This window comes from Streptomyces sp. AHU1 (genome assembly GCF_045343905.1).
Taxonomy (GTDB): domain Bacteria; phylum Actinomycetota; class Actinomycetes; order Streptomycetales; family Streptomycetaceae; genus Streptomyces; species Streptomyces triticiradicis.
Genome location: NZ_CP174283.1, coordinates 6,104,101 through 6,334,786 on the forward strand (window position 1 = coordinate 6,104,101; position 230,686 = coordinate 6,334,786).

At 71.8% G+C, this 230,686-nt stretch carries 186 protein-coding genes, 5 tRNA genes, 1 pseudogene and 1 riboswitch (2 of these 193 running past the window's edge); of the genes and pseudogenes, 120 read left to right on the forward strand and 72 right to left on the reverse strand.

Going from position 1 to position 230,686, the window contains the following annotated elements:
• Positions 1 to 33, reverse strand: the beginning of a protein-coding gene (locus ACICHK_RS27350) for an AIM24 family protein (protein ID WP_103550940.1). It extends 600 nt beyond the left edge of the window; only the first 33 of its 633 coding nucleotides appear in the window; its start codon is at positions 31 to 33; the stop codon falls past the left edge of the window.
• Positions 34 to 270: 237 nt separating this feature from the next.
• Here ACICHK_RS27350 and ACICHK_RS27355 point away from each other — a divergent pair, with 237 nt between their 5' ends.
• The 4 genes from ACICHK_RS27355 (at position 271) to ACICHK_RS27370 (ending at position 4,961) form a co-directional block, all read left to right on the forward strand.
• On the forward strand, positions 271 to 615 hold the full coding sequence (locus ACICHK_RS27355; protein ID WP_151472261.1) for a DUF3817 domain-containing protein: 345 nt from the start codon (positions 271 to 273) through the stop codon (positions 613 to 615).
• Positions 612 to 905, forward strand: coding sequence for an MTH1187 family thiamine-binding protein (locus tag ACICHK_RS27360; RefSeq protein WP_406838941.1), 294 nt, complete (start codon positions 612 to 614; stop codon positions 903 to 905). Before ACICHK_RS27355 ends, ACICHK_RS27360 begins: the two co-directional genes overlap by 4 nt.
• A 303-nt stretch (positions 906 to 1,208) precedes the next feature.
• Complete coding sequence (locus ACICHK_RS27365; RefSeq protein WP_406841332.1) at positions 1,209 to 2,987, forward strand: glycosyltransferase family 2 protein; 1,779 nt, start codon at positions 1,209 to 1,211, stop codon at positions 2,985 to 2,987.
• Between the two features lie 3 nt (positions 2,988 to 2,990).
• Positions 2,991 to 4,961: a galactose oxidase-like domain-containing protein gene (locus ACICHK_RS27370; RefSeq protein WP_406838942.1), complete on the forward strand. Its 1,971-nt coding sequence runs from the start codon at positions 2,991 to 2,993 to the stop codon at positions 4,959 to 4,961.
• 43 nt (positions 4,962 to 5,004) lie between these two features.
• Here ACICHK_RS27370 and ACICHK_RS27375 read toward each other — a convergent pair whose 3' ends face one another.
• Entirely contained in the window at positions 5,005 to 6,003 is a 999-nt protein-coding gene (locus ACICHK_RS27375) for a glycoside hydrolase family 6 protein (RefSeq protein ID WP_406838943.1), read from the reverse strand.
• Between the two features lie 111 nt (positions 6,004 to 6,114).
• Positions 6,115 to 7,101 (reverse strand): DUF5937 family protein, encoded by a 987-nt coding sequence (locus ACICHK_RS27380; protein ID WP_406838944.1) that lies wholly within the window; start codon positions 7,099 to 7,101, stop codon positions 6,115 to 6,117.
• 541 nt (positions 7,102 to 7,642) lie between these two features.
• Between ACICHK_RS27380 and ACICHK_RS27385 the strand changes: the two genes are divergently transcribed.
• The 4 genes from ACICHK_RS27385 (at position 7,643) to ACICHK_RS27400 (ending at position 11,732) form a co-directional block, all read left to right on the forward strand.
• The gene (locus ACICHK_RS27385) at positions 7,643 to 8,920 is read left to right on the forward strand and encodes an MFS transporter (protein WP_406841333.1); all 1,278 of its coding nucleotides are present in this window, start codon (positions 7,643 to 7,645) and stop codon (positions 8,918 to 8,920) included.
• A gap of 86 nt (positions 8,921 to 9,006) precedes the next feature.
• The gene (locus ACICHK_RS27390) at positions 9,007 to 9,516 is read left to right on the forward strand and encodes a MarR family winged helix-turn-helix transcriptional regulator (RefSeq protein ID WP_151472255.1); all 510 of its coding nucleotides are present in this window, start codon (positions 9,007 to 9,009) and stop codon (positions 9,514 to 9,516) included.
• 102 nt (positions 9,517 to 9,618) lie between these two features.
• Positions 9,619 to 9,957, forward strand: a complete 339-nt coding sequence (locus ACICHK_RS27395; protein ID WP_151472254.1) for a DUF3817 domain-containing protein — start codon at positions 9,619 to 9,621, stop codon at positions 9,955 to 9,957.
• A 74-nt stretch (positions 9,958 to 10,031) separates the two neighbouring features.
• Positions 10,032 to 11,732: a methylmalonyl-CoA mutase gene (locus tag ACICHK_RS27400; protein WP_406838945.1), complete on the forward strand. Its 1,701-nt coding sequence runs from the start codon at positions 10,032 to 10,034 to the stop codon at positions 11,730 to 11,732.
• A 362-nt stretch (positions 11,733 to 12,094) separates the two neighbouring features.
• Here ACICHK_RS27400 and ACICHK_RS27405 read toward each other — a convergent pair whose 3' ends face one another.
• Positions 12,095 to 12,718 (reverse strand): TetR-like C-terminal domain-containing protein, encoded by a 624-nt coding sequence (locus ACICHK_RS27405; RefSeq protein ID WP_151472252.1) that lies wholly within the window; start codon positions 12,716 to 12,718, stop codon positions 12,095 to 12,097.
• A gap of 255 nt (positions 12,719 to 12,973) precedes the next feature.
• Between ACICHK_RS27405 and ACICHK_RS27410 the strand changes: the two genes are divergently transcribed.
• The 4 genes from ACICHK_RS27410 (at position 12,974) to ACICHK_RS27425 (ending at position 17,215) form a co-directional block, all read left to right on the forward strand.
• Positions 12,974 to 13,948, forward strand: a complete 975-nt coding sequence (locus ACICHK_RS27410) for a tetratricopeptide repeat protein (protein ID WP_406838946.1) — start codon at positions 12,974 to 12,976, stop codon at positions 13,946 to 13,948.
• Positions 13,949 to 14,569: 621 nt separating this feature from the next.
• Positions 14,570 to 15,202: a DUF6230 family protein gene (locus tag ACICHK_RS27415; protein ID WP_406838947.1), complete on the forward strand. Its 633-nt coding sequence runs from the start codon at positions 14,570 to 14,572 to the stop codon at positions 15,200 to 15,202.
• A gap of 119 nt (positions 15,203 to 15,321) precedes the next feature.
• Positions 15,322 to 15,906 carry a DUF6114 domain-containing protein gene (locus ACICHK_RS27420; protein ID WP_406838948.1) on the forward strand — a complete coding sequence of 195 codons (585 nt, stop codon included), beginning with the start codon at positions 15,322 to 15,324 and terminating at the stop codon, positions 15,904 to 15,906.
• Entirely contained in the window at positions 15,896 to 17,215 is a 1,320-nt protein-coding gene (locus ACICHK_RS27425) for a hypothetical protein (protein ID WP_406838949.1), read from the forward strand. The genes ACICHK_RS27420 and ACICHK_RS27425 overlap by 11 nt, the downstream gene beginning before the upstream one ends.
• Positions 17,216 to 17,321: 106 nt before the next feature.
• Here ACICHK_RS27425 and pyk read toward each other — a convergent pair whose 3' ends face one another.
• The 3 genes from pyk to pta all read right to left on the reverse strand — a co-directional run bounded on the left by pyk (position 17,322) and on the right by pta (position 22,198).
• The gene (pyk, locus tag ACICHK_RS27430) at positions 17,322 to 18,752 is read right to left on the reverse strand and encodes a pyruvate kinase (protein WP_406838950.1); all 1,431 of its coding nucleotides are present in this window, start codon (positions 18,750 to 18,752) and stop codon (positions 17,322 to 17,324) included.
• 96 nt (positions 18,753 to 18,848) lie between these two features.
• A complete protein-coding gene (locus ACICHK_RS27435) occupies positions 18,849 to 20,111 on the reverse strand; it encodes an acetate kinase (RefSeq protein ID WP_406838951.1) in 1,263 nt (420 codons plus the stop codon).
• Complete coding sequence (gene pta / locus ACICHK_RS27440) at positions 20,108 to 22,198, reverse strand: phosphate acetyltransferase (RefSeq protein ID WP_406838952.1); 2,091 nt, start codon at positions 22,196 to 22,198, stop codon at positions 20,108 to 20,110. Before pta ends, ACICHK_RS27435 begins: the two co-directional genes overlap by 4 nt.
• Positions 22,199 to 22,474: 276 nt before the next feature.
• On the opposite strand from pta, the gene ACICHK_RS27445 reads away from it, so the two are divergent.
• On the forward strand, positions 22,475 to 23,500 hold the full coding sequence (locus tag ACICHK_RS27445) for an ATP-dependent 6-phosphofructokinase (protein WP_151472244.1): 1,026 nt from the start codon (positions 22,475 to 22,477) through the stop codon (positions 23,498 to 23,500).
• Positions 23,501 to 23,618: 118 nt separating this feature from the next.
• On the opposite strand, the gene ACICHK_RS27450 is transcribed toward ACICHK_RS27445, so the two are convergent.
• The 3 genes and pseudogenes from ACICHK_RS27450 to ACICHK_RS27460 form a co-directional block, all read right to left on the reverse strand.
• Positions 23,619 to 24,332, reverse strand: a complete 714-nt coding sequence (locus tag ACICHK_RS27450; protein ID WP_406838953.1) for a helix-turn-helix domain-containing protein — start codon at positions 24,330 to 24,332, stop codon at positions 23,619 to 23,621.
• Between the two features lie 203 nt (positions 24,333 to 24,535).
• Entirely contained in the window at positions 24,536 to 25,213 is a 678-nt protein-coding gene (locus ACICHK_RS27455; protein WP_151472242.1) for a response regulator, read from the reverse strand.
• A 488-nt stretch (positions 25,214 to 25,701) separates the two neighbouring features.
• Positions 25,702 to 27,300, reverse strand: a pseudogene (locus ACICHK_RS27460) (ATP-binding protein); the annotation flags it as partial.
• Positions 27,301 to 27,600: 300 nt separating this feature from the next.
• On the opposite strand from ACICHK_RS27460, the gene ACICHK_RS27465 reads away from it, so the two are divergent.
• A complete protein-coding gene (locus ACICHK_RS27465) occupies positions 27,601 to 29,019 on the forward strand; it encodes a cation:dicarboxylate symporter family transporter (protein ID WP_151472330.1) in 1,419 nt (472 codons plus the stop codon).
• Positions 29,020 to 29,173: 154 nt separating this feature from the next.
• Here the strand turns inward: ACICHK_RS27465 and ACICHK_RS27470 are convergent, their stop codons facing one another.
• The gene (locus tag ACICHK_RS27470) at positions 29,174 to 29,791 is read right to left on the reverse strand and encodes a TetR/AcrR family transcriptional regulator (RefSeq protein WP_406841334.1); all 618 of its coding nucleotides are present in this window, start codon (positions 29,789 to 29,791) and stop codon (positions 29,174 to 29,176) included.
• 178 nt (positions 29,792 to 29,969) lie between these two features.
• Between ACICHK_RS27470 and ACICHK_RS27475 the strand changes: the two genes are divergently transcribed.
• Positions 29,970 to 32,045: a DHA2 family efflux MFS transporter permease subunit gene (locus tag ACICHK_RS27475; protein ID WP_406841335.1), complete on the forward strand. Its 2,076-nt coding sequence runs from the start codon at positions 29,970 to 29,972 to the stop codon at positions 32,043 to 32,045.
• Between the two features lie 68 nt (positions 32,046 to 32,113).
• A complete protein-coding gene (locus ACICHK_RS27480) occupies positions 32,114 to 32,878 on the forward strand; it encodes a DUF2127 domain-containing protein (protein ID WP_406838954.1) in 765 nt (254 codons plus the stop codon).
• Between the two features lie 31 nt (positions 32,879 to 32,909).
• Here ACICHK_RS27480 and ACICHK_RS27485 read toward each other — a convergent pair whose 3' ends face one another.
• Positions 32,910 to 33,800 (reverse strand): aldo/keto reductase, encoded by an 891-nt coding sequence (locus ACICHK_RS27485; protein ID WP_406838955.1) that lies wholly within the window; start codon positions 33,798 to 33,800, stop codon positions 32,910 to 32,912.
• Position 33,801: 1 nt separating this feature from the next.
• Positions 33,802 to 34,704, reverse strand: coding sequence for an NAD-dependent epimerase/dehydratase family protein (locus ACICHK_RS27490; RefSeq protein ID WP_406838956.1), 903 nt, complete (start codon positions 34,702 to 34,704; stop codon positions 33,802 to 33,804).
• A 146-nt stretch (positions 34,705 to 34,850) separates the two neighbouring features.
• On the opposite strand from ACICHK_RS27490, the gene ACICHK_RS27495 reads away from it, so the two are divergent.
• From ACICHK_RS27495 to ACICHK_RS27510, 4 genes are all read left to right on the forward strand, one after another.
• On the forward strand, positions 34,851 to 35,372 hold the full coding sequence (locus tag ACICHK_RS27495; protein ID WP_406838957.1) for an Lrp/AsnC family transcriptional regulator: 522 nt from the start codon (positions 34,851 to 34,853) through the stop codon (positions 35,370 to 35,372).
• Between the two features lie 67 nt (positions 35,373 to 35,439).
• Positions 35,440 to 35,868, forward strand: a complete 429-nt coding sequence (locus ACICHK_RS27500; protein WP_151472238.1) for a MerR family transcriptional regulator — start codon at positions 35,440 to 35,442, stop codon at positions 35,866 to 35,868.
• Positions 35,865 to 36,197, forward strand: a complete 333-nt coding sequence (locus tag ACICHK_RS27505) for a thioredoxin domain-containing protein (protein ID WP_318658268.1) — start codon at positions 35,865 to 35,867, stop codon at positions 36,195 to 36,197. Before ACICHK_RS27500 ends, ACICHK_RS27505 begins: the two co-directional genes overlap by 4 nt.
• Positions 36,198 to 36,376: 179 nt before the next feature.
• Positions 36,377 to 38,632 (forward strand): HelD family protein, encoded by a 2,256-nt coding sequence (locus ACICHK_RS27510; protein ID WP_406841336.1) that lies wholly within the window; start codon positions 36,377 to 36,379, stop codon positions 38,630 to 38,632.
• A 12-nt stretch (positions 38,633 to 38,644) separates the two neighbouring features.
• Here ACICHK_RS27510 and glgB read toward each other — a convergent pair whose 3' ends face one another.
• The 5 genes from glgB to ACICHK_RS27535 all read right to left on the reverse strand — a co-directional run bounded on the left by glgB (position 38,645) and on the right by ACICHK_RS27535 (position 48,267).
• Positions 38,645 to 40,942 carry a 1,4-alpha-glucan branching enzyme gene (glgB, locus tag ACICHK_RS27515; RefSeq protein ID WP_406838958.1) on the reverse strand — a complete coding sequence of 766 codons (2,298 nt, stop codon included), beginning with the start codon at positions 40,940 to 40,942 and terminating at the stop codon, positions 38,645 to 38,647.
• 47 nt (positions 40,943 to 40,989) lie between these two features.
• A complete protein-coding gene (locus tag ACICHK_RS27520) occupies positions 40,990 to 42,396 on the reverse strand; it encodes a maltokinase N-terminal cap-like domain-containing protein (protein WP_406838959.1) in 1,407 nt (468 codons plus the stop codon).
• A gap of 219 nt (positions 42,397 to 42,615) precedes the next feature.
• The gene (gene treS / locus ACICHK_RS27525; protein WP_406838960.1) at positions 42,616 to 44,316 is read right to left on the reverse strand and encodes a maltose alpha-D-glucosyltransferase; all 1,701 of its coding nucleotides are present in this window, start codon (positions 44,314 to 44,316) and stop codon (positions 42,616 to 42,618) included.
• Positions 44,313 to 46,820: a maltotransferase domain-containing protein gene (locus ACICHK_RS27530; RefSeq protein WP_406838961.1), complete on the reverse strand. Its 2,508-nt coding sequence runs from the start codon at positions 46,818 to 46,820 to the stop codon at positions 44,313 to 44,315. The genes treS and ACICHK_RS27530 overlap by 4 nt, the downstream gene beginning before the upstream one ends.
• Positions 46,821 to 47,040: 220 nt before the next feature.
• Complete coding sequence (locus tag ACICHK_RS27535) at positions 47,041 to 48,267, reverse strand: S8 family peptidase (protein ID WP_406838962.1); 1,227 nt, start codon at positions 48,265 to 48,267, stop codon at positions 47,041 to 47,043.
• A gap of 328 nt (positions 48,268 to 48,595) precedes the next feature.
• Here ACICHK_RS27535 and ACICHK_RS27540 point away from each other — a divergent pair, with 328 nt between their 5' ends.
• The gene (locus ACICHK_RS27540) at positions 48,596 to 51,214 is read left to right on the forward strand and encodes a glycosyltransferase family 1 protein (RefSeq protein ID WP_406838963.1); all 2,619 of its coding nucleotides are present in this window, start codon (positions 48,596 to 48,598) and stop codon (positions 51,212 to 51,214) included.
• A gap of 28 nt (positions 51,215 to 51,242) precedes the next feature.
• Here ACICHK_RS27540 and ACICHK_RS27545 read toward each other — a convergent pair whose 3' ends face one another.
• The 4 genes from ACICHK_RS27545 to ACICHK_RS27560 form a co-directional block, all read right to left on the reverse strand.
• On the reverse strand, positions 51,243 to 51,992 hold the full coding sequence (locus tag ACICHK_RS27545) for a thioredoxin domain-containing protein (protein ID WP_406838964.1): 750 nt from the start codon (positions 51,990 to 51,992) through the stop codon (positions 51,243 to 51,245).
• Between the two features lie 217 nt (positions 51,993 to 52,209).
• Positions 52,210 to 52,713, reverse strand: a complete 504-nt coding sequence (locus ACICHK_RS27550) for a DUF1990 family protein (RefSeq protein WP_151472025.1) — start codon at positions 52,711 to 52,713, stop codon at positions 52,210 to 52,212.
• 70 nt (positions 52,714 to 52,783) lie between these two features.
• Complete coding sequence (locus tag ACICHK_RS27555) at positions 52,784 to 54,445, reverse strand: M4 family metallopeptidase (RefSeq protein WP_406838965.1); 1,662 nt, start codon at positions 54,443 to 54,445, stop codon at positions 52,784 to 52,786.
• A gap of 308 nt (positions 54,446 to 54,753) precedes the next feature.
• Positions 54,754 to 56,799, reverse strand: a complete 2,046-nt coding sequence (locus tag ACICHK_RS27560) for a M4 family metallopeptidase (RefSeq protein ID WP_406838966.1) — start codon at positions 56,797 to 56,799, stop codon at positions 54,754 to 54,756.
• Between the two features lie 566 nt (positions 56,800 to 57,365).
• Here ACICHK_RS27560 and ACICHK_RS27565 point away from each other — a divergent pair.
• Together ACICHK_RS27565 and ACICHK_RS27570 are read left to right on the forward strand one after the other, a co-directional pair.
• A complete protein-coding gene (locus tag ACICHK_RS27565) occupies positions 57,366 to 58,166 on the forward strand; it encodes a TNT domain-containing protein (RefSeq protein ID WP_406838967.1) in 801 nt (266 codons plus the stop codon).
• Positions 58,167 to 58,255: 89 nt separating this feature from the next.
• Positions 58,256 to 58,660, forward strand: coding sequence for a hypothetical protein (locus tag ACICHK_RS27570; RefSeq protein WP_406838968.1), 405 nt, complete (start codon positions 58,256 to 58,258; stop codon positions 58,658 to 58,660).
• 50 nt (positions 58,661 to 58,710) lie between these two features.
• Here ACICHK_RS27570 and ACICHK_RS27575 read toward each other — a convergent pair whose 3' ends face one another.
• The 5 genes from ACICHK_RS27575 to glgX form a co-directional block, all read right to left on the reverse strand.
• Positions 58,711 to 60,468, reverse strand: a complete 1,758-nt coding sequence (locus ACICHK_RS27575) for an ABC transporter ATP-binding protein (protein WP_406838969.1) — start codon at positions 60,466 to 60,468, stop codon at positions 58,711 to 58,713.
• Complete coding sequence (locus tag ACICHK_RS27580) at positions 60,465 to 62,237, reverse strand: ABC transporter transmembrane domain-containing protein (RefSeq protein ID WP_406838970.1); 1,773 nt, start codon at positions 62,235 to 62,237, stop codon at positions 60,465 to 60,467. Before ACICHK_RS27580 ends, ACICHK_RS27575 begins: the two co-directional genes overlap by 4 nt.
• A 60-nt stretch (positions 62,238 to 62,297) precedes the next feature.
• Positions 62,298 to 64,181, reverse strand: a complete 1,884-nt coding sequence (locus ACICHK_RS27585) for an ABC transporter ATP-binding protein (RefSeq protein WP_406838971.1) — start codon at positions 64,179 to 64,181, stop codon at positions 62,298 to 62,300.
• Positions 64,178 to 66,211, reverse strand: coding sequence for an ABC transporter ATP-binding protein (locus ACICHK_RS27590; protein WP_406838972.1), 2,034 nt, complete (start codon positions 66,209 to 66,211; stop codon positions 64,178 to 64,180). The genes ACICHK_RS27585 and ACICHK_RS27590 overlap by 4 nt, the downstream gene beginning before the upstream one ends.
• A 249-nt stretch (positions 66,212 to 66,460) precedes the next feature.
• On the reverse strand, positions 66,461 to 68,767 hold the full coding sequence (gene glgX / locus ACICHK_RS27595; protein WP_406838973.1) for a glycogen debranching protein GlgX: 2,307 nt from the start codon (positions 68,765 to 68,767) through the stop codon (positions 66,461 to 66,463).
• A 151-nt stretch (positions 68,768 to 68,918) separates the two neighbouring features.
• Between glgX and ACICHK_RS27600 the strand changes: the two genes are divergently transcribed.
• From ACICHK_RS27600 to ACICHK_RS27625, 6 genes are all read left to right on the forward strand, one after another.
• Positions 68,919 to 70,136, forward strand: a complete 1,218-nt coding sequence (locus ACICHK_RS27600; RefSeq protein ID WP_406838974.1) for an Ig-like domain-containing protein — start codon at positions 68,919 to 68,921, stop codon at positions 70,134 to 70,136.
• A 168-nt stretch (positions 70,137 to 70,304) separates the two neighbouring features.
• Positions 70,305 to 71,552 (forward strand): Ig-like domain-containing protein, encoded by a 1,248-nt coding sequence (locus ACICHK_RS27605; protein ID WP_406838975.1) that lies wholly within the window; start codon positions 70,305 to 70,307, stop codon positions 71,550 to 71,552.
• Between the two features lie 238 nt (positions 71,553 to 71,790).
• Entirely contained in the window at positions 71,791 to 72,558 is a 768-nt protein-coding gene (locus ACICHK_RS27610; RefSeq protein WP_151472036.1) for an enoyl-CoA hydratase/isomerase family protein, read from the forward strand.
• A gap of 344 nt (positions 72,559 to 72,902) precedes the next feature.
• Positions 72,903 to 73,406, forward strand: coding sequence for an ATP-binding protein (locus ACICHK_RS27615; protein ID WP_406838976.1), 504 nt, complete (start codon positions 72,903 to 72,905; stop codon positions 73,404 to 73,406).
• Positions 73,407 to 73,708: 302 nt separating this feature from the next.
• Positions 73,709 to 74,548 (forward strand): polysaccharide deacetylase family protein, encoded by an 840-nt coding sequence (locus ACICHK_RS27620; protein ID WP_406838977.1) that lies wholly within the window; start codon positions 73,709 to 73,711, stop codon positions 74,546 to 74,548.
• Complete coding sequence (locus tag ACICHK_RS27625) at positions 74,548 to 75,750, forward strand: YncE family protein (protein ID WP_406838978.1); 1,203 nt, start codon at positions 74,548 to 74,550, stop codon at positions 75,748 to 75,750. The genes ACICHK_RS27620 and ACICHK_RS27625 overlap by 1 nt, the downstream gene beginning before the upstream one ends.
• Positions 75,751 to 75,822: 72 nt before the next feature.
• On the opposite strand, the gene ACICHK_RS27630 is transcribed toward ACICHK_RS27625, so the two are convergent.
• Positions 75,823 to 76,464 (reverse strand): GNAT family N-acetyltransferase, encoded by a 642-nt coding sequence (locus tag ACICHK_RS27630; RefSeq protein ID WP_406838979.1) that lies wholly within the window; start codon positions 76,462 to 76,464, stop codon positions 75,823 to 75,825.
• Positions 76,465 to 76,671: 207 nt separating this feature from the next.
• Between ACICHK_RS27630 and ACICHK_RS27635 the strand changes: the two genes are divergently transcribed.
• Complete coding sequence (locus tag ACICHK_RS27635) at positions 76,672 to 76,884, forward strand: EF-hand domain-containing protein (RefSeq protein ID WP_103553197.1); 213 nt, start codon at positions 76,672 to 76,674, stop codon at positions 76,882 to 76,884.
• A gap of 94 nt (positions 76,885 to 76,978) precedes the next feature.
• Here the strand turns inward: ACICHK_RS27635 and ACICHK_RS27640 are convergent, their stop codons facing one another.
• Complete coding sequence (locus ACICHK_RS27640) at positions 76,979 to 77,521, reverse strand: MOSC domain-containing protein (protein WP_406838980.1); 543 nt, start codon at positions 77,519 to 77,521, stop codon at positions 76,979 to 76,981.
• A gap of 120 nt (positions 77,522 to 77,641) precedes the next feature.
• A complete protein-coding gene (locus ACICHK_RS27645) occupies positions 77,642 to 78,199 on the reverse strand; it encodes a glycoside hydrolase family 25 protein (protein ID WP_151472041.1) in 558 nt (185 codons plus the stop codon).
• Positions 78,200 to 78,720: 521 nt separating this feature from the next.
• Here ACICHK_RS27645 and ACICHK_RS27650 point away from each other — a divergent pair.
• A complete protein-coding gene (locus tag ACICHK_RS27650) occupies positions 78,721 to 79,911 on the forward strand; it encodes an MFS transporter (protein ID WP_192582600.1) in 1,191 nt (396 codons plus the stop codon).
• A 126-nt stretch (positions 79,912 to 80,037) separates the two neighbouring features.
• Here the strand turns inward: ACICHK_RS27650 and ACICHK_RS27655 are convergent, their stop codons facing one another.
• From ACICHK_RS27655 to gcvT, 4 genes are all read right to left on the reverse strand, one after another.
• Positions 80,038 to 81,405, reverse strand: a complete 1,368-nt coding sequence (locus tag ACICHK_RS27655; protein ID WP_406838981.1) for an L-serine ammonia-lyase — start codon at positions 81,403 to 81,405, stop codon at positions 80,038 to 80,040.
• 165 nt (positions 81,406 to 81,570) lie between these two features.
• On the reverse strand, positions 81,571 to 82,830 hold the full coding sequence (gene glyA / locus ACICHK_RS27660; RefSeq protein WP_406838982.1) for a serine hydroxymethyltransferase: 1,260 nt from the start codon (positions 82,828 to 82,830) through the stop codon (positions 81,571 to 81,573).
• Between the two features lie 11 nt (positions 82,831 to 82,841).
• Positions 82,842 to 83,219: a glycine cleavage system protein GcvH gene (gcvH, locus tag ACICHK_RS27665; protein WP_406838983.1), complete on the reverse strand. Its 378-nt coding sequence runs from the start codon at positions 83,217 to 83,219 to the stop codon at positions 82,842 to 82,844.
• Between the two features lie 214 nt (positions 83,220 to 83,433).
• Positions 83,434 to 84,552 carry a glycine cleavage system aminomethyltransferase GcvT gene (gene gcvT, locus ACICHK_RS27670; RefSeq protein ID WP_406838984.1) on the reverse strand — a complete coding sequence of 373 codons (1,119 nt, stop codon included), beginning with the start codon at positions 84,550 to 84,552 and terminating at the stop codon, positions 83,434 to 83,436.
• Between the two features lie 142 nt (positions 84,553 to 84,694).
• Positions 84,695 to 84,791, reverse strand: a riboswitch (glycine riboswitch).
• A gap of 151 nt (positions 84,792 to 84,942) precedes the next feature.
• On the opposite strand from gcvT, the gene ACICHK_RS27675 reads away from it, so the two are divergent.
• The 10 genes from ACICHK_RS27675 (at position 84,943) to ACICHK_RS27720 (ending at position 96,484) form a co-directional block, all read left to right on the forward strand.
• Positions 84,943 to 85,635: an AAA family ATPase gene (locus ACICHK_RS27675; protein ID WP_151472047.1), complete on the forward strand. Its 693-nt coding sequence runs from the start codon at positions 84,943 to 84,945 to the stop codon at positions 85,633 to 85,635.
• Positions 85,636 to 85,698: 63 nt separating this feature from the next.
• A complete protein-coding gene (locus tag ACICHK_RS27680) occupies positions 85,699 to 86,475 on the forward strand; it encodes an enhanced serine sensitivity protein SseB (RefSeq protein WP_151472048.1) in 777 nt (258 codons plus the stop codon).
• A 227-nt stretch (positions 86,476 to 86,702) separates the two neighbouring features.
• A complete protein-coding gene (locus ACICHK_RS27685) occupies positions 86,703 to 87,503 on the forward strand; it encodes an enhanced serine sensitivity protein SseB C-terminal domain-containing protein (RefSeq protein ID WP_151472049.1) in 801 nt (266 codons plus the stop codon).
• A gap of 474 nt (positions 87,504 to 87,977) precedes the next feature.
• The gene (locus ACICHK_RS27690) at positions 87,978 to 88,976 is read left to right on the forward strand and encodes an ABC transporter permease (RefSeq protein WP_406838985.1); all 999 of its coding nucleotides are present in this window, start codon (positions 87,978 to 87,980) and stop codon (positions 88,974 to 88,976) included.
• 34 nt (positions 88,977 to 89,010) lie between these two features.
• Positions 89,011 to 90,783 carry an ABC transporter substrate-binding protein gene (locus tag ACICHK_RS27695; protein ID WP_406838986.1) on the forward strand — a complete coding sequence of 591 codons (1,773 nt, stop codon included), beginning with the start codon at positions 89,011 to 89,013 and terminating at the stop codon, positions 90,781 to 90,783.
• 72 nt (positions 90,784 to 90,855) lie between these two features.
• On the forward strand, positions 90,856 to 91,863 hold the full coding sequence (locus ACICHK_RS27700) for an ABC transporter permease (RefSeq protein ID WP_406838987.1): 1,008 nt from the start codon (positions 90,856 to 90,858) through the stop codon (positions 91,861 to 91,863).
• Positions 91,860 to 92,954, forward strand: a complete 1,095-nt coding sequence (locus tag ACICHK_RS27705) for an ABC transporter ATP-binding protein (RefSeq protein WP_406838988.1) — start codon at positions 91,860 to 91,862, stop codon at positions 92,952 to 92,954. The genes ACICHK_RS27700 and ACICHK_RS27705 overlap by 4 nt, the downstream gene beginning before the upstream one ends.
• Positions 92,951 to 94,273, forward strand: a complete 1,323-nt coding sequence (locus ACICHK_RS27710; RefSeq protein WP_406838989.1) for a dipeptide ABC transporter ATP-binding protein — start codon at positions 92,951 to 92,953, stop codon at positions 94,271 to 94,273. The genes ACICHK_RS27705 and ACICHK_RS27710 overlap by 4 nt, the downstream gene beginning before the upstream one ends.
• Positions 94,274 to 94,379: 106 nt before the next feature.
• Entirely contained in the window at positions 94,380 to 95,771 is a 1,392-nt protein-coding gene (locus ACICHK_RS27715; RefSeq protein WP_406838990.1) for a M1 family metallopeptidase, read from the forward strand.
• A 47-nt stretch (positions 95,772 to 95,818) separates the two neighbouring features.
• Positions 95,819 to 96,484, forward strand: a complete 666-nt coding sequence (locus ACICHK_RS27720) for a trimeric intracellular cation channel family protein (protein ID WP_103550526.1) — start codon at positions 95,819 to 95,821, stop codon at positions 96,482 to 96,484.
• Here ACICHK_RS27720 and ACICHK_RS27725 read toward each other — a convergent pair.
• On the reverse strand, positions 96,384 to 97,727 hold the full coding sequence (locus ACICHK_RS27725) for an alpha/beta hydrolase (protein ID WP_406838991.1): 1,344 nt from the start codon (positions 97,725 to 97,727) through the stop codon (positions 96,384 to 96,386). The genes ACICHK_RS27720 and ACICHK_RS27725 overlap by 101 nt on opposite strands.
• A gap of 163 nt (positions 97,728 to 97,890) precedes the next feature.
• Between ACICHK_RS27725 and ACICHK_RS27730 the strand changes: the two genes are divergently transcribed.
• A complete protein-coding gene (locus ACICHK_RS27730; protein WP_151472057.1) occupies positions 97,891 to 98,751 on the forward strand; it encodes a thioesterase family protein in 861 nt (286 codons plus the stop codon).
• Between the two features lie 259 nt (positions 98,752 to 99,010).
• Here the strand turns inward: ACICHK_RS27730 and ACICHK_RS27735 are convergent, their stop codons facing one another.
• Positions 99,011 to 99,601 (reverse strand): TIGR03086 family metal-binding protein, encoded by a 591-nt coding sequence (locus ACICHK_RS27735; RefSeq protein ID WP_406838992.1) that lies wholly within the window; start codon positions 99,599 to 99,601, stop codon positions 99,011 to 99,013.
• A gap of 104 nt (positions 99,602 to 99,705) precedes the next feature.
• On the opposite strand from ACICHK_RS27735, the gene ACICHK_RS27740 reads away from it, so the two are divergent.
• Together ACICHK_RS27740 and ACICHK_RS27745 are read left to right on the forward strand one after the other, a co-directional pair.
• Positions 99,706 to 100,668 carry a helix-turn-helix transcriptional regulator gene (locus tag ACICHK_RS27740; protein ID WP_406838993.1) on the forward strand — a complete coding sequence of 321 codons (963 nt, stop codon included), beginning with the start codon at positions 99,706 to 99,708 and terminating at the stop codon, positions 100,666 to 100,668.
• 133 nt (positions 100,669 to 100,801) lie between these two features.
• A complete protein-coding gene (locus tag ACICHK_RS27745) occupies positions 100,802 to 101,167 on the forward strand; it encodes a hypothetical protein (RefSeq protein WP_406838994.1) in 366 nt (121 codons plus the stop codon).
• Between the two features lie 224 nt (positions 101,168 to 101,391).
• On the opposite strand, the gene ACICHK_RS27750 is transcribed toward ACICHK_RS27745, so the two are convergent.
• On the reverse strand, positions 101,392 to 102,018 hold the full coding sequence (locus tag ACICHK_RS27750; protein WP_406838995.1) for a TetR family transcriptional regulator: 627 nt from the start codon (positions 102,016 to 102,018) through the stop codon (positions 101,392 to 101,394).
• Between the two features lie 184 nt (positions 102,019 to 102,202).
• On the opposite strand from ACICHK_RS27750, the gene ACICHK_RS27755 reads away from it, so the two are divergent.
• The 3 genes from ACICHK_RS27755 (at position 102,203) to ACICHK_RS27765 (ending at position 104,170) form a co-directional block, all read left to right on the forward strand.
• Positions 102,203 to 102,370: a hypothetical protein gene (locus tag ACICHK_RS27755; protein ID WP_192582594.1), complete on the forward strand. Its 168-nt coding sequence runs from the start codon at positions 102,203 to 102,205 to the stop codon at positions 102,368 to 102,370.
• Between the two features lie 248 nt (positions 102,371 to 102,618).
• Positions 102,619 to 102,831, forward strand: coding sequence for a DUF4190 domain-containing protein (locus tag ACICHK_RS27760; RefSeq protein WP_151472121.1), 213 nt, complete (start codon positions 102,619 to 102,621; stop codon positions 102,829 to 102,831).
• A gap of 169 nt (positions 102,832 to 103,000) precedes the next feature.
• Complete coding sequence (locus ACICHK_RS27765; RefSeq protein ID WP_406838996.1) at positions 103,001 to 104,170, forward strand: cysteine desulfurase family protein; 1,170 nt, start codon at positions 103,001 to 103,003, stop codon at positions 104,168 to 104,170.
• 55 nt (positions 104,171 to 104,225) lie between these two features.
• Here the strand turns inward: ACICHK_RS27765 and ACICHK_RS27770 are convergent, their stop codons facing one another.
• Complete coding sequence (locus tag ACICHK_RS27770; protein ID WP_406838997.1) at positions 104,226 to 104,924, reverse strand: N-acetylmuramoyl-L-alanine amidase; 699 nt, start codon at positions 104,922 to 104,924, stop codon at positions 104,226 to 104,228.
• 60 nt (positions 104,925 to 104,984) lie between these two features.
• Here ACICHK_RS27770 and mnmA point away from each other — a divergent pair, with 60 nt between their 5' ends.
• Positions 104,985 to 106,106: a tRNA 2-thiouridine(34) synthase MnmA gene (gene mnmA / locus ACICHK_RS27775; protein WP_406838998.1), complete on the forward strand. Its 1,122-nt coding sequence runs from the start codon at positions 104,985 to 104,987 to the stop codon at positions 106,104 to 106,106.
• A 213-nt stretch (positions 106,107 to 106,319) separates the two neighbouring features.
• On the opposite strand, the gene ACICHK_RS27780 is transcribed toward mnmA, so the two are convergent.
• Positions 106,320 to 107,105: an alpha/beta fold hydrolase gene (locus tag ACICHK_RS27780; RefSeq protein WP_406838999.1), complete on the reverse strand. Its 786-nt coding sequence runs from the start codon at positions 107,103 to 107,105 to the stop codon at positions 106,320 to 106,322.
• A gap of 64 nt (positions 107,106 to 107,169) precedes the next feature.
• A complete protein-coding gene (locus ACICHK_RS27785; RefSeq protein ID WP_151472066.1) occupies positions 107,170 to 107,493 on the reverse strand; it encodes a DUF427 domain-containing protein in 324 nt (107 codons plus the stop codon).
• Between the two features lie 50 nt (positions 107,494 to 107,543).
• Here ACICHK_RS27785 and ACICHK_RS27790 point away from each other — a divergent pair, with 50 nt between their 5' ends.
• The 15 genes from ACICHK_RS27790 (at position 107,544) to ACICHK_RS27860 (ending at position 126,598) form a co-directional block, all read left to right on the forward strand.
• Positions 107,544 to 108,083, forward strand: coding sequence for a TIGR00730 family Rossman fold protein (locus ACICHK_RS27790; RefSeq protein ID WP_037622611.1), 540 nt, complete (start codon positions 107,544 to 107,546; stop codon positions 108,081 to 108,083).
• Positions 108,084 to 108,230: 147 nt separating this feature from the next.
• The gene (locus ACICHK_RS27795; protein ID WP_406839000.1) at positions 108,231 to 108,929 is read left to right on the forward strand and encodes an SDR family oxidoreductase; all 699 of its coding nucleotides are present in this window, start codon (positions 108,231 to 108,233) and stop codon (positions 108,927 to 108,929) included.
• Positions 108,930 to 108,959: 30 nt separating this feature from the next.
• Positions 108,960 to 109,967 (forward strand): methionine synthase, encoded by a 1,008-nt coding sequence (locus tag ACICHK_RS27800; RefSeq protein WP_192582595.1) that lies wholly within the window; start codon positions 108,960 to 108,962, stop codon positions 109,965 to 109,967.
• Positions 109,968 to 109,982: 15 nt separating this feature from the next.
• Positions 109,983 to 112,178, forward strand: a complete 2,196-nt coding sequence (ligA, locus tag ACICHK_RS27805; protein WP_406839001.1) for an NAD-dependent DNA ligase LigA — start codon at positions 109,983 to 109,985, stop codon at positions 112,176 to 112,178.
• A gap of 261 nt (positions 112,179 to 112,439) precedes the next feature.
• Positions 112,440 to 114,671, forward strand: a complete 2,232-nt coding sequence (locus ACICHK_RS27810; protein ID WP_406839002.1) for a putative bifunctional diguanylate cyclase/phosphodiesterase — start codon at positions 112,440 to 112,442, stop codon at positions 114,669 to 114,671.
• 299 nt (positions 114,672 to 114,970) lie between these two features.
• The gene (gene gatC, locus ACICHK_RS27815; RefSeq protein ID WP_037622623.1) at positions 114,971 to 115,267 is read left to right on the forward strand and encodes an Asp-tRNA(Asn)/Glu-tRNA(Gln) amidotransferase subunit GatC; all 297 of its coding nucleotides are present in this window, start codon (positions 114,971 to 114,973) and stop codon (positions 115,265 to 115,267) included.
• A gap of 5 nt (positions 115,268 to 115,272) precedes the next feature.
• Entirely contained in the window at positions 115,273 to 116,778 is a 1,506-nt protein-coding gene (gatA, locus tag ACICHK_RS27820; protein WP_151472071.1) for an Asp-tRNA(Asn)/Glu-tRNA(Gln) amidotransferase subunit GatA, read from the forward strand.
• Between the two features lie 8 nt (positions 116,779 to 116,786).
• Positions 116,787 to 117,017: a hypothetical protein gene (locus ACICHK_RS27825; protein WP_103550499.1), complete on the forward strand. Its 231-nt coding sequence runs from the start codon at positions 116,787 to 116,789 to the stop codon at positions 117,015 to 117,017.
• 16 nt (positions 117,018 to 117,033) lie between these two features.
• The gene (gatB, locus tag ACICHK_RS27830; protein ID WP_151472072.1) at positions 117,034 to 118,548 is read left to right on the forward strand and encodes an Asp-tRNA(Asn)/Glu-tRNA(Gln) amidotransferase subunit GatB; all 1,515 of its coding nucleotides are present in this window, start codon (positions 117,034 to 117,036) and stop codon (positions 118,546 to 118,548) included.
• Positions 118,549 to 118,645: 97 nt separating this feature from the next.
• Positions 118,646 to 119,227, forward strand: coding sequence for a hypothetical protein (locus tag ACICHK_RS27835; protein ID WP_406839003.1), 582 nt, complete (start codon positions 118,646 to 118,648; stop codon positions 119,225 to 119,227).
• A 183-nt stretch (positions 119,228 to 119,410) separates the two neighbouring features.
• Positions 119,411 to 121,711: an MMPL family transporter gene (locus tag ACICHK_RS27840; protein ID WP_406839004.1), complete on the forward strand. Its 2,301-nt coding sequence runs from the start codon at positions 119,411 to 119,413 to the stop codon at positions 121,709 to 121,711.
• Between the two features lie 4 nt (positions 121,712 to 121,715).
• Entirely contained in the window at positions 121,716 to 122,291 is a 576-nt protein-coding gene (locus ACICHK_RS27845) for a GNAT family N-acetyltransferase (RefSeq protein ID WP_406839005.1), read from the forward strand.
• Between the two features lie 34 nt (positions 122,292 to 122,325).
• Entirely contained in the window at positions 122,326 to 122,925 is a 600-nt protein-coding gene (locus ACICHK_RS27850) for a hypothetical protein (protein WP_406839006.1), read from the forward strand.
• 200 nt (positions 122,926 to 123,125) lie between these two features.
• Positions 123,126 to 123,323: a hypothetical protein gene (locus tag ACICHK_RS27855; protein ID WP_151472076.1), complete on the forward strand. Its 198-nt coding sequence runs from the start codon at positions 123,126 to 123,128 to the stop codon at positions 123,321 to 123,323.
• A gap of 182 nt (positions 123,324 to 123,505) precedes the next feature.
• Complete coding sequence (locus ACICHK_RS27860; RefSeq protein ID WP_406839007.1) at positions 123,506 to 126,598, forward strand: AAA family ATPase; 3,093 nt, start codon at positions 123,506 to 123,508, stop codon at positions 126,596 to 126,598.
• 19 nt (positions 126,599 to 126,617) lie between these two features.
• Here ACICHK_RS27860 and ACICHK_RS27865 read toward each other — a convergent pair whose 3' ends face one another.
• Positions 126,618 to 127,790, reverse strand: a complete 1,173-nt coding sequence (locus tag ACICHK_RS27865; protein ID WP_225860740.1) for a sorbosone dehydrogenase family protein — start codon at positions 127,788 to 127,790, stop codon at positions 126,618 to 126,620.
• 103 nt (positions 127,791 to 127,893) lie between these two features.
• Positions 127,894 to 128,901, reverse strand: coding sequence for an aldo/keto reductase (locus ACICHK_RS27870; protein ID WP_151472078.1), 1,008 nt, complete (start codon positions 128,899 to 128,901; stop codon positions 127,894 to 127,896).
• A 75-nt stretch (positions 128,902 to 128,976) separates the two neighbouring features.
• Between ACICHK_RS27870 and ACICHK_RS27875 the strand changes: the two genes are divergently transcribed.
• The 6 genes from ACICHK_RS27875 to serA all read left to right on the forward strand — a co-directional run bounded on the left by ACICHK_RS27875 (position 128,977) and on the right by serA (position 139,150).
• On the forward strand, positions 128,977 to 129,918 hold the full coding sequence (locus ACICHK_RS27875) for a 2-hydroxyacid dehydrogenase (RefSeq protein ID WP_406839008.1): 942 nt from the start codon (positions 128,977 to 128,979) through the stop codon (positions 129,916 to 129,918).
• A gap of 218 nt (positions 129,919 to 130,136) precedes the next feature.
• Positions 130,137 to 133,484 carry an EAL domain-containing protein gene (locus ACICHK_RS27880; protein ID WP_406839009.1) on the forward strand — a complete coding sequence of 1,116 codons (3,348 nt, stop codon included), beginning with the start codon at positions 130,137 to 130,139 and terminating at the stop codon, positions 133,482 to 133,484.
• A gap of 227 nt (positions 133,485 to 133,711) precedes the next feature.
• Positions 133,712 to 135,568 (forward strand): acetolactate synthase large subunit, encoded by a 1,857-nt coding sequence (locus tag ACICHK_RS27885; RefSeq protein ID WP_406839010.1) that lies wholly within the window; start codon positions 133,712 to 133,714, stop codon positions 135,566 to 135,568.
• A 20-nt stretch (positions 135,569 to 135,588) separates the two neighbouring features.
• Positions 135,589 to 136,116 (forward strand): acetolactate synthase small subunit, encoded by a 528-nt coding sequence (gene ilvN / locus ACICHK_RS27890; RefSeq protein ID WP_037622651.1) that lies wholly within the window; start codon positions 135,589 to 135,591, stop codon positions 136,114 to 136,116.
• A 136-nt stretch (positions 136,117 to 136,252) separates the two neighbouring features.
• Positions 136,253 to 137,254, forward strand: a complete 1,002-nt coding sequence (gene ilvC / locus ACICHK_RS27895) for a ketol-acid reductoisomerase (protein ID WP_406839011.1) — start codon at positions 136,253 to 136,255, stop codon at positions 137,252 to 137,254.
• Positions 137,255 to 137,560: 306 nt separating this feature from the next.
• Positions 137,561 to 139,150, forward strand: coding sequence for a phosphoglycerate dehydrogenase (gene serA / locus ACICHK_RS27900; protein WP_151472081.1), 1,590 nt, complete (start codon positions 137,561 to 137,563; stop codon positions 139,148 to 139,150).
• Positions 139,151 to 139,233: 83 nt separating this feature from the next.
• Here serA and ACICHK_RS27905 read toward each other — a convergent pair whose 3' ends face one another.
• Both ACICHK_RS27905 and ACICHK_RS27910 read right to left on the reverse strand, forming a co-directional pair.
• Positions 139,234 to 142,206 carry an AAA family ATPase gene (locus ACICHK_RS27905; RefSeq protein WP_406839012.1) on the reverse strand — a complete coding sequence of 991 codons (2,973 nt, stop codon included), beginning with the start codon at positions 142,204 to 142,206 and terminating at the stop codon, positions 139,234 to 139,236.
• 205 nt (positions 142,207 to 142,411) lie between these two features.
• Entirely contained in the window at positions 142,412 to 143,986 is a 1,575-nt protein-coding gene (locus tag ACICHK_RS27910; RefSeq protein ID WP_406839013.1) for an MFS transporter, read from the reverse strand.
• A gap of 123 nt (positions 143,987 to 144,109) precedes the next feature.
• On the opposite strand from ACICHK_RS27910, the gene ACICHK_RS27915 reads away from it, so the two are divergent.
• A complete protein-coding gene (locus ACICHK_RS27915; protein ID WP_406839014.1) occupies positions 144,110 to 144,703 on the forward strand; it encodes a TetR/AcrR family transcriptional regulator in 594 nt (197 codons plus the stop codon).
• Between the two features lie 4 nt (positions 144,704 to 144,707).
• Here ACICHK_RS27915 and ACICHK_RS27920 read toward each other — a convergent pair whose 3' ends face one another.
• Positions 144,708 to 145,838 (reverse strand): MFS transporter, encoded by a 1,131-nt coding sequence (locus ACICHK_RS27920; protein ID WP_406841337.1) that lies wholly within the window; start codon positions 145,836 to 145,838, stop codon positions 144,708 to 144,710.
• A gap of 149 nt (positions 145,839 to 145,987) precedes the next feature.
• Between ACICHK_RS27920 and ACICHK_RS27925 the strand changes: the two genes are divergently transcribed.
• Positions 145,988 to 147,415 carry a PLP-dependent aminotransferase family protein gene (locus ACICHK_RS27925; RefSeq protein WP_406839015.1) on the forward strand — a complete coding sequence of 476 codons (1,428 nt, stop codon included), beginning with the start codon at positions 145,988 to 145,990 and terminating at the stop codon, positions 147,413 to 147,415.
• A gap of 283 nt (positions 147,416 to 147,698) precedes the next feature.
• Here the strand turns inward: ACICHK_RS27925 and ACICHK_RS27930 are convergent, their stop codons facing one another.
• On the reverse strand, positions 147,699 to 149,045 hold the full coding sequence (locus ACICHK_RS27930; RefSeq protein ID WP_406839016.1) for a PucR family transcriptional regulator: 1,347 nt from the start codon (positions 149,043 to 149,045) through the stop codon (positions 147,699 to 147,701).
• Between the two features lie 164 nt (positions 149,046 to 149,209).
• Here ACICHK_RS27930 and ACICHK_RS27935 point away from each other — a divergent pair, with 164 nt between their 5' ends.
• Positions 149,210 to 150,136: a proline dehydrogenase family protein gene (locus ACICHK_RS27935; protein WP_406839017.1), complete on the forward strand. Its 927-nt coding sequence runs from the start codon at positions 149,210 to 149,212 to the stop codon at positions 150,134 to 150,136.
• Between the two features lie 39 nt (positions 150,137 to 150,175).
• Positions 150,176 to 151,807 carry an L-glutamate gamma-semialdehyde dehydrogenase gene (pruA, locus tag ACICHK_RS27940; RefSeq protein ID WP_151472089.1) on the forward strand — a complete coding sequence of 544 codons (1,632 nt, stop codon included), beginning with the start codon at positions 150,176 to 150,178 and terminating at the stop codon, positions 151,805 to 151,807.
• Between the two features lie 127 nt (positions 151,808 to 151,934).
• Here pruA and ACICHK_RS27945 read toward each other — a convergent pair whose 3' ends face one another.
• Positions 151,935 to 152,141, reverse strand: a complete 207-nt coding sequence (locus ACICHK_RS27945; protein WP_151472090.1) for a DUF5988 family protein — start codon at positions 152,139 to 152,141, stop codon at positions 151,935 to 151,937.
• Positions 152,142 to 152,232: 91 nt separating this feature from the next.
• Positions 152,233 to 153,099 (reverse strand): alpha/beta fold hydrolase, encoded by an 867-nt coding sequence (locus tag ACICHK_RS27950; protein ID WP_406839018.1) that lies wholly within the window; start codon positions 153,097 to 153,099, stop codon positions 152,233 to 152,235.
• A 192-nt stretch (positions 153,100 to 153,291) separates the two neighbouring features.
• On the opposite strand from ACICHK_RS27950, the gene ACICHK_RS27955 reads away from it, so the two are divergent.
• A complete protein-coding gene (locus ACICHK_RS27955; RefSeq protein WP_406839019.1) occupies positions 153,292 to 153,834 on the forward strand; it encodes a GNAT family N-acetyltransferase in 543 nt (180 codons plus the stop codon).
• A 269-nt stretch (positions 153,835 to 154,103) separates the two neighbouring features.
• On the forward strand, positions 154,104 to 154,235 hold the full coding sequence (locus ACICHK_RS27960; protein WP_103550476.1) for a hypothetical protein: 132 nt from the start codon (positions 154,104 to 154,106) through the stop codon (positions 154,233 to 154,235).
• Between the two features lie 70 nt (positions 154,236 to 154,305).
• Here the strand turns inward: ACICHK_RS27960 and ACICHK_RS27965 are convergent, their stop codons facing one another.
• A complete protein-coding gene (locus tag ACICHK_RS27965; RefSeq protein ID WP_406839020.1) occupies positions 154,306 to 155,907 on the reverse strand; it encodes a purple acid phosphatase family protein in 1,602 nt (533 codons plus the stop codon).
• Between the two features lie 142 nt (positions 155,908 to 156,049).
• Between ACICHK_RS27965 and ACICHK_RS27970 the strand changes: the two genes are divergently transcribed.
• The 5 genes from ACICHK_RS27970 (at position 156,050) to ACICHK_RS27990 (ending at position 161,350) form a co-directional block, all read left to right on the forward strand.
• On the forward strand, positions 156,050 to 157,093 hold the full coding sequence (locus ACICHK_RS27970; protein WP_406839021.1) for a 3-isopropylmalate dehydrogenase: 1,044 nt from the start codon (positions 156,050 to 156,052) through the stop codon (positions 157,091 to 157,093).
• 267 nt (positions 157,094 to 157,360) lie between these two features.
• Complete coding sequence (locus ACICHK_RS27975) at positions 157,361 to 158,449, forward strand: branched-chain amino acid aminotransferase (protein WP_151472095.1); 1,089 nt, start codon at positions 157,361 to 157,363, stop codon at positions 158,447 to 158,449.
• A 157-nt stretch (positions 158,450 to 158,606) separates the two neighbouring features.
• Positions 158,607 to 159,677 carry a hypothetical protein gene (locus ACICHK_RS27980; RefSeq protein WP_406839022.1) on the forward strand — a complete coding sequence of 357 codons (1,071 nt, stop codon included), beginning with the start codon at positions 158,607 to 158,609 and terminating at the stop codon, positions 159,675 to 159,677.
• Positions 159,678 to 159,691: 14 nt separating this feature from the next.
• Positions 159,692 to 161,029, forward strand: coding sequence for a KamA family radical SAM protein (locus tag ACICHK_RS27985; RefSeq protein ID WP_406839023.1), 1,338 nt, complete (start codon positions 159,692 to 159,694; stop codon positions 161,027 to 161,029).
• A gap of 108 nt (positions 161,030 to 161,137) precedes the next feature.
• Positions 161,138 to 161,350 (forward strand): hypothetical protein, encoded by a 213-nt coding sequence (locus ACICHK_RS27990; protein WP_240657849.1) that lies wholly within the window; start codon positions 161,138 to 161,140, stop codon positions 161,348 to 161,350.
• On the opposite strand, the gene ACICHK_RS27995 is transcribed toward ACICHK_RS27990, so the two are convergent.
• Complete coding sequence (locus tag ACICHK_RS27995; RefSeq protein ID WP_406839024.1) at positions 161,322 to 162,767, reverse strand: cytosine permease; 1,446 nt, start codon at positions 162,765 to 162,767, stop codon at positions 161,322 to 161,324. The genes ACICHK_RS27990 and ACICHK_RS27995 overlap by 29 nt on opposite strands.
• A gap of 164 nt (positions 162,768 to 162,931) precedes the next feature.
• Between ACICHK_RS27995 and ureA the strand changes: the two genes are divergently transcribed.
• The 5 genes from ureA (at position 162,932) to cimA (ending at position 168,935) form a co-directional block, all read left to right on the forward strand.
• Positions 162,932 to 163,639: an urease subunit gamma gene (gene ureA, locus ACICHK_RS28000; protein ID WP_406839025.1), complete on the forward strand. Its 708-nt coding sequence runs from the start codon at positions 162,932 to 162,934 to the stop codon at positions 163,637 to 163,639.
• A complete protein-coding gene (locus ACICHK_RS28005) occupies positions 163,636 to 165,345 on the forward strand; it encodes an urease subunit alpha (protein ID WP_406839026.1) in 1,710 nt (569 codons plus the stop codon). The genes ureA and ACICHK_RS28005 overlap by 4 nt, the downstream gene beginning before the upstream one ends.
• A 9-nt stretch (positions 165,346 to 165,354) precedes the next feature.
• Positions 165,355 to 166,392 carry an agmatine/peptidylarginine deiminase gene (locus ACICHK_RS28010; protein WP_406839027.1) on the forward strand — a complete coding sequence of 346 codons (1,038 nt, stop codon included), beginning with the start codon at positions 165,355 to 165,357 and terminating at the stop codon, positions 166,390 to 166,392.
• A gap of 15 nt (positions 166,393 to 166,407) precedes the next feature.
• Entirely contained in the window at positions 166,408 to 166,998 is a 591-nt protein-coding gene (locus tag ACICHK_RS28015; RefSeq protein WP_151472102.1) for a TetR/AcrR family transcriptional regulator, read from the forward strand.
• Positions 166,999 to 167,330: 332 nt separating this feature from the next.
• Positions 167,331 to 168,935: a citramalate synthase gene (gene cimA / locus ACICHK_RS28020; RefSeq protein WP_406839028.1), complete on the forward strand. Its 1,605-nt coding sequence runs from the start codon at positions 167,331 to 167,333 to the stop codon at positions 168,933 to 168,935.
• A gap of 79 nt (positions 168,936 to 169,014) precedes the next feature.
• Here the strand turns inward: cimA and ACICHK_RS28025 are convergent, their stop codons facing one another.
• On the reverse strand, positions 169,015 to 170,889 hold the full coding sequence (locus tag ACICHK_RS28025; protein ID WP_406839029.1) for a lectin: 1,875 nt from the start codon (positions 170,887 to 170,889) through the stop codon (positions 169,015 to 169,017).
• Positions 170,890 to 171,180: 291 nt separating this feature from the next.
• Here ACICHK_RS28025 and ACICHK_RS28030 point away from each other — a divergent pair, with 291 nt between their 5' ends.
• Together ACICHK_RS28030 and ACICHK_RS28035 are read left to right on the forward strand one after the other, a co-directional pair.
• Positions 171,181 to 174,222 (forward strand): glycoside hydrolase family 3 protein, encoded by a 3,042-nt coding sequence (locus tag ACICHK_RS28030; RefSeq protein WP_406839030.1) that lies wholly within the window; start codon positions 171,181 to 171,183, stop codon positions 174,220 to 174,222.
• Positions 174,223 to 174,446: 224 nt separating this feature from the next.
• The gene (locus ACICHK_RS28035) at positions 174,447 to 175,799 is read left to right on the forward strand and encodes a hypothetical protein (RefSeq protein WP_406839031.1); all 1,353 of its coding nucleotides are present in this window, start codon (positions 174,447 to 174,449) and stop codon (positions 175,797 to 175,799) included.
• Positions 175,800 to 175,950: 151 nt separating this feature from the next.
• On the opposite strand, the gene ACICHK_RS28040 is transcribed toward ACICHK_RS28035, so the two are convergent.
• A complete protein-coding gene (locus tag ACICHK_RS28040) occupies positions 175,951 to 176,571 on the reverse strand; it encodes a YceI family protein (RefSeq protein WP_406839032.1) in 621 nt (206 codons plus the stop codon).
• Between the two features lie 511 nt (positions 176,572 to 177,082).
• Here ACICHK_RS28040 and ACICHK_RS28045 point away from each other — a divergent pair.
• Both ACICHK_RS28045 and ACICHK_RS28050 read left to right on the forward strand, forming a co-directional pair.
• On the forward strand, positions 177,083 to 178,690 hold the full coding sequence (locus ACICHK_RS28045) for an acyl-CoA carboxylase subunit beta (protein WP_151472108.1): 1,608 nt from the start codon (positions 177,083 to 177,085) through the stop codon (positions 178,688 to 178,690).
• A 57-nt stretch (positions 178,691 to 178,747) separates the two neighbouring features.
• A complete protein-coding gene (locus tag ACICHK_RS28050) occupies positions 178,748 to 178,942 on the forward strand; it encodes an acyl-CoA carboxylase subunit epsilon (RefSeq protein WP_151472109.1) in 195 nt (64 codons plus the stop codon).
• Between the two features lie 310 nt (positions 178,943 to 179,252).
• Here the strand turns inward: ACICHK_RS28050 and ACICHK_RS28055 are convergent, their stop codons facing one another.
• The 8 genes from ACICHK_RS28055 to ACICHK_RS28090 all read right to left on the reverse strand — a co-directional run bounded on the left by ACICHK_RS28055 (position 179,253) and on the right by ACICHK_RS28090 (position 189,733).
• A complete protein-coding gene (locus tag ACICHK_RS28055) occupies positions 179,253 to 179,834 on the reverse strand; it encodes an ATP/GTP-binding protein (RefSeq protein WP_103554950.1) in 582 nt (193 codons plus the stop codon).
• The gene (locus tag ACICHK_RS28060; RefSeq protein ID WP_406839033.1) at positions 179,815 to 180,408 is read right to left on the reverse strand and encodes a DUF742 domain-containing protein; all 594 of its coding nucleotides are present in this window, start codon (positions 180,406 to 180,408) and stop codon (positions 179,815 to 179,817) included. The genes ACICHK_RS28055 and ACICHK_RS28060 overlap by 20 nt, the downstream gene beginning before the upstream one ends.
• Before the next feature lie 94 nt (positions 180,409 to 180,502).
• Entirely contained in the window at positions 180,503 to 180,916 is a 414-nt protein-coding gene (locus ACICHK_RS28065) for a roadblock/LC7 domain-containing protein (protein ID WP_037625176.1), read from the reverse strand.
• A gap of 11 nt (positions 180,917 to 180,927) precedes the next feature.
• On the reverse strand, positions 180,928 to 184,140 hold the full coding sequence (locus tag ACICHK_RS28070; protein WP_406839034.1) for a nitrate- and nitrite sensing domain-containing protein: 3,213 nt from the start codon (positions 184,138 to 184,140) through the stop codon (positions 180,928 to 180,930).
• Between the two features lie 351 nt (positions 184,141 to 184,491).
• Positions 184,492 to 185,067, reverse strand: a complete 576-nt coding sequence (locus ACICHK_RS28075) for an ATP/GTP-binding protein (RefSeq protein ID WP_103548532.1) — start codon at positions 185,065 to 185,067, stop codon at positions 184,492 to 184,494.
• Entirely contained in the window at positions 185,048 to 185,446 is a 399-nt protein-coding gene (locus ACICHK_RS28080) for a DUF742 domain-containing protein (RefSeq protein WP_103548533.1), read from the reverse strand. Before ACICHK_RS28080 ends, ACICHK_RS28075 begins: the two co-directional genes overlap by 20 nt.
• A gap of 111 nt (positions 185,447 to 185,557) precedes the next feature.
• Positions 185,558 to 185,971 carry a roadblock/LC7 domain-containing protein gene (locus ACICHK_RS28085; protein ID WP_037624995.1) on the reverse strand — a complete coding sequence of 138 codons (414 nt, stop codon included), beginning with the start codon at positions 185,969 to 185,971 and terminating at the stop codon, positions 185,558 to 185,560.
• Between the two features lie 9 nt (positions 185,972 to 185,980).
• Positions 185,981 to 189,733, reverse strand: a complete 3,753-nt coding sequence (locus ACICHK_RS28090) for a nitrate- and nitrite sensing domain-containing protein (RefSeq protein ID WP_406839035.1) — start codon at positions 189,731 to 189,733, stop codon at positions 185,981 to 185,983.
• A gap of 599 nt (positions 189,734 to 190,332) precedes the next feature.
• Between ACICHK_RS28090 and ACICHK_RS28095 the strand changes: the two genes are divergently transcribed.
• The 9 genes from ACICHK_RS28095 (at position 190,333) to ACICHK_RS28135 (ending at position 194,661) form a co-directional block, all read left to right on the forward strand.
• On the forward strand, positions 190,333 to 190,521 hold the full coding sequence (locus tag ACICHK_RS28095) for a hypothetical protein (protein ID WP_192582598.1): 189 nt from the start codon (positions 190,333 to 190,335) through the stop codon (positions 190,519 to 190,521).
• 253 nt (positions 190,522 to 190,774) lie between these two features.
• Positions 190,775 to 191,551, forward strand: a complete 777-nt coding sequence (locus ACICHK_RS28100; RefSeq protein ID WP_151472114.1) for a fumarylacetoacetate hydrolase family protein — start codon at positions 190,775 to 190,777, stop codon at positions 191,549 to 191,551.
• On the forward strand, positions 191,544 to 193,013 hold the full coding sequence (gltX, locus tag ACICHK_RS28105) for a glutamate--tRNA ligase (protein ID WP_406839036.1): 1,470 nt from the start codon (positions 191,544 to 191,546) through the stop codon (positions 193,011 to 193,013). The genes ACICHK_RS28100 and gltX overlap by 8 nt, the downstream gene beginning before the upstream one ends.
• A 293-nt stretch (positions 193,014 to 193,306) precedes the next feature.
• Positions 193,307 to 194,059, forward strand: a complete 753-nt coding sequence (locus ACICHK_RS28110; RefSeq protein WP_406839037.1) for an HAD family hydrolase — start codon at positions 193,307 to 193,309, stop codon at positions 194,057 to 194,059.
• Between the two features lie 90 nt (positions 194,060 to 194,149).
• Positions 194,150 to 194,221: transfer RNA gene (locus ACICHK_RS28115), tRNA-Gln, on the forward strand.
• Positions 194,222 to 194,263: 42 nt separating this feature from the next.
• A tRNA-Glu gene (locus tag ACICHK_RS28120) sits at positions 194,264 to 194,336 on the forward strand.
• A 62-nt stretch (positions 194,337 to 194,398) separates the two neighbouring features.
• Positions 194,399 to 194,471: transfer RNA gene (locus tag ACICHK_RS28125), tRNA-Glu, on the forward strand.
• 16 nt (positions 194,472 to 194,487) lie between these two features.
• Positions 194,488 to 194,559, forward strand: a tRNA-Gln gene (locus tag ACICHK_RS28130).
• A gap of 29 nt (positions 194,560 to 194,588) precedes the next feature.
• A tRNA-Glu gene (locus tag ACICHK_RS28135) sits at positions 194,589 to 194,661 on the forward strand.
• 254 nt (positions 194,662 to 194,915) lie between these two features.
• Here ACICHK_RS28135 and ndgR read toward each other — a convergent pair.
• A complete protein-coding gene (ndgR, locus tag ACICHK_RS28140) occupies positions 194,916 to 195,632 on the reverse strand; it encodes an IclR family transcriptional regulator NdgR (protein WP_028806673.1) in 717 nt (238 codons plus the stop codon).
• A gap of 191 nt (positions 195,633 to 195,823) precedes the next feature.
• On the opposite strand from ndgR, the gene leuC reads away from it, so the two are divergent.
• The 4 genes from leuC (at position 195,824) to ACICHK_RS28160 (ending at position 199,126) form a co-directional block, all read left to right on the forward strand.
• Positions 195,824 to 197,248: a 3-isopropylmalate dehydratase large subunit gene (leuC, locus tag ACICHK_RS28145; protein WP_406839038.1), complete on the forward strand. Its 1,425-nt coding sequence runs from the start codon at positions 195,824 to 195,826 to the stop codon at positions 197,246 to 197,248.
• 5 nt (positions 197,249 to 197,253) lie between these two features.
• Positions 197,254 to 197,847 carry a 3-isopropylmalate dehydratase small subunit gene (leuD, locus tag ACICHK_RS28150; RefSeq protein ID WP_406839039.1) on the forward strand — a complete coding sequence of 198 codons (594 nt, stop codon included), beginning with the start codon at positions 197,254 to 197,256 and terminating at the stop codon, positions 197,845 to 197,847.
• A gap of 274 nt (positions 197,848 to 198,121) precedes the next feature.
• A complete protein-coding gene (locus ACICHK_RS28155) occupies positions 198,122 to 198,352 on the forward strand; it encodes a hypothetical protein (protein ID WP_406839040.1) in 231 nt (76 codons plus the stop codon).
• Positions 198,353 to 198,490: 138 nt separating this feature from the next.
• Positions 198,491 to 199,126: an HU family DNA-binding protein gene (locus ACICHK_RS28160; RefSeq protein WP_406839041.1), complete on the forward strand. Its 636-nt coding sequence runs from the start codon at positions 198,491 to 198,493 to the stop codon at positions 199,124 to 199,126.
• A gap of 81 nt (positions 199,127 to 199,207) precedes the next feature.
• Here ACICHK_RS28160 and ACICHK_RS28165 read toward each other — a convergent pair whose 3' ends face one another.
• Complete coding sequence (locus ACICHK_RS28165; RefSeq protein ID WP_103548542.1) at positions 199,208 to 199,411, reverse strand: hypothetical protein; 204 nt, start codon at positions 199,409 to 199,411, stop codon at positions 199,208 to 199,210.
• 224 nt (positions 199,412 to 199,635) lie between these two features.
• A complete protein-coding gene (gene cofC / locus ACICHK_RS28170) occupies positions 199,636 to 200,274 on the reverse strand; it encodes a 2-phospho-L-lactate guanylyltransferase (protein ID WP_406839042.1) in 639 nt (212 codons plus the stop codon).
• Positions 200,275 to 200,418: 144 nt separating this feature from the next.
• On the opposite strand from cofC, the gene ACICHK_RS28175 reads away from it, so the two are divergent.
• From ACICHK_RS28175 to ACICHK_RS28185, 3 genes are all read left to right on the forward strand, one after another.
• Positions 200,419 to 201,189, forward strand: coding sequence for a lysophospholipid acyltransferase family protein (locus ACICHK_RS28175; protein ID WP_406839043.1), 771 nt, complete (start codon positions 200,419 to 200,421; stop codon positions 201,187 to 201,189).
• Positions 201,186 to 202,196 (forward strand): NAD(P)H-dependent glycerol-3-phosphate dehydrogenase, encoded by a 1,011-nt coding sequence (locus ACICHK_RS28180; RefSeq protein WP_406839044.1) that lies wholly within the window; start codon positions 201,186 to 201,188, stop codon positions 202,194 to 202,196. The genes ACICHK_RS28175 and ACICHK_RS28180 overlap by 4 nt, the downstream gene beginning before the upstream one ends.
• 139 nt (positions 202,197 to 202,335) lie before the next feature.
• Entirely contained in the window at positions 202,336 to 203,493 is a 1,158-nt protein-coding gene (locus ACICHK_RS28185) for a D-alanine--D-alanine ligase family protein (RefSeq protein WP_151472129.1), read from the forward strand.
• 21 nt (positions 203,494 to 203,514) lie between these two features.
• Here ACICHK_RS28185 and ACICHK_RS28190 read toward each other — a convergent pair whose 3' ends face one another.
• Complete coding sequence (locus ACICHK_RS28190) at positions 203,515 to 204,024, reverse strand: DUF3515 domain-containing protein (RefSeq protein WP_406839045.1); 510 nt, start codon at positions 204,022 to 204,024, stop codon at positions 203,515 to 203,517.
• Positions 204,025 to 204,044: 20 nt separating this feature from the next.
• The gene (locus tag ACICHK_RS28195) at positions 204,045 to 204,278 is read right to left on the reverse strand and encodes an Lrp/AsnC family transcriptional regulator (protein ID WP_103548548.1); all 234 of its coding nucleotides are present in this window, start codon (positions 204,276 to 204,278) and stop codon (positions 204,045 to 204,047) included.
• A 206-nt stretch (positions 204,279 to 204,484) separates the two neighbouring features.
• Between ACICHK_RS28195 and ACICHK_RS28200 the strand changes: the two genes are divergently transcribed.
• The gene (locus ACICHK_RS28200; RefSeq protein WP_406839046.1) at positions 204,485 to 205,450 is read left to right on the forward strand and encodes a thiamine-phosphate kinase; all 966 of its coding nucleotides are present in this window, start codon (positions 204,485 to 204,487) and stop codon (positions 205,448 to 205,450) included.
• 173 nt (positions 205,451 to 205,623) lie between these two features.
• Here ACICHK_RS28200 and rpmB read toward each other — a convergent pair whose 3' ends face one another.
• A complete protein-coding gene (gene rpmB / locus ACICHK_RS28205) occupies positions 205,624 to 205,809 on the reverse strand; it encodes a 50S ribosomal protein L28 (RefSeq protein WP_151472132.1) in 186 nt (61 codons plus the stop codon).
• 264 nt (positions 205,810 to 206,073) lie between these two features.
• Here rpmB and ACICHK_RS28210 point away from each other — a divergent pair, with 264 nt between their 5' ends.
• Positions 206,074 to 207,864, forward strand: coding sequence for a DAK2 domain-containing protein (locus ACICHK_RS28210; protein ID WP_406839047.1), 1,791 nt, complete (start codon positions 206,074 to 206,076; stop codon positions 207,862 to 207,864).
• Between the two features lie 30 nt (positions 207,865 to 207,894).
• Here ACICHK_RS28210 and ACICHK_RS28215 read toward each other — a convergent pair whose 3' ends face one another.
• Positions 207,895 to 208,821 (reverse strand): DMT family transporter, encoded by a 927-nt coding sequence (locus ACICHK_RS28215; protein ID WP_406839048.1) that lies wholly within the window; start codon positions 208,819 to 208,821, stop codon positions 207,895 to 207,897.
• An 81-nt stretch (positions 208,822 to 208,902) separates the two neighbouring features.
• On the opposite strand from ACICHK_RS28215, the gene ACICHK_RS28220 reads away from it, so the two are divergent.
• Complete coding sequence (locus ACICHK_RS28220; RefSeq protein ID WP_406839049.1) at positions 208,903 to 209,922, forward strand: LysR family transcriptional regulator; 1,020 nt, start codon at positions 208,903 to 208,905, stop codon at positions 209,920 to 209,922.
• Positions 209,923 to 210,285: 363 nt separating this feature from the next.
• On the opposite strand, the gene ACICHK_RS28225 is transcribed toward ACICHK_RS28220, so the two are convergent.
• Positions 210,286 to 213,315 carry a tetratricopeptide repeat protein gene (locus tag ACICHK_RS28225; protein WP_406839050.1) on the reverse strand — a complete coding sequence of 1,010 codons (3,030 nt, stop codon included), beginning with the start codon at positions 213,313 to 213,315 and terminating at the stop codon, positions 210,286 to 210,288.
• Positions 213,312 to 215,150: an HSP90 family protein gene (locus tag ACICHK_RS28230; protein WP_151472136.1), complete on the reverse strand. Its 1,839-nt coding sequence runs from the start codon at positions 215,148 to 215,150 to the stop codon at positions 213,312 to 213,314. Before ACICHK_RS28230 ends, ACICHK_RS28225 begins: the two co-directional genes overlap by 4 nt.
• 166 nt (positions 215,151 to 215,316) lie before the next feature.
• On the opposite strand from ACICHK_RS28230, the gene recG reads away from it, so the two are divergent.
• From recG to mutM, 8 genes are all read left to right on the forward strand, one after another.
• The gene (recG, locus tag ACICHK_RS28235; protein WP_406839051.1) at positions 215,317 to 217,530 is read left to right on the forward strand and encodes an ATP-dependent DNA helicase RecG; all 2,214 of its coding nucleotides are present in this window, start codon (positions 215,317 to 215,319) and stop codon (positions 217,528 to 217,530) included.
• Between the two features lie 67 nt (positions 217,531 to 217,597).
• Positions 217,598 to 218,185 (forward strand): 16S rRNA (guanine(966)-N(2))-methyltransferase RsmD, encoded by a 588-nt coding sequence (rsmD, locus tag ACICHK_RS28240; RefSeq protein ID WP_406839052.1) that lies wholly within the window; start codon positions 217,598 to 217,600, stop codon positions 218,183 to 218,185.
• A gap of 26 nt (positions 218,186 to 218,211) precedes the next feature.
• Entirely contained in the window at positions 218,212 to 218,691 is a 480-nt protein-coding gene (gene coaD, locus ACICHK_RS28245) for a pantetheine-phosphate adenylyltransferase (protein ID WP_192582606.1), read from the forward strand.
• 99 nt (positions 218,692 to 218,790) lie between these two features.
• A complete protein-coding gene (locus tag ACICHK_RS28250) occupies positions 218,791 to 219,861 on the forward strand; it encodes a cell division initiation protein (protein WP_406839053.1) in 1,071 nt (356 codons plus the stop codon).
• Positions 219,862 to 220,035: 174 nt separating this feature from the next.
• Entirely contained in the window at positions 220,036 to 220,680 is a 645-nt protein-coding gene (locus ACICHK_RS28255) for a YceD family protein (RefSeq protein WP_406839054.1), read from the forward strand.
• A 2-nt stretch (positions 220,681 to 220,682) separates the two neighbouring features.
• The gene (gene rpmF, locus ACICHK_RS28260) at positions 220,683 to 220,856 is read left to right on the forward strand and encodes a 50S ribosomal protein L32 (RefSeq protein WP_006139588.1); all 174 of its coding nucleotides are present in this window, start codon (positions 220,683 to 220,685) and stop codon (positions 220,854 to 220,856) included.
• 19 nt (positions 220,857 to 220,875) lie between these two features.
• Positions 220,876 to 221,718 (forward strand): ribonuclease III, encoded by an 843-nt coding sequence (rnc, locus tag ACICHK_RS28265; RefSeq protein WP_151472142.1) that lies wholly within the window; start codon positions 220,876 to 220,878, stop codon positions 221,716 to 221,718.
• A 370-nt stretch (positions 221,719 to 222,088) separates the two neighbouring features.
• A complete protein-coding gene (mutM, locus tag ACICHK_RS28270; protein ID WP_151472143.1) occupies positions 222,089 to 222,949 on the forward strand; it encodes a bifunctional DNA-formamidopyrimidine glycosylase/DNA-(apurinic or apyrimidinic site) lyase in 861 nt (286 codons plus the stop codon).
• A gap of 19 nt (positions 222,950 to 222,968) precedes the next feature.
• On the opposite strand, the gene ACICHK_RS28275 is transcribed toward mutM, so the two are convergent.
• On the reverse strand, positions 222,969 to 223,415 hold the full coding sequence (locus ACICHK_RS28275; protein WP_406839055.1) for a winged helix-turn-helix transcriptional regulator: 447 nt from the start codon (positions 223,413 to 223,415) through the stop codon (positions 222,969 to 222,971).
• Between the two features lie 524 nt (positions 223,416 to 223,939).
• Here ACICHK_RS28275 and ACICHK_RS28280 point away from each other — a divergent pair.
• Positions 223,940 to 224,305: a hypothetical protein gene (locus tag ACICHK_RS28280; RefSeq protein ID WP_406839056.1), complete on the forward strand. Its 366-nt coding sequence runs from the start codon at positions 223,940 to 223,942 to the stop codon at positions 224,303 to 224,305.
• A 308-nt stretch (positions 224,306 to 224,613) separates the two neighbouring features.
• On the opposite strand, the gene ACICHK_RS28285 is transcribed toward ACICHK_RS28280, so the two are convergent.
• Positions 224,614 to 225,633 carry a CAP domain-containing protein gene (locus ACICHK_RS28285; protein WP_406839057.1) on the reverse strand — a complete coding sequence of 340 codons (1,020 nt, stop codon included), beginning with the start codon at positions 225,631 to 225,633 and terminating at the stop codon, positions 224,614 to 224,616.
• 153 nt (positions 225,634 to 225,786) lie between these two features.
• Between ACICHK_RS28285 and ACICHK_RS28290 the strand changes: the two genes are divergently transcribed.
• The 3 genes from ACICHK_RS28290 (at position 225,787) to smc (ending at position 230,505) form a co-directional block, all read left to right on the forward strand.
• Positions 225,787 to 226,068 (forward strand): acylphosphatase, encoded by a 282-nt coding sequence (locus tag ACICHK_RS28290; RefSeq protein WP_361683156.1) that lies wholly within the window; start codon positions 225,787 to 225,789, stop codon positions 226,066 to 226,068.
• Between the two features lie 381 nt (positions 226,069 to 226,449).
• Complete coding sequence (locus ACICHK_RS28295; RefSeq protein WP_028802434.1) at positions 226,450 to 226,653, forward strand: hypothetical protein; 204 nt, start codon at positions 226,450 to 226,452, stop codon at positions 226,651 to 226,653.
• A 207-nt stretch (positions 226,654 to 226,860) separates the two neighbouring features.
• Positions 226,861 to 230,505, forward strand: coding sequence for a chromosome segregation protein SMC (gene smc, locus ACICHK_RS28300; RefSeq protein ID WP_406839058.1), 3,645 nt, complete (start codon positions 226,861 to 226,863; stop codon positions 230,503 to 230,505).
• Positions 230,506 to 230,508: 3 nt separating this feature from the next.
• Here the strand turns inward: smc and ACICHK_RS28305 are convergent, their stop codons facing one another.
• Positions 230,509 to 230,686 carry the 3' portion of a DUF4326 domain-containing protein gene (locus ACICHK_RS28305; protein WP_151472149.1) on the reverse strand. Its footprint extends 164 nt past the window's final position, so only the last 178 of its 342 coding nucleotides appear in the window; its start codon lies off the right edge, out of view; the stop codon is at positions 230,509 to 230,511.

The window sequence follows — 230,686 nt, forward strand, 5'->3', positions numbered from 1 at the left end:
GGCCAGCACCTTGCTGCCCTGAAGTCGAAACATCGCCACGCTGTGAAGGTAGCCGCAGGGCCGGAGCGCCGAACAGGGCCCGTGGGTGGATCCCGTCCCTGATCCGCCCCCTAGGGGTGCCGCCCGCTCCCCGGGAGTGTCGCCCGCCCCCGGCCCCGGGACCGTGCCCGCCGGATGCCACAATGGCCGGGACGCTTGTGCTTGCGTTCACAAGGAAGCGTCCCCTCCGACAGCGAAACCCACCGACAGCGAACCCCCCGAAGGTGACCCGTGGACATAAAGACCGCCACCGCACTCCGCCGGCTCCGCCTGGTCTCGGCCCCCGAAGCCGTTTCCTTCCTGCTGCTGCTCGTCTGCTCGGTGCTGAAGCGGACCACGGAGTTCAACGCCGTGCCCGTGATGGGCGCGGTCCACGGCCTGCTCTTCGTCCTGTACGTGATCTTCTGGGCGGACGCCTGGAACCGTGCCCGGTGGAGCGCCGGCACCGGCGTCCTCTACTTCGTCCTCTCCGTCCTGCCCACCGGCGGCTTCTTCGCCGAGCGCAGGCTCAAGCGTGAGGCCGAGGACGCGGTCGTCGCTTCCCGCACCGTCGCCGAGGGGGCCGTGAAGGCATGATCGTCGCTTTCTCCGTGACGCCGCTGGGCGTCGGCGAGGACGTGGGGGAGTACGTCGCCGACGCCGTCCGCGTGGTCCGTGAGTCGGGCCTGCCCAACCGCACCGACGCGATGTTCACCTCGATCGAGGGCGAGTGGGACGAGGTGATGGCCGTCGTCAGGCGTGCCGTCGCCGTCGTCGAGGAGCGCGCGCCCCGCGTCTCGGTCGTGCTCAAGGCGGACATCCGCCCCGGCGTGACGGACGGCCTCACCTCCAAGGTGGAGACGGTGGAGCGCCACCTGTCGGCATGACGCCATGACCGCATGACGGTTTGTCGGCATATCGGCACCGTCCCGGGCGTGAGCCCGCAGCGCGAACCCCGGTCCCCAGGGCCGGGGTTCACGCATGTCCGGACCGGGCCGGCGCCACCCTTCCCGCGCGGGCGCGCAGTTCCCCGCCCGGAGCCGTGCGACCGCGCCGGGAGCGAAAGACCACCCGCCCGCCCGCCGTCGTACCCCTTCGGCCCCGCCCCGCTCGACGCGTGACGAAAACTCCACTTATGTGTGGGTACCAGCCACAACGATCACCGGCTCGTCGAACCACGGGAGGGCGATGTGCGGCCCGCGGGCTACGACTACGACACCTACAGCCGTCTCGCCGGACCCCTGACCGAGCCGTCCGGCACCGGCTACCGGGTGCAGTACACCAAGCTCCTGTCGCGAGAGCCGCACCGAATAAGCGCAGTCCTGCTGATGACCCTCGCCCCGGTCCTCGCCGGCGCGCTCCTCGTCTACCTCGTGTGGCCCACCCACTGGGTGGAGCGCGAGGGCGGCGAGCCGTGGCGGGCCGTCCTCGACACCGCGATGCTCGTCTCCATCGGTCTGATCGAACTCTTCATGGCCGTCAACGTCCTGAGCATCGCCCACGCGGCGATGGTCGCGCGCGATCCCGTACCCGTGACCCCCGCGCACGGGACCCGGGTCGCCTTCCTCACCACCTACGTCCCCGGGAAGGAACCCCTCGCCACGGTCCGCGCCACCCTCGAGGGCGCGGTCGCCCTCACCCACACCGGCCCCCTCGACGTCTGGCTCCTCGACGAGGGCGACGACGACCGGGCCAGGGCCCTCTGCGCGGAACTCGGGGTCAGGCACTTCACCCGGCGCGGAATGCCCGAGTGGAACCGCCCCGAGGGAAGCCACAAGGCCCGCACCAAGCACGGCAACTACAACGCGTGGCTCGACCTCTACGGGCACGCGTACGATTTCTTCGCCTCCGTCGACACCGACCACGTCCCGCTGCCCGGATTCCTCGAGCGCATGATGGGCTACTTCCGGGACCCCGACGTCGCGTTCGTCGTCGGCCCCCAGGTGTACGGGAACTACGGGAACCCGGTCACCAAGGCCGCCGAGTCCCAGCAGTTCCTCTTCCACGCCCTGATCCAGCGCGCCGGCAACCGCTACGGCTCACCCATGTTCGTCGGCACCAACAACGTCGTGCGGATCGCCGCCCTCAAGCAGATCGGCGGGCTGTACGACTCCATCACCGAGGACATGGCCACCGGGTTCGAACTGCACCGGCACCACAACCCCCGGACGGGCCGGCACTGGCGGTCCGTCTACACGCCGGACGTCCTCGCCGTCGGTGAGGGCCCCTCCTCCTGGACCGACTTCTTCACCCAGCAGACGCGCTGGTCGCGCGGCTCCTACGAGACCCTGTTCCGGCAGTACGGGAAGGCGCTGTTCACCATGCCGGCGGGCCGGCTCCTCTCGTACACGCTGATGCTCCTCTACTACCCGATGACGGCCGTCAACTGGCTCCTGGGCATCCTCAGCTGCTTCCTGTTCCTGTGGTTCGGGGCGTCCGGGACCGAGGTCACCGCGTCCGTGTGGCTGATGCTCTACAGCGACGCCGCCGCCCTGCAGATCTGCCTGTACCTGTGGAACCGGCGGCACAACGTCTCGCCGCACGAACCCGAGGGGTCGGGCGGTCTGGCCGGCATGGCGATGTCGGCCCTGTCCGCGCCCGTCTATCTGAAGGCCCTGAGCGAGGCGGTCCTGCGGCGCCCCAGCCGCTTCGTCGTCACCCCGAAGGGCCGCGACGCGAGCCCCGACCGGCTGGGGACCTTCCGCGTCCACCTCGGCTGGGCCGCGTTCCTCGCCGTCTCGCTCGGCGCCTCGGCCGTCCTCGGCCACACCCACGCGGCCATGCGGACCTGGGCGCTGCTGGCCATGGGGATCTCCCTCGCCCCGGTCGCGGTCTGGATCCGCACCCTCGTCGGGGAGCGGCGGACCCGGCCCGTGCCGCCCGCCCCCGTCCGTCTTCCCGACAGCCGGGAGTCGTCGGCGGCCGCCACCCCCGTCACGGTCACCGGCCCCACGACAGGAGGAACCTAGGCCATGGCGCACCGGCCCTCGAAGAGGACGAGGAAGAGGAAGACGAGGAAGACGCTGCTCGGCATCGCGGGCCTCGCCGTCCTCGCGGGACTCAACGCCCCGGCCGCGCTCGGCTTCGCCGGTGAGGCGTACCACGAGTACGAGATCTCCCGGCCCGCCTACAAGGCGAGGCACGGCTCCTGGAGCCGGGTCGACATCCCCGCCGAGTACCGCACCAACGCGATCCACGCGGCCCTGCTGCACACCGGGAAGGTGCTCATCGTCGCCGGGTCGGGCAACGAGCAGAAGAAGTTCGACCGGGGGTCCTTCGACACGGTCCTGTGGGATCCGGTGAGGAACACCTTCGAGAAGATCCCCACACCGGACGACTTCTTCTGCTCGGGGCACGCCCAGCTCCCCGACGGCAGGATGCTCGTGGCCGGCGGCACCGCCCGCTACGAGAAGCTGGACGGCGAGGTCGTCCGGGCCGGCGGCGGCATGCGCGTGAAGAACGAGAACCCCGACAAGACCGTCGTCCTCAAGAAGGGCACCGTCTTCCGGTCGCCCGCCGGCGTCGACTACGTCAGCAGGGCCGACGTCACGGTCCCCAGGGCGAAGCGGAACCAGATCATCACCTACGACCGCAACGGCGCCATGCGGCCCTGGCGGACCGAGGTCACCGCCGGAGAGGCCCGCGTCTTCGTGGAGGCCGAGGAGAAGGGGCCGGGGTCGGTCACCGGCCGGCAGGCCCAGTACGAGATCGTCGGCCTGCACGGCGAGGACGCCCGCAACACGTACGGCCTCTCGGAGAAGATCACCCTGGAGAAGCAGGACTTCCAGGGCATCAGGGCCGCCTACGAGTTCGACCCGAAGGCCGAGCGGTACGTCCCCGTCGACCCGATGGACAAGGCCCGCTGGTACCCGACCCTCGTGGGCCTCGACGACGGGCGGGTCCTCGCCGTCTCCGGCCTCGACGACGTCGGGGCCATCGACCCCGGCGACACCGAGATCTACGACCCGGTGACGAAGAAGTGGGGTCCCGGGCCCCACCGCTATTTCCCCACCTACCCGGCCCTCTTCCTCACCGAGGGCGGCAAGCTCTTCTACCCGGCCTCCAACGCCGGGTACGGACCCGCCGACCAGGGCCGCGAGCCGGGCCTGTGGGACCCGCGGACCAACACCTTCCAGAAGGTGCCGGGCCTCAGGGACGCCGACCGGACGGAGACCTCCGCCTCGGTCCTGCTCCCGCCCGCCCAGGACCAGAAGGTGATGATCCTCGGCGGCGGAGGCGTCGGCGAGTCCAGGAAGTCCACCGCCCGCACCGCCGTCGTCGACCTCAAGAAGGACAGCCCGGTCTTCGAGGACGGTCCCGACCTCCCGCAGGGCACGCGCTATCTGAACAGCGTGATCATGCCGGACGACACCGTCTTCACCACCAACGGTTCCCGGGACTACCGCGGGCGCGGCGCCAGCAACATCCTCAAGGCGCAGTTCTACGACCCCCGGACCAACAGCTTCCACGAGGCCGCCGCCCCCCGCGTGGGCCGCAACTACCACTCCGAGGCGTTGCTCCTGCCGGACGGCCGCGTCGCCACCTTCGGCTCGGACCCGCTCTTCGACGACCGGAAGAACACAAAACTGGGCCACTTCGAACAGCGCATGGAGGTCTTCACCCCGCCGGCCCTGCACCGCGACGGCGCGCGGCGTCCGGTGCTGGGCCACGGGCCCGAGCATCTGGACGCGAACCACCGGGCGACGTTCGCCACCGCCCACCCGGAACGGGTCGTCAAGGCGCGGCTGATGCGGCCGAGCGCCGTCACCCACACCACGGACGTCGAGCAGCGGTCGATCGAGCTGGGGCTGACGAAGACGGCGGACTCGGTCACCGTCGACGTGCCGGGGGACCCGGCGCTGGTGCCGCCCGGTTGGTACATGCTCTTCGTGACGGACGCGCGGGGCACGCCGTCCGAGGCGAAGTGGATCCAGGTCGGGTGACGCCACCGCGCGCGGTCCGCGGACCGCCGTCCGGCCCCGGCCGTCAGCCGGCGGGATCGCGCGTCAGCTCCAGGGCGTACTCCGGCCACCACCGGCCGGCCGCGGGCCCGCCCCCGCACTCGCCGTCCGACTCGCCGGGCCGCTTGATCCACAGGTAGGCGTCGAGGACGGCCTCGCCGGTGTCCGTGGTCGGCCGGGTGCCCAGCGCCCGGCCCGGCGGGTTGCACCAGACGCCCTCCAGCGGGCCGTTGCCGTTGCGGCTGGTGTCGACGACGAAGTGCTTGCCGCCGAGTCCGCCGGAGAGACGGACGCCGTACCGCTTGCTGACCGTGTCCGTCTGGAAGTTGGAGACGTTGAGCGAGAAGCCGTCGGCGTTCGCGATGCCCGCGCGTTCCAGGGGCGCGACCAGTTTCCCGGGGTCGGGGATCCAGGAGGGGTTCCCGGCGTCCAGGTACACCGTGGTGCGCGGCTGGCGCTTCAGCCGGACGACCGCCTCGCTCAGCAGCCGCTCGCGCTCGGCGTGGTACTCGCCGGGCGTACAGCCGTCCACCATGTGGGCGACCGCGTCCGGTTCCAGGACCACCAGGGCCCGGCCCTCACCGAGGCCCTCGGCGAACCGGTCGATCCAGTGCCGGTAGGCGTCCGCGTCCGCGGCCCCGCCCGCCGAGTGCTGGCCGCAGTCCCGGTGCGGGATGTCGTACGCCACGAACAGCGCCGTCCGTCCCTCCCGGGTCGCGGAGGCGACCGCGGACCGGACCGCCGGGCCCGGGTCGAGCTCGCCGGCCGGCCACAGGGCGACGGGCTCGTCCGCGATCCGCTTCAGCAGCGCGGCGTCCCGGTCGCGGCCCTGCCCGCGCCACAGCTCGATCTGCCGGGCCGCCGGGCCCGCCGGGTCGACCCAGAACGGTGAGCGGGCGGCGGGGCCCGTCCGCTTAGCGGAGGCGCCGACGGCGGAGGCCCGGCCGGTCCCGGGCGCGGGCGTGCAGCCCGCCACGAGCCCGAGCGCCGCGAATGCCGCGAGGGCGTGGATCAGCCGGGGCATGCTGCTCCCTTGCGCGAAGGTGACGACCAGTCACCAATCGTGGCACAAGGGGACATTGCGCCGGGGAAGCGGCGTGGCGCGCTGCGGCATTCCCCTGCCCCGAGGCCCCGGTCAGCCGCCCCCGCCCGACGCCAGCGCGATCCCGAGCGGTGTCCGCTCGTACAGCACCTGGTGCCCGTACCGGCGCGAGACGAGCAGGCCCGCGTCGCGCAGGGCGGTGAGGTGCGCGGAGACGGACGACGGGGCGAGGCGCAGCCGGTGCGCCAGCGCGGTCGTGCCGGCCGGTTCGTCGAGCGCGGTGAGCACGGCGGCCCGGCCGCGCCCGAGGAGCCGTACGAGCGCGTCGGGGGTGCGGTCCGCCGCCTCGGTCCACAGGCCGCCGACACCGCGCGCGGGATAGACGAGCGTCGCCTGCCACGGGGGTTCGAAGCCGCTGATCACGTCCGGCCACGAGAACACGCTGGGCATGAGGACGAGGCCCTGGCCGGCCAGGTGCCGCTCGTGCCGGCCGCCGACCTCGACGGTCAGCGTGTGCGAGCGCCAGCCGAAACGCCGGTCGATCTCCGGGAGGAGCCCGCCGAGGCCGACCTCGGCGAGGCGCCGGGAGTGGAAGGCGACATCGGCGTCCAGCAGGGCGCGCAGCCGTGGCCAGTCCGGTTCGACGAGGGTGTGCCAGGCCTGTTCCAGCAGGTCCGTCAGCTCGCGCACCATGCGGGCCGGGTCGGCGAGCATCGCCCGGCCGCGCGGCGAGGCGAGGGCGCCGGGGGTGTCGGCGAGCGAACGCGCGCTCTCCCGGCGGGCCACGTCCGGGTCGGCCGCGCGGACGGCGGCGATCTCCTCCTCGAAGCTCGCCGCCGGGCCCAGCGGGGGCGGTCCGAGCCAGTCGGGGGAGTAGCCGCGCAGCGGCATCAGCAGCCACAGCGGGGTGAGGTCGAGCCCGGCCGCCGCCGCGCGCATACGGCGCAGCCAGGGCGCGTGATAGCCGTGCCGCGCGGGCCGGTTGAGCGTGCGGACCGCCTCCTGGGTCTCCCACAGGGACGACACCGCGAAGCGGCAGTTGAGGAGGTCGTCCTCCCCGAAGTGCAGCAGTGACGGCATGGAGCGCCCCCGGAAGATTCGGCTGAGGCCGAAACTCTACGGGTCCGGGGCGGGTCCGGGCACGCTGACGCCCATGCCGGAAGCAGAGACGAAGGGCACGACGACGGTGCCCGCACCCCAGCCCGCGGGACCCGCCGCGGGCGACATCCCCGGGCCCGCGACGGGGCACGTCCCCGGGCCCGCGCCCACCACGACGAGCATCGGCGGGCCCGCCGCGGAGAACTCCGCCGGGCCCGCCGTGGCGAACACGGTCACGCCCGCCGGGGACGGGGCGAGCACGTCCGCGACGGGCGGCACCGCCTCGCCCGCCACGGAGGACCGAGGGACGTCCGCCGCGGGGACGGTCGTGGGAGCCGTGACGGGAAACCCGGCGCCGTCCGTCGTGGAGGGCGGCGCGGAACCCGCTGCGGTGGACGCGGCGCCGTCCGCCGGGGGGAGCGGCGCGGCACCGGCCGTGGAGGACTCGGCTGCGACCGGCCCGGAGGGTGGCGCGGCGCCCGCACCGGGAGTCAAGGCGACGGCCGGCCCGGAGGGTGGCGCGGTGCCCGCACCGGGGAGCGCAACGGCGGCCGGCCCCGCCGCGTCCGCGCGGACCGGGTACGGGCCCGTGTTCGCCGTGCCGGAGTTCCGCGCCGTCTTCGTGGCGCACGCGTTCTCCCTGCTCGGGCTCGTCGTCAGCGAGATCGCGCTCTCCGTCCTCGTCTACGGTCTGACGGGCTCCCCGCTGCTGAGCGCCCTGACGTTCGCGCTCGGGTTCCTGCCGTACCTGATCGGAGGGACCCTGCTCGCGGGAGTCGCGGACCGCTTCCCGGCCCGCCGGGTCCTGGTGGTGTGCGACCTGGTGTGCGCGGGGTGCGTCGCCGTGATGGCACTGCCGGGCACGCCCGTCGCGGTGCTGCTCGCGATGCGGGCCGCGCTCGCCCTGGTCGCCCCGGTCTTCCAGGGGACCCGGACGGCGACCCTCGCGGACGTCCTCGGCGACGGCGAACTGTTCGTGCTCGGCCGCTCCCTGCTGCGGATCCTGTCGCAGAGCGCGCTGCTGGCCGGGTTCGGGGCCGGCGGTCTGCTGCTCACCGCCGTCTCCCCGCGCCACGCGCTCCTCGTCACGGTCTGCACCTTCCTGCTCTCCGCCGCGCTGCTGCGGTTCGGCACCCGGCGGCGGCCCGCGCGGGCGGACCGGGGGCAGGCGCTCGTGCGGGACTCCCTGCGCGGTGCCCGCCGGGTCCTGGCCGACCGGCGGACCCTCGTGCTGCTCCTGTTGTTCTGGGTGCCGCCGATGTTCACGGTCGCCCCGGAGGCGCTGGCGGCGCCGTACGCCGAAGGGCTCGGGGCCGGTACGGCCGGGCTCGGCCTGCTGATGTGCGCGCTGCCGGTCGGCACGATCGCGGGGGAGCTGTTCGCGGGCTCGCGGCTGCGGCCGGCGACCCGGGACCGGATCACGCTTCCGCTGGTCTGCGTCACGCTGCTGCCCTACGCCGCGTACGCGTTGCGGCCCGGTCTGGGCTGGTCGCTGGTCCTGCTGGTGCTCGCGGGCGCGGGATCGGCGTACACCCTCGGCCTGGACCAGTGGTTCGTGCGGGCGGTGCCGGACGAACTGCTCGGGCGGGCCATGACGTTGAACACGGCCGGGCTGATGACCGTCCAGGGCGTGGGGATGGCCCTGTCGGGCGCGGTGGCGGAGTTCGCCGGGGTGCGGGCGACGATCGTGGGCGCGGGCGTCCTGGGAACCGTCTCCTGCGTGGCCCTGGCGACGGCGGCACGCCGAGCCGAACGCGGCCCGGCACGGGCCGGAGCCGCCGACCTCCCACCCCTCCCGTAACCGCCCGAGGGCCCGTCCCGCCGGGGCCGGTACCGAAAAGCGAGACAGGGCTGACCACGATGTGACCGGCCGGTAAGGTCGTCGGCGTGCCGAAGCCGCTCAGTCTTGCCTTCGATCCCATCGCCCGCGCCGATGAACACTGGCGCCAGCGCTGGGGTTCCGTGCCGTCCATGTCCGCCATCACCTCGATCATGCGCGCGCACCAGATCCTGCTCGCCGAGGTGGACGCGGTCGTCAAGCCGTACGGACTGACCTTCGCCCGCTACGAGGCGCTGGTGCTGCTCACCTTCTCCAAGGCGGGCGAGCTGCCGATGTCCAAGATCGGCGAGCGGCTCATGGTGCACCCGACGTCGGTGACGAACACGGTGGACCGGCTGGTGCGGTCCGGGCTCGTCGACAAGCGGCCCAACCCGAACGACGGCCGGGGCACCCTCGCCTCCATCACGGACAAGGGCCGCGAGGTCTGCGACGCGGCGACCCGCGACCTGATGGCGATGGACTTCGGGCTCGGGGTCTACGACGCCGAGGAGTGCGCGGAGATCTTCGCGATGCTGCGGCCGCTGCGGGTCGCCGCGCACGACTTCGAGGAGGAGTGACCGGCGCCGGGCCGGCCGCCGGCCCACGGCTCCCGTAGCCCGGTGCGGACCGGGCGCGGGGGCGCGTGAAGATCGGCCGAAAAGGGTGGTTACCCTCGTGCCATGAAGAAGAGCGTGTTGACCCGCTACCGCGTCATGGCCTACGTCACCGGCGTGCTGCTGGTCCTGCTGTGCCTCGGCATGATCGCCAAGTACGTCCTGGGCCTGGACGGGGCGGCGGACGTCACCCGTGTCGTCGCCATCGCGCACGGCTGGCTGTACGTCGTCTACCTGATCTTCGCCTTCGACCTGGGCTCCAAGGCGAAGTGGCCGGTCGGCAAGCAGCTCTGGGTGCTGCTGGCGGGCACGATCCCCACGGCCGCCTTCTTCGTGGAGCGGGGCATCAGCCGCGAGCTGGAGTCCAAGGTCGCCGAGGGCACTCCCGCGGTCGCCAAAGCCTGATCCGGACCGCCGTACGGGACCGTACGGCGGTTCCCCATCGACATTTACTAGGACGTCCTAGTAAATTTGAAGGCATGGACGCTCACGCCATCGAGGAAGGCCGCCGACGCTGGCAGGCCCGTTACGACGCGTCGCGCAAGCGCGACGCCGACTTCACCACGCTCTCCGGTGATTCCGTGGAGCCGGTGTACGGTCCCCGGCCCGGGGACGAGTACGAAGGCTTCGAGCGGATCGGCTGGCCCGGGGAGTACCCCTTCACGCGCGGCCTGTACGCGACCGGCTACCGGGGGCGCACGTGGACCATCCGGCAGTTCGCCGGGTTCGGCAACGCCGAGCAGACCAACGAGCGCTACAAGATGATCCTCGCCAACGGCGGCGGGGGCCTCTCCGTGGCCTTCGACATGCCGACGCTGATGGGCCGCGACTCGGACGACCCCCGTTCGCTCGGCGAGGTCGGGCACTGCGGTGTCGCGATCGACTCGGCGGCCGACATGGAGGTCCTCTTCCGGGACATCCCGCTCGGTGACGTCACCACGTCGATGACGATCAGCGGTCCCGCGGTGCCGGTCTTCTGCATGTACCTGGTCGCCGCCGAGCGCCAGGGCATCGACCCCGGGGTGCTGAACGGCACGCTCCAGACGGACATCTTCAAGGAGTACATCGCGCAGAAGGAGTGGCTCTTCCAGCCCGAGCCGCACCTGCGCCTCATCGGCGACCTGATGGAGCACTGCGCGGAGAAGATCCCCGCGTACAAGCCGCTGTCCGTCTCCGGGTACCACATCCGGGAGGCCGGTGCCACGGCCGCGCAGGAGCTCGCCTACACGCTGGCGGACGGCTTCGGCTACGTGGAACTGGGTCTGTCCCGCGGGCTCGACGTGAACGTCTTCGCCCCGGGTCTCTCGTTCTTCTTCGACGCGCACGTCGACTTCTTCGAGGAGATCGCCAAGTTCCGCGCGGCCCGCCGGATCTGGGCCCGCTGGATGCGGGACGTGTACGGCGCCACCTCCGAGAAGGCGCAGTGGCTGCGCTTCCACACACAGACCGCCGGCGTCTCACTGACGGCCCAGCAGCCGTACAACAACGTCGTGCGCACGGCCGTGGAGGCGCTCTCGGCGGTCCTCGGCGGCACGAACTCCCTGCACACCAACGCGCTGGACGAGACGCTCGCCCTGCCCTCCGAGCAGGCCGCGGAGATCGCCCTGCGCACCCAGCAGGTGCTCATGGAGGAGACCGGCGTCGCCAACGTCGCCGACCCGCTGGGCGGTTCCTGGTACGTCGAGCAGCTCACCGACCGGATCGAGGCCGACGCGGAGAAGATCTTCGAGCAGATCAAGGAGCGCGGACTGCGGGCGCACCCGGACGGGAAGCACCCCATCGGTCCCATCACCTCCGGCATCCTGCGCGGGATCGAGGACGGCTGGTTCACCGGCGAGATCGCCGAGTCGGCGTTCCAGTACCAGCGCTCGGTCGAGAAGGGCGACAAGCGGGTCGTCGGCGTCAACGTCCACCACGGGTCCGTGACCGGCGACCTGGAGATCCTCCGGGTCAGCCACGAGGTGGAGCGCGAGCAGGTGCGGGTGCTGGGCTCGCGCAAGGGCGAGCGCGACGAGGCGGCCGTGCGCGGTGCGCTGGACGCCATGCTCGCCGCCGCTCGCGACGGCTCGAACATGATCGCCCCCATGCTGGAGGCGGTTCGCGCCGAGGCGACGCTGGGTGAGATCTGCGGGGTCCTGCGCGACGAGTGGGGCATCTACACGGAGCCGGCGGGCTTCTGACGCCCCGGGCGGCCCGGCACCCCTGACTGCCCGGCGTTCCGGGCCGAGCCCGGGGCGCCGGGCCCTCGCGGCACCGGCGGGGGCCCGCCCCGGCACAACCTTTTTTCGCCCCCTCCGCCCCTGCCCGACCCACCCCTGGGGCTCCGCCCCAGACCCCGCTCCTCAAACGCCGGAGGGGCTGGAAATCTCACCCGCAGTCGGGATCCGGCGTGAGGGGGCGTGCCGGTACATCAGATGCCCGCAGGCCGGACGGATCGGAACCGACCCGCGCCTCTCGACCCCGGTGGGATCCGTTCGGATGCGGGCGGATGTACCGGTACGGCCCCGACCCCCCACCCACCGGAGCCGAACCGCAGACCCGGTCACCCGCCCGAGGCGCCGCTCAGGCCGAGGAGCAGGATCCGGGTGAACGAGCGCACCCACTCCTCGTCCGCGGGCTCCGCGCTGACCAGGGTGCGATGGACGACCGCCCCGGCGACGACGTCGAAGATCAGGGCGGCGGTCCGGTCGGCGGCGGCCTGGTCCGACTCCGGGGGGAGTTCACCGCGTGCCTGGGCGCGAGCGCGGCCCTCCAGGACCAGCCGCTTCTGCCGGTCGACGATGGACGTGCGGATGCGCTCCCGCAGCGGTTCGTCCCGGGTGGACTCCGCGACCACGGCCATCAGCGCCGTCTTCGCCTCCGGACGGTCGAGGATCGCCGCGAACTGGAGCACGACCCCCTCGATGTCGGCGGCCAGACTGCCCCGGTCGGGGAGTTCCAGCTCGTCGAAGAGCTCGGCCACCGCGTCGACGACCAGCTCGTTCTTGCCCGCCCAGCGACGGTAGAGGGTGGTCTTGGCGACACCCGCCAGGGTCGCCACGTACCCCAACGTCAGTTTGGACCAGCCCAGTTCGACCAGGGCCGCGCGGGTCGCCGCCAGGATCGCGGCGTCCGCGGCGGCGCTGCGGGGGCGGCCCGTACGGGCCGCCTGGGAGCGACATTGCATGCCGGTGACCATATCCGGCCGCTTCATCGGCGATATCCAGCGATATCCGGCGGTTCTGTGAAGCCGTGAGGGAGATCACCGGGAGACGGCGCACGGGCATGTCTCCGTACAGTTACGCTACGACTCGTAGCGAAAGCTCGACCGCGGCGACAACCGCACGGGCGCCAGGTGGGGACCCGGCGCCGAACAGGCCTGACACGGCCTGGCTTTCACGACGCTTTTCACACGTGCGCGAGGAAGGGGGAGGATGTACTCATGCAGCCACGGAACATGTCCATGAGCGGAGTCGTCGACCTCGCCGCGGTGAAGGCGGCCCAGGAGGCCAAGTCGAAGGCGGAGCAGGCGCGCGCCGAAGCGGCCAGGCAGGGCGGAGGCGGGGCCGTGACTCCCGCGAGCCTCGTCATCGACGTCGACGAGGCCGGATTCGAGCGGGATGTCCTGCAGCGCTCCACCGAGGTGCCGGTCGTCATCGACTTCTGGGCCGAGTGGTGCGAGCCCTGCAAGCAGCTGAGCCCGCTCCTGGAGCGGCTGGCCGTCGAGTACAACGGGCGTTTCGTGCTCGCCAAGATCGACGTCGACGCCAACCAGATGCTGATGCAGCAGTTCGGGGTCCAGGGGATCCCGGCCGTCTTCGCGGTGGTGGCCGGACAGGCACTGCCGCTCTTCCAGGGGGCCGCCGCCGAGGCGCAGATCCGCGGGACCCTCGACCAGCTCGTCCAGGTGGCCGAGCAGCGCTTCGGCCTGACCGGCCTGACGGTCGACGCGGACGCCGGACCGGACGGGTCCTCCGCGGCGCAGGAGGTGCCGGCCGGACCGTACGACGCGCTCCTGGAGGCCGCCGTGCAGGCGCTCGACGCGGGCGACTTCGGCGGTGCCGTCCAGGCCTACAAGAACGTGCTGAGCGACGACCCGGGCAACACGGAGGCCAAACTGGGCCTGGCCCAGGCCGAGTTGCTCCAGCGGGTGCAGGGCCTCGACCCGCAGAAGGTGCGCCACGACGCCGCGGAGAAGCCCGGTGACGTGGCGGCACAGATCGCGGGGGCCGACCTGGACCTCGTCGGCGGCCACGTGGAGGACGCCTTCGGGCGGCTCATCGACACGGTGCGGCGCACGGCGGGCGACGACCGGGACGCCGTACGCCTGCGGCTGCTGGAGCTCTTCGAGGTGGTCGGGGCCGACGACCCGCGTGTGGTCGCGGCGCGCAGGGCCCTTGCCCGGGCGCTGTTCTGACCGGTCCGTAAACGCCGGGGCCCCGAGGCCCGGGTGAAAGATTGGCCGACGGGTACGCATGTGGCCGCGCTTTACCAAAACTTGGTAAACGCGGCCGCTGTTACTCGTAGTAAGTCGAAGGCGTTGAACTGTCTGGTTCCGTCCAGGATTTGACCACTGTGTGACCCCCCGTGGTGCCACCCTGAGTCGCCGCCCGATGCCGACGGGCCGTACTTCGGTTATCCCGCCGTTACTAGCCAGTAACGAACCCCCTTGTGCGCGCGGCGAGAATGCACCACGATCGGCGACGCTCGGTCCATTCCCGCACCCCGACAGCCAATCGGGTCGGCGGACTCTCTGGGTCCCCACCGAGCAGGGCCGACAGCAGTGCGATCGGCTCTTGGGCAGGGGGGTCTTCGCCGTCCGGCGGAGCCTGTCCAGCAGGTTGTGCGTGATGTGTGTCAGGCGCGACCAGTGGTTGTCGCTCGGGGGTGATCGCCGGTGATCCGGGTGCAGTCGCACCAGCGGGTACGGGCGCTCTCCTTCCCGAGGACGTAGCACTTCTCCCATCCCTGCCCGGCTGAGCCGCCGCAACGTGGCAGTCAGGGCCAGGAGATGTACGTCCGAGAAGGAGGAAAAAATATGTCCCAGGTGCGTGGCGGGACCAGATGGAAGCGGTTCGCCGTCGTCATGGTGCCCAGCGTGGCGGCCACGGCAGCGATAGGTGTCGCCCTCGCGCAGGGTGCTCTCGCCGCATCGTTCAGCGTCTCCGGTCAGTCCTTCAAGGTGACCGCGGACAAGCTCGAGGGCAACGGCTTCTCGCAGTACGGCGCCCTTGACCAGGGCACGGGCCTCGACGGCAAGTCGGCGCTGCACCCGGTCGCGGTCTCGGCGTTCAAGAGCGCCGACATCACCGGCATGTGCCAGTCCGTCGTCACCCCGAACGTCCCGCTGCTCGGCTCCGTCAGCCTCGTGCTGAAGGCCGGCGGTGGCGGTACGCCGGTGCACGCCGACAACCTCTACATCGATGTCGAGGACCTCGGCGCCGACGCGACGTTCAAGAACATCGACATCGGTGTTGCCGCCAAGGACGCCAACAAGGGTCCGGGCATGAAGGGCGGCAACGAGCAGGCCAACCCCTTCGGGTTCGCCCAGCAGGCCGAGTCGGCCACGCTGACCGACGTGAAGCAGACGGCGTGGGCGACCACCGCCGGCACGTTCAAGCTCAGCGGTCTGAAGATGTCGGTCAAGGCCGGCACCCACGAGTGCTACTGAGCACCCCAGGGGTGGGCGAGGAGGTCCAGGCCGCTTCGCCCGCCCCGCCGCTCCGCCCGTCGTACGCGGAGCGCTGACGCGTACTTCTCACAGCAATGCCGTTCCAGGGAGCTGTTTCCATGAGCGCCGAGACTCCTGCCGCGCCCGGCCAGAACGATGAGCACTACCTTCAGGTGTTCCGGCGGAACTTCCGTAACTGGAGGGGCGACCGCCCGTTCTGGGCCGGTCTGTACATCGTGTTCGGCGGCTTCCCCATCGCCTACTTCCCGTACGCGCACCTTCAGCTCGGCCATCTGACGCTGGCGATGTCCACCACCGCCGGAGCCGGGTCCCTGATCATCGGCGTACTCCTCGTCGTGCTCGGGATCAGCCTCTGGTTCCAGAAGCACGTACGGACGTTCGCGGGTGTCGCCGCCATCCTTCTCGCCCTGGTGTCCATCCCGGTGGCCAACCTGGGCGGCTTCCTGATCGGCTTCCTGTTCGCCCTGCTCGGCGGCGCCATGGCGGTCTCCTGGGTTCCCGGTGAGCCCGAGGAGAGCTACGTCGCACCGAGCTCCCTCGACAAGCAGGACGCGCCGGTCATCCCGGCGGCCGAGCCCGTCGAGCCCATCGGTGCCGAGGCTGCGGACGGCGCGGGCGACCCGAACGATCTGTCAGGAACGAGCCCGACCAACGGGGCGAACGGGAGGCAAAGTGCCGGCTGACGAGGTGACCCACGGGACTGATGTGGAGGAGTCCCGTGCGAGAACCGGGCCCCGCCACGCGGCCCCGAGGAAGCCGTTGCTCACCAGGTTCCAGATGCCCGCGGGCAAGGCGATAGCCATAGCGGCGATGCCGACGGCGGTCCTCATGGGCATGGGCTTCACCCCGACGCTCGCCCAGGCCGACGACCACTCCACCTCCAAGAGCCTCACGGCCGAGGAGTACCAGGCGTGCGTCGAGGCCGTCACGGGCGAGGACGCGTCGGACACGGCGTCGCCCTCCGCCACGCCGAGCCCGAGCGCGTCCTCCGCCGAGGCCACGCCGAGCCCCTCCGCGTCCTCGGGCGCCCCGGCCGAGGAAACGGCCTCTTCGTCGGATTCAGGTTCCGACGACGAGGCCGAGCCCGCCGCGTCCCCGTCGGCCTCCGCGAGCGCGCAGGAGAAGACGGCGGACAAGGCCGCGGACAGCGCCGCGTCCACGCCAGCCCCTTCGGCGTCCGAGAGCACCAAGAACCCGCTCGACCCGCTGGGTGTCGGCGACGCCATCAAGGACATCCTCACGCCCGACGAGACGGCGAGCTCCACCCCGGCGCCGTCCGCCTCGCCGAGCGCGAGCGCGACCGCGACCACCGGTTCGGACGCGGCGGACGGCAAGGACACCGCGAAGACCGTCGAGGACACGACCGACAAGGTCGCCCAGACCGCCGAGGACACCGCCGAGAAGGCCGCCGGCACGGCGTCCGAGGCCGCCGAGGACACCACCGCGGCGGCCGAGGAGACGACCCCGGCGGCCACCGGGTCGCCCAGCCCCTCCGCGAGCGCGACCACGGACGCCTCCGACTGCCCGGCCGCCACCGACGAGGAGGGCGGCGTGGACAACACGGTCGCCCTGCCGGTCGACCCCTGGTACCTCAACGCCAGTTCGCTGCTCCTCAAGGGCGCCGACTACCAGGGCATAGTCAAGGTGAGGACCGCGAACGGCACCGTCAAGAAGGTGCTGAAGTACGTCATATCCGACGGCACCGACATAGGCGACCTGCACCAGACGGTGGAGGACAAGCAGTCCGGCAAGACCTACCACGTGCAGGCCGCGTCGGGTTCGACGTCCACCATCCGTGACGGCAAGACGATCATGTACACGGAGAGCATCTCCGGGAACCTGCTCGGACTCATCCCGGTCACGTTCGACCCGGACAACCCGCCGCCGCTGAACATCCCGCTGATCTACTTCACCAAGGTGAAGGTCGTCCAGGCGGGCCAGTTCGGCGGGACCCTGCACGTCCCCGGACTCCACCAGTACACGACCGGCTGAGCCCGTCCACCGGCTGAGCCGTCCAGAACCCGTCCGGGAGCCGCACAGACGCCGAGGGCGCCCCCTGCTAACAGGGGGCGCCCTCGGCGTCTGTGCGGCGGCGGGATCAGGCGTGGCCGCCCTCGCCCAGGTGGTGCACCCGGACCATGTTGGTGGTGCCGGCGACGCCGGGGGGCGAACCGGCGGTGATCACGACGACGTCGCCCCCGTTGAACCGCTTGAGCTTCTGCAGCTCGTGGTCGACGAGTTCGACCATCTCGTCGGTGCTCTTCACGAACGGCACGACGTGCGACTCGACGCCCCAGCTCAGCGTGAGCTGGTTGCGGGTGTGCTCGTCCGTGGTGAAGGCCAGGATCGGCTGGGTGGCGCGGTAGCGCGACAGACGGCGGGCGGTGTCACCGGACTTGGTGAAGGCCACCAGGCCCTTGCCGCCGAGGAAGTCGGCGATCTCGCAGGCGGCGCGGGCGACCGAACCGCCCTGCGTGCGCGGCTTCTTGCCCGGGACCAGCGGCTGCAGGCCCTTGGACAGGAGCTCGTCCTCGGCCGCGGCGACGATCTTCGACATCGTCTTCACGGTCTCGACCGGGTACGCGCCCACGCTGGACTCGGCCGACAGCATGACCGCGTCCGCGCCGTCCAGGATCGCGTTGGCCACGTCGGAGGCCTCGGCGCGCGTCGGACGGGAGTTGGTGATCATCGACTCCATCATCTGGGTCGCCACGATCACCGGCTTGGCGTTGCGGCGGCACAGCTCCACGAGGCGCTTCTGCACCATCGGGACCCGCTCCAGCGGGTACTCGACGGCCAGGTCGCCGCGGGCCACCATGACGGCGTCGAACGCCGCGACGACGCCCTCCATGTTGTCGACCGCCTGCGGCTTCTCCACCTTGGCGATGACGGGGACGCGGCGGCCCTCCTCGTCCATCACCTTGTGGACGTCGTTCACGTCGTTGGCGTCGCGCACGAAGGACAGGGCGACCATGTCGCAGCCCATCCGCAGGGCGAAGCGCAGGTCCTCGACGTCCTTCTCCGACAGCGCGGGCACGTTCACGGCCGCGCCGGGCAGGTTGATGCCCTTGTGGTCGGAGATCACGCCGCCCTCGATGACGACCGTCTTGACCCGCGGGCCGTCGACCTCGACGACGCGCAGCTCGACGTTGCCGTCGTTGATGAGGATCTGGTCGCCCTTGGCGACGTCACCGGGCAGACCCTTGTAGGTCGTGCCGCAGATGTGCTTGTCGCCCGGCACGTCCTCGGCCGTGATGACGAACTCGTCGCCACGCTCCAGCTCGACGGGGCCTTCGGCGAAGGTCTCCAGACGGATCTTGGGGCCCTGCAGGTCGGCGAGGACACCGATGGCGATGCCGGTCTCGGCCGAGGCGGCCCGGACACGGTCGTACCGGCCCTGGTGCTCGGAGTGGGACCCGTGGCTGAAATTGAAACGGGCCACGTTCATGCCGGCCTTGATCAGCGCGACAAGCTTGTCGTGGGAGTCGACCGCGGGGCCGAGAGTACAGACGATTTTCGAACGGCGCATGGGGCGATCCTATCGGTTTGTTTCGCAGCGGAATATTCCGTCTGGCGGAAGATACAAATGGGCGGGCGGGTGCTCAGGCGTGGCTTTCCGCCCCGCTCAGGCGCCGCCTTTTCCGACCAATGCGTACGTCTGTGTGGCGATCTCCAGTTCCTCGTCCGTCGGCACGACGGCGACCGCGACGCGCGCGTACGGCGGCGAGATGAGCCGGGGCTCACCGCCGCGCACGGCGTTCAGTTCGCCGTCGACCGCGAGCCCCAGCTCCTCCAGGCCCCTGATCGCGGCCTCCCGCACCGGGGCGGAGTTCTCGCCCACCCCGGCGGTGAAGGCGACGGCGTCCACCCGGCCCAGGACCGCGTAGTAGGCGCCGATGTATTTCTTCAGCCGGTGGATGTAGATGTCGAGGGCGAGCCGGGCCCGTTCGTCGCCCTCTACGATGCGGCGGTCGATCTCCCGCATGTCGTTGTCCCCGCACAGACCGATCAGCCCGCTCTTCTTGTTGAGAAGAGTGTCGATCTCGTCCGTGGACATCTTGGCAACGCGCTCCAAATGGAAGATGACGGCCGGGTCCACGTCACCGGAGCGCGTTCCCATCACCAGCCCCTCCAGCGGGGTGAGCCCCATCGAGGTGTCCACGCACCGCCCGCCCCTGACCGCGGACGCCGAGGCCCCGTTGCCCAGGTGCAGCACGATGACGTTGACCTCCTCGGGCGCCTTGCCGAGGAGTTCGGCGGTCGTCCTGGAGACGTAGGCGTGCGAGGTGCCGTGGAAGCCGTACCGGCGGATGCGGTGCTCGTCCGCGGTCGCCACGTCGATCGCGTAGCGCGCGGCCGCCTCCGGCATCGTCGTGTGGAACGCGGTGTCGAAGATCGCGACCTGCGGGAGGTCGGGGCGCAGCATCATCGCGGTGCGGATGCCGGTGAGGTTCGCCGGGTTGTGCAGGGGGGCGACCGGGATCAGCCGCTCGATCTCCGCGAGGACCTCCGCGTCGACGACCGTGGGTTCGGTGAAGGTCCTCCCGCCGTGCACCACCCGGTGGCCGATCGCGGCCAGTTCGGGGGAGTCGAGTCCGAGTCCGTCCACCGCCAGTTCCTCCGCCATCGCCTTCAGCGCGGCGTCGTGGTCGGCGAACGTGTCGGTCCTCTCGCGGGTCTCGCCCGTCGTCCGCGTGGTGTGCCGCAGCAGGGAGGTCCCCTCGCCGATGCGCTCCACCAGGCCGACGGCGAGCCGGGTGCCGTCACGCATGTCGAGCAACTGGTACTTCACCGACGACGAACCGGAGTTGAGGACGAGGACCCGCACGGCCGTCGGGGAGACGGGCTCCCCGGACTCGGCGGCGGTGGGTGAGGGACGGTCGCTCACTGACGGGCAGCCTTCTGGTCGGGGGTCTGGGACTGGATCGCCGTGATGGCGACCGTGTTGACGATGTCCTGGACGAGCGCGCCGCGGGACAGGTCGTTGACGGGCTTGCGCAGGCCCTGGAGCACCGGGCCGACGGCGATGGCGCCGGCCGAACGCTGCACGGCCTTGTAGGTGTTGTTGCCGGTGTTGAGGTCGGGGAAGATCAGCACGGACGCCTGTCCGGCGACCTCCGACTCCGGCAGCTTGGTCGCCGCCACCGACGGCTCGACGGCCGCGTCGTACTGGATCGGCCCCTCGATGAGCAGGTCGCCGCGGCGCGCGCGCACCAGCTCGGTCGCCTCGCGCACCTTGTCGACGTCGGCGCCCGAACCCGAGGTGCCCGTGGAGTACGAGAGCATCGCGATCCGGGGTTCGACACCGAACTGCCGCGCGGTGGCGGCCGAGGAGATGGCGATGTCGCACAACTGCTCGGCGTTCGGGTCGGGGTTGACCGCGCAGTCGCCGTAGACCAGGACCTTGTCGGCCAGGCACATGAAGAAGACGGACGAGACGATCCTCGACTCCGGCTTCGTCTTGATGATCTCGAACGCGGGCCGGATGGTCGCCGCCGTCGAGTGCACGGCCCCCGACACCATCCCGTCGGCGAGGCCCTCCTCCACCATGAGCGTGCCGAAGTAGTTCACGTCCGCGACGACGTCGTAGGCCAGTTCCACCGTGACGCCCTTGTGGGCGCGCAGTTCGGCGTACTTCTCGGCGAAGGAGTCCCGCAGCGGTGACGTCTGCGGGTCGACGATCTGGGTGGCGCTGATGTCGATGCCGAGGTCGGCGGCCTTCTTGCGGATCTGGTCGGCCGGGCCGAGCAGGGTCAGATCGCACACGCCCCGGCGCAGCAGCACCTCGGCGGCCTGCAGGACGCGATCCTCGGTGCCCTCGGGGAGCACGACACGGCGCCGCTCGGAGCGGGCCTGCTCCAGGAGCTGGTGCTCGAACATCATCGGGGTGAGCCGGTCGCTGCTGGGCGCGGAGACCCGCTTGAGCAGGTCGGCGGTGTCCACATGCCGCTCGAACAGGCCGAGCGCGGTCTCCGCCTTGCGGGGCGTGGCCGCGTTCAGCTTGCCCTCCAGGGCGAACAGCGCCTCCGCGGTGGGGAAGGAGTTCCCGGCCACCGAGACGACCGGGGTGCCGGGCGCGAGACGGGCCGCGAGCGTGAGGATCTCGTCGCTGGGCCGCTCGTCCAGGGTGAGCAGGATGCCGGCTATGGGCGGGGTGCCGGCGCTGTGCGCGGCCAGCGAGCCGATCACCAGGTCGGCCCGGTCCCCCGGGGTGACCACGAGGCATCCCGGGGTCAGGGCCGCCAGGAGGTTCGGCAGCATCGCGCCGCCGAAGACGAAGCCGAGCGCGTCGCGGGCGAGCCCCGAGTCGTCGCCGATGAGCACCTTCCCGCCGAGGGCGTGGGTGATCTGCGCGACCGTGGGGGCGGACAGCGCGGGCTCGTCCGGAAGGACGTAACAGGGCACCGGCAGCCGGGAGTCGAGCCGCTCCGCGATCTCGGCCCGGTCCTTGGGGTCCACCCGGTTCACCACCATGGCCAGGACGTCGCACCCCAGCCCGTCGTACGCGCGGTAGGCGTTGCGGGTCTCGGCGCGCACCGCCTCGGCGCTCTCGTCCCGGCCGCCGACGACCGGGAGCACGGAGGCGGCGAACTCGTTCGCGAGGCGGGCGTTGAGCGCCAGCTCGTCGGGGAGCTGGGTGGCGGCGAAGTCGGTGCCGAGGACGAGGACGACGTCGTAGTCGCGGGCGACCAGGTGGAACCGGTCGACGAGCGTGGAGACCAGCTCGTCGGTGCCCCGCTCGGCCTGGAGCGCGGACGCCTCCCGGTAGTCCATGCCGTACACCGTCGCCGGGTCCTGCGCCAGCCGGTAGCGGGCCCGCAGCAGCTCGAAGAGCCGGTCGGGACCGTCGTGCACGAGCGGACGGAACACCCCCACCCGGTCGACCTGGCGGGTCAGGAGCTCCATGACCCCCAGTTCGACGACCTGACGGCCGTCCCCTCGGTCGATCCCGGTCACGTACACGCTGCGCGTCACGCGTGTTCTCCATCCGTTTCGTCGCCGGCATGTTTCTGGGCTCGGAAAAAGGGCCCACTGACGTGAGCAGAACCCTCTTGACAATACCTCCGGCGCTGGCTAGGGCGCCCGCCAGGGGAGCGTGCCGGTCGGCCCCGAAGGGAGGGTGCCGGTCGGCCCCGGGGGAGTGTGCCGGTCGGCGGGGAGCGGCGTCCGGGCGGAATCGGCGGGGCGCGCCGGGCCGTGGAACAATTGAAGCGGCTCACACGGACCAGAGGGAGCAGGAGACACAGCACGATGCGCATCGGAGTTCTCACGGCAGGCGGCGACTGCCCTGGCCTGAACGCAGTGATCCGGTCGGTCGTGCACCGAGCGGTCACCAACTTCGGGGACGAGGTCATCGGCTTCGAGGACGGCTACGCCGGGCTCCTCGACGGCAAGTACCACACCCTCGACCTCAACGCCGTCAGCGGCATCCTGGCCCGCGGCGGCACCATCCTCGGCTCCTCCCGGCTCCAGCGCGACCGGCTCCGCGAGGCCTGCGACAACGCGCAGGACATGGCCCGAGAGTTCGGCATCGACGCGCTCATCCCGATCGGCGGCGAGGGCACGCTCACGGCGGCCCGGATGCTGTCGGACGCGGGTCTGCCGGTCGTCGGTGTGCCGAAGACCATCGACAACGACATCTCCGCGACGGACCGCACCTTCGGCTTCGACACCGCCGTCGGTGTCGCCACGGAGGCCATGGACCGTCTGAAGACGACGGCCGAGTCGCACCAGCGCGTGATGGTCGTCGAGGTGATGGGCCGGCACGCGGGCTGGATCGCCCTGGAGTCCGGCATGGCGGCCGGAGCCCACGGCATCTGCCTGCCCGAGCGTCCCTTCGACCCGGCCGACCTGGTCGCGATGGTCGAGGAGCGCTTCTCGCGCGGCAAGCGGTTCGCCGTCATCTGCGTCGCCGAGGGCGCCCACCCCGCCGAGGGCACCATGGACTACGGCCACGGCGCGATCGACCAGTTCGGCCACGAACGCTTCCAGGGCATCGGCACGGCCCTGGCGTACGAGCTGGAGCGCCGCCTCGGCAAGGAGGCCAAGCCGGTCATCCTCGGCCACGTCCAGCGCGGCGGCACGCCGACCGCGTACGACCGGGTGCTGGCCACCCGCTTCGGCTGGCACGCCGTCGAGGCCGCGCACCGCGGTGACTTCGGCAAGATGACCGCGCTGCGCGGCACGGACATCGAGATGGTGGACCTCGCGGACGCGACCACCGAACTGAAGACGGTGCCGAAGGACCGGATGGACGAGGCGGAGTCGGTGTTCTAGTCCCCTCGGGGACCAGGAACCAGGGACCGACGGCGGCGGGAGGTCCGGCGCCCGGACGGGTGCCGGACCACGGTCCCGGACCCGCCCGGCGCCGTGGTCCCGCGCGGCCGCCGGTGCCTCAGTACGCGCTTGCGCGGACGGCCGACCAGAAGTGGTCGACGACCCGGTCGAGGAAGTCCCGGCCGGACCCGCCCGGGCCGGTGGCGGCCGGACGGCCGCCCCAGGCCGGCGCGGCGGTCGTCCGGTCCTGGTAGTCGGTGTGCAGTTCCTCCAGCACGACCTCCAGCAGGCCCCGCTCCAGCGGCACCACCTTCCCGACCGGGCGCACGTAGGTCTGCCAGCGCGTCGTCACGGCGCTGCGCAGCAGGTCGGCGAGCCGGCCGTCACGGCCCGTCACGGTGATGAAGTCGGGCAGCGAGAGGTCGAGCACCTTGGCCAGCGCGGTCGACTGCCGTTCGTTGCCACGCCAGTTGCCGGACTCCTCCATCCGCTCGTAGGTGAGGAGGTCGATCCCGACGGCGTGCGCCACGTCCTCCGCGGCGAGGTCGCGGGCGACACGGTGTTCGCGCAATGTGCGCGGGGCGCCCATGAGTTCACCGGTCGAGCACCACAACACACCCGCGAGGGCGGTGAGTTCGGGGCTGCTCGGCACGGTGGTGCCGCGCTCCCAGGCCATGACCAGATCGGGTGTGACGTACGGAAGTCCGTACGAGGCTCTCAGGCCGTACGCGACGTGCTCGGGCCCCATTCCGAGCGCTGTCCGCAGTCTTCGGGCGGCGGGGGCGTTGAAGGGCGGGGTGGGCTGTTGGGCTTGCGGTCGGTGCACGCGCACAAGCTATGGGCCGGGGACGGCGATGACTACGGTCTGTTCGGCCACAATTACAGATTGTAGGAATGTACGGTTTCGGCCGCGGCCCTGAATTCGCCGTGCCGAACCGGTACGATCCTGAACTCACCCTGCCCAAAAGGGCGTTGACTCTTCCTCGGGGACCGCTCCGTCGTCCTGCCCGCCGGGCCGGACCGCCTCCCGGCGGGTCAGCTCCTCACCCAGCGGTACTGCAGTTCCGGTCGTCCGACCGTCCCGTACTGCGGAGCGCGTACCGCCCGGCCCGTCTCCACCAGGTGTTCCAGATAGCGCCGTGCCGTGATCCGGGAGATGCCGACGGCCTCGGCGGCCCCGGCCGCCGTCAGTCCGTCGGCGTGGTCCCTGAGGGTGACGGTCACGCGTTCCAGGGTCGGCGCGCTCAGGCCCTTGGGCAGCGCGGCCGGACCGGGAGCCCGCAGGGCGGCCAGCGCGCGGTCCACCTCGTCCTGGCCGCTCGCCTCGCCGGCCGCCGCGCGGAACTCCGCGTACCGGATCAGCCGGTCGCGCAGGGTGGCGAAGGTGAACGGCTTCAGCACGTACTGGACGACCCCGAGCGACACCCCCTCCCGTACGACCGCCAGGTCCCGCGCGGACGTCACCGCTATGACGTCGGCCCGGTGCCCGGCGGCGCGCAGCGAGCGCGCGAGCTGCAGGCCGTGCGTGTCCGGCAGGTGCAGGTCGAGCAGCAGCAGGTCCACGGGGGTGCGGTCCAGCGCGCGGCGCGCCTGCGCACCCGTGTGGACCTTGCCCACGGCCGTGAAACCGGGCACCCGGCCGACGTACATGACGTGCGCGTCCGCGGCGACGGGATCGTCCTCGACGACGAGCACACGGATCGGACCGGTCATGAGCCGCCTCCGGGCAGAACGGGCCCGGACGACCGGCCGGCCCCCGCGACCGGAGCCGGGGACGAGCCGGTGCCCGGGGCGGGGTGGTTGTCCGGGGCCTGGTCCGGGACGGGGAGGGTCTCCGGGGTCCGGTACGGAGTGGGGCCGGGGCCGGGGCCGAGGCCGGGTTCCGGGGGCCGGCCGGGGGCGGAGTCGGAGGGCGGGATCCGGTCCGGTGCGGGGCCGGTGCGGGGGGACCCGTCCGGGGTGGGGCGGGTGTCTGGGGTCCGGTCCGGGGCGGCCTCGGTGGCGGGGGTCCGGTCCGGGGTGGGGCGGGTGTCTGGGGTCCGGGTCGGGGTAAGGCCGGTGTCTGGGGTCCGGTCCGGGGTGGGGCGGGTGTCTGGGGTCCGGGTCGGGGTAAGGCCGGTGTCTGGGGTCCGGTCCGGGGCGGGGCGGGTGCCCGGGATCCGGGCCGAGGCGGGGTCGGTGCACGGGGTCCGGGGCGGGGCGGAGCCGACGGGGAGGGGCAGGCGTACCTCGAACTCCGCTCCGCCGTCGGCCCCTTCGCGCACCTCCAGCGTGCCCGCGTGGCGGTTCACCGTCTGCCGGGCGAGGGCCAGGCCGAGACCGCGGCCGCCGGGGCCCGCCGGTTTCGTGGACCAGCCCCGCCGGAAGACCTGTTCGGCATGGGCGGGATCCACCCCGGCGCCGGTGTCGGCGACCCGCAGCACCAGGGCCGACTCCGTGGTGAACACCGTCACCGTGACGCGGGCGCCCACCGTGCCCTGCGCCGCGTCCATCGCGTTGTCGATCAGGTTGCCGAGCACGGTGACCAGGTCGCGCGGGGTGAGCGAGGCCGGGAGCAGTCCGTCGTCCATGCCGCTGTCCTCGGAGACCACGAGCTCCACCCCGCGCTCGTTCGCCTGCGCCGCCTTGCCCAGCAGCAGCGCGGCGAGCACCGGTTCGCCGACCGCGGAGACCACCTCGTCGGTGAGGGCCTGCGCCAGCTCCAGCTCGGCGGTGGCGAAGTCGACGGCCTCCTCGGCGCGGCCCAGTTCGATGAGGGAGACCACCGTGTGCAGGCGGTTCGCCGCCTCGTGCGCCTGGGAGCGCAGGGCCTGGGTGAAGCCGCGTTCCGAGTCCAGTTCGCCCGTCAGCGACTGGAGTTCGGTCACGTCGCGCAGGGTGATCACCGTGCCCCGGCGTTCGCCGCCGGACACCGGGGAGGTGTTCACGACCAGGACCCGGGTGTCCGTCAGATGGACCTCGTCCACGCGGGGCTCCGCCGACAGCAGCGCGCCCGTCAGCGGCGCGGGCAGCCCGAGGTCGGCCGGCGAACGGCCGACCACGTCGTCCGTGACGCCGAGCAGCTCCCGCCCGCCGTCGTTCATCAGCGCCACCCGGAACTGCCCGTCCAGCATCAGCAGCCCCTCGCGCACGGCGTGCAGCGCGGCCTGGTGGTAGTCGTGCATCCGGCTCAGCTCGCCCGCGTTCATGCCGTGGGTGGAGCGCCGCAGCCGGGCGTTGATGACGTACGTGCCCACGGCGCCCAGCAGCAGCGCGCCCGCCGCGACCCCGATCAGGGCCGCCACCTGGTCCTGGACGCGTTCGGTGATCGCCTCGACCCTGATGCCCGCGCTGACCAGGCCGACGGTCCGTCCGTCGTCCTCGATCGGGGTGACGGCCCGTACGGAGGGGCCGAGGCTGCCCGTGTACGTCTCCGTGAAGGACCTGCCCTTCAGCGCCGGGCCGATGTGTCCGAGGAAGTGCCTGCCTATCAGCTTCTCCTCGGGGTGCGTCCAGCGGATGCCCCGCGGATCCATGATCGTCACGAAGTCGACGCCGGTGTCCCGCTGGACGCGCAGGGAGTACGGCTGGAGCTCCTCGGTGGGGTCCGCCGTGCCGATGGCCGTGTGGACCGAAGGGGCGTCCGCGACCGAGCGGGCGACCGCCATCGCCTGACGGCCCGCGGCCTCCTCGGCCTGGCTGCGGTCGCTGACGTAGGTGAACAGCGCGTACCCGGCGACGAGGACCGCGATGAGCACGGCCTGCATGCCGAAGAGCTGGCCGGCCAGGCTGCGGGGTCGCGGGACACGGGGGAGGCGCATCCGTTCAGTGTGCCTCCCTCTGGCGTGGGCGCCCCAGGCAGCGCGTCCTGGTCGCCGACCCGATGGTCACGCCCCGGCCTAGCGCGGGCGCCCCGGGTGTGTGACGACGCGGATGCCCCGGGAGCGCGTGACGGGGCCGGACGGTTCCGGCGGGGCGCGTGAACTCAATGAACGGAAGGGTGACCGTCCTCACATGCCGGGAGATAGTCCCCTCATCCCCCCGGGAGCCGATGTCTCCCGGATCCCCCGGACGTGAGCCGCACGCCGGGTTTCCGCCGGTCGTGAGCCGCACGCCGGATGATGCCGACGACGTCGTCAAGGAGGGCAGCCGTGGCCAGCACGCCGCAGACCGCACCTGCCGCACCCGCCGCCAGACGGGACCGCACGCACTATCTCTACATCGCCGTGATCGGCGCCGTGGTCCTCGGGATCGCGGTGGGCCTGATCGCCCCCGACTTCGCCGTCGAGCTCAAGCCCATCGGCACGGGCTTCGTGAACCTGATCAAGATGATGATCTCCCCGATCATCTTCTGCACGATCGTGCTCGGCATCGGCTCGGTCCGCAAGGCCGCCAAGGTCGGCGCCGTCGGCGGCATCGCGCTCGGCTACTTCCTGGTCATGTCGCTGGTCGCGCTCGCCATCGGCCTGGTCGTCGGCAACGTCCTGGAGCCGGGCAGCGGCCTGGCGATGACCGACGCGGTCAAGCAGGCCGGCCAGGGCCAGGTGTCGGCGGAGGCGCTGCCGCCCGTCGAGTTCGTGCTCTCGATCATCCCGACCACCATGGTCTCGGCGTTCACCGAGGGCCAGGTCCTGCAGACCCTCCTCGTCGCGCTCCTGACCGGGTTCGCCCTCCAGGCCATGGGAGCGGCCGGGCAGCCGGTCCTGCGCGGGGTGGAGCACATCCAGCGGCTCGTGTTCCGGATCCTCGCCATGGTGATGTGGGCGGCCCCGCTCGGCGCCTTCGGCGCCATCGCCGCCGTCACCGGCTCCGCGGGCCTGGACGCCCTGAAGAGCCTCGCCGTGCTGATGCTCGGCTTCTACGTCACCTGCTTCCTCTTCGTCTTCATCGTGCTCGGGACGCTGCTGCGCGTGGTGACGGGCCTGAACATCCTCACGTTCCTGAAGTACCTGGGCCGGGAGTTCCTGCTGATCCTGTCCACCTCGTCCTCCGAGTCCGCGCTGCCGCGGCTCATCGCGAAGATGGAGCACCTGGGCGTCGGCAAGTCCGTGGTCGGCATCACCGTCCCGACCGGCTACTCCTTCAACCTCGACGGCACGATGATCTACATGACCATGGCCTCGCTCTACATCGCCGACGCCATGGGCACGCCGATGGCGGTCGGGGAGCAGATCCCGCTGCTGCTCTTCCTCCTGGTCGCGTCCAAGGGCGCGGCCGGCGTCAGCGGGGCGGGCCTCGCCACGCTGGCCGGCGGCCTCCAGTCGCACAAGCCCGCCCTGGTGGACGGCGTCGGCCTCATCGTCGGCATCGACCGTTTCATGAGCGAGGCGCGCGCGCTGACGAACTTCGCCGGAAACGCCGTGGCCACGGTCCTGATCGGGACCTGGACGAAGGAGATCGACAGGGAGCGGGTGTCCCGGGTCCTCGCCGGAGAGATCCCCTTCGACGAGAAGACCCTGCTGGACGACGGCGCCGCCCCCTCCGACGTCCCCGCGGACGTGCCGGAGCAGGGCGGGGAGAAGGAGCCGGTCACGGCGTAGAGCGGGTCCCGAGAGCTCCCGGGGCCGGTCTGGCGCTCCCCGGTCCGGACCGGCCCCGGGATGCCGGGCGGCAGGGCATCCCCCCACGGGCCCGGCCGCCCGGCGCACGGCTGGGAACGGCCGGGTCCCGGAGGTCCCTGACCGCCTCCGGGATTCAGTCGCTCAGCTTCGCCACCAGCTCGGTGGCGCGTGAGGCGGGTACGCCCGCCGCGGTCAGCATGGTGAACGCGGCGGAGCGGCCCGCCTCGCGGGCTTCCAGGAGACCGTCGTTCACCGCCTCCATGAGGGCGAACAGGGTCTGCTCGTGCACGTACGCCAGCGCGTACGGGGGCAGCGGCGAGGCGAACACGCCCTGTTCCAGGCCGCGCCGGAGGATCTCCGCGCTGGCCTCGCGGACCGGCGTCAGGCGTTCGCGGATGCCCTGCATGGTGACGCTGCGCTGGGCGAGGGCGACCAGCAGCCGGTAGCGGTCGGCGATCTCCCAGACGGCCAGGGTCGAGCGGGCCACCGACTCGGCCGGGTCCACGACCCCCTCCCGGCCCGCCGCGTGCGCCGCCGCGACCGCCGCCACGGCCTCGTCGGTCAGGGTGCCGACCAGTGCCTCGCGGCTGGGGAAGTGCCCGTAGACCGTGCGCCGTACGACCCCCGCCGCGCGCGCGATCTGGTCCATGGACGCGTCGGGGTCGCGCAGCAGTTCGGCGAGCGCGACATCCAGGATGCGGCGGCGGTTCACATCGGCGCGGCTCGGGTTACCCGTGGTCATGGCTGTCATTCTGCCCGCCCGCCCCCGGGCGGCCGCGTGTTCCGTGATCACGGGCCTCGACCTCCTTCATTTGCACAGCACTGTGCAATCTCGTATCTTGCACACTGTTGTGCAGTTGCACTCCACTGTGCAAGTCCTGGCGCGGACGATCTCCGTGCCCGTCGACGAAGGAAGGGCGACCGTAGCCATGCGTCTCGTCATGAACGAACCGGTCGAGGGGATGGACCGGCCCTACGCCAGGCGGTGGTGGGCGCTGCTGGTCCTCTGCCTGAGCCTGCTGATCATCGTGATGGCGAACACCGCCCTCACCGTCGCGGCTCCCGACATGACCCAGGACCTCGGCCTGTCCAGCGCCGACCTGCAGTGGGTCATCGACGGCTACACCGTCCCGTACGCCGCCCTGATGCTGCTGCTCGGCGCCATCGGGGACAAGTACAGCCGCCGCGGCGCGCTCCTCCTCGGGCTCGTCGTCTTCGGCGGCGGCGCCGTCGCCGGTTCGCTCGTCGGCAGCGCCACCGGGGTCATCGCGGCCCGCGCGGTCATGGGCGTCGGCGCCGCGCTGATCATGCCCGCCACGCTCTCCCTGCTCGCCGCGACCTTCCCGCGCGCCGAACGGGCCAAGGCGATCGTCCTGTGGACCGCCACCGCCGGACTCGCCATCGCCGCCGGCCCGCTGGTCGCGGGCGCCCTGCTGGAGGACCACGGCTGGTCGTCCACGTTCCTGATCAACGTGCCGGTCGCCGCCCTCGCCATCGTCGGCGCGCTGGTCCTGGTGCCGCCGTCCAAGGCCGCGCACCACAACCGCATCGACTACGTCGGCGGGCTGCTCTCGGTCGTCTGGATCGGCTCCCTCGTCTACATGATCATCGAAGGCCCGCACTTCGGGTGGGGCGTGAAGGCCGTGACCGCCGCCGTGGTCGCCGGGGCCGGACTGCTCCTCTTCGTGCTGTGGGAGCTGCGCCACCCGCGTCCGGTCGTCGACGTGCGACGCTTCGCCCACCGCCGCTTCGCGGGCTCGAACCTCGCCGTCGCCCTCTTCTTCCTGGCCGTCTTCGGCGCCTTCTACTACCTCACCCAGCACCTCCAGTTCGTCCTCGGCTACGACGCGCTGGACACCGGCGTACGGATGCTGCCGCTCGCCGGGGCCGTCTTCGTGGGCTCGGCGCTCACCGGCTACCTCACCCCGCGCATCGGCATGAAGATCACGGTCACCGCGGGCATGGCCGGCGGCACGGCGGCGCTGGCCCTGCTCACCCGGGTGGACGCCTCCTCGGGGTACGGCGACCTCGTCCTGCCCCTCGTCATGCTCGGCCTGGCCATCGGACTGGCGCTCTCGCCCTGCACGGACGCCATCATGGGCGCGTTCCCCGAGGCCGAACTGGGCGTCGGCGGCGCGGTCAACGACACCTCGCTCGAACTCGGCGGCTCGCTCGGCATCGCCATCCTCGGCTCGGTGCTGGCGAGTTCGTACTCCTCGCACCTTGGCGACGCGACCGCGGGCAGCAAGCTCCCGGCGGGCGCCCTGGCCACGGCGCAGGACTCGGTGGGCGCCGGGTACGCCGTCGCCCAGGGCATCGGCGACAAGGCGCGCGCCCTCGGTGAGCAGGCCGCGCACTCGACGAACGCCGAGCAGGCGGCCCAGCTGAAGGCGCAGGCCGGTCAAATGGCCGACGGAGCGCGGCAGATGGCGGACGCGGTCGGCTCGTCCTTCTCGGACGCGGTGGCGCACACCAGCCTCGTCGGAGCGGTGATCCTGGGCGTGGGAACGGTACTGGTGGCGGTGCTGCTGCCGCGCAGGTCCCGCACGGACGGCGAGGCCGGAACCGGGAGCGAGGGCGAGGCCGGGATGGGCGCCGACGCCGACGCCGGCGGCCGGAGCGGGGACGAGGGCCGGCGCGGGACCGGGCCCGCCGACCAGCCCGAGCCCGGGTCCGAGCCCAAGGCCGAGTCCGAGGCCGACTCCAAGCCCGACTCCGAGGCCGACTCCGAGGCCGACTCCAAGCCCGACTCCAAGGCCGAGACCGAGGCCGACTCCAAGCCCGACTCCGAGGCCGGGTCCGAGGCCGCGCCCAAGCTCGCGACTGAGCCCGGGTCCGAGTCCGAGGCCGACTCCACGTCCGAGCCCGAGCCCGAGCCCGAGCCCGAGGCCGAGGCCGACTCCGAGGCCAGGTCCGAGGCCAGGTCCGAGGCCAGGGCCGGTGGAGGCGAGGGGCGGAGCGGGGGGCCCGGCGGAACCGTGAACCCCCGGGCCGCCGTCTCGTAGGACATGCATGACCGTGCCGTGCCGGACCGTCCGGCACGGCACGGCACGTTCTGCGGAGGACACCGAGCATGAAGATCGACTGGGACCGTCGTACCTGCGCGCGCAAGGGGCACGTCACCTACGCGCCGGACGACCCGCGCCTGCGGGTGCGGCTGCACGCCCAGACCGCGCTCGGCGAGGTCTGGCGCTGCCTGCGCTGCGGCGACTTCGCGCTCGGTGCCCCGCACGGCTCCGGACCGGCCGCCGAGGCGCCCCTGGTCCCGCGCGGCAAGGTGCTCCGCGACCTGTTCGTCCTGCGCTTCCTGGCGATCGAGCGGGCCCTGCGCGGGGTGTTCATCGTGCTGGTCGCGGCCGCCGTGTGGAAGTTCAGCAACAGCCAGGACGCGGTGCGCCGGCTCTTCGACGAGTACCTCGACGTGCTCAGACCGGTCTTCCGGCACTTCCACTACGACCTCGACCACTCGCCCGTGGTCGGCACCATCCAGAAGACCTTCGGCTACAAGCACTCCACCCTGCTGCTGGTCGCGGGCCTGCTGCTGGCGTACGCGGTGATCGAGATCGTCGAGGCGGTCGGGCTCTGGTACGCCAAGCGCTGGGCGGAGTACCTCACGGTCGTCGCCACCGCCGCGTTCCTCCCGCTGGAGATCTACGAACTCACCGAGCACATCAGCTGGCTGAAGATCGCGACGCTGGTCCTGAACATCCTCGCCGTCCTCTACATCGCCCTCACCAAACGGCTGTTCGGCCTGCGCGGCGGGCACCGGGCGTTCGAGGCGGAGCGGCGGAGCGCCTCGTTCCTGGAGGTGGAGGAGTCCGCCGGGGTCCTGGTCTGACCCCGGCCCCGGGGCGCGTGCCCGGTCCGGCTCAGGGGCCGAGCCGGGCCAGGTCCTCCGTGCTCAGGACCAGGTCCGCGGCCCCCGCGGAGTCCCGGGCGGTCTCCGGGCGGCTGGCGCCCGGGATCGGGATCACCGTGGGGGACCGCCGCGACAGCCAGGCGAGACAGACCCGCTGAGGGCTCACGCCGTGTTCCCGGGCCACCGTGCGGAAGGCCTCGAACCGTTCCCGTGGACCGTCGGGCGACCCGCCGGCGGACGGGCCGTCCAGGGAACTGCGGGAGATGCCGCCCAGCGGGCTCCAGGGCAGGAAGGCGAGCCCCAGCTCGGCGCAGAGGAGCAGTTCGGGGTCGCTGTCGCGCACCGCGGGGGAGTACCGGTTCTGGACGGAGACCAGCTTGTCGCCGAGGATCGCGTGGGCCCGGCGGATCTGGTCGGTGGTGGTGTTGGAGATGCCGGCCAGCCGGATCGTGCCCGCGTCGAGCAGGTCGCGCAGGGCGCCTACGGAGTCCTCGAACGGGACGGCGGGATCGGGCTTGTGCAGCTGGTAGAGGCCGATCGCCTCCAGGCCCAGCCGCTTCAGGGAGGCCTCGGCCGCCGCCTTGAGGTGGCGCGGGGAGCCGTTCACCGTCCAGGTGCCGTCCGCCGGTCTGCCCCGCCCGCCCTTCGTGGCCACCAGGACGTCCCCGGTGTCGCCGCCGTACGTCGCCAGGGCGCGGGCCACGAGCCGTTCGTTGTGGCCGGGTTCGTCGCCGGGCAGGTGGTAGGAGTCCGCCGTGTCGAGCAGGGTGACGCCCGCGTCGAGGGCCGCGTGCACCGTGGCCAGGGCCCGCGCCTCGTCGGGCCGTCCCTCGATGGACAGCGGCATCACGCCGAGCCCCACGGCGCTCACCCGGAGCCCGCCCAGGGTGCGGTGGCGCATGTCAGTGCTCCTTTCCGAGCGTCTCGGCCACGGCGCGCGGCAGCCAGGACCGCGCGTCGCCGAAGGGGAAACCGAGCCGCGCGGCCCGGGAGTTGTCCATGCCGTAGGAACGGCGGAAGGAGAAGGGGGAGACCTCGCCCACCTCGACGGTCTCCAGGACCGTCCGGCCGTCCGGGAGGTGCGCGCCGATCTCCGCGCACAACTCCCGCGTGGTCAGCGTCCCGTGGGAGGCCGCGTTGACCGGGCCGGTGAAGTCCTCGCCCGCCGTCCAGAACAGGAAGTCGGCGATCTCCTCGACGTGGATGTAGGTCGCCGGACGGTTCACGGCGGGCACGGCGATCGCCTCGCCGGTACGGATCCGGTCGGCGTAGTGCTCCAGCCGGCCGGTGAAGTCGTCGTCCCCGCCCAGCACATGGGCGACGCGCACGGCCACGTGGGGGAATCCCGGATCGGCCGCGAACACCGCCTCGGCCTGCCGCTTGCCCTCGCCGTAGTGCGACGCGAGGAACTCCGGGTCGTCCCAGGGGAGCGCGGTGTCCACGGCGACCGTGCGCGGATCCACGGCGTCCTCGCCGACCGGGTCCGCCGAGTCCTCGTACTCGTACACCTCGACGGTGGACGTCATCACGTACCGGCGCGTACGCCCCGCGAAGACGCGGTGGGCGATCTCCGCCTGGCGCGGGGTGTAGCAGACCTGGTCGACGACGACGTCGAAGGTCCGCGAACCGAGCGCCGACTCCAGGGACTCCTCGTCGTCGCGGTCGGCGATCAGATGGACCGTCCCGGCCGGGGGCGCGGACGAGCCGCGGTTGACGACGGTGACCCGGTCCCCCGCCGCGACCAGCCGCTCGATGAGACGTTTTCCGAAATACCGGTTTCCGCCGATGACGCAGATCTCCCGCATGCCGCCCTCCCCATTTCCCCGCACCCGTGCCTCGCGCACCCGTACGTCCCGCTTCCCGCGCCGGGCACCGTTCTCCGGGCGTTCACGGTGCGTCGGCCTGTGGTCATAATTCTCCCGTCGCAAGGGGCGGTTCCGAAGGGGGAGACATGGGAGATCCGGCTGTCGCACCGAAGGAAACACGGCATCCGCGCGCCTTTCCCGGCGAAACACCGGTGGGCTTCGACGCGCTCGACCGGCAGATCCTGGAGCTGCTCCAGAGCGAGGGCCGCATCAAGCTCAGCGAGCTGGGCCGCCGCGTCCGGCTGAGTCCCGCCGCGGTCGCGGAGCGGGTGCGCCGGCTGGAGGCGACGGGCGCGATCACCGGGTACGGCGCCCAGGTGTCGGCGTCCCGGCTCGGCTACGGCATCCAGGCCTTCATCCGCGTCAACCCGCACGGCGGCTACACGCTGAAGCATCCCCGGACGCTGGAACTCCTCGCCCGCCCGGAGGTCACCGAGGTCCACCACGTCGTCGGGGAGGACTGCTGGATCCTCAAGGTCGCCGTCGAGGACACCATCCACCTGGAGGACGTCCTGGAGCAGACCTCCGCGCTGGGACGGACGACGACCTCGATCGTGCTGTCGTCCCCGGTGGACCGCAAGCCGCTGCTGCCGCGCGCCTCACGCTGACCCCTCCCGGGGCGGGCGCCCGCGCACGCTTGCCTTGACGTCGGCGTCAAGGACTACCGTCGGGGTCATGCGAATCGGCGAGCTGGCCGCACGGGCCGGGACGACCACGCGGACCCTGCGCTACTACGAGTCGCGGGGCCTGCTGCCCGCGCGGCGGGGCGAGAACGGGTACCGGACGTACGACGAGCACGATCTGCGGCTGCTGCGGCAGATCAGGACGCTGCAGGACTTCGGGTTCGACCTGGAGGAGACGCGGCCCTTCGTGGAGTGCCTGCGGGCCGGGCACCCCGAGGGCGACGCGTGCCCGGCGTCCCTGGACGTCTACCGGCGCAAGCTCGGCGAGCTCGACGCGCTGATCGGCGAGCTGCGGTCGGTGCGCGCGCAGGTCGGCGAGCAGCTGGCGCGGGCGGAGCGGGCGCGTGACGCGCTGGCGGCCGACGCGGAGGTTCCGGGGGGTCCGGAACCCGTGTGCGAACTGGGAGGGCGGACGCGATGATCAGGGCGGCAGGCGTGGCCGAGGTGACGGACGCGGACTTCGGGGCGGAGGTGATCGGCTCGGACCTGCCCGTGCTGGTGGAGTTCACGGCCGACTGGTGTCCGCCGTGCCGGCAGATGGGGCCGGTGCTCAGCGAGCTGGCCTTCGAGGAGGGCGACCGGTTCAAGGTGGTCCAGCTGGACGTCGACACCAATCCGGAGACGACGCTGGCCTACGGCGTGCTCTCGATGCCGACGTTCATGGTCTTCCGCGACGGCGAGCCCGTGAAGTCGATGGTGGGCGCCCGGGCCAAGCGGCGGCTGCTGCAGGAGCTGGCCGAGGTGATCTGACCCCACCCGGCACACAAAAAATCCCCTGGGCAATTGCGCCCGGGGGATTTCTCTGCGTATATTCGATGGTTCGCGACTTTAATAAATCGGGTCGCGAAGAAGTTCAGTAGACGCAGTATATCTGGGTGGGAGTGAAATTGTCAAACAAGGGATCGCACACAGAATTCCCCGACGATGAACTGAGAAGTGAGCAGGAATTCATCGACGGGCTGTACGCGCGTGTGGACGCACTGCGCGACGCCACCGAGGTCTCCGTCGGGGACGCGCTCGCCCAGAGCAACACACCCAGGCAGGCCCGGCTCGAACGGGACATCCTGGTCGCCGAACGCTCGGGACTGCTGGCCGCGCTGAACGCCGTGGACGGCTCGCTCTGCTTCGGCCGCATCGACCTGTCACCCGTGGAGGGCGGGCCCGCCGAGGGCGTCACCCACCACATCGGACGGATCGGCATCCGCGCCGACGACCTCGAACGCACCCCGGTCCTCATCGACTGGCGGGCCCCGGTCGCCCGCCCCTTCTACCTGGCCACCGGTCACACCCCGATGGGCCTGCGTCGGCGGCGGCACATCGCCACCGAGGGCCGGCGCGTCACCGGCCTGCACGACGAGATCCTCGACCTCGGCGACCGCGAGCGCACCGGCCACGAGGACCCGTCCGGGGACGCCGTGCTGCTCGCGGCGCTCAACTCGGCCCGCACCGGCCGGATGAGCGACATCGTGCAGACCATCCAGGCCGAGCAGGACCGGATCATCCGCGCCCCGCACCGGGGCGTCATGGTCGTCGAGGGCGGCCCCGGCACCGGCAAGACGGCCGTCGCCCTGCACCGCGCCGCGTACCTGCTCTACGAACACCGCGAACTGCTCGCCAAGCGGGCCGTCCTGATCGTCGGGCCCAACCCGGCCTTCCTCGGCTACATCGGCGAGGTGCTGCCCTCGCTCGGCGAGACCGGGGTGCTGCTCTCGACCGTCGGCGAGCTCTTCCCCGGCGTCCACGCGAGGGCCGTCGACACGCCGGAGGCGGCCGCCGTGAAGGGCCGCGCCGACATGGCCGAGGTGCTCGCCGGGGTCGTCCGGGAACGGCAGGCCCTGCCCGACCCGGTGATCGCCATCGAGCACGACCGGGACGTGCTCATGCTCGACGCGGGACTCGTCCGGGTCGCCCGGGAACGCACCCGCGCGGCCGGGCTGCCCCACAACGTGGCCCGCGAGCACTTCGAGGGCCACATCCTCAACACGCTCACCGACATGCTCGCCGAGCGCATCGGCACGGACCCCTTCGACGGCTCCAACCTCCTCGACGCGAGCGACATCACCCAGATCCGCGACGAACTCGCCGAGAACCCCGAGGTCTGGTCGGCGGTCGACCGGCTGTGGCCGAGACTGACCCCGCAGCGCCTGGTCGCCGACTTCCTGGCGGACCCCTACGGCCACGTCCCGGACGAGGACGCGGCGGCGATCCGCCGTCCGTCGACCGGCCCCGCGGACTGGACCCCCGCGGACGTCCCCCTCCTCGACGAGGCCGCCGAACTGCTCGGCGAGGACGACCGGGTCGCGCGGGCGCTGGCCGACCGGGAGCGCCGTACCCAGGTCGCCTACGCGCAGGGCGTGCTGGACGTCTCCTACGCCTCACGGACGTACGAGTTCGAGGACAAGGACGAGGAGGACGCGGAGGTCCTGTCCGCGCACGACATCATCGACGCCGAGCGGATGGCCGAGCGGCACGAGGAGGACGACCACCGCAGCGCGGCCGAGCGCGCCGCCGCCGACCGGACCTGGGCCTTCGGGCACATCATCGTCGACGAGGCGCAGGAGCTGTCGCCGATGGCGTGGCGGCTGCTGATGCGCCGCAGCCCCACGCGGTCGATGACGCTCGTCGGCGATCCCGCGCAGACCGCCGAGGCGGCGGGGGTCGGCTCGTGGGAGGAGATCCTCGCCCCCTACGTGCAGGACCGCTGGGAGCACACCCGGCTCGGCGTCAACTACCGCACCCCGGCCGAGATCATGGACGTCGCCGCCGGTGTGGTGCGGGCCGAGCGCCCCGGGTTCGAGCCGCCGCGCTCCGTCCGGTCCACCGGGGTACGGCCCTGGGCGCGGGAGGCCGGGGACGACCTTCCGGGCGCCGTCGCCGAGGCCGTCGCCGAACTGGCCCCGGCCGAGGGGCGGCTCGCGGTGATCGCGCCGAAGCCCCTGCACGCGGCGCTCGCCGCCCGGCTGGACGGGGTGACGGCGGGCCGGGAGCCCGACCTCACCCGGGCGGTGGTGCTCCTCGACCCCCGGCAGGCCAAGGGGCTGGAGTTCGACTCCGTCCTGGTGGTCGAGCCCGCGGCGTACGGGACGAGCGACCTGTACGTGGCCCTGACCCGGGCCACCCAGGCGCTGGGCGTCCTGTACACCGGTGAACCGCCCGCGTCGCTGAAGGGCGCCGGGCTGGAGTGACGGCCCGGCCCGCTAGGCGGGCCGCAGCCACACCGTCGCGAGGGGCGGCAGGGTCAGCTGGATGCTGGCCGGGCGGCCGTGCCGGCCGGTGGGTTCGGGTTTGACGGGGTCGGGGTTGGTGACGTCGCCGCCGCCGTAGCGGAGGGCGTCGGTGTTGAGGACCTCGTGCCAGGCGGGGACGTCCTCGGGGACGCCGAGGCGGTAGCCGTGGCGTACGGCGGGGGAGAAGTGGGAGACGGCGAGGAGCGGGGTGCCGTCGGCCGCGTGGCGCAGGAAGGCGAAGACGTTGTCGTCGGCGGCGTCGCCGACCACCCACGTGAACCCGGACGGGTCGGTGTCGCGTTCCCACAGCGCGGGCTCGCCGCGGTAGACGGTGTTGAGGTCGCGGACGAGGTCCCGGGCACCGCGGTGGTCGGCCTCGGCGCCGTAGGCGGGGTCGAGCAGCCACCAGTCGGGGCCGTGGGCCTCGGACCACTCGGCACCCTGGGCGAACTCCTGCCCCATGAAGAGGAGTTGCTTGCCCGGGTGGGCCCACATGAAGCCGAGGTAGGCGCGGAGGTTCGCGCGCTGCTGCCACCAGTCGCCGGGCATCTTGGAGACGAGTGAGCGTTTGCCGTGCACGACCTCGTCGTGGGAGATCGGCAGGACGTAGTTCTCGCTGTAGGCGTACACCATCGAGAAGGTCATCTCGTCGTGGTGGTACTTGCGGTGCACCGGCTCGTGGGACATGTAGTCCAGCGAGTCGTGCATCCACCCCATGTTCCACTTCAGCCCGAACCCCAGGCCGCCGAAGCCGCCGGGTCCGGTGTGGTGGGTGGCCCGGGTGACGCCGTCCCAGGCGGTGGACTCCTCGGCGATCGTGACGATCCCGGGGTTGCGGCGGTAGACGGTGGCGTTCATCTCCTGGAGGAAGGCGACCGCGTCCAGGTTCTCGCGGCCGCCGTGCTCGTTGGGGACCCACTGACCGGGTTCGCGGGAGTAGTCGAGGTAGAGCATGGAGGCGACGGCGTCGACGCGCAGGCCGTCGATGTGGAACTCCTCGCACCAGTAGGTGGCGTTGGCGACGAGGAAGTTGCGGACCTCGCGGCGGCCGTAGTCGAACTCCAGGGTGCCCCAGTCGGGATGGACGGCGCGGAGCGGGTCGGCGTGCTCGTACAGCGGGCGGCCGTCGAACTCGGCCAGGGCCCAGTCGTCGCGGGGGAAGTGGGCGGGGACCCAGTCCATGAGGACGCCGATCCCGGCGCGGTGGAGGGCGTCGACGAGGTGCCTGAAGTCGTCGGGGGTGCCGAGGCGCGCGGTCGGCGCGTAGAAGCCGGTGACCTGGTAGCCCCAGGAACCGCCGAAGGGGTGCTCGGCGACCGGCATCAGCTCGACGTGGGTGAAGCCGAGGTCCCGCACGTACGCAGGCAACTGCTCGGCCAGCTGGCGGTACGTCAGACCCGGTCGCCAGGACGGCAGATGTATCTCGTACACCGAGAACGGCGCCTCGTGGACCGGCCGTTCGGCCCTCTTGGCCATCCACTCCGCGTCCCGCCACTCGTGGTGGGACGCGTGGACGATCGAGGAGGTCGCCGGGGGCGCCTCGGTGCGGCGGGCCATCGGGTCGGCGCGCAGCGTGCGGGAGCCGTCGGGCCGCGTGATGTCGAACTTGTACAGCTCGCCCTCGCCGACCGCCGGGACGAACAGCTCCCACACCCCGGAGGAACCCAGCGACCGCATCGGATGTCCCGTGCCGTCCCAGAAGTTGAAGCCGCCGGCCACCCGGACCCCGCGGGCGTTCGGGGCCCACACGGTGAAGCGCGTGCCGGTGACGCCCTGGTGCTCCATCGGTTCGGCGCCGAGCGCCCGCCACAGCTCCTCGTGCCGGCCCTCGCCGATCAGGTGCAGGTCCAGCTCGCCGAGCGCGGGCAGGAACCGGTACGCGTCCTCGGTCTCCAGCACCGCTTCCTCGTAGGTCACGAGCAGCCGGTACGCGTCCGGGACCGCGCGCAGCGGCAGCAGGCCCGAGAAGAAGCCGTCCCCGTCGTCGCGCAGTTCCGCGCGCAGGTCCTCCGTGACGACGGTGACCCCGAGCGCGTACGGCCTGAAGGCCCGGAAGACGACGCCGCCCGTCACCGGATGGGCCCCCAGCACTCCGTGCGGATCGTGATGCGTGCCGTCGAGCAGCCGCCGCCGGTCCGCCGGACCGACACCGGCGGGGACGGGTCCGCCCCCGGCCGCCGGCCGCTCGGCGGGCGTCCTCTCCTCGGCGGCCGGTTTCCTCGCGCTGTTCTTCTTCGGTGTGTCCTCGGACCGGGGGCGGGACGTCACGGGCGGGGCCTCCTCGGGCGGGTGGGCTGGGCAGGTCACAAGGGGGATCAGGACGACGCGGCCAGCCGCCGTACCGCCGCCAGCGGAACCGGCAGCCAGTCCGGGCGGTGCCGGGCCTCGTACACGACCTCGTACACCGCCTTGTCCGTCTCGAAGGCACGCAGCAGTACGGGGTCCGTGCGCGGGTCGAGGCCGCTGACCTCGGCGTATCCGGTGCAGTAGGCGGCCCGGCAGGCGTCGGCCCAGCCGGACGCCGGGGGCGTCCCCGGGGTGCCGGGCACAGGGGGGACGGAGTGGGCCGCGTAGTCGAAGGAGCGGAGCATGCCCGCGATGTCGCGGGCCGGGGGCTGGGGCATGCGGCGCTCGGCGAGCGGTTTCGACGGTTCGCCCTCGAAGTCGATGAGCGACCACCGTCCGTCCGGGGAGCGCAGGCACTGGCCGAGATGCAGATCGCCGTGGACGCGCTGGGCCGTCCACGTGTGCCCCTCGGCGGACAGGTCGGCCAGCGCCTCGAACGCGGTGCGCAGACCGGGTGCGTGGGGCCGGAGCACGGGCACCGCCCGCGCGGCGGCCTCCAGCCGCTCGGTCATGGCGTCGACCAGCGGCCGCAACTGGGCCTGGCCCAGGGATACCACGGGCAGCGCGCGGGCGAGAGCGGTGTGCACCTCGGCGGTGGCGCGCCCCAGCGCCCGTGCCTCGGCGGTGAAGTCCTCGCCCTTGGCCAGCTCGCGCAGCGCCAGCTCCCAGCCGTCCGAAGCACCCTGCACGAACGGCTGGAGCACGCCCAGGACGTACGGCCGCCCGGACAGCTCGGTGCGCATCCAGGCGGTAGGCGCCGGGACCCGGGAGCAGCCCTCGCGGGCCAGGGCCAGCGGCAGTTCGAGATCGGGGTTGACCCCGGGCACGATCCGGCGCAGCACCTTCAGGATGTACGTGTCCCCGTAGACCACCGAGGAGTTGGACTGCTCGGCGGTCATCATCCGCGGCACCAGACCGGGCCGTATCTCCTGCCCGGCGTCCCGCTCGAAGCACAGCCCGCCGATGCGGGCCCGGGAGCGCAGGGCCTCCAGGAGCACATCGGCGGGCTGGGGGTCGTACAGGGCCTCGTACACCGTGCGTCCGGCGAGCGGTCCCTCGGTCAGATGTCCGATCAGCGCCGGCGCCAGCCGGGGCGGCAGCGCCTCGCGGACGCCGATCAGTAACTGGTAGCAGTCGCCGGGGACGGCCGGGGCGCCCGGCACGGGTGGCTGGTGGGTCCGCGTCAGCAGATGGTAGAGGCCCAGCGGGCCGTTCGCCGGCAGCAGCTCGGTGGCGGTGACCGGTGAGAGCCCGGTGACGGGTCGTCCCTTGCCGGCGAACCAGCGCTGCCGCGGCAGCCAGTCGCGCAGCAGTGGATCCAGGGACGCCAGAAGGCCGGGACCAGGGGGTGCGGTGCGTGTGACGGCTTCCGACATGGGTCGCGTCCTTTCCCCGGGGGTCGGGGGATTACTGATGCGTGCCCCGGACACAGCCGTGGAAACCGCCCGGCCCGGGGGCCTTTTCGGTCGAGTGCGTCCGGGAGATTTCCTGCGGACACGGAACAAGGGTGCCCAATACCGGTGTGTGGTAACAGACCTGGACACCCTCGTGCCGTTCACTCCCGCCAGGGCCGCGGGGCCCGGTCGGACGGCTCGCTAGACGGCTTCCTTCCGGAGCCGGAACCAGTAGAAGCCGTGGCCGGCGAGGGTGAGGAGGTAGGGGAGTTCGCCGATGGCGGGGAAGCGGACGCCGCCGATGAGTTCGACGGGGTGCCGGCCGTTGAATTCGCGCAGGTCGAGTTCGGTGGGCTGGGCGAAGCGGGAGAAGTTGTGGACGCACAGGACGAGGTCGTCCTTGTATTCGCGCAGGAAGGCGAGGACGGCGGGGTTGGTGGAGGGCAGTTCGGTGTAGGAGCCGAGTCCGAAGGCGGTGTTCTGTTTGCGGATCTCGATCATGCGGCGGGTCCAGTGCAGGAGCGAGGAGGGTGAGGACATGGAGGCCTCGACGTTGGTGACCTGGTAGCCGTGGACGGGGTCCATGATCGTGGGGAGGAAGAGGCGGCCGGGGTCGCTGGAGGAGAAGCCGGCGTTGCGGTCGGGGGTCCATTGCATGGGGGTGCGGACGGCGTCGCGGTCGCCGAGCCAGATGTTGTCGCCCATGCCGATCTCGTCGCCGTAGTAGAGGATCGGGGATCCGGGCAGGGACAGGAGGAGGGCGGTGAAGAGTTCGATCTGGTTGCGGTCGTTGTCCAGGAGGGGGGCGAGGCGGCGGCGGATGCCGATGTTGGCGCGCATACGCGGGTCTTTGGCGTATTCGGCGTACATGTAGTCGCGTTCTTCGTCGGTGACCATTTCGAGGGTGAGCTCGTCGTGGTTGCGCAGGAAGATGCCCCATTGGCAGGAGGCGGGGATGGTGGGGGTCTTGGCGAGGATCTCGGAGACGGGGTAGCGGGACTCGCGGCGCACGGCCATGAAGATGCGGGGCATGACGGGGAAGTGGAAGGCCATGTGGCATTCGTCGCCGCCGGAGGGGAAGTCGCCGAAGTAGTCGACGACGTCCTCGGGCCACTGGTTCGCCTCGGCCAGCAGCACCGTGTCCGGATAGTGCGTGTCGATCTCCTTGCGCACCCGCTTGAGGAACTCGTGGGTCGCAGGAAGGTTTTCGCAGTTCGTCCCCTCCACCTGGTACAGATACGGCACCGCGTCGAGGCGGAAGCCGTCGATGCCCAGGTCCAGCCAGAACCGCAGCGCGGAGATGATCTCCTCCTGGACGGCGGAGTTCTCGTAGTTGAGGTCGGGCTGGTGGGAGAAGAAGCGGTGCCAGTAGTACTGCTTGCGGACGGGATCGAAGGTCCAGTTGGAGGCTTCGGTGTCGACGAAGATGATGCGGGCGTCCTGGTACTGCTTGTCGTCGTCGGCCCAGACGTAGTAGTCGCCGTAGGGTCCGTCCGGGTCGGAGCGGGATTCCTGGAACCACGGGTGCTGGTCGCTGGTGTGGTTCATGACGAAGTCGATGATGACGCGCATGCCGCGTTGGTGGGCGGCGTCGACGAACTCGACGAAGTCGGCGAGGTCGCCGAACTCGGGGAGGACGGCGGTGTAGTCGGAGACGTCGTAGCCGCCGTCGCGCAGGGGGGATTTGAAGAAGGGGGGCAGCCACAGGCAGTCGACGCCCAGCCATTGGAGGTAGTCGAGTCGGGCGGTCAGGCCCTTGAGGTCGCCGATGCCGTCGCCGTTGCTGTCCTGGAAGGAGCGGACCAGGACCTCGTAGAAGACGGCGCGTTTGAACCACTCGGGATCGCGGTCCTTGACCGGGGTGTCCTCGAACGTGTCCGGGACGGGCTCATTGACGATCATGTGGTGGGTGACCCTCCGATCAGCGGTGAGGACGGTCGCAGGACGGTGAGGATGTGCGCGGGCCGGTCGCCCGGCTCCAGACGCACATAGTTGGTCCTGCCCCAGTGGTAGGTCTCGCCGGTGAGCTCGTCGCGCACCGGCACCGACTCGTGCCATTCCAGGCCGAGTTGCGGCATGTCCAACGAGACGGTGGCCTCCTGGGTGTGGTGGGGGTCGAGGTTGACCACCACCACAACCGTGTTCGAACCCTCGGCGTCCGTGGCGGACTTGGAGTAGACGATCACCGCCTCCTGGTCGGCGTGGTGGAAGTGCAGGTCACGCAGCTGGCGCAGCGCGGGACTGTTCCGCCTGATCGCGTTGAGCCGGGTGATCAGGGGGGCGATGGTGCGGCCCTCGCGTTCGGCGGCGGCCCAGTCGCGGGGGCGGAGCTGGTACTTCTCGGAGTGGAGGTATTCCTCGCTGCCGGGGCGCTGGGGGGTGTTCTCGCACAGTTCGTAGCCGCTGTACATGCCCCAGGCGGGGGAGAGGGTGGCGGCCAGGACGGCGCGCAGTTCGAAGGCGGGGCGGCCGCCGTGCTGGAGGAACTCGTGGAGGATGTCGGGGGTGTTGACGAACAGGTTGGGGCGCATCCGGGCGGCCGAGTCGCCGGCCAGTTCGGTGAGGTAGTCGGTGAGTTCCTCCTTGGTGTTGCGCCAGGTGAAGTAGGTGTAGGACTGCTGGAAGCCGATCTCGGCCAGGGTGCGCATCATGGCGGGGCGGGTGAAGGCCTCGGCCAGGAAGATGACGTCGGGGTCGGTGGCGTTGACGTCCGCGATCACCTGTTCCCAGAACATCACGGGTTTGGTGTGCGGGTTGTCGACGCGGAAGATCCGCACCCCGTGGTCCATCCAGAACCGCAGGATCCGTACCGTCTCGCGGACCAGGCCCGGCATGTCGCGGTCGAAGGCGATCGGGTAGATGTCCTGGTACTTCTTGGGCGGGTTCTCCGCGTGGGCGATGGTGCCGTCGGGCCGGTGGTGGAACCACTCCGGGTGCTTGTCCACCCACGGGTGGTCCGGGGAGCACTGCAGCGCGAAGTCCAGCGCGATCTCCAGCCCCAGCGCGGCGGCCCCGGCGACGAAGGCGTCGAAGTCCTCCATCGTGCCCAGGGCCGGGTGGAGCGCGTCGTGACCGCCCTCGGGCGAACCGATCGCCCACGGCACCCCCACGTCCTGGGGCCCCGCCGACAGCGTGTTGCCCGGACCCTTGCGCCAGGTGGTCCCGATCGGATGGACCGGCGGCAGATACACGACGTCGAAACCCATCCGCGCGATCGCCGGCAGCCGCCCGGCCGCACTGCGCAGCGTCCCGTGCACCGGCACATCCACCCGCCCGCTCTCCGAGCGCGGGAAGAACTCGTACCACGACCCGAACAACGCCCGCTCCCGCTCCACCAGCAACGGCAACGCCTCTGACGACGTCACCAGCTCACGCAACGGACACCCCGCCAGCACGGCGTCCACCTGCGGAGTCAGCGCGGCCGCGAGACGGGAGGACACGGGGCGGCCGGTGTCGCGCAGCGCGTCCACGGCCCCGAGGAGCGTGTCCCTGCCCTTCTTGCCCCTGGTTCCCTTCGGCAGGGCGGCGGCCGCCCGCTCGTACAGCAGGGCGCCCTCCTCCAGCACCAGTTCGGTGTCGATCCCGGCCGGGACCTTGATCCCCGCGTGGTGCCGCCAGGTGGTGACCGGGTCGCTCCAGGCCTCCACCGTGTACGTCCAGCGGCCCGTTCCCGACGGGGTGACGTGGGCGCCCCAGCGGTCGGTGCCGGGGGCCAGCTCCCGCATCGGCGTCCACGGGCCGGGGCGGCCGTCCGGACCGCGCAGGACGACGTTCGCGGCGACGGCGTCGTGACCCTCGCGGAAGACCGTGGCCGACACCTCGAACCGCTCGCCCACCACGGCCTTGGCGGGACGGCGTCCCTGCTGCACGACCGGGTGGACGTCGAGGACGGGGATGCGCCCGACGGCCGTCACCGGGGTGACGGCGGAGGCGAGGGGGCCGTCGGCCGCGTCGGGGGTGCGGGTGGCGGGGACGGCGGCCTTGCGTGCCTTCGGAGCGGCCTTGACCCCCTTCGACGCGGTCTTCTCCGTCTTCGGGACGGCCTTCCCCGTCTTCGGAGCGGACGCCTTTGCCGTCCTGGGGGCGGACTTGGCCGTCTTGGCCCTGGGGGCGGCGCTCCGTCGGGCGGACGTTCCCGCCGCGGACGTGTCGGCGGACGGTGTCTCCGGGGCGGCGGCGGACGGTGTCTCCGGGGTGGAGGCATCGGAGCGCGGGCCGGTGGAACCGGCGCTCGTCGGGCGCGCGCCAGGGGCGGACGCGCCGGTGGAAGATCGTTTCTCCGGTGTGGCGGGAGGGGTGGGCGCGGTGGGTGTGGCGGGTGTACGGGGCCCGGCCTCGGCCGTGCGCGTTCTGGACGTGTCGGGGGTGGTCGTCGGGGGTGGCGACGTGTGGTGCGTGGCGGGCATGACCGCTCCTGTCCGCGTCAACGTGGGTGGGCGGATGTGCGTGGGGAGGTGGGGCCTGCGGGGGTACCGGAGGAGCCTTCCCACGCTATGCGGGTGGGCATTCCGGCACTTTGTTAACTACTCACGCGTATGTCTACACACAAGACCGGCCTCGTCCCGGGCAGGCGAGGCCGGTGCGGTGTGGCCGAATCACCCTGGTTGTACCAGCGTCGCACCAGGGTCAGCCGACCTGCAGGAGTCTGTTCGGCGAACCCGGGCCCGCGTCCGACACCTTTCCCCGGGCCGCCCGTCTCACCAGCGCCTTCGCCACCTGGGCCGGTGCGGCCCCCGGATGGTCCGCCAGATACAGCGCGGCCGCGCCGGCGGCGTGGGGGCTCGCCATCGACGTGCCGGAGTGGGTGGCTTCCGCCGTGTCGCCGGTGTACGAAGTCGACGTGATGTCCACCCCCGGCGCGAAGAGGTCGAGCGAGGACCCGGTGTCGGAGAAGCCCGCCCGCGCGTCGGCGCGGTCGGTCGCGCCGACCGTGAGCGCCTGGGGGACCCGGGCCGGGGAGAAGAGCGAGGCCGGCAGCCCGGAGTTGCCCGCCGCGACGGTGTAGGTCACGCCGGAGGCGATGGAGTTGCGGACGGCCGCGTCCAGCTGGGCGTTGGCGTACCCGCCCAGGCTCAGATTCGCCACGGCGGGCTTCCTCGCGTGCCGGGTGACCCAGTCGATGCCGGCGATGACCTGGGCGGTGGAGCCGGCGCCCCTGTCGTCGAGGACGCGGACGGCGACGACCCTGGCCCTCTTGGCCACGCCGTACACGGTTCCGGCGACCGTCCCGGCGACATGGGTGCCGTGGCCGTTGCCGTCCTGGGCCGTCCTGTCGCCGTCCACGAAGTCCCAGCCGTAGCTCGCCCGGCCCCCGAAGTCCCGGTGCGTGATGCGGACGCCGGTGTCGATGACGTAGACGGTCACCCCGGAACCCGCCGGCGCGGGAGCCGCGTACCGGCCGTCGAGCGGCCGGCCCGGCCGGTCGATCCGGTCCAGGCCCCACGGAGGCGGGTTCCCCCGGACGCGGCCGGGTGCCACGACGGTGTCCTGGACCCCTCCCAACGCCACCCGGGTGTCCTGGGCGACGGAGGCCACCCGGGGATCCGCGGCGATCCGCCGGGCCTGTCCCGCGTCGGCCCGTACGGCGAAGCCGTTGAGGGCGGTGCCGTAGGCGTGGCTGATTCTCGCTCCGTACCGCCCGGCGATGCCCGCGCCGGCCGACGGCGGAACCCGCGTGCCTCCCTTGAGCGTCACGATGTAGCTGCCGCTGACGGAACCGGGCGCCCCCGCGCCGGATATCCGCCCCGCCACGGCCGCCTGCGCGGGCGGGGCGACGGCCGGGAGCACCGCGGCCGTCATGGCCGCGGTGACCCCCGCCGCCCAGCGCAGACGCCATTTCCTCGTCCGTGCCATGAGCTGAGTTCCCCTCATCGACTCGACGTACCGGGGCCGGAGCGGGCCGCCGGGGCGGGCTCCGGCCGTACGCCACCCGGTGAGCCTCTCGTGCGGTGCGAAGCACCACAAGACCGCCCATGCGGGCAGAACCGGCCATGGCGTCCGTGAGGCGTCCGGGAAGGTTGCGTCGATTTCCCGCCGATGTCACACGGTCGGCCCCGATCGGGGGCCGTGCCGCGATGCGCCGTGTCGCGAAGGCACCCTCGCCGCTAACGTCGTGGGTGACGAAGGGCGCACAACGCCGTGCGTCCCTCAGCCGCGTACGTCCTCCGTGAAGGTGGAATTCGTGAAGGCGATCCGCAGATTCACCGTCCGACCCGTTCTCCCCGAAGCCCTTCACCCGCTCAGCGACCTGGCCCGCAACCTCCGCTGGTCCTGGCACGCCGAGACCCGCGACCTCTTCCGGTCCGTCGACCCCGAGCGCTGGGCCGCCTGCGGCGGCGACCCCGTGAGACTGCTCGGCAGCGTGCCGGCCGGACGGCTCGTGGAACTCACTCAGGACAGCGGCTTCCTGAGCCGTCTCGCCGTGGTCCGTGACGACCTGCGCGAGTACGTGAGCGGCGACCGCTGGTACCAGGAGCAGACCTCCGACCTGCCCACCGCCATCGCCTACTTCTCGCCCGAGTTCGGCATCACCGCCGCGCTGCCGCAGTACTCGGGGGGCCTCGGCATCCTCGCGGGCGACCACCTCAAGGCCGCCAGCGACCTGGGCGCCCCGCTGATCGGCGTGGGCCTGCTCTACCGGCACGGCTACTTCCGCCAGTCCCTGTCCCGCGAGGGCTGGCAGCAGGAGCACTATCCGGTCCTCGACCCCAACGAACTGCCCGTGGTGCCCCTGAGCGAGGACGACGGTACGCCCGCCCAGGTGTCCCTCGCGCTGCCCGGCGGCCGCGCGCTGCGCGCCCGGATCTGGCTGGCCCAGGTGGGCCGCGTCCCGCTGCTCATGCTCGACTCCGACGTCGAGGAGAACGGCGCCGGCGAACGCGGGGTCACCGACCGGCTCTACGGCGGCGGCAGCGAACACCGGCTCCTCCAGGAGATGCTGCTCGGCATAGGAGGAGTGCGGGCGGTGCGGACGTACTGCCGGCTGACCGGGCACCCGGAGCCCGAGGTGTTCCACACCAACGAGGGGCACGCGGGGTTCCTCGGCCTGGAGCGGATCGCCGAACTCATCGACGAGGGGCTGGACTTCGAGGCGGCGCTGGAGGCGGTCAGGGCCGGCACGGTCTTCACCACCCACACCCCGGTGCCCGCCGGCATCGACCGCTTCGACCGGGAGGTGGTCGCCCGCCACTTCGGCGCCGACGCCGAACTCCCGCGCATCGACGTGCAGCGCGTCCTCGCCCTCGGCATGGAGACCTATCCCGGGGGCGAGCCGAACCTCTTCAACATGGCCGTGATGGGCCTGCGCCTGGGCCAGCGGGCGAACGGGGTTTCCCTGCTGCACGGCCAGGTCAGCCGGGAGATGTTCTCCGGGCTCTGGCCGGGCTTCGACCCCGAGGAGGTGCCGATCACCTCGGTCACCAACGGCGTCCACGCGCCGACCTGGGTGGCTCCCGAGGTCTTCCGTCTCGGCGCCCGGCAGGTCGGCGCGCAGCGCACCGAGGACGCGCTGACCGTCGGCGGATCGGACCGCTGGGACGCGGTGGCCGAGATCGCCGACCAGGAGATCTGGGACCTGCGCAGGGTGCTGCGGGAACAGCTGGTCCTCGAGGTGCGGGACCGGCTGCGGGCGTCCTGGCGCCAGCGCGGTGCCGGCACGGCCGAACTCGGCTGGATCGACGGGGTGCTCGACCCGGACGTCCTGACCATCGGCTTCGCGCGCCGGGTCCCCTCGTACAAACGCCTGACCCTCATGCTGCGCGACCGCGACCGGCTCATGGACCTGATGCTGCACCCCGAGCGGCCGGTGCAGATCGTCGTCGCGGGCAAGGCGCACCCCGCGGACGACGGCGGGAAGCGGCTGATCCAGGAGCTGGTCCGGTTCGCGGACGACCCCCGGGTGCGCCACCGGATCGTCTTCCTGCCCGACTACGGCATGGGGATGGCGCAGAAGCTCTACCCGGGCTGCGACATCTGGCTCAACAACCCGCTGCGCCCCCTGGAGGCGTGCGGGACGAGCGGGATGAAGGCCGCGCTCAACGGCTGTCTCAACCTCTCGGTCCTGGACGGCTGGTGGGACGAGTGGTTCCAGCCCGACTTCGGCTGGGCGATCCCGACCGCGGACGGCACCGCGACCGACGAGGACCGGCGGGACGAGCTGGAGGCCGGGGCCCTGTACGACCTCCTCGAACAGCGGGTGGCCCCCCGCTTCTACGAGCGCGGCCAGGAGGGCCTGCCCGACCGCTGGATCGAGATGGTCCGCCGGACGCTGACCCACCTCGGCCCGAAGGTCCTGGCGGGACGGATGGTGCGCGAGTACGTGGAGCGCCTGTACGCCCCGGCTGCCCAGGCCCACCGCGCTCTCACCGCCCGGGCGGCCCACGAGCTGGCCGCCTGGAAGTCACGGGTCCGTGCCGCCTGGCCGCGGATCACCGTCGATCATGTCGAGGCGTCCTCGGCCACCGCGACCGCCGAACTGGGCACCACGCTGTCGCTGCGCGTCCGCGTGGGCCTCGGCGACCTCGCCCCCGACGACGTGGAGGTGCAGGCGGTGGCGGGCCGGGTGGACGGGGACGACCGCATCGCGGACGCGGTCTGTGTCCCGCTGAAGCCGGTCAACGGGCCTGATCTGGAGGGACGTTGGTCGTACGAGGGCCCGCTGTCCCTCGACCGCACGGGCTCCTTCGGCTACACGGTCCGGATCCTGCCGTCGCACCGGCTGCTGGCCTCCGGTGCGGAAATGGGCCTGGTGGCCGTGCCGTTGGAGGAACTGGCCGAGGCGGCAGGGCTGTTGATGCGGTAGGTCCGTGCGGGCACCGGGGAGACCGGGGTCACCGCTTCGCCGCGGCGGCCTCGATCTCCTTGGTGAACTGCCGGGCGTCGACGGGCTTTCCGTCGTCGTCGAGCACCGTGATGTCCCGGCCGCCGGCCTTCACCGCCGGGGTGCCGGTGACGTCGCTGTCGTAGAAGGCCTCGCCGACCTTGTCGGCCCAGGCGAGGTAAGTGCCTTCCTTGACGGCCTTGTTGAAGGCGTGCGTGCGCAGACCGGGTACCTTCCCGGCGATCTCCAGCAGTTCGGAGGTGCTGCCGAAGGTGTCCGTGGTCTCCTCCTTCGGCTGGGCGGCGTACAGGGCGGTGTGGAACTGCTTGAACAGGGCCGGGCTCTCGTTCAGGGCCGCTCCGAGCGCGGCGAGCGCGGTCCGGGAGCCCTTCCCGTCGAGGCGCTTGTCCAGGAAGGTGGCCATGTGGAACTCGACCTTCACCTTCCCGGAGTCGGCGAGGGAGGTGAGGGTCGCGCCCAGCTCGCGCTCGAAGCTCGCGCAGTAGGGGCAGCGCATGTCCTCGTAGACGCTCACGGTGACGGGGGCGTCCGCCTTCCCGTACGTGATCAGCGTGCCGTCTTCCCCGGTGGTGTGCGCCGGGGCGACGAGTGGTGCCGCCTTCGAAGCCGCCGCGGCCGGAGCACCCGGCGCGGAGCCGTCGTCGGCGGCGAGCCCGATGCCGACACCGGCGGTGAGCGCGAGCACGGTAACCGCGGCGCCGATCACCAGGGCACGGCGTGAGGACTTGTCGGAGGGCATAGGCGTCCCTTGTCACGAGGGGGAGGGCGGCCGGTGGGGCCGATCCCGACGCTACGGCGGCGCACCGCCTCCCCGGAACGGCCCTCCGGCCGTGACCGGCGGGACCCTCGGACCCGTTCACGCGGCCCGTACGTCCCGCCCGTGAGGGGACCTCTTTCCCTCGTCCGCCCGGCCGCCGGGGGCGCCGGTGGCGGGGGGCGGCCGGATGGGAGGTCGTTCAGGCCTCGTCGTGCGGTGCGCACAGGCGGCGCAGCACCTTGCCGCAGCGCAGGGCGTAGGCGCGCTGGAAGCTGCGCGTCACGGCGCCGCCCGCGCGGGCGTACCACTTGGCCGCCCGGCTGAAGGCCGTGACCGTCAGCCAGACGGTGCCGTCCCCCGTGCGGTTGACGACGAAGGCTTCCTCACCGCACTCGGGGTGGCCGGAAAGGGTTCCGTAGGCCCACGCGGTGCGCCGGGGTTCCTCGGCGGTCCAGACCACGCGGCAGGGGGCCTTGATCAGGCCGAGGCCGACCGTGACGTCGACGCCCGGCGCCGCCTTGTCGGCGTCGGAGACCATGCGGATCCCCATGGCCCGGTGCAGCTCCCAGGTCATCAGGGCCTCGGACGCGCGCCGGAAGACGGCCTCGCCCTCGCCGATGCGGGAGCGCACGTGCAGTCGGTGGAAGCCCGGGGGGCAGCGGTCCTCGCGGGTCGCGCCCACGTCCTCGTACGTGTAGGGCATGGGGGCAAGAGTAAGGCGGCACCCGGCACGATTCCGTGCCGGGTGCCGCCTCGGTTCGGTCACGTTCCCGCTAGCTGACGTTGACCGCGGTCCAGGCCGCCGCCACCGTCGCGTACTCGGTGCTGCTGGAGCCGTACAGCGCGGACGCCGCCGACAGGGTGGCCGTACGGGCGCCCTTGTAGTTCGTCGACGAGGTCATGTAGGTCGTCAGCGCCTTGTACCAGATCTGCAGGGCCTTGGCCCGGCCGATGCCGGTGACCGTCGAGCCGTTGTAGGTCGGAGAGCTGTAGCTGACGCCGTTGATCGTCTTCGAACCGCTGCCCTCCGAGAGGAGGTAGAAGAAGTGGTTCGCGACGCCGGACGAGTAGTGCACGTCCTTGCTGCCGACGGAGGAGGACCAGTAGTCCGCGGAGCCGCCGTCCTTGCTGGGCTTGTCCATGTAGCGCAGCGGGGTGCCGTCGCCGTTGATGTTGATCTTCTCGCCGATGAGGTAGTCGCCCACGTCGGAGGAGTTCGCCGCGTAGAACTCGACACCGGTGCCGAAGATGTCCGAGGTGGCCTCGTTGAGGCCGCCGGACTCGCCCGAGTAGTTCAGGCCGGCGGTGTTGGCGGTGACGCCGTGGCTCATCTCGTGGCCGGCCACGTCCAGCGAGGTCAGCGGGTGCGTGTTGCCCGAGCCGTCGCCGTACGTCATGCAGAAGCAGCTGTCGTCCCAGAACGCGTTGACGTACGCGTTGCCGTAGTGGACGCGGCTGTACGCTCCGACGCCGTTGTTCTTGATGCCGCTGCGGCCGAAGGTGTTCTTGTAGAAGTCCCAGGTCACCTGGGCGCCGTAGGCGGCGTCGGCGGCCGCGGTCTGGTCCGTGGTGGAGCTGGAGGCCGCGCCGGTGCCCCAGACGTCGTCCGCGTCGGTGAACAGCGTGCCCGCGGAGGAGCTCGTGCTGTGCGACTTGTTGTACGTCTTGTGGCTGCCGCGGGTGCCGTCCGTCAGGCTGTACGTCGAGCCCGACAGGGTCGTGTTGAGCGTGACCGTGCCCGAGTAGAGCGTCTTGCCGGTGCCGGTCTCGATGCCCTGGTACTCGTAGAGCTTCTTGCCGGTGGCCGCGTCGGTGATGACGTGCAGCTCGTTGGGGGTGCCGTCGTCCTGGAGGCCGCCGACGACGGTCTCGTAGGCGAGGGTCGGCCTGCCGGTGGCGGCCCAGATCACCTTGCGGGGGGCCTGGTCGGCGGCGGTCTTGGCCGAGCCGGCGTCCTTGGCGGCGGTGAGCGCCTGCTTCTCGGCCTTGGCGGTGGTGACCAGCGGCTTGAGCGAGGCGACCTTGATGGACGCCTTGGTCGCCTTGGTCACGGTCTCGGCCTTGCCGGCCTTCTCGTGCACGACGAGGTCGCCGCCGAGGACCGGAAGTCCGTTGTACGTGCGCTCGTAACGCGTGTGGACCGTGCCGTCGGCGTCCTTGACGACGTCTCTGACGACGAGCTTCTCCTTGGCGCCGAGCCCTATGCGCTGGGCCGTCTCCGTCTTCGCGGCGTCGGCCTTCTGGATGAGCGCGGTGCGGGCGGAGGCGGAGAGCTGGACCGGCGACGCGGCGAGGGGGGTGACCCGGCCGATGGGGGACGCCTCGGTCTGGGCGGAGGCACCGGTGGTCAGACCGGTGGTGAGCAGGGCTCCGGCGGCGACAGCGGTGGCGATGGCCAGAGTGGTGCGCTTGTGACGCGCGTAGAGGGGAGTCACGCAAGCTCCTTCTTGTGGGGACGTCCGAACGGCGTGGGGGCCGGAAGGACGGTTGTGAAGTTGCGGTGCGGGTGAGCCGTGCGGGTGAAGCGTGCCATCCCAGCCGCGTACATGTCAGGAGGTCATAAAGACCTTGGCCGAAAATCGTCGATCAGGTGAACAGTTGGATCACCCGGGCGTGAACCGGCCCCGGTCAAGCGTGTGTTGGCGCAAACTCCTGTTCCGGCAAAGAAGGGCGCCGCCCCGGGGAGTCGAACCCCCGGGGCGGCGCCCTGGCGCACCGCTCGCGTGCGGACTTCCGCCGCGGCCTACGGGAAGGTGAGCTTCCAGCTGTTGATGTAGCCGGTGTCCTGTGCCGCCTTGTCCTGGACCTTCAGTTTCCAGGTGCCGTTGGCGACTTCGGAGGACGCGTTGACCGTGTAGGTCGTGTTCACGTTGTCCGCCGAGTCGGACGAGCTGGTGTTCTTCAGGCGGTAGGTCGAGCCGTCGGGGGCGACCAGATCGATCTGCAGGTCACCGCGCCAGGTGTGCACGATGTCGACCGCGACCGCGAGGTTCGACGGGGCGTTGCCGGTACGGCCGCTGACCGTGATCGACGAGGTGACCGCCGCGCCGTTGTCCGGAATCGACACGTCGGCCGTGTTCTCGAACGACGTGCCGCCACCGCCACCGCCGCCCGGCCGTGAACCGACGTTCACCGCCGCCCAGGCGTTCTGCACCGCCGTGTACTCGGCGCTCGTCGTGCCGTACAGCTCGCCCGCCGCCGCGAGCGTGCCGGTGCGGGCCGACGCGTAGTTGGTGGTCGAGGTGAACTTGGTGGTGAGGGCGCGGTACCAGATCTGCAGCGCCTTGTCGCGGCCGATGCCGGTGACCGGAAGCCCGTCGGAGGTGGGCGAGTTGTAGCTGACGCCGTTGATGACCTTGGCGCCGCTGCCCTCGCTCAGCAGGTAGAAGAAGTGGTTGGCGACACCCGACGAGTAGTGCACGTCGACGTTGCCCACTCCGGAGTACCAGGAGTCCTTGGAGGCGCCGTCCTTGCTGGGCTTGTCCATGTAGCGCAGCGGGGTGCCGTCGCCGTTGATGTCGATCTTCTCGCCGATGAGGTAGTCGCCCACGTCGGTCGAGTTGTTGGCGTAGAACTCCACGCCGGTGCCGAAGATGTCGGAGGTCGCCTCGTTCAGACCGCCGGACTCGCCCGAGTAGTTGAGGCCCGCGGTGTTGGAGGTGACGCCGTGGCTCATCTCGTGGCCGGCCACGTCGAGCGCGGTCAGCGGGTCGTTGTTCCCGGACCCGTCGCCGTAGGTCATGCAGAAGCAGCCGTCGTCCCAGAACGCGTTGACGTACGCGTTGCCGTAGTGCACGCGGGAGTAGGCTCCGACGCCGTTGTTCTTGATGCCGCTGCGACCGAAGGTGTTCTTGTAGAAGTCCCAGGTCTCCGCGGCGCCGTAGTGGGCGTCCGCGCCGGCCGTGGCGGCGTTCGACGTGGTGCCGTTGCCCCAGGTGTCGCTCGTCTGCGAGAACAGCGTGCCGGTGCCCGACGAGCCGTGGTTCAGGTTGTACGTCTTGTGGTTGCCGCGCGCGCCGTCGTTCAGCGTGTAGGTGGAGCCCGACTGCGTGGTCGTCAGGGTCACCTGGCCGCTGTACTGGGTGTTGCCGATGCCGGTCTCGATGCCCTGGTACTCGTAGAGCTTCTTGCCGGTGGCCGCGTCGGTGATGACGTGCAGCTCGTTGGGGGTGCCGTCGTCCTGGAGGCCGCCGACGACGGTCTCGTAGGCGAGGGTCGGCCTGCCGGTGGCGGCCCAGATCACCTTGCGGGGCGCGCGGTCGGCGGCGGTGTTCTTCGAACCGGCGGCCTTCGCGGCGGACAGCGCCTGCTTCTCCGCCGTGCCGGCGGCGACCGCGGGCGTGAGCTCGGCGACCTTCAGGGAGGCGTTCGTCGCCTTGTAGACGTGCCCGGTCCGGCCGGACCTGGAGGTGTCGACGACCATGTCGCCGCCGAGGACCGGCAGTCCTTCGTACGTCCGCTCGTAGCGGGTGTGGACGGTGCCGTCGGCGTCCTTCATGACGTCGCGGGCGACGAGGCTCTCGCCGGCGCCGAGACCCAGGTCCCGGGCGGTCGTGGCCTTGGCCGCGTCGGCGTCGCGTATCAGCTCGGCGCGCTGCGAGGCGGTGAGCTTCATGGCGACGGCGCCCGGGTTGACCCCGCCCGCCCGGGGGGTCTGTTCGGGGGCGGCGCTCGCGGCGCCCGACTGGACGGCCGCTGCCAGCAGGGCGGTGACGCCGACGAGGGCGACACCGGCGACGCGACGCTTGGTGGTGTGGGAGGTGCGTCTGTGGGGAGAACTGCTGCTCAACACTGACTCCTTCTGCATGGCCGCGGATCGCGCGGCCAGGGGAGACCGGACGATGGAGTGAGCCGTCCGGGCAGAACTGGGCGTTGCGCGGAACCAGGTGCATGGGGTCGTACGGCACGACACAGCCGGATTTGCTGTGAGGTTGCTGTGAAGTTGCCGAGGGAAGAGTGGCAGGAGATAACCCTTTCTGTCAGGACCGCGTCACAAAAATGGCCGGAAACGGTTCGTTGTCCGGTTGGTCGTGTTCGGTATACGGACTGTCCTTCGGATGTTCGCCCCGGTGTGACGGCGCGCCCGCGCGTCCCGCCGTGCGGCGGGACGGCGACGGCCTCCGCTTCGGGACGCGTCCGGCGCGCGGCTCCGACGGAGGGGCGCATACCGCCAGATGACCGGCCCGCCGTCAGCAACGGAATGAAGCCCGGACCCTTTCGGGCGCCTTCCGGCACGTCCGCTCGTCCGCCTCCGGCCCCTGCGGTTTGAGTGATCCCCGGCATTCCGGTCCGTACCGGGCGCCCTGGACCGGGCGAGTCGGTGCGATCCGGACACATATGACCGCAGGAGGTTTGGTGAGAAGGTCACATTGGTGTACGAGCCTGGCGGCGCTGGGAGGCCTGACCGGCTCCCTGATGCTCGGCGCCTCCGTCTCGTCCGCGGTGCCCGACCGTCCGGGCGACAGCGGCACGGCCGGCGTCCACGCCCTGTCCGCCACCCCGGAGCCGAAGCCGGTGCCCGGGCATGTGAAGCCGTCGGACGAGCACACCGGGACCGACCCGTCGCGCGTGTGCAGGGGGCTCGTACCGGATCCCATCCCGCCGCAGCTGCGCCGCTTCTACTTCTGCGGCGACTGGCGGCTCGGCCCCAGGCGGCTGCCGACCAGGGGCGTGCTGGGGAACATCCTCGAACGCTACGACCGGCTCGGCGGCCTCACCGCCGTGAAGTTCCTCGACAAGTGGTGGGACCCCGCCGCCGACTCGGGCCAGGGCGACTGGCGCTACCCGCCGGACGACGGCTTCACCCACCTGAACGGGACGGTGGCCGCCACCCCCCTCGTGCTCCACGCGGGCCTGCGGCTCGACCGCTTCGGCAGTGAGGCGGGCCGCTTCCTGGCCCCGGAGGGCACCAAGTACGGCAAGCGCGTCATCCCGCCGTCGAGCCTGGACACCAGCGACCCGCGCTACCCGTACAACTACCACTCCTACCGGCTGGCCAAGGACGTCACGGTCTGCGCGGGCAGGACCGCCCCCGGGTTCGAGCAGCCCGGCCTCGGCACCCAGTACGTGACGTCGAGCAGGTTCTGTCCCGACATCCCCCGCACCACGGTGGCGGACCTCGTGAGCAACGGAACGCTGGTGCGGACCAACGGCTGACCACGCCCCTTCCACGAAGGCGCACGACCGCGCGGAAGCCGGACCCGGTGACGGCCGGGCCGGCTCCGCCCCGGCGGAAGGCGGAACGCATGGACCGGTTCGCGTTGTACCGGGCTCTGGGGGCGGCCCGGGTTCCCGCCGCGTCCTACGAGATCGTGGACTGCCCGGCCTCCCCCCTCGTGGCCGACCGCTACTTCCTCGACGGCCGCGCCGGGGACTGGGTCGTGGGCGTCCACGAGCGGGGGACCCGCGAGGTCTTCGAGCGGTTCGCCGACGAGGACGCGGCCTGCCGGTGGATGTACGACCGGCTCGTCGCCACGGAGCCCGCCTCCGTGCCCGAGGAGCCCGCCGGCCGGGCGCCCGACCCCGAGGCCCTGCAGCGGCAGGCCGACGACGACCTCGAAGCGGCTCTCGCCGCGATGCGCCGCCGGACGGAGGAGCGGTCCGGCGACGAGCGCCCCGGCGGGTCCGCGGAAGGGGCCGGTCCCGCGTAGCCCGGCACGGCCCCGCCTCCCGGTACGGTCCCGCACGGTCCGGGCCGGGCTCAGCCGGCCGAGGGGCCCCGGTCCCCGTGCCAGGAGTGCCACAGCGCCGCGTACGGCCCCTCGGCCGCCACCAGCTCGTCGTGCGTGCCCAGTTCGGTCACCCGGCCGTCCTCCATCACCGCCACCCGGTCGGCGTCGTGGGCGGTGTGCAGCCGGTGGGCGATGGCGATGACGGTCCGGCCCTCCAGCACGGTGGCCAGCGCACGCTCCGTGTGCCGGGCCGTCGTCGGGTCGAGGAGCGCCGTCGCCTCGTCGAGGATCACGGTGTGCGGGTCGGCGAGCACCACCCGGGCCAGCGCCAGTTGCTGGGCCCGCGAGCCGTCGACGGGCAGGGCCCCGGGGCCCAGTTCGGTGTCCAGCCCGTCCGGGAGGTCCCGGGCCCAGTCGTCGGCGCCGACCGCCGCGAGAGCCGCCCACACCTCGGCGTCCTCGGCGCCCGGTCCGGCGATGAGCAGGTTGTCGCGGACCGTGCCGAGGAACACGTGGTGCTCCTGGGTGACGAGGACGACGTGCCGGCGCAGCTGCTCCGGGTCGAGGTCGACGACCGGCACCCGTCCGACCGTCACCGTCCCGCCGCCCGGCGCGTCGACGCCCGCCAGCAGTCTGCTCAGCGTGGTCTTCCCGGCGCCGGAGGGGCCCACGACGGCCAGCCGTTCCCCGGGCCGCACCGTCAGGTCCACCCCGCGCAGCACCTCGCCGCCGCGGTCGTACGCGTACCGCACGCCGGTGACGTCGATCCGGTCGTCCTCCGGTACGGGGGAGCCGGCCGGGACGGCGCGCGGCGCGTCGGCGAGGCCCTCCACGCGGGCGAACGAGGCGGCGCTGCTCTGCAGTTGCTCGACCTGGTTCAGGATCTGGTCGAGCGGCTCGGCGAGCCGGTGCAGATAGAGCGTCGCGGCGACCACCGTGCCGAGGCTCAGCGTGCCCCGGGCGTGCAGCGCGCCGCCCACCAGGAGCACGGCCACGACCGGCACGACGTAGGAGATCTCCACGGACGGGAAGAACACGTTGCGCAGGAACAGCGTCCGCATCCGCGTCACCCGGGAGACCTCCAGCGCGTCCCGGCTCGCCCGGATCCGGCGCTCACCCAGCCCGAACGCCTCCACCGTACGGGCGCCGGACGCGGTGGCCGCGAGGATCTCGGCGACCTCCGACGTCGCGGCGCCCTGGGCGAGATAGGCGGTGCGCGCCCGGCGCAGGTACCAGCGCAGCGCGAAGGCGATGCCGGTCAGGCCCAGCACCCCGCAGGCGCCGAGCAGCGGGTCGATGACGAAGACGGCGACGAGGACGAACAGGGCCTGCACGCCGGAGATGAGCAGCTGGGGTCCCGTGTCGCGCAGGGTGGTGCCCACCACCGTGACGTCGGCGGTGCCGCGGGCCGTCAGATCGCCGGTGCCCGCCCGCTCCACGACCGACGCGGGCAGCGCCAGCGTCCGCTCCACGAACTCCTCCCGCACCCGCGCGAGGGTCCGCTCCCCGAAGCGGTACCCCACGTACCCGGCCCAGCGCGACAGCAGGAGCTGGACCAGCGAGGCCACGAGGATGACGAGCGCCGGGCCGTCCACCGCCCCCGCACCGCCGCCGTCGCGCACGTCGTCGACCATCCGTCCCAGCAGCCAGGGGCCGACCAGGCCGGCCGCGGCGGCCAGCGCGTTCAGGGCGAGCACGGCGGCGAACACCCGCCCGTCCGCCCGGATCAGCCGCGCCGTCGCCCGCCGCACCTCGGCGCGCCCCGCCACCGGCAGATGGACCGTCACGGCACGACCTCCTCGTCCACGCCCGCCACGGGACCCGCGTCCCCTCCGTCATCCGGCTCCGTGTCCTCGTCCGGCTCCGCGTCGCGGGCCACCAGCGACCGGTATCCCGGTTCCGCCCGCAGCAGTTCGCGGTGGGTGCCGGTGGCCGCGGCCTTGCCGTCGACCAGGAAGAAGACGGTGTCCGCGTGGTCCAGCACGAGCGGCGACGTGCTGGTCACGACGGTCGTACGGCCCGAGCGGGCGGCGCGCAGCCGGGCCGCGACGGTCGCCTCGGTGTGCGCGTCGAGCGCCGAGGTCGGTTCGAGGGCGAGCAGCACCTCGGGATCGGCGAGGAGCGCGCGCACGAGCCGCACCCGCTGCCGCTGCCCGCCGGACAGGCTCCGGCCCTGCGCGTCGACGGCCGCGTCGAGGCCGCCCGGCAGCCCGAGGACGATGTCGTCGGCGGCGGCCGTGCGCACGGCCCGGGCGAGGGTCTCCTCGTCGGACTCCCGGCGTCCTTCGACCATCTCGCGCAGGGTGCCGGCGAACAGGGCGGCCTCGTTGTCGGCGACCAGGACGCGCTCGCGCACCCGGGACAGCGCGACCCGGTCGAGTCGGACATCGCCCCAGGTCACGTCCGAGTCGGCGTACCGGCCGAGCCGGTCGACCACGGCCGCGGACTGCTCGGGGCGGGCCCCGGCCAGCACGGTCAGTCTCCCCGGGACCACCCGGACCCCGGACTCCGGATCGTGCAGCACGGCCGGGGACTCCGGGGCGTCCCGGGCGTCGGGACGGGAGGCGGCGGGCTCCAGGGACAGGAACCGTACGACGCGCCGTGCGGCGACCACGGCCCGGGAGAGTTCGTATCCGCACTCGATGAAGAAGTACACCGGCAGGACCAGGACCGCGACATAGCCGTACGCGGACACCAGCTGGCCGATGGTGATCTCCCCCTGGGCGGCCAGCCGGGCCGCGAGCCAGGTCACCGCGGCCAGGAAGACGGACGGCAGCCCCATGCCCAGCGCCTGGATCCAGCTGGTCACCGCGCCGACCCGGTACCCCTGTTCGCGCAGCGCCCGCGAGTCGCGGCGGAACGCGTCCGCGAACAGCCCCTTGCCGCCGAGGCCGTTCAGGACGCGCAGACCGCCCGCTAGATCGCCGATGCGCGCGGTCAGGACGGCCTGCCGCTCGCGGTACCCCGTCTCGGTCCCCTGGAGCCGGACCGTGAGCGGCCCGACGAGGACGGCGATCAACGGCACCCCGAGCAGGATCACCGCGGAGAGCTGCACCGAGACCGGCAGCAGCAGCGCGGCCACCACGGCGTAGGTGACGACCGCGGCCAGACCGGGCCCGACGACCGTCAGCGAGTTGCTGATCGTGTTCACGTCACTGACGCCGACCGTGACGATCTCCCCCGTGCCGGTCTGCCGCGAGAGCGCCGCGCCGAGCCGGGCCGCGTGCTCGACCACGAGCTTGACCGTACGGAAGTTGGCGTCCATCCGGACCTTGGTCATCGTGCGGTGCCGCACGACCCCCAGACCGGCGTTGAACGTCCCGGCGGCGAGCACGGCGGCCGTCCACCCCGCCAGCGCCGGCCCGTCGCCCGGCGTCAGTCCGTCGTCGATCGCCCGGGACAGCAGATACGGCGTCAGCGCGGTCAGCCCCATCCACACGACGGAGACCACCGCCCCGGTGAGCGACCGGCGCGCCTGCCGGGTGACCAGCCACCAGAGGAACCGCCAGCCGCCCCGGCGGTCCGGTGTCCCCGGATCCGCGTACGTGTCGGTCATCGGCCTTCTTCCGCCCCTTCGTCCGCCGCCCCGCCCGTCCACCGCCCCGCCCGTCCGCCGTCAGACGAGACTGTCCCGCCAGGCCTTGTGCAGGTCCGCGAACCGGCCCGTGCCCGCTACGAGTTCATCGGGTGTGCCGTCCTCGACGATCCGCCCGCCCTCCATCACCAGCACCCGGTCCGCGATCGCCACCGTCGACAGCCGGTGCGCGATGACCACCGCCGTACGCCCCCGCAGGACCGTCGACATGGCGCGCTGCACGGCCCGTTCACCCGGGATGTCCAGGGAGCTGGTCGCCTCGTCGAGGATCAGGACGGCCGGGTCGGCGAGCAGGGCCCGCGCGAAGGCGACGAGCTGACGCTGGCCCGCGGAGATCCGGCCGCCGCGCTTGCGCACGTCCGTGTCGTAGCCGTCGGGCAGGGCGCTGATGAAGTCGTGCGCGCCGATCGCCTTCGCCGCCCGCTCGATCTCCTCGCGGGACGCCTCGGGGCGGCCGATCGCGATGTTCTCGGCGACCGTGCCCGAGAACAGGAACGCCTCCTGGGTCACCATCACCACCCCGCGCCGCAGTTCGGGCACCGGCAGCTCGCGCAGATCGACGCCGTCGAGCAGGACCCGCCCGTCGGAGGGGTCGTAGAACCGGGCCAGCAGCTTGGCCAGGGTCGACTTGCCGGCGCCGGTCGAGCCGACCACGGCCACCGTCTGTCCGGCGGGCAGCGTCAGCGAGAAGGCGGGCAGCACCTCCCCGCCGGTGCGGTACGCGAAGCGGACCCCGTCGAACACGACCTCGCGGCCGGGGTGTTCGGAGGCGAGGGCCGGCAGCTGCCGGGGCACGGACGGCTCCGGCACGGACGGGGTCTGGGCCAGCAGACCGGCGATCTTCTCCAGCGAGGCCGCGGCGGACTGGTAGGAGTTCAGGAACATCCCGAGGCGGTCGATGGGGTCGTAGAGCCGGCGCAGGTAGAGGACCGCCGCGGCGAGCACGCCGAGCGCCAGCGAACCCGACGCCACCCGGTGGGCGCCCCACAGCACGATGCCCGCTACCGCCGTGTTGGCGACGAGCCGGGAGCCGACGACGTACTGGGCCATCTCCAGCAGCGCGTCGCCGTTCGTCCTCTCGTGCCGCTTGTTGAGCACCCCGAACTCGGCCTCGTTGGCGGCCTCGCGGCGGAACGCGCGCACCGGCCGGATGCCGTTCATCGTCTCCGCGAACTTCACGATCACCGCGGCGATCGTGGTCGAGCGCACGGCGAAGATCTCGCCCGCGCGGCGCCGGTAGCGGCGGACGAGCAGGTACAGCGGCACGAACGAGACCACCGCGACCGCGCCGAGGCCGACGTCCAGCCAGAGCAGCATCGCCGAGATGTAGACGAAGGACAGGATGACGGTGACGAGTTCCTGGAGCCCCTCGCTGAGCAGTTCGCGCAGCGACTCGACGTCCGTCGTGGAGCGGGAGATCAGCCGGCCCGAGGTGTAGCGCTCGTGGAAGTCGACGCTGAGCGCCTGGGCGTGCCGGAAGATCCGGCCGCGCAGATCGAGCAGCACGTCCTGGTTGACCCGGGCCGAGGCGATGATGAAGGCGTACTGGAGTCCGCCGGAGGCCGCCGCGCACAGCAGGTAGGCGACGCCGACGGCGATCAGCGGCCCGTGGTCGTCCTGCCGGAAGGCCGGTACGGCACGGTCGATGGCGTACGCCACCAGCAGCGGGCCCACCTGCACGGCGGCCTGCTGGAGCAGCAGCAGGACGGTGGTCAGGACCACCCGGGCCCTGAGCGGGGCGAGCAGCGAGCGCAGCAGCGCCGCGGTCGCGCCCGGGGGAGCGGGCAGGGTGTCGTGGTCGAAGGGATCCTGGTGCGACCCGGGTTTCGGGGCGGCCCGGCCCTTGCCGTCCGTCCCCTCGTCCGGTTCCCTGCCCGGCGCGGTGGTCGTGGGCGCCGCCGTCATCGGCCGTCCTCCTCTGCACCCGACATCAGGTGGGCGTACTCGGCGTGCGTGCGCAGCAGTTCGTGGTGGGTGCCGACCGCCGCGATCCGGCCGCCGGAGATCAGGGCCACCCGGTCGGCCAGCAGGACCGTGGACGGGCGGTGCGCCACGATCAGCGCGGTCGTCTCCGCCAGCACCCGGCGCAGGGCGGCCTCGACCGCCGCCTCGGTGTGCACGTCCAGCGCCGACAGCGGGTCGTCGAGCACCAGGAAGCGCGGGCGGCCGACCACCGCGCGGGCCAGCGCGAGCCGCTGCCGCTGTCCGCCGGAGAGGCTGAGGCCCTGCTCGCCGACCTGCGTGTCCGTGCCCCGGGGCAGCCCGTGCGCGAAGTCGGCCTGCGCCACGGCGAGGGCGCGGTCCAGCTCCGCGCGGCCGGCGGCCTTGTCGGCGCCCATCAGGACGTTCTCGCCGACGGTGGCCGAGAAGAGCGTGGGCTCCTCGAAGGCGACGGCGACGAGCTCGCGCAGCTCCTCGCGGGGCATCCGGGTGATGTCCCGGCCGTCCAGGGTGATCCGTCCGGACGTCACCTCGTGGAGGCGGGGGACGAGCGCGGTGAGGGTGGTCTTGCCGCTGCCCGTGGCGCCGACCAGCGCCATGCTCTCGCCGGGGCGCACGTGCAGGTCGATGCGGTCCAGCACGGGGGGCGCGTCCGCGGGGGCGTCGGGATAGCGGAACCCGACGCCGTGGAAACGCAGTCCGCCCTCGCCTCGGCCCTCGGCCGCGCGGGCGGCCTGCCCGCCCGGCTCGCCGTCGTCCCGCCCGGCTGTGACGCCGCCCTCGCGCGCGGCTGTGACGCCGCTGTCCCGCCCGGCTGTGGCGCCGCCCTCGCGCGCGGCTGTGACGCCGCTGTCCCGCCCGGCTGTGGCGCCGCCCTTCCGCCCGGCCGGGGCGTTGCCGTCCAGCGCGGCCGGCCCGCTGTCGTCCCGCGCGGCCCCGGTCGCGGATTCCCGTGGTGTCGCCGGTCCGGCCAGGACGCCCGCGCCGTCCGACTCCGGGGTCGCGTCCATGACCTCGAAGTACCGCTCCGTGGCCGTCCCCGCCTCCTGGCTCATGGCGATGAGGAAGCCGATCGAGTCGACGGGCCAGCGCAGGGCGAGCGCGGTCGACAGGAACGCGACCAGCGTGCCGGCGGACAGCCGGCCGTCGGCGACCTGGACCGTGCCGAGGACGAGGGCGGCGCCGATGGCCAACTCGGGCAGCGTGACGATGACGCCCCAGATGGCGGCGAGCAGCCGGGCCTTGACCAGTTCCGTGCCGCGCAGCGTCCGGGACAGCTCGCGGAACGCGCGCGCCTGGCTGCGGTGGCGCCCGAACCCCTTGATGATCCGGATGCCGAGCACACTCTCCTCGACCACCGTCGTCAGGTCGCCGACCTGGTCCTGCGCGCGGCGCGCCACCTGCGAGTAGCGCCGCTCGAAGAACCAGCAGACGACCATGACGGGGAGGGCGGGGGCGAGGAGCACCAGCCCGAGGGTCCACTGCTGGGCCAGCATGATGGCGATGCCCGCGAGGATCGTCACCGCGTTCACCAGCAGGAAGGTCAGCGGGAACGCCAGGAACATGCGGACGAGCATCAGGTCGGTGGTCGCCCGGGACAGCAGCTGGCCCGACGCCCAGCGGTCGTGGAAGGCGACCGGCAGACGCTGCAGATGGCGGTACAGATCGGCCCGCATGCCCGCCTCGACCCCGGCCAGCGGGCGGGCCACCAGCCAGCGGCGCAGCCCGAACAGACCGGCCTCGGCGAAGCCGAGCAGCAGCAGGTACAGCGCCCCGAGCCAGACGCCCGCCGGATCGTGCCCGGCGACCGGACCGTCCACCATCCACTTCAGGATCAGCGGGAACACGAGCGAGAGACAGGACGCGACGACGGCGACGAACGCCGCGCCGAACCATCTCGCCCGCACCGGGCGTACGTAGGGCCACAGACGCAGCAGACTGCGCACGGTCGAACGGTCGGGGTGGTCCGGGGCGGCTGCATCGGAGGTGGTCATCACGAGCGAGCCTACGTTTCACCACTGACAGTGCCCACCGAGTTTTCGGCGCGTCCGGATCGTTCGGAGGGGGCCGGGGGTGGGTGTCCGGCGACTGCCGGGGCCGGCGCGCGGCCACCGCCGGGGCGGGCACCCGGGAGGCGGTACGGCCGAATCAGCCGATCGGCCGATGCCGGGTCCGAGCACGACGGCCGGTGCGACGGCGGAGGTCCGGCCGCCCGGAGAGCGTGCCGCCGCGGGACCGTTCCCTCAGCGGACCCGCAGCAGCAGCACCGACCGCGCCGGCACCGTGATCGCCGTGCCCGCCCGGTGCGTGAGCACGGGGGCCTCGGCCTGGTCCTCGCGCGAGGTGTCCACGACCACCTCGTACCGCGCGGCCCAGGGCGTCCCCGGCAGTTCGAAGGAGGCCGGCCGGTCCCCGGCGTGCAGCACGGCGAGGAAGCTGTCGTCGACGACCGGGGCGCCCCGCGCGTCCCGGCCGGGGATGTCCCGCCCCGACAGGTACATCCCGAGGGTCGCGGCGGGCGCGTACCAGTCCCGTTCCGTCATCTCGGTGCCCCGCGCGGTGAACCAGGCCAGGTCCCGCAGCCCGTCGGCCGAATGGGCCCGCCCGGAGAAGAACGCCCGGCGGCGCAGCACGGGATGCGCGTGCCGCAGCGCGATCAGACGGGACGTCAGTTCGAACAGGGCCCGCCAGCCGGGGTCCTCCAGCTGCGACCAGTCGACCCAGCTGATCTCGTTGTCCTGGCAGTAGGCGTTGTTGTTGCCCCGCTGGGTGCGCCCGAACTCGTCCCCGGCGACCAGCATCGGCACCCCCGTCGACAGCAGCAGCGTCGTCAGCAGGTTCCTCAGCTGGCGCCGCCGCAGCGCCCGCAGGCCCTCGTCCTCGCTCTCGCCCTCGGTCCCGCCGTTCCAGGCCCGGTTGTCGTCGGTGCCGTCCCGGTTGCCCTCGCCGTTCGCCTCGTTGTGCTTGTGCTCGTAGGACACGAGGTCGCGCAGGGTGAAACCGTCGTGCGCGGTCACGAAGTTGACGGAGGCGTACGGCCGCCGGCCGCCCCAGGCGTACAGGTCGCTCGACCCGGACAGGCGGTAGCCGAGGTCCCGTACGTCGGGCAGCGCCCCGCGCCAGAAGTCCCGTACGGCGTTGCGGTAGCGGTCGTTCCACTCCGTCCACAGGGGCGGGAAGGCGCCGACCTGGTAGCCGCCGGAGCCCACGTCCCACGGTTCGGCGATCAGTTTGACCCGGCGCAGCACCGGGTCCTGCGCGATGACGGCGAGGAACGGCGAGAGCATGTCGACGTCGTGCATGGACCGGGCGAGCGCGGCCGCGAGGTCGAAGCGGAACCCGTCGACGCCCATCTCGGTGACCCAGTAGCGCAGCGAGTCCGTGATCAGCCGCAGCACCTGCGGCTGCACGACGTGCAGGGTGTTCCCGCAGCCGGTGTAGTCCGCGTAGCGGCGGGCGTCCGGCTGGAGCCGGTAGTAGCCCCGGTTGTCGATGCCGCGCAGCGACAGCATCGGGCCCAGTTCGCCCGCCTCGGCGGTGTGGTTGTAGACCACGTCGAGGATGACCTCGATGCCCGCCGCGTGCAGCGCGCGCACCATCCGTTTGAACTCGCCGACCTGCTGGCCCCGCGTGCCGGAGGCGGCGTAGGCCGCGTGCGGGGCGAAGTAGCCGATCGAGTTGTAGCCCCAGTAGTTCCTGAGGCCCCGGCGCAGCAGGTGGTCCTCGTGCGCGAACTGGTGCACGGGCAGCAGCTCCACCGCCGTCACCCCGAGGTTCACCAGGTGCTCGATCGCGGCCGGGTGCGCCAGCCCCGCGTACGTGCCGCGCAGCTCCTCCGGGACGCCGGGGTGCAGACGGGTGAATCCGCGCACGTGCAGTTCGTAGATGACCGAGTCCGCCCACGGGGTCTTGGGGCGGTGGTCGTCCGACCAGTCGTCGTCGTCCTGGACGACCACGCCCTTGGGGACCAGGGGCGCCGAGTCGCGGTCGTCGCGCACGGTGTCGGCGACCTGCTGCTGGGGCCAGTCGCGGACGTGCCCGTACACCTCGGGCGGCAGCGTGAAGTCGCCGTCCACGGCACGGGCGTACGGGTCGAGGAGCAGTTTCGCCGGGTTCCAGCGGGCGCCGGTCCACGGGTCCCAGCGGCCGTGCACCCGGAAGCCGTAACGGCGGCCGGGGAGCACACCGGGGACGAAGCCGTGCCAGATCTCGTGGGTGAGTTCGGTGAGCGGGACGCGGGTCTCGGCGCCGTCGTCGTCGAAGAGGCACAGGTCTACGGCCTCCGCGCCGCCCGCCCACAGCGCGAAGTTGGTGCCCGTGGTGCCGTCGGGACCCACCCTGAAGCGTGCTCCGAGCGGTGTCGGGGCACCCGGCCAGGCGGCGGGGGGTGGCGCCGCGGGGTGCCGTGAGCCGTTCAGGGCGGGAGCGGCCGGTTCCACCGCCGGGCCCGCGGGGGACGGTCCCGCCGGGTCCGCGGCGGTCTGCGCGGGCAGCCCGCCGCCCGCGGCGCGTCCCTCGTGGACCGCCTCCTGCTCGGGTGCGCTCGACACCGGTCAGCCTCCCACGGCTCGTGGAACGGCGCGGAAAAGGGTGCACGGCGTCCCGGCCGCGGCTCCTTGGCGCGTCGTCCTCCCCACTGTTCTGCCCAGAGCGTGGCTCGCACTCACGTTTCCCCGGAGGGGCGGCGTCGTTGGGTCCCTTGTGAAGCACGTACAGACGCGCGCGCGGCGCGCAGGGGCCGCGCTGGCCGCCGTACTGACCTGGGCCGGTCTGCTGGCCGGAGCCTCCGGCTGCACCTCGCACGGGGTCGGGGAGGCGTTCGGCAAACCGCGGTCGCCGAAGGACGCCATCCACGTCTCGCCCGACGACGACAGCAAGGGCGTACGACCGCGGGAGGCGCTGCTGGTGCGGGTGCCCGGCGGGCGCCTGGAGTCCGTGAAGGTCGTCAAGTTCCAGGACGCCCGGGAGTCCCCCGTGCCCGGACACATCAGCGAGGACGGTCTGTCCTGGAGACCGGACGACAAGAGGCTCGCCCTGGCCGCCAAGTACACCGTGGACGCGGTGGCCCTGGACGGCGACGGGCGCCGCTCGGCCCGGCACACCACGTTCACCACGGCCGTGCCCGGCGAGCGGTTCATCGGGTACGTCACCCCCGAGGACCGGTCCGTCGTCGGCACCGGAATGATCGTCTCCCTGGAGTTCAACCGGGAGATCGAGAACCGGGCCGCCGTCGAGCGGGCCGTCCGCGTGTCGGCGCGGCCGGCGGTCCCGGTCCGCGCGCACTGGTTCGGCGGCGGCCGCGTCGACTTCCGGCCCGAGCGGTACTGGAAGCCGGGCACGAAGGTCACCGTGGAACTGCGGCTGCGCGACGTCGAGGGCGCGCCCGGCGTGTACGGACTCCAGTCCAGGACCTTCTCGTTCACCGTCGGCCGCGACCAGAGGTCCCTCGTCGACGCCGGCGCCCACACCATGCAGGTGCGCCGCGACGGCGACCTCCTCGCCACGGTGCCGATCACGGCCGGGGCGCCGAAGACGACGACGTACAACGGGAAGATGGTCGTCATGGAGATGCTCGAGGTGACCCGGATGAACAGCCGGACCGTCGGTTTCGGCGGCGAGTACGACATCCCCGACGTGCCGCACGCGATGCGCCTGACCGACTCCGGGACCTTCCTGCACGGCAACTACTGGGCGCCGGACGCCTTCGGCAACACCAACGTGAGCCACGGCTGCGTGGGACTGCGGGACGTGAAGGGCGGCGGCTCGGACACCCCGGCGGGCTGGTTCTTCGACCGCAGCCTCGTCGGGGACGTCGTCGAGGTCGTCCACAGCGAGGACAAGAAGGTCGCCCCCGACAACGGGCTCGGCGGCTGGAACATGGGCTGGCAGGAGTGGAAGGCCGGCAGCGCGGTCGGCTGATCTTCGCTCCCCGGTGCAACCATCTTCGCGGTCGATGGTCCAAGTTGCGACGGAACGGTGACATTGGCCTGACACGGAGCTCAAAACCGTGAGGTTAATATGCGCCAGTGATCGCGCGGGACGCGCTGGGGTGGGGGCCTGATCAGGCCTTGCGAGGGGAGAAAGACTGTGAAGGTGCGACCGATATCGGGGGCGTCGGCGGGTGGACGCTCACGCGGCCGCAACAAGCGGTGGGCGGTGATGGTCGGCGGTGCGCTGCTGGCCGTCACGGCCTGCGGCGGGGGCGGGGGAACGGACTCGGGGTCCGCAGGGAAGGACAAGGACGACAAGGGCAGCACCACTGCGGTGAGCAAGCAGTCGGTGGCCGTCGTCACGATCGCGCCGAAGGCCGGCGCCAAGGACGTCGACACCAGCGGCACCCTCAAGGTCGAGGCCAGTAAGGGCAAACTGACCGAGGTCACCGTCAAGGACGACAAGGGCACGAAGGTCGACGGCGAGATATCGGCCGACGGCAGCGGCTGGACGCCCGCCACGCACCTCGCGGCGTCCACCAAGTACCAGGTGCACGCGGTCGCGAAGGACTCCGAGGGCCGCACGGCGGCCGAGGACTCGTCCTTCACGACGCTGAGCCCGCGGAACACCTTCACCGGCAACTTCACGCCCGAGGACGGCTCCAAGGTCGGCGTCGGCATGCCGTTCTCGGTCCGCTTCACCCGGGGCATCACCAAGCCGGACGACGTCGAGAAGGCCATCAAGATCACGACCGAGCCGGCCGTCGACGTCCAGGGCCACTGGTTCGGCAACGACCGCCTCGACTTCCGGCCCGAGAAGTACTGGAAGGCCGGCACCAAGGTCACCGTGAAGCTGAACCTCGACGGCGTCGAGGGCCGCAAGGGCGTCTACGGCAAGCAGGCCAAGACCGTCTCCTTCACCATCGGCCGCGACCAGGTGTCCGTCGTGGACGCCAAGAAGCACACGATGAAGGTCATGCACGAGGGCAAGGTCGTCAAGACCATCCCGGTGACCACCGGCAAGCCCGGCTACGCCACCTGGAACGGCCAGATGGTCATCAGCGAGAAGTTCACCGTGACCCGGATGAACGGCGACACGGTCGGCTACGACGGCGAGTACGACATCAAGGACGTCCCGCACGCCATGCGCCTGACCAGCTCCGGCACCTTCGTGCACGGCAACTACTGGGGCGGCGGCGCCTTCGGCAACTACAACGCCAGCCACGGCTGCATCGGCCTGCGGGACGTGCGCGGCGGCTACGACAGCGGCGTGCCGGCCGCCTGGTTCTTCAACCACTCGATGGTCGGCGACGTGGTGGTCGTGAAGAACTCCACCGACCCGACGGTCGACCCGGCCAACGGCCTCAACGGCTGGAACATATCGTGGGCGGACTGGACCAAGTGATCTCGCCGTACCGGACCGGGTGATCTCGCCGTACCGGACCGGGTGATCTCGCCGTACCGGACCGGGTGATCTCGCAGGACAGGACCGCGTGAGGGCCGAGGACCGGACCGCGTGACGGCTTTCGCCCGGCTCGCGTGACCGTGTCCGGTCCCATCGCCCGCCTCCTTCCCGCCGGGCCGGGTGTGCTGTGACCCAGCACACCCGGCCCGGTGCCGTTAACGGCCACTAACCTGCTCCCATGACTGTGCATCTCGAAGTGGCCGAAGGCGTGGGCACCATCCGCCTGGACCGCCCTCCCATGAACGCGCTGGACGTGGCGACGCAGGACCGCCTCAAGGAACTGGCCGAGGAGGCCACGGCCCGGCCGGACGTCCGTGCCGTGGTGCTGTACGGCGGGGAGAAGGTGTTCGCGGCGGGCGCGGACATCAAGGAGATGCAGGCCATGGACCACGCCGCGATGGTCGCGCGGTCCCGGGCCCTGCAGGACTCCTTCACCGCCGTCGCCCGCATCCCCAAGCCCGTCGTCGCCGCCGTCACCGGATACGCGCTCGGCGGCGGCTGCGAACTGGCCCTGTGCGCCGACTACCGCATCGCGGGGGACAACGCCAAGCTGGGCCAGCCGGAGATCCTGCTCGGCCTGATCCCCGGTGCCGGCGGCACCCAGCGGCTCTCCCGGCTGATCGGCCCCTCCAAGGCCAAGGACCTCATCTTCACCGGCCGCATGGTCAAGGCCGACGAGGCCCTCGCGCTCGGTCTGGTCGACCGGGTCGTCCCCGCCGACGAGGTCTACACCGCCGCGCACGCCTGGGCCGCGCGGCTCGCCCAGGGCCCGGCCATCGCGCTGCGGGCCGCGAAGGAGTCGATCGACGCGGGCCTGGAGACGGACATCGAGACCGGACTGACCGTCGAGCGGAACTGGTTCGCGGGCCTGTTCGCGACCGAGGACCGCGAGCGGGGCATGCGGAGCTTCGTGGAAGAGGGCCCCGGCAAGGCGAAGTTCCTCTGAGCCGTCCCTCTGGGCCGTCCGCCTCTGAGCCGTCCGCCTCTTGGTCGTCCGCCGTGCCGGTCCGGGACACGGCCTCCCGCTCCCCGGGCCGGAACGCGGCACATTCGTGCCGGTGTCCCTCGATAGGGCGTCTCCCCCCGGGCCCGAGACGGTCTTGGCCGCGCCTGCCGTGAGGCGGTGGTGATTGCCCCGGACCGGCCTGTTCCGGCAGGCCGGACGGGCTCCCGCCACCTCCGAAATGCCTCTGGCATATGCCTTTCGACTGTCCCGGAACGCTCCGTTCCGGGGGGCCCAATCCGTCGGAACGGCCCCGAAGGGGGCTCTGGGCGGCCATGATGGGGGGCATGGCGGGGCTGGAGGGTACGGAACAGCCGCGGCGGCACGGAAGTGCGACCGCGGCGCGCTGGTCGCCTGCGGTCGAGGACGAACGAGCACTCAAGGCACTGGAGTTGTTCGGCAATCCCACCGAGGCGGAAGTGCCGTTGCCGTCCCGTCCGGAGTCCGCGGCCACCGCGCGGCGGCTCGCCCAGGTCGTGGTCCTGCGCCAGTGGGGGCTGTCCCCGAAGATGACCGAGGACGCGGTCTTACTCGTCTCCGAAGTCGTGGGCAACGCCGTACGGCACACCGGCGCCCGCGTCTTCGGACTCCGTATGCGCCGCCGCCGCGGCTGGATACGCATCGAGGTCCGTGACCCCTCCCGCGGCCTTCCCTGCCTCATGCCGGTCCAGGAGATGGACGTGAGCGGCCGGGGTCTGTTCCTCGTCGACAAGCTCTCCGACCGCTGGGGCGTCGACCTGCTGCCCCGCGGCAAGACCACCTGGTTCGAGATGCGCGTCGCCGACCGCTGACCCGCCCCGGGGCGGGCACGCGTAAGCCCCGGCCGCATGGCAGCCGGGGCTCGCGGGGTGCCGCGGAACGAATTGGGGTGTGAACCGCGCCACCGGCGACAACCGTGGCCCGGGTCAATGGGTGGACGTCGCACTGCTGACTATCGCAGACCTGGTCGACTGATCCAAAAGCAGGGGCGCCCGCTCCGCCCGCCGGTCCCGCCGCCCCGCGGCCCCGTATCCGGAAGGCGTGGAGCGACCCGCACCACCACCCGGCCGTACCAATCGCCGGTTTTTCGGCTGATTCACCCTTAAATGGTCCGGTGACCACGCCCGCCGAAGACCCCGCGGCCCCCGCCCCACCCCGGCGCGCCGCCCTGCTCACGGGACTCGCGCTCACCGCGGGGACCCTCGCCGCCGGAGCGGCCGCGGGCTGTTCCGCCCCGAGAGCCGCCCACTCCGGCGATCTCACGGCACCTCCGGCCGCGCCCAGCGCGTCCCCCGCCCCGGCGACCCGCGGAGCCGCCGCCCGCGCCCCCGCGCCCCGCCGCTATCCCGCCCAGCCCTCCGAGATCACCCACGGCCCCCGGACCCGGCCGTCCGAAGTGGCCCTCACCTTTCACGGCCAGGGCGACCCCGCCGTCGCGAAGGCGCTCCTCGGCGAGGCGGAGAAGGCCGGGGCCAGGGTCACCGTCCTCGCCGTCGGCACCTGGCTGGACGAACACCCGGACATCGCCCGCCGCATCCTCGACGGCGGCCACGACCTCGGCAACCACACCCTCCGCCACCTCGACATCAACGCGATGACGGAGACGGAGGCGGCCGCCGAGATCCGGGGGTGCGCGGACCGCCTCGAGCGCCTCACCGGCTCGATCGGCACCTGGTTCCGGCCCTCCCGCAGCCCCAGGGCGTCCCCCCTGGTCCAGCGCCTCGCCCGTGAAGCGGGCTACCCGCACACGCTCTCCTACGAGGTCGACTCCCTCGACTACACCTCGCCGGGAGCCGCCGCCGTCACCCGCAAGGTCCTGGCCGAGATCCGCCCCGGCTCCGTCGTGAGCCTGCACTTCGGATACGCCGACACGGTCGCCGCCCTCCCCGCCCTCCTGCACGAACTCGACCGCCGCGGCCTCGGCGCGGTCACCACCACGGAGCTGCTGAGCTGATGCTGACGCCCCCCTCCTCCCCCCTGCGCCGCGTCCTGATCGCGGGCGCCGCCCTCACCGCGTTCGCCGTCCTCCCGGGCTGCGGCGCCTCCTCCCCGGACCACGCGGACCAGGTCCGCGCCACCACCAAGGCGGCCGTCCCGCCGGCCCCGGTCAAGAAGCCGGCCGTCCAGGGCTTGCCCGGGATGCCCCCCTTGCTGGACCCGGCGGACGTCTACGCCGCCGACCGCCCGAACCGGCTCTCCCCGGTGGTCAAGGACTTCCCGTCCCGGGTCTACGTGCCCAACACCAACTCCAACACGGTCACGGTCATCGACCCGGCGACGTACAAGGTCGTCGAGACGATCCCGGTCGGCGTCCAGCCCCAGCACGTCGTCCCCTCCTGGGACCTGAAGACGCTGTGGGTCAACAACGACCGCGGCAACACCCTCACCCCCATCGACCCGAGGACCGGCAGGGCGGGCGAGCCGGTCGACGTGCACGACCCGTACAACCTCTACTTCACGCCCAACGGCAAGTACGCGATCGTGATGGCCTCCCTCGACCGCGAACTCGTCTTCCGCGACGCGCACACCATGAAGACCGTCAGGACGGAGCCGGTCAGCTGTTACGGCGTCAACCACGCCGACTTCTCCCCGGACGGCCGCTACTTCATCGTGTCCTGCGAGTTCAGCGGTGAACTCCTGAAGGTCGACACCGAGCGGATGGAGGTGACCGCCCAGCAGAAACTGCCCTTTCACGGGGCGATGCCGCAGGACGTGAAGATCTCCCCGGACGGCAAGCGGTTCTACATCGCCGACATGATGGCCGACGGCGTGTGGATCCTCGACGGCGACAAGTTCACCCAGCCGGTCCTGCTGCACACGGGCAAGGGCGCCCACGGTCTCTACGTCAGCCGGGACTCGCGTGAGATGTACATCTCCAACCGCGGCGAAGGCACCATCTCCATCTTCGACTTCACGCAGAACCGTCTCACCAAGAAGTGGCACCTGCCCGACGGGGGCAGCCCCGACATGGGCGGCGTCTCCGCGGACGGCAAGGTCCTGTGGCTCTCCGGGCGGTACAACTCGGAGGTGTACGCCATCGACACCCGCACCGGCCACCAGCTCGCCCGTATCCCCGTCGGCAGCGGCCCGCACGGCCTCGCCGTCTACCCCCAGCCCGGCCGCTACTCGCTCGGCCACACCGGCATCTTCCGCTAGGCCCTGTCCGGGGAGGAAGAAGCCGGGCCGTGCTCCGTACGGCCCCGACTCGCCGGTGCCGAAAGGGCGTTGTCAGCGTCCCGGCGCGATGAGCAGGGCCTCCGCGCCCACGGGACGGTAACCCGCCGCCTGGAACGCCCGCACGCTGCGGGCGTTCCCCGCGGCCACCTGGGCCCAGACCGCCTCGCCCGCCAGGTGCCGCGCCGCCGAGGCGAGCGCCCGGCCCAGTCCCCGGTGCCGGGCGCCCCCGTCCACCTCGACCGCGACCTCCAGGCGTCCCCCGATCCCCCGCCCGAGGACGAGGACCCCGCCGTCCGCGGCCCACGCCCGCACTCCGTCGCGCCGCTTCCGGGCCGCCGCGACCCGGGGACGGGTGGGGGCGTCGACCTCTTCGAGCGGGAGGGGCGCGGGGCCGGGGAGCGGGGTGGCGACGGACATCAGGTCGACCGTGTCGTTCGACCGCCCCGTCCGTTCCAGGAGCGCGGCGAGGAAGCGGGGGTTCATGGCCGCCGCGAGCGCGTCGCAGTCGAGGGCCTTCAGCGCGGACCGCACCCAGTCCTCGTCCTCGTCGGTGAAGACGACGGAGTGCGCGGTGAAGGCGAGGACGCCGGCGTCGCGGGGAGAGTGCTGGCGCACGACCGTGACGGAGCCGTCGGGCGGAGGGAAGACCCCCCGGGCCGCCGCGTCCAGGATGTCGCGCAGAGTGCCGGGCATCGCTGTCCTCCGCCGCTCGGGTCGCCGCCCGCCCGGAGGTGCGGGCTCGCGGACACGGTCGACGACGGTACCGGACTTTTCGCCGTCGGGGCACTGTGAGCAATTCGGCTGGGTGGGCGTGGCACTGAGCGTTCATACGGACCGTTAATCTGACCTCCGTACACAAGGCAGTGACGCATGACTGATGCACGACGAAGGGGCGGACCGGTGGCCGACATCGAGGAAGCACGCAAGCAGTTCGAGCGGATCGATTCGGACGGTGACGGGTTCATCACCGCGGCCGAGTTCAAGTCCGCTCTCGCCCAGGGCGGCGACTGGAACGTCACCGAGTCGGTGGCGGAGGCCGTCATCGCCAGCCGCGACCTCAACGGCGACAAGGTCCTCTCGTTCGACGAGTTCTGGACCCACCTGAACAAGTAGTGACGCCGTCCGAGGGGGCGCCCGCCGGGATCTCCGCGGGCGCCCCCTCGACGCGTGCGGGGCGGCGAAGGCCCCCCGCCGTCCCGGAACGTGGTCAGACGACCTCCAGGGGCCGGTGCGGCCCGTCCGGGAGCTCCACCGTCACCCCGTCGCCGGGCCGTACCACCCCGCCGACGAGGACGACGCTCATGATCCCGGACCTGAACCGGGCCCTTCCGTCCTCGCCGCGGCCGACGACGTGCTTCAGCAGGCCCTTTCGGAAGGTGTCGATCTGGGCGCAGGGGTTCCGCAGTCCGGTCACCTCGACGACGGCCGCCGTCCCGAGGCGCAGCCGCGTCCCGGTGGGAAGCCCCAGCAGATCGATGCCCCGGGTGGTGACGTTCTCGCCGAGCTGGCCGGCCGCGACCTCGAATCCGGCCTCCCGGACCTCGTCGAACAGCTCCTCGTGGATGAGGTGCACCTGCCGCAGGTTCGGCTGCGAGGGGTCCTTCTCCATCCGGAACCGGTGCTTGACCGTCGTCCCGGCGTGCACGTCCCCCTCCACCCCGAGCCCGGCGAGCAGGGTGACGCTCTCCCGGTTCGGCTTGGTGAACGAGTACGTCCCGTTGCTGCTGACCGCTGTGACCGTTCCGCCCATGTGACCGCTCCCCGCTCGTCCGGCGCCCGATCGCGCCGGTGACCGGCGAAATCGTACGGCCCGCGCCGCACGGACGCCGGAGCACGGGACGCGGCCCCGGCCGGCCGGAGGGCGGGTCCGTCAGGCGCTGTCCGCCCACGCGCGCAGGGCCGCCTTGGTCCCGAAGTCCGCGACGTCCCGGTCCACCGGCTCGGAGGTGTACTGGTGGAAGCGCCACTTCGCCCTGATGCGGGGTTCGCCGGCGGTCACGTAGTCGGCGATCCACAGGCCGTCGCCCGCGTACGAGGTGGTGTCGACGTTCAGCCAGAAGTCCCGGTTCGTGTAGAGCACCACGCGGTTGTCCGGACGGAGTTCCTTCACCTTGCGGATGAAACGGTCCTTCTCCGCGTTGCTCGCGTGGGTGCCCTCGCCGGTGGTCTCCCAGTCGACGGCGAGCAGGTCGCCCGCCCGCTCGGGGGCCTTGCTCACGAAGTACGCGGCCTGGGCGCTGATGTCGCCGGGCCACAGGAAGTGGTAGAAGCCGACGACGCAGTCCGCGTCGCGGGCCGTCCTCACCTGCGCGGTGAGTTTCGGATTGACGTACGAGCGGCCCTCCGTCGCCTTGACGAAGACGAAGGAGAGGCCGGCGGTGCTGTACGTGGACGACTGGTAGGCGCTGACGTCGATGCCTCGCAGCATGGGGGGAGCCTCCGTGCGTGGGGGGAAGGGGGACGGGCCGCGCGGGCGCGATGCCCGGCGGCGGATGCCCGGTGGCCGCGGGGAACGGCCGCCGTTGTCCGCGGGGCGGGTCCGTGAGGGACAACTGCCTTTGGAATTCCCCTACTTCGTCCCCTCCACGCTCGCACGTGTGACCGGTACGCCCGTATCCGTCCGCACGGTCCTCCCGCCCCGGGCCGGTCGGCCGCGCCGCGATGGCCCATCGGCCGGGCCCCAGGGGCCGGGTGGCCCACGCGGCGGAGCGGCCCTTTCGCGGATTCTTGCTCCGGGCGGCGAGGTGCGCGGACGCGCCGCCGCCCTGCGGGACCGGGGGACGACCGGGCCCGGCCGGCGTGAGTGAAGGAGCGGGCGGAATGCTGCAGTCGTCGAGAAACCAGGAGCCGGAACGGGGCCCGGGGCCGGAGCAGGAGCGGCCCTCCGGGCAGGCGCAGGCGCAGGCACAGGAGCCGGCGCCCGTGGCCGTACCCGGCAGGGCGTGGCTGATGCTGGCGCTGGCCACGGTCGGCTTCGCCGTCAACTTCTGGGCGTGGGCGCTGCTCAGCCCGCTCGGCCCGCGCTTCAAGGACTCCCTGGACCTGTCCTCCTTCCAGCAGTCGCTCCTGGTGGCGGTGCCGGTCGTGGTGGGCTCGCTGGGCCGCATCCCGGTCGGGGCCCTCACCGACCGGTTCGGCGGCCGGGTGATGTTCCCGCTGGTCTCGGCCACCACGATCGTCCCCGTGCTCTACCTCGGCCTCGCCGGGCACTCCTCGCTGACGGCCCTGCTGGCCGGCGGCTTCTTCCTCGGCATCGGGGGCACGGCCTTCGCCGTCGGGGTACCGCTCGTCAGCGCATGGTTCCCGCCCGAGCGGAGGGGCCTGGCCATCGGGATCTTCGGCGCGGGCATGGGCGGTACCGCCGTCAGCGCCCTGACCACGGTGAAGCTGGTGGACGCGCACGGTCTGGCCGCCCCGTTCCTGATCACCGCCGCGGTGCTGGCCGTGTACGCGGTGACGGCGGCGCTCCTGCTGCGCGACGCCCCGGGCCGCGCCGTGCCGACGGAGCCGCTCGCCCGCCGCCTGGCCGCCACCGTCCGGCTGGGCATCACCTGGCAGGCCTCGGCCCTGTACGCGGTGGCGTTCGGCGGCTACGTGGCCTTCTCCGTCTACCTGCCGACCTACCTCAAGACCGGCTACGGCCTGCCCCAGGCCGACGCGGCGAACCGGATGGCCGGATTCGTGCTGCTGGCCGTGGCGATGCGGCCGGTCGGCGGCTGGCTGTCGGACCGCCTCGGCCCGGTCCGGGTCCTCACCGGATCGCTGAGCGTGCTGCTCGCCGGAGCGGTGGTGCAGTCGCTGACGCCCTCGCTGGCCCCGGTCGGCACCATCGCCTTCCTCGCCATGGGCGCCGCCCTCGGCGCGGGCAGCGGAGCGGTCTTCGCTCTGGTGGCGCTGCTGGCCCCGGGCGGCCAGGTCGGCTCGGTCACCGGCATCGTCGGCGCGGCGGGCGGACTGGGCGGCTTCCTGCCGCCCCTGGTCATGGGCGTGCTCTACGGGAAGTACGGGGACTACGGGGCCGGCCTGGCCCTGCTGGGCCTCGTCGCCGCCGCGGCACTGGCCTTCACCGGCACCGGGGTCCGCCACGCGGTGTCCCGGCGGGCTCCGGCCGCCCCCGCGGCCCCGGCACGGACGCACTGACGGCCCGCCGCCGTCGCCGAAGGGCCGGTCCCCCGTCCGCGCGGACGGGGGACCGGCCCTCTCGTCGTCTCCGGTCCGGCCGGGGTGCGGGGCGCGGGCCCGCCGGTCAGGGCCGGCGGCGGACGCTCAGCACTCGATGATGTTGACCGCCAGCCCGCCCCGGGCCGTCTCCTTGTACTTCACGCTCATGTCGGCGCCGGTCTCCTTCATGGTCTTGATGACCTTGTCGAGGGAGACCAGGTGCGAGCCGTCGCCGCGCATGGCCATCCGGGCGGCCGTCACGGCCTTCACGGCGGCCATGCCGTTGCGCTCGATGCAGGGGATCTGGACCAGGCCGCCGACCGGGTCGCAGGTCAGGCCGAGGTTGTGCTCCATGCCGATCTCGGCGGCGTTCTCGACCTGCTCGGGGCTGCCGCCCAGCACCTCCGCGAGCGCGCCGGCCGCCATGGAGCAGGCCGAGCCGACCTCGCCCTGGCAGCCGACCTCGGCGCCCGAGATGGAGGCGTTCTCCTTGAAGAGCATGCCGATCGCCCCGGCCGCGAGCAGGAACCGTACGACACCGTCCTCGTCGGCGCCCGGCACGAAGTTGATGTAGTAGTGCAGCACCGCCGGGATGATGCCCGCCGCGCCGTTGGTGGGGGCGGTGACCACCCGGCCGCCCGCCGCGTTCTCCTCGTTGACCGCCATCGCGTAGAGGGTGATCCACTCCATCGCGTGGGCCAGCGGGTCGCCCTCGGCGCGCAGCTGGCGGGCCGAGAGGGGGGCTCGGCGGCGGACCTTGAGACCGCCGGGCAGGATGCCCTCACGGGTCATGCCGCGCGAGACGCAGGCCTGCATCACGCGCCAGATCCCGAGGAGCCCCTCGCGGATCTCCTCCTCGGTGCGCCAGGCCCGCTCGTTCTCCAGCATCAGGGCGGAGATCGACAGACCGGTCTCCTTGGTGAGCCGCAGCAGCTCGTCGCCCGTGCGGAACGGGTACTTCAGGACCGTGTCGTCGAGCTTGATGCGGTCCTCGCCGACCGCGTCCTCGTCGACCACGAAGCCGCCGCCGACCGAGTAGTACGTCTTCTCCAGGACGAGGTCGCCCGAGGCGTCGTACGCGAAGATCGTCATGCCGTTGGCGTGGTACGGCAGGGCCTTGCGGCGGTGCAGGATCAGGTCGTCGTCGAAGGAGAAGTCGATCTCGTGCTCGCCGAGCAGCCGGATCCGGCCCGAGGCCTTGATCTGCTCGACCCGCTCGTCGGCGCCCTCCACGTCCACCGTCCGGGGCGAGGCGCCCTCCAGGCCGAGCAGCACCGCCTTGGGGGTGCCGTGGCCGTGGCCGGTCGCGCCCAGGGAGCCGTACAGCTCGGCGCGTATCGACGTGACCGGGGCCAGCAGGCCCTCGTTGCGCAGCCGCCGGGCGAACATGCGCGCGGCGCGCATCGGACCCACCGTGTGGGAGCTGGACGGGCCGATGCCGATCGAGAACAGGTCGAAGACCGAGATGGCCACGGGAACTCCTTGCTGATGTCGCCGGACGCCGTTGTCCGGCCGAGGTGGTGCGGGGACTGCATGGAACGGGGCACCGCGCTCTGCTTCCAGTGTGCGCGGTGCCCCGGATGTCCGTACGAATACAGACCGTACGGGTGAAAAGGAAATGAAGGAAATCCTACGGAACTACTTCAGGCCGGGGTACAACGGGTGCTTGTCGGCCAGAGCGGACACACGGGCCTTCAGGGACTCCGTGTCGTAGGACGGCTTCAGCGTCTCGGCGATGATGTCCGCGACCTCGGTGAAGTCCTCGGCCGTGAAGCCGCGGGTGGCGAGGGCGGGCGTGCCGATGCGCAGGCCGGAGGTGACCATCGGCGGGCGCGGGTCGTTCGGGATGGCGTTGCGGTTGACCGTGATGCCGACCTCGTGGAGGCGGTCCTCGGCCTGCTGCCCGTCCAGCTCGGAGTTGCGCAGGTCGACCAGGACCAGGTGCACGTCCGTGCCCCCGGACAGGACGTCCACGCCGACGGCCTTCACGTCGTCCCGCACCAGACGCTCGGCCAGGATGCGCGCGCCGTCCAGCGTGCGCTGCTGGCGCTCCTTGAAGTCGCCCGAGGCGGCGACCTTGAAGGAGACGGCCTTGGCGGCGATCACGTGCTCCAGGGGGCCGCCCTGGAAGCCCGGGAAGACCGAGGAGTTCAGCTTCTTCGCGAACTCCTTCTTCGCCAGGATGATGCCGCCGCGGGGGCCGCCGAGGGTCTTGTGCGTGGTGGAGGTGACCACGTCCGCGAACGGCACCGGGTTCGGGTGCAGACCCGCCGCGACCAGACCCGCGAAGTGGGCCATGTCGACCCACAGGAAGGCCCCGGCCTCGTCCGCGATCCGGCGGAACTCGGCGAAGTCGAGCTGACGCGGGTACGCCGACCAGCCGGCGATGATCACCTTCGGGCGGTGCTCCTTGGCGAGCCGCTCGACCTCGGCCATGTCGACCAGGCCGTTCTCGTCCACGTGGTACGCGACCACGTCGAACTGCTTGCCCGAGAAGTTCAGGCGCATGCCGTGGGTCAGGTGGCCGCCGTGGGCCAGGTCCAGGCCGAGGATGGTGTCCCCGGGCTGGGCCAGCGCGAACAGCGCGGCCTGGTTGGCGGAGGCGCCCGAGTGGGGCTGGACGTTGGCGTACTCGGCGCCGAACAGGTCCTTGACCCGGTCGATGGCGATCTGCTCGGCCACGTCGACGTGCTCGCAGCCGCCGTAGTAGCGGCGGCCCGGGTAGCCCTCGGCGTACTTGTTGGTCAGGACCGAGCCCTGGGCCTCCATGACCGCGACCGGAGCGAAGTTCTCCGAGGCGATCATCTCCAGGGTCGACTGCTGGCGGTGCAGCTCGGCGTCGACGGCGGCCGCGACGTCCGGGTCGAGCTCGTGGAGGGGGGTGTTCATGAGCGACATGCGGTGACTCCTCAGCCGGCCGTGAAGGCGGTGTACTCGTCGGCGGACATCAGGTCCTCGGGCTCGTCCGTGACGCGCACCTTGAACAGCCAGCCGCCCTCGAAGGGGGCGGAGTTGACCAGGGCGGGGTCGTCCACGACGTCCTGGTTGGCCTCGACGACCTCACCGTCGACCGGGGAGTACAGGTCGCTGACGGACTTGGTCGACTCCAGTTCGCCGCAGGCCTCGCCCGCGGTCACCGTGTCACCGACCTCCGGGAGCTGGGCGTAGACGACGTCGCCGAGCGCGTTGGCCGCGAACTCGGTGATGCCGACCGTCCGGACGCCGCCCTCGGCGTCGGACAGCCACTCGTGCTCCTTGCTGTAACGCAGCTGCTGGGGGTTGCTCATGACCTGAATTCTCCTGTACGCGGTGGAGTGCTGTTGCACGGGGCTGTACGGCCTTGATTACACGGGGGAATCAGCCGGTTGCTGCGTGCTACGGTTGTGTCGTTTCCCGGGCTGGTTTCAACCCGGCTGGCGCTGATCGCGTCAGACTCGATGGCTTGCCTGGTCATCGAGCAGCGTGAGTCAGGAATCCCTTGCCTTCGTGGTCAGGGAGGATTCAATTCTGGCGCTTGTAGAAGGGGAGCGAGACGACCTGGTGCGGCTCGCTTTTCCCTCGGATGTCCACGCCCACCCCGGCGGTGCCCGGCGCGGCGTGCGCGGCGTCGACGTACGCCATCGCGATCGGCTTGCCCAGCGTGGGGGAGGGGGCGCCGGAGGTGATCTCGCCGATCACCTCGCCGCCGGCGACGACCGCGTACCCGGCGCGCGGCACCCGGCGGCCCTCGGCGATCAGGCCGACGAGGACCCGCGGCGGGTTCTGCTCGGCGCGGGAGGCGGCCTCCTGGAGCGCCGCGCGGCCCACGAAGTCGCCGTCCTTCTCGAACTTCACGACCCGGCCGAGGCCGGCGTCGAAGGGGGTCAGCGAGGTGGTCAGCTCGTGCCCGTACAGCGGCATGCCGGCCTCCAGGCGCAGCGTGTCGCGGCAGGACAGGCCGCAGGGGACGAGACCGGCCGGGGCGCCCGCGTCGGTGAGCGCCTGCCACACCTTCTCGGCGTCGGCGGGGGCGACGAACAGTTCGAAGCCGTCCTCGCCGGTGTAGCCGGTGCGGGCGATCAGGGCCGGAACGCCGGCCACGGTGCCGGGCAGGCCCGCGTAGTACTTCAGGCCGTCGAGGTCGGCGTCGGTGACCGCCTTGAGGATGCCGGGCGACTCGGGGCCCTGCACGGCGATCAGCGCGTACGCGTCACGGTCGTCGCGCACCACGGCGTCGAAACCGGCGGCGCGCCCGGTCAGCGCGTCCAGCACCACCTGGGCGTTGGAGGCGTTGGCGACGACCATGTATTCCTGTTCGGCCAGGCGGTAGACGATCAGGTCGTCCAGGATGCCGCCGTCCTCCTGGCAGATCATGGTGTAGCGGGCGCGGCCGGTGCCGACGGTGGCGATGTTGCCGACCAGCGCGTGGTTCAGGAGGTCGGCCGCCTGCGGTCCGGTGACGGTGATCTCGCCCATGTGGGAGAGGTCGAAGAGGCCGGCCTTCGTGCGGACGGCGATGTGCTCGTCGCGCTCCGAGCCGTACCGCAGGGGCATGTCCCAGCCCGCGAAGTCGGTCATGGTCGCGCCGAGCGAACGATGCAGGGCGTCGAGCGCGGTGTGACGGGGTGCGTTGCTGCTCATCGGTGTGGCTCCCAAGGCATGACGGCGAGGTCGTTCCTCCCCATCTGTCATCGGAACCTGAGAGGTTCGTCGTGACCACTCGGGGACACGACTTGCACCTTGGGTGGGACCGCTGTGACAGCGGCCCGCTTTTCAGATGTGCCTCGCCCGCGCGGTAACGGGGCCTGAGAGATTCAAGGGAGGGACTTGCTCCTTCGGCGCCCGGGTACACGTACCCAGGACTCTCCCGCGCGGATTCAAGCGGCCGGTATGCAGTTGGCGCGGTCATCATCGCACGCGCCGTCCGGTCCCGGCAGCCCGCCATCTGTGACCGGGCTGTGGCGGTCCGCGTACGGAAACGGGAAGCGCCGGGCATTACCTTCTCTTTACACTCGTCGGGGATGAGACCCCATGTCCAAGGGGAGGACGGTCACGGTGAACAGGACCACGGCGTACGCGACGACCTCGGGTCTCGCACTGCCCGAGCAACCCGGCGCACCGGCCCGGAAGGCCCGCGGCCCGCTCCCGGCGGCTGTCGTGCGGGACCTCCGCGACCGGGTCGGGCACAGTCCGCACGGCCTCCGCTTCGGGGCGCGCGACCTCGTCGTGGTCACCGGACTGCCCGGCAGCGGCAAGTCGACGCTGATGCGGCGGGCGGTGCGGGGCACGCGCGTCGACTCGCAGGACACCCGTGACCGCTGGGACGGCCGGATGGCCGGGCTGCTGCCGTACGCGGTCTACCGCCCCCTCGTCCGCGTCGCGCACTACGCCGGCCTGCGCCGCGCCCTGCGCGAGGGCGGCGGACTCGTCGTGCACGACTGCGGTACGCAGGCCTGGGTGCGCCGCTGGCTCGCCCGCGAGGCCCGGCGCCGCGGCGGCGCGCTGCACCTGCTGCTGCTCGACGTCACGCCCGGCACCGCGCTGGACGGCCAGCGCGAGCGCGGCCGGGGCGTCTCGCGCTACGCCTTCGCCCGCCATCGCGGCGCGGTCGCCCGGCTGCTGCGCTCCGCCGAGCGGGGAGACCTGCCCGAGGGGTGCCGGTCCGCGGTCCTCATCGACCGGGACGCGGCGGACGTGCTGCGAAGGATCGACTTCGGCCACTGAGAGGTCTCGGTGGCCCACTAACCTTTCCAGCCGGAACAACGGTTCGAAGCGGGCGGTAGACAGATGGACTTTCCGGCACAGGCGCACCCCCATCCGCACGGCGGTTGGCCCGGCAACGAGCTGGAGGAGGTGTTGTCCTCCGCGCTCGGCGTGCCCGCGGGGCCCTCGACGGCCGCTCGCATCGTCGAGGTGCTCGGCCGCAGCTTCGTGTGGGTGCCGCTGCCCAACGGCGGCGGCCCGGGGAGCGGTGCGCTCGATCTGCCCACGATGGACTTCGGGGGCCAGGTGTACGTCCCCGTCTTCAGCTCCGAGGAGCAGTTCCGCCAGGTCGTCGGCGGCCACATGTCGTACACGATCGCGCCCGCCGTGGAGTTCGCCCGCGGACTTCCGCCGCAGGTCGGCATCGTGGTGAACCCGGACGGCGTGGTCGGGATCCCGCTGCCGCCGCCGGCCGTCGCCGAGCTGTGCAGGGCCGGGCGGACCGAGCTGGACGGGGCGGCCACCGGGGGCCGTGTGCGGCTCTTCGAGCCCGACTGGCAGGACGACCCGATGGACTTCCTCGCCGCGGCCTCGGCGGAGTTCGCCGCGACCGGCGTCGTCCTGAGCGCCCGCCGCTGTCTGGCCAGCATCGAGGGCGACGAACCGGTCATGTTCATCGGTGTCGAGCTCTCGGCGTGGGAGGGCGACGCCCGCGCGCTGCCCCTGGACGCCCTGGGCCGTGCCCTCGGCCGCGTCCCGGTGAACATTCCGGTGAACCTGGTTCTCCTCGACGTGGCGCAGGACCCGGTCGGCGACTGGATGCGGGACCGGGTGCGCCCCTTCTACCAGCACGGTCACTGAACGGCGCCCGCGTCGAGGGCGCCCGGCGGGGCCGTGCGCCCTCCTCGCGGGGCCCGCGGCCGCCCCTCGGGGCGCATCCCGGCTCTCGACTGCTTCCCCCGGCGGAGCACGATCGCCGCATAAGCTGGTTTCATGGCCTGGTCGAGATGTTGACGCATGTCGGTGACCGGTGCCTCGGGCACAAAGGATGAGTTCGTCGTGAATTGTTCGCGAAGGGGCGGTTGAGGGTGAGCGCGTCGGGCACGGCCGCGGCCGGGCAGGTCGAGCACATGCTGCGCCAGGTGACTCCCGGGCGTTACGACGCCTACGAGGCGCTCCTTCGCGCGCTCGCGACCCCGTCGTCCGGCCAGGTGTGGATGCTGCTGTGGCACGGCCAGGCCGGCTCCCCGGACGCCCAGTACGGGAACATGCAGGTGGACGGTTTCGGGTACGCGCCCTGCGTCACCTCGGCCCAGGAGCTCTCGGCCAGTGGCTGGAATCGCAGTTACGAGGTCGTGGACGGGCTGGACGTCGCCCGGACCCTGTACCCCGACCACTTCGGCCTCTGGCTCAACCCGCACGCCCCGGGCGGTGGCCTCGGCATCCCGTGGCTGGATCTGCGCCGTATCGCCACGGGCCTGGAGCGACAGCCCGCGGGCCCGCTCCAGCTGTCCGAACCCGCCATCGAGATCCCGCAGTTCTACGCCCTGCTCACGCAGAACGCCCATCGCACCCCGTCCGTACGGTCGTTGCGCCGGGCCTGGGTCCAACCCACGGTCGGGGCGCCCTATCTGGCCATCGGCCTCGACGTGTACGACACCTCGCCGCCCGCCGTCGACTCGGTCCGGGCGATGATGCAGCAGTCCATCGGCGCGGTCCCGGACGGGCTGCCCGTCTCCACCGTCGCGATGTCGGACGAGTTCGACCCGGTCGCGATGTGGCTGCGCGCCAACGCACGTCCGTTCTACGACCGCGAGGCGCACGCCGCGCCCTCCCAGGCGCCGACAGCGGGCGGTTACGGCTATCCGCCGGCCCGCGGCGGCTACTGAGGGCGTTCCGAATTCCGGACCTGTCGCATGTCCGTGCGAGAACGACTGGCATCATGATTCTGCACACGGCCTCCATGTGGTGTGCGTTCCATGCTGCTGACCTGCGGGGAAGCGGGCGATGCGTTGATTGTCCCTTTTGGTGGGACTTCTGATCAAAAAGACCCTCATGTGGTATTTGGGGTCAATTGATAGTCGTCCGGTTCCAGTTACCCACTGTTCGGATAACGGAATCCCCCAACAAGCATCACGGTTGCGCATACATTCCCCATGAGGCCTGGCACCCGATCGTCGCAGCACTGAAGACTCCCCCAACAGGCACGGAATCTTCGATCCTGTGAACGAGCGCAAGTCGAACCATCAGCCGGGCCATCGAGTCGCACCATCTGCGGCCGACTTCCCGGCGAGCAAGTGAACCAAGCCGCAGACAGCGGCAGTCGTAGGCCGGTCACCACCGGCGAGAGGGGTCGGGTCACTGTGACCGCACCGATCGAGACCACCGCGGCGGCAACGGACGCGCAGCCAGAGGCTGTGCTCGCCGGAGCCGGCAAGGGGCAGATCGAGGGCCGTTCCCTGGGACAGATCGCCTGGACGCGCTTCAAGCGCGACAAGGTGGCGGTCGCCGGCGGTGTCATCGTCGTACTGCTCATCCTGATGGCGATTCTCTCCCGCCCCCTCCAGTCGATGCTGGGGCTGGACCCGAACGCCTTCAACCAGGACCTGATCGACCCGAACACCTCGCTGCCCAAGGGCGACCTGGGCGGCATGAGCGGTGACCACCCGCTCGGTGTGGACCCGAAGTTCGGACGCGACATCGCCACCCGAGTCCTGGAGGGCTCCTGGGTGTCGCTGGTGGTCGCCTTCGGCGCCACCATCCTGTCGAACGTCATCGGCGCGATCCTCGGTGTCGTGGCGGGTTACTACGGCGGGCGGGTCGACTCGATCATCAGCCGGCTGATGGACACGTTCCTCGCCTTCCCGCTCCTGCTGTTCGCCATCTCCATCTCCGCGACCCTGCAGGGCGGCGCGTTCGGTCTCAACGGACTGCCGCTGCACCTCGCCGTGCTCATCTTCGTGATCGGCTTCTTCAACTGGCCCTACCTGGGCCGGATCGTCCGAGGCCAGGCGATGGCACTGCGGGAGCGCGAGTTCGTGGACGCCTCCCGCGGCATGGGAGCCAAGGCTCCGTACATCCTGTTCCGGGAGCTCATGCCCAACCTGGTCGGCCCGATCATCGTCTACTCGACGCTGCTCATCCCGACCAACATCCTCTTCGAGGCGTCCCTGAGCTTCCTCGGCGTCGGCATCCAGCCGCCGCAGGCTTCCTGGGGCGGCATGCTCCGCGAGGCGGTCACCTACTACCAGGTGGACCCCGCGTACATGGTCGTCCCGGGCCTCGCCATCTTCCTCACCGTCCTGGCGTTCAACCTGCTCGGTGACGGTCTCCGTGACGCTCTCGACCCGCGCAGTCGCTGACGACTGCCACCGAGAGATCGAAAAGTTTCCAACAATGGAGGGGAAAGCTCCCATCATGCGAAGGTCAGCGCTGGCCGCGATCGCGGCCATCGGCTCCGCCAGCCTGTTCCTCACGGGCTGCAGCAAGGCCGATGACAGCAAGAACGACAACGGCACGAAGTCGGCCGGCGCCGACGCCGCGACCAAGGGCGTCGTGAACGCTTCGGACAAGAAGGGCGGGACGCTCACCTACGAGCTGTCCGACGTCCCGGACTCGTTCGACCCGGGCAACACGTACTACGCGTACATGTACAACCTGAGCCGTCTGTGGGCCCGCCCGCTGATGACCTTCCAGCCCGGTGCGGGCGAGAAGGGCAACACCCTCGTCCCCGACCTCGCGGCCGGCAAGGGCGAGCCGAGCGACGGCGGCAAGACCTGGACGTACAAGCTGCGCGCCGGTGTGAAGTTCGAGGACGGCACGGCGATCACGTCGAAGGACGTCAAGTACGCCGTCGAGCGCTCCAACTTCGCGCGTGACGTGCTCTCCCTCGGCCCGAACTACTTCCAGCAGTTCATGGTCGGCGGCGACAAGTACAAGGGCCCCTACAAGGACAAGAGCGGCAAGGGCCTGTCCTCCATCGAGACGCCGGACGACACCACCATCGTCTTCCACCTGAAGCAGGCCTTCCAGGAGTTCGACTACCTGGTCGCCTCGCCGCAGACGGCCCCGGTGCCGCAGGCGAAGGACACCGGCGTCGACTACGTCAAGAAGATCGTGTCCTCGGGCTCGTACAAGTTCGAGAGCTACGAGGAGGGCAAGCAGGCCGTCCTCGTCCGCAACGACAACTGGGACGCGAAGACGGACCCGCTGCGCAAGCAGCTGCCGGACAAGATCGTCGTCAAGCTGAAGGTCAACCCGGAGACGATCGACAAGGACGTCCTCGCGGGCAAGGCGATCGACCTCGCCGGCGGCGGTGTCCAGGCCGCGACCCAGGCGCAGGTGCTCACCGACGCCTCGAAGAAGGCCAACACGGACAACACCTACGGTGGCCGTCTCGTCTACATGGCGATCAACACCACCGTGGCGCCGTTCGACAAGGTCGAGTGCCGCAAGGCCGTGCAGTACGCGATCGACAAGGTCTCGGTGCAGACCGCCGAGGGCGGCCCGATCCGCGGTGACATCGCCACCACGGTCCTGCCCCCGGACATCCCGGGCTACGAGAAGGCCGACGCCTACGCCTCTGCCGGCAACAAGGGCGACGTCGCCAAGGCCAAGGAGCAGCTGAAGGCCTGCGGCAAGGACAAGATCAGCACCAACATCTCGGCCCGTTCGGACCGTCAGCAGGAGATCGACGCCGCCACGGCGATCATCAACTCGCTGAAGAAGGTCGGCATCACGGCCACCCTCAAGCAGTACCCGTCCGGCAAGTACTTCACCGACTACGCGGGTGTGCCGAAGTTCACCAAGAAGGAGAACATCGGCCTGGAGATGATGCAGTGGGGTGCCGACTGGCCCTCCGGCTACGGCTTCCTGCAGCAGATCCTGAACGGCAGCGCCATCGGCGAGTCCGGTAACACCAACCTGTCGCAGTACGACAACAAGGACGTCAACACTCTGCTGGCGAAGGCGATCGGCACGCAGGACATGGCCGAGCGCAACAGCATCTACACGCAGATCGACAAGAAGACCATGGACGACGCCGTCCTCGTCCCGCTGACCTACTTCAAGGTCCTGCTGGCCCGCCCGACGACCTACACCAACCTGGTTTCCACGGCGGCCTTCAGCGGTGAGTACGACTACCTCAACATCGGCGTAGCGTCGAAGTAGCAGCCCCGGAAGGCAGGTGAAGGCATTGGTGCCCGCGGGCCGAGAGGCCCGCGGGCACCAGCGCCGATCCCCGTGATCTCGTACATCCTCCGTCGGACGTTCGCGGCAGTGATCCTGCTGCTGGTCGTCTCCGCGGTCACCTTCGCCATCTTCTTCCTGCTGCCACGGCTTGCCGGCCAGACAGCGGACCAGATGGCGCAGCAGTACATCGGCAAGAGCCCCTCGAAGGCGGACATCGCCGCTGTCAAGCACAACCTCGGTCTGGACCAGGCTGTCTACGTCCAGTACTGGCACTTCATCAAGGGGATCGTGGTCGGCGCCAACTACGACCTCGGCCCCACCACGGTGCACTGCGACACACCCTGCTTCGGTTACTCCTTCAAGACCCACCAGGCAGTGTGGCCGGAGCTCACCTCCCGCCTTCCGATCACCCTCTCGCTGGCCGCCGGTGCCGCCGTGCTGTGGCTGGTCTCGGGTGTGGTGGCCGGTGTCATCTCGGCACTGAAGCCGCGCTCTATCTTCGACCGCACCTTCATGGGCATCGCGCTCGCCGGTGTCTCGCTGCCCATGTTCTTCACGGGCAACCTGGCGCTCCTGCTTTTCCACTTCACGTGGCCCCTCTTCGGAGACGACTACGTCCCGCTCACCGAGAACCCCTCGCAGTGGGCCAACACCCTCTTCCTCCCGTGGTGTTCGCTGGCTCTGCTGTACTCCGCCATCTACGCCCGGCTCACCCGCTCGGGCATGCTGGAGACGATGAACGAGGACTTCATCCGCACGGCCCGCGCCAAGGGTCTGGGTGAGCGCACGGTCGTCGTCCGGCACGGTCTGCGGGCCGCCCTCACGCCGATCATCACCGTCTTCGGCATGGACATCGGTCTGCTGCTCGGCGGCGCCGTCATCACCGAGAGCGTCTTCTCGCTGCCCGGCATCGGGCAGTACGCGGTGCAGGGCATCACCGACAACGACCTGCCCAAGATCCTCGGCGTGACCCTGCTCGCCGCGTTCTTCGTAGTCATCGCAAATCTTCTGGTGGACGTGCTCTACGCCGCTGCCGACCCGCGGGTGAGGCTCTCGTGACCGAACTCTCCAACACCGGTGCCGCAGTGGGCGAGCCCACCTCCGCCGGCACGGCGTCCGAGGCCTTCCTCCAGGTCCGCGACCTCAAGGTGCACTTCCCGACCGACGACGGTCTGGTCAAGTCCGTCGACGGGCTGACCTTCTCGCTGGAGAAGGGCCGCACCCTCGCCGTCGTCGGTGAGTCCGGCTCCGGCAAGTCGGTCACCTCGCAGGCCATCATGGGCCTGCACCGCCTCGGCACGCGCGGCAAGAACGTGCAGATGTCCGGCGAGATCTGGCTGGGCGGCAAGGAACTGGTCTCCGCCACCCCGGACGAGGTGCGCAAGCTCCGCGGCCGCGAGATGGCGATGATCTTCCAGGACCCGCTGTCCGCGATGCACCCGTACTACAAGATCGGCGACCAGATCGTCGAGGCGTACCGGGTGCACCACAAGGTCAGCAAGAAGGTCGCCCGCAAGCGGGCGATCGAGATGCTGGACCGGGTCGGCATCCCCGAGCCGGGCAAGCGCGTGGACAGCTACCCGCACGAGTTCTCCGGCGGTATGCGCCAGCGCGCCATGATCGCCATGGCGCTGGTGAACAACCCCGAGCTGCTCATCGCTGACGAGCCGACCACCGCCCTCGACGTGACCGTCCAGGCGCAGATCCTCGACCTGATCCGGGACCTGCAGAAGGAGTTCGGCTCCGCGGTCATCATGATCACCCACGACCTGGGTGTGGTCGCCGAGATCGCCGACGACGTCCTCGTGATGTACGGCGGCCGGTGCGTGGAGCGCGGTCCGCTGGCCGAGGTCTTCGAGAAGCCGCAGCACCCCTACACCTGGGGTCTGCTCGGCTCGATGCCCCGCATCGACCGCGAGACCTCGGAACGGCTCATCCCGGTCAAGGGCTCCCCGCCGAGCCTCATCAACGTCCCCTCGGGCTGCGCCTTCAACCCGCGCTGCCCGTACGCGGACCTCCCCAAGGGGAACGTCACCCGTACGGTGCGTCCCGAGCTCGAGCTGGCCGACGGCGGACACTGGTCCGCCTGTCACCTCTCGACCGAGGACCGTACGCGGATCTGGACCGAAGAGATTGCGCCGAAGCTGTGAGTGAGACGAAGAAGACGGACGCCGCCGGGGCCTCGGTCCCGCGCCAGGCGTCGGCTCCCGAGGACCGCGAGGTGCTGCTCCGGGTCGAGGGCCTGACCAAGCACTTCCCGATCAAGAAGGGCATCCTTCAGCGCCAGGTCGCGGCGGTGAAGGCGGTCGACGGCGTCGACTTCGAGGTGCGCAAGGGCGAGACCCTGGGCGTCGTCGGCGAGTCGGGCTGCGGCAAGTCGACCATGGGCCGGGTCATCACCCGGCTCCAGGACCCGACCGGCGGCTCGATCCACTTCGAGGGCAGGGACATCACGCGGCTCAGCACCGCGAAGATGCGCCCGCTGCGCCGTGACATCCAGATGATCTTCCAGGATCCGTACGGATCCCTCAACCCCCGTCACACCATCGGTTCGATCGTCTCGGCGCCCTTCCGGCTCCAGAACGTCGAGCCCGAGGGCGGGGTCAAGAAGGAGGTCCAGCGGCTGCTGGAGCTCGTCGGCCTCAGCCCCGAGCACTACAACCGCTACCCGCACGAGTTCTCCGGCGGTCAGCGCCAGCGCATCGGCATCGCCCGCGCGCTCGCGCTCAAGCCGAAGCTCGTGGTGGCCGACGAGCCGGTCTCCGCGCTGGACGTGTCGATCCAGGCCCAGGTCGTCAACCTCATGGACGACCTCCAGCAGGAGCTGGGCCTGACGTACGTGATCATCGCGCACGACCTCTCGGTCGTCCGGCACGTGTCGGACCGGGTCGCGGTGATGTACCTCGGCAAGATGGTCGAGCTCGCCGACAGCACCAAGCTGTACGAGTCGCCGATGCACCCGTACACCAAGGCCCTGATGTCGGCCGTGCCGGTGCCGGACCCGAGCCGCCGGAGCGCGAAGAACGACCGCATCCTGCTCAAGGGTGACGTTCCCTCCCCGCTCAAGCCGCCGAGCGGCTGCCGGTTCCACACCCGGTGCTGGAAGGCCACGCAGGTCTGCAAGACGACCGAGCCGCTGCTCCTCGAGGTGAGGCCCGGTCAGCGCGTCGCCTGTCACCACCCGGAGAACGCCCCGGACCAGGCTCCGCAGGACGTCGTCCTGCTCTCGGCCGCCCGGGAAGCGGCCGAGCTGGTGCCCGACGAGGTGACGGAGAAGGCTCCGACCGAGCCCGTCGAGCCCGCTGAGCCCGTCGAGGCGTCGGACAAGGCTCCGGCCGAGCCCGTCGAGGCGTCGGACAAGGCGACGGACAAGGCCCCGGCCGAGCCCGCCGCCACCGGTGAGGAGGCCGGCTCCGCGTCGGACTCCGCGGTCGCGGAAGCCGACCGTCAGGAGTCGACCGACCAGTAGGCCGTGATGACTTGGCAAAGTCATGAACATGCCTGAACGGGAGAGTGCAGAGTCCTGCGTATCCGTCTGATCAGAAATGATCGGTATGCGTACGAAAGGGATGCTGATGGCACTCTCCCGTTCGGCACGTTTAGGGGCCCTCGCGACCGCGACGGCCTCCTTCCTTCTCATCGCCGCCTCCTCCGCCCCCACCCCCGGTGCGGACGGCATCGGTGACACGTACTTCCCCCAGCTCGGCAACGGCGGCTTCGACGCCCGCCACTACGCCCTGGACGTGGCGTACGACCCCGGCACCGACCGCCTCGACGGCGTCACGACCCTCACCGCCCGCGCCACCCGGAACCTCTCCGCCTTCGATCTGGACCTCCAGAAGCTGGACGTCACGAGGATCGCGGTGAACGGCAGAACGGCCCGCTTCACGCGGGAGGGCGACGAGATCCACATCACCCCGCGCGGGCCCCTGGCCAGGGGCAAGGACTTCACGGTGGCCGTCACCTACGGCGGAGTCCCCGAGCCCCTGAACGGCCCGATCGTGTTCGGCTCCGACTACGGGTGGATGAAGACCACGGACGGCGTCTTCGTCGCCTGCGAGCCCAACGCCGCCTCCACCTGGTTCCCCTCCAGCGACCACCCGTCCGACAAGGCGACCTACGACATCCGCATCACGGCGCCCAAGGGCCTGACGGCGGTCTCCAACGGACGCCTGCTGTCGACCCGCGACAAGGGCGCGAACACGGTCACGCACTGGCGCGAGAGCCGGCCCATGGCCACCTACCTCGCCACGGCGACCATCGGGAAGTTCGACGTGAGGACCGGCACCACCCCGGGCGGGACGCCGATCTACGTGGCGGTCGACCCGGTGCTCGCGAGCGGCAGCAGCGTCGACGTGTACGCCGTCACGGCCGAGGCCACCGACTACTGGTCGCAGGTGTTCGGCCCGTACCCGTTCGAGGAGACCGGGGCCGTCGTCGACGACATGCCCCAGGCCGGCTTCTCGCTGGAGGTCCAGTCGAAGCCCGCGTACTCGGCGGTGCGTTCGGAGTCGACCATCGTGCACGAGCTGGCCCACCAGTGGTTCGGCGACTCCGTCTCGGTGGAGCGCTGGAAGGACATCTGGCTGAACGAGGGCTTCGCGACCTACGCCCAGTGGCTGTGGGCCGAGCACAGGGGCACCCGCTCGGCGCACGACTCGTTCCTCGCCGGGTACAACCAGCGGCCCGCGGACTCCGCCTTCTGGCAGACCACGGTCGGCGACCCGCAGCGGGACACCATGTTCGCCTCGGCGGTCTACCAGCGGGGCGCGATGACGCTCCAGAGGCTGCGCGAGCGCATCGGCGACACCGCGTTCTTCAGGCTGCTGCCCGCGTGGACGAAGCTGCACCGGTACGGCAACGCCAACACCGCCGACTTCATCGCCCTCGCGGAGAGGACCTCCGGGCAGCAGCTCGACGATCTCTTCCAGACCTGGCTGTTCACCACAGGCAAGCCCGCCCTCTAGACCTTCCTTCGTAAGGCACACACCCCGCGACAGGTGAGAATGTGGGGGTGTTCCAGCATCTGTTCAACCCCTCCGTCCAGCACACGCTCGACCTGATCGGCATCTTCGTCTTCGCGATCTCCGGCTCCCTGCTGGCCGTCCGCAAGAACTTCGACGTCTTCGGGATAGCCGTCCTCGCGGAGATCACCGCGCTGGGCGGAGGGCTGCTGCGCGACATCATCATCGGTGCCGTGCCCCCGGCGGCCTTCACCGACCTGGGGTACTTCACCACACCGCTCGTCGCCGCCCTGCTCGTGTTCTTCCTGCACCCGGAGGTGGAGCGCATCCAGGTCGGCGTGAACGTCTTCGACGCGGCCGGGCTCGGACTGTTCTGCGTCACCGGCACCGTGAAGGCGTACGACTACGGGCTCGGCCTGACCGCCTCCGCCGCCCTCGGCCTCGCGACGGCCGTGGGCGGCGGCGTGCTGCGGGACGTCCTCGCCAACGAGGTCCCCTCCCTGCTGCGCTGGGACCGTGACCTCTACGCGGTCCCGGCGATGGTCGGCGCCACGATGGTGGTGCTCTGCATCCGCTACGACGCGCTCACCCCCCTCACCAGCGGCCTCGCCGTCGTCACCGCCTTCGTGCTGCGTCTGTTCGCGATGCGGTACCACTGGCGAGCTCCGCGCGCGTGGCACCGCCGCTCGACGGTGCGTGAGGAAGAGAGCTCCTGACCCGGTCGGCGCCGGCCGCCCGTCCGTCGCCGGCCTCGTCGCCGGCCGCGGGAGCGCGACCGGACCCGGCGGCGCCCGTCCCGTCCCCGGCGGCGCCCGCCCCGTCCGCCGCGCCCGGCGTCCCGGAGCCGAGCTGCTCGGTCAGCCAGCGGAACACCCCCGGCACCTGGGGCCGCCACAGCCCCATGTCGTGGCCGCCCGCGCTGCGCGGCAGCAGCACCACCTCCACCCGCGTCGGCGGCTTCGCGACCGCCTGGACCGCCGCGCCCGCCTGGTAGCCGTCGCCGGACTCGCCGGAGAAGTAGAGGGAGATCCGAGGGGGGACGCGGTCGTCGCGCAGCAGCAGGTAGGGGTTGTTCCGGCGGCGCAGTTCGGGGTTGCGCCCGGCCAGTGAACTGCGTTCTCCCTTGGGGTCGTTGTAGCCGGACATGCTCACCGCGGCCCGGTAGCGGTCGGGGTGGGCGACGGCCAGTTTGGCGGCGCAGTGCGCTCCGGCCGAGTACCCGGCCGTGGCCCAGCCGTCCGGGGCGGACTCGGCCCGGAAGTTGTCCGTGATCATCCGCGGCACGTCGATGCTGAGCCAGCTGTCCGCGTTCACCGTTCCCGGGATGTTCGCGCAGCCGGTGTCCGCGCGGGCCAGCAGGTTGGTGCGCGGCGCGACCAGGATGAACGGCGCGACGTGCCCGTCGAGCATCATCGGCCGCAGCTGCTCGTGCACGTGGGCGGATCCGAACCACGCCTTGGCGGAGCCGGGGTATCCCGAGAACAGTTCCACGACGGGGAACTTCCGGTGCCGGTAGGCGGGCTCGTCGTACTGGGGCGGCAGCCAGACGTAGACCTCGGCGTTCACCCCCGACACCCGCCCCCTCAGCTGGGTGACGCGCACACCGCCGGCCCGCCCCATGTGGGGTCCGTCGGCCGGCCGGAAGGTCTGCCGCACCCGGGGCAGGTCCTTCAGCGAGATGCCTCCGGTGCCGTCCGCGCCGAGGTCGGCGGCCCGCTGGACGTGGTTGCCGGTGCCGAGGAGGTCGGCCCAGTCGTCGTACAGGTTGTTGGCGTTGTTCACGAGGACGAACACGAGGCTGATCGCCGTTCCCTGGGCGAACAGCAGCATCAGAAGCCGGGCCGCGGCGCGCACCGGCGCCGGCCCGGACACCCGGGACCACAGGAGCAGGGGCAGCACAAGGGCGACGGCGCACAGTACGAAGGAGGTCAGGAGGAACGTTGTCCCGGTGAGGCTCATATCCCATCAGAGGAGAACCGGGGCCGATCGGTCACGGATGATTGAGGACACTTGACAAGAAATTGCCGAATCCTCACCTGGATGGCCGGAAGACGACGGGGTGCCCGCGCGCCCGAAACGGTGAAAGCTACCGCTTAGTAATTTCCTGTTGTACGGTTCACGTATGGCAGAAGCAGCTTCGGTACAGGCCGTACGGGCCACGATCGGCGACAGCGAGTTCGACCGGGACACCGCCGTCACCCCGCGCGGGGCCGGCGTCTACGACGTCGACCTCTCCGCCGGGTGGACGATCATCAACGCCGTCAACGGCGGCTATCTGCTGGCCGTCCTCGGCCGGGCCCTCGCCGACGCCCTCCCGCACTCCGACCCGTTCACGGTCTCCGCGCACTATCTGACCGCGTCCCAGCCGGGCCCCGCGGTCGTCCGCACGGACGTCGTGCGCACCGGCCGGACGCTGTCGACCGGGCAGGCGTCCCTCTTCCAGTACGACGACGAGGGCCGTGAGGTCGAGCGCATCCGCGTGCTCGCCTCGTACGGCGATCTCGACTCCCTGCCCGACGACGTCCGCACGACCGCGCTGCCGCCCGCGATCCCGCCCATGGACCAGTGCTTCGGTCCGCAGGACGCGCCGGCGCCCATCCCCGGCAGCTCGGCGATCACCGACCGGCTGTTCCTCAAGCTCGACCCCGCGACCCTCGGCTGGGCGCTCGGCGCGCCGTCCGGGAAGGGCGAGATGCGGTCGTGGTTCGGACTCGCCGACGGCCGGGACGCGGACCCGCTCTCGCTGCTCCTCGCGGTCGACGCCCTGCCGCCGACGGCCTTCGAGATCGGCCTCTCCGGCTGGGTGCCGACCGTCGAACTGACCGTGCACGTGCGGTGCCGCCCGGCGCCCGGCCCGCTGCGGGTGTCGATCACCACCCGCAACCTCGCCGGGGGCTTCCTGGAGGAGGACGCGGAGGTCTGGGACAGCGCGGACCGCCTGGTCGCCCAGTCCCGCCAACTCGCCCGCGCCCGCCTCGCCTGACCGGCCACGGGCCCACCCGGCCTGTTCCGGCCCGCCCGCCACGGGCTTGCCGGAAGCCCTGCCGGGCCCGTTTCGGCCCGCCCGCCACGGGCTTGTCCGGACGGCTGCCGGGCCCTGCTCCGGCCGGCCGGCACGAGCCTGCCGGGAGGGCCCGTCGGATCCGGTCCGGGCCCGGCCGTGAGGGGCAGGCCCACCTGTGCCGCTCCCGGGGTTCGGGGGCCGGTGGCCCGGCTCGTCCCCGGGGCGGCGTCCCGTGTCCTCAGGCGGTCACCAGGGGGCGGCGGCCCGTCCAGGCCGCCAGCCGTCCATAGGCGTCGGCGCCCTCGGGGGTCGGCGCCACCGCGCCGAAGGGCAGCTCGGGGTCCTCGCGTCCCTCGTCGGGCAGCACGCGCCCGGCGATCGTGAGCGCGAACTCGGCCAGTTCCGGATCGAGTCCGAGGGGCTGGCCCAGCGCCTCCGAGAGGTCCCAGGTGTGCGTGACCGCCTCCATGACGTACCCGGCCAGCGCGATCCGGCCGGGGACCTCGCCCCAGGGCGCCCGCACCGTCGCGTCCAGCCGGGCGTCGTCCGCCCAACCGGCGCGGACCCGGTCCCTGGCCTCGTCGTACGCGGCGCTCCAGCCGTCGTCCGGCACGCCGTCGGCGAACGGCGGCAACGCGAGTCCGTCGCCGCCCGCCCCGATCACGGCGATCCGCCGGGTGCCGCCGACCATGTGCGACAGCAGCAGGCGCACGTCGAACTCGGCGCACGGGGTGGGGCTTTCCAGCCGCTCGGGCCGCACGGTCGCGATCAGCGACGCGATCTGGGCGGCGGCGCGGGCGTACAGGGGGCGGGGGTCCATGGTGTTCATGACTGCCTCTTCCGTGTCTCGGTGTGTGCCCCACCCTCGACGCATAACCTGACAGTTCCCGTCAACATTTGCGGACGGCTTCCGGCGGGCGCGATCCTGGGCGCGTGAAGTCCGACCGCCTGCTCTCGATCCTGCTGCTGCTCCAGACCCGGGGCCGCGTCCCGGCGCGCGAACTGGCCGACCGGCTGGAGGTGTCGGTGCGCACCGTCTACCGGGACATCGAGGCGCTGTCCGCCTCCGGAGTCCCCGTCTACGCCGAACGCGGGCGCCACGGCGGCATCGAGCTGCTCGCCGGATTCCGTACGGACGTCACGGGACTGACCGCGGACGAGTCGCGCTCGCTGTTCGTCCTGGCCGCGCAGGGCACGCACGCCGCCCTCGGCCTGGACGCGGCGCTCGGCTCGGCACTGCGCAAGGTGATGGCGGCGCTGCCCGCCCCCTTCAGGCCCGCCGCCGAGGTCACCAGCCGACGGGTCCTCGTCGACGCCACGCGCTGGAAGGGCGGTCCCCGGCGGGCCGTGGACCTGGACGCGCTGCAGGACGCCGTCTTCTCCGACCGCAGGCTGCGGCTGCGCTACCGCCACGGCGGGGACGCCGAACCCCGTACGTACACCGTCGACCCGTACGGCCTCGTCTCCAAGGCCGGTGTCTGGTACCTGGTCGCCGACCGGCGCGGCGGCCCGCGGCTGTTCCGCGCCGACCGGGTCCGCTCGGCGACCCTCCTGCCGGATCCGGTGCGCCGCCGTCCCGGTGTCGAACTCGCCGACGTCTGGGAGGTGTTGCGCCGCCAGGTCGAGGAGCGGCCGGGGAACGTCGACGTCACGGTCCGGGTACGGCGCCCCCGCCTCGACATGTTCCTGCGCCTCCACGCGGCCTCCCTTGCGGAGCTGCCCGAGGACGACGGCGCCGGTGAGTGGGTGACCGCGCGCCTGCGTCTCGGCTCGGTGCGCGAGACCCGCACGCTGCTGGCCTTCGGGGACGCGCTCGAGGTCCTCGCTCCGGCCGGGGCGCGGGAGGAGATGGCCGCGACGGCGGCGGCCGTCGGGGCGGTGTACGAGGGGGGTTGAACCGCCGCGCCGGGCGGGCGCCGCACAGCAAGGCACAGCCCCGGCACAGCGTGGCCCTACGTGGATCTGGTGCCCTGGCTCCCGCCCGTCCGGCCGTCCGGCCGACCCACTTGATCCGACCGGGAGTTGCCCCATGAACCGTCGTGCACGACTCGTTCCCCTCGTCGCCCTTCTCGCGCTCTCGCCCCTCCTGGCGGCCTGCGGCTCCGGTGACACGTCGTCCTCGGACGGCAGGACCTCCGGGGGGCAGGACTGCGCACGCCCCTCCGGGATGCCGGGCGGCGCCTCCGGACGCCCCACCGGCGCGCCGTCGGGCATGCCCACCGGGAAGGCCCCCTCCGGCATGCCGACGGGGAAGGCCCCGTCGGGCATGCCGAGCGGCGCCCCCGGCGGCGGCATGGGCGGCGGCCAGGGCGGCTGCGGAGGCGGCCCCGGCGGTCAGACGGGCCAGAGTCAGGGTCAGGGGCAGGGGCAGGGGCAGTCGGCCGCACAGGGTTGACGCGGGCGAACCCCCGCTTCCGCGTACGGCGCTGGTGACGCGCCGTACGCCGGCAGGGGGCCGTACGCGGGGCCCGGGCGCGGTGACGGCGCGGCGCGTCCGGGCGACGGGCGCGCGGCCGGCCCGCGTCGGCACACGGCGGCGGCCGCCCCGGGAGAGGCCCCGCGCCGGCCGGGTCGGTGGGTCAGTCGGCCAGCCAGCCAGCCAGCCAGCCAGCCGGCCGGTCAGCCGAGCCAGTGGCGGCGGCCGATGCTGATCAGCCGCATCTGACGGCTCGCCACCCGGGCCACCCGTTCGCGTTCCGCCTCGGAGCCGTCCAGCGCCTCCAGGAACGCCGAGGCCGCCATCAGCATGTGGTCGACGTACAGGCCCGCCAGCATCAGCAGATCGTCCTCGCTCCACCCCGCGTACTCGGGGTGTTCGGCCAGCGCGTGCCCGACCTCCTCGGCGAACCGGGCCAGTTGCTCGCGGATCGCGTCCCGTACCGGCTGGACGCCGCCGTGCCGCTCGCGCGCGATGAAGCGGACGTGCGCCGGGTGCGTCCCGACATGACGGGCGATCAGTTCCACGGCGCGGGCGATGCGTTCGTCGCTGTCACCGGCCGTGGACACCGTGTCCTCGATCATCGGGTGCAGGCTGCCGAGCGCCTCCTCGACCAGCGCCACGCCGAGATCCGCCGTCGAGCGGAAATGCCGGTAGAAGGCGGTCGGAGCGACTCCGACGGCACGGGTGACCTCGCGCAGCCCCAGGCTGCTCAGGCTCTGTTCCTCCAGAAGCCCCAACGCCGCGTCCAGCAGCGCCTGCCGGGTCTTCTGTTTCTGCGCCTGGCGGATGCCGAGAGTGTGACTCATGCCATGCAGTTAACAACTGTTCTCCGGAAATTTAAAGCCGTGAGCGCGCTAGACTCAAGAGTCAGTGAACAAGTGTTACTACAACCGTTCACCGAGTCGTCAAGTCCCGGAAACGACGGGGCCTCACCGTTGAGGTCCCGGACGCTCCGGGACCGGACTTCGAGACTTCTTCGAGAGGCATCCCATGCTGTTCCTCGTCGCCGCACTCCTGCTGCTCGGCGTCGTGCTGGGCTCCGTGGCGCACGCGCCGCTGCCCGTCAGCCTCGTCGCCGCGGCCGTCATCGGCATCTGGCTGACCGTCTTCGCGCTGCGTGAGCGCGGTGCCCGCCGACGCCACTCCTCCGCCAACTGACCGTTGGTCCCGCACCTTTGCCGACCGGCCGTTGGTCCCGTCCTTCACCGACTGACCGTTGGGAGCTGACTCACGTCATGGAACTCACCGCGCGCACCACCGGCACGACCCGCACCACCGGCACGACCCGCACATCCGGAGCCGTCCGTACGGCCGGAGCCGTCCGCACCGTCGGAGCCACCGAGACCGCCCGCGCCACCGAGGCCACGCGCGCCACGCGCCGGACCCGCGTCCAGGACGCGGACGGCATGGCCGTGGCCTCCTTCGTCCTCGGCCTGCTCGGCCTTCTCGTGCTGAACGTCTTCCTGGGCCCCGTCGCCATCGTCCTCGCCTCCGTCGCCCTCTGGCGCGGCACGGCCCGCCGGGGCCGCGCCTTCCTCGGTCTCGGCCTCGGGGTCGCCGACCTGGTCGTCCTGATCGCCTTCATGCAGGTCGACAACACGGTGTCCTGGAGCTTCTGAGACGGCCGTGACGGCCGGGACTCCGGCCGCGCCCGCGGCGAGCCGCGCCGGGCCACCGCACACGGGCCCGGCGCCGCGGGGCGCGCCGTCGCACCGCGCGAACCGGGCGGACGGCCGTGCCACCGGGGGCCGGACCGAGGGGGAGCGGGCCCGTAGAATCGAGCCCACCATGGCTTACCTCGACCACGCCGCGACCACGCCCATGCTTCCCGAGGCAGTAGAGGCTCTGACCGCCCGGCTGAGCGTCACGGGCAACGCCTCCTCCCTCCACGCCGCCGGCCGCACCGCGCGGCGGACGGTGGAGGAGGCCCGCGAGACCCTCGCGGACTCCCTCGGCGCCCGCCCCAGCGAGGTGGTGTTCACCTCCGGCGGCACCGAGGCCGACAACCTCGCGGTGAAGGGCCTGTACTGGTCCCGCAGGGACGCCGATCCGGCCCGTACCCGCATCCTCGCGAGCCCCGTCGAGCACCACGCCGTCCTCGACGCGGTCCACTGGCTCGGCGAGCACGAGGGCGCCACGGTCGAGTACCTGCCCGTCGACGCCTACGGCCGTGTCCACCCCGGCGCCCTGCGCGAGGCCATCGCGCGCGACCCCGACGACGTCGCCCTCGCCACGGTCATGTGGGCCAACAACGAGATCGGCACCGTCATGCCGGTCCGTGAACTGGCGGACGTCGCGGCCGAGTTCGGCATTCCGCTGCACGCCGACGCGGTGCAGGCCTTCGGTCAGGTCCCCGTCGACTTCGCGGCTTCCGGCCTCGCCGCGATGACGGTGTCCGGCCACAAGATCGGCGGCCCCTACGGGATCGGCGCCCTGCTCCTGGGCCGCGAGTACAGCCCCGTGCCCGTGCTGCACGGCGGCGGCCAGGAGCGCCACGTCCGCTCCGGCACGCTCGACGTGCCCGCCGTCGCCTCCTTCGCGGTCGCCGGGCGGCTGGCCGCCGAGCGGCGGGAGCGGTTCGCCCTGGAGGTCGGCGCCCTGCGCGACGACCTGGCCGACGCCGTCGTCAAGGCCGTGCCCGACGCGATCCTCGGCGGCGACCCGGCCCCCGGCGGCCGGCTGCCCGCCAACGCGCACTTCACGTTCCCGGGCTGCGAGGGCGATTCGCTGCTCCTGCTGCTCGACGCGCAGGGCATCGAGTGCTCCACCGGCTCGGCCTGCACGGCGGGGGTGGCCCAGCCGAGCCATGTCCTCCTCGCCACCGGCACCGACCCGGACCTCGCCCGGGGCACCCTGCGCTTCTCGCTCGGCCACACCTCCACGCGGGCGGACGTCGCCGCGGTGGCGCGGGCGATCGGCCCGGCGGTGGAGCGGGCGCGCAGGGCGGGCCTCACCTGACCTCCGGCCGGTGGGGCCCGGTCCGGCAGGCTCCGGACCGGTGGGTCCGGGACCGTCAGGCCGTCGCCGTCCGTGCCCGCCGTACGAGACGTATGTACCGGTCCCAGTCCCAGTACCGTCCGGGATCCGTGTGGTCCGTGCCCGGGACCTCGACGTGTCCGACGATGTGCTCGCGGTCCACGGGGATGCCGTACCGCCCGCATATCCCGGCCGTCAGCCGCGCCGAGGCCTCGTACATCGCGTCCGTGAACGACGAGGGGCGGTCGACGAAACCCTCGTGCTCGATGCCGACGCTGCGTTCGTTGTACGAGCGGTTGCCCGCGTGGAACGCCACGTCCAGCTCGCGGATCATCTGCGTGACATGACCGTCCCTGCGGACCACGTAGTGGGCGGCCGCTCCGTGCTTCGGGTCCTGGAAGACCTTCACCGCGCTCGCGAAGCTGCCCTGGGTGACGTGGACGACCACGCGGTCGATCGTGTAGTCGTCGGGGCGGTCGGCCCGCCGCCAGTTCGCCGTCGAGGCCTCCACCCACTGCGCGCCCCGGAAGTCCACCGCCCCCGCGACGCGCGGCTTCTCCACACCGGGCAGCCGCCACCACAGGTGCGACAGCTCCTCACGGGCGAGCCCGGCCGCGCCCACGGCGGCCGCCAGACCGCCGACGATCAGCACCCGGCGGCCGACCGGCCTGTCGCCGTCCCCGGCTCCCGCTCCCCGGCTCAGCGGCCCGCCGGACTTCCCCTTTTTCGCCCCCATGCGATCTTCAACGGATACTCGCGGGTCCCGGTTCCCGCGGCCCCGTACCCTGGAGGGGTTATGACTGACACCTCGCAGCGCCCCCTCCGCGTCCTCGCCGCCATGTCGGGCGGAGTGGACTCCGCCGTAGCCGCCGCCCGTGCCGCCGAGGCCGGGCACGACGTGACGGGTGTGCACCTCGCCCTCTCGGCGAACCCGCAGTCGTTCAGGACCGGCGCGCGCGGCTGCTGCACCATCGAGGACTCGCGCGACGCCCGCCGGGCCGCCGACGTCATCGGCATCCCGTTCTACGTCTGGGACCTCGCCGAGCGCTTCCGCGAGGACGTCGTCGAGGACTTCATCGCCGAGTACGAGGCCGGCCGCACCCCGAACCCGTGCCTGCGCTGCAACGAGAAGATCAAGTTCGCCGCCCTGCTGGACAAGGCGCTCGCGCTCGGCTTCGACGCGGTCTGCACCGGCCACTACGCGCAGGTGATCGTCCGGGAGGACGGCACGCGCGAGCTGCACCGGGCCTCCGACATGGCCAAGGACCAGTCGTACGTCCTCGGCGTCCTGGACGACCGCCAGCTCGCCCACGCGCTGTTCCCGCTCGGCGACACGGTCACCACCAAGGACGAGATCCGCGCCGAGGCCGAGCGCCGGGGCCTGGCCGTCGCCAAGAAGCCGGACTCGCACGACATCTGCTTCATCGCCGACGGCGACACCCAGGGCTTCCTCGCGAGCAGGCTCGGCAAGGCCGAGGGCGACATCGTCGACGAGTCCGGAGCCACGATCGGCACCCACGAGGGCGCGTACGGCTTCACGATCGGCCAGCGCAAGGGGCTGCGCATCGGCACCCCGGCCGCCGACGGCAAGCCCCGCTACGTCCTCGACATCTCACCGGTGAACAACACGGTCACGGTCGGCCCGGCCGCCTCCCTGGACGTGTCCGCGCTGACCGCGATCAAGCCCCGCTGGTGCGGCGCCGCCCCGGAGGGCCCCGGCACCTACACCGCCCAGCTGCGCGCCCACGGCGGCGAGACCGAGGTGAACGCGCGGCTGGCCGACGGCGAGTTGCTCGTCACCTTCACCGAGCCGGTCCGCGGCGTCGCCCCCGGCCAGGCGATCGTCCTGTACGACGGCACCCGCGTGGTGGGCTCGGCGACGATCGCGACGACCACGCGCGCGACGGCGGACGTCTAGCCCGGCCGGGTCCGCGGGGCCTCGGTCAGGGTCTCCGGTCCGGGGCTCCGTCTAACCGTCCGTGCCGAACCAACCGTCCGTGCCGAACTGACCGTCCGTGCCGAACTGACCGTCCGTGCCGAACTGACCGTCCGTGCCGAACTGACCGTCCGTGCCGAACTGACCGTCCGTGCCGAACTGACCGTCCGTGCCGAACTGACCGTCCGTGCCGAACTAATCGTCCGTGCCGAAGAACTCCGCCAGCACCGGCGCGAGCGCCCCGGGATCCACCATGTGGGTCTGCCCCTCCAGCGTGCGGTACGAGCCGTTCGGCGCCGCCTCCGCGATGCCCCGCGCCGCCTCGCGCATCCACGAGGGGCTCGCGTCACCGGCGACCGACAGCAGGGGCACGGAGAGCGCGGCCAGCCGTTCGCGGGGCATCCGGCCCCCGCCCATCGCGGCGTCGTCGTACGCCAGGGTCGGCGCGATGGCCTCCATGCCGGGCCAGGCGTGGGACATGCGCACCCCGGCGATCATCTCCGGGGGCGTGCCCACGTGGGTCAGGAACAGCTCCACCGCGTCACCGTGCCGGTCCTGGCCGAGCAGTTCCGTCAGCCGCTCGGTGTACTCCGCCCGCTGCTTGCCCGCGACCTCGTCGACGGCGAACGGCGTCTCGTAGACGGCGACCTCGCGGACGGGCAGTCCGCTCATGGCCGCCTCCAGGGCCAGCGCGCCGCCCGACGAGATGCCGTAGAGCGCCGCGCCGCCCCCGAAGGCGTCGATCAGCGCCGCGATGTCCTCGACCTCCCGGGCCACCGCGAAGGGAGCGGTGTCCCCGCTGCCTCCGCGGCCCCGCCGGTCGTAGGTGACGGCGCCGAAGCGGTCGGAGAGGGCCTCGGCGAGGGGCGCGAGCGTGGCGCCCGTGCACATGGCTCCGCCGACCAGGACGACCGTCGGGCCGTCACCGTGGCGTTCGTACGCGATGGGGGTCCCGTCGCGGGAGATGGTCTTCTTGTCCATGTCTGTAGAGACTGCCGGGCGAGCGGGAACTCATCGCGTCACCACGCCCGCGTCCGCCCGGAACTCAGGACACGTCGACCTCGTAGAAGCACAGGTGGTCCTTGATCCCGGCGACATCGGGCTTCGGGTCCGGATAGGCCCACACGAGATCGGCCGCGCCGGGACGTGACCAGTAGGACGCGGTGCCCTTGAACGGGCAGTACGTGTGGGTGTCGGAGGGCGTCAGCAGGTCCAGACGGACGTCCTCGGGCGGGAGGTAGTAGCGCACCGGACAGCCCGTCTCGCGCAGCACCAGGGGGCGGTCGCTCTCCGCCAGGACCTGGCCGTCGTGCGTGACGCGGACGTGCCGCGTGCCCTGCTCGATGGTGATCGTGTGTCCTTCAGCCATGTACGGAAAGCGCTCGCGGGCCCCGATTCGTTCCCGCGTACGGTGAGGGCATGAACATCTGCGTCTTCCTCTCCGCCGCCGACCTCGACGACCGCTACACGCGCCCCGCCCGGGAGTTCGCCGAACTCCTCGGAAAGGGCGGCCACACGCTCGTGTGGGGCGGCTCCGACGTCGGACTGATGAAGGTGGTCGCCGACGGGGTGCAGGAGGCGGGCGGACGGCTGGTCGGCGTCTCCGTGGACTTCCTGGCCGACAGGGCCCGTCCGGGCGCCGACGAGATGGTCGTCGCCCGGGACCTGGCCGAGCGCAAGGCGCTGCTCCTGGCGAAGGCCGACGCGGTGGTCGTCATGGTCGGCGGCACCGGCACCCTCGACGAGGCGACCGAGATCCTGGAGCTGAAGAAGCACGGGAAGACCGAGAAGCCGGTGGTCCTGCTCAACACGGCCGGCTTCTACGACGGGCTCAAGGAGCAGTTCCGGCGGATGGACGCCGAGGGCTTCCTGCCGCGCCCGCTCACCGACCTGGTGTTCTTCGCCGAGGAGCCGGTGGGCGCGCTGGCCTATCTGGAGGAGAGCGTCGGCATCCGCTGAGGAGCCGGCCTCCCGTCCGGGGCCGGGGGCCGGGACCGGGGTCGGGGTCGGGGGTCGGGACCGGGGACGGGCGCACCCGCCCGGCCCGGGCCCGTGCCCACCGGGGTGTCCGCACGCGGTTCGAGTCCGGCCCCCGGTGATGCGAGCATGGCGTCCATGCCTACACATGTGATCACCGGGGCCGGTTCCGGCATCGGCGCGGCCGTCGCCCGCCGTCTGCACGCGCGCGGGGACGAACTCGTGCTCCACGCGCGCGACGCCGGCCGCGCGAAGGACCTGGCCGCCGCGTTCCCCGGGGCGAGGACCCTGGTGGGCGACCTGGCGGACCCCGACAAGCTCTCCTGGGCGTTCTCGCACCAGACGCTCCCCGGCCGCGTCGACTCCCTGCTGCACATCGCGGGCGTGGTCGACCTCGGTCCGGTCGGCGAACTGACCCCGAAGTCCTGGCGCCACCAGCTCAACGTCAACCTGATCGCCCCCGCCGAGCTGACCCGCCACTTCCTGCCCCAGCTCCGCCTCGCCCAGGGCCACGTGGTCTTCGTGAACTCCGGCGCCGGTCTGAACGCCCACGCCGACTGGTCCGCCTACGCCGCCTCCAAGCACGGGCTGAAGGCCCTCGCCGACTCCCTGCGCCACGAGGAGCACGCGGCCGGGGTCCGGGTGACGTCCGTCTACCCCGGCCGCACGGCGAGCCCCATGCAGGCCAAGGTGCACCAGCAGGAGGGCAAGGAGTACGACGCCTCGAGGTGGATCGACCCGGAGTCGGTGGCCACGACGATCGTGATGGCGCTCGACCTGCCCCGGGACGCCGAGGTCAATGACCTGACGGTGCGCCCGGGAGGCTGATCCGCCCCCCGGATTCCGTAGGCTTCCGGGGTGAGTGAAAACAGCGAGTTCAGGTTCGGCGCCGCCACCGGGGTCGGGTCCATGCCGGGCGGTGACGCGCGGGAGGCCGCCAAGACCGTCACCGGTTCCTTCGAGGACTTCCCCTTCCTCGCCGAACTGCCCGCGCGCGGGCCCGGGGCGGACATGATCGGCCGGACCGCGGGCATGCTCGTCGAGCTGTACGCGCGCGTGGAGCCCAGCGGCTGGCGCTTCGGGGACCGGCCCGGCCGGGACACCAAGAGGGCCAGGTCGTGGCTGGGGGAGGACCTCGACGCCCTGGAGGAGTTCACCCAGGGGTACGAGGGCCCCCTCAAGGTGCAGGCCGTCGGTCCCTGGACCCTGGCCGCCGCGCTGGAGCTGAGGAACGGCGAGTCCGCCCTCTCCGACCCGGGCGCCTGCCGCGACTTGGCGGGATCGCTCGCCGAGGGGCTGCGCCTGCACCTCGACGAGGTCCGGCGGCGGGTCCCGGGGGCCGAGGTCGTCCTGCAGCTCGACGAGCCCTCCCTGGTCGCCGTGCTCCGCGGCCGGGTGCCCACCGCCAGCGGCTACCGCACCCACCGCGCGGTGGACCGTCAGATCGCCGAGGCCACGCTCCGGGACGTCGTCGGGGTGAACGCGGGCGGTCCCGTCGTGGTCCACAGCTGCGCGCCGGACGTCCCCTTCGCCCTGCTGCGCCGGGCGGGCGCGGCGGCCGTCTCGTTCGACTTCTCCCTTCTCACCGAACGTGACGACGACGTGATCGGGGAGGCGGTCGAAGGCGGTACCCGTCTGTTCGCCGGTGTCGTCCCCGGCGTGGACGTCCCATTGTCGGACCCTGCCGGTAGCGTCATGGGTGTCAGGACGCTGTGGCGCAGGCTGGGGCTGCGGCCGGGTCTGCTCGCGGAGGCGGTCACGCTCACTCCGTCGTGCGGACTCGCGGGGGCCTCCCCGGACTTCGCGCGCAGGGCGCTGGCCCACTGCGTCCGGGCGGCGAGATCCCTCGCGGACAACCCAGAGTAACGGGAGGACACAACGGTGGCCGGCGAAATGCACGCAGAGCCCACATCGGTACCCGCCGAGGCACGGGAGCGGCACGCGCAGCTCGCCGAGCAGATCGAGGAGCACCGCTTCCGGTACTACGTGAAGGACGCCCCGGTCGTCTCCGACGCGGAGTTCGACACGCTGCTGCGGTCCCTGGAGGCGCTGGAGGAGGAGTACTCCGAGCTGCGGACGCCGGACTCGCCGACCCAGAAGGTCGCGGGGGCGTACGCCACGGAGTTCACCTCCGTGCAGCACCGGCAGCGCATGCTGTCGCTCGACAACGCCTTCACCGACCTGGAACTGGCCGCGTGGGCCGAGCGCGTGGCCAAGGACGTGGGCGCCTCGGAGCACCACTTCCTGTGCGAGCTGAAGGTCGACGGCCTCGCCGTCAACCTCACGTACGAGCGCGGCCGTCTCACCCGCGCGGCGACCCGCGGCGACGGCCGCGCGGGCGAGGACATCACGCCCAACGTCCGTACGATCGCGGAGATCCCGGACCGACTGACGGGTGATCACGTCCCCGACCTCGTGGAGATCCGCGGCGAGGTCTACTTCCCGATGGAGAAGTTCGAGGAGCTCAACGCCCGGCTGGTGGAGGCGGGTGACAAGCCCTTCGCCAACCCCCGCAACGCGGCGGCCGGTTCGCTGCGCCAGAAGGACCCGCGCGTCACCGCGTCCCGGCCGCTCCACATGGTCGTCCACGGCATCGGGGCCCTTGAGGGGTTCGAGGGGCTCGGGCGGCTCTCCGAGGCGTACAGCCTGCTGAACTCCTGGGGACTGCCCACCACGCGGTACGCCAAGGTGGTCGACGGCCTCGACGGCGTACGGGAGTTCATCACGTACTACGGGGAGAACCGCCACTCCGTGGAGCACGAGATCGACGGGGTCGTCGTCAAGCTCGACGAGATCCCCCTCCAGGGCCGGCTCGGCTCCACCGCGCGCGCACCCCGCTGGGCGATCGCCTGGAAGTACGCGCCCGAGGAGGTCAACACCAAGCTCGTCAACATCCGTGTCGGCGTGGGCCGTACGGGCCGGGTCACTCCGTACGCGCAGGTCGAACCGGTCACGGTCGCGGGCTCCGAGGTCGAGTTCGCCACCCTGCACAACCAGGACGTGGTGAAGGCCAAGGGCGTGCTCATCGGGGACACGGTGGTGCTGCGCAAGGCCGGTGACGTCATCCCCGAGATCCTCGGACCGGTCGCCGACCTGCGCGACGGCAGCGAGCGGGAGTTCGTGATGCCGGCCGAGTGCCCCGAGTGCGGTACGGCGCTGCGGCCCATGAAGGAGGGCGACGTGGACCTGCGCTGCCCCAACGCGCGTGCCTGCCCGGCCCAGTTGCGCGAGCGGCTCTTCTACCTCGCGGGCCGCAAGGCGCTGGACATCGAGCACTTCGGTTACGTCGCCGCGGCGGCCCTCACCAAGCCGCTGGAGCCGTCCGAGCCGCCGCTGACGGACGAGAGCGACCTCTTCGACCTCACCATCGAGCGGCTGCTGCCCATCAAGGCGTACGTCCTCGACCAGGACAGCGGTCTGCCCAAGCGCGATCCGAAGACCGGCGAGGAGAAGATCGCCACGGTCTTCGCCAACCAGCAGGGCGAGCCGAAGAAGAACGCGCTTGCCATGCTGGAGAACATCGCGGCCGCCAAGGAGCGCCCGCTCGCGCGCGTGCTCACCGGCCTGTCGATCCGTCACGTCGGGCCGGTCGCGGCCGAGGCGCTGGCCCGGGAGTTCCGTTCCGTGGAGCGCATCGAGGCGGCCACCGAGGAGGAGCTCGCCACCACCGAGGGGGTCGGGCCGATCATCGCCGCCTCGCTCAAGGAGTGGTTCGCCGAGGACTGGCACCGCGAGATCATCCGCAAGTGGAAGGCGGCCGGCGTCCGGATGGAGGACGAGGGCGCGGGCGAGGACGAGGGACCCCGTCCGCTCGAAGGCCTCACCGTCGTGGTCACGGGCACGCTCGAACACCACACGCGGGACGGGGCGAAGGAGGAGCTGCAGAGCCGTGGAGCAAAGGTGACCGGTTCTGTTTCGAAGAAGACATCTTTCGTTGTAGTGGGTGACAATCCCGGCTCGAAGTATGAAAAGGCGATGCAGTTGAAGGTTCCGGTCCTGAACGAGGAGGGCTTCTCCGTCCTGCTCGGGCAGGGGCCGGACGCGGCGGCGGAAGTCGCGCTTCCGATCGAGGAGTAGCGGTTGAAGACCACCCGTTCGGCGCATATCGGCGGCATACGGGTGGCTGGGTCGTAAACGGGCAACCGTCGACGACCGCTGCCCGTGGAAGCCTTCCGCGGCCTACTGTTGACGTGTGCGCCCGCCGTGTCCGGCCTCGGTCGGCGCATCCCCCGCTCACCACGAGCCCGGGGGAAGGGTTTTCCGACGCGGCACCGTAGGCAGTCGTCGCCGGCAACGGATCGCGTGGCGTGGGCACCGCCGGCAGTGAGAGGGACGGGAATGGAACCGACCGAGAGCGCCGCTCCCGACTCACGGCTGCGCCTGCGCCGGACGACCGGCGCGTGGCTGACGGGCCTGCGGACGGGACGGCCGTCGGAGCGCCCCGTCCGGAGCGGTCCCGGCGCCGCCCGGCCCGCCGCTCCCGGCGTCCCCGGCGCTCTCACCGCCGAGCGCGGCACCGGCCTGCCCGGCCAGGACCCCGAACGCCACATGTCCTGGCCGGCGCTGCCGTCGGCGGTCGTGGCCACCGCCGCGTTCGTCCTGGGCGCGGGCTTCTACCGGGCGTTCAGCGGTCATCACGCGCTCTTCCCGTGCGGCACCGTCGGCTGGTCGCTGGCGCTGCTGACCGGGGTCATCGTCGGCCACCTGGTCGCCCTCGGCCGCGCCCGCTGGTGGGGCGGAACCGGTTCCGGCGCGGCCCTCACCCTCGCGGTCCTGCTGCTCTACGGCTGGGTCCCCGCCGGGATGGTCAGCCTCACCGTCGTCGTCCTGGTGGGCACGGCCCGCCGCAACCGCTGGCGCCAGGGCGTCCTGCACGGGGCCGTCGACATCCTCGGCATCGGGGCCGGAGCCCTGGTCCTCGCGTCGTTCGGGCGGTTCCCGAGCGTCGAGGCCCCCTGGGACCCCGGCACCTGGACGTTCTACGCGGCCCCCCAGGTGGTGCTGGTCGCCGGCGCCTACCTCGCCGTCACCCGCGCCCTGCTCTGGTACCTGAACACGCCGGGCGGCGGCCTGCCCACCGTCGCCCGTACGGCTCTGGTCAGACAGGGACTCGTCGCCGTGGCGCTGCTCGGCATCGCGCCGCTGATCTGCGTCGTCGCGACGGCCCAGCCGATGCTGCTGCCGCTGTTCTCGATCCCGCTGATCGCCCTGGACTCCACCCTGTGGATAGCCCGCGCGCGGGCCGAGGAGCAGCTGCGCGACCCGCTGACCGGGCTGCCGAACCGTCAGTGGCTGCTGGAGCGCACCTGGACGGCACTGGACGACGCCGAGCGCATCGGCGCCCGCTCCGCCCTGATGCTCATCGACCTGGACCGCTTCCGTTCGGTGAACGACACGCTGGGACATCTCGCCGGTGACCGGCTGCTCCTCCAGATAGCCGAGAGGCTGCGGCTCGCACTGCCGCGCGGGGCGGAGGCCGCGCGGCTCGGCGGTGACGAGTTCGCCGTCTTACTGCCGGTCGCGGACTCCACCACGTCGGCCACGCGGGTCGCCCGCAACCTGGTCGCCGCCCTCGGCTCGCCGCTCGACCTGGACGGACTCACCCTCGTCCTGGAGGCCAGCGCCGGGCTCGCCGTCTTCCCCGACCACGCGCTCGACGCGGAGGGGCTGCTGCGCCGGGCGGACATCGCGATGTACCAGGCGAAGCGGGACCGCACGGGCGTGGAGGTCTACGAGTCCAAGCGGGACTCCAACACCCCCGACCGGCTGGGCCTGCTCGGTGACCTGCGCCGGGCCCTGGACACCGGCGACGTCGAACTGCACTACCAGCCCAAGGTCCGCTTCGACGGACAGGTGGCCGGACTGGAGGCCCTGGTCCGCTGGGTGCACCCCGAGCGCGGCAAGGTGCCGCCGGACGAGTTCATCGCCATCGCCGAGTCGTCCGGGCTGATGCCCCACCTCACCGAGTACGTCCTGGAGACGGCCCTCGGACAGGTCGCGCGCTGGCGGGCGCAGGGGCTGTACGTGCCGGTCGCGGTGAACGTCTCGCCGCGCGACGTCCACACACCGGGGTTCGCCGGGGCCGTGGCCGCCCGTCTGGCCCGGCACGGAGTCCCCGCGGGAGCGCTCCAACTGGAGATAACGGAGCACGTGCTCCTGGAGGACCCGCAGCGTGCCGCCGACACCCTCGCGGCTCTCACCGGGCACGGCGTGAAGATGTCGCTGGACGACTTCGGTACCGGTTACTCCTCCCTGGTCCATCTGCGCCGGCTCCCGGTCAGCGAGCTGAAGATCGACCGTTCGTTCGTCGCACGGCTCGCCGTGGACGCGGAGGACGCCGAGATCGTGCGCTGCACCGTCGACCTCGCCCATTCCCTGGGGCTCCTCGTCGTGGCGGAGGGCGTCGAGGACGACGAGACGTGGGAGCGGCTGCGGGACCTGGGCTGCGACGCCGTCCAGGGGTGGCTGGTCGCCGCGGCGATGCCGCCCGACGAGGCGACGGCGTGGCTGCTCGCCCGGGGTGCCCGGGGCTGGCAGCGGCCGCGCGCCGCGTTGCCTGCAGCGGAGTAACACCCCCGGCCTCCGGCCGGACGTTCCCCGCCCACGCACCACCCGTTCACCGTCACCCGACAGGCGGGGCTCTCCCGTTCCGGCGTCCCGCCGTCGGCGGCGGGCATGCCGCCGACGGCGGGACGGGGAAGCGGGCGAGTCCGGGTTGTCGGCTGGGGGTGAACGGGTGGTGCGTGGGCGGGGAACGTCCGGCCGGAGGCCGGTGAGGCGTGGCCCCCGGCAAACCCGGGCGCGGGCATCGGCCCGGGGCCCATAGGATTGGGCCAAAACACACGCACTCACCCCCAGAGGATCGCTGCATGCCTGGCATCACGCGCGAGGAGGTCGCCCACCTCGCACGGCTGGCGCGTCTGGAGCTGAAGGGCGAAGAGCTCGACCACTTCGCAGGCCAGCTGGACGACATCATCGGCGCGGTCGCCCGCGTCAGCGAGGTCGCCGACCAAGACGTACCGCCGACCTCTCATCCGCTGCCGCTGACGAACGTCATGCGCGTGGACGAGGTCCGTCCGTCGCTCACCCCCGAGCAGGCGCTCTCCGGCGCCCCGGCCCAGGAGCAGCAGCGTTTCAAGGTGCCGCAGATCCTGGGGGAGGACTAATCACCATGACGGACACCAACGTCAACATCATCAAGCTCACCGCGGCCGAGATCGCCGAGAAGATCGCGGCCGGCGAGCTGACCGCCGTCGAGGTCACCGAGGCGCACCTCGCCCGGATCGAGGCCGTCGACGAGAAGGTGCACGCCTTCCTGCACGTCGACCGTGAGGGCGCCCTCGCCCAGGCGCGCGCCGTGGACGCCAAGCGGGAGGCCGGCGAGAAGCTCGGTCCGCTCGCCGGCGTGCCGCTCGCGCTCAAGGACATCTTCACCACCGAGGGCATCCCGACCACCGTCGGCTCGAAGATCCTCGAAGGCTGGATCCCGCCGTACGACGCGACGCTCACCAAGCGGCTCAAGGCCGCCGACGTCGTCATCCTCGGCAAGACCAACATGGACGAGTTCGCCATGGGGTCCTCCACCGAGAACAGCGCGTACGGCCCGACCGGCAACCCCTGGGACCTCACCCGGATCCCCGGCGGCTCCGGCGGCGGCTCCTCCGCGGCCCTCGCCTCCTACCAGGCGCCCCTGGCCATCGGCACCGACACCGGCGGTTCCATCCGCCAGCCGGCCGCCGTCACCGGCACGGTCGGCGTCAAGCCGACGTACGGCGCGGTCTCCCGCTTCGGCATGGTGGCGTTCTCCAGCTCCCTCGACCAGGGCGGACCCTGCGCCCGCACGGTCCTGGACGCGGCCCTGCTCCACGAGGTCATCGCCGGGCACGACCCGCTCGACTCGACCTCCATCGACGCCCCGGTCCCGCCGGTCGTCGAGGCCGCCCGCAACGGCAGCGTCTCCGGCATGCGCGTCGGCGTCGTCAAGCAGTTCCGCGGCGAGGGCTACCAGGCCGGTGTCATCCAGCGCTTCGACGAGTCCGTCGAACTGCTGAAGAGCCTCGGTGCCGAGATCGTCGAGCTGGACTGCCCGTCCTTCGACCTGGCGCTCTCCGCGTACTACCTGATCGCGCCGTCCGAGTGTTCGAGCAACCTCGCCCGCTTCGACGGTCTGCGCTACGGCCTGCGGACGGGTGACGACGGCACGCGCTCCGCCGAGGACGTCACCGCCCTCACCCGTGAGGCCGGCTTCGGCCCCGAGGTCAAGCGCCGCGTCATGCTCGGCACGTACGCGCTCAGCTCCGGCTACTACGACGCGTACTACGGCAGCGCCCAGAAGGTCCGTACGCTCATCTCGCGCGACTTCGACAAGGCGTTCGAGCAGGTCGACGTGATCGTCTCCCCGACCACGCCCACCACCGCCTTCCCGATCGGCGAGCGCGCCGACGACCCGATGGCGATGTACCTCGCGGACCTGTGCACCATTCCGACCAACCTGGCCGGCAACTCCGCCATGTCGCTGCCCTGCGGTCTCGCCCCGGAGGACAACCTCCCGGTCGGCCTGCAGATCATCGCTCCGGCCCTCAAGGACGACCGCCTCTACAAGGTGGGCGCCGCCGTCGAGGCCGCCTTCGTGGAAAAGTGGGGGCACCCGTTGCTTGAGGAGGCTCCGTCGCTGTGAGCAAGGCAATGTCCAAGGCCAAGGGCTTCAAGAAGTCCAAGTCCGGCACGTATCTGTCCATGGCGGGCACGGCGTTCGGTGCCATCGGTGTCGCCAAGCAGGTCAAGAAGGCCCGCAAGGAGAACGACACGCTGCGCCTCATCGACGCGGCCCTGTCCGCCGCCGCCATCGTCACCGGTCTCGCCATCCTCTACCGGGAGCTCAAGCGCCTGGGTGACGACGACGTCCTGCTGGGCTGAGAGGGAAGTTTTCACCGTGACCACCACGACCGACCTGGTGTCGTACGAGGACGCGCTGGCGTCGTACGACCCCGTCATGGGCCTCGAAGTCCATGTCGAACTCGGCACCAAGACGAAGATGTTCTGCGGCTGCTCGACCGAGCTGGGCGCCGAGCCCAACTCGCAGACCTGCCCGACCTGCCTCGGCATGCCCGGCGCCCTCCCGGTCGTCAACGCGACCGGTGTGGAGTCCGCCATCAAGATCGGCCTCGCGCTGCACTGCGAGATCGCCGAGTGGTGCCGCTTCGCCCGGAAGAACTACTTCTATCCGGACATGCCGAAGAACTTCCAGACCTCCCAGTACGACGAGCCGATCGCCTTCAACGGCTATCTGGACGTCCAGCTGGAGGACGGCGAGGTCTTCCGGGTGCAGATCGAGCGCGCCCACATGGAGGAGGACACCGGCAAGTCGACGCACGTCGGCGGTGCCACCGGCCGCATCCACGGCGCCTCGCACTCCCTGCTCGACTACAACCGCGCGGGCATCCCCCTCATCGAGATCGTCACCAAGCCGATCGAGGGCGCGGGCGAGCGGGCCCCCGAGGTCGCCAAGGCGTACGTCGCCGAACTGCGCGAACTCATCCGGGCGCTCGGTGTGTCGGAAGCCCGCATGGAGATGGGGCAGATGCGCTGCGACGTGAACCTCTCGCTGCGCCCGCACGGGCGTGAGAAGTTCGGCACGCGCTCCGAGACGAAGAACGTCAACTCCCTGCGTTCCGTGGAGCGTGCCGCCCGCTTCGAGATCATGCGCCACGCCGCGGTGCTGAACTCCGGCGGCACGATCATCCAGGAGACCCGCCACTTCCACGAGGACACCGGGTCCACGACCTCGGGCCGCGTGAAGGAGGAGGCGGAGGACTACCGGTACTTCCCGGAGCCCGACCTCGTTCCCGTCGCCCCGTCCCGCGAGTGGGTCGAGGAGCTGCGTGCCGGACTGCCCGAGCAGCCGCTGGCCCGCCGCAACCGGCTGCGCGAGGAGTGGGACGTCAACGCCCACGACATGCAGTCGATGCTCAACGCCGGTGCCATCGACTCGATCGTCGCGACGATCGAGGCCGGCGCCGACTCCGCCTCCGCCCGCAAGTGGTGGATGGGTGAGCTGGCCCGCAGCGCCAACGAGTCGGGCACGGCCCTGGAGGACCTGCCGATCACCCCGGCGCAGGTCGCCCGGGTGTCCGCGCTGGTCTCCGCCGGTGATCTGAACGACAAGCTGGCCCGTCAGGTCATCGAGGGCGTCCTCGCCGGCGAGGGCACCCCGGACGAGGTCGTCGAGAAGCGCGGTCTGAAGGTCGTCTCGGACGAGGGCGCGCTGACCGCCGCCGTCGACGAGGCCATCGCCGGGAACGCGGGCATCGCCGACAAGATCCGTGGCGGCAAGGTCCAGGCCGTCGGCGCGCTCGTCGGCGCGGTCATGAAGGCCACCCGCGGCCAGGCCGACGCGGCTCGCGTCAAGGAGCTCATCCTGGAGAAGCTGGGCGTCACCGAAGGCTGACGTCAGGGTTTTCCCACATCCCGGGGGTGCGTCGCTCGCGACGCACCCCCGGGGTCTGTGTCGGCGTGCTCAGGTCAACGCGCTACGCTCCCGCGCCATGAGTGGAAGCACCGACTCCGAGACGTACGACCGCACGACGCAGGACCGTGAGACGCGTGACACCGGGGGCCGGGCCCCGGAGATCCAGGCCCCGGAAGCCCGGGACCGGCACGAGCGGGACGAGCGGGACCGGCAGGACCAGGAAGAGCGCGGCCGGGACCGCGAGGACCAGGACTCCGACGGCCAGGAGTCCGACGGCCGGGACCGCGAGGACCGGGACGCGGGCGATCCGGGGCGCGACGAGGACCACGACCCGGCGGATCCGGACGGCGAGGAGCCCGACGAGGGCCAGGACGAGGCCGAGAACGAGGACGAGGACGAGGAGCTCGACGAGGACCCGGAGGCGCGTCGGGCGCGCTGGACCGCGGTCGCCACGGGAGTCCTGCTGACCGTCGCGGGGCTCGCCGCGTCGGTGATGCGCGCGGGCTCGGGCACCGCGCTCATACCCCTCTCCTACGCCTCCGGGGCCGTCCTGTGCGCCGGGGCGTCCGTGCTCGGGGCCAGGGGCCGCACCCGGCGGGCGCTGTGGCTGATGATCGTCGGCGTGATGGTCATGGCTGTGGGTGACCAGCTGGACTGAGCTGTGACCTGCGAGGTGACACGCGCCACGCGCGCATGCTGTGACATCGGTCGCAGTCCTGTGAGTAACCCCACGAATGGGGCAAAGGATCATTTCAGGCTGCAAGAGTGATGGCGCATTAGTCATGTGTTCTTTGCGGGCAGTTCCCGATAAAGATCCACAAAACCCCCGGGGAGCTCGCTCGTGGCAGCCCTTGCACGGTGGTGCGTCCAGCATCGCCTCGTCGCCGTTCTGCTCTGGCTTCTGGCCTTCGGCGGTGTGACCGCCGCCGCCGCCGTGACGGGTTCCGCGTACTCCAACGACTACGAGGTCCCCGGCACCGAATCGGGCCGCGCGACGCAGCTCCTGAACAGCGGCTTCCCCGGGCTCGGCGGCGACAGCGACGCCGTCGTCTGGCACACGGACTCGGGCACGGTGCGCTCCGCCGGCGTCGAACAGTCCATGACCCGGACCCTGGACAAGATCGAGAAGCTCCCCGGAGTGGCCTCGGTCGACAGCCCGTACGCGCACCAGGGATCGGGACGGATCAGCCAGGACGGCCGGACGGCGTACGCGACCGTCACCTTCGCCGACCGGGCCGAGAACCTCGACAAGGGTGAGGTCCAGGCCGTCGTCGACACCGCGAAGACCGCCGAGGCCGAGGGGCTCGACGTCGAGCTGGGCGGCACCGCCATCGCCCTCACCAAGCCGTCCGGCGGGCACACGGCCGAGATCGTCGGCGTGGCCGTCGCCGCCGTGGTCCTCTTCCTCGCCTTCGGCTCCCTCGCCGCCTCCATGCTGCCCATCGCCACCGCCCTGGTCGGCGTCGGCACGGCGTACTTCGGCATCGTCCTCCTCGGACACGCCATGACCGTCGCCGACTTCGCCCCCATGCTCGGCATGCTGGTGGGCCTCGGCGTCGGCATCGACTACGCGCTGTTCATCGTGACCAGGCACCGGCGCGGCCTCAAGCGCGGACTTCCGGTGGCCGAGGCGGCGCAGAACGCCGTCGCCACCACCGGACGCGCGGTCGTCTTCGCGGGCGCCACCGTCTGCATCGCCCTGCTGGGCATGCTCATCCTGCGGCTCAACTTCCTCAACGGCGTGGCGATCGCCGCCTCCCTGACCGTCGTCCTCACCGTCGCGGCCTCCGTGACCCTGCTGCCCGCGCTGCTCTCCTTCATCGGGCCGCGCGCGCTCAGCCGCCGCGAGCGGCGGCGGCTGCAGGAGCACGGGCCCGAGCCGGAGGTGGCCACCGGGTTCGCCGCCCGCTGGTCCGCCTTCGTGGAGCGCCACCCCAAGCTGCTCGGCGCCGTGGCCGTCGTCGTGATGGCCGTGCTCGCCCTCCCCACGCTCTCCCTCCACCTGGGCACCTCCGACCAGGGCAACGACCCGAGGACGACGACCACCCGGCAGGCGTACGACCTGATCTCGGAGGGCTTCGGTCCCGGCGTGAACGGGCCCCTGACCCTCGTCACCAAGGTCGGCGGCGCGGAGGACAGGCTCGCCCTGGACAACCTGGACGCCACGCTGCGGGGCACCGAGGGTGTCGCCTCGGCGACCCCGGTGACCTACAACGGCGCCGGTGACACGGCCTTCCTCACCGTCGTCCCGACCTCCGCGCCCCAGTCCCAGAAGACCAGCGACCTCGTCGACCGGCTGCGCACCGACGTCCTGCCGCGCGCCGAGTCGGGCACCGGCCTCGACGTACAGGTCGGCGGTGTGACGGCGAGCTACGACGACTTCGCGGACGTCATCGTCGGCAAGCTCCCGCTCTTCGTCGGAGTCGTGATCAGCCTCGGCTGCGTCCTGCTGCTGCTCGCCTTCCGTTCGATCGGCATCCCCCTCAAGGCCGCGGCCATGAACATCGCCGCCGTCGCCGCCGCCTTCGGAGTCGTCGTCGCGATCTTCCAGTGGGGCTGGGGGAGCGAGCTGCTCGGTCTCGGCCGCGCGGGCCCGATCGAGCCGTTCCTGCCCGTGATCATGGTGTCGGTGCTCTTCGGGCTCTCCATGGACTACCAGGTCTTCCTGGTCAGCCGGATGTACGAGGAGTGGCTGGAGACCGGTGACAACCGGCGCGCCGTGCGGGTCGGCCTCGCCGAGACCAGCCGGGTGATCAACTCCGCCGCCGTCATCATGATCTCGGTCTTCCTCGCCTTCGTGCTCAGCGGCGACCGCGTCATCGCGATGTTCGGCATCGCGCTGGCCTCCGCCGTCGCCCTGGACGCCTTCGTCCTGCGCACGCTGCTCGTCCCCGCCCTCATGCACATGCTCGGCAGCGCCAACTGGTGGCTGCCGCGCGCCCTCGACAAGAGGCTGCCGCGCATCAGCATCGAACCGCCGGAGTGCCGTGCCGCGCATGAGAGGCTGGCCGAGGCCACGGACGCCGAGGCGGCGGACGTACTGGGCCGTGCGGCGGCGGGCACCGGGCCGAGGGACGCCGAGCCCGAGGCCGCCGAGGTGACCGAGGCCGGAGGGACGGACGTGACGACGAAGGAGCGGTGACCGGATGTACGCGATATCCCTGGGCGAGGACGGCGCGGAGCTGCGGCCCCTGGAGCCCTGGCACGCCGAGGAGTTCCTCGCGCACCTGGACCGCGGGCGCGAGTTCATCGGGCAGTTCATCGCCTTCGGCTCCGGGTCCACGGACGTGGCATCCGCGCGGGCGCAGCTCCAGCGGTACGCCGACATGCGCGCCGCCGACACCGGGTTCCTGCACGGCCTGTGGCTGGACGGGAAGCTCGTGGGCGGCGTGCTCGCCGTACGGTTCGACGCCGACCAGGGCAACTGCGAGGTCGGCTGCTGGCTGGAACCCGCCGCCTCCGGACGCGGCCTGGTCACCCGCGCGATGCGGATCCTCATCGACCACGCGGTCGAGGAGCGCGGGATCCACCGCGTCGAGTGGGTCGCCGCGGCGGGCAACGTCCCGAGCCTGAACGTGGCCCGGCGGCTCGGGATGAGCCGGGACGGCGTGCTCCGGCAGAAGCACCCCCACCACGGGGTCCGGCACGACCTGGAGGTGTGGTCCGTGCTCGCGCCCGAGTGGCGTGCCGCACGCGCGGACAGCGCTCCCGCGGATCATTAAGGAAGCTCTCAGACATCGTCCGTACGGTGCCCGCATGGGAACCAGGACAGTTGACGAGGCCGGGGCCGAGACCGGCACCGGGGCGAAGCGCGACGAGCAGGCGGTGGACGTCACCGGGACCGGCGCGGCCGGAGCGCCCGAGGACGAGGGGACCGGGGCCGAGGCCCCGGCCGACGCCGCGGAGCGGGACGGGACCGACGAGGACCTCGCCGCCGCCGAGGACTCCGGAACGGGACGGGACGGCGGTGTCGGCCAGGGTGTCGCCGCCGTGGTGTCCGCCGCGCTCGGCCTGGTGTCGCTGACCGGGAGCTGGGTCGCCACCGTCGCGGCCGCCCGCGAGACCCTGATCGGCCAGCTCCGCACCTCGTCCACCGCGAGCGTGGCCACGCAGGTCAAGGAGGTCTACGGCGACGCCTGGGCGACCACCGCGCTCGTCGGCGGACTCTTCGCGCTGGCCGCGCTGATCACCGGCGTCCTCGTGCTGGTCCGGCCCGCGTTCGGCGCCCCCGGCAGGCCGCAGGCCGCCTGGATCAAGTCCGTCGCCTGGGCGGGCGTGTCGCTCGGCGTCCTCGGACTGGTGCTCGCGGTCGCCAAGTACTCCGACGTCCTCCTCGGCCTGCCCTCCGCGAGCTGAGTCCCGCCGGCCGGCACCACCGACCGACCGGCATATCTGAGGGGCCTTAGGGCCGGCACGGGAGACCGGCCGCCGCCCTAAGGCCCTTCGCGTTCCCAAGATGCGGAACTCTCCCGATGTGGCGCACCCCCCTGGGAGACGAAGGTTGAGGCATCGCGAACGAGCGAGACCGAAACCGACTCTTCACCAGGGGACACGAGATGTTCGAGTACGAGCTCCAGCAGATCCGGTCCGCGGAACTGATCCGTGAGGCCCAGAACCACCGGCTCGCCAAGGAGGCCGCGAGCGTCCGCCGGGCCGCCCGCCGCGCCGCCGCCTTCCGGTCCGCGCACGACGGCACCGACGAGCGGGCCCATAGGAACCGTCTCCGCCGGAACTGGTTCGCCCGCGCCGTATGAGCGCTGGGACGCCCGCGGACGGCCGTGCGGCATCAGGCCGTCCGCGGGACGTGCGGGACGACGGTCGTACGGGAGGCGGTCGTACGGGGGTCGGCCGCCTCCCGCTCGCCGACGGCCGGCCGGCGCACGCGGCACTGACCGCCGTCCCGGCGCCCGCCGCCCCGCCGGCGGACCCCTGTGCCATGCTCGGGCCCGTGGAGACCAGATCCGTCAGCCCGGTGTTCGTCGGACGCGCCGACGAGCTGGGGGTGCTGAACGACGCGCTCTCCCGCGCCGCCGCGGGAGAGCCGCAGGCGTTGCTGCTCGGCGGTGAGGCCGGCGTCGGCAAGACCCGCTTCCTGGAGGAGTTCTCCGCCTCCGCCACCCGCGAGGGCGCCGTCGTCGCCTGCGGCGGCTGCGTCGAGATCGGGGCCGACGGCCTCCCCTTCGCACCGTTCTCCACCGCCCTGCGCGCCCTGCGCCGCACCCTGCCCGACGAGCTCGCCGCCGCGGCCGCGGGCCAGGAGGAGGAACTCGCCCGCCTGCTCCCCGAACTCGCGCGGACGACCCGGGGACGGCAGTACGAGGAGGACGGCGTGGCCCGCCTCTTCGAGCTGACCGCCCGCCTTCTGGAACGGGTCGCCGAGGACCGCACGGTCGTCGTCGTCCTCGAGGACCTGCACTGGGCCGACGCCTCCACCCGCCATCTGCTCGCCTACCTCTTCCGTACGCTGCGCAGCGGCCGCCTCGTCGTGATCGCCACCTACCGCGCCGACGACATCCACCGCCGCCATCCCCTGCGCCCCCTGCTCGCCGAGCTCGACCGCCTCCGCACGGTCCGGCGCATCGAGCTGGGCCGCCTCGACCGGGCCGAGGTCGGCCGCCAGATCGCCGGGATCCTCGCCCGCGAACCCGACACCGCCCAGGCCGACGAGATCTTCGCCCGCTCCGACGGCAACGCGTTCTTCGTCGAGGAACTCGCCGTGGCCGCCCGCGAAGGCTGTCCCACCGGGCTCACGGACACCCTGCGCGACCTGCTCCTCGTCCGCGTCGAAGGTCTGCCCGAGAGCGCCCAGCGGGTCGCCCGGATCGTCGCCGAGGGCGGCAGCACCGTCGAGTACCCCCTGCTCGCCGCCGTGGCGCGGCTCGCCGAGGACGACCTCATCGAGGCCCTGCGCGCCTGCGTCGGCGCCAGCATCCTGATCGCCTCGCCGGGCGGCGACGGCTACCGCTTCCGTCACTCCCTGGTCCGCGAGGCCGTCAGCGACGACCTGCTGCCCGGCGAGCGCTCCCGCTTCAACCGCCGCTACGCCGAGGCCCTGGAGGCCGCCCCGGCGCTCGTGCCGGCCGACGAGCGCGTCACCCGCCTGGCCAGCTACTGGTACCACGCCCACGACGCCGCCAAAGCCCTGCCCGTCGTCCTCGACGCCTCCGTCGAAGCCCGCCGCCGGCACGCCCACGCCGAGCAACTGCGGCTCCTGGAGCGGGCGATGGAGCTGTGGGAGGCGGTCCCCGACACCGTACGGGCCGAACTGCGCCCCATCGACTACGTGGAGGCCTATCCGCCCCCACTGCCCGAAGGGCACGGGGAGATCCCGGACGGCCGTGACGTCGCGACCGCGCCCCTGAGTTACCTCGACCTGATGGCGGAGGCGGCCGTCGCCGGCCGGCTGTGCGGGGAACGCGAACGCGCCCTGAAGACGACCAGGCGGGCGCTGCACCTCCTGGAGGACGAGGACGACCCGCTGCGCGCCGCCTGGTTCTGGATCCAGCGCTCCCGGCTCGTCCAGGCACAGGTCCGCGGCGACGGCTGGAAGGAACTCGCCACCGCCCAGGACCTGGTGCGCGGTCTGCCCCCCTCCCGGGTGCACGCCGAGGTCCTGTCCATGGTCGCCTCCTGGTGCATGGTGCACCAGCCGGGCCACAGCGCCCTCTCCGCGGCCGAACGCGCCGTGGAGTACGCGCACATGGTGGGGGCCCGGGACACCGAGCTGAACGCCCGGCTCACCCTCGGCGGCCTGATGGTCGACGCGGGGGACATCGAGGCCGGGCTCGCCGAGATGTACCGGGTCAGGGAGCGGGCGGAACAGCAGGGCGCCGCCTACGTCATGGGCCGTCTGCACGTCAACCTGCCCTCCCATCTGGAGTCCGTCGGCCGCTCCCGCGAGGCCGTCGCCCTCCTGCGCGAGGGCGTCGAACTCGCCTGCCGCAACGGCCTGCTGGACACCCAGGCCTGGATCTGGGGCAACCTCTCCGAATCGCTGTACGCACTCGGCCGGTGGGACGAGGCCGCCGAGGCCGCGCGCGACGCCCTCGCCGTCGGACTCGACGGCAAGGCCTCCGGCGTGGGCGCCTCCCGTCTCGTGCCCGTGGCCCTGGCCCGCGGCGACCTCGCCGAGGCCGGACGCCAACTGGCCGCCGCGCGCGGCCACTTCGGCACCCATGACCCGATGCCCCAGCACTCCCTGCCGCTGCTGTGCGCCACCATCGGCATCGCCGCGGGCGAGGGCCGCCTCCTCGACGCCCGTACCGCCCTGGAGGAGGCGCTGGCCGCGGGTTTCCCGCCCGGCACCCAGCGCTACGCCTGGCCGCTGCTGCTGGCCGCCGTCACCGCGGAGACCGACGCCCGCCGTCCGCCCGGCGCCGATCCCGGCCGCACCCCGGCCCTGGAACGCGTCCGCGCGGCCGCGCGGACCCTGGCCACCGGAGCGCCCGTCTGGGTCGCTCACGCCGCATGGGTGCGCGCCGAACTCCGGCGGGCCGACGGAGCGAGCACCCCGGACCAGTGGTCCGAGGTGGTCGAGGCCCTCGAACCCCTGGAGCGCCCCTACGACCTCGCCCGGGTCCGCCTCCGCCTCGCCGAGTCCCTGCTGGTCACGGGCGCGGACGACGAGGAGCGCGCCCGCGCCGCGGAACTCCTCCGGCTGTCCGGCGCCGCCGCCGGACACCTCGGCGCCCGCCCCCTCGCCGACGCCGTCGCCCTGCTCGCCCGGCGCGCCCGCATCACCCCGGAGCCCGTCCCCGGAGGGGCCCGGACCGCTCCCGCCGACCCCGTGGCCGCGCTCGGACTCACCGGCCGCGAGCGCGATGTCCTGCGCCTGGTCGCCGCCGGCCGCAGCAACCGCCAGATCGCCGAGGAACTCTTCATCTCCCCGAAGACGGCCAGCGTCCACGTCTCGAACATCCTGGCCAAGCTGGACGTCTCGGGACGGGGGGAGGCCGCGGCGCTGGCCCACAGGCTGCGGCTCTTCCCGCCGGACGCCCCCGGCACCCCGGCCGTCCGGGCGGCCGGCTGAGGAGCGGCCCGGGGACGTCCTACCCGACCTCCAGCTCCAGAAGCCGGTCGTCGCCCTTCACGGGGGTGCCGCGGCCGTCGGTCTCGCTCGTGGTCAGCCAGAGCTTGTCGCCGCCCGCGGAGACGACCGTGCGCAGGCGCCCGTACTCGCCCTTCAGGAAGGCCTCGGGGGCCGCGGACGCCTCGACGCCGTTCAACGGGACGCGCCACAGGCGCTGACCCCTGAGGGCCGCCATCCATACGGACCCCTCGGCGTAGGCGATCCCGCTCGGGGAGGCCTCGTCGGTGTGCCAACGGGCCACCGGATCGTGGTACTTCGGGTCGTGGCCGACGCCTTCCACCACCGGCCAGCCGTAGTTGTCGCCCGGCTTGATCTGGTTCAGTTCGTCCCAGGTGTCCTGGCCGAACTCCGAGGCCCACAGCCGCTGTCTGCCGTCCCAGGCGAGACCCTGGACGTTGCGGTGCCCGTACGAGTACACGACCGAGTCGGGGAACGGATTGCCCGGCGCGGGCTCGCCCTCCGGCGTCATGCGCAGGATCTTCCCGCCGAGCGACTCCTTGTCCTGGGCCAGGCCCCGGTCACCCGTCTCGCCCGTGCCCGCGTACAGCATCCTGTCCGGGCCGAAGGCGATCCGGCCGCCGTTGTGGATCACGCCCTTGGGGATGCCCTTGAAGACCGTGTCCGGTGCGCCCAGCTGTTCGCCGGACGGCTTCCGCTCGTCGTACAGCATGCGGACGATGCGGTTGTCGGAGGCCGTCGTCAGATACGCGTAGACCATGTGATCGGAGGCGTAGTCGGGCGAGAGCGCGATGCCCAGGAGACCGCCCTCGCCGGCCGGGGACACCCCGGGGACCTCGCCCAGCAGCGTCTTCCCGCCGGTCTTCTCGTCGATCCGGGTGATGGTGCCCTTGTCCCGCGAGGACACCAGCAGGCCGCTCCCGGGCAGCGGTGCCAGGCCCCAGGGGGTGTCGAGACCCTCGGTGACGGTGCGCAGGACCTTCACCGAACCCTTCGCGGGCGGCGTCTCCTCGGGGGCGGCGCTCCCGGCGGGCGCCGAGTGCGACGAAGTGCTCCCGGTGCCCGCGGACGCGCCCGTGCCGGCCGGCCCCGGCCGGCCGCCGGAGGAACAGCCGGCCGTCACCAGGAGCGCGGTCGTGGTCAGCGCGACCGTCACTGCTCGAACCTGCACCATGAGTGTCCCTTCGACGCGGCGGTCCCCCTGTTCATACGCCGCTCGCGGCCTCCGGGTTCCCGATCCCGGCCGGGCGACGCGCGCCGGGCTCCGGAAGCACCGCTCAGTCCCAGGATCCCAGCGCGTCCGGCAGCCCCGCCACCTCGGCGAGGTCCTCCGCGGTCAGCCGCAGTCCGGCCGCCCCCGCGTTCTCGGCGACCCAGCGCTCCCGCTTGGCCCCCGGCACCGGGACGACGTGCGGCCCCTGTGCCAGGACCCACGCCAGCGCCACCTGCCCGGGTGTGACGGGACGGACGCCGTCCCCGTGCCGCCGCGCGACCCGCCGCAGGCCGACGACGATGGGCTGGTTCGCGGCCATCATCTCGGCGGTGAAGCGGGGATGGCGGGCCCGGGGGTCGTCGGGCTCGAAACCCTCGCCGGGGGTCAGCGTGCCGGTCAGGAAGCCGTTGCCGAGCGGCATCGCGGCGAGGAAACCGACACCGCGCGCCGCGCACCACGGCAGCAGCGCGTCCAGCGCCTCCGGCGACCACACCGACAGCTCGGCCTGCACGGTGCTCACCGGGAAGACCTGCTGCACCCGCTCCAGCAGCCGGATCGTTCCGTCGTGCACCCGCGTCCCCGCCCGGCGGCCGGACCCGGCACCCACCGCGCACAGTCCGAGCGAGCGCACCTTTCCGGCCGAGACGAGTTCGGCCATCGCGCCCCAGGTCTCCTCGACCGGCACCTCCGGGTCCGCGCGGTGCAGCTGGTAGAGATCGATCACGTCGGTCTGGAGCCGGCGCAGCGACGCGTCGCACGCCCGCTTCACGTAGCCGGGACGGCCGTTGGCCACGAGGTGCTGATCGCCCACCAGCAGACCGACCTTGGTCGACACGAAGGCCTCGGAACGCCGCTCCTTGAGCACGCGCCCGAGGAGCAGTTCATTGGTGAAGGGCCCGTACATGTCCGCCGTGTCGAGCAGCGTCGACCCCCGGTCGAGTGCCGCGTTCACCGCGCGCAGCGACTCCTCGCCGCGCTGTTGCGACCCGGTGTAAGCCCAGCTCATCGGCATGCATCCGAGTCCGACCGCCCCCACTTCGAGCGCCGCGGCCCCGATCGTTCTGCGCTCCACCTGGCCGTGATCCTCCTTCTGCTGGCCCCCAACCTAACCTCTGCGCGCACAAGCGCCTGGCATAACCTCCTGACCATGACCTTCGATGTCTGGCTCCCCTTTCACGCGGACGAGATCGACGGGCTCCCCGAAGGGCCCGACTACCGTTTCTGGGACGGCGGCCGGGAGTTCCCCGCGGATCCCGCCGACTGCGCGTTCTACGTCGTGCCCTACATGAAGCCGTCCGAGGTCTCGCAGCGGCCGATGGCCGAAATGACGTCGGTCAGGGCCGTGCAGACGCTCTCCGCCGGCGTGGACCACGTCCTGCCGAGCCTCGACTCCCTTCCTCCCGGCGTGGTGTTGTGCAACGCCCGCGGAGTGCACGAGGCGAGCACCGCGGAACTCGCCCTCGCCCTGGTCCTCGCCTCGCTGCGCGGGATCCCCGACTTCGTGCGGGGCCAGGACAAGGAGGAGTGGCGCTCGGGGTTCCGTCCCTCGCTGGCCGACAGGTCCGTCCTCATCGTGGGGTACGGGTCGATCGGGTCCGCCATCGAGGACAGGCTCGCGCCGTTCGAGCTCGCGCGGGTCGCGCGCATCGCGCGCTCCGCCCGTGCCACGGCGCGTGGTCCCGTGCGCCCCCTGACCGAACTGCCTTCCCTGCTCCCCGAGTTCGACGTCGTCATCCTGTCCACACCGCTCACGGACGGCACCCGTGGCCTGGTGGACGCCGACTTCCTGTCCCGGATGAAGGACGGCGCGCTCCTGGTGAACATGGCCCGCGGTCCCGTCGTCGACACGGACGCGCTGGTCGGCGAGCTGAAGAGCGGACGCATCACCGCGGCCCTCGACGTCACCGACCCCGAACCGCTGCCCGCGGGGCACCCGTTGTGGCATGCGCCCGGTGTGCTCATCAGTCCCCACGTCGGCGGGCCGACCTCGGCGTTCTGGCCGCGCGCCAAGAGGCTGCTGGCGGATCAGCTGACCCTCTTCGTGAACCGGGAGCCGCTGCGCAACGTGGTCCTTACCACCGGCACCTGAGCAACCGCCGTCCGCTCCTCGCCCGCTTCGGGCACCCTCCGCAGTCCCTCGGATGCGGGCAGTGCCGGCATAGTCCCTGGTCGTCACGGAGCGTAGAGGAACTATGTCCCTGAGTGACGATACTGGTGTATCGTCCCGACAGGGGCTGCGCCGCGCACCGTTCGGCGCCGGGGACGGACATTGAGACTGCGAGGGGGGCGACGGGCGATGCACGGCCTATGGACCACCGATCCGACGCGGCGGGGCCGCCGCCGACGACCCTGGCGCGCGGCCACGCACAGCCGCGGCCACGGCAGCCATCACCACCGCAGGCACCAGAGCCGCCGGAGGCACGGGCACCCGGCGCGCCGGGACCAGCGGGACCCCGGGGCGCGGACCGGGTGGGCCCGGTGAGCTCCCCGGGGGCACTGCTGACCCGTCGGACGGTCTTCGACGGCGGGACGGGCCTGTTCTCGCAACTCGCGCTGGCCCTGGTGTGCGCGGCCTACGCCGTGGGTTCCGCGCTCGGCTGGGGCTCCGTGAGCATGGCGCTGGTCATGGGCGACTTCGGGCTGAGCGTCGCGGCGGGCACCGCGGCGGTCTCCTGCCTCCTCTACGCCCGCAGCCGCCGCAGCCGCTTCCGGCCCGCCTGGCTGCTGTTCGCGCTCTCCTCGCTGATGGCCTCGCTCGGGAACCTGGTCTGGGGGTGGTACGAGGTCGTCCTCGACCGCCCCGTGCCCACCCCGAGCTACGCCGATCTCTTCTTCCTCTGCTTCGCGCCGCCCGCCATCGTGGGGCTGCTGGTGCTCGCCAAGCGGCCCGTCACCAGGGCGGGCTGGGTGTGCCTCGCGCTGGACGCCTGGCTGATCGGCGGATCGCTGCTCACCCTGTCCTGGAGCCTGGCGCTCGCCCAGGCCGCGAAGTTCGACGGGCCGAGCGTCGCGCACACCGCGCTGTCGCTCGCGTACCCGCTGCTGGACATCGCGCTGGTCAGCATGGTTCTCGCGCTGCACTTCAGACGTTCGTCGGTGAACAGGTCGGCTGTGAACACGGCGATCGGGGCGCTCGCGCTGACCGTGATGTGCGACGCGCTGTTCACCTCGCCCCTCCTGCACAACAGCTACCACTCGGGCCAGCTCCTCGACGCGGGCTGGTTCGCCGGCTCGCTGCTCCTCGCCTACGCGCCCTGGGCCGCCACCCGGCACGGGAACGAGCCCGAGGAGCACGGCATCGACGCGTACGGACCGGACCTGGGCGAACCCGACCTGCGCGGACCCGACGAGCAGGGGTCGGAGGAACACGCGCGCGTGGCGCACGAGGGCATCCCGGGACAGCGCAGGGAAGGGCAGCACGGGCCCCCGGGGAGCCACGCGTCGCCCGCACCCCGGGAGACCCGTCCGCCGTACGGACCGGAAGCCCCGCAGGAGGGTCCCGGGTCCCACGAGGACCCGGAGCGGTACGAGGAGCCGGAGCGGCACGAGGAGCCGGACGGTCCCCGCGGGCGGCGGCGGTGCGGACCCGAGCGCGCGGACGCCCAGGGTCCCGGACCGGACCGCCCCCCGGCGGCGGCGCGTCCGATCACCGGATCACTGGCCGCGCTGACGCCCTATCTGGCCGCGGCCGTCTGCACGCTGGGGATCCTCTACAACATCCTGAACGGGCGCAGGGTGGACCGCGTGGTGCTCGTCACCGCCGGCCTCGTCGTGCTCGCCCTCGTGGTGCGCCAGGGCATCATGCTGCTCGACAACATCACCCTCACCCAGGAACTGGCCCAGAAGGAGAACCACTTCCGTTCCCTGGTGCAGGGGTCGAGCGACGTCATCATGATCGCCGCTCCGAACGGCATCCTGAGATACGTCAGCCCGGCCGCCGCCGGGGTCTACGGGCGCCCCGCCGAGGAACTCGTCGGCTCCGAGCTCGCCTCGCTCATCCACCCCGAGGACCTCGGCTGCGTGGTCCACGAGGTGCGGCGGTTCCTCGCGGCCAGCCACGCCGAGGAGCCCACCACCCGGATCGAGTGCAGGTTCCGCTCCGGCGACGGCGGCTGGCTCAACGTGGAGTCCACCGTCAACCGGCACCACGGCGGCCTCATCTTCAACAGCCGTGACGTCACCGAACGCGTGCGGCTCCAGGCCCAGCTGCAGCACAACGCCGAGCACGACCCGCTCACCGACCTGCCCAACCGCGCGCTGTTCACCCGGCGCGTCCAGCAGGCCCTGTCCGGGCGCCGCTCCACCGACCGGGGCACCGCCGTCCTCTTCATCGACCTCGACGGCTTCAAGGCCGTCAACGACACGATCGGGCACCAGGCCGGCGACGAGCTGCTCGTCCAGGCGGCCCGCAGGCTCCAGGACTCCGTCCGGCACGGCGACACCGCCGCCCGGCTCGGCGGGGACGAGTTCGCCGCCCTCATCGTGGGTGACGGAGGGCGCGACCGCACCGCCCGTGAGCAGCAGGTAAGGGAACTCGCCGACCGTCTGCGGATCAGGCTCTCCCAGCCCTACTGCATCGACGGCAACGATGTCCGGGTCGCCGCGTCCATCGGCGTCGGCTTCGCCGAGCCGGGTCTCGGCGCCGGGGAACTGCTGCGCAACGCCGACCTCGCCATGTACCGCGCGAAGGCGGCCGGGAAGGGCCGCGTCGAGCTGTACGCGCCCCAGATGCAGCAGGACGTGGTCCGCAAGGCGGAACTGGCGACCCGGTTGCGCTCCGCGCTCCAGGACGGAGAGTTCGCCCTGCTGCACCAGCCCGTGGTGTCGCTGGAGGACGGCCGGATCGCGTCGGTCACCGCACAGGCGCGCTGGCGTTCCTCCCAAGGAGTGCTCTTCACGCCCGCCGAGTTCCTGAGGGTGGCCGAGGACAGCGAGCGGACCGCCGAGCTGGGCCGCTGGATGCTCGACGAGGCCGTGGGTCAGGCCGCCCAGCGCACCGCCGCGGGGGTCGCCGTGCCGGTCACGGTCCGGATGACCGCCCGGCGCCTGGTGGACCGCTCGATGCCGCTGGGCTCCGTGGAGTCCCTGCTCACCCGGCACGGGCTCGCCTCGGGCGGCCTGATCATCGAACTGTCCGACACCGACCCGAGGGTCCCCCTGGACGAGCTGGAGCGCCGGCTGAACGCGCTCAGGCGGCTCGGTGTGCGGATCGCCCTGGACGGCTTCGGCAGCGGCTACGCGGCGATCACGGCACTGAGACGGCTCCCGGTCGACGTACTGAGGCTCGACCGGAGTCTGGTCGAGGGGGTCGTCGAGTCCGCCCGGCTGCACAAGATCACCAGCGGGCTGCTGCGGATCGCCGCCGATCTGGGACTCCAGTCCGTGGCCGACGGGGTGGATCTTCCCGAGCAGGTCGTCGCCCTGCGCGCGATGGGCTGCACCCACGGACAGGGCATGGCGTTCTCCGGGCCCCTGGACGAGTACCGGCTGCGCCGAGCGCTCTCTTCCGGCCACTATCCGGTGCCCAACGGCCCCGTCGAGCCGGTGTTCGCCGGTGGCGGGGGCGCAGGGGTGTATACGAGTGGAGTGCCCGTCGTCCTGGGGGGTGGAACCGCCCTCCGCTCACATAATGAGACTCCCGTCCCACCCACTTGACAGTCGGTGCGTGCCGGGGGGAGGGTCAATGCCATGCGCACCCGAATTCTCGTACTTGGAAAGCGCGTCGGCTGAAGCTAGGTGGCCTCCGGAAAGGTCCGGAACACCCAGCGACCGCACCCGGCGCGCTCCCCTCGCTTGCCTCCCGGCACGAGGGGTTTTTTGTTGCACAGGCATCAGTCGTACACCGCACAAAAGTCGCAAAAACCCTCAGCATCGAGAAGAGAATGCCGATGACCGAGCAGGCCACCGGGGCCCACCATCCGCAGCCGCGGCCCCGTTCCGGAGGACAGCAGTCCGCCCCCGAGCACGTCACGGGCGCGCAGTCCCTCATCCGCTCGCTCGAGGAGGTCGGGGCCGAGACCGTATTCGGCATTCCCGGCGGTGCGATCCTTCCGGCCTACGACCCGCTGATGGACTCCACCCGGGTGCGCCACGTGCTCGTGCGCCACGAGCAGGGAGCCGGCCACGCGGCCACCGGATACGCGCAGGCCACCGGCAAGGTCGGTGTCTGCATGGCGACCAGCGGCCCCGGCGCGACCAACCTGGTCACCCCGATCGCCGACGCCCACATGGACTCGGTGCCGCTCGTGGCGATCACCGGGCAGGTCGCCTCCAAGGCGATCGGCACGGACGCCTTCCAGGAGGCGGACATCGTCGGCATCACCATGCCGGTCACCAAGCACAACTTCCTGGTCACCCGGGCCGAGGACATCCCGCGGACGATCGCGGAGGCCTTCCACATCGCCTCCACCGGCCGGCCCGGCCCGGTCCTCGTCGACATCGCCAAGGACGCCCTCCAGGCCCGGACCACCTTCCAGTGGCCGCCCGTCCAGGACCTGCCCGGCTACCGTCCGGTGACCAAGCCGCACGCCAAGCAGATCCGCGAGGCGGCCAAGCTGCTCAGCCAGGCCAGGCGGCCCGTGCTGTACGTCGGCGGCGGCGTCATCAAGGCACGCGCCACCGCCGAGCTGAAGGTCCTCGCGGAACTCACCGGAGCGCCCGTCACCACCACCCTGATGGCGCTCGGCGCGTTCCCCGACAGCCACCCGCTGCACGTGGGGATGCCGGGCATGCACGGCTCGGTCACCGCCGTCACCGCGCTGCAGAAGGCCGACCTGATCGTCGCCCTCGGAGCCCGCTTCGACGACCGCGTCACCGGCAAGCTGGACAGCTTCGCCCCGTTCGCCAAGATCGTCCACGCCGACATCGACCCGGCCGAGATCGGCAAGAACCGCGCCGCCGACGTGCCGATCGTCGGGGACGCCCGCGAGGTCATCGCCGACCTGGTCCAGGCGGTCCAGAAGGAGCACAGCGAGGGCAACGCCGGCGACTACACCGCCTGGTGGAGCGACCTCAACCGCTGGCGCGAGACCTACCCGCTCGGCTACGAGCAGCCCGACAACGGCCAGCTCTCGCCGCAGCAGGTCATCGAGCGCATCGGGCAGCTCGCCCCGGAGGGCACGATCTTCGCGGCCGGCGTCGGCCAGCACCAGATGTGGGCCGCGCACTACATCCAGTACGAGCAGCCCTCGACCTGGCTGAACTCCGGCGGCGCCGGAACGATGGGGTACGCGGTCCCGGCCGCGATGGGCGCCAAGGCCGGACAGCCGGAGCGCACGGTCTGGGCGGTCGACGGCGACGGCTGCTTCCAGATGACGAACCAGGAACTCACCACCTGCGCCCTGAACAACATCCCGATCAAGGTCGCCATCATCAACAACGGCGCCCTCGGGATGGTCCGCCAGTGGCAGACCCTCTTCTACAACCAGCGCTACTCCAACACCGTGCTGCACAGCGGCCCGGACGCGGACGGCAAGCAGCCGAGCGCCGGCACCCGCGTCCCCGACTTCGTCAAGCTGTCGGAGGCGATGGGCTGCCACGCCATCCGCTGCGAGTCCCCGGACGAGCTCGACAAGGTGATCGAGGAGGCGAACTCGATCAACGACCGCCCGGTCGTGGTCGACTTCATCGTCCACGAGGACGCGATGGTGTGGCCGATGGTCGCCGCCGGCACCTCCAACGACGAGGTCATGTTCGCCCGGGACGTCCGCCCCGACTTCGGCGACAACGAAGACGACTGAGAGAGAGCCGAGTCAGACCCATGAGCAAGCACACCCTCTCCGTCCTCGTCGAGAACAAGCCCGGTGTCCTCGCCCGGATCACCGCCCTGTTCTCCCGGCGCGGCTTCAACATCGACTCCCTCGCCGTCGGTGTCACCGAGCACCCCGAGATCTCCCGCATCACCATCGTGGTGAACGTGATCGAGGAACTTCCGCTCGAGCAGGTCACCAAGCAGCTCAACAAGCTCGTCAACGTCCTGAAGATCGTCGAGCTGGAGCCCGGTTCGGCCGTTCAGCGGGAACTCGTTCTGGTGAAGGTGCGCGCCGACAACGAGACGCGCTCCCAGATCGTCGAGATCGTTCAGTTGTTCCGCGCCAAGACCGTCGACGTCTCCCCGGAGGCCGTCACCATCGAGGCCACCGGCGGCGCCGACAAGCTGGAGGCCATGCTCAAGATGCTGGAGCCGTTCGGCATCAAGGAGCTCGTCCAGTCGGGCACGATCGCGATCGGGCGCGGGGCGCGTTCGATCACCGACCGGTCGCTGCGCGCGCTGGACCGTTCGGCCTGAGACAGCAGTACACCGGCGTACGGGCGGGCCGCCCACCCCGTCCCGCCCGTATGCCGAGACCCGAGAACCTCACTTCCCCCGCCCGCCGTACGGTGGGACGCAGCACCGGAAATACCGGAAAACAAGGAGAACCCCAGTGGCCGAGCTGTTCTACGACGACGACGCAGACCTGTCCATCATCCAGGGCCGCAAGGTCGCGGTCATCGGCTACGGCAGCCAGGGCCACGCCCACGCCCTGTCCCTGCGCGACTCGGGCGTCGACGTCCGCGTCGGTCTGCACGAGGGCTCCAAGTCCAAGGCGAAGGCCGAGGAGCAGGGGCTGCGCGTGGTGACCCCGGCCGAGGCCGCGGCCGAGGCCGACGTCATCATGATCCTGGTCCCGGACCCGATCCAGGCCCAGGTCTACGAGGAGTCCGTCAAGGACAACCTGAAGGACGGCGACGCGCTGTTCTTCGGCCACGGCCTGAACATCCGCTTCGGCTTCATCAAGCCCCCGGCCGGCATCGACGTCTGCATGGTCGCCCCCAAGGGCCCGGGCCACCTCGTGCGCCGCCAGTACGAAGAGGGCCGCGGCGTCCCCTGCATCGCGGCCGTCGAGCAGGACGCGACCGGCAACGCCTTCGCGCTCGCCCTCTCGTACGCCAAGGGCATCGGCGGCACCCGCGCCGGCGTCATCAAGACGACCTTCACCGAGGAGACCGAGACCGACCTGTTCGGTGAGCAGGCCGTCCTCTGCGGTGGCACCGCCGCACTGGTCAAGGCCGGCTTCGAGACGCTGACCGAGGCCGGCTACCAGCCGGAGATCGCGTACTTCGAGTGCCTGCACGAGCTGAAGCTCATCGTCGACCTCATGTACGAGGGCGGCCTGGAGAAGATGCGCTGGTCCGTCTCCGAGACCGCCGAGTGGGGCGACTACGTCACCGGCCCGCGCATCATCACGGACGCCACCAAGGCCGAGATGAAGAAGGTCCTCGCCGAGATCCAGGACGGCACGTTCGCCCGCAACTGGATGGACGAGTACCACTCGGGCCTGAAGAAGTACAACGAGTACAAGACCCAGGACGAGAACCACCTCCTGGAGACCACCGGCAAGGAGCTGCGCAAGCTCATGTCGTGGGTCAACGACGACGAGGCGTAAGCCGTACGACGGGGGCCGGGGCGGAATGCTCCGGCCCTTCGTCGAACCCCGGGTAACCCCTCGGGCACGGTGTTGGACATCCCGTCCAGCCACGGAAGGGTGATCCTTCCGCGGAGGCGCAGGACGACCTCTCCGACGCCACTACACTGCTCCACATCACCAACGCGTCAGGCCCACAGCGTCGTGCGTCTTCCACGCGGCTCGAGCGACCCCCCAAGAAGTGCAGGTACATTCCGGGGCCGCTAAAACCCTCCACCGCCTGCGGCCGTCGGGACGGCCGTCCGCATTGGACTTGTGAGGACTCACGTGAGCTCGAAACCTGTCGTACTCATCGCTGAAGAGCTGTCGCCCGCGACCGTAGACGCCCTGGGCCCGGACTTCGAGATCCGGCACTGCAACGGCGCGGACCGTGCCGAGCTGCTGCCCGCCATCGCCGACGTCGACGCCATCCTCATCCGCTCGGCCACCAAGGTCGACGCCGAGGCCGTCGCCGCCGCCAGGAAGCTGAAGGTCGTCGCACGAGCCGGCGTCGGCCTGGACAACGTCGACGTCTCCGCCGCCACCAAGGCCGGCGTGATGGTCGTCAACGCCCCCACCTCCAACATCGTGACCGCGGCCGAGCTGGCCTGCGGTCTCCTCCTCGCCACCGCGCGCCACATCCCGCAGGCCAACACGGCGCTGAAGAACGGCGAGTGGAAGCGCAGCAAGTACACCGGTGTCGAGCTGGCCGAGAAGACCCTCGGCGTCGTCGGCCTCGGCCGCATCGGCGCGCTCGTCGCGCAGCGCATGTCGGCGTTCGGCATGAAGGTCGTCGCCTACGACCCCTACATCCAGCCCGCGCGGGCCGCGCAGATGGGCGTGAAGGTCCTCACCCTCGACGAGCTGCTCGAGGTCTCGGACTTCATCACCGTGCACCTGCCGAAGACCCCCGAGACCCTCGGTCTCATCGGCGACGAGGCCCTGCACAAGGTCAAGCCGACCGTGCGCATCGTCAACGCCGCGCGCGGCGGGATCGTCGACGAGGCGGCGCTGTACTCGGCGCTCAAGGAGGGCCGCGTCGCCGGCGCCGGCCTCGACGTGTACGCGAAGGAGCCCTGCACGGACTCCCCGCTGTTCGAGCTCGACGAGGTCGTCTGCACCCCGCACCTCGGCGCCTCCACGGACGAGGCACAGGAGAAGGCCGGCATCGCCGTCGCCCGCTCGGTGCGCCTCGCCCTCGCCGGTGAGCTCGTCCCCGACGCGGTCAACGTCCAGGGCGGCGTCATCGCCGAGGACGTCAAGCCGGGTCTGCCGCTCGCCGAGAAGCTCGGCCGCATCTTCACCGCCCTCGCGGGCGAGGTCGCGGTCCGCCTCGACGTCGAGGTGTACGGCGAGATCACCCAGCACGACGTCAAGGTGCTCGAACTCTCCGCGCTCAAGGGCGTGTTCGAGGACGTCGTCGACGAGACCGTGAGTTACGTCAACGCCCCGCTGTTCGCGCAGGAGCGCGGCGTCGAGGTCCGTCTGACCACGAGCTCGGAGTCCCCCGACCACCGCAACGTGGTCACCGTGCGCGGCACGCTCGGCGACGGCCAGGAGGTCGCGGTCTCCGGCACGCTGGCCGGCCCGAAGCACCTGCAGAAGATCGTCGCCGTCGGTGAGTACGACGTGGACCTCGCGCTCGCCGACCACATGGTCGTCCTGCGCTACGAGGACCGTCCCGGCGTCGTCGGCACCGTCGGCCGCATCCTCGGCGAGGCGGGCATCAACATCGCCGGCATGCAGGTCGCCCGTGCGGCCGTCGGCGGCGAGGCCCTCGCGGTCCTGACCGTCGACGACACGGTGCCGCAGGGCGTCCTCACCGAGCTCTCCGAGGAGATCGGCGCGACGTCGGCGCGTTCGGTCAACCTGGTCTGAGGCCGCGTCGCGACGGCTTCCCGTACGACGGCCGGGGGCCGGGACACCAGCTGGTGTCCCGGCCCCCGGCCGTTTCCGTACGATCACGGGGAGGGTGTCGTCTCCGGCTCGATCAGGCCCTCGCGGTAGGCGATGGCCACGGCCTCGGTGCGGCTCGCGGCACCCAGCTTGGCGAGGATGTTGGAGACGTGGACGCTCGCCGTCTTGCCGCTGATGAACAGTTCCTCGCCGATCTGGCGGTTGGTGCGGCCCCGGCCGAGCAGCCGCAGCACGTCGCTCTCCCGGACGGTCAGCGCGCCGACGCGCTCCCCGGCGGCCGGTGACCCGTCGAGGCGGCCGCGCCGGACGAGGGAGTCCAGGGCCTCGCGCAGCGGCACCGCCCCGAGGCGCACGGCGGTCTCGCGGGCCGCGCGGACCTGCTCCGCGGCCTCCTCACGGCGGTCCGCGGCGAGCAGGGCCTCCGCGAGCCGCCTCCTGCACCGGGCCAGTTCGTACGGGTCGCCGTAGCCGAACGCCGTCACGGCCAGCTCCCAGGCCGTGACGTCCGGGCCGGTGCGGGCGCGCAGCCACTCGGCCTCGGCACGGGCGAGCCAGGCCAGTCCCTCGGGCCCCTGCCGGGTGCCGTCCTCGCCCCGGGCGGCCGAGCCCCGGGCGAGCTCCACCAGCTCGGCCGCGGTCCGGACCCAGTGGTCGGCGCCCGCCGGGTCGCCGGACAGCCGGGCCTCCTCGGCCGCGTCCGCGACCGCTGGCAGGGCGAGCGCGGCGAGCCGCACCACGACGTCGGGCCGTCCGGAGCCCGAGGCCTCGGTGAGCGTCCCGACCGCGGTGCGCAGCCGCCGTACGGAGTCCTCGGCGTCGATGCCGAGCGCGGCCGAGTCGGTCAGCACGATGTTCGCGATGAGCGCCGACATCCAGTCGAAGGGCCGGTCGAGCAGCGCCCGGGCCCCGGCGACGGCCGCTTCGTGCTCGCCGCGGGCCAGCGCCACGTACAGCGCGGGCCCGGTCGCGAACCCGGCCGCCGCCGGCAGCAGTCCGGCGTCCTCGGCGGCCGCCCGGGCGCACTCGTCCCAGCGGCCCAGCGTGTACAGCACCAGGGACTGGAGGTAGCGGAGCTCCAGGGCGTACGGCGAGGAGAGGAGGCCGGTGCGGCGGGCCCGCTCCACGCCGTCGCCGAGCCAGGTCAGGCACTCGTCCAGGTCGCCGGATTCGTAGGCCCCGAGGGCGAGGTTGAACAGCGCCCGCATCTCCACCGGGAAGTTCCCGGCGCCGTGGGCCAGTTCACGGGCCCGGCGCAGGCGTTCGCGGCCCTTCGGGGTGCGCCGGTTGTCCGGCTCCATGCCGACCAGGGAGATCGTCAGGTCGGCCTGGGCGTCGGCCAGCCGGAGCTGTTCGGCGGTGGCGAGCGCCTGCCGGGCGACCCGCTCGGCGTCCTCCTCCCGCCCCACGTGGCGGGCCGCCATGACATGGGTCGCCGCCGCCCACACCCAGGTGTACGAGGGCGGATCGGCGGGGATCATCGCGAGCGCCTCGCTGCTGTAGGCGAACGCGTCCTTCAGGCTGTCGATCCGCATCAGGTTGCCCGCGAGGGTGTACCGGACCCGGGCGGCGAGCTCGGAGTCGGCGTCCGAGCCGGCCCTGGCGAGCGCGTCGCGGGTGAGGTGGACCGCGCGATGGCTCTCCCCGGCGCGGGCGGCGGCCGCCGAGGCGCGCAGGGTGAGGGCGACCGTGCCGCCGTCGGGGCGGGCGCCGGCGTCCACCGCGGGCCACAGTTCGAGCGCGGTCTCCAGATGGCGCAGCTCCTCGGCGGGCGCGCCGACGCGCCGGGCGTGATCGGCCGCTTCGAGGGAGGCGATGAGCGCGTCGGCCAGGTCGTGGCTCTCGCGCGAGTGGTGGGCGCGCTCCGCCGCGTTCTTCGCCGAACGGGCGGCTCCCGCGAGCAGCCCGGCGAACTGGCTGTGCAGCCGGACCCGTTCACCGGGCAGCAGGTCCGCGTACACGGCCTCCCGGGTGAGGGCGTGGCGGAACGAGTACGTCGCGTCGTCCCCGGGCACCAGCAGCTGGTGGCCGACCGCCTCGCGCAGCGCCGACTCCAGCTCCTCCTCCGGGAGTTGTACGGCTCCGCGCAGCAGTTCGTGCTCGACGCGGCGCCCCGCGACGGCCGCCGTGCGCAGCACCTGCTGGGCGGTGTCGGAGAGTTGCTCGATGCGGGTGAGGAGGACGTCGGCCAGTCCGCTGGGCATGGCGGGGGAGACGGGGGCGTCGTCACCGGGCAGCGCGGCGAGCAGTTCCTCGGCGTAGAAGGCGTTGCCCTCGGCGCGCTCGACGATGCGGCGGACCGTGGTGTCGGAGACCGGGCCGGCGCGCAGCGCGCGCACGAGCCGGGCCACGTCGGCGTCGGCCATCGGCCGCAGCTCCAGCCGGTCGACGGCCGGCAGCCGGACCAGCTCGGCGAGCAGGGGGCGCAGCGGGTGGCGGCGGTGCAGGTCGTCCGCGCGGTACGAGGCGAAGACGGCGAGGCGCCGGGCGGGGCCGCCGGGGGAGGGCCGCTGGAGCACGCCCCGGCTGAGCAGGAAGCGGAGCAGGTCGCGGGAGGACTGGTCCGCCCAGTGGAGGTCCTCGAGGACCAGCAGGAGCGGGGTGATGTCGGCCAGGTCGGCGAGGAGACCCGCGATGCCCTCGAAGAGCCGGAGCCGGCCGCCGGGATCGGGCGCGCCGCCGTGCCCCGGACCGGAGCCGGTCAGCCGGTCCACCGCCGGGTGGGCCGCGAACGCCGGGGCGAGGCGGTCGTCGGCGGCCGCCGCGCCCAGGATCTCCGTGAACGGGAGGTACGGCAGACCCACGTCGCCGAGGTCCACGCAGTGTCCGGTCAGGACCGTCGTCCCGGCGGCGGTCGCGTGCGCCGCGGCCTCCGTGAGCGTGCGGGTCTTGCCGACGCCGGCGTCCCCGGCCACCAGGACCGCGCGCGGCTCGCCGTCCCTGGCGCGCTCCAGCACGCCGGTGAGCCGGGCGAGTTCGTCACCCCGGCCGATGAACGGCGTACCGAATGTCTGTGTCACAGGCCCATCCTGGCACGGTCCGCCGACAACTCCCCGGCGTCGCCGACCTGATCGGGAGGGGCGGGCCCGGGAGCCCGTCTGGGGGGCGTCCCCCCGCACACGGGCCGGAGGGCGTCCGCGCGCATGCCGGTGCCGGGCGGTCCGGAGCGCTCCGGACCGCCCGGCGTACGGGCGGTGAGGCGGTCGTCCGCCCGGTGGGCGGGGGTCAGCGCTCGGCCGCCGGCGCGTCGAGCGGCCGGGCGGTCCCGGCGTCGAGGGCGTCGCCGTCCTCGCGCACCGTCACCTTGCGCAGGCTCACCGTGGCGAGGGCCGCGGCGCCCAGCAGCAGGACCGCACCGGCGACGGCCGCCGCCTGCATGCCGTGGGTGAACGCCTCCCGCGCGGCGGCGGCCAGTGCCTGTCCGGCGTCGCCCGGCAGCCGGTCGGCCACGGCCAGCGCGCCGCCCAGCGTCTCGTGGGCCGTGGCCGGGGCGCCGGACGGGATGTCGTGGCGGTAGACCGCGGTGCCGACGGAGCCGAGGACCGCCATGCCGAGGGCCCCGCCGAACTCGGCGCCGGTCTCCAGCAGGGAGGCGGCGGCGCCCGTGTTGCCGAGGGGGACGGTGCCGAGGGCGAGGTCCATCATCTGGGACATCACGGTGACGATCCCGGAGGCGAGGACACCCGCGCCGGCCAGCACGAGCCACAGCGAGTCGGTGCCGGCGCAGACCAGCAGTCCGTAGCCGCAGGCGGCGAGGACGAATCCGCCGGAGACGACGTGGGCGCGGTGGACGCCCTTCTGCACGAGCTGGGCCGCGACCGGCGCGGCCACCCCCACCAGGACGGTGGGGAGCAGGGACCACAGGGCGGCGGCCATGGAGCTCTTGCCGAGCACCGACTGGAGGTACTGGGTGGTGAAGTACGCCGAGCCCATCATGCCGAAGGACGAGACGAGGTTGAGGACGACGGCGGGTGCGAAGCCGCGGCCGCGGAACAGGGCGGGGGAGATGAGCGGGGACTTCGCGGTGCGCTGACGGTGGACGAACAGCGCGGTGAAGACCAGGCCGACCAGGACCGAGACGACGTACTCGGTCCTCCAGCCCTCGGCCGGGATCTCCTTGATGCCGTAGATCACCGGCAGGACGGCGGCCATCGACAGCGGCACGCTCAGCAGGTCGAAGCGGCCCGGCTCGGGGTTCTTCGACTCGGGCAGCAGGATCGGGCCGAGGACCAGCAGCAGCACCATCGCGGGCAGGTTGACCAGGAAGACCGATCCCCACCAGAAGTACTGGACGAGCACACCGCTCATCACCGAGCCGAGGGCGATACCGCCGGTCATGACGCCGGACCACAGTCCGATCGCCTTCGCGCGCTGTCCGGGGTCGGTGAACATCGTCCGGATGATCGCCATGGTCGAGGGCATCAGGGTCGCGCCGCCGACGCCGAGGACCGCGCGGGCCGCGATCAGCATCTCGGGGCTGTCGGCGTAGGCGGCGAGCACGGAGGCGGCGCCGAACGCGGCGGCGCCGAACAGGAGCAGCTTGCGGCGCCCTATGCGGTCGCCGAGGGAGCCCATCGTCATCAGCAGGCCGGCGAGCACGAACGCGTAGATGTCGAAGATCCACAGCTGCTGGGTGCCGCTCGGCTCCAGGTCCGCGCTGATCGAGGGGATCGCGAAGTAGAGGACGGAGACGTCCATCGAGACCAGGAGCAGCGGAAGCATCAGGACGCCGAGGGCGGTCCATTCACGGCGGCCGGCCAGGGCGCCGGAGGTGGGGGTCGTGCTCGTCGGGTTCGTCATGGCAGGGACTGTACGCACGTATTAAACGCTTGTCTAGTACGCTCGTATAGGACGAATGTTTTACACGTCTGTATTTGACGTCCGTATGGGACGGTTGTCTAAATCGGGGGTACGCTGACCCGCATGGGACACCGTGAGGATCTGCTCGAAGGCGCCAAGCGCTGCCTGCTGGAGAAGGGCTTCGCGCGCACCACGGCGCGCGACATCGTCAAGGAGTCGGGGACGAACCTGGCGTCCATCGGCTACCACTACGGCTCGAAGGACGCGCTCCTCGCACAGGCGTACGTGGACTTGATCTCCAACGTCGGTGAGACGTTCGGCGCGTTCGCGATGACCGACACCGCGAGCGCGCCCGGCTCCCTGGAGCGCTTCCAGGAGGCGTGGGAGAGCATCACCCGGTCCTTCGTCGAGGACCGGTCCATCTGGATGCTCACCTTCGAGGTGATCACCAACGCGGACCGGCTGCCCACGGTCCGCGACCATCTGGCGAAGGCCTCGGACGAGGGGCGGCGCGGGCTCGTCCCCATGCTGGCCGGCGGAGCGGAGGCCGATGTGGACGACGCCACGATGCGCTCGCTCGGCGGTTTCTACCAGGTCCTGCTCAACGGCCTCAGCGTGCAGTGGCTCTTCGACCCGGACTCGGCGACCGACGCCGCGGAACTGACCGAGGGGCTGCGCCGGGTGATCGACGGGATCGCGAAGTCGGGGAGCCGCTAGGACGTCAGCCCGCAGCGGACGGAGGCCGCTTCGCCGGGCGGTCGGCCGGCGGCGGGGGAAGGGCCGCCGCCCTCCGGTCCCGGAGGGCCGGGGTCAGCGCCGCCAGCATCAGGACGCCCGTGGCGGCGAAGGCCGCCGCGGGGCCCGCCGGCGCCGCCAGGAGGCCGAAGCCGAGGGCGCCGACCCCCATGCCGCCGTCGTAGGCGAGGTTCCACAGCGCGCTCACCGTGCCGTAGCCGGAGGCGGGGACCCGTGCGTACATCAGGCTGAGCGTGGCGTTCTGGGCGATGCCGAAGCCGGTTCCGAGGACGGCCGCTCCGGTCAGGACGGCGGCGGTGCTCCCCGTGAACGCGGTGATCAGCATGCCGGCGGCCGAGAGCAGCAGACCCGGCAGCACGAGCCCCGCGGGCCCGCGCCGGTCGCCGTACCGGCCCGCCGCCCACCGGGCCGCGGTCGACGCGGCGGGCTGGACGAAGAGGGCCGCCGCGACGACCCCGGACGAGCCGGCCGGGACCGCCAGGGGCAGGAACGTGACGATGACGCCGGTCGCCAGGGCCGTGGTCGCGAAGACGACGGCGGGCCGGACCAGGGCGCCGGTGCGCAGCGCGGTCACCATTCCGACGGGTTCCTCCGGCGCCCGCTCCCGGCCGGGCAGGCCCGCCACCGACGCCACGGCGGCGAGCGCGGCCACGCCCGCGGCGAGGGCGACCGGGGTGAAGCCCACGCGCCCGGCCAGCCACACGCCCAGCGGCAGGGCGATCAGGGACGGCACGCCGGAGACCACGCCCACCAGGGCCAGCCCCTCGCCCCTCCGCCCGGCCGGGATCAGTGAGGCGGTCAGCGCCCCTCCGGCCACCAGGGTGAGGGCGAAGCCGAGACCGCGGACCAGGCAGACCAGCACGATCCAGGCCAGGGAGTGCGACAGGGTCAGGGCGAGCGCGGGCGCTCCGAGGAGCACGAGACCGGCGATCAGCGCGGCCCGGTGGCCGTACCGTCCGACCAGACGGGGACCGGCCAGTTCGCCGAGCACGGTGGACAGCATCAGGGCGCCCGTGGCCGGGCCCGCCCCCGACGCCGTCGCGTACGCGGGGACGACCGACAACAGCAGGAAGAAGCTCACCGAGGCTCCGATCATGCTCACGAAGCGGAGCATCAGGGGCCGGGTCAGCAGCGGTGGCCGGCCGGCGGACCGCCGCTGAGGCGTCCGGGAGGTCCGGGGCGTCGGGGAAGGCGTCATGGGAACGACGCTAGGGTCCCGCCGGACCGCCGGTAAGCTCCAATTCCATGCCTCCCGAGTGGGCCGGTCTGTCACCCGAACTGCTGCTGTCCGTCGACCGGGACAGCGGTGAGCAGCTGCGCGCCCAGCTGGAGCGGCAGCTGCGCGAGGCGATCCGCACGGGCCGGCTCGGCGCCGGGGAGCGACTGCCCTCCTCCCGCGGACTCGCCCGCGAGCTCGGTCTGTCGCGTGGCCTCGTCCAGGACTGCTACGCCCAACTCCAGGCGGAGGGCTACCTGGTGACCCGGACCGGCTCCGCCACCCGGGTCGCGGAGGGGGCGCACGTGCCGCCCGCGCCCGCGTCCCGGGAGCGGCCCGCCCCGCGCCTGATCGCCGACTTCCGGCACGGAGTACCGGACTTGGGGAGCTTCCCGCTCGCCGACTGGCTCTGGGCGACCCGTGAGGCGGCCCGCGCGATGCCGACGGCGGACCTCGACTACGGCGATCCGCGCGGGAGTCCGGTGCTGCGCGAGGTACTGGCCGGCTATCTGCGCCGGGTGCGCGCGGCCGCCGCCGATCCCGAGCGGATCGTCGTCTGCTCTGGCTACGCCCAGGGGCTCGGACTGACGCTGCGCGTCCTGGCGCTCGCCGGTGTGCGCGCGGTGGCGTACGAGGACCCGGGCGGACCCGCCACCGCGTCGGCCGCCGCGGGCGTCGCGGGCCTGCGGGCCGTGCCCGTACCGGTCGACGAGGGCGGTGTCGACGTACGGGCGCTCGACGCGACCGGGGCCCGCGCGGTCGTCGTCACCCCGGCCCACCAGTGGCCCACCGGTGTCGTCCTGGCCCCCGAACGCCGGACCGCCCTGATCCGGTGGGCCATGCGGCGGGACGCGTACGTCATCGAGGACGACTACGACGCCGAGTTCCGCTACGACCGGGAGCCGGTGGGTGCCCTCCAGGGGCTGGCCGCCGACCGGGTCGTCTCGATCGGCACCGTCAGCAAGTCGCTCGCCCCGGCCCTGCGCATCGGCTGGATCCTGTGTCCGCCCGCCCTCGCCGCCCCGCTGACGGAGGCCAAGCGCCTAGCCGACCGCGGCTCCCCGGCCCTCGACCAGCTCGCCCTCGCCCGGCTGATCGAGTCCGGGCGCCACGACCGCCATCTGCGCCGGATGCGCACGGTCTACGCGGCCCGGCGCGCGGCCCTGGTCGCCGCGCTGGCCGCGCACGCTCCCGGGGTCCGGCTCACCGGACTGGCCGCGGGGTTCCACGCGGTCCTGCACCTGGAGCCGGCCGCCGACGAACGGTCCGTGATCGCCGCGGCCCGGGAGCGTCTCGTCGGCCTGTACGGCATGAGCGCGTGCCGCTCGGACGGGGCGGTGACGCCGCCCCGGCTGGTGCTCGGCTTCGGCGCCGTGGGGGAGCGGGCGATCACCGAGGGCGTGGCGACGGTCGCCGACCTGCTGACCGACGCGCCCCGCCCACCGCACCCCGGCTGAGCCGGATCAGCCCCCCAGGTCTGCCGGGCAGGCCCCGGCTGCCGGACCGCAACCCCACACGCTCCCCGGGCAGGGGCCTGCTAGGGCCTGTCTGACAATTCCCGTCTGCCGTGCGACGCCATGCACGCCCTCTCGCCGCACCGGCCCCAGACCCGAGTACATCCAGTACGCAGGCCTGGGGCCGGCACTCCCCCAAGCTCTTCGAGCAGGGGGTACCCCCAGAGCACGCACCTGACGCCGCCCGGCCGCCCTTCGGGCGACGACGCGAATTGTCAGACAGGCCCTAGAGCCGCGCGCCCTTCAGCGCCATGTGCAGCAGCAGCCGGTCCTCGCCGTCGTCCAGGTCGAGGCCGGTGAGCTGCTCCACGCGGGACAGGCGGTAGTAGAGCGTCTGACGGTGGATGCCCAACTCGGCCGCCGTGCGCCCGGCCTGGCCCGCGCGGTCGAGGAACACCTCCGCCGTGCGCGCGAGTTCGCGGTGGGCGGTGCCCAGCAGGGCCCTCACTGCGGGGTCGTGGGCCACGTCCGGAGGCAGGGCGGTGAGGAGCCGGAAGGGGCCGATCGCGTCCCACTCGGCGACCGGGCCGAGCCGGGGCTCGGCCAGCACCGCACGCGCGGCCGCGGCGGCCTCGCGCCAGGCGGCCCCCAGCTCCCCGAGTCCCTCCCGGGCCGCGGCGACCCCGGCGGCCACCGCCCCGCCGGACAGGGCTCCCGCCGACCCCCCGGACCGGATTCCCGCCGCCCCGCCGGACCTGGCTCCCGCCGCCCCGCCGGAGCGGGCTTCCGCGGGACCGCCGACGGATGTCGAGGCCGGTCCCGTCCCGCCGGCGGGACCGGGGCCCTTGCCGCGGACGCCCGCGGCCTCCCGCACGAACCGGCCGGCCGCCGTCAGCGCCGGGGTCAGGACGTCCGGCGAACGCAGCCGGACCAGCAGGGCCAGGCTCTGCTCGGTGGTGCCCCACGGAATGGTGCACAGCGCGGTCGCCCCCGGCACCGTACGGGCGGACGGCGCGTCGTCCGGGTCGGCCGAGGGCCAGGGAGCCACGCACACCACCGTGTGCAGACCCTCGCCGCGCGGGCCGAGCGCCGTGCGCAGCTCGGCCACCGCCATGTCCAGCTGCCAGCCGCGCTCGGCGGTCAGGACGGCCCGGAGCTCGCGGGTGAGGTCCGCGCCCGCCTGGGCCTCGTCCGCGAGCAGCGCGCCGATGCGGGAGGCCACCTGCATGGCCCCGGCGAGCTGGGCGTCGGTGGGGCCCGGGTCGTCCTCCAGGAGCCAGACGTAGCCGAGGACGACACCCCGGTGGCGTACCGGAAGGCAGATCCGCCCCCGGTAGACCCCGGCCTCGGGGGTCGGCGGGATGCGGACGGGCCCGGTCGCGCGGGTGATGCCGAACCCCTCGAACCAGGTGCGTACCGCGGTGGTGGACCGCCTGGTGAGGATCGAGCGGGTGCGCACGGGGTCCAGGGCGGACGGGTCGAGGTCGCCCTCGCTGTCGTACGCGCCGAAGGCGATCAGCTCGAAATCACGGTTCTCCAGCGTCGCCGGGACGCCGAGGAGCGCCGAGATCTCGTCGACCAGCTCCTGGTAGTCGCCTCTGTGTTCACCGCTCACGCCCGTATTCTCGCGCATTCCGGCGAGGCCTTCATACATATGTCTGAGATCCGGGGCAGGGATGCGTGACAGCTGTCGATGGCCCCCGATCGGAGATATCCCTAGGTTTCACGGTGGTTCTCCGTGCCGTACCCGAATCGTCGGGATTCGGCCTCCTGCTGCTCTCGTTGTGGAGGTTCCCCGTGCTGGGTCCCGTGATTCTCGCCGCCTCGCGCAGCGACAAGATGCGCCGACTGATCTCGGCCGCCCCGGTGACCAAGCCGGTCGTCGACCGCTTCATCCCCGGCGAGACCGTCGACCAGGTCGTCCCGATCATCAAGGACCTCACGGGCAAGGGCCTGGAGGTCACGATGGACGTCGTCGGCGAGGACATCACGACCCCCGAGCAGTCGTACGCCGCCCGGGACGCCTACCTGGAGCTGATCGGCCGCCTCGAGGAGCTCGGCCTCGGCACCAAGGCCGAGATGTCGGTCAAGCTCTCCATGTTCGGACAGGCCCTGGAGGGCGGCCACGAGCTGGCCCTGGCCAACGTCCGTCCGGTCGTCGAGGCCGCCGCCGCCATCGGCACCACCGTCACGCTGGACGCCGAGGACCACACCACCCTCGACTCGATGTTCGCGATCCACGAGGAGCTGCGGAAGGACTTCCCGCAGACGGGCTGTGTGATCCAGGCGTACCTGTTCCGCACGGAGGCCGACGCCCGCCGCCTCGCCGAGAGCGGCAGCCGCGTCCGTCTGGTGAAGGGCGCCTACAAGGAGCCCGCCGAGGTCGCGTACCAGCAGAAGTCCGAGACCGACAAGGCGTACGTCCGCATCCTGAGGATCCTGATGGAGGGCGAGGGCTACCCGATGATCGGGTCCCACGACCCGCGTCTCATCTCCATCGCGCAGGAGCTGGCCCGCAAGGCCGGGCGCAAGCTGGACGAGTACGAGTTCCAGATGCTGTACGGCATCCGCAGCGACGAGCACGTGCGGCTCGCCGCCGAGGGCCACCGCATGCGCGTCTACACCGCGTACGGCACCGACTGGTACGGCTACTTCATGCGTCGCCTCGCGGAGAAGCCGGCCAACCTGCTCTTCTTCGCCCGCTCGATCCTCACCAAGGGCTGAGACCGAACCACCCGCTCGACTCAAGGAGTTACGGAAAAAATGGACGCTGTGACCCAGGTCCCCACCCCCGTCAACGAGCCGGTGCACGGCTACGCCCCCGGTTCGGCCGAGCGTGCCCGCCTGGAGGCCAAGCTCAAGGAGCTGGCCGAGAACCCGATCGACCTGCCGATGACCATCGGCGGCGAGAAGCGGATGGGCGGCGGCGACCGTTTCGACGTCGTGCAGCCGCACAACCACAAGGCGCGCATCGGCACCTACGCCAACGCCACGCAGGCGGACGCCCAGGACGCGATCGACGCGGCCCTCGCCGCCGCCCCGGCCTGGCGCGCGATGGCCTTCGACGACCGCGCCGCGATCATCCTGCGCGCCGCCGAGCTGCTGGCCGGTCCCTGGCGCGAGACGCTGGCCGCCTCCACCATGCTCGGCCAGTCGAAGACCGCCCAGCAGGCCGAGATCGACACCCCCTGCGAGCTCGTCGACTTCTGGCGCTTCAACGTCCACTACGCCCGCCAGATCCTCGCCGAGCAGCCGCCGGCGAACTCCCCGGGCGTGTGGAACCGCATGGACCACCGCCCGCTGGAGGGCTTCGTCTACGCGATCACGCCGTTCAACTTCACGGCGATCGCGGGCAACCTGCCCACCGCCCCGGCGCTCATGGGCAACGTCGTCGTCTGGAAGCCGTCCCCGACGCAGACCCACGCCGCCGTGCTGCTGATGCAGCTCCTGGAGGAGGCGGGCCTGCCCAAGGGCGTCATCAACCTCGTCACCGGTGACGGCATCGAGGTCTCGAAGGTCGCCCTCGAGCACCGTGACCTGGCCGGCATCCACTTCACGGGCTCGACCAAGACCTTCCAGTACCTGTGGAAGACGGTCGGCAACAACATCGAGAAATACCGCTCCTACCCGCGTCTGGTCGGCGAGACCGGCGGCAAGGACTTCGTGGTCGCCCACCCGTCGGCGGACCGCGCGGTCCTCAAGACCGCCCTGACCCGCGGTTCCTTCGAGTACCAGGGCCAGAAGTGCTCGGCGAGCTCCCGCGCCTACATCCCGGCCTCCATCTGGAACTCCGGTTTCAAGGAGGAGTTCGCGGCCGAGGTCGACTACCTGACCATGGGTGACGTCACCGACCTGTCGAACTTCATCGGCGCGGTCATCGACGAGCGCTCGTTCGCCAAGAACAAGGCGGCCATCGACCGCGCGAAGGCCGACCCGACCTGCACGATCGTCGCGGGCGGCTCGTACGACGACTCCGTCGGCTACTTCGTGCGCCCGACCGTCGTCGAGTGCACGGACCCGGAGAACGAGGTCTTCACGACCGAGTACTTCGGCCCGTTCCTCGCCGTGCACGTCTACGAGGACGACAAGTACGACGAGATGCTGACCCAGATGGAGTCGGCGTCCGACTACGCGCTCACCGGCTCGGTCATCTCCGGTGACCGCGCGGCGGCCGCGTACACGATGGAGAAGCTCCGCTACGCGGCGGGCAACTTCTACATCAACGACAAGTCGACCGGCGCCGTCGTCGGCCAGCAGCCCTTCGGCGGCGGCCGTGCCTCCGGCACCAACGACAAGGCCGGCGCCCCGCAGAACCTGATGCGCTGGACGCTGACCCGCGCCATCAAGGAGACGCTGGTCCCGCCGACCGACTACGGCTACCCGCACATGGGCTGACAGCCGCACGCGGCCGCCGGTCCCCGCACCGGCGGCCCGTCACCCGCTCCGCCCCCGCCTCACGGTCTCCCCCGGCCGTGGAGCGGGGGCGGTTCCACGTTCCCGGCCCGTACGGACGGGCGCGGCGCTATCCGGGGAGCTCCGTCCGCTCCCACCACTCGTACACGGGCAGCCTGCCCTCCGGCGAGTCCGCGTGACGCGGGGTCGCCCTGAAGTGTTCGTATCCACCGCGCAATTCGATCTTCACGTCCGATCCGGGGTCCGGCAGGGGGACGATCCGTTCGGGCAGATCGTCCGGGCCGCCTTCGAGCAGTGCTCTGGTCGCGTCGTTCATGACGTCACCGTTCCCTGCGCCGGAGCCCGATGCGGCATGCCGCGCGGAGGATCAGTCGTGCGGGTGATCCGCCTCCCCGTCGCCGGCCCCGTCAGATCCGGCCGAGGAAGTCCCGGATCAGGGCCGCGATCTGGGCCGCGTGCGTCTCCAGGGCGAAGTGCCCGGTGGGGAGCAGGTGGATCTCGGCGTCCGGGAGGTCGCGGCGGAAGGCGAGGGCGCCCTCGGGGACGAAGATCTCGTCGCCGCCGCCCCAGACGGCCAGGAGCGGGACCCGGCTGGTGCGGAAGTACTCCTGGAACGCCGGGTAGAGCGCGATGTTGGAGCCGTAGTCGGAGATCAGGTCGAGCTGGATCTCGCCCTGGCCGGGGCGGGCCATCAGGGCCGCGTCGTGCTCGTAGGCGTCGGGGCTGACCAGCGTCGGGTCCGCCACGCCGGTCAGGTACTGCCACCGGATCCCGTCCGGGCTGCTGATCGCCCGGACCGGGGCCTCCGTCTCGGGGGTGCGCTCCTCTATCAGCGCCAGCACCGGTGCCCAGGCGTCGGCGCCCAGCCCCTCCTCGTACGCGTTGCCGTTCTGCGTGACGATCGCGGTCACCCGCTCGGGGTGGGCCAGTGCCAGGCGCAGGCCGATCGGGGCGCCGTAGTCCTGGATGTAGAGCGCGTACTCCTTGATGCCGAGCTGCTCCGTGAACCGCTCGGTGATCTCGGCCAGCCGGTCGAAGGAGTACGGGAAGTCCTCGGCGGCCGGGGCGTCCGAGCGGCCGAAGCCGAGGTGGTCGGGGGCGATCAGGTGGTAGCGGTCGGCGAGCAGCGGCAGCAGGTCCCGGAACATGTGCGAGCTGCTCGGGAAGCCGTGCAGCAGGAGTAGGACGGGCGCGTCCGCGGGGCCCGCCTCGCGGTAGGCGATCACGTGGCCGTCGACGGTGGTGGTGCGGTGGTGGACCGGGTGGCTGCCCATGGTCTGATCCCCTAACCCCTGAAAGTCTTCTTGGTGGTGAGAGCAGTTCACCACGCCTGCCTCTAACCGGTCAATAGTTTTTTGGAGGTTAGATTCTCGAGGGTGCGCGATGCCCGCGCGCGGTGACCGCCCGCTCCGGGTCCGTGAGGCGGGAGGGCTGGGATTCCCGTCCCGCGCGTGAATACTGGCCGCATGGCCCCCCGACTGCGGACCGCCCATACGGCGGATCTCGAGCCCGCCGAACTCCGCGCCGTCCGGACCCTGTTGGAGGACGCCTTCGACGGGGACCTCAGGGACGAGGACTGGGACCACGCGCTCGGGGGCCTGCACGTCCTGGTCCACGACCGCCGGGGCCTCGCGGCGCACGGCTCGGTGATACAGCGGCGCGTCCTGCACCGGGGCCGCTCGCTGCGGGTCGGCTACGTGGAGGCGGTCGGGGTGCGTGCCGACGTGCGCCGCGCCGGGCTCGGCGGGCGGGTGATGGCCGAGCTGGAACGGGTCATCGAGGGCGCGTACGGGCTCGGCGCGCTCTGCGCGAGCGAGGACGGGGCCGCCCTCTACGCGGCGCGGGGCTGGCGGCTCTGGCCGGGCCGCGTCTGTGTGCTCGCACCGGACGGGGCGGTCCGCCTCTCCGAGGAGGAAGGCACCGTCTTCGTCCGTCCCGGCACCGCCCGGGGTCCCCTCGACCCGGCCTGCGCGCTGGTCTTCGACTGGCGCGAGGGCGATGTGCTCTGAGGGAAACCCCAGGTCGCGGCCGTGTGACGTAATCCGCCGTCTCAGATAGTAGGAAGTCCGAGTAATTGTGGAGACAGATGACCGGTCCTCGCCTAGCTTGGTAGGAGCCGAACGTCTCGCTCGACCAAGCGAATGGCGGTCGTGAGCCGGAGCCCCTGGCAGGCAACCCCTGCGGCACCGCTCCCCGCCCCTTCCGGCGTCTCGTAAATTCCTCACCGCACTTCCGGCCGCCCGTCCGGGCGCCACCGGAGGCAAGGAGTCGATTCATCATGGCCGAGACGACCGTCCGCCGAGTCCGTCACCTCTCTCGCACGAGCAGCGAGTCCGACCGCAAGAACGCCGCCGCCGCGCTCCAGCGCGCCCTCGACCGCAGGGACAACGGCGGAGCGACGGGCCACTGAGCCCGCCGCCCCCTGAACCGGGAGCCGCACCTCGGTCCCCGGCACCGGCCGCCGCGCGCCGTCGCGCTGTTCAGGTTCCGCGCCGTACCTCGAAGTGGTCGATGCGCTCGCCGCTCTGGGCCAGCGCCGACACTTTGAGCCGGGGCGAGGGGCCCGCCTGCGCCTCCACCGAGAGGAAGGAGAAGCCGGTGTACCGCACCCGTGACCATTCCACGGTGTCCGCCTTCTTCCGCCCCGACTTCGTCCAGTGGAACGTCTCGACGGCCTCGCGCCGGGTGACCCTGCCCTCGTAGCTGTCCTGGACCCCGTCGGGGAAGCTGTAGAGGCTCTTGCCCGCGCCGCCCGCCGTCACGTACACGATCCCGTCCCGGGTCGGATCGGTCGAGGCGCCCGCCGGCACCCGCCGGCCCACCTTGCCGCCCTTGACGGCGTCGGTGCGCTCGTACACGTGGTTGTGCCCGTTGATCACCAGGTCCACCTGGTGCTTGTCGAACAGCGGCACCCAGGCGTCGCGCACCCCTCCGTCGGAGGCGTGCGTCGACGTCGAATAGGCGCAGTGGTGGAAGAAGACGACCACGAAGTCGACCTGGCGGCGCAGCTCCCCGAGCCGCTTGTCGAGCCAGGCCGTCTGCCTGCCCTCCGAGTAGCCCTTGTTGGCGGGGATCTCGTACGAGACGTCGTTGGCGTCCAGCGCGACGACGCCGACGTTGCCGTAGACGAACGAGTAGGCGCCGGGCGCGTGCCGGGGGTCGAAGCCGTTGCCGGGGAGCGTCCAGCGCGCCGACTGGCCGCCGTAGCCGTTCGGCGAGTACCAGGCCTCCATGTCGTGGTTGCCGGTCGTCACCATCCACGGCACGGTCCTCGCGACCGTCTCGGTCTGCTTGAGGAACAGGTCCCAGGCGGCCGGGTCGTAGACGTCCGACTTCTGACCGTGCCCGGTCCCGTCCGCGTAGCAGATGTCGCCGGCGTGCAGATGGAAGGCGGGACCGCGGCCGAGGAGCACCTTGTCGTTCGCCAGCGCGTCGGGGGTGACGCCCTGGTCGCCGAAGGCGGTGAACACGAACTTCTCGGGGTGCGCGGGCGCCGTGCGGAAGTGGCCGATCGTGGAGTGCCGCTCCCTGCTCGCCGGGTCGAAGCCCTCGTGGCCGACGCCGTAGTAGTACGTCGTCCCCGGGTGCAGCCGGTCGAGCGCCGCGTGCAGGTAGTACTGGTCGAGGGCCGCCCGCTGCCCGGCGAGGCCCGGGGTGTGCAGATGGCGGACCTCGGCCTCGATCCTGCGGCTGAGGGTCCAGGGCGTCGGGCCCACCCGGATGTACGGCTTCCTGACCGCGAACGGAACCTGCCAGGAGATCCGCATCTGGGACTTCGGGTCCGCGCCGAAGGCGAGGTGGCGGCCGAACGGGATGACGGCGGAGCCGGGCACCTTGCTGGTGGCCGGGCTCGGCGAGGAGCCGGACGAGGTCCGGGAGGGGGCCCCGGCCGCCCGGGCGCAGCCGGCCAGCACCCCGCCGCCCGCGAAGGCGCTCGCCGCCACGAGGGCCCGGCGCCGGGTGAGGCGCGTCCTCAGGTACTCGTACTGCTCGGCCATGCTCATGTCGCGCGCGAGCTCGTACGGGATGCCGACGTCGGGGACGGGGGACTCGGGGGAGGTCCCCGTGGAGGGAGCGGTCATGTCTGGAAAGTTCCCAGCCCGCATCAACGGCGTTCGTACGTACGGGTGAACGTGGGTCGAAGGGTGGACGCGACGCGACACCACCCTGTCCGTATGGCGGACATCGTGTGTCATTCCATGGGACAAGGAGTACGGTGCCGTCATGTCTCGCAGCATCGATCTCGCAGTGATCCCCGGTGACGGCATCGGCCAGGAAGTCGTGGCCCAGGGGCTCAAAGTCCTCTCCGCCGTCCTCCCGCAGGACGTGAAGCTGGAGACCAAGGAGTTCGACTTCGGCGCCCGGCGCTACCACGCCACCGGTGAGACCCTCACCGACGCCGACCTCGACGCCCTGAAGCAGCACGACGCCATCCTGCTCGGCGCGATCGGCGACCCCTCGGTCCCGTCCGGCGTCCTGGAGCGCGGCTTCCTGCTCAAGCTCCGCTTCGCCTTCGACCACCACGTGAACCTGCGCCCCTCGAAGCTCCTGCCGGGTGTCGAGACCCCGCTGGCCGGTCAGCCCGAGATCGACTTCGTCGTCGTCCGTGAGGGCACCGAGGGCCCGTACACCGGCAACGGCGGCACCATCCGCAAGGGCACCGAGCACGAGGTCGCCACCGAGGTCTCCGTCAACACGGCCTTCGGTGTCGAGCGGGTCGTCCGTGACGCCTTCGCCCGCGCCCAGGCCCGCCCGCGCAAGAAGCTGACGCTGGTCCACAAGAACAACGTGCTGACCTTCGCGGGCCACCTGTGGACGAACATCTTCAACAAGGTGGCCGAGGAGTTCCCCGAGGTCACCACCGACTACATCCACGTGGACGCGGCGACCATCTACCTGGTCACCGACCCCGCCCGCTTCGACGTGATCGTCACCGACAACCTCTTCGGCGACATCATCACCGACCTGGCCGCGGCCGTCTCCGGCGGCATCGGCGTCGCCGCCTCCGGCAACATCAACCCCAGCGGCGAGTTCCCCTCGATGTTCGAGCCCGTGCACGGCTCGGCGCCCGACATCGCGGGCCAGGGCAAGGCCGACCCCAGCGCCACCGTGCTGTCCGTCGCCCTGCTGCTGCGCCACCTCGGCTACGAGGCCGAGGCCGCCCGGATCGAGGAGGCCGTCGCCGCCGACCTCGCCGAGCGGGTCGGCAAGCCCGCCCGCAGCACCGAGGAGATCGGCGACGCGCTCGCCCTGCGCGTAGCCGGCTGACCCGGCGCACCACCCACGTTCCGTGACAGCCGCCGGGTCGCATCCGCACCCGGCGGCTTTCGCCGTTCCCTCGCCGGGTGCCACCATCAGTCCCCTGGGTCATTCCCTGGGCCGTATTCACACCGTTTCGTCCACGGTCCTCCGCGCGCGATAATCGAAGGCGGAGCCGCGGAACGAGGGAATGCTCGGACGTCCTAGCACTGGCCACGGACGGTCCGGGTGTGAGCGCGGCCCGTCACATACAACCGGTGAAGGACAAAACCACTCATGACGCAGCCCACGATCGAGCTCAAGCCCTCCGCCAGTCCGCTCGCCGCCGCCGAGCGCGAGGCGATCCTGGCCAACCCGGGGTTCGGCCGCCACTTCACCGACCACATGGTGACCATCAAGTGGACCGAGGGCCGGGGCTGGCACGACGGCCAGCTCGTTCCGTACGGACCGCTCTCCCTCGACCCGGCGAACATGACCCTGCACTACGCGCAGGAGATCTTCGAGGGCCTCAAGGCCTACCGCCGGCCCGACGGCTCCGTCGCGACCTTCCGCCCCGACAAGAACGCCAAGCGCTTCCAGGCCTCCGCCCGCCGGCTCGGCATGCCCGAGCTGCCCGTGGAGACCTTCATCGAGGCCTGTGACGCGCTGGTCCGCCAGGACCGCGACTGGGTTCCCGCGCACGGCGGCGAGGAGTCGCTCTACCTGCGCCCCTTCATGATCGCCACCGAGGTCGGTCTCGGCGTGAAGCCCGCCAACGAGTACCTCTTCCTCGTCATCGCCTCGCCCGCCGGCGCCTACTTCGCGGGCGGCGTGAAGCCCGTGAAGATCTGGCTCTCCGAGGACCGCGTCCGCGCCGTCCCCGGCGGCATGGGCGACGCGAAGACGGGCGGCAACTACGCCGCCTCGCTGCTCGCGCAGAAGGAGGCCGCCGCCAAGGGCTGCGACCAGGTCTGCTACCTCGACGCGGTCGAGCACAAGTGGATCGAGGAACTCGGCGGCATGAACCTGTACTTCGTGTACGGCGACCGGATCGTCACCCCGTCCCTCACCGGCTCCATCCTGGAGGGCGTCACCCGCGACTCCCTGCTGACCGTCGCCCGCGACCTCGGCTACACCGCCGAGGAGGGCCGCGTCTCCATCGACCAGTGGCAGACCGACGCCGAGAACGGCACCCTCACCGAGGTCTTCGCCTGCGGCACCGCCGCCGTCATCACCCCCGTCGGCACGGTCAAGCGCGCCGGCACCGAGTGGCTCCAGTCCGGCGGCGAGCCCGGCAAGGTCACCCTCCGCCTGCGCGAGGCCCTGCTGGACATCCAGCGCGGCGTCACCGAGGACAAGCACGGCTGGATGCACCCGCTGGGCTGATCCCCGCTCCTCCCACCGGTCCCCGCCTCCCCGACAGGGGTGCGGGGACCGGCTGTCCGTTCGACGCGTAGGGCCCCGGCGACACGGGTATCCACTCAGTCCACGGGGGGGGGAGCGTGTCCTCCGGTGCGCCCGCACGGCCACGGAGGGAGCGCAGGTGAGTGCAAGGTCGCCGCTGGCACGGCCGCACCGGCTGTTACGGGCCCTGCGCACCCCGCGGCGCCCCCAGAGCCTCACGGTCCTCGGCCTGCTCGCCGCCGTCGCCGCCCTGCTGCTCTGGAGCAGCAGCCGGATGGACAACTACGGGGAGAACCTCGCCCTCAACCTCGGCACCGACATCGTCGGGGTCGTCGTCACCGTCTTCGTGATCGGCCCCCTGATCAGCCGCGCCCAGGAGGGCCGCGTCCGCGAGCACACCCGGCTGGACTACGAGTGGTTCAGCGCCCAGGTCCACGGCGCGACCTCGAACGTCAAGGTCCTCGACACCTTCTCCAGCGTCTTCGGCCCGCAGTTCTCCGAGCGGCTGTTCCGCGGCGTCAAGGCGGCCACCGCCCACGGCGCCCGCGTACAGATCCTGCTCCTGGACCCGGACTCCCTGGCGGTCATCCTGCGCGGCCGTGAACTGGGCGGGCGGAGCGCCGACATCCGCCGCGACATCATGCGCAACCTGCGCACCCTGGACCGCTTCGCGCTCCGGCTCGACGAGGAGTGCCGTCACCTCCTCGAAGTGCGCCTGTGCTCCACGTCCCCCGGTGTGACCCTCTACCGCTGGGACGACCGCTCCCTCGTCTCCTTCCTCACCGTCGGCCGCCTCTCCGGCGAGGGCGTCCAGCTCGAGGTGGCCGTCCGGTCCCCGCTCGGCACCTTCGTCGAACAGCGCTTCGACGAGCTGTGGCAGCAGAGCAAGCCGATGGAGGAGTTCACCCATCTGCCGCTGACCCTGGTCGACGCGACCGACGGACGCAGGGCGTTCAGCTGCCGTTTCGTCCGCGCGGACGACGCCCTGTACGTCGCCGGGCACGACCTCGTGTCGTACATGGCACGCCACCGGCTGGACCAACTGTCGGCGCACAGCGACGCCTTGAGCGCCCCCGGCGCACACGAACTCGTCGTGGTGGACGACGAGAGTGAGCTGCACGCCTTACTCATCCAGCACTTCACGGAGAAGTACGATGCGACGGCGACGGCTTTCGTCGAACTGCGGCCTACGGCGCCGTTGACGGAATAGAGGCTCCGGCACCAATGAGTTCAACGCTCAACCCGGCTCCCACGAGCACCCGATCCCCGGACACGAGCCCCCGCTTTCGTGCCTTCACCCCACGTGACCTCGACGGCCTGCTCCAGCGGGTGTCGCTGCCGCCCGACGAACGGCTCGCCCTGCGGGCCGTGGCCGCCGTCCTGCCGTTCCGCACGAACGGCTACGTGGTCGACGAGCTGATCGACTGGACGGCCGTGCCCGACGACCCGATCTTCCGGCTGACGTTCCCGCAGGCCGAGATGCTGCCCGAGTCCGACCTCAAGCAGATGACGGACCTGCTCCGCCACGAGGCCCCGAAGGCCGAGGTGCTGCGCGCGGCCCACGAGATCCGGATGAGGCTCAACCCGCACCCCTCCGGCCAGCTCGACGCCAACGTCCCCGTGCACGAGGGGCGCCGCCTCACCGGTCTCCAGCACAAGTACCCGGAGACGGTGCTGGTCTTCCCGCGCCAGGGCCAGACCTGCCACGCCTACTGCACGTACTGCTTCCGCTGGCCCCAGTTCGTCGGCGAGTCCGACCTGCGCATCGCCACCGACGACATCGCCGCCACGTCCGCCTATCTGCGCGCCCACCCGGAGGTCACCAGCACGCTGATCACGGGCGGCGACCCGATGGTGATGAGCACCGAGGTGCTGCGCCGCTACGTCGAGCCGCTCCTGGAGATCGACACGGTCCGCTCGATCCGCATCGGGACCAAGTCGCTCGCCTTCTGGCCGTACCGTTTCCTCACCGACCGCGACGCCGACGACCTGCTGCGGCTGCTGGAGAAGGTGGTGGCGAGCGGCCGGAACCTCGCCCTGATGGCCCACTTCACGCACCCCCAGGAGCTGCGGCCCCCGGCCGTGCGCGCGGCGATGCGCCGGGTGCGCGACACGGGGGCCGTGATCCGCTGCCAGGGTCCCCTGGTCCGGGGGATCAACGACAGCGCCGGGGCGTGGGCCGAGCTGTGGAACGAGACGACCGCGCTGGGTGCGGTGCCCTACTACCAGTTCGTCGAGCGGGACACCGGCCCGCAGGGCTACTTCGGGGTGCCGCTGGCCCGCTGCCACCAGATCTTCCGCGACGCCTACGCCCAGGTGTCCGGCCTCGCGCGGACCGTGCGCGGCCCGGTCATGTCGGCGATGCCGGGCAAGGTCTGCGTGGACGGGACGGCGGAGGTGGCCGGGGAGAAGGTCTTCGTGCTCCATCTCATCCAGGCCCGCGATCCGGACCTGGTGGGGCGCCCGTTCTTCGCCGCCTACGACGAGCGCGCCACCTGGTTCAGCGACCTAAAGCCGGCTTTCGGCAAGAGCCGGTTCCTGCCCGGGCTCGACCTGGTGTGACACCGGCTGAGCCGAAGCCGATCTAGTCCTCACGCACAGCGACACACTTGGTCGTCCGACCGACGTGTCAACTCACCTGATGCCGCCAATCCCTGGAAGGACGCTGCCGTGAATCTGTCGTCAGCCCAGCTGGGCGTAACCGCTGTCTGGCTACTCGTCGCTGTCCTGCTTGCCATAATCGTTGCACTCGTTGCATCGCTCCTGAAGATCAAAGAGGGTGCCGGGGTCACCGCCATCGTCACCTCTGCGGCTGTCGCTTTCGGGGGCGCGATGGGTCTGCTCGTGGTGACGTTCAGCGCTGTGGGTCTGTTGCGAGGCTGATCTCTGTCTGGGCGGACGCCGGGTTGTTCGTGCCCGAGGCTGCCTTCGGGGTAAGGGCCAGGTAGGCGGCGCCGCCGACCAGGCCCGACAGGATGAAGCTGCAGTCCACCCCGCCCGTCAGGGACAGCAGCGGGCCCTCGTAGGAGGGCAGGGACACGGCCAGCAGACCGACGACGGCGCCGAGCGCCCAGGACGCCGTGGCCCGGACGTTCCAGCCGGCCCGGTACCAGTAGACGCCGCCGCGGGAACGGCGGTTGAAGACCTGGAGGGCGTCGGCGTCGTAGATCCCGCGGCAGCGGACGAAGCCGATCAGGGTGATGACCGCCCACGGGGTGCCGATCGCCGTCAGCAGCAGCACGAACGACGTCATCGCGGACTGGGCGTTCCAGGCGTAGTGGCCGACGAACACGCAGAGCATGGCGACGACGGCGACGGCGCAGGTGGCGCGGGCGCGCGAGGCGCGGGGCAGGATCGCGTCGAGGTCGAGGCCCATCGAGTAGAGCATCAGACCGGCGTTGCCCACCGAGCCCGCGGAGGCGGCCAGCAGCAGCGGTATCAGGTACCAGGTGGGGGACGCCGAGACCAGCGGTCCGGCGTAGTCGAGGGCCGCGCGGGCGCCGTACGCGGTGAAGGTGCCGAAGAGCTGGGGGACCAGCAGACCGGCGATCAGGCCGAGCCAGGTGCCGTGCAGGACCGTGCGGGAGGAGTGGCGCCGGGGCGAGATGTAGCGGGTGTAGTCGCCCAGCAGCGTGATGAACGCGATCGGGCCCGACAGTCCGGCCGCCACCGCCGCGAGGAACCAGGTGGGCCAGTACGAGCCGAGCAGGTAGCCGCCGGCGTCGGGGAGCGAGGTGGTGGTGAAGTGCGGGGCGTACGCGAACACGCCGGCCACCAGGAGCGCCGACATGCCGTAGGAGAGGGCGCGGGACATGGCGAGCAGCACCCGGTAGCCGTAGACGGCGCCCGCGACGGTGGCGGCGGCCAGCACCGTGTAGACGACGGCGTACGTGACCCCGTTCGCCGGGAGACCGAAGAGGCGGCCGAGCACGCCGATCATCACGTCGCCGCCGATCCACACGGTCAGCGCGGTGTAGCCGAGCGCGAGGAGCAGGCCGACGACCGAGCCGACCAGCCGTCCGCGCACGCCGAACTGCGCGCCGGAGGAGGTGGAGAGGTTCGTGCCGGTCCGCAGCGAGACCAGCGCCAGCGGCGCGGTGAGCGCCGTCCCGACGACCGTGCCTGCCACGATCGAGCTGACCGAGGACCACCAGTCGAGCCCGAACGACGGCGGCAGCCAGCCGAAGATGATCACCCCGAGGCAGAGGTTGGAACCGAGCAGGATCGACACGAGGTCGCGCGGCCCGCTGGTGCGTTCCTCGTCGGGGATCGTGTCGACTCCGCGCTGTTCGATCGGCATGGCTGGTCTCCTTTGACGGCCACCTGGCGTGGTGCGGGAAACACCACGAGTTTGAGCGACGCTCAATGTGGCGCCTCCGATGGTCATCCGTCAATGTTTCCCTTCCATGAATCCGGCGTTTAGAGTGACGTTCTAAATGGAGGAAGGCGAGGAGGTGTCGTGGCGTGCGACTGACCCCCACGGAACGTGACCGGCTGCTGCTGTTCTCGGCCGCCGAGCTGGCCCGTGCCCGCCGGGCGCGAGGCCTCAGGCTCAACGTGCCGGAGGCCACCGCGCTGATCGCGGACACCGTCTGCGAGGTGGCCCGCGACGGCGGACGGCTGGCCGAGGCCGTCGAGGCGGCCCGGTCCGTCCTCGGCCCGGGCGACGTCCTGCCCGGCGTCGCGGACATCGTCACCGAGGTGCACGTGGAGGCCGTCTTCGACGACGGCTCGCGCCTCGCGGTGGTGAGCGACCCCATCGGCGGCGGCGGTCTCGGCGAGCGGGCGCCCGGCGCCCTGCTGCCGGGTCCCGGACGCGCCGAGCCCGAGGCCGTCGTCCGGCTGTCCGTGACGAACACGGCCGCCGTCCCGGTCTCCGTCACCTCCCACTTCCACTTCTTCGAGGCCAACCCGCGGCTCGACTTCGACCGTGCCGCGGCCTACGGCATGCGGCTGGCCGTGCCCGCCGGCTCCTCCGTCCGCTTCGGTCCGGGGGAGAGCGCCGAGGTGGGGCTGCTGCCCATCGGCGGGGCGCGCGTCGCGATCGGCTTCGCCGGTCTCGTCGACGGGCCGCTGGACGCCCCCGGGGCCAGGGAAGAGGCCCTGCGCCGGGCCGCCGCCTGCGGCTACCTCGGCGTACCCGAGACCCGTGACCAGGAGACCGAACGATGAGCCGCCCCGGAGGCCACCCCGCCGAGGCCCGCCGCCTCACCCCCCACGAGTACGCCGCCACCCACGGCCCCCGCGCGGGCGACCGCATCCGGCTCGGCGACTCGGGACTGACCGTCCGCGTGGAGTCCGACGCCCAGCTCCCCGGGGACGAGTTCCTCGCCGGATTCGGCAAGACCGCCCGCGACGGACTGCACCTCAAGGCCGCCGCCGTCCGCGAGACCTGCGACGTCGTCGTCAGCAACGTCGTGGTGATCGACGCCGTCCAGGGCATCCGGAAGGTGTCCATCGGCATCCGCGAGGGCCGCATCTGCTCGATCGGGCGGGCCGGCAACCCCGACACCCTCGACGGCGTCGACGTCGTGGTCGGCACCGGCACGTCCATCGTCTCCGGCGAGGGACTCATCGCCACCGCCGGAGCCGTCGACACCCACGTCCACCTGCTGTCGCCGCGCATCATGGAGGCCTCGCTCGCCTCCGGGGTGACGACGGTCATCGGCCAGGAGTTCGGCCCGGTGTGGGGCGTCGGCGTCAACTCGCCCTGGGCACTGCGCCACGCGTTCTCCGCCTTCGACGCCTGGCCCGTCAACATCGGCTTCCTCGGCCGGGGCTCGTCCTCCCACGACGCCCCGCTGATCGAGGCCCTCGCCGAGGGCGGGGCCAGCGGCTTCAAGGTCCACGAGGACATGGGCGCCCACACCCGCGCCCTGGACACGGCCCTGCGGGTCGCCGAGGACCACGACGTCCAGGTGGCCCTGCACAGCGACGGGCTGAACGAGTGCCTGTCGGTCGAGGACACCCTCAGGGTGCTCGAAGGCCGCACCATCCACGCCTTCCACATCGAGGGCTGCGGCGGCGGCCACGTCCCGAACGTGCTGAAGATGGCGGGCGTGCCGAACGTCATCGGGTCCTCGACCAACCCGACCCTGCCCTTCGGCCGGGACGCGGTCGCCGAGCACTACGGCATGATCGTCTCCGTCCACGACCTGAAGACCGACCTGCCGGGCGACGCCGCCATGGCCCGTGACCGCATCCGCGCCGGGACCATGGGCGCCGAGGACGTGCTGCACGACCTGGGCGCCATCGGCATCACCTCCTCCGACGCCCAGGGCATGGGCCGCGCCGGCGAGACCGTGCGCCGCACCTTCGCCATGGCCGGGAAGATGAAGGCCCAGTTCGGCGCCCCCGAGGACCACGACAACGAGCGCGTCCTGCGCTACATGGCCAAACTGACGATCAACCCGGCCATCGCGCACGGCCTCGCCCACGAGGTCGGCTCCATCGAGACCGGCAAGCTCGCCGACATCGTGCTGTGGCGCCCCGAGTACTTCGGCGCCAAACCGCAGCTCGTCCTGAAGTCCGGCTTCCCCGCATACGGCGTCGTCGGCGACCCGAACGCCGCCACCGACACCTGCGAACCCCTCGTCCTCGGACCGCAGTTCGGGGCGCACGGCGCGACCCCCGCCGAGATCTCCGTGGCGTTCGTCGCGCAGGCCGCGCTCGACCAGGGCAACGACACCATGCCCACCCGCCGCCGCCGCGTCGCGGTCCGCGGCACCCGCGGCATCGGCCCCGCCGACCTGCGCCTCAACTCCCGTACCGGAGCGGTCGACGTGGACGGACGCACCGGCCTGGTCACCCTCGACGGTGAACCCCTGCGCTCCGACCCGGCCGACTCGGTCTCCCTCAACCGCCTGTACTTCTTGTAAGGATCCCCCATGTCTGCTGCCGCCGACGGCTTCCGCATGCCCGCCGAGTGGACCCCGCACGAGCGCACCTGGATGGCGTGGCCGGGCCCCAACCCCACCTTCGACAGCCCCGAGGACCTCGCCGCCTCCCGTGCCGCCTGGGCGGCGGTGGCCCGCGCCGTCCGCCGCTTCGAACCCGTCACCGTGGTGTGCGGCCCGGGCCAGTCCGCGCCGGCCGCCGAACTCCTCGGCCCCGGCATCGACCTCGTCGAGCGGGAACTCGACGACGCCTGGATGCGCGACATCGGGCCCACCTTCCTCACCGACGGGCGGGGCGGGCTCGCCGCCGTGGACTGGACGTTCAACGGCTGGGGCGCCCAGGAGTGGGCCCGCTGGGAGCACGACTCCAGGATCGGCGCCGAGGTCGCGGGCCTGGCCGGCGCGAAGACGTACGCCTCCCGGCTGGTCAACGAGGGCGGCGCGATCCACGTCGACGGCGAGGGCACCGTGCTGCTCACCGAGACCGTGCAGCTCGGCCCCGAGCGCAACCCCGGCTGGAGCCGCGAGGAGGTCGAGGCGGAGATCCACGCCCAGCTCGGCACCGAGAAGGCCATCTGGCTGCCGCGCGGCCTGACCGGCGACTACCCCCCGCACGGCTTCGGCACCCTCGGCCACGTCGACATCGTCGCCGCCTTCGCCCGGCCCGGCGTGATCGTCGCCCACTCCCAGCAGGACCCCGCGCACCCCGACCACGAGGTCAGCCGGGAGGTCGTCGGGCTGCTGAGGGCCCAGACCGACGCGCGCGGCCGCGCCATCGAGGTCGTCGAGGTCCCCGCCCCGACCGTCCTGGAGGCCGACGGCCACTGGGCCGACTACTCCTACATCAACCACTACCTCTGCAACGGCGGCGTCGTCCTGTGCGGCTTCGACGACCCGCGCGACGAGACCGCGGCGGACATCTTCCGGCGGCTGTTCCCCGAGCGGAGCGTGACCCTGGTGGACGCACGTACGATCTTCGCGGGCGGCGGTGGCATCCACTGCATCACCCAGCAGCAGCCGAAGGTCTGACAACGGGAGTCACGGATGGCCGGTGCGCGGAGGAACGCGCCACCGCGCGAGGAGGTCCTCGCCGCCGCCATGGAGATGATCGCCGAGCGCGGTCTGGACAAACTCACCATGGCGGCGCTCGGCCGTGAGGTCGGCATGAGCAGCGGCCACCTCCTCTACTACTTCCGCTCCAAGGACGAGCTGCTGCTGCGCACCCTGGAGTGGAGCGAGGGCCGCCTCGGCACCGAGCGCGGCCGGCTGCTCGCCGTGTCCGCGACCGCCCGCGAGCGCCTGGACGCCTACGTCGACCTGTACGTCCCCGACGGCCACCGGGACCCGCACTGGACCCTGTGGCTGGAGGTCTGGAACCACTCCCAGAACGCGGACGACGACGCCCGCGAGCGGCAGGCCGCCATCGAGGGAGCCTGGCACCGGGACCTCGTCGCGCTGCTCGCCGAGGGCGTCTCGCGCGGCGAGTTCCGCCCCCTCGACGCGGACCGCTTCGGCGCCCGGCTGCGCGCCCTGCTGGACGGCTTCTCCATCCACGTGGCGATCGGCCTGCGCGGCACCAGCCGCGAGCAGGTCCTGTCCCAGGTGAAGGAGTTCCTCGACGCGTCGCTGGGCTGAACGGCCGCGCGTCCGCGCCGGTCACGTAGCCCAGTGTTCGCATCCTGAGACGCCGTGTGATCAAGGAGACGGTATGTGCCACACTGCCCCCGTGCTCTCGTTCGCCATGATTATTGGCAGCAGGCGCGCCGGTCCGCAGTGACCGCCACGTACGACCAGGTGCGGGCGGACACCGTCGTCCTCGACCCGCGCGCAGACCTCTCGCACCCGCGAGGGGTTTTTCGCGTTTCTGGCCCACCTTCAGCCGGGAGCGCGGCGCGCGCGGGATCATTGGGGGACGGTGGAGCCGGTCATTCCGGTAGACCGAGTTTCAACACAGGAGCCTTGAGACCATGACCGAGACCAGCGAAGTCGACGATTCCTTCCACGTCTTCGACACGACGCTGCGCGACGGCGCGCAGCGCGAGGGCATCAACCTCACCGTGGCGGACAAACTGGCCATCGCGCGGCACCTGGACGACTTCGGGGTGGGCTTCATCGAGGGCGGCTGGCCCGGCGCCAACCCCCGCGACACCGAGTTCTTCGCCCGCGCCGCCCAGGAGATCGACTTCCGGCACGCGCGGCTCGTGGCCTTCGGCGCGACCCGCCGGGCCGGCGGCAAGGCCGCGGAGGACCCCCAGGTCAAGGCACTCCTGGACTCGGGTGCCCCGGTGATCACGCTGGTCGCCAAGTCCCACGACCGGCACGTGGAGCTCGCGCTGCGCACCACGCTGGAGGAGAACCTGGAGATGGTCCGCGACACCGTCTCGCACCTGGTCGCCCAGGGGCGGCGGGTGTTCGTGGACTGCGAGCACTTCTTCGACGGCTACCGCGCCAACCCGGAGTACGCGAAGTCCGTGGTCCGGGCCGCGCACGAGGCCGGCGCCGACGTGGTGGTGCTCTGCGACACCAACGGCGGGATGCTCCCGGCGCAGGTCCAAGCCGTGGTCTCCACCGTCCTGGCCGACACCGGGGCCCGGCTCGGCATCCACGCCCAGGACGACACCGGCTGCGCGGTCGCCAACACCCTGGCCGCCGTCGACGCGGGCGCCACCCACGTCCAGTGCACCGCCAACGGCTACGGCGAGCGGGTCGGCAACTCCAACCTCTTCCCGGTCGTCGCCGCCCTGGAGCTCAAGTACGGCAAGAAGGTGCTCCCCGAGGGCGCGCTGCGGGAGATGACCCGGATCTCGCACGCGATCGCCGAGGTCGTCAACCTCACCCCCTCCACCCACCAGCCCTACGTGGGAGTCTCGGCGTTCGCGCACAAGGCGGGCCTGCACGCCTCCGCGATCAAGGTGGACCCGGACCTCTACCAGCACATCGACCCCGAGCAGGTCGGCAACACCATGCGGATGCTGGTCTCCGACATGGCCGGCCGCGCCTCCATCGAGCTCAAGGGCAAGGAGCTCGGCGTCGACCTCGGCGGCGACCGCGAACTGGTCGGCCGGGTCGTCGAACGCGTCAAGGAGCGCGAGCTCAAGGGCTACACCTACGAAGCCGCCGACGCCTCCTTCGAGCTGCTGCTGCGCGCCGAGGCCGAGGGCAGGGCGCGCACCTACTTCGAGGTCGAGTCCTGGCGGGCCATCGTCGAGGACCGCCCCGACGGCAGCCACGCCAACGAGGCCACGGTCAAGCTCTTCGCCAAGGGCGAGCGCATCGTCGCCACCGCCGAGGGCAACGGCCCGGTCAACGCCCTCGACCGCGCCCTGCGCGTCGCCCTGGAGACGATCTACCCCCAGCTCGCCAAGCTGGAGCTGGTCGACTACAAGGTCCGCATCCTGGAGGGCAAGCACGGCACGCAGTCCACGACCCGCGTCCTCATCTCCACCTCCGACGGCACGGGGGAGTGGTCCACGGTCGGCGTCGCCGAGAACGTCATCGCCGCGTCCTGGCAGGCACTGGAGGACGCCTACACCTACGGTCTGCTCCGGGCCGGGGTGGAACCCGCCTCGTAGACGCGCCCCGGACGCCGGGGATGCGGGAACCCCGCCCCCCGGCGTCCGTGCCGTCCGGCCCCTCCGGCGTGCCGGACGGCTACCGCAGCTGCCATTTCTGATTGGCGGCCCCGGTGCAGGACCAGATCTGCGCCCGCGCCCCGTTCGCCGACGAGTTGTCCGTCACGTCGAGGCACTTGTTCGCCGCGGTGTTGACCACGTCACCCGTCGAGGAGTTGTACGACCACCGCTGGGCGCCCGAGCCGTTGCAGTCGTAGAGCTGGACCTTGGCGCCGTCGGAGGTCGACCCCGACGTGACGTCGAGGCACTTGCCGAGCGCGCGCACCGATCCGTCGGCCCCCACGGTCCAGGACTGCGCGGCGGTCCCGTTGCAGTCGTAGAGCTGCACCGCGGTGCCGTTGGCGCTCGACGCGCCCGCCACGTCGAGGCACTTGCCCGCCAGCCCGACGAGCGCCCCGCTCCGGTCACCCCCGCCCGACTGCGTGCCGGACCAGGTGAAGGTCGCCGACGTCTTGCCGGGCAGCGAGTACGTCGCGTGCTGCCCGCCCCAGTTGATGGTGACCGTCTTCGCCGCCGAGCCGTCGTTGTAGGCGATCAGCGCCTTCGACCCGTCCGGATTGCGCCAGGCGACGTTCGGGACGGCGGAGGACGCCGTGGAGGCGATCCGCTGCGCCCCGGGCCGGACGAACTTCGTCAGGTGCCCCATCGTGTAGTACTCGACCGTGTAGTCGACGGTCCCGCTCGCCCCGTCCCCGTTGTGCACGGTGATCAGTCCGGTGCAGGTGCCGCAGCCCCCGTTGTGCGGGCCCTTGTTCTGGTCCACGGCGAGCGACCACTTGGTCACCGACTTCGCCCAGTTGCGGGTGTAGTCGACGATGTTGAGCATGTCCTCGCGCTGCTGGTTCGCGATCCAGGTACCGCCGGAGTGCTCGGTCCCGAAGGCGTCGAGGCCCGGGTACTGGTTGTGCACGCTCGTCTGCTTGCCGACGTCGCCGCCGTACCCGTGCCAGGCGATCCCGCCGAAGTTCGGGTGCGAGCGGACCGCCGCGTCGTCGACCGTGGCCGCCGCGTAGGAGTCGTACACGTCCCAGTTCCAGTCGTGGGCGAGCACCTTGGTGGACAGCCCGGCCGCCTGGAGCTTCGGCAGCAGCTCGCTCTTGGTGAAGTAGGCGAGCCCCGAGGCGTTCCAGCTCATCGACGGGTAGCCCGAGCAGCAGGTCGGCTCGTTCTGGGCGGTGACGTACGAGACGGGGACGCCCTGGTCCCGGTAGGCCTGGAGGTACTTCACGAAGTACGAGGCGTACGCGCCGTAGTCCTCCGCCTTCAGCCAGCCGCCGTTCAGCGACCCGCTGTCCTTCATCCAGGCCGGCGCCGTCCACGGCGAGGCCATCACGGTCAGGGCCGGATTGAGCTGGAGCGCCTGCTTCGTGAGCGGCACCACGTCGGCCAGGTCGTGCGCGACGGAGAACCGCGCGAGGTTCGGGTCGCTCTGCCCGGCCGGCACGTCGTCGTAGGTGTAGCCGTAGCGCGCGAGGTCCGAGGCGCCCATCGGGTTGCGCAGGAAGGACAGCCCGATCCCGTCCGTGGGGGAGAAGAGCTTGCGCATCGTCACGTCGCGGGTGCTCTGCGACAGCGCGCCGCTGCTGTTCATCAGCCAGGCCGCGGTGTCCGTGAAGGACGCGCCGCCGCCGGTGAAGGTCTGGTAGCGCGTGTTCTCGTCGACGGTGATGTTCTCACCGCCGCCGCCGCTGCCGGACTGGAAGGCGAACGGGGCCTGCGCCTGGAGCCCGCGCACGACATGGCGTCCGCCGTCGTCGTCCGTCGTCGTGAGATAGGCGGTGACCTGTTCGCCCGCGGCGTGCGCGGGCGCGGCCGCCGTGAATCCCGCGGTGGCGAGCAGCCCGGCGAGGATCAGCCGGGCCGCCCGGGTGGATCTCCTGGTGGATCTCCTCATGGAGCGCCGCCCTTCTGGAGGTGGGGGTGGGAGGCGTGCGAGGCGTGAGTAAATGACGGCTGCGAAGTCGCGTCAAGGGGTTGCGCGTTCAGACTTTGAAGGAACAACCGCCCTGATCCGGCCGGGACTTGGGTCTGTACCGGTTCTGGCGTGAAGTCTTGACGGGTTGCCGGGACGCCAGTTAACTCACGCCGTGATCTAAGTCGTGAGAAGAGCGAGGGAACAGAGCAGCACGTCGTCGTCAGGAAGAAGCACGTCGTCAGAACCACGTGAGAGTCGAGGGGAACCCCATTGACCGGGCTCGATCGGAACTCCGTACGAAGAACCGCTCTGCTGGCCGGTGCCGCGCTGATCGCCGGACTGCTCCCGCTCGCCTCGGCGGGAGCGGCGGCGGCCGATGAACCGGCGCCCGTGCCGGTCGACCGCTTCGAGGGCGAGGTGCCCTTCGCGACCCAGCCCGCCGAGGGCATCTTCACCTGGGGCGGCGACAGCGACGACCCGCCGAAGCTCGCCCTGACCGCGCGGTCCGACGCGCCCGAGGGTGCCAAGGTCCTCACCGGCGACTACGACATCAGCGGCTACGGCGGCTTCACCCACGACTTCGCGGCCGGTGAGCCGGCCCACGACTGGTCCGCGCACAAGGGCATCCGCTTCTGGTGGGACGGCCGGAACACCGGCAAGAAGCTCGCCTTCGAGATCAAGGACGGCGGAGCGAACGGCGAGGCGTCCGAACTGTGGACCACCTCCTTCACCGACGACTTCACCGGCTGGAAACGGATCGAGATCCCCTTCGCCGACTTCGTCTACCGCACGGACTACCAGCCCGTCGGCGGGATCGACCACGTCCTCGGCCTGACGCAGATGTGGGGCTACGCCCTCACGCTCCCGGTCGGCGCCCCGGGGCGGTTCGCCCTGGACGACGTCGAACTGTACGGCAAGGCCGATCAGTCCCTGCGGGCCTCCGTCACCACCGACGCCGCGGTCTACCCGGTGCGCGAGGGCGGGACGGCCGCCGTCAGGATCTCCGTCGCCACCACCGGCTCCGCCCCGATCGACGAGCCCGTGACCGTCGCGTACGAGAGCGCGGGCGGCACCGCCACGCCGGGCCGGGACTACACACCGGTCCGCGGCGAGATCACCTTCCCGGCGGGCACCGTGTCCGGCGCCGCCCGCACCGTCAAGGTCCCGGTCCTGCGCGACAAGTCCGCCGAGGCGGCCGAGACGATCCCGATCGAGCTCACGGTGACCGGCGCCAAGGCCCCCGCCGAGACCCCGCAGGTGGTCGTCGACGCCAACGGACTGCCGTACCTGGACCCGAAGCTGCCCGTGAAGAAGCGGGTCGCCGACCTCCTCTCCCGGATGTCCCTGGAGGAGAAGACCGGGCAGATGACCCAGGCCGAGCGCGGCGCGATCGGCACGGGCGGCGACATCGCCTCCTACGGCCTCGGCTCGCTGCTCTCCGGCGGCGGCTCCACGCCGACCCCCAACACCCCCGAAGCCTGGGCGAAGATGATCGACGGCTTCCAGCTCCGGGCGCAGGCGACCAGGTTCCAGATCCCGCTGATCTACGGCGTGGACGCGGTGCACGGCCACAACAACCTCGCCGGCGCGACGATCATGCCCCACAACATCGGCATCGGCGCCACCCGTGACCCCGCGCTCGCGGAGCGGACGGGCGCGGTGACCGCGGCCGAGGTCCGCGCCACCGGCATCCCCTGGGACTTCGCCCCCTGCCTGTGCGTGTCACGCGACGAACGCTGGGGCCGCTCCTACGAGTCCTTCGGCGAGGACCCGGCGCTCGTCGACTCCATGGAGACGGTCGTCCAGGGACTCCAGGGCGCCCGCGACGGCAGGGACCTGAAGCGCGGCGACAAGGTCCTCGCCACCGCCAAGCACTTCGTCGGCGACGGCGGCACCGGGTACGGCACGTCCACGACGGGCTCGTACACCCTGGACCAGGGCGTCACCAAGGTCACCCGGCAGGAGCTGGAGGCCGTCCACCTGGCCCCCTTCGAGACCGCGGTCGACCGGGGCGTCGGCACGGTCATGCCGTCCTACTCCTCGCTCGACGTCGTCGGCGACGGTCGGGGCCCGGTGAAGATGCACGCCCGCGCCGACATGATCAACGGTGTCCTCAAGGGCCGGATGGGCTTCGACGGCTTCGTCATCAGCGACTGGAACGCCATCGACCAGCTCCCCGGCGACTACGCCTCGCACGTGCGCACCTCGGTCAACGCGGGCGTGGACATGATGATGGTGCCGTACTCGTACAAGGACTTCCGTACGACGCTCACCGACGAGGTGAAGGCGGGCCGCGTCACCCGGAAGCGGATCGACGACGCCGTGTCGCGCGTCCTCACCCAGAAGTTCCGGCTGGGGCTCTTCGAGAAGCCGTACGCGGACACGAGCGGCGCCTCGCGGATCGGCTCGGCCGCGCACCGGGCCGTGGCGCGGCAGGCCGCGGCCGAGTCCCAGGTCCTGCTGAAGAACGCGGAGGGCGTACTGCCGCTGAAGAAGTCCCAGAAGGTGTACGTCGCCGGTTCGAACGCCGACGACCTCGGCAACCAGACCGGCGGCTGGACCCTCACCTGGCAGGGCTCGTCCGGCCCGATCACCAAGGGCACGACGGTCCTCCAGGGCATGCGGAACGCCGGCGGGGACGTCACCTACTCCAAGGACGCCTCGGCTCCGACCGCCGGGTACGACGTCGGTGTGGTCGTCGTCGGCGAGACCCCGTACGCGGAGGGCGTCGGCGATGTCGGCAACGGCAACGACCTGGAGCTGACCGCGGCCGACAAGGCGGCCGTCGACAAGGTGTGCGCGGCCATGAAGTGCGCGGTACTGGTCGTCTCGGGCCGCCCGCAGCTCATCGGCGACCGGCTCGGTGACATCGACGCCCTCGTCGCCTCCTGGCTGCCGGGCACCGAGGGCGACGGCGTCGCGGACGTCCTCTACGGCAAGCGCGCCTTCACCGGGCAGCTCCCGGTCACCTGGCCGAAGTCCCAGTCCCAGCTGCCGATCAACGTCGGTGACGCCTCCTACGACCCGCAGTTCCCGTACGGATGGGGCCTCACGACGCTGACGAAGCCGGTACGGGGCGGTGCCGCCACGCTGCACGAGCTCGCCCTGGTGGCCGCGGCGGCGGAGCGGTCCGGCGCGGACCAGGTCGCCCGCAAGGTCGTGACGAAGGCCCGGTTGCTCGTCCAGCAGAAGATCGGTTCGTCGGTCACCGCGGCGAACGCGGGACACTTCGCGGACGCGGACCATCTGCTGCTGACCGGCCACTACGCGAAGGCGGTGGCCGAGCTGACGAAGGCGTACCGCGCGGGGTGAGGAAGCCGTTCCGCGCGGGGTGAGGGAACGGAGGCAGGGCCGGCCGGGGCTGACGCTCAGCCCCGGCCGGCCCGCGTTCCGTTTCCGGCGCCCGAGGCGTCCGCGCCGTGGCCGCCGCGGGCGGCGCACGGGACGGGCGCCGAGGTGCCGGGCCGCGTCCCGGCCGCGGGGGGTGCCACTCTCCCGATGTCCTGTTTCGCTCCGGTTCGGGTAGCTTCAAAAGCATGAGGGCCGCACCCGTCCGAGGACTTCCGGGCCTGTTGGCCGCACTGATGCTCGCGGCCCTGGCGACGGTGTGGCTCCCGGCGCCCCGGGCCGACGCCGCCACCGACGTCTCCACCGTGGCGGCGGCCCTGCGCGAGGGCCCCGTCTATGTGGACCCGGCCGCCTCCGGCCAGCTCTCCGCGGCGGAGGCGGACGCACTGGCCGCGAAGATCGAGAAGGCCGACAAACCGGTCTTCGTCGCGGTGCTTCCCGCGGACTACCCCACCCAGGACCTCTTCCGGAACCTGCGCACCGCCACTGGTGTCACCGGCCTCTACGCGATCAGGCTCGGCGACCGCTTCGACGCCCGCGCCGACTCCGCGGTGATGTCCCGCTCGGCCGTGCAGAACCTCGTCGCCGGCGTCCAGGGCGTCTCGGACGCCAACACCCAGCTGAACGAGTTCACCGACCGCGCGCTCACCAGTGTCCACGGCTCGGCCCCCGCGAGCTGGGGCGGCGGCACGGACGGCGGACGTGTGCCCACGGGAGCACTGATCGCGGTCGGCGCGATCGCCGTCGTCGGCGGCGCCGGCGCGTACGCGGTCGTGCGCCGCAACCGGCGTCGCGAGGAGGAGGAGCGGCGGGCCGCGCTGGAGCGGCTCCGCATGGTCGTGGACGAGGACATCACCGCCTTCGGCGAGGAACTGGACCGGCTCGACTTCCATCCGGCGGAGGCCGGCGCCGACGACGCGATGCGCGCGGACTACGAACGCGCGCTGGACGCCTACGAACAGGCGAAGTCGTACATGGCCGAGGCCCGGCGCCCCGAGGACGTGCGCGCCGTCACCCAGTCCCTGGAAGGGGGCCGCTTCTCCCTCGCCGTGCTCGCGGCGCGCCGCGAGGGCCGTCCGGTCCCCGAGCGCCGCGCACCCTGTTTCTTCGACCCCCGGCACGGTCCGTCCGTCGCCGACGCCGCCTGGACACCCGCAGGGGGCGCGCCCCGCGAGGTCCCGGTCTGCAAGGCGGACTGGATGCGTCTCGCCGGCGGTGAGGAACCGGCGGTCCGTGAGGTCGAGACGGAGTACGGCCGCCGTCCGTACTGGGACGCGGGCCCGGCGTACGGCCCCTGGGCGGGCGGCTACTTCGGCGGCGGTCTGCTGCCGGGCCTGCTCGTCGGGACCGTGCTCGGCAGCATGATGGCGAGCCCCGGGTACGGGGCCGCGTACGGCACCGGTTACGGCTACTCCGGCGGCTACGACGGAGGCGATGTCTCCGGTGCCGACTTCGATCCCGGGGACTTCGGCGGCGGCTTCGGCGACGGCGGGGGAGGGGACTTCGGCGGTGGCGGCGGGGACTTCGGCGGCGGCTTCTGAGGGGCGCGCGGATGCCCCGGTCCGCGCACGGGACGGCCACGCTCCGCGCGGGGCGACCGTGCTCCGCGCGCACGGCGGCGCCGAGCGCCCCTGTGCGGGGGCTCGGCGCCGGGGGAAAGCGTGCGGCGGTGCCGGGGCTGCGGCCCGGATCTCAGCCGGCGTTCCGGATCGCCGAGATGTCGAAGTTCAGCTTGATCTTGTCGGAGACGAGCACGCCGCCGGTCTCCAGGGCCGCGTTCCAGGTGAGGCCCCACTCGGAGCGCAGGATCTCGGCCTTGCCCTCGAAGCCCACGCGCTCGTTGCCGAACGGGTCCTTGGCCGCGCCGTTGAACTCCAGGTCGATGCTGATCTGCTTGGTCGTACCGAGGATCTCCAGGTCACCGGTGATCCGGTAGTCGTCACCGCCCAGGGCCTCCGCCTTGACGGAGCGGAAGGTCATCGCCGGGAACTCGTCGGTCTTGAAGAAGTCGGCGCTCTTGAGGTGGCCGTCGCGGTCGGCGGACCCGGTGTCGATGCTGTCCATCTTGATGTCCAGGGACGCCGTCGACCGGGCCGGGTCGGTGCCGTCCAGGCGCAGCGTGCCCTCGAAGTCCTTGAACGAGCCCTTGACGTTGGTCACCATCGCGTGCCGGGCGACGAAGCCGATCGTCGAGTGGGCCGGGTCGATGGTGTAGTCGCCGGTCAGGGCGGCCAGGTCCGGGCTGACGGCGGTGGCCGTCGCGACGGCGGCGGTGCCGGCGGTGTCGGTGGTCTTGCGGCCGAAGATGCCCATCAGATGCTCCTTGGGGGACGGGCCGTGGTTCCGGGGAGAGCCACGGCGTCATTCTGTTGAATGTTCAACGAGGTCAACAGGGGCAACCGTAGACCTATTCCGTTCAAGTTTCAACTGTTTCCGGGGTGTGCGTGGTGTGTCACGGTGGGTCGTGCGCATCCGGCCCCTGACGGGCCCGCCCGGAACCCTGACGCTGCCCCTGTGTGTCCGTGCGCGGTCGACCCGGCAGGGGGTGCGGGGCGGGTCCGCGCGGCCGCGGGGGTGGTGCCCCTGAGGTGCGCGGACCGCCGAACGGGGGGTCGTGTCACCCCGGTGATGGCATGTGCCACTCATGAATATGAGGCGGCACTCGGTGGAAGGGTTTGTGAGACCTCCACAAGCCCGAGCCCCTCCGGGCAGTCGGATCGCCTGCATGCGATGGTGGTTCTGTTCAGGGGCACCAGGAAAACGGTCCGGAGACTGTGCAGAGTCGACGGGCCTGTTTCCTTGGCGGGCTTCGTATGGTCGCTACATGACCGTTTTGGACGAGGCCGACACCGCGAACTCCGCGCTCCCCGCGGGCGAACCGACCGACGCGCGTGGCCGCGTGGCGGAACTGCACGCCATCCGTGCGGAGGTGCTGCGGGGTCCCAGCGAGAAGGCGACCGAGGCGCAGCACGCCAAGGGCAAGCTGACCGCCCGGGAGCGCATCGACCTGCTGCTGGACGCGGGCTCGTTCCAGGAGGTCGAGCAGCTGCGCCGGCACCGGGCGACCGGCTTCGGCCTGGAGGCCAAGAAGCCGTACACCGACGGTGTCATCACCGGCTGGGGCACGGTCGAGGGCCGCACGGTCTTCGTCTACGCCCACGACTTCCGCATCTTCGGCGGCGCCCTGGGCGAGGCCCACGCCACGAAGATCCACAAGATCATGGACATGGCCATCGCGGCCGGTGCCCCGCTGGTCTCCCTCAACGACGGCGCCGGCGCCCGCATCCAGGAGGGCGTCTCCGCGCTGGCCGGCTACGGCGGCATCTTCCAGCGCAACACCAAGGCCTCCGGGGTCATCCCGCAGATCTCCGTGATGCTGGGCCCCTGCGCCGGCGGCGCCGCCTACTCCCCGGCGCTGACGGACTTCGTGTTCATGGTCCGCGAGACCTCGCAGATGTTCATCACCGGCCCGGACGTGGTCAAGGCGGTCACCGGCGAGGAGATCACCCAGAACGGCCTCGGCGGCGCCGACGTGCACGCCGAGACCTCCGGCGTCTGCCACTTCGCGTACGACGACGAGGAGACCTGCATCGCCGAGGTGCGCTACCTCCTGTCGATGCTGCCGCAGAACAACCGCGAGAACCCGCCGCGTGCCGAGTCCTCGGACCCGGCCGACCGGCGCAGCGAGGTGCTGCTGGACCTGGTCCCGGCCGACGGCAACCGCCCCTACGACATGACCAAGGTCATCGAGGAGCTCGTCGACGACGGCGACTACCTCGAGGTCCACGAGCGCTGGGCCCGCAACATCATCTGCGCGCTGGCCCGCCTCGACGGCCAGGTCGTCGGCATCGTCGCCAACCAGCCGCAGAGCCTGGCGGGTGTCCTCGACATCGAGGCGTCCGAAAAAGCTGCGCGCTTTGTCCAGATGTGTGACGCTTTCAATATCCCGATCATCACGCTGCTGGACGTGCCCGGGTTCCTCCCGGGTGTCGACCAGGAGCACGGCGGGATCATCCGGCACGGCGCGAAGCTGCTGTACGCGTACTGCAACGCGACGGTGCCGCGGATCTCCCTGATCCTGCGCAAGGCCTACGGAGGTGCCTACATCGTCATGGACAGCCAGTCCATCGGCGCCGACCTCACCTACGCCTGGCCCACCAACGAGATCGCCGTGATGGGCGCCGAGGGCGCCGCCAACGTCATCTTCCGCCGTCAGATCGCTTCCGCCGAGGACCCCGAGGCCATGCGTGTGCGCATGGTCAAGGAGTACAAGGCCGAGCTGATGCACCCGTACTACGCGGCCGAGCGCGGCCTGGTCGACGACGTCATCGACCCCGCCGAGACCCGCGAGGTACTGATCAAGTCGCTGGCGATGCTGCACACCAAGCACGCGGACCTGCCCTCCCGCAAGCACGGCAACCCCCCGCAGTAACCCGGCGGATCCTCCGCGGTACCCCCGCGGAAACCTCTCTCATGGAGACTGAAACCTATGAGCACGCCTGACATCCGCGTCGAGAAGGGCCACGCCGAGCCCGAGGAGGTCGCCGCCATCACGGCCATCCTCCTGGCCCGTGCCGCCTCCGCTCCCACTGATGCCGCTCCTTCCCACGGCCCCCACCGCAAGGCGGGCTGGCGCCGACTGGAGCGGGAGCCCGGTTTCCGGGCGCCGCACAGCTGGCACTGAGGGTCTGACGCCGACAGCCCCGTCCTCCCGATGGAGGGCGGGGCTGTGGTGCGTCCCGGGCTCCGCGGACGCCCTCCAGGGCCCCAGGGCCCTTCCGCGGGCGTTCGGGGCTTCCCGGGCTCTCCCGGCCCCTTCGCCGCCCGACGGGGCCGTACGGGGCGGGAGTTCGGCCCGGCACCCCGCGTCCACGCGTGCCGGGCCCGCGCGTCCGGGCCGCGAGCGCGTCCGGACCGGGCCGGCCGAGGACGGACGAAGGCCCCTGCTTCTCCGGGCGGAGAAGCAGGGGCCTTCGTCGTGCGAGCGGGAAGCGCTAGCGCAGGCGCGCCATGAGGGCGTGCTCGACGAGCGTGATCAGCGCCGACTTGGCGTCCGCGCGGTGGCGGGCGTCCGTCGTGATGATCGGGGCGTCCGGTCCGATCTGGAGGGCCTCGCGGACCTCCTCCGGGTTGTACGGCTGGTTGCCGTCGAAGCCGTTGAGGGCGATGACGAACGGCAGGCCGCTGTTCTCGAAGTAGTCGACCGCGGGGAAGCAGTCGGCGAGACGCCGGGTGTCCACCAGGACGATCGCGCCGATGGCGCCGCGGACCAGGTCGTCCCACATGAACCAGAAGCGGTCCTGGCCCGGCGTACCGAAGAGGTACAGGATCAGGTCCTGGTCGAGGGTGATACGGCCGAAGTCCATGGCGACGGTCGTCGTCGTCTTGTCTCCGGTGTGCGTGAGGTCGTCGATGCCCGCCGAAGCGGATGTCATGACGGCCTCGGTGCGCAGCGGGTTGATCTCCGAGACGGCGCCGACGAACGTGGTCTTGCCCACGCCGAAGCCGCCCGCCACCACGATCTTCGCGGACGTGGTGGAGCGGGAAGGCCCTCCGCTAGAGCTTGCGAAGTCCACTGAGCACCCTTTCGAGCAAAGTCACGTCTGGCTGGCCGCCGGCGTTTTCGTCGCCGCCGGGCTGATGGATGGCGACCAGGCCCGCCTCCGCCAAGTCGGCGACGAGGATCCTGGCGACGCCGAGAGGGATGGTCAGCAGGGCCGAGATCTCGGCCACCGACTTGATCTCCCGGCAGAGGTTGCAGATCCGCTGATGCTCGGGCAACTGGCCCTGCATCTGGTGCGGCTGCGCGGTGGTGTGCACCAGCGCCTCGATGGCGAGCTGGTAGCGCGGCCTGGTGCGGCCACCCGTCATGGCGTACGGACGCACCAGGGGGTTGTTGTTGGACCCTCCGGCGGGCGACGCCTCGGGAGAGCGCCGCTGCGGCTGTACGGGCTGGATGCGCGGTGCCGACGGCTGGTCGTACGGGGACGGCCCGGGGCCCTGCGGACCCTGGGGCGCGTACGGCTGCCGCCGCTGGCTGGGTGCGGAGGGAAAGTTGTACCGGTTCGGGTCGCCTGAACCGTCGCCCTGCCCCTGGCCGGGGCCGTACGACCAATTGCCCGAAGACGAACCGCCTGGGGGTGTTACCACTTTCTCTCCTCCTCCGACTGTGCCGGGCACCCAACGCTGGGACCGCGTCCCGAAACCTTACGGCCCCGGGACGACAATTCGCACCGTCTGTCTATTAGTTGAGAAGGCTGCCCTGGAGCTCCGCGCGGAGATCCGGAGTGAGGACCGTGCCCGCACGGTCCACCAGAAGCGCCATCTCGTACCCAATGAGACCGATGTCCGCCTCAGGGTGTGCGAGTACTGCGAGTGAAGAACCGTCCGAGATGGACATGAGGAAGAGGAATCCCCGCTCCATCTCCACAACGGTCTGGTTCACATGGCCGCCCTCGAAGATACGGGACGCGCCCGCGGTCAAGGAGGTCAGACCGGACGCGACGGCCGCCAGCTGGTCGGCGCGGTCACGGGGAAAGCCTTCGGACATAGCCAGAAGGAGTCCGTCGGCGGAGACCACCACCGTGTGCGACACCCCGGGGGTGTTGTCCACGAAATTGGTGATCAACCAGTTCAGGTTCTGTGCCGCCTGGCTCATCGGGCTCACAACTAACGCTCCTGGTTGTAGGTGCTGTCAGGACCGAGGCCCTGGCCGTTCGTCTCACTACCTGCACTGCGTCCCCGCTCCACGCCACGACGCAGGTTGCTCAGCCTGCCCCGGACGTCCTCAGGAGCGCGGGAGACCTGGGGGCCTCCCTGGGGGGTCGATTCCGCGGTTCCCTCGACCAGGTTGGCCTTGGGCACCCGCCGCGGCAGACCGGACGAGGTGACCCCGCCCGCCTTGGGCTTCTTCAGCTGCTCGGCGCGCTGCCACCGATCGTCGTTGGACGACCGCCATTCGTCGCCCGTGTTCCCGGAGGACATGGGCGCCGACTGCTCCCTCGGCGGTTCCGCGGGGCGCCGGGCGTTGCCGGCGGGAGCGGGACCGCGACGGGGGAGTCCCGCGCCGGTCATCGTGTGGGGGGCCGAAGTGGCCGGTCCCGGACGATTAAAGCCTACGCTGTCCCGCTCGCCCGCGTCAGCGACCTGCGGAGATTCCGCTTGCGGAGCGTAGTCGGGCTGGTACCCGCCCTGGTACGCGTCCTGCTGCGGCCAGTCGTCCTGGTAGGACGGCTCACCGAAGCCCGACAGCGAATCCGGGGCGGAGTTGCCCATTCCGGCGTGCTCCTGCTGGACCGGCTCCTGGTAGGAGGGTTCAGGGTAGCCGCCGTTGGACGGGAAGTACGCCTCGTCGTACGCGGCCTGCTGCGGTTCCTCGTACGACGTCTGCTGGTCGTACGTGGCCTGCTGCTCCTCGTGCACGCCCTGGGCGCCGTCGTACGCCGGGGCGCCGTCGAAGGCCGGCTGCCCGTTGTCGTACGCGGGGGCGGGCTGGTCGAAGCCGTCGGCGTAGTCCTGGGGGGCCTCGATGGCCTCCGGACCCTGCGCCTGGGCTCCCAGGGCCGCACGGCGCTCCTCGCGCATCAGGGAGCGGCCCACGGGGTCCAGATCGCGTGCGTCGTCCGGGACCTCGTAGCGGCTGTCGTCGAAACCGAGGTCCGCGGCGGTCAGCACGGGCTGCTGCTGGCCGAAGTTCTCACCGGGGAACGACTGCTGCTGCTGCTCGGGGATGATCTGGGACACGGTGAACTCGTCGCGCATCGGCTGCTGTTCGCCACCGCCACCGTGGGTGATGACGTCGGGGAGCATGACCAGCGAGGTGGTGCCCGCCTGCTCGCCCGAGGGGCGCAGCTGGACGCGGATGCCGTGGCGGTCGGACAGGCGGCCGACCACGAACAGGCCCATGCGCTGCGAGATCGCGGCGTCCACGGTCGGCGGGTTGGCCAGCTTGTGGTTGATGTCCGCGAAGTCCTCGGCGGTCAGGCCGATGCCCTTGTCGTGGATCTCGACCATCACGCGGCCGTCGGGGAGACGGGTCGCGGTGACGCGGACCTTGGTCTGGGGCGAGGAGAACGTGGTGGCGTTCTCAAGGAGCTCGGCGAGCAGGTGCACGAGGTCGGTCACGGCGCGGCCGTGGATCTCGGCCTCCGGGACGCCGGAGAGCTCGATGCGCTCGTACTGCTCCACCTCGGAGGAGGCGGCGCGCAGGACGTCGACCAGCGGGACCGGCTGGTCCCAGCGGCGGCCGGGCTCCTCGCCGGCGAGGACCAGGAGGTTCTCGCCGTTGCGGCGCATACGGGTCGCGAGGTGGTCCAGACGGAAGAGGTTCTCCAGCTGGTCCGGGTCGGCCTCGTTGTTCTCCAGGTCGGTGATCAGGGTCAGCTGGCCCTCGATCAGCGACTGGTTGCGGCGCGAGAGGTTCGTGAAGATCGCGTTGATGTTGCCTCGCAGGAGGGCCTGCTCGGCGGCCAGTCGCACGGCCTCGCGGTGGACCTGGTCGAAGGCGCGGGCGACTTCGCCGATCTCGTCCGTGCTGGTGATCGGGATCGGCTGCACGCGGGTGTCGACCCGGCCGGGGTCGGTGCGCGAGAGCTGGTCGACCAGCATCGGCAGGCGCTGCTCGGCGACGTTGAAGGCCGCGCTGCGCAGCTGGCGCATCGAGCGGCTCATCTGGCGGGCCACCATGCCGGCCAGGATGAACGCGGCGAGCAGGGCGACGACGACGATGGCACCGGTGATGAAGGCGTCGGTCCTGGCCGTGTCGGAGATGTCCGCGGCCTCGGCCACGGCCTTGTCGGCGAGGTCCGACTCGATCTCGCGGTACGCGTTGTACTTGGCGGTGTTGACCGCCATCCAGTTCTGCGCGGTGATGCCGTTCGTGGCGAGCGCGGCCCGGTCGCTCTCCAGCGTGGACGGCAGCTTCGCGAGCTGGGTGACCATCTCGGTCGGGTTCGTCGGCGGCGGCACGTAGTTCGGGTCGTCGGCCGCGGCGTCCTGCGCGGCCTTCGTCAGCTCGGACTTGACGTTCGCCGTCGCCGCGGTGAGCTTGTCCGCGTCCTCGTCGGTTCCACCACCGATGTACTCCTCGATGGCGATGCCTTCGAGGTAGGCGTACGAGGAGAGGGCGACGCGCTGGCTGCTGAGGCTGCTGGTGCCGGGGCCCGGCTTGATCAGCATGTGCATGCCGATGGACCGCTCCAGCGACAGCGCGGCCTTGGACAGCGAGATCGCGTAGACCGTACGGCCGTAGCTGGTGATGTTTCCGGTGCCCAGACCGAGCTCGTTGGCGAACTCCATCAGCGGGTGCTGGATCTGGAGGTAGCCCTCTTCGGTCGTCACACCGGGACGCTTGGTGGTGTAGGCCTCGTCACGCAGCTTCTGGAGACCGGGCTCCACGTTGCGGAAGACCGACAGGCGACGCTCCAGACCCTCGGTCTTGGGCATGTCCTGGGCGGCCTGGTTGAAGGCGTCGGCGGCCAGGTCGGTCTCCCGGCGGACCTTGGCGACGGTCGCGTCCTTCGCGCCCTTGCCCGACAGCAGCGGGGCGGCGCTCAGGTCGCGCTCGACGAACAGCTTGTCGCCGTACGTCAGCGCCGCCTGCACCAGGCGTGCCGTCTTCTCGGCGTCCTCGGCCTGCTGCCAGGTGTCGATCGAGCTCTTCACCTGGAAGCCGCCCATGACGAGGCCGACCACCACGGGTATGAGCAGGATCGCGTTCAGCCTGGTCGGCACGCGCCAGTTGCGCGGGGAGAAACGGCCCCCACTCGGCGCGGGCGCCGGCGTGGGCTCCGGGCCGGGCACTTGTGCGGGCGCCGCTCCGCGCGCCGGCGGGGTGAAGTTGCCCCGTGCCGACGGCTCGGGGCCGTTCATGCTTCGCCTCACTCGACCAACAACCTCTCGGCGTCGGCACCTACTGTGTGCCGCCGTATCTACCAGCGCCCTTGACTACTGGGCAGTTCAGCGCATTCCAGCACGCCAAGCAGCGCCATTCCAAACACTCGGAACGGATGATTCCGAGTGGCGCTGACCACGGATAAAACGGTCATAAAGAGCGAGCCCCGCCAAAAGACGGGGCTTTCATGAACGCAGCGGCACCGGGCGACCGCTATGCGTGTCAGGGCCAGCGAAATTCTCTGTCGAAACGTTATGAACACCGAGGCCGGCCGTGTCAAACGACACAGCCGGCTTCAATGTGACTACGACAACTTCCATACAGGGCCGTCTACTTGATCGTTAACGCAGCCGGGCCATGAGGGCGTGCTCGACCAGCGTGATCAGAGCGCTCTTCGCATCTGCACGGTGGCGGGCGTCCGTCGTGATGATCGGGGCGTCCGGCCCGATCTGGAGGGCCTCGCGGACCTCCTCCGGGTTGTACGGCTGGTGACCGTCGAAGCCGTTGAGGGCGATGACGAACGGCAGACCGCTGTTCTCGAAGTAGTCGACCGCGGGGAAGCAGTCGGCGAGACGCCGGGTGTCCACCAGGACCACGGCGCCGATGGCGCCGCGGACCAGGTCGTCCCACATGAACCAGAAGCGGTCCTGGCCCGGCGTACCGAAGAGGTACAGGATCAGGTCCTGGTCGAGGGTGATACGGCCGAAGTCCATGGCCACCGTGGTGGTGGTCTTGCCACCGGTGTGCGTGAGGTCGTCGATGCCCGCCGAAGCGGACGTCATGACGGCCTCGGTGCGCAGCGGGTTGATCTCGGAGACGGCTCCCACGAACGTGGTCTTGCCGACACCGAAGCCACCCGCTACGACGATCTTCGCGGAGGTGGTCGCCCGGCCTCCGTCAGAGCTTGCGAAGTCCACTGAGCACCCTTTCGAGCAGTGTCACGTCCGGCGCGCCGCCGTTGTTCTCATCGCCGCCAGGCTGGTGAATGGCGACAAGTCCGGCCTCGGCGAGGTCCGCGACAAGGATCCTGGCCACGCCGAGCGGCATGCCCAGGAGGGCCGACACCTCGGCCACCGACTTCACTTCCCGGCACAGATGGCAGATGCGCTGGTGTTCGGGGAGCAGCCCCATCAGCTGGGCCGGATCGGCCGTGGTGCTGATCAGAGCCTCTATGGCCAGTTGGTACCGCGGCCGGGTCCGGCCGCCGGTCATCGCATAGGGGCGTACCAGCGGCTGGTCGCCCTCATCCCCGTACGACTCGGCGTACGGATCATGAGAGGCGGGGGGCGGGGTCATGAATCCTCCGGGCGGGACAGCAAGTCGGTCAGTCGTGCCGTCTGTTGGGGCCGGTGGGGGGATTGTGGCGGCCGGACGGTGATTTCGTGCGGTGTCTGGATCCGGCGGCGGTCAGTGAAGCAGACTGCCTTGAAGCTCGGCCCGCAGGTCCGGCGTGAGGACGGCGCCCGCACGGTCGACGAGCAGCGCCATCTCGTAGCCGACAAGGCCGATGTCGCACTCCGGGTGGGAGAGGACCGCGAGGGACGATCCGTCCGAAACCGACATCAGGAAGAGGAAACCGCGTTCCATCTCCACGACCGTCTGGGCCACCGAGCCGCCCTCGAAGATCCGGGAAGCCCCGGCGGTCAGCGAGGTGAGTCCGGAGGCGACGGCCGCCAGCTGGTCGGCGCGGTCACGGGGAAAGCCTTCGGACATAGCCAGAAGGAGTCCGTCGGCGGACACGACGACGGTGTGGGACACCCCGGGGGTGTTGTCCACGAAGTTGGTGATCAACCAGTTGAGGTTCTGTGCCGCCTGGCTCATCGGGCTCAACTAACGCTCCTGCTGGTGAGTGGGGCTGGGGAAGCTGCCGGTCTGGCCGTTGCCGGCCTGTCGACCCTGCTGGATGCCCCGACGGAGATTGGTCAGCCGGCCGCGTACGTCATCGGGCGCACGCGAGACCTGCGGACCGCTTTGGTGCTGTTGCTGCTGTGCCGTGCCCGCGACGAGGTTGGCTCGCGGGACGCGACGCGGCAGACCCGAGGTGGTGACCCCGCCTGCCGACGGCTTGCGGGAGCGCTCTGCCTGCTTGACGAGGTCGTCGTTCGGAGAGCTGCGCCACGTGGTGGTGGTGGCGGGTGCGGCCGGTGCGGCGGCCGGCCGCTGCGGAGCCCGGGGAGCCTGCGGCTGCTGGGGGGCGGCCTGCGCGTATCCCTGGGAACCGTTGTTCTGGGCGGCGCCGTTCGCGGGCGCGCCGTCCGATCCGTTCGCCTGACCGTGGAACCAGTTGGTCTCCAGCGTGTCGTACAGCGGGGTACGGCCGTCACCGGGGTTCGAGGCCGGGGGAAGCGCCTCGGGGGCCTGCGGACGGGCGGACGGCTGTGGGGCGGCCGGCCGCTCGTACTGCCCGGTGGACGACGATCCCTGCCCGTTGCCGTACCCGGGGGCCGCGAACTGGCCCGTGGACGCGGGGTCCTGGGCAGGCGCGTAGCCGGGCTGGGCGAACTGGCCGGTGGACGACGGAGCCTGGGAGGCACCGTAACCCTGGGCGGCGAACTGTCCCGTGGCGGCCGGGTTGTGGCCGTTGGAGGGCTGGTTGCCGGCGGCGTAGCCGTACTGGCCGTTGCCGTTGTTCTGGCCGTTGTTCCGGCCGTTGTTCTGCGGCGCGCCCGTGCCGGGGCTCGGGGCGTCGAAGTCGGGGCGGGCGAACTCGGCGGTGGACGCGGGGCCCTGCCGGTCGTCGATCCGGGGCATGCGCGACGTGGCGTCGGGCTCCTCGTGACCGCGCGGGGTGTCGGCGGACGCGCGCGGAACCGGCGGCTGCGCGTTGTTGTCGCTCCAGCTCGGCGTGCGGGAGTCGGCGTTGCCGCCGGGCAGCTCGGCGCGCGCGCCACCGCGTCCCGGGAGCTGCGGCCGACGACGGCCGCTCTTGCCCTTGGCGGGAGCCTGCGCGGGCGCGGCGGGAGCCGCGTTGCCGTCGCCGAAGGCGTTCTGGCCCGCGCCGTTGCCGTTGCCGAACGAGTTCTTCCGGCCGCCGGAGGTGTCACCGAAGGCGTTCTGGGAGCCCTGTCCGTCGCCGAAGCCCTGCTGCGAGCCGTTCTGGGCGGGGAAGCCCTGCTGCGGGCCCTGCCCGAAGGCGTTCGCACCGGCGGGAGCCTGCCTGCCCTGCTGGCCGCCGCCCTGGCCCTGCGGACCACGGGCACCGCCGCCGGCACCCGGGCGACCGCCCTGGTTGCTGCCGGGCAGCGCGGCACGGGCACCCTGGCCCGCGCCGACCTGGCCGCGCTGCGGCGGGGCCCCGAGGGGACCGCCGGGGGCGGAGGGGGATCCGGCGCCGAGCGAGGGACCGTTCGAGCGACGGGCCGCGGCGACACCGGCAGAGGCCTGCGCGGCGGCGGGGCCGCCGCCGGGGGCACCCTGGCCCGGCTTGTTCGGCATGGGCTTCTTGCCGCCCTGCGCGACGTCCACGGGCAGCATGACCAGCGCGGTCGTACCGCCGGAGTCGGACGGACGCAGCTGGATGCGGATGCCGTGACGCTGCGACAGACGACCGACCACGAACAGACCCATGCGTCGGGAGACGGAGACGTCCACCGTGGGCGGAGCGGCGAGCCGCTCGTTGATCGCGGCCAGGTCCTCGGGGGACAGACCGATACCGGTGTCGTGGATCTCGATCAGCACCCGGCCGTCGGGCAGGGCGTGACCGGTGACCTTGACCTTGGTCTGCGGGGAGGAGAACGAGGTGGCGTTCTCCAGCAGCTCTGCGAGCAGGTGGACGAGGTCGTTGACGACTCGGCCGGCGACCTCGGTGCCCGGCACCGAGGCGAGTTCGATGCGCTCGTACTGCTCCACCTCGGAGGCGGCGGCGCGGAGCACGTCGACCAGCGGGACCGGACGGGTCCAGCGGCGGCCGGGCTCTTCACCGGCGAGGACGAGGAGGTTCTCACCGTTACGGCGCATGCGGGTCGCGAGGTGGTCGAGCTTGAACAGCGAGGAGAGCTGGTCGGGGTCGGCCTCGCGGGACTCCAGCTCGGAGATGAGCGAGAGCTGGCGCTGGATAAGACCCTGGGAACGGCGCGAGAGGTTGGTGAACATCGCGTTGACGTTGCCTCGCAGGAGGGCCTGCTCGGCGGCGAGGCGGACGGCCTCGCGGTGCACGTCGTCGAAGGCCGCGGCCACCTGGCCGATCTCGTCCCGGGAGTGCACACCGACCGACTCCACGGAGGTGTCGACGTCCTGCGGGTCCGACTCCGAGAGCTGCTTGACCAGCTCGGGCAGGCGGTCCTGGGCGACCCTGGTCGCGGTGTCCTGCAGGCGGCGCAGCGAGCGGATCATGGACCGGGCCACGACGAAGGCGCCGACGAGCGAGACGCCGAGGACGAGCAGGATCAGTACACCGGAGATGATCGCTTCGCTCTGGGACTCGTTGCGCAGCTCACGAGCCTTCTGCTCCATCTCGCCGAGCAGCGTGGTCTCGATCTTCTTCATCTGGTCGATCTTGGCGGAGTCCGCGTCGACCCAGTCCTTGTACGAGCGCTTGTCCTGCGTCCGCAGACCGTCCTGGGCGCCCAGCACGCGCTGGGCGAACTTGTCGGCGGACTTGATCGTCGGGTTGTCGCCCTCGACCGCCTGGAGCAGCTCGGCGCTGCCGGCGCCGTAGATGTTCTTGAAGGAGTTGTTCTCGGACTCCTCGCTCTGCTGCGCCGAGAGCGCGTACTGCTGGTCGTTCTTGGAGAGCGTTCCGAAGGTCTTCGGCTGCGTGGGGAGCGCGGCGGCGATGATGGCCCGCTGGACGGAGGCGTACTCCTTGGCGGAGGAGAAGGCCGCCAGCGCACGGGTGCGCTGGATCATCTCCGGGTTGCTGGTCGCCTCGGCCATGTCCTGCGAGAGCGCGAGGAGCTCGGTGACCAGGCGGTGGTAGGCGTCCACCGTCTGGGTCGAGTTCTGCGGGTCGCCGTAGGCGTCGCTGCGGATCTTGTTGAGGTTGTAGAGCTCGCCCACGACACCGACGAGGCTGTCGTGCACGCCGGACAGCTGGCCCTTGGACGTCGCGTCGTCGACCTGCTGCGTGCCCTCGAGGAAGTGCTTCCTGGCCACGTCCGTGGCGTCGCGCACCGACTTGACCTGGTAGTCGCTGGCCAGCACACCGTGGCTCAGCGGACCGGCCGACTGGTCGCGCTCCTGCTGGAGCGCGGCGGCGAGCTCGGTGGCCTGCTTGGTCATCTCGGTCAGCAGGCGCATGTTGTCGAGCTGCTGGATGGTGTCCAGCGACTCGTTGATGCGCAGCGCGCCCAGCGAGGTCGCCGCGACCACGGGAAGCGCGAGCAGCGAGACCAGTCGCGTCGAGATGCGCCAGTTCCGCAGCGCTACGCGCGAGCCGTAGCCCGGTTCGCTCGTCGGCGTGGCGTCCGGCGTGGGGGCGGGAGCCTTGGGCTTCGCGCCGGCGCGGGCGGAGTGTTCACCGCTGGCGCCGCCCTCTGCCGGTCCCGGGTTCTGGGCGTGCTGGGGCGAGGAACCGCGGTCGGTCCCGCCGCGCGGCTCCGGCTCCGCCGAAGCGCTGCCATCCCTCTTGAAACGTCCCTGCACTAGCGTCGCAACCTCTGGACCAGGCGCCCCTCCGCTGGAACGGCGGGACGGTGTCGGCTTTTTACACAGACGCAGATGCGTCGTGTGTAGGTGGTCTGAGTGACCGGCGCAGGTTCCCCCTTCCCGCCGCCACTCGGCGCTGAGTAGCGCCCCTGCGCGCCGGATCGTGAATCCGCGGCGGTCCGAGGAATTCCAGCACAGTGCCGGATCTCCAACAAGGCCCGTGTACCAGGCTGTGACCTCCGTGACAGCATGTGAGGGAGAGGTCACGAGGCGTACAAGGGGGCTCGTACATACCGGGCATACGCCTACGAGCCGTTGGCGCACCTGCCCTGTCCCAGTCGCGATGATCAGGAGCGGAATGGCTGGTTCAGTGAAGTAATGTCCGTTTGATCCCACCGTTTTGGGGGCCGTGATTGACCGGTTTGCCCCTTGGTGAGTGAGCAAACTCACACGGCGATCATGGCCTCTTCACGACATCGCCAGGCAATTGAATGTTTAGCCTGACGCTTTACAGGGATGGCGAATCCGACAACCCGCGCCCATGTGGGGCTCTTTGACCCCGACCGGCGCCCAGGACGACAAGGTCGAGCAAAACGGTGAAGACGACGATGATGTTCCGCAACATTGCCAACCCGCGGCGCACGACGCTGGCGCACCTCCAGGACGCCGACGCCCTGCGGACGCCGGAGCGGCCGGAGCACTCGGTCGACCTCCCCCTCCAGACGGCCAACCCCCGCCGCACCGTCCTGATGGACACCCCGGTCACGGTCTCCGCCGCGGAGTGAACGCGGTGACCGGCGGGGCCGCGCCCGGCGCGCGGCCCCGCCGGTCACGGACGCCCCTCCACGAGGGAGCCGTCACCCACCTCCACGAGGGAACCGTCACCCACCGCCCCGTACGAGGACGCGGTCGTCCACCGCCCCGTACGGGTGCCCCGCCGCTCACCACCCCGGCGGATATACGCGAAGCCCGCAGCCCCTGCCGCGTTAGCCTGGAGCGTCAGACTCCAGCCAGTTCAGTGAGGGGCGCAAGGATCCCGTGCGCATCGCCAGATTCTCCATCGACGGCAACGTCGCTTTCGGCGCGGTCGAGGGCGACAGGCCGGACGAGCTCGTCCTCGACATCATCAAGGGCATCCCGTTCGCGGACTTCGAGCTCTCCGGCACGAAGGTCCCGCTGAACAAGGTCCGGCTGCTGCCGCCGGTGCTCCCGAACAAGGTCGTGGCCTTCGGCCGCAACTACGCGGAGCACGCCAGGGAACTCGGCAACGAGGTGCCCGACGCCCCGTTCGCCTTCTTCAAGCCGTCGACCTCGGTGACCGGCCCCGGCGACCCGATCCAGTACCCCTCCTTCTCCAGCGAGCTCCACCACGAGGCGGAGCTCGCCGTCGTCATCGGCCGCATGTGCCGCGAGGTCCCGCGCGAGCGCGTCAAGGACGTCATCCTCGGCTACACCTGCGCCAACGACGTCACCGCCCGCGACGTGCAGAAGCGCGAGAAGCAGTGGGCCCGGGCCAAGGGCTTCGACAGCTCCTGCCCGCTCGGCCCCTGGGTGGAGACGGACCTCGACCCCGCCGACCTGACCATCCAGTGCACGGTCAACGGGCAGCAGCGCCAGCTCGGCCGCACCAGCGAGATGATCCACTCCATCGAGGACCTCGTCGTCAACATCACCGAGGCCATGACGCTGCTCCCCGGCGACGTGATCCTCACCGGCACCCCGGCTGGGGTCGGCCCCCTGAACGTCGGCGACGAGGTCGCCGTCACCATCGAAGGCATCGGCACTCTCACCAACAAGGTGATCAAGCGTGGCTAACGTCCGTGTACGTTTCTGTCCCTCCCCGACCGGCAACCCCCACGTCGGGCTGGTCCGCACCGCCCTGTTCAACTGGGCGTTCGCCCGGCACAACGAGGGCACCCTGGTCTTCCGCATCGAGGACACCGACGCGGCGCGCGACTCCGAGGAGTCGTACGAGCAGCTGCTCGACTCGATGCGCTGGCTGGGCTTCGACTGGGACGAGGGCCCCGAGATCGGCGGCCCGCACGCGCCGTACCGCCAGTCGCAGCGCATGGACATCTACGCGGACGTCGCCGCCAAGCTCCTGGACGCGGGCCACGCGTACCACTGCTACTGCTCGACCGAGGAACTGGACACCCGCCGCGACGCCGCCCGCGCCGCCGGCAAGCCCTCCGGTTACGACGGCCACTGCCGCGACCTGACCGACGGGCAGAAGGCCGCCTACGAGGCCGAGGGCCGCGAGCCCATCGTCCGCTTCCGCATGCCCGACGAGGCGATCACCTTCGAGGACCTGGTCCGCGGCGAGATCACGTACCTCCCGGAGAACGTCCCGGACTACGGCATCGTCCGGGCGAACGGCGCGCCGCTGTACACGCTCGTCAACCCCGTCGACGACGCCCTGATGGAGATCACCCACGTCCTGCGCGGCGAGGACCTGCTCTCCTCCACTCCCCGGCAGATCGCCCTCTACAAGGCGCTGACCGAGCTGGGCATCGCCAAGGAGACCCCGGCCTTCGGCCACCTCCCGTACGTGATGGGCGAGGGCAACAAGAAGCTCTCCAAGCGCGACCCGGAGTCCTCGCTCAACCTCTACCGCGAGCGCGGCTTCCTGCCCGAGGGGCTGCTGAACTACCTCTCCCTGCTCGGCTGGTCGCTCGCCGCCGACCGCGACATCTTCTCGATCGAGGAGATGGTCGCCGCGTTCGACGTCACGGACGTGAACCCGAACCCGGCCCGCTTCGACCTGAAGAAGTGCGAGGCGATCAACGCCGACCACATCCGCATGCTCGACGTGAAGGACTTCACCGAGCGCTGCGCCCCCTGGCTGCGCGCCCCCTTCGCGCCCTGGGCGCCGGAGGACTTCGACGAGGCGAAGTGGCAGGCGATCGCCCCGCACGCCCAGTCGCGGATGAAGGTCCTCTCCGAGATCACGGACAACGTCGACTTCCTGTTCCTGCCGGAGCCGGCCGTCGACGAGGCGTCCTGGGCGAAGGCCATGAAGGAGGGCAGCGACGCCCTGCTCCGCACGGCCCGCGAGAAGCTGGAGGCGGCCGACTGGTCCTCCGCGGAGTCCCTCAAGGAGGCCGTCCTGGCCGCCGGCGAGGAGCACGGCCTCAAGCTCGGCAAGGCCCAGGCCCCGGTCCGGGTCGCCGTCACCGGCCGCACGGTCGGCCTGCCGCTCTTCGAGTCCCTGGAGATCCTGGGCAAGGAGACGACGCTGGCGCGCGTCGACGCCGCGCTGGCGAAGCTGGCCGCGTAAAGCGGACGAAGAGGGGCGGTACCCGGGTTCCCTGGGTACCGCCCCTCACGCATGCGCGGGCCGACCACCCGTCGGCGACGTCGCGCGTCTCACGTACCGGCCACCGGGTGACGAGGGCCACGTGGACCGGTTTCACGTGGCGGTCGTCACGCGAAGCCGGTGCCGCGTGGCGGTCGTCACGCGGCACCGGCACCGAGTGACCGTCGTCACGGCGGGCGTCGCGCCCTTCCCGTTCGCGGGTGTCCCTCGACGTACCGGGGACAACCGCCCGCGCCCGGGGATACCGTCGGCGCATGGGCATCGACGCCGTGATCTGGGACATCGACGACACGCTCTTCGACTACACGGCCGCGGACCGGGCGGGCATGAGGGCGCATCTCGCGGCCGAGGGCCTGCTCGACGGCGGTACGACCGTCGAGCAGGCCCTCACGCGCTGGCGGGAGATCACCGACGCCCAGTGGGCGAGGTACGCGGCCGGTGAGACCGACTGGCAGGGCCAGCGCCGGGACCGCGTCCGGGTGTTCCTCGGCCGTTCGCTGAGCGACGCCGAGGCCGACGCGTGGTTCGACCGGTACGTCGCGCACTACGAGGGCGCCTGGGCGCTCTTCCCGGACGTCCTGCCCGTCCTGGACGCGCTCGTCACCAGCCACCGGCACGCGGTGCTGTCCAACTCCAGCCTCCTCGTGCAGGACCGCAAGCTGCGCGTCCTCGGTGTGCACGACCGCTTCGAGGCGATCCTGTGCGCCGCCGAGCTGGGCGTCTCCAAGCCCGCCGCGGCTGCCTTCCACGCGGCCTGCGAGGCCCTGGGACTGCCGCCGCGGCGGGTCGCCTACGTCGGGGACCATCCGGAGATCGACGGACGGGGCGCCGCCGACGCCGGTCTGCTGTCTGTCTGGATCGACCGTACGGGCGCCCCGGTCCCCGCCGCGGCCCCGGCCTCCGGCGCCGTCGGACGGACGGGTCCGCACCGCATCGGATCGCTCGCCGAGTTGCCCGTGATCCTCGGCGCCGATACCCGTTTTGGAGCGCCGTCCACCTTCGGGTAATGTTCTTTCTGCGCCGCCGGGAGCGGGCCGAAAGGCCGGAGCTCGGAGGCGCTAGCTAAAACAAAATCCCCTCGCGGGGTTGCGTTTCAGTGGCCTATGGTGTAATTGGCAGCACGACGGTTTCTGGTTCCGTTAGTCTTGGTTCGAGTCCAGGTAGGCCAGCTCGCAGAGCTCATCTGCACCGCGGAGAACCAGATCCGCAAAGCCCCCGTTGTGTAGCGGCCTAGCACGCTGCCCTCTCACGGCAGTAGCGCCGGTTCGAATCCGGTCGGGGGTACAGATCCTTCCCAGGGAGGCAGTCCGGGTCGCACCCGCTGTCCCTCATGCAGGATCGCTAGGGCCCCCGTTGTGTAGCGGCCTAGCACGCCGCCCTCTCAAGGCGGTAGCGCCGGTTCGAATCCGGTCGGGGGTACTGGTCTAAACCACCATGGGCTATGGTGTAATTGGCAACACTACGGTTTCTGGTACCGTCATTCTAGGTTCGAGTCCTGGTAGCCCAGCCCCGGATCTGCGGAAACGCAAGATTCAGGCCCCCGTTGTGTAGCGGCCTAGCACGCCGCCCTCTCAAGGCGGTAGCGCCGGTTCGAATCCGGTCGGGGGTACACGGTCCGAAAGGGTCTCCACTGATGTGGGGGCCCTTTCGGCGTTCCGGGCCCTTCCTCGCTCCCGGCCCTTCCACGCGAACCGGCCGGGAGCCGGATCAACCCGTCGCGCACCGCCGTGAGTCGGGTCACGCCGGAAACGGGGCGCGGGGCGCACCGGGGGCGGTGCGCCCCGCGTGCGGGACGGTGTGCTTCGGAGAGGGCCTGCCGCGGCGTTGAGGCCGGCCCTCCCGTCACGGGGGAGCGGAGCGGGGTCAGCCCGTACGGCGCAGGGCCTCGGAGAGACGGCCGGCGGCGTCGATGACGGCCTGGGCGTGCATGCGGCCCGGGTGGCGGGTCAGGCGCTCGATCGGCCCGGAGACCGAGACGGCGGCCACGACACGGTTCGAGGGACCGCGGACCGGCGCGGAGACGGACGCCACGCCCGGCTCGCGCTCGCCGATCGACTGGGCCCAGCCCCGGCGCCGTACTCCCGACAGCGCGGTGGCGGTGAAGCGGGCGCCCTGCAGACCGCGGTGCAGCCGCTCCGGCTCTTCCCAGGCCATCAGGATCTGGGCCGAGGAGCCGGCCTTCATGGTGAGGGTGGAGCCCACCGGGACCGTGTCCCGCAGACCGGACAGCCGCTCGGCCGCGGCGACGCAGATGCGCATGTCGCCCTGGCGGCGGTAGAGCTGCGCGCTCTCGCCCGTGATGTCCCGCAGATGTGTCAGCACCGGACCGGCCGTCGCGAGGAGACGGTCCTCGCCGGCGGCGGCGGCCAGTTCGGCGAGCCGCGGTCCGAGGATGAAACGGCCCTGCATGTCGCGCGCCACCATGCGGTGGTGTTCAAGTGCCACGGCGAGGCGATGTGCCGTGGGTCGTGCCAGTCCGGTGGCCGCGACCAAGCCTGCGAGGGTGGCCGGACCGGACTCCAGGGCGCTCAGGACAAGGGCTGCCTTGTCCAGAACGCCGACGCCGCTACTGTTGTCCATGAAACGATACTCGCGTCTCACTCTGTGAAACGCAAGTTCAATTTCCGGTGAAACGCGCCACCCTGGTAAGCACAGCGGCCCGCGGACCAACGGGCCCGGCGGACGACGTCCGGCACGAGGGGTGCGGACGTCCACCGCCCCGGAAATCTCTAGTTGGGCCGGCGCCACACGAGCCGGCCGGAGGGAAAGCGATGGGTAGGACACTCGCGGAGAAGGTCTGGGACGACCATGTCGTCCGGCGCGCCGAGGGCGAGCCCGACCTCCTCTTCATCGATCTGCACCTGCTGCACGAGGTGACCAGCCCGCAGGCCTTCGACGGTCTGCGTCAGGCGGGCCGGCGGGTGCGGCGCCTGGACCTCACCATCGCTACCGAGGATCACAACACCCCGACCCTCGACATCGACAAGCCCATCGCGGACCCGGTCTCGCGGGTGCAGCTGGAGACGCTGCGCAAGAACGCCGCGGAGTTCGGGGTGCGGCTGCACTCGCTGGGCGATGTGGAGCAGGGCGTGGTGCACGTGGTGGGGCCGCAGCTGGGGCTGACCCAGCCGGGCACCACGGTGGTCTGCGGTGACTCGCACACCTCCACGCACGGCGCGTTCGGCGCGCTGGCGTTCGGCATCGGCACCTCGCAGGTGGAGCACGTGCTGGCCACCCAGACGCTGCCGCTGGCCCGCCCGAAGACGATGGCGATCACCGTCGAGGGGGAGCTGCCGGCCGGTGTCACCGCCAAGGACCTGATCCTGGCGATCATCGCCCGGATCGGCACCGGCGGCGGCCAGGGCTACATCCTGGAATACCGCGGCCCGGCCATCGAGAAGCTCTCGATGGAGGCCCGGATGACCGTGTGCAACATGTCGATCGAGGCCGGCGCCCGCGCGGGCATGATCGCCCCGGACGAGACCACCTTCGACTACCTCAGGGGCCGCGCGCACGCTCCCGAGGGCGAGGACTGGGACGCGGCGGTCGCGTACTGGAAGACGCTCAGGTCCGACGACGACGCCGTCTTCGACGCCGAGGTCGTCATCGACGCCGCCGCCCTGTCGCCGTTCGTCACCTGGGGCACCAACCCCGGCCAGGGCGCGCCGCTTTCGGGACACGTCCCCGACCCGGCTTCGTACGAAGACGCTTCGGAGCGCCTGGCCGCCGAAAAGGCCCTGGAGTACATGGGGTTGACCGCCGGGCAGCCGCTGCGCGACATCAAGGTCGACACCGTCTTCGTAGGTTCGTGCACCAACGGCCGCATCGAGGACCTGCGGGCGGCCGCCGCGATCGTCCAGGGCCGCAAAGTCGCCGACGGCGTACGGATGCTGGTCGTCCCCGGCTCCGCACGCGTCGGACTGCAGGCCGTCTCCGAGGGCCTGGACGTGGTCTTCAAGGAGGCCGGCGCCGAATGGCGGCACGCGGGCTGCTCGATGTGCCTGGGCATGAACCCCGACCAGCTCGCCCCCGGCGAACGCTCCGCCTCCACCTCCAACCGCAACTTCGAGGGCCGGCAGGGCAAGGGCGGCCGCACCCACCTGGTCTCCCCCCAGGTCGCCGCCGCCTCGGCGATCCTGGGCCACCTGGCCTCCCCGGCCGACCTGTCCCACACCCCCGCGCCCGCTGGAGTCTGAAAGCCATGGAAGCATTCACCACCCACACCGGCCGGGCCGTCCCGCTGCGCCGCAGCAACGTCGACACCGACCAGATCATCCCCGCCCACTGGCTCAAGAAGGTGACCCGGGACGGCTTCGAGGACGGCCTCTTCGAGGCCTGGCGCAAGGATCCCTCCTTCGTCCTCAACCGGCCCGAGCGCGAGGGCGCCACGGTCCTGGTCGCCGGCCCCGACTTCGGCACCGGCTCCTCCCGCGAGCACGCCGTCTGGGCGCTGCAGAACTACGGCTTCAAGGCCGTCATCTCCTCCCGCTTCGCCGACATCTTCCGCGGCAACTCGCTCAAGAACGGCCTGCTCACGGTGGTCCTGGACCAGAAGACCGTGGACGCGCTCCAGGACCTGTCGGAGCGGGACCCGCAGGCCGAGATCACCGTCGACCTCCAGGCCCGCGAGGTACGCGCCGAGGGCGTCACCGCCGCCTTCGAGCTCGACGAGAACGCCCGCTGGCGGCTGCTGAACGGGCTGGACGACATCTCCATCACCCTCCAGAACGAGAGCGACATCGCGGCGTACGAGGCCAAGCGGCCCTCGTACAAGCCGAGGACGCTCCAGGTCTGACGCCGGCCGGGCCCCGGCCGGACGAGACCGGTTTCGGCCACCGCAACACCCCTCTGTACCCCCAATCGTGGACGGTTGGGGGTACAGCTGTGTCTGCCCCCGGAGGGCTTCCGGGAGCTCTCGCGCGGTCAGCCAACTCCCTTAGTTACAAAGGGGATTACCTGGGTACGCGCCTTCATGGGCGACTTCCGGCCAGGGAGGTCAGGAGGCTTCCGGGGTACGGCAGTTGCCCCCTGCGCAGGCGACAACTCGCCCCAGATGGCACAATCTGTGCATGGAACGTGACAGCCAACTCGAGCTCTACGCGGCGGTCGCGGACCGACTCAAGGAAGCGCACACAACAGTGCGCGCACTGCAAGTCCCGGAGGGCGTACGGATGGCGCTGACCCGGAAGCTGCTGGTCATTACGGCCGCGGCCAAGCACGATCTCGCCGACGCGGCAAGGCGGCTGGAGCGGTTCACCATCGACCTCGACGAGGGCCGATTCCTCGAAGGGGATCGCTGACGAACTCCGCTACGACCCGAGTTCGTTGCGGCACAAGGGTGATTAGCCCGTTTCGTGTTTGATTTGCGGTATATATCTGCCTAACGTGCGAAAAAGCTTGAACGCATTCGTTCGGGCAATGTCTCCGAAGGGGAAGACGTGAACAAGGCGCAGCTCGTAGAAGCGATTGCCGACAAGGTCGGCGGGCGTCAGCAGGCCGCCGACGCGGTCGACGCGGTACTGGACGCCATCGTCCGTGCGGTTGTCGGCGGAGACCGGGTCTCGGTCACCGGCTTCGGTTCCTTCGAGAAGGTCGACCGCCCCGCCCGTTACGCCCGCAACCCGCAGACAGGTGAGCGTGTTCGGGTCAAGAAGACCTCCGTGCCGCGCTTCCGCGCCGGCCAGGGCTTCAAGGACCTGGTGAGCGGCTCGAAGAAGCTCCCGAAGAACGACGTCGCGGTCAAGAAGGCCCCGAAGGGCAGCCTCTCCGGCGGTGCTTCCGCGACGGTGAAGAAGGCCGCGGCCAAGAAGGCCACCACCGCCAAGAAGGCGGCGGTCAAGAAGACCGCGGCGAAGAAGACGGCCGCGAAGAAGACCACGGCCGCCGTGAAGAAGACCGCGGCGAAGAAGACGACGGCGAAGACGGCCGCCGCCAAGAAGACGACGGCGAAGACCACCGCGGCCAAGACGACCGCCGCCAAGAAGGCTCCGGCGAAGAAGGCCACGGCCAAGAAGGCCCCCGCCAAGAAGTCGACCGCCCGCAAGACCACCGCCAAGAAGGCCACCGCCCGCTAGAAGCCGGGCGCAGGGGCACCTCACGCGCCGGGCCGGACTCCCACCGGGAGCCCGGCCCGCGGCACGTTCAGAATGTCTGCGTCAGAACGTCTGCAGGGTGATCAGGGTGATCCGGCGGTCCGCCCCCTCGCCCTCGGTCTCGATCCGCACGCGCTGGCCCGGCCGCAGCAGCCGCAGACCGCCGGCGTCGAACGCCGGACCGTCGAAGGGCACCGGAGTGCCGTCGTCGAGCAGCACCTGTCCGCTGCGGGTCTCGGGGTCGTACGTGTACGAGGTCGCCTGCATGAGGGCAGCCTACTGACCCCGCCGCGCGCGGGCCCCGGGGATCTCCCGGCCCCGCGGACCCCGTCCCGGCTTCCGTCGCCCCCGGTCCGCCCCGTGGAGGATTCCGCGCGGTCCGTCCGGGATTCCCCACCGGACCCGTACGGGATTCCCCGCCGACTGTGAACCGGTCGGCCCGTTCACAGTCGGCGGGAAAAACACCCGCCGAGGGCGGACCGGTCCGCCGCCTACTGTCCGGGAATCAGCAACCGCGCCGCCGCGGCGGCCGTGCGCGGTCCCACGCCGAGCGCCAGTGCCGCCCGCAGATCCTCCCGGGTGTCCACGTCCCGGCGTACGGAATCCACCGCGTCGAGACGGAGTTCCGCGGCCCCCGAGGCGCGATGGCGGGCCCGGGAATCACCGCCGAAAGCGGGGCGCAATTCCCGGCCCGGGGAAGCGGCCAGGAGAGTGGTGCCGATTGCGGCGGCATCGGCCAGAAAAGCACGGGGGAATTCGCCCGCGGCGGCCAGGACCCGGGCCAATTCCAAAGGCCGCAGAGCGGGCAGATCGGCGTTCAGGGCCGCGACGGCGCTTTCGGGATCCCGGGCCCGTACGGCCTCCGCCCCGTGTGCCAGTGCCGCGTTGAGGCCCCCGGCCGGCTCGTCCGCGACGATGTGCGCGCCCAGCGCGGCCAGCTCCCTCCCGGCCAGGGCGTCGCCCGTGACGACCGCCACACCTTTCACGGCGGCGCAGGCCAGCGCCGCCGCCACGGTGTCCTGCGCGAACGCGAGGGCGAGGCCGGGGCGCAGCGCCTCGGAAGCGGTGTCCGCCAGCCTGCTCTTGGCCCGTGTCAGGGGCTTGAGGGGTATGACCAAGGTCCACCGCACGAACGCTCCGCCCTCTTCAATCACGCCTTATTGTGACCTGGCCACCCTGGCGGTCCGGGTGTCGGGGCGTACGGTGTCCTCGACAGACAGACGGCCTGGAGCGACACTTGTGCGGCCCCCCAGGCTCTAGAGGAAGGTGTCCGCGTGGCCCGCCGCAGAATCGGCTTCTGGTACCGCTTCGCAGCGGTTCTCGTCAAACCGCCGCTCATGGTTCTGATCAAGCGGGACTGGCGCGGGATGGAGAACATTCCGGCCGAGGGTGGATTTATCACCGCGGTGAACCACAATTCCCATGTGGACCCGTTCGCGTATGCGCACTACCAGTACAACACCGGGCGTGTCCCGCGCTTCCTGGCGAAGGCCGGGCTTTTCAAGAAGGGATTCGTCGGTGCCGCGATGCGCGGCACCGGACAGATTCCCGTCTACCGTGAGAGCACGGACGCCCTGAGCGCCTTCCGGGCCGCGATCGACGCCGTCGAACGCGGTGAGTGCGTGGCGTTCTACCCCGAGGGCACGCTCACCCGTGACCCCGACGGCTGGCCGATGACCGGCAAGACCGGCGCGGCGAGGGTCGCCCTGCAGACCAGGTGCCCGGTGATCCCGGTCGCCCAGTGGGGCGCCAACGAACTGCTGCCCCCGTACGCCAAGAAGCCCGACATCCTTCCGCGCAAGACCCACCACGTGCTCGCGGGCCCGCCGGTGGACCTCTCGCGCTACTACGACCGGGAGATGAGCCCGGACCTCCTGAGGGAGGTCACCGAGGTCATCATGGCGGCCATCACCGCGCAGCTGGAGCTGATCCGCGGCGAGAAGGCGCCCGAGAACGTGTACGACCCGCGCGAGGTGCGCATCGCGCAGCGCCGCAAGACCGCGGCCAAGTCGAAGGCACAGCAGGAAGAGGGGCAGGGCACGTGAGCAAGCCGGTCAAGGCGGCCGTCTTCGGGACCGGATCATGGGGTACGGCCTTCGGCATGGTGCTCGCCGACGCCGGGTGCGACGTCACCCTGTGGGCACGCCGTCCCGAACTCGCCGACGCGGTCAACTCCACGCGGATGAACCCGGACTACCTCCCGGGGATCGAACTCCCCGAGAACCTGCGGGCCACGGCCGACCCGGCCGAGGCCGCGCGCGGCGCCGACTTCACCGTGCTCGCCGTGCCCTCCCAGACGCTGCGCGGGAACCTTGCGGAATGGGTGCCCCTGCTGGCCCCCGACACCGTGCTCGTCTCGCTCATGAAGGGCGTCGAACTCGGCACCGTGAAGCGGATGAGCGAGGTCATCGAGGAGGTCGCCAAGGTCTCCGCCGACCGGGTCGCCGTCGTCACGGGGCCCAACCTCGCCAAGGAGGTCGCCCAGCGGATGCCCGCGGCCGGCGTCGTCGCCTGCCGCGACGAGGCGGTGGCCCGGCGCATCCAGACCGCCTGCCACACCCCGTACTTCCGCCCGTACACGAACACCGACGTGGTGGGCTGCGAGCTCGGCGGAGCCGTCAAGAACGTGATCGGTCTCGCCGTCGGCATCGCCGACGGCATGGGTCTGGGCGACAACGCCAAGGGCTCGCTGATCACCCGGGGCCTGGCCGAGACCACCCGGCTCGGACTCGTCATGGGCGCGGACCCGATGACGTTCTCCGGTCTCGCGGGCCTCGGCGACCTCGCCGCGACCTGCTCCTCGCCGCTCTCCCGCAACCACACCTTCGGCATCAACCTCGGCCGGGGCATGACCCTGAAGGAGACCATCGCGGTCACCCGGCAGACCGCCGAGGGGGTCAAGTCCTGCGAGTCGGTGCTGGATCTGGCGCGTCGGCACGGCGTCGACATGCCGATCACGGAGACGGTCGTCAGCATCGTCCACGAGGGCAAGCCCCCGGTGGTCGCCCTCAAGGAGCTGATGTCGCGCAGCGCGAAGCCCGAACGCCGCTGAGCCCGCCCCGCCGGACCGCTGAGCCCGCCCCGCCGGACCGCCGGGCGGGCGACGCTCAGCGACGGTCGGCACGACGCTGAGCAATGGCCGCCGTGGGGCGCTGACTCACCGCCGTACCCCGGGGTACTCTCGACGCGATATGAGCACCGAGAACCTCCCCCAGAGCCCTGAGCAGGCGCCTCGCAAGCCGCGTGTGGCCGTCGTCTTCGGCGGCCGCAGCTCCGAACACGGGATCTCCGTGGTCACCGCCGGCGCCGTCCTGAGCGCCATCGACCGTACGAAGTACGACGTACTGCCGATCGGCATCACCCAGGACGGCCGTTGGGCGCTCACCGCGGACGAGCCGGAACGCATGGCGATCGTCGACCGCAAGCAGCCCAACGTCGAACAGCTCGCCGAGTCCGACGAGGGCGGCGTGGTGCTCCCCGTCGACCCCGCCAACCGCGAAGTCGTCTACAACGAACCCGGGTCGGTCCCCAAGGCACTCGGCGAGGTCGACGTCGTCTTCCCGATGCTGCACGGTCCGTACGGCGAGGACGGCACCCTCCAGGGCCTCCTGGAGCTGTCCGGCGTCCCCTACGTCGGCTCGGGCGTCCTCGCCTCGGCCGTCGGCCAGGACAAGGACTACATGAAGCGGGTGTTCACCTCGTTCGGCCTGAAGGTGGGCCCGTACGTGGTGATCCGGCCGCGCGAGTGGCAGCGGGACCAGGCCGCCGCCCGCAAGAAGATCGTCGACTTCGCCGGCGAGCACGGCTGGCCGCTCTTCGTGAAGCCCGCGCGCGCGGGTTCGTCGTTCGGCATCACGAAGGTCGACGACCTCTCGGGCCTCGACGAGGCGATCGAGGAGGCCCAGCGGCACGACCCGAAGATCATCGTGGAGGCGCTGCTGCGCGGCCGCGAGATCGAGTGCGGGGTCCTGGAGTTCGAGGACGGGCCGCGCGCCTCGGTCCCCGCGGAGATCCCGCCCGTGCAGTCGCACGCGTTCTACGACTTCGAGGCCAAGTACATCGACGCGGCCGACGGGATCGTGCCGGCGCCGCTCACCGAGGAGCAGACCGCCGAGGTCCGCCGCCTGGCCGTCGAGGCCTTCGAGGCGGCCTCTTGCGAGGGGTTGGTCCGCGCGGACTTCTTCCTCACCGAGGACGGCGAGTTCGTGATCAACGAGATCAACACGATGCCGGGCTTCACGCCGATCTCCATGTACCCGCGGATGTGGCGGGAGACGGGCGTCGGCTACGCGGAGCTCGTCGACCGTCTGATCCAGGCGGCGCTGCGGCGGTCCACCGGACTGCGCTGAGCGGTCCGCGACACCAGCACGTCAGTCGGCGATCCCCTTGGGGATCGCCTTCTTGACGGAGGAGGCCAGGTCGACGAGCACACCGGAGGGATCGGCGCCCTCGGGCACGGTGACCTGGACGTACGCCAGACGCGAAGCGGTGGTGAGACGGGTCGTCCCGTCGTCCTGCCGCTCCATCAGCCAGTCGACGCCGTTCACCCCGCCGCCGACCGCCTTCGGGTCGTCGCCCGTGGCCACCTTCGGGTCGGTCATCTTCGGCGGCCGTTCGACACCGCAGCGCAGTATGATCGCCGGGCTTCCCCAGCCCGCGGTCAGCGCGGACCGGGGCTGCGGGTCCTGACGGCGACGGCCGTCCACGGTCCGCGGCAGCGCCTTGTCCAGGTTCTGGCACAGCTCGGTGACCTTCGTGTCCGGGCTCGGAACCGCGACGGACGCGCTGTCGTCTGCTGAGGAGCAGCCCGCGATCGCGATCAGCGCCGCGAGAGCGGGCAGCCCGAGGGAAGCGGTGTGCCGGTGACGGAAGAAGTTCACCGGCCAAGGGTAGACGGGGGCTACAGGTGCACGACCGGACAGGTCAGGGTGCGGGTGATGCCGTCCACCTGCTGGACCTTGGCCACCACCATGCGGCCGAGCGCGTCGACGGTGTCGGCTTGGGCGCGCACGATCACGTCGTACGGTCCTGTCACGTCCTCGGCCTGGATCACCCCCGGGATCTTGCTGATCGTCTCGGCGACGGTCGACGCTTTGCCGACCTCCGTCTGGATCAGGATGTACGCCTGTACCACGGAACCTCCAGGGCGGCCACGAGGATCATGTGGGGAAAAGGAACGCCACGGTATCGCGTTGCCGCTCGCCGCGGGGAGACCCGCGGGGACTGGGGATCGCGCGCCGGGGTGGAGGGACTGCGCAAGTTGACGGTCAACTCGACCGTACCGAGTACTCAGACGGCTCGCGACCGGGCACGAGCAGCGACTAAGGGAGCACGACGATCATGAAGGGCACCGTGGGCGAGTTGGGGGAGTTCGGGCTCATCCGAGAGCTCACCTCGCGCCTCACCACCACCCCGGCGGTCCGGGTCGGCCCCGGCGACGACGCCGCGGTGGTGGCAGCGCCGGACCGCAGGGTCGTGGCGAGCACCGACGTCCTCCTCGAAGGACGTCACTTCCGCCGCGACTGGTCCACGGCCTACGACGTCGGCCGCAAGGCCGCCGCGCAGAACCTCGCGGACATCGCCGCGATGGGCGCCGTGCCGACCGCGCTGCTGCTCGGCCTGGTCGTGCCCGCCGAGCTTCCGGCCACCTGGCCCTCCGAGCTGATGGACGGACTGCGCGACGAGTGCCAGGTCGCGGGCGCGGCCGTGGTCGGCGGGGACGTCGTACGGGGCGAGACCATCACCGTCTCGATCACCGCGCTCGGCGATCTGCGCAACCACGAGCCGGTTACCCGGGCCGGCGCGCAGCCCGGTGACGTCGTCGCCGTGACGGGCTGGCTGGGCTGGTCCGCGGCGGGCTTCGCGGTGCTCTCCCGGGGCTTCCGTTCGCCGCGCGCCTTCGTCGAGGCCCACCGTCGGCCCGAACCGCCGTACCACGCGGGCCCGGCCGCCGCCGGGCTCGGCGCGACCTCGATGACGGACGTCAGCGACGGCCTGATCGCCGACCTCGGGCACATCGCCGAGGCGAGCAAGGTGCGCATCGACATCCGCTCCGGGGACATCGACATCCCCTCGCAGATGAACGACATCGGCCAGGCCGTCGGGGTCGACCCCATCCAGTGGGTGCTCACCGGCGGCGAGGACCACGCGATCGTCGCCACCTTCCCGCCGGACGTGAAGCTGCCCGCGCGCTGGAAGGTGATCGGCGAGGTCCTCAACCCGTCGGCCCTGCCCCGGGTGACCGTGGACGGCGCGCCCTGGACGCGCAAGGGCGGCTGGGACCACTTCGGGGACATCGAGTCCTGAGGCCCCCGGCGTCCGGGGAGCACACCCCGGACGCCGGGTGCGTCCCGTGGGAACGGGGGCGCCCCACGGGGACAAGGGCGCCCCATAGGCACGAGAACGGCAAAAAACCCGCCCACCGTGAGGTGGACGGGTTCAGTGCAAGCGAACCAGCAGTGGCCGCGCGCTGGCGGTTGTCAGCGCGTGACCTTGCCGGCCTTGATGCACGAGGTGCAAGCGTTCACGCGCTTCGGCGTCCCGCCCACCACGGTACGGACGCGCTGGATGTTGGGGTTCCAGCGACGCGGTGTACGGCGGTGCGAAAACGAGATGTTGTTGCCGAAGCCCGGCCCCTTGCCGCAGACGTCGCAGTTGGCAGCCACGGGTCACTCCAAAGACTTCAGATGCACTTACGGTTGATCCCGGCATGCCGAGGATCGAGATCTAGGATCTGAGTGGCGGTGCCAGGGGGATGGCCCGATCGGATCGGGCAACTGGAGCAGCATACAACGACTGCGTCCGGAGAACGAAACTACCATGATCTGCCGGTTGCCACTCCGCCCTCCTCGGCCCCGGGGCCCTCTACCGGCAGTAACCCGTTCTGGGTCTACGCTGCGTCCCACGTCCAGCAGCTCAAGGAGGCCCCGGTGCCGCAGGTGCCGCAGACATTCGATGCTCTCGCGGTGCGCACCTGGTGCGGGCTCGCGCTCCGGGCCCTGGGCCGTGCGCGCGAGGAGATCGACGCGATCAACGTCTACCCGGTCGCCGACGGCGACACCGGGACGAATCTGTATCTGACGCTCGAGTCGGCGGCGGCGGCGGTCGAAGCGGTGTTCGCGGGGCACGAGGCGGTGGCCGCTCCGGCGCCCGGGGCCGCCGGAGCGGGCGGTGTCCCGCTCGCCGATGCCGTGCGGGCGATGGCGCACGGAGCCCTGATCGGGGCCCGGGGCAACTCCGGGACGATCCTCGCGCAGCTGCTGCGGGGCATGGCCCAGGTGCTCGCCGCCGACGGCGAGACCGATCACACCGACGGCCGGGGCCTGGGCCTCGCGCTGCGGAACGCCGCCGATTCCGCCCGCGGGGCCGTCGCGCACCCCGTCGAGGGCACGGTCCTCACCGTCGCCTCGGCCGCCGCCGACGCGGCCTGCGGCGTCGAGGGCGACTGCGGCGCGGTCGCCCTCGCGGCCTACGCGGGCGCGGGCGTCGCGCTCACCGCGACCACCGGGCAGCTCGCCGTCCTGGAGCGCGCCGGTGTGGTCGACGCGGGCGGGCGAGGGCTGGTGGCGGTGCTCGCGGCACTGGTGGAGACGTTCACGGGGGAGGCGCCGGGACCGTCCACGGCCCCGCCCGGACCGCACGGGCCGGGGGAGGAGGCCACCCCCGCACCCGCGGGCGCGACCGTTTCCGCCGGGACCCCGGCCGCCGCTCCCGCGGATGCCGGAGCCGGCGCCGGGCAGGACCACGGGGCCGACGCGGTGGGCGCCTGCGGGGACGGGGGCGCGGAGGACGGCCATCCCGCCTTCGAGGTGATCTATCTCCTGGAGGCGGAGGACGCGGCCGTGGACCGGCTGCGGGACCGGCTCGACGCCCTCGGCGACTCCCTCGTCGTGGTCGGCGGCGACGGTCTGTGGAACGTCCACGTGCACGTGGACGACGCGGGCGCGGCCGTCGAGGCGGGCGTCGAGGCCGGGCGCCCGTACCGCATCCGGATCACCCACTTCGGGCTCGGCGACGCGCACACCGGAGCCGGGGCGGGACGTGTGCCCCGGGAACGGACGCAGCGGGCCGTCGTGGCCGTCGTGCCCGGCGAGGGCCTGGCCGGGCTCTACACCGAGGCCGGGGCGACCACCGTGCTGGCGCGGCCGGACGAACCGCCCGCCAGCGGGGAGCTCGTGGAGGCCGTACGACGGGCCCACGCGCGCGAGGTGGTGCTGCTGCCCAACGACGCCGACCTGCGGCACACCGCGGCGGCGGCCGCCGAACAGGCCCGCGCCGAGGGCGTCCGGGTCGCCCTGATCCCGACCCGCTCCGCGGTGCAGGGCATCGCCGCGCTGGCCGTGCACGAACCGGAGCGCCGCTTCGACGAGGACGTCGTCGCCATGACCTCGGCGGCGGGAGCCACCCGCTACGCCGAGGTCACCGTCGCCGAGCGGCAGTCCTGGACCATGGCCGGCATCTGCCAGGCCGGAGACGTGCTCGGCCTCGTCGACGGCGACGTGGCCGTCATCGGCACCGATGTCACCGCCACGGCGGAGACGGTCCTCGACCGCATGCTCGCGGCGGGCGGGGAGATGGTCACCCTCGTCCTCGGCGACGAGGCCCCCGAGTCCATCGCCGCCCATCTGGAGGCACGCGTACGGGAGTCGTACCTCGCGGTGGACACCGTGGTGTACCGGGGCGGGCGCCAGGGCGCGCTGCTGCTGATCGGGGTCGAGTAGCGGCCGTGGGACGCCGTCCGCGGCGGTGGTTCAGACGCCCGCGGGAACCGCGGGCGGCCGGGGGGCCTCCGCGGCGGCGGCCGTCCGGTGGGCGCGCTCGACGGCCTGCCCCCAGTAGGTCCCGGCGACCATCAGCACGGCACCGAGGGCGGTGAGGACCGTGAGGTGTTCGCCGCCGAGGCCGATGCCGAACGCGACGGCCCACACCGGCTCGGTGCCCAGCAGCAGACTGGCCCGGCTCGCGGAACCGCGCTGCACCGCCCAGGTCTGCGCCAGGAACGCGAACACGCTGCAGAGCAGGGCGAGGTGGAGGAGCTGGGCCCAGCCCGCCGCGTCGACGCCGCCGAGAGCGGACAGGGAACCGGCGGCGGGCACCGCGAACAGGGCGGTGCCGACGACCGTCTGGACGGTCGTGACGTGCAGCGGCCGTACCCGGCGGCGGGCGGTGAGCCGCCCCACGAGTGCCACATGGCCCGCTCGGACCAGCGCGGCGGCGAGGATCAGCAGGTCACCGTCGCGGGGTGCGTGGAAGCCGCTGCCGGAGACCAGGAGGGAGACGGCGAGCAGACACAGGCCGGTGGCGGCGAAGTAGCGGAGCGGCAGCCCCGGGGTCCCGGACCGGCGGTCCAGCAGCGGGGTGAGCACGATGGTGAGGCTGATCAGCAGGCCCGCGTTGGCCGCGCTGGTGTGCGCGACGCCGTACGTCTCCAGGGCCAGGACCGCCGCCTGGGTGACCCCCAGCACCGCCCCGACGCGCAGCTCGTCGCGCGTGCAGCGCCTCGTCCGGCGCCGGGCGGCGACGAGCGCGGTGCAGGCGGCGGCCGAGACGCCGTACCGCACGAACAGGACGAGCAGGACGGGGAGCGCCGAAGTGGCGGTCTTGGCGGCCAGATAACTGGAACCCCAGACGGCGGCGACAAGGAGAAGCACCGCGTCGGTGCTGCGGACTCGGGACACGCCCCACACGCTCCCGCACCCCGACCCTGAAGCCCAGAGCGAAGTTCTTCAGCGTCTTTTAAGCATCACTACAATGAGCGGGTGAACGAGCGGCAGCTGCGGATCCTGCGTGAACTCGGCGAACTGGGCAGTGTCACCGCCGTGGCGGAGGCGCTGCTGATGACCCCCTCGGCGATCTCGCAGCAACTGCGGCTGCTGCAGCGCTCGATCCCGGTCCCGCTCACCGAACGCGACGGACGGCGGCTGGTGCTGACGGACGCCGGGCGGGTGCTGGCCGGCGCGGCGATCGAGGTGGAGAGCGCCCTCGCCCGGGCACGGCACTGCGTGGACGACTTCGTCGACGAACCGGCCGGGGAGGTGTCGGTGGCCGCCTTCCACAGCGCGGCCGCCACGTTCTTCCCGGTCCTGCTGCGCGGCCGGGCCCCGGCGGCCCCGCGGCTCTCGCTCGCCGACGAGGACGTGGCGCAGGACCACTTCCCCCGGCTGACCCGCGACTACGACCTCGTCGTCGCCCACCATCTCGCGCACACGCCGCCCTGGCCGCGCACCGTCACCGCCACCACGCTGCTCAGCGAACCCCTCGACGTCGCGCTGCCGGCCGGCCACCCGCTGGCCCGCGCGGCGAGCCTGACCCCGCGCGACGTCGCGGACCAGCCCTGGATCACCGTGCACGACGGGTTCCCCCTGATGGCCACCGCCGACGCCATCGCGACGGCCGCGAACCGGCGGCTCGACATCGTCCACCGCGTCAACGAGTTCACGGTGGTCGCGGAGATCGTCGCCGCGGGGGGCGGGATCGCCCTGATGCCCCGCTGGACCACGCGCCCGCATCCCGCCCTGGTCCTCAGGCCCCTGACCGGGGTCCACGCCGTACGCCGCATCGACGTGCTCCACCGTCCCGAACGCGCGGCCCGCAGGGCGGTACGGACGGTCCTCGACGAACTGCGCCGCGCGGCCGAGACGATCCGCACCGGAGACACCCCGGCCCCGCCGGCCTCCTGTGAGACGGGCGACGCCGGGGACCCCGACGCCACCATGACGTCCGCGCGCGGGGACCTGGGCGCAGGAGCGAGGAACCACCGCCCGCGCGCGACGACTTGAGCCGTGTGGCAGGGGCCTGGCGCCCGTCGTGGGTCGAGGCCGCGTGGCGGAGGCCCGGAGCCTGTGGCGACTTGGGGGCGTGTCGCGGGGGCCTGCTGCCGGTGCGTGGTGGGCCGGGGCCGGGGCGGGTTCCGGCGCCGGGGAGGGGGCTCGATGTCAGGGTGTGGCGACTTGAGCCGTGTGGCGGAGGCCTGGCGCCCGTCGTGGGTCGAGGCCGCGTGGCGGGGGTCTGCCGTCGGTGCGCGGCGGCCTGGAGCCGGGGTGGGTTCCGGCAGTCGGGTGTGGTGACCGGGAGGACGGGGCCCGGTGCCCGGGGCGGTGGTCTCGTGCCGGGGCGCGGCCGGTTCCGCGCCCCGGTCCCGGTCAGGCCCGGCCGGCCCTCTCCACGAGCGCGAGCATCTTCTCGGCCTCGGACCGCCGGGCCCCGGCGGTCTCCCCGTCCAGCCGGTCGCACAGGGCGAGGACCGTGCGCGCGCGTGCCGAGGCGGCCTCGTGCCGGCCCAGGTCGGCCTCCAGCCAGCCCGCCGCCAGCTCGGAACCCGTCCGGGCGCCGAGCAGGGCGTCACCGAGGGAGGCGAACACGGGGATCGCCCGGGTCATGTGCCCGAGTGCCTCCTCGAACGCGTCCCGTGCGGCGGCCTCCTCCGCGTCGTCGGGTACGGAACGGGCCACCAGGTCCCCGAACTGGCGGTGGGTGTGCCCGAGTTCGGCGACGACACGACGCCCGGCGTCCTTGCCCCCGTTCTCGTCCTCGGGCCCGGCACCGGCACCGGTTCCGGAGCCGGGTGCCGCCGTCGCCGACTCGCACTCCCGGACCGCCTCCGCCATCAGCTCCCGCGCCTCGGCGAGCCCTCCGTCCAGCCGGGCCGCGCTCCACGCGCGGGCCCGGAGCGCGCGGACCAGCCCGTGGACGTCGCCCAGCTCGCGCCACAGGCCGCAGGCGCGGACGTACGCCTGATCCGCCTGGGCGGTCATCCCGGCGCGTCCGAGAGCCTCGGCCGCGAGGTGCGCGAGCACCGCGTGGTCGCGCTGCTCCGGCCAGTGCCGGGCGACGTCGGCGGCGCGCAGCCAGTGCTCGGCGGCCCCCCGGTGTTCGCCGAGCTCGGTGAGACAGTCGCCGAGCCACCAGCGCGTCTGCACGATCGCGCCCTCGCCGTGCGTCTCGGCGGTCAGATCCGGCAGCGCCGACTCCAGGATCTCGGCGGCCTCCGCCCACCGCCCCAGACGGAGCAGGAAACCACCGAGCTGATGGCGCGCCCAGGCCCCGAACGTGGCCGTCTCGCCCGCCTCGTCGGCCCAGTGCGCGGCCTCCAGGGCGTGCTCCGAGGCGGGGCCGAACCGCCCGGTGGCGGCGAGCGTCTCGGCGAGCCGGAGGTGCAGCTGGGCGTGGCCGGCCGGCTCCAGGTGGGAGCCTCCGTGATCCAGCGCGTCGCGCGTGGCCCGCTCCGCGGCCTCCATGTCGCCGAGGTGCATCGCGATCCCGGCGAGCCGGGAGTCGTACTCGACGGCGAACCACGGCAGCCCCGCCGCCACGAACCCCTCGACGGCGCGCCGGAGGAGCCCGGCGGCCGCTTCGGCGTCGTCGGCGCGGGCGGAGAGCTCCCCGAGCATCGCGTACGCCTCGGCGGCCCGTGACGCGAGTGCCACGTCGTCCCCGGCACGCGGCTCCGCGAGGGCCAGCAACTCCCGCACGGCCTCCTCCGCGGCGACCGTGACATCACCCTCGGAGCCGGAGCCGGAGCCGGAGTCGGCGAGCGGCTGCCCGTCCACCGCGGCGGTCTCCAGCTCGTCCACCCGGTGCATCAGCGTCCGCGCCCGGCTCACCAGCACGGACGCCGTCTGCGAGACCCCCGTCCCGCCCTCGGCGAACAGGGCGAGCGCCTGTTCGCGCAGCTCCGCGACGACCTCCAGGGCCCGCGCGGACCCGCCCGACAGCGCCTGGACGTACGCGGCGCGGGAACGGGCCGCCAGCGCCTCACCGGGGTCGCCCGCCTCGGCGTACAGCTCGGCGGCCCGGAGGAAGAGAGCGGCGCCCCGCGGCCCGAGGCCCATCGCCGCGTGATCGGCGATCTCCGCGCGGTCGCCGACCTCCAGCTCCCGGCCCTCGGCGGCGCGCGAGACCGCCGCCCACGCCTCGACCGCGTCCGGGTCCCGCAGCGCCGAGAGCCGCCGGGCCTCGGCGAGCAGCGCGTCCAGGTCCGGTTCGGCGGCCACGGCCACGGTCCGCGGTGCCGGTACCGGCACCGGCACCGACGGGTGGGACCCGGCGCGTGCCGGACGCGCCGGGCGGACGCCCAGCGGCAGCCGGTCGACGAGCACCGGCCGGTCCATGCGCGCGCGGGTCCGCTCGCCGATGTACGGCGTGCCGTTGCGGTCGTCGAACCGCGCGGCCAGCGCGAGCGCCTCCCCGCGCGCGTGGACGGCGAGTTCCGCCGCCGTCCACGCCCGCCCCGCGGGCCCGGGAACCGGCTGCCCGCCGAGCCCGAGGGCGGTCAGCCGGTCCGTCGTGAGCGTCACGACCGCCATGAAGTCCAGCTTGCTGCGCGGGTCCCCGGAGTCCGTGAAGTAGGCCGGGCGCTCCGCGAGCAGTTCCAGGGCGCGCGCCTCGTTGCCGGTCAGGGCGCAGAACTCCACGTGGTCCGCGTACGCGCCCCGCATGCTCTCCATGGACCGCACCAGCCGGAAGCCCCGCAGATGATGGGCGCGCGCCTCCTCGACGCGCCCCAGCCGCAGCAGCGGCAGCAGGGAGGAGGCGAGGACGGTGTGCGGCTCGTGGGCGCAGGTGTACTCGCCCCCGAGCACCGGCGCCCACAGCTCCAGCGCCTCCTCGTCCGCGCCGCGCACCGCCCGCCACCACCCCTGCCCGTGCAGCTCGCACGCGTGGCAGTCGGCCATGGAGTCACGGTCCGCCGCCATCCAGGCGGTGTACGCCCGCTCGGCGCGCTCCAGGTCGCCCAGATGGGCGGCGACGCTGAACTCGGCGCTGCGCACGGCCCGTTCGGAGTGACCGGCGAGACGGTAGCGATGCTCCATCTCGCCGAGCCACTTCTCTATGGAGGCGAGCGGAACGTGCGGCTGGTCGAGCATGCCCGCCGACATCCACTTGAAGACCCAGTGCAGGGAGTGGATCTCGAACTCGTCGAAGTGCTCGGGGTGTTCGTCCCACATGCGCAGCAGGCGCGCGAAGGGGACGAACATCTTGTCCTTCTCGGAGCTGTAGTTGTAGACCTTCAGCTGGTGTCCGAGCGCCTCGACGACGGCGAGCGGGACGTCCAGCTTCTCGGCCTCCACGAGCAGCTGCTCCGCGCGCGCGTTGCGGCCGGGCCCCTCGGGCTGCTCGTAGTTGTCCGCCATCGCCCGCCGCAGCGTGTCGAAGTCCATGGCCGGGCTCATCGGCGGTCGTCCTTTCCGGGATCGGTGTGGGTGGCCCACTCCAGAAGGCCGATGAAGGCGCGGTTGAGGAGCGCCGAGTCCGCGGGCCGCAGCGGGCGCTGGGCCATCAGCAGCGCCTGCCCGTACAGCGACTCCGTGGCGGTGCCGATCAGGTCCGGGTCGCCGAGCGAACTGATCCTGCGGATCAACGGGTTGAGGTGGTTGAGGACCAGACGGGCGCGCGGGGCGCTGCCGCGCAGCGAGCCGAGGATGCCCGCCCACAGGTCGTCGGCCTGCTCCTCGGCCTCCGCGCGGGCCTGCTCGTGGCGGGCCGCCCGGTCGTCCAGGTGCAGGGCGGGCGTCGACAGGGGGTGGAAGGCGCGCAGCACCACGTCGCAGTCGAGCGGGTCCAGCCGGGCCCGCGCGGCCGCGAGGAAGGCCGACAGGGCCAGCTCCTCGGCCGGGTCGACCGTGTCCAGGTGGGCCGTCACGGTGTCCGCGTCCAGCTCCGAGACGGCCGTGCCCGGCCGTACGGCGGGCAGGGCCTCGATCAGCTCGCTGTCGTACGTGTAGCCGCCGTTGACGACCCCGACGCCCTGCGCGGAGGCGATCGGCGCGACCTGCCGGTACTCCTCCACGGTCCGGGTGAAGTGCACCACCGGGTGCCGCTGGGCGAACTCCTCCAGGGACAGCCGCCCGTCGGTCGTCTCGAAGGGCAGCCACGGCAGCATCGTGCGCAGCATCTCCGGGTCGTGCCGCGCCAGCGACTTCACGCCCAGGTGGTGCACGGACAGGAAGGCGGCCAGCCGCTCCGGATCGCCCGCCGCGAGCCCGGTCAGCCAGGACCGGATGCGCTCGCCCAGCGCCTCGCGCACGGCGGCGAGGGTCTCGTCCTCGTACAGCGACTCGCGGGACGCGGTGGGCCGCAGACTGTCCGTGTCGAGGACGCAGCGGACGAAGAACGCCCAGTCCGGCAGCAGCTGTTCGGCCCGCTCGGTGAGCAGCATGCCCTTCAGGTGCACGCGGTGGCTCGCGCGCTGGGCGGGAGAGACCGCCGACGGCAGGACGTAGGCCACGCCCCGGACCCCGGCGAGCGGCACGTCCAGGCCGATCGTGTCCAGCGGAGTGAACCCGAACAGCTCCCGGCAGTGCCGGGCCAGGGCGACCCGGCGGCCGGCGGGGCTCGGATAGGGCCGGTCCCAGGGCGCGGGAAGGTCCGTGACCGCCTCGTCGCCGACCCGCACGTCGTACGGCAGCAGGGACCCGAAGTCGCGCGCCAGCGACAGGACCCGCTCCCGGCTCAGCCACTCGCCGGCCCCGGCCCGCGCCACCAGGTGCACGGTCGTGCCCGGCTCGGCGCGCGCCTCCTGAGGCAGGGTGCGCACCGTGTACGAGCCGTCGTCGGCCGCGGTCCACTCGACCGGCGCCGCGTCGGGCGTCCGGGCGCTGCGGCTGACCACCCGGATCCGCTCGGCGACGACGAAACACGCCAGCAGTCCGATGCCGAACTGGCCGAGGAAGTCCGAACGGGCCGACTCCAGGCCGTCGTTCCGCTTGGAGCTGCGGCCGATGGTCGCCAGCAGACTGTGCACGTCGGACTCGGTGAGCCCGATCCCGGAGTCCTCCACCCGCAGGGTCCCGCCCTCGGCGTGCAGCCGCACCGTGGCCGGGGCGTCCGGCTGCTCCGCGCGCCGCGCGGTGATCGCGTCGACGGCGTTCTGCAGCAGTTCGCGCAGGTAGACCTTGGGACTGGAGTAGAGGTGATGGGAGAGGAGGTCGACCAGACCGCGCAGGTCGACCTGGAACGTATGGGGTGACGGGGAGGCCTGGGACGGCTGTGAGGTCTGGGAGTCCATCGTCGCTGCGCCGGTCGGTGGGGGGACGGGCGACGGCGCGGGGTCGGGCGGTCCCGGGGGCGGTGACCGCGAAGAGGGCCGGAGCGCGTCATCCTAGGCCCGGAACGAGCCGTCTGACCAGCGGATTTCCAGGACGTATACGGCAATGTCAGTGCCGTGGTGTGCAATGGATCTCGTGTCCGTGCTCGAAGAACCACTGAAGAAGGCGCTCGGTCCCGCCACCGCGAAGGTGATGGCCGAGCACCTCGGCCTGCACACCGTCGGCGACCTGCTGCACCACTACCCCCGCAGATACGAGGAGCGCGGGCAGCTCACCCACCTCGCCGACCTGCCGATGGACGAGCACGTGACGGTGGTCGCCCAGGTCGCCGACGCCCGTCTGCACACCTTCGCCTCGTCGAAGGCGCCCCGCGGCAAGGGCCAGCGCCTCGAAGTGACCATCACGGACGGCAGCGGCCGCGTCCAGCTGGTCTTCTTCGGCAACGGCGTGCACAAGCCCCACAAGGACCTGCTGCCCGGCACCCGCGCGATGTTCTCCGGCAAGGTCTCCGTCTTCAACCGCCGCCTCCAGCTGGCCCACCCGGCCTACGAACTGCTGCGCGGCGAGGGCGACGAGGCGGCGGAGAGCGTCGACAGCTGGGCGGGCGCCCTCATCCCGATCTACCCGGCCACCGCCAAGCTGGAGTCCTGGAAGATCGCCAAGTCCGTGCAGACGGTGCTGCCGAGCGCCCAGCGGGCGGTCGACCCCCTCCCGGACTCGCTGCGCGACGGCCGGGGCCTGGTCCCCCTGCCCGAGGCCCTCCTCAAGATCCACCGCCCGGGCACCAAGGCCGACATCCACGACGCCCGCGCCCGCCTCAAGTGGGACGAGGCCTTCGTCCTCCAGGTCGCCCTGGCCCGCCGCCGCCACGCCGACGGCCAGCTCCCGGCCGTCGCCCGGACCCCCGCCCCCGACGGCCTGCTGACCGCCTTCGACGCCAGACTGCCCTTCACCCTCACCGAGGGTCAGCGGAAGGTCTCCAAGGAGATCTTCGACGGCCTCGCCACCGAACACCCGATGCACCGTCTGCTCCAGGGAGAGGTGGGCTCCGGGAAGACGATGGTGGCCCTGCGCGCCATGCTCGCCGTCGTCGACGCGGGCGGGCAGGCCGCGATGCTCGCGCCCACCGAGGTGCTCGCCCAGCAGCACCACCGGTCGGTCACCGAGATGATGGGCGAGCTGGCCGAGGGCGGCATGCTCGGCGGGGCCGAGCACGCGACGAAGGTCGTGCTGCTCACCGGCTCCATGGGGGCGGCCGCCCGCAGGCAGGCGCTGCTCGACCTGGTCACCGGCGAGGCCGGGATCGTGATCGGCACCCACGCGCTGATCGAGGACAAGGTCCAGTTCCACGACCTGGGCCTGGTCGTGGTCGACGAACAGCACCGCTTCGGCGTGGAACAGCGCGACGCCCTGCGCGGCAAGGGCAAGCAGCCCCCGCACCTCCTGGTCATGACCGCCACGCCCATCCCGCGCACGGTCGCGATGACGGTCTTCGGCGACCTGGAGACCTCCGTGCTCGACCAGCTCCCCGCCGGGCGCTCCCCGATCGCCAGCCACGTCGTCCCGGCCGCGGACAAGCCGCACTTCCTCACGCGCGCGTGGGAGCGCGTGCGCGAGGAGGTGGAGAACGGCCATCAGGCGTACGTCGTCTGCCCCCGCATCGGTGACGAGGAGGACGACCCGAAGAAGGGCGCCCGGAAGTCCCCGGAGGACGAGGCGGAGAAGCGTCCGCCGCTGGCCGTCCTGGACGTCGCCGACCAGCTCGCCAAGGGGCCCCTCCAGGGCCTGCGGGTCGAAGTCCTGCACGGCAGGATGCATCCCGACGACAAGGACGCCGTCATGCGCCGCTTCGCGGCGGGCGAGACCCACGTCCTGGTCGCCACGACCGTGATCGAGGTCGGGGTGAACGTACCGAACGCCACCGCCATGGTGATCATGGACGCCGACCGCTTCGGCGTCTCCCAGCTCCATCAGCTCCGCGGCCGGGTCGGCCGCGGTTCGGCGGCGGGGCTGTGCCTGCTGGTCTCCGAGATGCCGGAGGCGAGCCCGGCGCGCCAGCGGCTGAACGCGGTGGCCTCGACCCTGGACGGCTTCGAGCTCTCCCGCATCGACCTCGAACAGCGCCGCGAGGGCGACGTCCTCGGCCAGGCGCAGTCCGGTGTCCGCTCCTCGCTGCGCATGCTCGCCGTCATCGACGACGAGGAGATCATCGCGGAGGCCCGCGAGGAGGCCACCGCGGTCGTCGCGGCGGACCCGGAGCTCGGTGACCTGCCCGGCCTGCGCGTCGCCCTGGACGCCCTGCTGGACGAGGAACGGGAGCAGTACCTGGACAAGGGCTGAGCGGCGGCGAGGGGCCGGCGGCTGAGAGACTGGGAGGAACCGACCACCCCCAGCGCAAAGGACCCTCATGACCCGCGTGATCGCCGGCCGGGCCGGCGGACGCCGTCTGGCCGTCCCGCCGGGCACCGGCACCCGCCCCACCTCCGACCGGGCGCGCGAGGGCCTCTTCTCCACCTGGCAGTCCCTGCTCGGCGGCCCGCTGGAGGGCGAGCGCGTGCTCGACCTGTACGCGGGCTCGGGCGCCGTCGGCCTGGAGGCCCTCAGCCGCGGCGCCGGACACACCCTGCTCGTGGAGGCGGACGCCCGCGCGGCCAAGGTCGTCCGCGACAACGTGAGGACGCTGGGCCTGCCGGGCGCCGAGGTCAGGGCGGGCAAAGCGGAGCAGATCGTCAAGGCGGCCCCTCCCGGGGAGCCGTACGACCTGGTCTTCCTCGACCCTCCGTACGTCGTTTCGGACGACGATCTTCGGGAGATTCTGCTCACACTCCGCTCGGGGGGCTGGCTCGCGGAGGATGCGCTCGTCACCGTGGAGCGCAGCACCAGAGGCGGTGAATTCGGCTGGCCCGAGGGTTTCGAGCCCATCAGGGCCCGTCGCTACGGCGAGGGCACGTTTTGGTACGGTCGCGCCGCCTCTACGTGCGAAGAAGCACGATGACCGGACCGGAGAGCGAGGGACCACTGTTGCGCCGCGCCGTCTGTCCGGGGTCATTCGACCCCATCACCAACGGACATCTCGACATCATCGCCCGCGCCTCCGCGCTGTACGACGTCGTGCACGTCGTCGTGATGATCAACCAGTCGAAGAAGGGCCTGTTCACGGTCGACGAGCGGATCGAGCTGATCCGCGAGGTCACGGCCGAGTTCGGCAACGTCCAGGTCGAGGCCTACCACGGCCTCCTCGTCGACTACTGCAAGCAGCGGGACATCCCGGCCATCGTCAAGGGCCTGCGAGCGGTCAGCGACTTCGACTACGAACTCCAGATGGCCCAGATGAACAACGGCCTCTCGGGCGTCGAGACCCTGTTCATCCCGACCAGCCCCACCTACAGCTTCCTCTCCTCCTCGCTGGTCAAGGAGGTCGCGAACTGGGGCGGCGACATCTCCCACCTGGTGCCGCCGGTGGTCCTGGAGGCGCTCACGGAGCGTCTCGGCAAGGACTGAGCGACTGACTGTCCGTCACCCGGTGTCGGACGGTGCGGGAGTGGTCGTACAGTCGTCCCGTCCGTCTCCAACACAGCTGTAGAGAGTGGCGAGCACACGGTGGACGTACAGAAGAAGCTCGATGAGATCGTCGCGACGGTCAGCGGTGCCCGCTCCATGCCCATGTCGGCATCGTGCGTGGTCAACCGCGCCGAACTGCTCTCGATGCTGGAGGAGGTGCGCCAGGCGCTGCCCGGCTCCCTCGCCCAGGCCCAGGAGCTGATCGGCGGCCGCGAGGAGATGGTCGAGCGGGCCCGCCAGGAGGCCGAGCGGATCATCGAGACCGCGCACGCCGAGCGCGGTTCCCTGATCTCCGACACCGAGGTCGCCCGCCGTTCGCAGAACGAGGCGGACCGCATCCTGAGCGAGTCCCGCAAGGAGGCCGAGGAGATCCGCGCGGAGGCCGACGACTACGTCGACTCCCAGCTCGCCAACTTCGAGGTCGTCCTCACCAAGACCCTCGGCTCCGTCGGCCGCGGCCGCGAGAAGCTCCTCGGCACCGGTCCGGGCCTCGACGAGGACGGCTACGAGGACGAGGACGCCCCCGAGCGCAGCTACGACCCAGAGACCCTGCGCCGCAACGCCGACGACTACGTCGACGCCAAGCTCGGCGCCTTCGAGGCCGTCCTCGCCAAGACGCTGGAGGCCGTCGGCCGCGGCCGGGAGAAGCTGCAGGGCAGGATCGCCACCGACGACCTCGGCGCGCTCGCGGCCTTCGGGGAGGACGGAACGCCCGGGGCGCACACCAGCGACGCCGACTACCTGGCCGGCCTCGCGGAGCTCGCGGACGAGCCCGAGCAGGACCCCAGGACCCCGGAGCCGGCCGCCCAGCCGTCCTACGGGCAGCAGGAGGCGTACGCCTACCAGCAGCAGGACGACCCCTACGGCTACCAGCAGCAGTACGCCCAGCAGCAGGACGCGTACGGCTACCAGCAGGCCGACCCGTACGCCGCCTACCAGCAGCAGGGCTACGACCAGCAGGGGTACGACCAGGGCGGGCATGTCTACGGCCAGCAGGCCCATGCCGCGGACCAGCAGAGCCACCCCCTCGACGAGGTCAGCCTCTTCGACACCAGCATGATCAGCGCGGACCAGCTGAGGGCGTACGAGCAGGGGCGCGGCGGTCACTGACCCGGCGGTCAGGAGGGGCGCGCACCGGCGGCCGGGGCGCGGACGCGCAGCGGATTGGGCCGAGAGCGAAAGGTCCAGTATCCTGGCTCTTCGGTCGCGCGTACGTCCGCGATCAGCGCTGCCCGAGGGACACCGAGGGCGGCGTTCCCAGAGTTTCGAAGATCGAAAGCAGGAATGGCTCTGAACGCCCGCCTCGACCACCGCGATCCTCTCGTGTTCGACACGCACGAGCTGGGGCGGCGTCCTGGCGCGCTGCAGCGCCTGACCCGCACGATCGACGCTCCCGTGGATCTCGGGATCCAGGGTGTCATCGGAGTGCCGGAAGGCGCCCCGGTGGAGCTCGAACTCCGTCTGGAGTCGGTCATGGAAGGGGTGCTTGTCACAGGCACCGCCCGTGCATCGGCGAAGGGGGAGTGCGTAAGGTGTCTGGAGCCGCTCGAGCAGGTGCTCGAAGCGGACTTCCAGGAGATGTTCTCGTACCCTGACGCCGATGACCGGGGCCGCCCCAAGGCGGAGCCGGTCGACGACGCCGAGGACGACGAGGACACTCTCTTCCTCGAGGACGGCCTGTTCGACCTCGAACCCGTGCTGCGGGATGCGGTGGTGCTCGCACTGCCGATGCAGCCGGTGTGCCAGGACGACTGCCCCGGCCTGTGCTCCGAATGCGGAGCCCGGCTGGCGGACGACCCGGACCACCACCATGACGCCGTCGACATCCGTTGGGCGGCACTGCAGGGACTCGCCGGTTCACTCGAAGATGGCGAGAAGGACGAGTTGAGCGGCGCCGAGCCTGGCGTCGACGAGAAGCAGGAGAAGTAGCCGTGGCTGTTCCGAAGCGGAAGATGTCGCGCAGCAACACGCGCCACCGCCGGTCGCAGTGGAAGGCTGCGGTCCCCACCCTGGTTGCGTGCGAGCGCTGCCACGAGCCCAAGCTGCAGCACATCGCGTGCCCGGCCTGTGGCACCTACAACAAGCGCCAGGTCCTCGAGGTCTGAGCGGCTGGTGAGAGGTCTGATGTCTGACGCCAAGGCGGATTCAAACGCCAAGAAAAAGGCGGACAACACAGCCTCGTCCCACACGCTTCTGGAAGGGCGGCTCGGCTACAAGCTCGAGTCCGCCCTTCTGGTGCGTGCGCTGACCCACCGTTCCTACGCGTACGAGAACGGCGGTCTGCCGACCAACGAGCGCCTGGAGTTCCTCGGGGACTCCGTGCTGGGCCTCGTGGTCACGGACACGCTGTACCGCACCCACCCCGACCTGCCCGAGGGCCAGTTGGCCAAGCTGCGGGCCGCGGTGGTCAACTCTCGTGCGCTGGCGGAGGTGGGCCGCGGCCTCGAACTCGGCTCCTTCATCCGGCTCGGCCGGGGCGAGGAAGGCACGGGAGGCCGGGACAAGGCGTCCATCCTCGCCGACACCCTCGAAGCGGTGATCGGCGCGGTCTATCTCGACCAGGGACTGGAGGCGGCGGGCGAACTCGTCCACCGGCTCTTCGACCCGCTGATCGAGAAGTCCTCGAACCTCGGTGCCGGCCTGGACTGGAAGACCAGCCTCCAGGAGCTCACCGCGACCGAGGGGCTCGGGGTTCCCGAGTACCTGGTCACGGAGACCGGCCCGGACCACGAGAAGGTCTTCACTGCTGCCGCCCGCGTCGGAGGCGTCTCGTACGGCACCGGCACCGGCCGCAGCAAGAAGGAGGCGGAGCAGCAGGCCGCGGAGTCCGCGTGGCGTGCCATCCACTCCGCGGCGGACGAGCGCGCGAAATCGGCGCAGGCCGCCGAACAGGTGGCTCGTGACGCCCAGCAGGCGGCCCAGGACGCCGGGGAGACCGCCGACACCTCCTCGACGCCCACGACCTGAATCCTTCATCCGACGCGAGTGCCGCGGTGACCGCGGCACTTCGTGGGACCCGCACCACCGGACCCCGCCACGGCGCACCCGCGCCGCGGCGGGGTCCGCGCGTTGCCGGGCCGGGGGCCATGAGCGGGGCCGGGAGAGGCGCGAGTGGGCCGGGGAGAGGGCAGGACGCCCGGCCCAGGACCCTCGGCGGGCGGGACCGGCTCCGTGCCGCGGGCGGACGGGCCTGCCCGGGCCCGGTGGCCGGGACCGGCTCCGTGCCGTGGGCGGCCGCGTGCCGCGGGGCCGCGGCGACCGCTCCCCGACGGCCGCCGCCCGGCGCGATGTACCCTTCCGGCATCACCCGCCCAGTCCGCCTTCCAGGAGGATTCCCGTGCCCGAGCTGCCCGAGGTCGAAGTCGTGCGGCGGGGCTTGGAGCGCTGGGTCACCGGACGGGTCGTGAGCTCGGTGGACGTCCGCCATCCGCGCGCCGTGCGGCGGCACCTGGCGGGAGCCGACGGCTTCGCGAAGGCGCTCGCCGGGCACCGGGTGGGCGGGGCGATGCGCCGCGGCAAGTACCTGTGGCTGCCGCTCGACGATTCGCCGTACTCCGTGCTCGCGCACCTCGGCATGAGCGGTCAGCTCCTCGTGCAGCCGGAGGACGCCGCGGAGGAGAAGCACCTGCGCATCCGCGTCCGCTTCGAGGACGACCGGGGCACCGAGCTGCGCTTCGTCGACCAGCGCACCTTCGGCGGGCTGTCGCTGCACGAGAACACCCCGGACGGCCTTCCCGACGTCATCGCGCACATCGCCCGCGACCCCCTCGATCCCCTCTTCGACGACGCCGCGTTCCACACCGCGCTGCGGGCCCGCCGTACGACCCTCAAGCGCGCCCTGCTCGACCAGTCACTGATCAGCGGCGTCGGGAACATCTACGCGGACGAGGCGCTGTGGCGCTCCAGGCTGCACTACGAGCGCCCGGCGGGGACCATGACCCGGCCGCGCACCGCCGAACTCCTCGGCCACGTCCGCGATGTCATGAACGACGCCCTCGCCGCCGGCGGCACCAGCTTCGACAGCCTGTACGTCAACGTCAACGGCGAGTCGGGCTACTTCGACCGCTCGCTCGACGCGTACGGGCGCGAGGGAGAGCCCTGCCACCGCTGCGGGACGCCGATGCGCCGACGGGCCTGGATGAACCGCTCCAGCTACTTCTGCCCGCGCTGCCAGCGCGCGCCGCGCCAGGCGGCCTGACCCGCCCAGGCCCCCGGACTCACCGGAGTCCCTGGGCCTCGCGGGCTTCGTCGTAGCGGCCACGGGCCGCCATGACGTCGTCCATGCGGCCCTCGACGAAGGCGATGAGGGCCAGCAGGCGTTCGGCGACCTCGCGGCCCAGCGGCGTGAGGGTGTAGTCGACGCGCGGCGGGTTCGTGGGCCGCGCGTCGCGGTGCACCAGACCGTCGCGCTCCAGCGCGTGCAGGGTCTGCGAGAGCATCTTCTCGCTGACGCCGTCGACCCGGCGGCGCAGTTCGTTGAACCGGAACGTGCCGTCGTACAGCGCTCCCAGCGTGAGGGAGCCCCAGCGGCCGGTGACGTGCTCCAGCGTGCCCCGGGACGGGCAGCCGCGGGCGAACACGTCGTACGCGAGGTCCTTGCCGCCGACGCGTCCGGTGCCCTCGTCGCTCCCGGCGCGCTCCGTGATCCGCGCGGACGATTCCATACCGCCAGCATACTCAGCCACAGCGCTACCCAATGGATTGCGCTGACTGCTGGTCAGTGTGACAGGCCGACGCCGGCCTTTCCGGCATGCGGGCCGCGTACGACCGGGACCGGTTCCCCGGCCCCGGCCGCGGCCCCGGACCCGTCCCGGAGAAACAGCACATGGCCGACCCCCCGAGCGGGCCGGCCATGTGATCCGCGGCTGCGTCAGCGGCCGAAGAACTGCGGGGCCGGATCTCCGACCCGTACCCCTGCAACCGATCAACGCTGCGACCTGCGACGTGGCCGTCGACGGCCGTCAGCGTCGATCGTCGTCGAACACCCTCGGACGGCCCGGAGACGGCCCGGCGGGTGCTCAACACAATGGCGGGTGAAGCCCCTCGACGCCAGAGCTCCGATCAGAGGGATGGATCACTCTTGTCGCGCTTCGTCATCCTCCGAGCCGGGAACGTCTGCCCAGGACCGCTCGCCGGCCTCACAGTGGTGGCACCTGGCGACGCGCCGAGCCGTAGGATCCGGACGGGGGTGACCGTGGAACGGCACGTGCTGGAATCGCTGTTGGCCGGTGATCACGAGGAGGCGTCCGTGATAGCTCTGGCCACCCTCCGCAGCGGCGCCACCTACTGGGTGGCGGACCGGGCACAACCCGTCGGCGTACATGCCGGAGTCTTCAAGGGCCGACTTCAGCGCATGCGGATGCACGGACTCGAACCTCTTGGGCTGGAACGAGCGGTGCGGCTCGTCGGTGAACATGGCCGGCCCGTGCGTACGGGGCTGATCGATCCCGCCGATCGGACATGGACCACGCTGCTCTTCCTCACCGAGGACGGCAGCGCACTGGTGGCCTGCGCCGGCTGGCCGCTGCCGCTTGTCAAGAAGCCACCGCTTTAGGAGCGAGGTGAGGTGGACGCCCTGACCTGTGGACTGTCCACATGGGCGGACCGCAGTGCGGCACGGGGCGGGATGCCGACGGCGCGAGGGCGATCCCCTGGTCAGCAGCAGGCTTTGAACCCGTGGCGGACTTGCCCTGCTGAGCTGAGGCTGTGTCACGGGTTTCCCCGGAAGCAGCGTCCGGCTTCTCGTCGACGGGTCAAACGGACTCGGGCCGCCGTGGACGGCGTCTTCACGGATGAAGATTCCACGCACGACGGCCCGGACACGGCCCAGGAGGGCGCTTAGCCCTCTGACCTGCGGTTAGCTCAGTAGCCGAAGTCCTGTGTCCACCAAGGGCCGCCCTCGGCGAGGTGGACTCCGACGCCGAGCGTCTTGAAGTCGCAGTTCAGGATGTTGGCCTTGTGGCCGGGGCTGTTCATCCAGGCTTCCATCACGGCGGCCGCGTCGGCCTGGCCGCGGGCTATGTTCTCGCCGCCGAGGCTGGTTATGCCGGCCTTCGCCGCGCGGTCCCAGGGGGTGAGCCCGCCCGGGTCGGTGTGGTCGAAGAAGTCCCGCGCCGCCATGTCCTCGCTGAAGGTCCGGGCCAGGTCGGTCAGGGAGCTGTTCGCGGCCACCGGGCTGCAACCGACCTTGGCGCGCTCGTCGTTGACGAGCTTGAGCACCTCGGCCTCGGCGGCGGCCTCCGCGGACACGTTCACCGGCGACTTGGCGACCGGTGCCTTGGTCTCCTTCTTGGAAGGCTTGGAGGACCCCGGAGCCTTGGGCTCCTTCGTCTCCTTCTCCTTCTCCTTGGAGGCTCCGGCCCCCTTGCCCTGGTTGCCCTGCTCCTTCGACGGCTCCGTCGTGGTCGGCGGGGCCGCCGGCGTCGCGGAGGCCGCGGGTGCGGAGGCCGAGGGCGCGGTCGGGGTCGCGCGTCCGGAGCCACGGCTCGCCGACGTGCCCTCGCGGGCGTCCGCGTCGCCCGAGGTGCCGCCCTGCGGGGCGTCCACGTTGGAGGGCGAGCTCGCGGCCTGGATGCTGTCGGAGTTGTTGCTGCCACCGCCGAGCGCGTAGTTCTCGGCACCGGGTACGACACCGGCCGCGACGGCCACGGTACCGATGGCCATGGCCGCCGAGACGCCGAGCAGTCCGGTCTTGACCGGGCTCGGACCCTTCCGCTTGCGGTGCGAGCGGGCGGCGGAGGCCGACGGGAGATCGGCGATGGCCGCGTAGCCGTACAGGTTCTCCGGGCCGTAGCTCTCCGTGGAGGTCCCGCTCGTATCTGTGACTCCGGTGGCGCGCCCTGTGGCGGCGCGGCCGGCGTCGGAGCGTCGGTGGCGTCCCATCCTTTGGGCCTTCCTCGATCTTGAGTCAGCGATCCTCACCGGAACCTCACCCTAAAGAGTGAGTTTCTAGTGAGACTCATTGGGTCGGGACGGTACCGCATGGCGCAAGGGATGGATGTGCTCCAGGGGACATTGTCCGGTTAGCGTGCAGCCATGAACGAGGTTTCACGGCTGGTCGTCTGGGTCCGCGGACGGGTCCAAGGTGTGGGTTTCCGCTGGTTCACGCGGGCCAGGGCACTGGAGATCGGCGGGCTGAGTGGTTTTGCTCTCAATCTCGACGACGGACGTGTCCAGGTGGTCGCGGAGGGCCCCCGGGCCGGCTGTCAGAGCCTGCTCGACTGGCTCCAGGGGGACGACACGCCCGGCCGGGTGGACGGAGTCACTGAGATCTGGGACACGCCCCGGGGGATCTACGACGGCTTCGCCATCCGCTGACGGGAGCGGCCCCGAAGCCCCCGCGGAGGTGGCGTGGCGTATGCCACCGGCACCCCTCAGTAGTGGAAATGGCCTGGTGGTTGCCAAGAACGGCTCGAAGTGGCAGGCTCCCGAGGTAACGATGATCCAGACGCCCTGGGGCCCCGCCGGAGTCGTCGCGCCGCCGTTCCAGAAGCCGCGCGACAGTGGGTTGCCCGCCGATACGGGGCGTGATCGTGTTGACCGTCAAACTTTTTGGTGAGACGCTGAAAGCCCCGCGCACCTTAGCTGTTTGGCATGTGGAACGGCAGCACGACATCAGCAGTGTCAAGCATCGCGGGTGCGATTCCCTCACGACCCACACCGCTTCGGTCGGTCACTCAGTGTGGAGGACCATCCATCATGGCAAAGGCGCTTCTCGGTTACGTCGGCGGTTCCGACCCGCGACTCATTGCCGAGATGCGACGGCTCCAGCAGCGCGTCCAGGACCTCGAATCCGAGCTCGTACGGATCCAGGCCGAGAACGACGCGCTCGCGGCTGCCGCTTCTCACGACTCGCTTCTCGAGAGCATCGACGTACCCCAGGCGGAGCCTGCGCTCACCTGACCACTGCACTGCACCATGACAGCAGTGGTTGGGCAGCCCGAATCAACCGCTAAGTTGTCAGATTTGCAAGGGACGCCGTCCGGCGTCCCTTCTTTCTTTCCCCCCCAGCATCCTTCCCCCTCTTCACGTCTGGTCTGCCCTGCGCGTTCACGGGTGAAACCGCGCGTTCATGGAGTGAGACCGGCCCGAAAGGTAGAGTCCGGCGGCGTGCACCTCAAGGCCCTGACCCTGCGGGGGTTCAAGTCGTTCGCCTCCGCGACCACGTTGCGGTTCGAACCGGGCATCACCTGTGTCGTGGGCCCCAACGGATCCGGCAAGTCCAACGTCGTGGACGCGCTCAGCTGGGTCATGGGCGAGCAGGGGGCCAAGTCCCTGCGCGGCGGCAAGATGGAGGACGTCATCTTCGCCGGCACCACCGGGCGTCCGCCGCTCGGCCGTGCCGAGGTCTCCCTGACCATCGACAACTCCGACGGGGCGCTGCCCATCGAGTACGCCGAGGTCACCATCACGCGGATCATGTTCCGCAACGGCGGCAGCGAGTACCAGATCAACGGCGACACCTGCCGGCTGCTGGACATCCAGGAGCTGTTGTCCGACTCCGGCATCGGCCGTGAGATGCACGTCATCGTCGGACAGGGCCAGCTCGACTCCGTCCTGCACGCCGACCCGATGGGCCGCCGCGCCTTCATCGAGGAGGCGGCGGGCGTCCTCAAGCACCGCAAGCGCAAGGAGAAGGCGCTGCGGAAACTGGACGCCATGAAGGCGAACCTGGCCCGCGTCCAGGACCTCACCGACGAGCTGCGGCGCCAGCTGAAGCCGCTCGGCCGGCAGGCCGCCGTGGCCCGCCGCGCCGCCGTCATCCAGGCCGACCTGCGCGACGCCCGGCTGCGTCTGCTCGCCGACGACCTCGTACGTCTGCGGGGGGCGCTCCAGTCCGAGATCGCCGACGAGGCCGCGCTCAAGCAGCGCAAGGAGTCCGCCGAGGCCGAACTCAGGAAGGCGCTCCAGCGGGAGGCACTGCTGGAGGACGAGGTGCGGCAGCTGACGCCGCGTCTCCAGCGCGCGCAGCAGACCTGGTACGAACTCTCCCAGCTCGCGGAGCGGGTGCGCGGCACCGTCTCGCTGGCCGACGCGCGCGTGAAGAGCGCCACCTCGGCGCCCGCGGAGGAGCGGCGCGGGCGCGACCCGGAGGACATGGAGCGCGAGGCCGTCCGCGTCCGCGAGCAGGAGGCCGAACTGGAGGCGGCCCTGGAGGCGGCCGAGCGGGCCCTGGAGGACACCGTCGCGCACCGCGCCGAGCTGGAGCGCGAACTGACCGTCGAGGAGCGCCGCCTCAAGGACGTGGCCCGCGCGATCGCCGACCGCCGCGAGGGACTCGCCCGTCTGGGCGGCCAGGTCAACGCCGCCCGTTCGCGTGCCGCTTCCGCGCAGGCCGAGATCGACCGGCTCGCCGCCGCGCGCGACGAGGCCCAGGAGCGCGCGGTCACGGCCCAGGAGGAGTACGAGCAGCTGAAGGCCGAGGTCGACGGTCTCGACGCGGACGACGCCGACCTCGCCGAGCGGCACGAGGCGGCTAGGCGGGCCCTGTCCGACGCGGAGGCCGCGCTGAGCTCCGCCCGCGAGTCCGCCACGGCGGCCGAACGCGAGCGGGCCGCCACCCAGGCCCGCCGCGACGCCCTCGCCCTCGGCCTGCGGCGCAAGGACGGCACGGGAGTGCTGCTCGGCGCCACCGACCGGCTCACCGGGGTGCTCGGCCCCGCCGCCGGACTGCTGTCGGTCACCCCCGGTTTCGAGGTCGCGCTCGCCGCCGCCTTCGGCGCGGCGGCCGACGCCGTCGCGGTCACCACCCCCGCCTCGGCGGCGGAGGCCATCCGGCTGCTGCGCAAGCAGGACGCGGGCCGCGCGGCCCTGCTGCTCGCCGAGGCGCCCCGGGAACCCCACACGGGCACCGCACCGGCGAACGGCGCCCCCACGGGCGTACACCTCCAGGACCAGGACCAGGACCAGAGCCAAGTCCAGGGCCAGGACGGGAGCGGGGAACGGGGCGACGGGCCGCCGTACGCCGCCGACCTCGTCCGGGGCCCCGCCGAGCTGATGCCCGCCGTGCGCAGGCTGCTGCGCGGGATCGTCGTCGTCGGGACCCTGGAGGAGGCCGAGGAACTGGTCCACGCGCTGCCCGGGCTCACCGCGGTGACCGCCGAGGGCGACCTGCTCGGGACGCACTTCGCGCACGGCGGGTCCGCCGGGGCGCCCAGTCTGCTCGAGGTGCAGGCCTCCGTGGACGAGGCGACGGCCGAGATCGAGGAACTTGCCGTGCGCTGCGAGGAATTGACCGAGGCGCAGCGTCTGGCGACCGAGCTGCGCGTGCAACGGGCAGCGATCGTCGAGGAGTTGGGGGAGCGGCGGCGGGCCGCCGAACGGGAGAAGTCGGCTGTCGCGCAGCAGCTCGGACGGCTCGCGGGGCAGGCGCGGGGCGCCGCGGGCGAGGCGGAGCGCAGCACCGCCGCGGCCGTCCGCGCGCAGGAGGCGCTCGACCGGGCCGTGGCCGAGGCGGAGGAACTGGCCGAACGGCTCGCCGTGGCCGAGGAGATGCCGGTCGAGGAGGAACCCGACACCTCGGTACGGGACCGGCTCGCCGCGGACGGCGCCAACGCCCGGCAGACGGAGATGGAGGCCCGGCTCCAGGTGCGTACGCACGAGGAGCGGGTCAAGGGACTCGCCGGCCGGGCCGACTCGCTGGACCGGGCCGCCCGCGCCGAACGCGAGGCACGCGCGCGTGCCGAACAGCGCCGTGCGCGGCTCCGTCACGAGGCGTCCGTCGCCGGGGCCGTCGCCTCCGGGGCGCGCCAGCTGCTCGCGCACGTCGAGGTCTCGCTCGCCCGCGCCGAGGAGGAGCGCGACGCCGCCGACGGCGCGAAGGCCCGTCGTGAGCAGGAGCTCGTGGCCGCGCGGGGCCAGGGCCGCGATCTCAAGGCGGAGCTCGACAAGCTCACCGACTCGGTGCACCGGGGCGAGGTGCTCGGCGCCGAGAAGCGGATGCGCGTGGAGCAGCTGGAGGCGAAGGCACTGGACGAACTCGGCGTCGAGCCGGCGGGACTCGTCGCGGACTACGGTCCCGACCAGCTCGTACCGCCGTCACTGCCCGCCGAGGGCGAGGAACTGCCCGAGGACCCCGAACACCCGCGCAACCAGCCCCGGCCGTTCCACCGCGCCGAGCAGGAGAAGCGGCTCAAGTCGGCCGAACGGGCCTACCAGCAGCTCGGCAAGATCAATCCGCTGGCCCTGGAGGAGTTCGCGGCGCTGGAGGAGCGCCACAAGTTCCTCAGCGAGCAGCTGGAGGACCTCAAGAAGACGCGTGCCGACCTCCTGCAAGTGGTGAAGGAGGTCGACGAGCGCGTCGAGCAGGTCTTCACCGAGGCCTACCGGGACACCGCCCGGGAGTTCGAGGGCGTCTTCAGCCGGCTGTTCCCGGGTGGGGACGGGCGGCTGATCCTGACCGATCCCGACAACATGCTCACCACGGGTGTCGACGTGGAGGCCCGGCCGCCGGGCAAGAAGGTCAAGCGGCTCAGCCTCCTCTCCGGCGGCGAGCGGTCGCTGACCGCCGTCGCGCTCCTCGTGTCGATCTTCAAGGCGCGCCCCAGCCCGTTCTACGTGATGGACGAGGTCGAGGCGGCGCTGGACGACACCAACCTCCAGCGGCTGATCAGGATCATGCAGGAGCTGCAGGAGGCCTCCCAGCTCATCGTGATCACGCACCAGAAGCGCACGATGGAGGTCGCCGACGCGCTGTACGGCGTCTCCATGCAGGGCGACGGCGTCTCGAAGGTCATCAGCCAGCGGCTGCGCTGATCCTCACGGCCCGTCCGGCTCCGGGAGGTCCTCGCCCACGCCCTCGTCGGCGAGTTCGGCGAGCACCTCCGCGTGGCAGCGTTCGGGGACGCACCAGCAGCCGAGGCGGTGGCCGCGCAGGGCGGGGAGCCGGGCCAGCAGTTCCGGCCGCGCCAGCAGATAGGCGCGGTACATCTCGACG

Excerpts from the sequence above, each read along its gene's own strand:
- ACICHK_RS27360 (WP_406838941.1), top strand. The coding sequence starts at position 612 with ATGATCGTCGCTTTCTCCGTGACGCCGCTGGGCGTCGGCGAGGACGTG.
- ACICHK_RS27370 (WP_406838942.1), top strand. The coding sequence starts at position 2,991 with ATGGCGCACCGGCCCTCGAAGAGGACGAGGAAGAGGAAGACGAGGAAG.
- ACICHK_RS27375 (WP_406838943.1), bottom strand. The coding sequence starts at position 6,003 with ATGCCCCGGCTGATCCACGCCCTCGCGGCATTCGCGGCGCTCGGGCTC.
- ACICHK_RS27380 (WP_406838944.1), bottom strand. The coding sequence starts at position 7,101 with ATGCCGTCACTGCTGCACTTCGGGGAGGACGACCTCCTCAACTGCCGC.
- ACICHK_RS27395 (WP_151472254.1), top strand. The coding sequence starts at position 9,619 with ATGAAGAAGAGCGTGTTGACCCGCTACCGCGTCATGGCCTACGTCACC.
- ACICHK_RS27400 (WP_406838945.1), top strand. The coding sequence starts at position 10,032 with ATGGACGCTCACGCCATCGAGGAAGGCCGCCGACGCTGGCAGGCCCGT.
- ACICHK_RS27405 (WP_151472252.1), bottom strand. The coding sequence starts at position 12,718 with ATGCAATGTCGCTCCCAGGCGGCCCGTACGGGCCGCCCCCGCAGCGCC.
- ACICHK_RS27410 (WP_406838946.1), top strand. The coding sequence starts at position 12,974 with ATGCAGCCACGGAACATGTCCATGAGCGGAGTCGTCGACCTCGCCGCG.
- ACICHK_RS27415 (WP_406838947.1), top strand. The coding sequence starts at position 14,570 with ATGTCCCAGGTGCGTGGCGGGACCAGATGGAAGCGGTTCGCCGTCGTC.
- ACICHK_RS27420 (WP_406838948.1), top strand. The coding sequence starts at position 15,322 with ATGAGCGCCGAGACTCCTGCCGCGCCCGGCCAGAACGATGAGCACTAC.
- pyk (WP_406838950.1), bottom strand. The coding sequence starts at position 18,752 with ATGCGCCGTTCGAAAATCGTCTGTACTCTCGGCCCCGCGGTCGACTCC.
- ACICHK_RS27445 (WP_151472244.1), top strand. The coding sequence starts at position 22,475 with ATGCGCATCGGAGTTCTCACGGCAGGCGGCGACTGCCCTGGCCTGAAC.
- ACICHK_RS27455 (WP_151472242.1), bottom strand. The coding sequence starts at position 25,213 with ATGACCGGTCCGATCCGTGTGCTCGTCGTCGAGGACGATCCCGTCGCC.
- ACICHK_RS27465 (WP_151472330.1), top strand. The coding sequence starts at position 27,601 with ATGCCGACGACGTCGTCAAGGAGGGCAGCCGTGGCCAGCACGCCGCAG.
- ACICHK_RS27470 (WP_406841334.1), bottom strand. The coding sequence starts at position 29,791 with ATGACAGCCATGACCACGGGTAACCCGAGCCGCGCCGATGTGAACCGC.
- ACICHK_RS27475 (WP_406841335.1), top strand. The coding sequence starts at position 29,970 with ATGCGTCTCGTCATGAACGAACCGGTCGAGGGGATGGACCGGCCCTAC.
- ACICHK_RS27480 (WP_406838954.1), top strand. The coding sequence starts at position 32,114 with ATGAAGATCGACTGGGACCGTCGTACCTGCGCGCGCAAGGGGCACGTC.
- ACICHK_RS27485 (WP_406838955.1), bottom strand. The coding sequence starts at position 33,800 with ATGCGCCACCGCACCCTGGGCGGGCTCCGGGTGAGCGCCGTGGGGCTC.
- ACICHK_RS27490 (WP_406838956.1), bottom strand. The coding sequence starts at position 34,704 with ATGCGGGAGATCTGCGTCATCGGCGGAAACCGGTATTTCGGAAAACGT.
- ACICHK_RS27495 (WP_406838957.1), top strand. The coding sequence starts at position 34,851 with ATGGGAGATCCGGCTGTCGCACCGAAGGAAACACGGCATCCGCGCGCC.
- ACICHK_RS27500 (WP_151472238.1), top strand. The coding sequence starts at position 35,440 with ATGCGAATCGGCGAGCTGGCCGCACGGGCCGGGACGACCACGCGGACC.
- ACICHK_RS27505 (WP_318658268.1), top strand. The coding sequence starts at position 35,865 with ATGATCAGGGCGGCAGGCGTGGCCGAGGTGACGGACGCGGACTTCGGG.
- ACICHK_RS27520 (WP_406838959.1), bottom strand. The coding sequence starts at position 42,396 with ATGTCGGAAGCCGTCACACGCACCGCACCCCCTGGTCCCGGCCTTCTG.
- treS (WP_406838960.1), bottom strand. The coding sequence starts at position 44,316 with ATGATCGTCAATGAGCCCGTCCCGGACACGTTCGAGGACACCCCGGTC.
- ACICHK_RS27530 (WP_406838961.1), bottom strand. The coding sequence starts at position 46,820 with ATGCCCGCCACGCACCACACGTCGCCACCCCCGACGACCACCCCCGAC.
- ACICHK_RS27535 (WP_406838962.1), bottom strand. The coding sequence starts at position 48,267 with ATGGCACGGACGAGGAAATGGCGTCTGCGCTGGGCGGCGGGGGTCACC.
- ACICHK_RS27545 (WP_406838964.1), bottom strand. The coding sequence starts at position 51,992 with ATGCCCTCCGACAAGTCCTCACGCCGTGCCCTGGTGATCGGCGCCGCG.
- ACICHK_RS27550 (WP_151472025.1), bottom strand. The coding sequence starts at position 52,713 with ATGCCCTACACGTACGAGGACGTGGGCGCGACCCGCGAGGACCGCTGC.
- ACICHK_RS27570 (WP_406838968.1), top strand. The coding sequence starts at position 58,256 with ATGGACCGGTTCGCGTTGTACCGGGCTCTGGGGGCGGCCCGGGTTCCC.
- ACICHK_RS27580 (WP_406838970.1), bottom strand. The coding sequence starts at position 62,237 with ATGACCGACACGTACGCGGATCCGGGGACACCGGACCGCCGGGGCGGC.
- ACICHK_RS27585 (WP_406838971.1), bottom strand. The coding sequence starts at position 64,181 with ATGACGGCGGCGCCCACGACCACCGCGCCGGGCAGGGAACCGGACGAG.
- ACICHK_RS27590 (WP_406838972.1), bottom strand. The coding sequence starts at position 66,211 with ATGACCACCTCCGATGCAGCCGCCCCGGACCACCCCGACCGTTCGACC.
- ACICHK_RS27610 (WP_151472036.1), top strand. The coding sequence starts at position 71,791 with ATGACTGTGCATCTCGAAGTGGCCGAAGGCGTGGGCACCATCCGCCTG.
- ACICHK_RS27615 (WP_406838976.1), top strand. The coding sequence starts at position 72,903 with ATGGCGGGGCTGGAGGGTACGGAACAGCCGCGGCGGCACGGAAGTGCG.
- ACICHK_RS27625 (WP_406838978.1), top strand. The coding sequence starts at position 74,548 with ATGCTGACGCCCCCCTCCTCCCCCCTGCGCCGCGTCCTGATCGCGGGC.
- ACICHK_RS27630 (WP_406838979.1), bottom strand. The coding sequence starts at position 76,464 with ATGCCCGGCACTCTGCGCGACATCCTGGACGCGGCGGCCCGGGGGGTC.
- ACICHK_RS27640 (WP_406838980.1), bottom strand. The coding sequence starts at position 77,521 with ATGGGCGGAACGGTCACAGCGGTCAGCAGCAACGGGACGTACTCGTTC.
- ACICHK_RS27645 (WP_151472041.1), bottom strand. The coding sequence starts at position 78,199 with ATGCTGCGAGGCATCGACGTCAGCGCCTACCAGTCGTCCACGTACAGC.
- ACICHK_RS27650 (WP_192582600.1), top strand. The coding sequence starts at position 78,721 with ATGCTGGCGCTGGCCACGGTCGGCTTCGCCGTCAACTTCTGGGCGTGG.
- glyA (WP_406838982.1), bottom strand. The coding sequence starts at position 82,830 with ATGTCGCTCATGAACACCCCCCTCCACGAGCTCGACCCGGACGTCGCG.
- gcvH (WP_406838983.1), bottom strand. The coding sequence starts at position 83,219 with ATGAGCAACCCCCAGCAGCTGCGTTACAGCAAGGAGCACGAGTGGCTG.
- gcvT (WP_406838984.1), bottom strand. The coding sequence starts at position 84,552 with ATGAGCAGCAACGCACCCCGTCACACCGCGCTCGACGCCCTGCATCGT.
- ACICHK_RS27675 (WP_151472047.1), top strand. The coding sequence starts at position 84,943 with ATGTCCAAGGGGAGGACGGTCACGGTGAACAGGACCACGGCGTACGCG.
- ACICHK_RS27680 (WP_151472048.1), top strand. The coding sequence starts at position 85,699 with ATGGACTTTCCGGCACAGGCGCACCCCCATCCGCACGGCGGTTGGCCC.
- ACICHK_RS27695 (WP_406838986.1), top strand. The coding sequence starts at position 89,011 with ATGGAGGGGAAAGCTCCCATCATGCGAAGGTCAGCGCTGGCCGCGATC.
- ACICHK_RS27715 (WP_406838990.1), top strand. The coding sequence starts at position 94,380 with ATGGCACTCTCCCGTTCGGCACGTTTAGGGGCCCTCGCGACCGCGACG.
- ACICHK_RS27725 (WP_406838991.1), bottom strand. The coding sequence starts at position 97,727 with ATGAGCCTCACCGGGACAACGTTCCTCCTGACCTCCTTCGTACTGTGC.
- ACICHK_RS27730 (WP_151472057.1), top strand. The coding sequence starts at position 97,891 with ATGGCAGAAGCAGCTTCGGTACAGGCCGTACGGGCCACGATCGGCGAC.
- ACICHK_RS27735 (WP_406838992.1), bottom strand. The coding sequence starts at position 99,601 with ATGAACACCATGGACCCCCGCCCCCTGTACGCCCGCGCCGCCGCCCAG.
- ACICHK_RS27745 (WP_406838994.1), top strand. The coding sequence starts at position 100,802 with ATGAACCGTCGTGCACGACTCGTTCCCCTCGTCGCCCTTCTCGCGCTC.
- ACICHK_RS27750 (WP_406838995.1), bottom strand. The coding sequence starts at position 102,018 with ATGAGTCACACTCTCGGCATCCGCCAGGCGCAGAAACAGAAGACCCGG.
- ACICHK_RS27755 (WP_192582594.1), top strand. The coding sequence starts at position 102,203 with ATGCTGTTCCTCGTCGCCGCACTCCTGCTGCTCGGCGTCGTGCTGGGC.
- ACICHK_RS27760 (WP_151472121.1), top strand. The coding sequence starts at position 102,619 with ATGGCCGTGGCCTCCTTCGTCCTCGGCCTGCTCGGCCTTCTCGTGCTG.
- ACICHK_RS27765 (WP_406838996.1), top strand. The coding sequence starts at position 103,001 with ATGGCTTACCTCGACCACGCCGCGACCACGCCCATGCTTCCCGAGGCA.
- ACICHK_RS27770 (WP_406838997.1), bottom strand. The coding sequence starts at position 104,924 with ATGGGGGCGAAAAAGGGGAAGTCCGGCGGGCCGCTGAGCCGGGGAGCG.
- mnmA (WP_406838998.1), top strand. The coding sequence starts at position 104,985 with ATGACTGACACCTCGCAGCGCCCCCTCCGCGTCCTCGCCGCCATGTCG.
- ACICHK_RS27780 (WP_406838999.1), bottom strand. The coding sequence starts at position 107,105 with ATGGACAAGAAGACCATCTCCCGCGACGGGACCCCCATCGCGTACGAA.
- ACICHK_RS27785 (WP_151472066.1), bottom strand. The coding sequence starts at position 107,493 with ATGGCTGAAGGACACACGATCACCATCGAGCAGGGCACGCGGCACGTC.
- ACICHK_RS27790 (WP_037622611.1), top strand. The coding sequence starts at position 107,544 with ATGAACATCTGCGTCTTCCTCTCCGCCGCCGACCTCGACGACCGCTAC.
- ACICHK_RS27795 (WP_406839000.1), top strand. The coding sequence starts at position 108,231 with ATGGCGTCCATGCCTACACATGTGATCACCGGGGCCGGTTCCGGCATC.
- ACICHK_RS27810 (WP_406839002.1), top strand. The coding sequence starts at position 112,440 with ATGGAACCGACCGAGAGCGCCGCTCCCGACTCACGGCTGCGCCTGCGC.
- gatC (WP_037622623.1), top strand. The coding sequence starts at position 114,971 with ATGCCTGGCATCACGCGCGAGGAGGTCGCCCACCTCGCACGGCTGGCG.
- gatA (WP_151472071.1), top strand. The coding sequence starts at position 115,273 with ATGACGGACACCAACGTCAACATCATCAAGCTCACCGCGGCCGAGATC.
- ACICHK_RS27825 (WP_103550499.1), top strand. The coding sequence starts at position 116,787 with ATGTCCAAGGCCAAGGGCTTCAAGAAGTCCAAGTCCGGCACGTATCTG.
- ACICHK_RS27835 (WP_406839003.1), top strand. The coding sequence starts at position 118,646 with ATGAGTGGAAGCACCGACTCCGAGACGTACGACCGCACGACGCAGGAC.
- ACICHK_RS27845 (WP_406839005.1), top strand. The coding sequence starts at position 121,716 with ATGTACGCGATATCCCTGGGCGAGGACGGCGCGGAGCTGCGGCCCCTG.
- ACICHK_RS27850 (WP_406839006.1), top strand. The coding sequence starts at position 122,326 with ATGGGAACCAGGACAGTTGACGAGGCCGGGGCCGAGACCGGCACCGGG.
- ACICHK_RS27855 (WP_151472076.1), top strand. The coding sequence starts at position 123,126 with ATGTTCGAGTACGAGCTCCAGCAGATCCGGTCCGCGGAACTGATCCGT.
- ACICHK_RS27860 (WP_406839007.1), top strand. The coding sequence starts at position 123,506 with ATGCTCGGGCCCGTGGAGACCAGATCCGTCAGCCCGGTGTTCGTCGGA.
- ACICHK_RS27865 (WP_225860740.1), bottom strand. The coding sequence starts at position 127,790 with ATGGTGCAGGTTCGAGCAGTGACGGTCGCGCTGACCACGACCGCGCTC.
- ACICHK_RS27875 (WP_406839008.1), top strand. The coding sequence starts at position 128,977 with ATGACCTTCGATGTCTGGCTCCCCTTTCACGCGGACGAGATCGACGGG.
- ACICHK_RS27880 (WP_406839009.1), top strand. The coding sequence starts at position 130,137 with ATGGACCACCGATCCGACGCGGCGGGGCCGCCGCCGACGACCCTGGCG.
- ACICHK_RS27885 (WP_406839010.1), top strand. The coding sequence starts at position 133,712 with ATGCCGATGACCGAGCAGGCCACCGGGGCCCACCATCCGCAGCCGCGG.
- ilvN (WP_037622651.1), top strand. The coding sequence starts at position 135,589 with ATGAGCAAGCACACCCTCTCCGTCCTCGTCGAGAACAAGCCCGGTGTC.
- ACICHK_RS27910 (WP_406839013.1), bottom strand. The coding sequence starts at position 143,986 with ATGACGAACCCGACGAGCACGACCCCCACCTCCGGCGCCCTGGCCGGC.
- ACICHK_RS27915 (WP_406839014.1), top strand. The coding sequence starts at position 144,110 with ATGGGACACCGTGAGGATCTGCTCGAAGGCGCCAAGCGCTGCCTGCTG.
- ACICHK_RS27920 (WP_406841337.1), bottom strand. The coding sequence starts at position 145,838 with ATGATCGGAGCCTCGGTGAGCTTCTTCCTGCTGTTGTCGGTCGTCCCC.
- ACICHK_RS27925 (WP_406839015.1), top strand. The coding sequence starts at position 145,988 with ATGCCTCCCGAGTGGGCCGGTCTGTCACCCGAACTGCTGCTGTCCGTC.
- ACICHK_RS27930 (WP_406839016.1), bottom strand. The coding sequence starts at position 149,045 with ATGCGCGAGAATACGGGCGTGAGCGGTGAACACAGAGGCGACTACCAG.
- pruA (WP_151472089.1), top strand. The coding sequence starts at position 150,176 with ATGGACGCTGTGACCCAGGTCCCCACCCCCGTCAACGAGCCGGTGCAC.
- ACICHK_RS27945 (WP_151472090.1), bottom strand. The coding sequence starts at position 152,141 with ATGAACGACGCGACCAGAGCACTGCTCGAAGGCGGCCCGGACGATCTG.
- ACICHK_RS27950 (WP_406839018.1), bottom strand. The coding sequence starts at position 153,099 with ATGGGCAGCCACCCGGTCCACCACCGCACCACCACCGTCGACGGCCAC.
- ACICHK_RS27955 (WP_406839019.1), top strand. The coding sequence starts at position 153,292 with ATGGCCCCCCGACTGCGGACCGCCCATACGGCGGATCTCGAGCCCGCC.
- ACICHK_RS27960 (WP_103550476.1), top strand. The coding sequence starts at position 154,104 with ATGGCCGAGACGACCGTCCGCCGAGTCCGTCACCTCTCTCGCACGAGC.
- ACICHK_RS27965 (WP_406839020.1), bottom strand. The coding sequence starts at position 155,907 with ATGACCGCTCCCTCCACGGGGACCTCCCCCGAGTCCCCCGTCCCCGAC.
- ACICHK_RS27970 (WP_406839021.1), top strand. The coding sequence starts at position 156,050 with ATGTCTCGCAGCATCGATCTCGCAGTGATCCCCGGTGACGGCATCGGC.
- ACICHK_RS27975 (WP_151472095.1), top strand. The coding sequence starts at position 157,361 with ATGACGCAGCCCACGATCGAGCTCAAGCCCTCCGCCAGTCCGCTCGCC.
- ACICHK_RS27985 (WP_406839023.1), top strand. The coding sequence starts at position 159,692 with ATGAGTTCAACGCTCAACCCGGCTCCCACGAGCACCCGATCCCCGGAC.
- ACICHK_RS27995 (WP_406839024.1), bottom strand. The coding sequence starts at position 162,767 with ATGCCGATCGAACAGCGCGGAGTCGACACGATCCCCGACGAGGAACGC.
- ACICHK_RS28005 (WP_406839026.1), top strand. The coding sequence starts at position 163,636 with ATGAGCCGCCCCGGAGGCCACCCCGCCGAGGCCCGCCGCCTCACCCCC.
- ACICHK_RS28010 (WP_406839027.1), top strand. The coding sequence starts at position 165,355 with ATGTCTGCTGCCGCCGACGGCTTCCGCATGCCCGCCGAGTGGACCCCG.
- ACICHK_RS28015 (WP_151472102.1), top strand. The coding sequence starts at position 166,408 with ATGGCCGGTGCGCGGAGGAACGCGCCACCGCGCGAGGAGGTCCTCGCC.
- cimA (WP_406839028.1), top strand. The coding sequence starts at position 167,331 with ATGACCGAGACCAGCGAAGTCGACGATTCCTTCCACGTCTTCGACACG.
- ACICHK_RS28025 (WP_406839029.1), bottom strand. The coding sequence starts at position 170,889 with ATGAGGAGATCCACCAGGAGATCCACCCGGGCGGCCCGGCTGATCCTC.
- ACICHK_RS28035 (WP_406839031.1), top strand. The coding sequence starts at position 174,447 with ATGAGGGCCGCACCCGTCCGAGGACTTCCGGGCCTGTTGGCCGCACTG.
- ACICHK_RS28040 (WP_406839032.1), bottom strand. The coding sequence starts at position 176,571 with ATGGGCATCTTCGGCCGCAAGACCACCGACACCGCCGGCACCGCCGCC.
- ACICHK_RS28045 (WP_151472108.1), top strand. The coding sequence starts at position 177,083 with ATGACCGTTTTGGACGAGGCCGACACCGCGAACTCCGCGCTCCCCGCG.
- ACICHK_RS28050 (WP_151472109.1), top strand. The coding sequence starts at position 178,748 with ATGAGCACGCCTGACATCCGCGTCGAGAAGGGCCACGCCGAGCCCGAG.
- ACICHK_RS28065 (WP_037625176.1), bottom strand. The coding sequence starts at position 180,916 with ATGAGCCAGGCGGCACAGAACCTGAACTGGTTGATCACCAATTTCGTG.
- ACICHK_RS28080 (WP_103548533.1), bottom strand. The coding sequence starts at position 185,446 with ATGACCCCGCCCCCCGCCTCTCATGATCCGTACGCCGAGTCGTACGGG.
- ACICHK_RS28085 (WP_037624995.1), bottom strand. The coding sequence starts at position 185,971 with ATGAGCCAGGCGGCACAGAACCTCAACTGGTTGATCACCAACTTCGTG.
- ACICHK_RS28110 (WP_406839037.1), top strand. The coding sequence starts at position 193,307 with ATGGGCATCGACGCCGTGATCTGGGACATCGACGACACGCTCTTCGAC.
- ndgR (WP_028806673.1), bottom strand. The coding sequence starts at position 195,632 with ATGGACAACAGTAGCGGCGTCGGCGTTCTGGACAAGGCAGCCCTTGTC.
- leuC (WP_406839038.1), top strand. The coding sequence starts at position 195,824 with ATGGGTAGGACACTCGCGGAGAAGGTCTGGGACGACCATGTCGTCCGG.
- leuD (WP_406839039.1), top strand. The coding sequence starts at position 197,254 with ATGGAAGCATTCACCACCCACACCGGCCGGGCCGTCCCGCTGCGCCGC.
- ACICHK_RS28155 (WP_406839040.1), top strand. The coding sequence starts at position 198,122 with ATGGAACGTGACAGCCAACTCGAGCTCTACGCGGCGGTCGCGGACCGA.
- ACICHK_RS28165 (WP_103548542.1), bottom strand. The coding sequence starts at position 199,411 with ATGCAGGCGACCTCGTACACGTACGACCCCGAGACCCGCAGCGGACAG.
- ACICHK_RS28185 (WP_151472129.1), top strand. The coding sequence starts at position 202,336 with ATGAGCACCGAGAACCTCCCCCAGAGCCCTGAGCAGGCGCCTCGCAAG.
- ACICHK_RS28200 (WP_406839046.1), top strand. The coding sequence starts at position 204,485 with ATGAAGGGCACCGTGGGCGAGTTGGGGGAGTTCGGGCTCATCCGAGAG.
- ACICHK_RS28225 (WP_406839050.1), bottom strand. The coding sequence starts at position 213,315 with ATGAGCCCGGCCATGGACTTCGACACGCTGCGGCGGGCGATGGCGGAC.
- ACICHK_RS28230 (WP_151472136.1), bottom strand. The coding sequence starts at position 215,150 with ATGGACTCCCAGACCTCACAGCCGTCCCAGGCCTCCCCGTCACCCCAT.
- recG (WP_406839051.1), top strand. The coding sequence starts at position 215,317 with ATGGATCTCGTGTCCGTGCTCGAAGAACCACTGAAGAAGGCGCTCGGT.
- rsmD (WP_406839052.1), top strand. The coding sequence starts at position 217,598 with ATGACCCGCGTGATCGCCGGCCGGGCCGGCGGACGCCGTCTGGCCGTC.
- ACICHK_RS28255 (WP_406839054.1), top strand. The coding sequence starts at position 220,036 with ATGGCTCTGAACGCCCGCCTCGACCACCGCGATCCTCTCGTGTTCGAC.
- rnc (WP_151472142.1), top strand. The coding sequence starts at position 220,876 with ATGTCTGACGCCAAGGCGGATTCAAACGCCAAGAAAAAGGCGGACAAC.
- ACICHK_RS28275 (WP_406839055.1), bottom strand. The coding sequence starts at position 223,415 with ATGGAATCGTCCGCGCGGATCACGGAGCGCGCCGGGAGCGACGAGGGC.
- ACICHK_RS28285 (WP_406839057.1), bottom strand. The coding sequence starts at position 225,633 with ATGGGACGCCACCGACGCTCCGACGCCGGCCGCGCCGCCACAGGGCGC.
- ACICHK_RS28290 (WP_361683156.1), top strand. The coding sequence starts at position 225,787 with ATGAACGAGGTTTCACGGCTGGTCGTCTGGGTCCGCGGACGGGTCCAA.
- ACICHK_RS28295 (WP_028802434.1), top strand. The coding sequence starts at position 226,450 with ATGGCAAAGGCGCTTCTCGGTTACGTCGGCGGTTCCGACCCGCGACTC.